The sequence below is a fragment of the Mucilaginibacter lappiensis genome, from assembly GCF_900155965.1.
GTDB lineage: Bacteria > Bacteroidota > Bacteroidia > Sphingobacteriales > Sphingobacteriaceae > Mucilaginibacter > Mucilaginibacter lappiensis.
Genome location: NZ_FTMG01000015.1, coordinates 1 through 177,530, shown reverse-complemented (window position 1 = coordinate 177,530; position 177,530 = coordinate 1). Strand labels below are relative to the sequence as shown.

Below are 177,530 nucleotides of genomic sequence, written 5' to 3'. Positions count from 1 at the left end.
AGCCAGGATCAAACTCTCCATTGTAAAATGTTTTGTTTGTCTCTGACCCTATTATTAATAATAGAATCTGTATTGTGAGCTGGCAGTTGGCAGTTGTCAGTTTGCACTAACCTCTATCTTCTCTCCACTCACACTGTTATCTTTATACAGCTTCCCGCTTTCTTATAACTCATCGGAAGGGTTTAGTTTCCGATCGTTACACTACATGATTTTCTATTTCTTAAAAGAACTTTTCAGCTTCACTATCTCAGATCCGCTTTATAATCTTGGAGTTTTAACACTCCTTAACTTTTCATTTCCTGTCCGCCAGAATCGCTCTGACTTCCCTTCTTGTTGTCCGGGTTAACTTTCGCTTTCCCTTCTTTTGTTTTGCTGCCAAAATTGCTTTGGCTTTTCCCCTCATCTCTCTCAGCGTTTCCGCCTTCTTTCTTTCCTTCGTTTCGGGAGTGCAAAGGTAGCTTTGTTTTTCACATTTACAAATAAAAATATCAAATTTACATAAGTGGTTTATTTACAATTAAATAAAGTAATTATTTATTATACCGATTTAAAAGTGATTGAGCAAGTCGTTGAGGCCACCTAACTAAAGGTTCGTTTTCAGGTCAGATCTTTCGTTATTTAATTATAAGATAATTAGTAATTCTGTCCTTTGGAAAATTTTGTTACCTTTTACCTGTATCTTTAGAAAACGATTTACAGTTATAGGGGCTTCGGTTTACTTAGGCCAAGGCAGTTGATAGCTGATGATATATGTCGGAAAGGTCGAAAATTTGTCTGTTTTTGCTGTATTTTCAAGATCGTGGCAAAATTGTTATAATAAAAAGTTCCAAACCCTAGCTCTCTGCATCTAAAATTCCAAATTAGTTCATAAAGGCCTTAAATATAATTTAAGGCCTCTATTGTTTTTCCATACTTAATCGAACCATAAGAATCTATTCTGACCAGGGCCTATTGCGAGATCTATTTGCCATTGTTATAGCAACTTCCTTTACTAATGTAACTCGTGCACAAGCTGCAAAAAAACACACCAAACAACAGCTTTCTGATGAAGCGCTGGTTAAACGGCACAGGAAACTCAGGAAGGCCTCATTAAATAGTCATTAAGCCTCTGTCCGGGTAGCCCCATACAGCATCTCTTCAAAATGCTTACACCCGATAACCATAACTTATTGAAAATATTCCGGTAACGATTGCGCAATTTTAGTTTGCCCTGCTCTTTTTTACTCGCTTAGAAGTAGCTATTCTTGTTCGGTATTTTCAACAATTGACCGCCTCAAGCATTAATAAATGACCATTTCATAATAAAAGCATTAATGAAAAAAATACTTCTTCAGATCTTATTCACTTGTATCTGCTTCAATTCGTTCTCACAGGAAACAATTATCAGATATCTTTCCGGTACGGATAAAGACCATACAGTCCAATGGGATTTTTATTGTTCCGGCGGCCGCCACAGCGGTACCTGGACAAAAATAGCGGTTCCATCCAATTGGGAATTACAAGGTTTCGGCACTTATAATTATGGCCATGATAAGGTAAAGGCCAATGAGCAGGGGCATTATAAGCACCAGTTTTCCACGGAAAACTGGCATGGGAAACGAGTCTTTGTTGTGTTTGAGGGTTCCATGACCGATACTAAAGTGATGATCAACGGGAAACAAGCCGGCCCCATACATCAGGGGAGTTTTTACCGTTTTAAATATGATATTACTGATTTGCTTATTCCCGGAGCTCAAAATTTGCTCGAGGTTATTGTAGATAAAACATCTGCTAATCCTTCTGTCAATGACGCGGAGCGCGGAAATAGTGATTTCTGGGTATTTGGGGGAATATATCGCCCAGTTTACCTGGAGGTTGTTCCTGAAACATTTATTGACCGTACAGCTATCAATGCCAGGGCTGACGGCTCCTTCCTGATGGATGTTTACACCAGGGGGCTGCATGGTGATGAAACCATCGAAGCACAGGTAAAAAAGCTGACTGGTGAAAACGTGGGCAAACCTTTCTCCATTGCTGCAAATTTGAATCAAGGCCACCTTGAGCTAAAAAGTAATTTTGACGATATTCAGTTATGGAGCGCCGAATTCCCTAATTTATACCAGGTAGCCGTAACTTTAAAAAGCAAACAGGGCGCCATCCATCAGATCAGGGAAAAATTCGGATTTCGGACGATCGACCTCCGTATAAATGACGGCTTATACATCAATGGTGCTAAAATAGTTCTTAAAGGAAGCAACCGCCATAGCTTTTGGCCAGAAACAGGCCGTACGCTGAGCCATGCAATACAGGTAATGGATGTAAAGCTCATGAAACAAATGAACATGAATGCAGTGCGGATGTCACATTATCCACCGGATCAGGATTTTCTGCATGTTTGCGATTCACTAGGATTATACGTACTCGATGAGCTAACCGGCTGGCAAGCCAAATATGATACGTTAGTTGGACATAAACTGGTAAAGGAATTGGTTATACGGGATGTAAATCATCCTTCCATCATATTCTGGGACAATGGTAATGAAAGTGGCTGGAATACTTTATTAGATGATGATTATGATCTTTATGATCCTCAAAAACGGACAGTAATACATCCCTGGGAAAGATTCAGGGGCACCAACACCAAACACTATCCCGATTATGACTATGTCTTAAAATCGGTTGCTACCGATCAGGACGTATTTTTCCCTACGGAGTTTATGCATGGTTTATATGATGGCGGAGCCGGGGCCGGATTGGATGATTTTTGGAGCCTGATGCAAACACACCCGCACGGGGCAGGCGGCTTTATATGGGCATTTCTGGATGAGGCTGTTATCCGTACCGATAAGAACAATACCTATGACAGCGATGGTAACCATGCCCCGGATGGAATTGTTGGTCCGCATCGAGAAAAAGAGGCCAGCTTTTATACGATTAAGGAAATATGGTCACCTATCTACATTAATCCCCAACCCATCGACAAAACTTTTGATGGAAGGATACCAGTCGAGAACCGGTATGCTTTCACCAAACTAAGCCAGTGTAAATTTGAATGGCAGCTGGTCAAATTCCCATCTGCACAAAGCACAACAACTAGAGCGGTTGTAACTACCGCCGGCAAACCATTGCCGTTGGAGCTGATGCCAGGAAAAAAAGGCGTCCTGGACCTAAATTTGCCCAAAAACTGGTCACAAAACGATGCACTTTATCTGAAGGCTTATGGCCCTGATCACGAAGAGCTGTTTACCTGGAGCTGGGCTATCAAATCCCCTTCAGCTATTCCTAAAGCTCTTATATCAGGTTCGAATTCAGCTATTGTAAGTACCGCCACAGATAAGGAACTCATCGTTACCTGCGATCATATCAGATATTATTTTGACAAAGCCACCGGCTATATGGAAAAGGTATCCAAACCCAACACGGATATATCGCTCTCCGGCGGCCCTGTATTAGCCGGGATAAGCACCTCTCTAAATACCTTTACCTATAGAAATTTAAAAAAAGAATATATAGTAGAAGCCGACTACCAGGGAGCAGGATCGTTGCATGTAAAATGGACTTTTACGTCCGGGCAATCCGTAAAACTGGACTATACCTATTCGCAAACACAGGATTCTGATTTTATGGGAATAACTTTTAATTATCCAGAAGAAAAAATTACAGGTATGAAATGGCTGGGCCGCGGCCCTTACCGGGTTTGGAAAAACAGGTTACGCGGACAGCAGTTTGGCGTATGGCAAAAAGCATATAACAATACGATTACCGGGGAAACCTGGGGATATCCGGAATTTAAAGGTTACCATGCTGAAATGAACTGGGCAGTTATTCAAAATAAGGAATCAGCATTTGCCATATATACCGATAACAAAAACCTGTACCTGCAAATGCTGCATCCGGCATTAGAGCAGGCTGCATTACCTAATCATAATGTTGAACCCGCTTTTCCTTCAGGAAGCATCGGTTTTTTAAATGGCATCAGCCCTATCGGCACCAAATTTCAACCGGCAAAGGTAATGGGGCCGCAAGGGCAAAAAAATCATAATTCCGGCGAACCTGTCAGCGGGACGTTATGGTTTGATTTTATAAACAAATATTAACCTGAAAAACTAAACAATGAAAAACAAATTCAGCAATCGACACCCATCAAAATTATGGGTATCCTTTATTATCCTTTTGGGCTCGGGCATTTTAATATGTTTGCTTCCCTCTTTTAGTAACCATAAGCCGGCTACGAAACCCGAAGACCCGTCACCTATTCCCTTAAAAGTTCAGCTGGTTGCTGAAAATTTGAATGCACCTACGGATATGGCTTTCCCGGATAACGGAGTTATCTGGATTACCGAGCAAACGGGGAAAATCCGGGTAGTTAAGAACGGGAAGTTAAGCGACGCGCCCTTGCTTGATCTGCATAGTAAGTTGGTCAAATTAAGTGACAGTTATGAAGAAAGGGGGCTATTGAGCATCGCCCTGCATCCAAAATTTAAGACCAATGGAAAATTCTACGTCTTTTACAGCAGACCGAGCACCGAAAAATCAGATCATACCGGTGTCGTGGCCGAGTACAAACTATCGGCTGGTTCAGGTACGGTTGATCCCAACAGCGGACGTATCATATTGACTATTGAAGAACCGGAATCAAATCATAACGGCGGCTGTATTAAATTTGGCCCAGATGGTTATTTATACGTATCCTTCGGTGACGGCGGTGGCCAGGGAGACAAACACGGCAAGTCTGGTAACGGACAAAAACTGGATACCTGGCTGGCTAAGATATTGCGTGTGGACGTTAATACCCAGGTTGGATACGTTGTACCCAAGGACAATCCCTTTGTTGGCCGCAAAGATGCAAAACCCGAAATATGGGCCTATGGTTTCCGTAATCCGTACCGGTTTTCTTTCGACAGAGCTACGGGACAAATGTTTACCGGCGATGTTGGTCAGGATTTGTGGGAAGAGGTAGATATCGTTACCAGGGGGGCTAACTATGGCTGGCGTTTAATGGAAGGAACCCATTGTTATAACCCCGCTACAGGATGTCCTGTTAAGGGAATTACCATGCCCATAACCGAATATAGCCATAAAATAGGGATCAGTGTGATTGGAGGCTATGTTTATAACGGAAAACAGCTACCTGGTTTAAAAAGCAAGTATGTATTTGCCGATTGGATAGGAAAAGTGTTCTTTCTGGAAAAAGCAAGCGACAAATGGCAAAGGGGCGATATAACCTTACAAAATATTCCCAAAAACTTAAAAATAACCGGTTTTGCTGAAGATCCAGCTGGCGAGATTTATTTTTCAACCAATCCTGATACAGGTCCAGGAGGTGTTAAGGGTGGGGTTTATAAGATCATCAAAAATTAGAAAATAACAGATTTATTACGGTGTAATGCACCGCTGCCATTAAACAGCGGTACATTAACTCTCCACTTGTTCAAAACAGCATAAAAGCCTACAAAGATTTATCTTGTAGGCTTTTATGTATTTAAACAGTCCCTTTTGTGGTTATTTGATAAACAGGATTATGAAGTTAGTTATCTCCCGAAATTTTACATATAAGAGGTACTCCTGCTTGACAAGCAAAGTGAAGAAATGGAGGAAACCTAAAATTATATCCTGATTATTCCTTACGTTAGCGATTATCGAGCGCCCTTATAAATGCTACCACTTCCATTTTTTCTTTAGCTGAGAGTAGAAGACGACCGGCAGACAGCGTTTGGTTAGGCACGTTCAAACCGAGGCCATTACCTCCACCCTGATCATAAAAGTCAATCACTTCTTCCAATGTCTTATACACGCCGTTATGCATATAAGGCGCAGACCGGGCGGCATTCCGCACAGTAGTAACCTTAAAAGCATATCTGTTAAACTCCATCGGCTGCAGAGCGTACAATCCTGGATCCGGATCGATGATTTTACTATTTTTGGTTTTTGGTACACCAATGACTTCGGCATCCATCTGCATATATCTTGGCGGAAGCACACTATTAAATAAAGGCAGGTAATGGCAGGTAGAACAACGAGCCTTTCCCATGAAGAGGTTAAAACCATTAATCTCCCTTTGGCTAAGTATTTTTTGATCCCCCCGCATATAGTCGTCAAACCGGCTGTTTAACGCTGTCAGGCTTCGGATATAACTAGCCAGTGCATTCTTAATTTCGGTAGTGTCAATTGTAACCCTGCCCTTTACAGGAAAAGCATCAGCGAAAAGCTTGCGATAAGTTTTATCCTGCCAAAAGTTCAGAGCCGAAAGCCTCATGTCTCCGTGCATTTCGTCCTGGTTACCTATTACGTCACCAACCTGATCTTCCAGAGAAGCCGCTCGCAGATCATAGAACTGTGCCGGCTGCAGCGCCGCGTTGACCAATGTCGGGGTATTTCTGAGAATATGTTTTTTACCTGTGATGTCCAGATTTTTGGTCAGACCATCTGTAAAAGCCTTGTCAGGTTGATGACACGACGCACAACTGCGCGTCATCGTACCCGAGAGTCGCGGATCAAAGAACAGCTTTTTCCCCAAAGCAATTTTTTGTGCGTTAGCCGTGTCTTCCGGAGCGTCGATATAAGCATTACGATTAAAAGTACTACTGTCAAACAAGGTTGCTGCATCCTGGTTCAATAGACGGTTATAGCGGACGTTCGGCAGTTTCAACTGTTTATGCAAACAGGTCAGCTCTCGTGTTAAGGGATTAGCGTAGGCCGTAAGAAATGCTGCCCGGTCAAAACAATCAAAAGCTACCGGAACGGAAAGGTAACGGATTGCCTGCGTAAAAAGCTGTTGTAACCGGTCTTTATCATCCCGCGCATAACGCATGGTAACTTCACGCACACTGTTCAAAGCAACTGCCGATTCTGTAAAACACTGCCGTGCGAGGGGATCATCAAAATCATTCAATCCCAATGCTTCTATCCTGAAAACTTCCAGCTTTACTGCATCCATAATCTGCCAGTCTTGCAAGTCGGTGCGCGTAAAATATTCCCGGTATATCTCCGCGTTAACCGCAAGTTTTTTCAGCGAAGCAATCAACTGTTTTCGGGAAGAAGGATTCAAATGTGGAAACAGCAGTTCTTCTATAACCTGTAATCCCTCGGGTTCGGTAAACTGCCCGTTTAGCTCCGTTTCGGGCACTGGTGGCCCGTTCACCTGCCGGGAAGTTAAGGGATCAAAGTATTCTGTCGCCCATTCCATCCGTTTATAAGCCAGGCGTGCTTCTCTGAACCGTCGTTGCAGGATCAGTTTATTATTTGTTCCGGCAGCTGTGCTCTGTAATAAGCGTGCCATAGTCAAAAAGCTATCCGCCTGTAATACCAGCTTTTTGCGAATAAGTTCAGATGCTGTATCAGGATCACCGTGAAAAGCCAGCAGGCTGCAGCCCATGATGGCCAGCAAGCCTGCCGTGATGCCTTTAAAAGTTGAACGCATGGCTTAACGGATCAGCATGCTGATCGCGGCTGTTTAGCGGCTTCAACTGCCATCTCTTTTCTATAAATGCCAGGATACTAACAGTTTCGTAAGGAGTATGATCTATATAGCCCTTTTTGGCAAATGGTGAAATAATCAGTGCAGGGATACGTGAGCCAGGCCCCCATTTATCAATCACAGGCGGGGCAACATGATCCCAGAATCCGCCATTCTCATCATAGGTTAGTATAATGACGGTATTCTTGGCGTTGGGACCATTCAGTACCGCGTTGATCAACTCTACTGCATGGTTTTCTCCGCCCTTAACGGTTGATTCGCCCGGGTGTTCATTCTCTAGCCCGATGGGTTTTACAAAGGATACTGCTGGCAATGTCCCATTCTCCGCTGCTGCTATAAATTCGATTTCATCTTTTAAATGTTTTTTCCTGCCTATCGTACCTGTTGCATATTGTGTAAAATAGGCAAAAGGCTGGTGATGGTAGGTGAATGTAGGATCAGGCCTTCCAGCAACGGCATCATTCCATCCCCCGGAATACCAAGCCCAGGAAATACCTTTATCTGACAAGCGGTCACCAATGGTTGGGCCATTCTGGTTGGGCACCAGGTATGCAGGATTGGCGCCTTTAGGATGAAGGTTTACAGAATTAGCGGTGTTAACCGCATAACCATCCGGCGTTACTATCCCATCCCTAATCAGTTTTCCCGACGTATCCAACTGGGCTTTAATAGCCGTCGGAGCATCGGGAAATAACGGCGACGACGCCGCTATCAGCCATTGGTGATTAAGGAAGGATCCGCCAAAAGCGCTGTGGAAGAAATGATCACAAAGGGTGTATTTTTTAGCGAGGTCATATAACGGCAGCTTAGCCGTGTTATAATAACCCATAGCAAAACCCTTGGTGTTATTATACTGTGCAAATTTATCCATCTTGCCGCCATTGATCTGCATTTGTTCGTGATAAAAAGCGTGCGTTACATCAGGAGTAACCTGATCGGCAGCAACGTATTGATCGATATTGAAATAATTATTGGGCAGGTTTGTGGGGAACGCGCTGCTACGTGGTATCGGCGGGAGCACTGTATAAGGTTTACCCGATGCATCCAACTGGATAACGTTTTCCTGTTTAGCTTCGGCCAAGCCATCCGCGCCTTCGAACTGTCCGTAGAGGTTATCAAAGCTATGGTTCTCCATATAAATAACAACCACATGCTGCACCTTATTAATGCCCGGCGCTTCGGGGTAACGGTAAGCTGAAATGCCAAAGCAGGTAGCAGCTACTAAAGCTGCCGGAAAAAACATGTACTTATTGGTTAAAAATCTTTTTTTCATAGTTTATTCGTAATGGAGATTAAAGTTTTTGTGCTTTTAAAGGAATGTGCCGATTAACGTAATTCATAGCTTGCTGGAAAGTGGTAATCCATATTTCTTTCCGCTGTGTTTCCAGGTACCGGATCAGCTCCTGGTGAGCTTTAGCTGATATGGTAATATAATCACCACCAACACCATGGATCATCAGGATACCCATTCCACCGCGTTGTTGCACTTTTTTTACAAAAGCAATTAACTGCGCGCCGGTTTCGCCACCTTCCAATCCATAGGAAGGAACGCGAAATGGATCAAGGTGCCTGAAATCGGTAATAAAAGCGCTGGAGTCGCCTCCGGCCCTGGCATATTTGACCAATGTATACCTTCGGAGGGAATCTACATAATCCCTACCTCCAACAGTGGTTTCAGCGCAGGGGTAGGCAAAGGTCCTTTTGGTCTTCCCATCAACCGCGTATAAAAACCGGTCCATGATCTCAATCTCACGGATGATCTGATAAGCGGTATAATGATCTGATGGGACCGGGTTATCATCTGTTCCTGCGCATGGATGGAGGACTGTATGATTGCCCAATTCGAAACCTTCTCTACTCAGGTTTCGCCATTGGGGTATAGACGAACTATCAATATCACTGGTAAGGAAAAATGTAGCGGTTAACTTCGCCATTTTTAGCTGAGGTGCAGCAACCTTTAATTGCGAAGGCAAGGCATCATCATAAGTAAGGATAATGGTAGACTTCTTATGATTCGGCCATTTGATTTGCTCCTGCGCCTGTGCAGCGATATTTCCGATCAAAAAAAGAATAAAAAAAACGGTTTTCATATGAGTCTGAACATTAAAATAGATTTAATGGAAATGAATGTAGGCAAAGAGGCCGATAACTAAAAGGGCCGATTTATCGAAGACAATCGTTTCACGATATCAGATACGGAAACAAGATAAAAGGCAATATCGGTGATTTCCACGTCTGATGAGTAATATCCCAGCCGCCATTTCGGCAAAGGCAGCTAAACAAAAACCAGCGGCAGGATGTAACTTTTGGAATTGAAAAGAAGGAACTGGAGTTACCGGAAGACGAAAGCAGAATTTCTTACCTCGGATTTCTGCTGCTGCCTGCTCATAACATTCAAAATGATCTTCTTTTTTCTTGATTAGCCGCTGCAGCAGTCTTGTTTTAACAGGATTTTTATCTTTAATTTCATACCCTATGAGCTGATAAACCAGGTATGGCCGAATCAAGAGCATAAGCATCCCTATACTGAGGACCATAATATGTACCGCTTTTCTGCTCATTTAAATGGGTGTCAATAAAGAAAGTTACAATATTAAGGTATGTTGTTGGAAAAACAAACACCTGTTATTATAACAGGCAACGCAAGCGGTATCTTTTATGGTGATTTACTGAATGATTTTTAATATGCCTTATTTATTACCCAGTTTTTTAATCTGTTGTATTATGTTGATTTTGAAAAATTCGCATTCATTGCCATTTTTTGTTATTATTCCATCATTAGGGAATGCATACAAACAAATCGCCAACGGCACAAGAATATAAAATGCTAGAAGATGCAGGTCAGTTAAAAGAAGCTTATTCTCCCGATATATCACTCCTGTAGACGGTTAAACATTATTAAAAAAACATTTGGTAAACTTATTCAAAAAGTAAGATTTAAGTTACCAAGGCAAAAATGAGACAGCATGATAAGACAGTACAGGATGCACTTCGAAAGTTTTCTACTATTTTTGTTATAACCAATTTGACATAAGAAACCATACAACTTAAGTTTTCTTTTCTAACTGCAATAAGTATGTATCTGAAGCCAATGAATAACCTAATTAAATCTTGTATCTCCTTCTTTATATTGATTTTTATTGCGGCGACTGCAAGCTACGCTCAGTTGCGGATAGAGACTACCCTATGTGAAAATAACCAACATCCCTTAGGCGTGTCAACGGCTAATTTTCATTTCGGCTGGGAACTAAGTGCTAAAGATCAGTCTGAAACTCAAAACGCATACCAAATAGGAGTATCTTCATCCAAGGCAAAACTAATAGCCAATGAGTTTGATGTATGGAACAGCGGAAAAATTCCAGGAAACAATAGTATCATGATCCCTTATCGAGGAAATAAGTTAAAACCAGCAACGGTATATTTCTGGAAAGTGAAGGTTTGGGATAAAAAAGGTCTGCCTTCGATCTGGAGTGAGGTTGATTCTTTTTGCACAGGTTTGGAGAACACAAAGGATTGGCAAAATGCCAAATGGATAGGTTACGAAGATCTTGCAGATTCCATGCGGGTTGTACCGGGAGTACATGCCCCGTATGCTAACCAAATGAAGGGTAAATGCCTGCAAAGACCTGTAAGCCCTTTGTTTAGGAAAGATTTTAAAATTAGCAAAAAGGTTGCCAGCGCATTTGCTTTTATAAGTGGCCTTGGCCATTATGAATTGAGTATTAACGGAGAGAAGGTTGGTAAGGCGTTTTTGGCTCCTGGCTGGACTTATTATGATAAAACATGTCTTTATAACGTATTGGATATAACATCCCTGGTCAAGCAAGGAACAAACAGTGTGGGTGTCATGCTGGGAAATGGTTTTTATAACATTAACCGGGAACGGTATTTTAAGCTGGTGGATGCTTTCGGTATGCCCAAACTATTATCCCGCATTAAAATAAACTATGAGGACGGAACAACCGAAGACCTGATCAGCAACAGCAGTTGGAAAACGGCCTCTTCTCCCATAACTTTCAATAGCATCTATGCAGGAGAAGATTATGATGCGAGAATGGAGCTGACCGGTTGGAATAAACCCGGCTTTTATGATAAAAACTGGAAGAATGCGGAACTGGTAAAAGCACCTTTAGGTAAATTGACTTCTGATCTGGATCATCCTGTGGCTATTATGGATTCTTTCAGCGCCATAAAGATCAACGAACCCAAATCCATGGTTTTTGTTTATGACTTTGGTCAAAATGCGTCCGGCATACCTGAAATAAAAATAAAGGGACACCGGGGGCAAACGGTGAAGTTAATCCCGTCTGAAATATTAAACAAGGATAATATGGCCAATCAGGCCGCGACAGGCGAGCCTTATTACCTGTCCTATACCTTAAAAGGTGATAGCATAGAAACCTGGCATCCGCGATTTACTTATTATGGGTTGCGTTATATCCAGGTAGATGGAGCCAAGCCTGCAGGTCATGCCGGATCGTCTTCTTTGCCTGAAGTCGTTAGCCTGAAGTTTTTACATACCCGTAACTCTTCCCCGGCTAATGGAACATTTACCTGCTCTAATGAGCTTTTTAACAGGATCTATACCCTCATTAACTGGGCTATAAAAAGCAACTTGCAAAGTGTAGTAACAGATTGCCCTCACCGGGAAAAACTCAGCTGGCTTGAACAGAACTACCTCATGGGTGCTTCCATTCATTATAATTTTGATAATTATGGTTTGTACCGTAAACTGGTAAACGAGCTCATTGATGCGCAAACACCGGAGGGCTTCATTCCGGACATCGCTCCTGAATTTGTAAAGTTTCAAGATGGGTTTCTGGATTCACCCGAATGGGGAAGTGCAGGTGTTATCATGCCCTGGTTACTATATTCCTGGTATCATGACGAAAATGTTGTTCAAAAGGCTTACCCCATGATGAAAAAGTATGTACAGTACCTGCAGAACAAGTCCGACCATCAGATTTTATCCTATGGACTTGGCGATTGGTTTGACTACGGTCCAGGCAGGCCAGGAGAGGCACAACTAACACCGAAAGCGCTTACCGCCACAGCCATATATTATTATGATGTCGTTTTGTTGGGTAAGATGGCGGCAATTTTAAACCAAAAAGCAGATGTTGTTAAATACGATCTTCAGGCAAAAGAAATTAAGGCAGCTTTTAACACAAAATTCTTTGATAAAAACAATGCGGTTTACTCAACAGGCAGCCAGACAGCCATGGCCATGCCTCTAAGTGTCGGGTTAGTTAACACGCCTTACAGGAGCGCTGTTTTGAAGAATCTTTGCGATTCTATCATCTCCCATAATTATAAATTGACTGCAGGTGACATCGGGTTCCATTTTCTGGTGGATGCTTTGGATAAAGGGGGAAAATCTGAGGTCATCTATAAGATGAACAACCGGGATGATGTTCCGGGTTACGGTTATCAGTTAAAGAAAGGGGCAACTGCGTTGACCGAATCATGGCCAGCGCTCCAGGAAGTATCCAATAACCACCTGATGCTTGGGCACGTTATGGAATGGTTTTACAGCGGTCTGGCGGGGATCGACCAGGAAAGCAATTCAGTTGGTTTTAAAACATTAAGGATCAGGCCACAGCCGGTCGGCGACATTAATTCAGCCAGCGGCAGTTTTCATTCCCCATATGGCTGGGTAAAAACCTCGTGGAAAAAAGACGGCGGCAAATTTACATTGTCAGTAACTATACCGGTCAATGTAACTGCGAATATTTACTTACCGGTTGTCGGCAGTTCAAAAGTATATGAAAATGAAAAACTAATAAAACCTGATCATATCAATGGGGCGGTGATGATTAAATGTGGATCAGGCAATTACAAGTTTGAAGTAAAATAACGTTCTTGGCAAATGATTTCTTTTTAAATTATTCGTTAACATTTGATGCCCTATTTTGAAAATGTTAAAAATTTGTTTGAAGTGATTAAAAAATGACGAAAAATACTTCGTTGAGTATTGTACACATAAGCCAATCGGCACCTTTCCGGAATAATAGTTAAAGAAGCATACCTGTTCTGTAAAAAGCGAACCCTTCTACAGAAGAAGGTCCGAGTGAAAAAAATAATTCCGTTAAGCACTTTCGACATTCAATTAAAAAACTCTGGAGCAAAATCTTATAGAATTAAATTCCATATCTTTAATAATTGCCTTGATCAAAACTCCATTTTGTGTTTTGAAAAATATAGGGCTTAACCATGGATCTGTCATACCCAAACACTTTAGGCAATTTAGCTATTCGTTCCATTTTTATCAATCAGTTAAGCATTCTTTACTCTGCCAAAAACCATCTGATCGATAATTTACCGACGTTAATTAACAACTCCAACTTTAATACGTTAAAGCTTGCCTTGTCAGAACAACTGGATGACACCCATACCCAAATGATCAGTTTAAAAACCATATTCAAAAGTTTAAACGAATCGGCCCTAAAAGATTATTGTATTGGTATGAATGCCATTATAAAGGAGGCATTGGATCAGGTGCAAGACGATAAATCATATCGGTATGAAAGTGACATGTCCATTATTTTTTATATGGGCGTGATCGAACACTTGCAGGTTGGTGCCAGTAAAATATTAAATCTTTTGGCTTTAAGACCAGAACTCCGGGAATATGCGCAATTGGTAACCGAATGTCTGGATATAGCTAAAGACAACTCCAAACTTTTTTTACTGGTTGCTGAAGAGTACTTGCAAGCAGTCAATTAAACCGAACTAAATCATCATTGACAGTTATCAAAGTGAGCACAAATATGGTACCGGGGCTTATTGGCATTGATTACATATAAATTTGACCTCATTATTTCGATGATATTAGTCCGTACTTAAACAGTGGCATTATTACTAATCAATGTTACCAGTACTTCTTGCTGCCCAATAAACAAGAGCTGGCTGAAACAATAGTTGTACAAATCTCTTAAGATCAGAATTTAAACCGAACGCGTTTCTCTTATGAACGAATTGAGAAATATTGCCAGGGAAAACAGCGGTAAAAAAAGCAGCGGCTACCTTTCCTACGTTTCTTTTATACTTTTCAGGGGTAAAAACCAACGCGCTTCCTAAAGCTATTTCAACCATACCTGAATACATAACCATGTCATCCGTTTTTAGAGGAACCCAGTCCGGAACCTGCGCCAGAAAGTCTTTCCTCGCAAAGGTAAGATGGCTCATCCCTGCAAATATCAAACCTACGCCAAGCAGTAGTCTGGCAATTTATTTTATATTTTCTTCTTTCATCTTCTTTTTCATTACAGCCATTGTTTACAAATACCATTCCATATGTTTTAGGAGTGGACCCAAATTTCATAATAACTTATACACCAAATCATTCCATAAATTACAAACAGGTGTTCCAGAACCTTGATCGTTACAACATTCTAACAATTAATTGCTATTTCCGTTCTCATAGACAAAACCCGTTGCTCTAAAGTGTGCAGAATTGTTGGGTTAAGCCTGTTGTAATATCTACATTATCCTCTCATTTCATCAAAAAACGGAGTCTTTCTTTCTTTAACGCAGGTTGCGGCATACAGGTATAACGCAGCACTCCAGGTCTGCCAGTCAACTCCCATCACTTTGCCATCCTGAGCCTTTATCCATTCGTTAAAACCAAATTTAAGCGCCTTGTCCTGGGATAATCTTACCAGCTTAGTAAGCTCCATCAATTTTTGTTCTGCAAGCCTGTATCGTTTTGCGGCAACAAGTGCGGCTACATAAAACCCGCATATAAAAGGCCATATCCCACCATTGTGATAATTGCCCGGCATATTAAAGCTTTCATAACGAGGATGCCAATCTGCATCTCCAGGAAGCACAAAAGGAAAGAAATTCGGTGGGATATTAATAGCCAGATCACCTTTCTCCTGCATTTGACTACACTCTTCTTCTATCCAGGTTATGATTTCTTCGGCTTTAGAAACTGATACCAAGCCCGAAAGAATAGCAATACTGTTACCCAGCAAATCGAATCGCTTGCTGCAATAGACCTTGTACGACCAAAAAGCATAATAAGGCTTACTTTTTACTTTAAGGCCTTCATACTTATGCTTTGGCATGTCCTCAATTGTAAACCGTTTCATTTCTTTGCACATTTGATCCGCGCGTTCATCCTGGCCCAGCAAGCGCAGATAACTGTACACTATTGTATTTACAAACAGTCCGTAACCTAATACCCATTGCTCATCACGCCAATCACTGGTAGGTTGCTGAGCCACCATTATTCTGTCTGATGGACTTTGGTACACCATCCAGGTTAATGATTTTTGTACAGCCTCCTCCAAAAATTCATTCTCACCGGTAAGCTTACGGAATATGCCCACCCCCATCAAAAATAACGGTGTGGTGTCACTTGCCCCCCGATCATCTTTATCATGTACCAAAGAAGTAATATGCCCGTGCACCGTTTGATTTTTTGCCAGCGTTAATAAAACTTTACGAATGCTTTCGATAAGTTGTTGGTTGCCGCTCACCGCTATCCCTAAAATTGAAAACATCAGGTCGCGGGTATAAGGCTCGGGGTATCCCCATCCTGCAGTACGTGGTAAACCATGGAATGGCCCATCTGAATTATGGATCAATACTTCAACAGCGGCGTTTTTTGCTGCTTCGATCTCCAGCCAATTTATTGTTTCCATAGGCTATTGCTTTAAGTAACCCTTAATTTACGGGTTACTATGTCAACAAATTTTTTGGCTACTATTCTGTAGTCAAAATGCTCAATAACGCGTTTTCGGCCTGCGGTACCTAATTCAATCCTTTTTAAAGGATGGTTCATCAATTCCAATAAACCCGCAGCGATGTCATCCACGTTTGCACGGTAATCTACGGTACGGGGAATATCAAATTCTACTCTATGATTTTCTTCATAACCAGCAACCTTTCCTAAAATAACATGGTCTACCACAATATGTTTTCCGATATTGGCAAGCAGAGCGGTCTCTCCATCAACCATGGTATCCAGCATGCCCATTGCCTTCATGGCGATTACCGGTTTCTCACAAGCATTTGCCTCCACCTGCAACATTCCAAAACCTTCCAGACGCGAGGGCGCTGCATATATATCACAGGCGTTTATCAAATAGGGCATAAAATTCCGGGATGTAATGCTGGTTGCATAAATCATATGCTCTTCAATACGCAGCGTTTTAGCCAACTCCTTGTCTGCCTGGTTTTGCAGATCGGTTCGTGGCTGCGGCCATACTTTACAAACGTATTTCCAGGCTGGGATTTTGTCTTTGATCAAAGCGAGCGCCTGCATAACCTCTTGCGCGCCTTTGGAGGCTGCATCACCGCCAACAGTTAACAGCATCAATTCATCCGGTGATATACCCAATGCCTCCCTCACTGATGCAATTTTAGGATCTTCTTTGTGATGCGGTATAAAAGTATCTGTATTACAGCCTACGGGTAACACTTCGATATTATCACCATTTATTCCATCCCGTACATACATTTCCTTTACCCAGTTGGAGGTAACCAAAATTAGTGGCAGTTTATTCAATACATCCTGGTAATTGGCAATATAACCATTGGCAACTAACCAGGGAACCGGCTGCATTCCAAATTTCTGCGGGTGAAGTATCAGGTCGGGGGTATGCCCCCAATAGCCTATTCCTACTACCACGTCCGGCTTAAACCAGCGATAATACCATTCCTTTTCCTGGGGAGATTCGCAGTGCACCGCAAAAGCCTCTACTCCCATCTCCAATAGACCTTTATAAAGCAGTTCACCCTGGGTTGCCAGGCCACTAGGAGATGCCGGATAATCGTACAGCAGTAAAACTTTCATATCGTTATTTGTGGGCTAACCAATTATAAGCCTGATCGGCATTTAAAAATCTCCAGAAGGCCTCTTCTTTTGGAGTGGTCTTAGCCTCCCAACTTTCCGGATTAAATCCATAGGTATTAGTAACAATGCTGTATTTATTCTCCCATATTTCCTGTGGTAGCGAGTAAAATATCGATGCTTTTTTTATCGCTGTTGGAAAATTGGCTTTTTGGTGATCCTCGAAGGCAAAAGTCCAGAGCTCGCTGGTGGTTAATAGAGCGGAGTGCCATAAATTAATTATGGCCTTACCAATTTCCTCATGCCGTCGGTGCCTTGTATATTCTCCATAAATACTATGTGTTATGATAAGGTCAAAGTGTGTTGATGGCAATAATTCAAGGATAGATTCCTCTACCAAAACATCGGGTAATGGTCTTTGCTCCGGGCTATCATCCATATCTCCCATCACTCCTTTAGCACCTAGAATATTCAAGACCTTTTCAAATTTAGGAGCCCGATCCAGGTCATTTTTCCGGCATAGGCAAGCGATAAAACATTGCCAGTCACGATTTTTTAAAATAGTTCCACCTACCCATAGCGTCTCATCATCAGGATGTGCCACAATAATGGCCACGTTTTTTCTTTTTTCCCTCATCTGGTTTATAAAAACGTTTATTACGGTAAATAGTTTTTAAACACCAGGTAAAATTAAGGCTGGAATAGACAGAGTTTAGGCGAGTGAGCAATAACTATAACTAGTTAAAAAACGAGATCCAGATCATCGGCAATCTCGCCCAATGTATTAACATCATTCATTGCCAAGGAAATTACCTGTCTAATAAATCAGTGTAGTTATTCAATTAATGAAACTTATTTGGATAATTAAGCTTAATACATGGTATGAAAAGTATATTATATCCTTTAAAATTCGAGCCGGTCTACCAGTATCGTTTATGGGGCGGCAGGAAATTAGAAAGCCTGCTCTACAAGCCCTTGCCAAAAAACGAGCCCATCGGGGAGGCTTGGATACTTAGCGACCGAAAGGATCACGCCAGCAAGGTTTCTGACGGGCCTTTACAAGGCTATACAATCACTCAATTGATGAAACAGTATCCTGGTGAGTTAATGGGAAAATTAAAGGATCGCTTTGACCGATTTCCTTTACTTTTGAAATTTTTAGACTGTAAAGAAGTGCTGTCAGTACAGGTACATCCATCAGACAATCAAAAGAAATATATTCCCGACGGAGACACTGGAAAAACCGAAGCCTGGGTGGTTTTGGAAGCGGCAAAAGACAGCTTGATATACGCCGGATTAACACCTGGGACTAACAAGCAAAATTTAAGTAAAGCGGTGCAAAGCAATAGCGTAGAAAAGCATCTTCATAGCTTTATACCCAAACAAGGCGATAGTATATTTATCCATTCAGGCACGGTGCATACCCTTAAGGGAGCGGTTGTTTTTGAAGTGCAGGAAAACAGTGATGTCACTTTCCGCCTGTATGACTGGGATCGTACAGATACGAAAATTGGTAAGCATCGCGAGCTACAGGTAGCTGACGCGCTCGCTTGTATTGATTTTGAGCAGATCAATATTGGGCCCGTAATACCTGTTAACGAAGGAGATAAAACTGAAAAATTATTCGATGACGACCACTTTATAGTATGGCGCACACAAAACGACTCCTCCTTTACCGTAGGCTACGTAAATGAGCCGCGTATCTTGGTTTGTATAGAAGGAAATGGCGAACTATACTATGAGGATCATAATTTCAGTATAAATAAAGGAGATGTGATGCTGTTACCTGCATCTGTCGGACAATGCAACTTTCGGCCAGATAATGAAATTACACTGCTGGAAATAGCTATACCTGATAAACAGATGCCACTAACTAACCCTCAATGAAAAAGTTAATTGTATTTGATCTGGACGGAACGCTTGCTGAAAGTAAAGCGGCTGTCGATAAAGAAATGGCAAAATTATTTCATGACTTGCTAAAAGTTGCACGGATCGCAATTATATCCGGCGGCGCTTGGCCGCAATTTGAAAAGCAGGTGATCGCCCACCTGCCGCTAGGAAGCGATCTTTCAAAATTGTCGATTTTGCCGACCTGTGGTACCCAATTTTATAGTTATGAAAAAGGTGATTGGAAGAAGCTATATGCTGAGAATTTTACAGATGCGCAAAAGCAAAAAATTGAAACTTCCTTAAAAAAAGCGGTTGAACAATCGGGTTTTAAAGCAGAAAAAACCTGGGGCGATCAAATAGAAGACCGGGATAGCCAGATCACTTTTTCCGCGCTGGGCCAGCAGGCACCTCTGGAGCCAAAAAAAGCCTGGGATCCTGATTTCAAAAAAAGGAAAAAGATAAAAATCCTTTTGGAAAAAATGATCCCCGAATTCGCGATTAACCTGGGTGGTGCAACTTCCATAGATATTACCAAACCAGGTATAGATAAAGCTTACGGAATGCACAAACTGGAAGAAGTATTAAAGATAGGCATAGCAGACATGCTCTTTATCGGCGATGCCCTATTTGAAGGTGGAAATGATCATCCTGCTAAAACCACCGGTGCGGACTGTATTCAGGTACGCGACCCAGAGGACACTAAAATTATTATTCAAACGGTCATCACTTGCCAAAAATAGCCGATGAAGGCATTAAAATTGAAATGATTGGTTTGCCGTTTTAGTCCTTATTCTGTTCGACAGCCTGATCTTTCATTCTTAACAGAGCATTCTAATGGCCCTATTGCCACCATCGACTTCCACTCAACCGCATTTGACGGCGCCTATCATCTATTTTTACCCTCATATTACACCAACCTTTTGTTTACTTCATCCCAGTTTACAACATTCCACCAACCCGTTATATATTCGTTACGTTTATTCTGATATTTTAAATAATAGGCATGCTCCCAAACATCCAAGGCCAATAATGGCGTACCTTTTACCTCCGCGTTATTAAACAATGGGTTATCCTGATTTGCAGTCGACGTTATTTTTAAAGTACCATTATCATTAATCAGCCATGCCCAGCCCGAGCCAAAACGAGTAAGTGCTGCCTGGCTAAATAACTCTTTAAATTTCTCCACAGAACCAAATGAACTTATGATAGCCTTTTTTACCTTGCCATCCGGTCCAGCAGGCGTACCTGGTTTTAAACTTTGCCAAAAGAAGTTGTGGTTCCATGCACCGCCACCATTGTTACGAGCCCTCGCCGATAGTTTGGAGGCATTATCAAAAAAATCCTTCTCAGAAGTAAAAGTCAATTTTTCGGCTATAATGGCCTCATTCACATTTTTAATATAGCTGGTATGATGCCTGGTATAGTGGATTTCCATCGTAAGTGCATCTATATGCGGTTCTAATGCCTTATAATCAAAACCTAATAGTACCTGTGTAAATTTTAAGGCTTCATCGGCATTAACCTGATAGTGATTGCCGGTTACCGAAGCGGATGCACTTTTTAGAAGTATGGGACCGCCTACGGCAGCTATTACCGTTGCTTTTAAGGTATTTTCGATAAATTTTCTGCGACTGTTTGTTTTCATGATATGATATTTTAGAGGGTTTAACAAATTAAAGCAGCCCGGAACGGAACCGGGCATGCTTTAAAGCACACGCTATTAAATCACTTATATAATGTGCTGTATTTCAGTTGTGTGTAAGTATAGTTGCACCAATGGCTGCGCTGCCCGGCGTTCCGTTGATGTAAATGGTATAAATTTTACCAGCTTGCAAACTAATGTTGCTCAATTGGTTATTCAGGATGTTTACTACTGAATGATCGCTTGTATTACTCACCTGGAAATCAAGAACACCTGCGTCAATAGTAATAAATGGCCCTATAGACCAGGTATTTAAACCAGTCCCTGACAAAACCGAGCTTCCCGCCCTGCCATAAGCGGTATTGGTAAACAAAGCGGTTTGCCCAGTTATGCCAAAATCAACATTCGGGCTACCCGGCGCCAGGTTCACAAACCTTATTTTGGCCTTACCTGCTGCGGGTACTGCCAGGTCATCATAAAACAGGATCAGCGAATCGGCGGTTGCCTTGGTATTTTTAATGGCGAACACCGTGTGATAATAGTTGGCTATGGGGCCATTGGGGCCGCCGCTGCTGGTAAATGTAGCACTGTTACCAAACTCACGCGATGCCTTATAAGATGTATTTGTACCCTCGGTAAAGTTGATCTGCACATCGCCAAACTGCGCATCCAGATAATCTGATTTTCCATTAATGGGTACCGCGGTTTTAGTTACCTGCGTGGTATACGTCCAGAATTGTATGCCCACATTAACCGGCCGGGCATTTACAAAGCTGATATGCGCGGCAAGCGGAGGTCTGTCGGCCGCGTTAATATCCAGGTAATCTGTTTTTTTGCAGGATGAGGCGATCAGCATCAATGCCCCTGCCAATAATAACAATCCCTTTGACCGCGAAATGAAAGCTGTACTATTCATCGCCTTTTTATTTATGGAATATATTTTGTTCATGTTTTATATGATGAATGATTAAAAATGGGCTGATAACCTGACAAATGGCTGAATACCCGCGCTGCCATTTTGAATACCAACCACTGTAGGATTACGCAAGCCTGATATAGTTGGATCGGAATAATCGCCCAGGCTATTGAATAAATTGTTTACCCCTACGGTACCTTGTAGTTTGGCGGTAAACTTATATCCTACCGATAGATCGGTTACCCATATCGGTTTAAGCTTTTGGTAGAAATAAACCGGGTTGAGCGGATCGGCGGCGCTAAGCAACGTAGCCGTGGTAACACTGCCAAAGTATACGGTACGGGCCAGGAAAGTAAATTTATCTATACTGTAGATACCTTGCAGATTAATTTTTTGACCGGGGATATTGGTAGTTACCCTGGCACGCTCTCCCGGACTTAGAATTACGTTCCTGTAAGCTTCCAGGCCTTTTGGAGTATTTACTTTGGTTACTTCATTCTTAGCAAAATTACCACCGAATAAAAAGTTGATACTTCCTTTGTTCAGCAATACGTTGTAGCTGCCTGTAAACTCTATCCCTTTGGTGCGTGTACTAAATTCATTATAAAAAAAGTTGGCTTGTGCCGCGCCAGTTTGCTGAAATAAAGCTTTTACATCGGCAGGTAGATTAGCATCTGTAGATGTAAAGTTACCCGTGTTACCTACCCGGTTATCAATATTAATGAGATAAGCATCTACCGTTAACTCTACGTTGCTGCCGGGTGCCGAGGTAAGTCCGATAGTATACCCTTTTGATTTTTCGGGTGATAATTTAGGGATACCTAAGGCTCTTGCCGCGGCGCTTTGATTAGATGCGGTCAGGATATCAACGCCCCTACCCTGCTGAAAGGTGGTGGATACCGAGGTATAATAAGATTGCGCCAGATCTGGTGCCCGGAAACCTGTGTTTACAGATCCGCGCAGGTTTAACCAGGAGGCAAAGGTGTACCGGGTTGCAGCCTTCCAGGTAAATACATTACCAAAGTCTGAGAAATACTCAGCCCTACCCGCTGCAGATACCAACCATTCTTTAGTTACATTCAATTCCACATCGGCATAACCGGCGGTTACCGAACGATTGACATCAACCGCATTTTCGGGTCTGAAACCCAGGTGGATCTGCGAACCTGCCGCCAGACCATTCAAGGAAGTAACACCAGCCGATGATAAATATGGTATGCCCGCGGTGGTTGTATCTATATCAACAATAGTGCGTTGGTCGGCTTTGGAGTAAGAGGCCTCCTCCCCTGCTTTAATCTGGAAGGTCTCCACCCTGTGTTGTGCACCAAAGGCAATGTTGAGCCCTTTTAATATTTTATCAAAATAGCGGGTAAAATCTAAAGCTGTAGTGTTTTGACTGGCATTATAACTACCGGCATCAAAACTGGTAGGGCTTTTTAGGCCCAGGCTGGCATTCAGTGAATTATCAACCCGGTTGCCAAAAACATTTTTACCGTACACATTAGATAAATCGACATTCCAGTCGCCTACTTTACCTTTTAAACCTATGGCTATTGACTCATCTACAATGTTGTTTTCCATGGCCGGTAAAAAACCATCGGGATAGATGAAGTTATTATTTCTGGATGTCCAGCCCGGTAAACGATACGTTGCTGTAAACTGCGAATTACGGCTGCTGATACCACCAAAAGCGTACAGTTCAGCTGAATTTTTTAAAGGAAGCCCTGCGTTAAAAAACAGCAAAGCATCCTGCCCGGCATTGGAACCACTGGCCCGCTGATCAAAAAAGTGACGATCAATGCCCCGGCTTTTCAATATGGCATCGTCGATATCTTTGGTATAAATAGCATCGTATCCGCGGGTGTTGGCGCCACCACCATATATAGGTCCGTTGTATAAACCAGCATCTGCATTGCCCGATGGTAGCGAAATAGCCTGGGTAGCATACTCTGCGGTAGCGTTGATATACCCTCCGTTGCCAAATCCCACACCGTAATTAACATTAGTGCGTGTTACCGCGCCATCACCCCGGCGTCGGGTGCTTCCGGTACTGCTCACTGCCAGGTCATCTGTTTTTTTCTTCAGCACAATATTGATCACCCCGGCAATAGCGTCTGAGCCATACTGGGCCGCTGCACCATCACGAAGTATCTCAATGCGATCAATAGAACCCGTGGGTATGGAGTTCAGATCATATCCTGTTGAACCATTACCCAAGCCACCGTAGTTTACATTCGCGCTTTTATGCCTGCGCTTTCCGTTAACCAAAACCAAAACCTGGTCAGGCCCTAAACCACGTAACTGGGCTAAACTCAGTGCCGAACCCGCATCGCCCGCATTACTGCCATTTACCGAGTGAAAAGATGGCGATATATATTGCAGTATCTGTGTTACACTCACCTGCGGAGCCGACTCCAACAGAGGTTTAATATCAATAACATCCACAGGTGATGCAGAGTTGAGTTTGGTACGGTTAGCATTACGGGAGCCCACAATCTGTACTTCATTCAATGCATTACCAGCAGGTTTTAAGCTAATGTTAAAGTTTTTAATACCGTCAATCTCCACCTCCTGGGTTTCAAAGCCAATAAAAGAAAACACCAGGTATTTACCGTTGCGTATCACAATCTCAAAGGAACCGTCAGCTTTGGTAACCGCTCCCTGGTTAAGCCCTTTTACGGTTACCGACACACCAGGCAAGGGCGCTTTATCATCTGCGGAGTTTACTACTCCGCTTACCGTTCGTTTTTGTGCCCATACATTTTGCCCGTAAAGCAGGCTGAGAAATAGAATTAAGCGTACAATTTTCTTCATTTTACAATAGTTTTAAGGCAAGGCAGTGGCCACAGCAAGGCGAAAACACCTGCCAGCACCTTAATGATGCCCGGATCAATTAATTATTTGGATAGGGGATTATATTTTCAATTAGCGGCAATCTTTTGTTTAAAGCGGTCGTCGGTGAGCGCTTTTAAAAATTCAACAATGTCATCAATTTCGCTGCTGCTGAGGTTTAAAGGTTTATCAAGTGAGAGGTCGCGGTTAATACCATCTTTAACTACAGCCGAAGGGTTATTATAATACTCCACCACGCTGTGCAGGGTTTTAAACTTACCATTATGCATATAAGGCGCGGTAACGGCCACGTTGCGCAAGCTCGGGATCTTAAATTCGCCATCTTCGGTTTTGTTTTTGGTGATCACGGACCGGCCCGGGTCGTTCAGATCCTTCCCGTTATACAGGCCAATACTTTTAAACCTGTCGGCTGTAAAATCCTCGCCCGAATGGCAGTTGTTACAGTTGGCTTTACCTATAAACAATAATCTGCCCCTAGCCGCCGAAGTGGATAGTGCGTTATCATCACCATTGATGTACCGGTCGTATGGACTGTTTGATGTTTCTAGCGTACGCTCAAATGAAGCTATTGCTTTGAGTAGATTATCCTTACTGGCTGGTGATTCAAATACTTTTTGAAAAGCGGCGGCGTAAACTACATCATCATTTAACCTTTTAACTGCCTCATCCAACGACAAACCCATTTCTGTGGCCGATGTAATAGGTCCCATGGCCTGCTCTTCCAAAGAAGAAGCGCGCCCATCCCAAAAAAGATGTGGCCTGCCAGACAGATTAGTAAGCCCCGGTGAATTTCTGGTAGTGCGGTTACCTTTAATACCTAAGCTAAAACTAGCTGTATCTGCAAAGGCAAATTCCGGCTTATGACAGGAGGAACAACTGATGGTTTTATCCAACGATAATATCGGATCGAAAAAAAGTTTCTCACCCAGTTGTTCTTTGTTCTGCACTTCATCCCTGCCGCCCATAAAACCGGTAAGACTTATCATTAAACTAAATACAGTTAAAACCAATAGCGTACTTTTCTTTTTCATATCAATTTAAAGGTATTCCGGAACTTTCGCCGGGGTATGCATGAGCCGCTACCTCGGCTAATTGTTCACTAACCACCAAACCCGGATTTTTAGATGTCTTTTTAGTCAAAACAATGGCTGTCCGCTCCTTAAAGCGGCTTTAATTGCATGACATTTTGTTAAAATTTGTTAAAAACCCGGTGCGTTACTGCGCGTTGGCCACCAAGTTTACATTCAGGTCAAAATCATCATAGATCACTTTGTCGCCCAGATTTTCGAAAAAATTCTTCGACCTGAATTTAATATCATACTTGGTACGGTCGACCGTAATTTTGGCGGTTGCATTCAATTTCTTGCCGCTAATGGCTAACGTTGCCGGGAAGCTCACATCATTCGTGATACCTTTAATAGTTAATTTACCTTTAATATCATACTGATTACCAGATGTTTTAGTTGCAGAAACTATTGCAAAATTGGCTTTCGGGAATTTATCTGTACTGAAAAAAGTCTCGCTTTTAAGGGTACTCACCAGCTTATCATTCGAGGCCTGATCGATAAGATCGGCATCAGTAATGGTATTCAGGTCAATATCAAAAGTGCCGCTTTTTAATACATTATTTTCGGATGTAAACTGGCCGTTACTTATTTTAACCTCTCCGTTATGGTCGCCGGTTGCCTTTTTGGCTTGCCATGTAAGTTTACTCCCCTGATTATCAACCTTAAAATTTTGCGCTTTATAATGCTTGTGCGCTGTAGTTGTTTTTATCGGATGGCTAGCTGTGCTTTTATTGGGGGTAAAAGCCGTAGTTAAGGTTGCTATGGAAATAATAGCTGCGGAATAAGTTGCGATGGTTAATTTAGTTGTCATGGTGGATAGTTTTTTTGTATTTGTTTTCAATATGTTAAATGTTACCCGGTAAAGCATTAAACTTTACCGGGAGTGAGTGTATTAATGATTATTTACCTTTAAGGGCATTACTTTCTGAATCTGTTGCTGAGGCGTTGGCCGGAGCCGGTTCCGCAATCAGTTCATCTAAAAGCTTATTGAATTTCTGCTCGTAATCTGCATAATACTTACCAGTTACTGTGCCGGTGTACCCTGTGTATATTTCTCTTACATCGCCTTTACGGTCGATAATGATCGTGGTTGGGAAAGCGACAAACTTATTGAGGGCAGGTAATTTTTGTGATACCAGCTTTTTATCGGCCAGGCCGCCAAACAGGATATCATACTGAATATTGTACTTCTCCTTCAGCTTTCCTAAGGTGTATTGTGCATATTTCAGGCTGTCTTTTTGCTCAAAACCTATGGCTATAGCTTCCACACCACGATTGTGGTTTTTGTTAAACCAAGGCGATAGAAATACGGTTTGATCAGTACAATTAGGGCACCAGGTACCAACAATTTCAATGATGGTTACCTTTCCTTTGTATTTGGCATCACTTAGTGATACTGGTTTTCCTGTTAGATCTGGAAAGGTAAAATCGAGCTTTTTGTAGCCATCTTTCAAATAGGTAAGCTTATAGGGATCGGGCAATTCGGCTTTATCATCTTTCACGGCATCAAACTTGGTATTATCATAAATACCCTGCCCTATTTCACCGCTTAAGGTACCATCAGGATTGATCTTTCCTTTATAGATCTTAGGACTTGGCCCGGTAAAACCCGACAGCTCAAACTCATCGCCCTGAACAGTACCTTCCAATTCCCGGCTGTCGCCGGTTACCTGCAGAATAACACCCGTAAGTTTGTTACCTGTTTGCTTTAGTATAGCGATCTTATTGGGGACCTGCTCTTTTGAATAAACTTTAAGCTCCCATTTACCAGTTAAATTTGCCGCAGGCGCAACATCCTTACCGGGTTCAACAAAGCGATAGCTTTTGCCATATTCCGCAGTAAAGGGCAATGAGTTGCCCCTGAAACCTGGTACCAGGCTACGGTATTCGCCACTCAGGGTTCCGTCATCTTCTATTTTGGCAACCAGGGCCGCATCATAGGTATTCATTTTTATAAATACCGAATCTTTGCCGATACGCTGCACATGAAAATTATCACGACGGGTTCCATTAAGCAAGGTAAATACGGCATGTTCGGCATCTTTACCTTTAAACTCAAAGTTGAATGGTACTTTTGACTCGGCCACGGTAAATACGCCACGCCATACGCCTTCTTTTATAAATTTTGCAGACGGAAGGGTATCCGCAGCTATGGCAGCTCCGCTACACAACAGGCCTATTGTCAGGCATTTGAATGAGGTAATCAGATTGAGTGTTTTCATTTGATAAATTATAGATCGGTTAATAATTAATTTCCTGGGTGTAAAGCTGTGTATTTAACCGCGGCACTTTCAGGTGCAGGCTCAGCTATCAATTTATCCAGCAACTGGTTAAATTTCTTTTCATAATCCTTGTGATATTTGCCCGTTACCGTACCTGTGTAGCCGGTATATATTTCCCTCACATCACCATTTCTGTCGATAATAATTGTTGTAGGGAATGCAATGAATTTATTGAGCGCAGGAAGTTTTTGAGCTACCAGTTTTTTATCGGCAAGGCCGCCAAAAGCTATATCATAGTTGATGGCGTATTTTTCTTTGAGCTTGCCTAAAGTATATTTGGCATAGTCAAGACTGTCTTTTTGCTCAAAACCAATGGCTATAGCTTCTACACCACGGTTACGGTTTTTATTGAACCATGGCGATAGGAATACAGTTTGATCAGTACAGTTAGGGCACCAGGTACCTATAATTTCTACAATCACCACTTTTCCTTTGTACTTATTGTCGCTCAACGAAACCGCTTTACCATCAATACCCGGGAAAGAAAAATCAAGTTTTTTATAACCCTCTTTTAAAAATGTAAGTTTGTAAGGATCAGGCAATTCAACTGTTTCGTTTTTGGCGGCGTCAAATTTCAGGTTTTTGTAGATACCAAAACCCTCCTCGCCGCTGATTGAACCATCGGCATTGATTTTTCCTTTGATGATAAACGGACTTGGGCCGGTAAAGCCACTCAAGGCAAACTCATCGCCTTGAACGGTACCTTCCAGTTCGCGGGTGTCGCCCACCACGGTCATAACAACCCCGGTAAGTTTATTCCCTTTTTGTTTTAAAATGGCGATAGATGCAGGGACGGCTTCTTTACTATAGGTCTTGATTTCCCACTTACCGGAAAGATCTGCTTTGGGGGCAACGTCTTTACCGGGTTCAACAAAGCGATAGCTTTTACCATATTCGGCGATAAACGGCAGTGAGTTACCTCTAAATCCTGGTACCAGGCTCCGGTATTCACCACTTATTTTACCATCGTCCTCAATCTTAGCTACCAAAGCCGCATCATAGGTGTTCATTTTAATGTAAACAGAATCTTTACCTATTGCTTTTACGTGGAAGTTATCACGGCGCGAACCATTGATCAGTGTAAATACAGCGTGTTCAGCATCTTTGCCTTTTAGTTCAAAATTGAATGGCACTTGCGATTCACTTACGGTAAACACGCCTCGCCATACACCTTCCTTAATAAATTTTGAGGAAGGGTTTTTATCAGCAGCTAACGTTGCGCCGCTGATCAGCAAACCTAACGACAGGTATTTTGCTTTAGTTAAATAATTGTGAATGTTCATATTTTTATAAAATTTAGTTATTGGAAGTTTTAATTTGATAATGGCCTGTTTTGAAATTTGGGCATAAGAATTCCATAGGCCTATTACAAAGGCCGAAAAAGAATACATGCAAAAAATTTAGCTGTTAATACTTAAAACCAAAAGGCAAACTGAATGATGCAACATCGTAAGGTTGATGCGGGCCGCACATAAGATTGTAGATAATTTAATGTTTTCATGACAATAGTTAATTTATATTTCTAAAAAATTTAGAAAAAAGTTTAGCACTTATTTCAAGCTGAAAAGTTGCTGAAGATCATCGAGACTTCCTCTCCCTTCGTCTTTATAAATCAACTAATTAATGGTGGGGTTAATTAGAATGCTGTAAAGATAATAAGAATTTTTATAATTACAAGTAAATCTATAGATTTTATAGTATATTTTAATTTAGCTCATATTTTATATATAATCAACATCCTAGACTGTACAGCACACGCCTGTTTTACCACCATAGCAAAGCAACGCACTTAGTACAGCCAGGATGTTGATCTTATTTCAGGATCAATTTCCGGGATGAACTGCGCGAATTAACAATATGGGCAACAACAGAAAAGGATGCCACCATTCTGTATGCGGGGTTTAGTGATAGAATTCGATTTTAGATTCATGGTATTTGTTGTATAAGCTGGATCCAATGCAAGCGATTTAGATGACCTTTAGCTTTGCTATCCATTTAACAGTTCAAGTGGTGGCGATTGATCTGTTAAACTATATTAATTTAAGTATTATGCTGTTTTATTTTACCGGGATACTAAACTCAATATCCTCGGGCGGCAAACATTGCTTATTGCTGCAAGTACAAGTTTTTTCATTGGGTATAGTATACTGATGATGTTGTTTTATTTTATTGCGGAGCATAAATAGTTAACAGCAACAACACATTCCTGCATGATCAGTACTGATTAAGGTTTGATAGGTTTTCATATATAGCCAGGTTTTAATCTTTCAGTTATTAGTTTGTATTCTATAAAAACTTATCGGGAAAAGAGCTGTGGAGATATTTATATAAACCTGTAGCTTCTTATCTTTCTCCTTTTATAGGAGCAGGAATTAGCACCTTTTACATTATATGAAATTTGTACAGGTTGCCAAGACTTCATGGGGCCTTTCCCTCCGTCTTATCTCGATAAGCATTAAAGAACTGATGTGGCAAATATATAATTAAATCTATAAATCCTATAGATTTAATATATTTTATTTCTTATCATTGCAAAGCAGGTAGCCATTGATTGAACAGCTCCTCATAAATCATTCTTTAAGACAACTATTTACTATCAAAAAATGCCCGATCAAAAACCAAAACAAACAGCCCTTGGCGATGTAGCAGCCAGACAGTTAGCCGTAGCAACACGTACTGTTCCGCAATTATCAACCATTACACCACGATGGTTAACCCATTTATTAAACTGGATCCCGGTTGAATCTGGTGTTTACCGGTTAAATAAAGTTGTCGATGCCAACAATGTAGAAGTTGATTGCTCATCGCGCGATGAACGCGAACTACCGTCAACTTTTGTTGATTATGAAGAAAATCCACGTGAGTATAACCTGAGTGCTGTTAATACTGTTTTGGATGTACATACCCGTGTTTCCGATCTGTACAGCAAACCCTATAATCAAATCAGCGAGCAACTGCGTCTTACTATTGAAATAGTTAAGGAAAGACAGGAGAGCGAACTGATCAACAATACCGAATATGGTTTACTGAGCAGTATCGCCCCATCTCAAAAAATCAAAACGAGGCTCGGCCCTCCTACTCCCGATGATCTGGATGAACTGATAACCAAAGTTTGGAAAGAACCCGGGTTTTTCTTGCTCCACCCGCTGGCCATTGCGGCTTTTGGTCGCGAATGTACCCGCCGGGGTGTACCTCCGCCAACAGTATCGCTTTTTGGCTCGCAATTTATTACATGGAGAGGCATCCCGCTTATCCCATCCGATAAACTACCAATTGTAAACAACAAATCAAAGATCATCCTTTTACGTACCGGCGAAAGCAGGCAGGGTGTGGTAGGGCTTTATCAGCCAGGCCTTCCCGGAGAGCAGTCGCCCGGTTTATCCGTACGTTTTATGGGCATCAACAACAAAGCTATTGCTTCTTACCTCGTTTCGCTTTATTGCTCTCTGGCGGTTTTGGTTGATGACGCTATTGCTGTTTTAGAAGATGTTGATTTAGGTAATTATCATGAGTACAAATATTAATCCAGACAACCTACCCAGTGCACCGGAACTGGAGAAGCTGGCCAATCAGCTTTTTAAAGCCGGGCCAACAGGTTTCTTTGGTCAGTCACCAACGTTTACTCCACAGGGTTCAGCACTGCCTGGCGAACTGCCGGGTATTGGCTCATTTGATGCGCCAATACCACACACTGCTCCTGATCAATCTATTCCGCCGAGTACGATTGGAGGTGGTGGGATTTCACCATCAGCCATAAACCAGGGGAATGCTGTGAATCTGAAAGATCCGCAAACCAGTTTTGCCGATCCTAATTTGAAAAGTGATCAACAAATTTTGCCCCATGTACCTGTGTACAGTACACCTGTTTTTGGTGGACAGTTACCTACGCAACAAAATTTTAGTTATGATTCATATTTGGAGAAAACAGACCTGATTCCCCATACTCCAACAAAGCAGCAATTCCCTATTGAACAGCTATCCGTAGTACCCGATAATCTGTTACAGCTTCCTTATCAACAGGATCAGCATTTTGAAACAGAACTACGAAAAGTGCTTGATGGAATAAACACTTCCGGTCCCGGTGTATCTATTCCTTTTTATGGGGCGCCGTCAACTCCAGAGATACCGTTTTATTTTTTAAATGGCAACCATGGTTTACCAAGTGTAAAACATAACCCCGATAAAGCATCGAAAGCAGGGATCAGCAGTATAATAGATCTCCCTTTTGACGTAAATATCATCAGGCGAGATTTTCCAATATTGCAGGAACGTGTTAACGGCAAACAATTGGTATGGCTTGATAACGCTGCCACCACACAAAAGCCCAAACAGGTAATTGACCGTATCAGTTATTTTTATGAGCACGAAAACTCCAACATTCATCGAGCCGCTCATGAACTTGCTGCAAGGGCTACCGATGCCTACGAAGGTGCACGCAGAAAAGTACAGGCTTTCCTGAACGCAGCTTCTATAAACGAGATCATTTTTGTACGCGGAGCCACTGAAGCCATAAACCTGGTAGCCAAAAGTTGGGGCGAACAAAACCTGCACTCTGGTGATGAAATTATAGTAAGTCACCTGGAGCATCATGCCAACATTGTTCCATGGCAGCAGCTGGCCACAAAGAAAGGTCTGAAAATAAAAGTTATCCCGGTTGATGACGATGGGCAGGTGTTACTTGATGAGTATGTGAAACTGCTTGGCCCTAAAACCAAACTGGTTTCATTTACACAGGTATCAAATGCTTTGGGTACTGTTACCCCGGCCGCGCAGATCATTCAACTGGCACACCTTGCCGGCGCTAAGGTGCTGGTTGACGGCGCTCAATCGGTATCGCATATGCCGGTCAATGTACAGGCACTCGATGCCGATTGGTTTGTTTTTTCGGGACATAAAGTTTTTGGGCCAACAGGTATTGGAGTGCTGTATGGTAAGGAGGATTTGCTTAACGAAACACAACCCTGGCAAGGCGGCGGCAACATGATAAAGGATGTGACCTTTGAACATACCCAATATCATGATGCCCCCGGCAGATTTGAAGCCGGGACCGGCAATATTGCCGACGCAGTTGGCCTTGGCGCGGCTATTGACTATGTTACCAAAATAGGTATGCCTGTTATAGCAAAGTATGAGCATTATCTGCTTGTATACGCTACCCAACTTTTAAAGGAGGTTAAGGGTTTGCGCTTGATAGGTACAGCACCCGACAAAGCAAGTGTAATATCATTTGTATTGGATGGCTATAAAACTGAAGATGTTGGCGCGGCATTAAATAATGAAGGCATAGCAGTACGTTCGGGCCATCATTGCGCACAACCTATATTGCGCAGGTTTGGTGTTGAGAGCTCGGTGAGACCATCATTGGCTTTTTATAATACCTGTGCCGAAATTGACTTACTGGTAAACACGCTTCACAGTCTTAAACGATAAACTGCCACATGAAAGACGATAAATTCGACAGTTTCATAGAGCTGCTTTATCAAACCCATAAAGCAGAGTGGGAAGCAACACCATCCATCCGCAATTGCGTTGGATGGTTGTTTGATTTGTTTGAATTCTTGTTCCCGAATAATCGTTCAAACAAATTATCCATCTATGGTGGTCATTTAAAAAAGAACCAGATCGACCTGGAAAACATCCTCCTTAGTTATCTCGACCCGCGTGATATCGATATAGAAAAAGCCGTAAATCTTTTTTATGATTCACTAGACGAGATTTACCAGGACCTGCGGAATGATGCATCTATGATCTATGAAAATGATCCGGCGGCTATCAGTGTACATGAAGTTATTGTTTCTTACCCTGGCTTTTACGCTATAGCTGTTTATCGTATAGCTCATAAATTAACACAGGCGTCCATCCCCATTTTACCAAGAATATTGAGCGAACACGCTCATGGTAAAACCGGGGTCGATATCCATCCAAAGGCCGTTATTGGTGTTCCGTTTTGTATTGATCATGGTACAGGCATTGTTATTGGTGCAACAAGCATCATAGGTAAAAATGTTACTATTTATCAGGGGGTAACGTTGGGGGCATCGCAGGTTAGCAAAATATTGTCAGATGTCAAACGTCATCCCACAGTTGAGGATAATGTGATCATTTATGCGCGCAGCACCATACTGGGCGGTAGAACTGTGATTGGACATCATAGCGTAATTGGTGGAAGTGTGTTTTTAACAAAAAGCGTTCAACCCTACTCGCATGTATTTAACACACATCAGCTTAGGATAGAAGTAAAAGAAAGTTTGCAATAATATTTATCATGGTTTCCAAACTTAGTTCGGCAGAGATCGTACATTTTTTACTCATACTTTTAATGATTCTTGTGCCGGCACGTTTACTTGGCGAACTTTGTCGCAGGTATAAATTACCAGCCATCATAGGCGAAATTTTTGCCGGGATCATTGTAGGACCTACCCTCCTGGGATTATTTTTTCCAGATCTGTTCAAAGGCATTTTCCTTTCAGCTCCTCACGCCTTTGAGGCATTTGACGGGATCGCGAATATCGGTATCATCCTACTCATGTTCATTGCCGGCTTTGAGGTAGATCTCAAACAGATCCGTCAAAATGGCAAACAAGCCATCAGCATAAGTCTTACTGGCATCCTGTTTCCATTTGCCATAGGATTTGCCTCGGTTTGGTTTCTTTATCAAAGTCATTTTGCCAATGGCTTTAATAATCAGCTGGTAACCTCGCTTTTTTTTGGCACGGCATTATCCATTACCGCACTCTCGGTCATAACTAAGATCCTGCTTGATCTGGATATCCTGAATACCCGTATAGGTAACATTGTACTTACCGCCGCTATGGTTGATGACTTTTTAGGCTGGATACTGTTTTCGGTGATCATTCAACTCATGAATGCCGGTAAACAGGAAGTCTCTTTCTGGAAAGTGAGCACAGTTATAGTTTACGCCATTTTTATGCTGACGGCAGGGCGCTGGTTGATGCATAAACTACTGGCATTTGCAGGCAAGAAAAATAGACCGGGCAGGGTGCTTACCGTAGCCGTTTGTTTATGCCTCGTTAGCGCCTGTATCACAGAAGGGCTTGGCGTACGCGGCGTTTTTGGTGCTTTTTTAGTTGGTGTGGGTATTAATGACTCCGAATACTTTACCGAAAAACACAAACATGTGCTGCATCAGTTTACCATCAATGTTCTTGCTCCGTTATTTTTTGCTTCGGTTGGGTTAAGGCTTAACTTTATTGCCAACTTTAATCTGGAAGTCGTAGTCATTATCATGATTATTGCATGTCTTGCAAAGCTTATTGGTGCAGGCATTGGCAGTGCGCTGAGCGGCATGACTAAAAATGAATCAATAGCGGTAGCTTTCGGAATGAATGCCAGAGGTTCGCAGGAAATTGTTTTGGGTTTATTGGCATTACAAGCAAAGATAATCAATGAACCGGTGTTTGAAGGTTTGGTAGTAATGACTGTGGTAACTATGATCATATCCGGCCCAATTATGAAATACTACTTTTTAAAGGAACAAAGTTTAAAAGCCCCTATTGGAGCTAATATCCCAGATTATCTCCCTTCCCGGTAATGGCCCTTTTCATAAAACAAATTCATTTTCAATACTAATTGAAAAAGGAACGTTTATTTGTATTGTTAATGTATCAATCCGGTTGTTATTAAATTAATAACCGGATAATCAAAAGAAACAAAAACACATCACATTAAAATTATTAAAAATGTAACTACCTGAAAAGGAATATGTGTATCAAAGCTGTTGTTAGTTCAAATTGTCATTATTGTTTAGGGTCAACTTTAATTTTAAATAATCCTCAAATTTTTCAGTAGCTTTCATCATGTATTAATCCAATAATTCATCTATCTATTTTTTTAGAAAACGGATGATAAAGTGATATCGAAGGGATTGCTGTAAATGGTTTAATGTTTGATTATCATTGGTAATGATATTTGTATAAAAGAGTGATAGATCGGAATTATTTTATTAATTCATGATTAAACCTATTTAATTCACTCATAGTCAAATAGAAAAAAAATCTAACCCGATCTGCCATGAAAAAGGTTTTAAAAATCTGCTATTTTGCTGCTCTGATGACTGGAGGGCTGTTCCTATTGACCTCGTTCCTGACCAGTTCAAGTCCTGTCACCCCCTATCAATTTCCCTATAAACATGCTGGGCTGACTGAGCGGCAAGCAGCAGAACATCTACTGGACAGGTTCACCTACGGGGCCACGCCTGCACAAATCGATCAAGTGATAAAAATGGGCCTGGAAAACTGGTTCAGCCAACAGTTAAACGCAGAACAACCTGATGATAGCTTAAATAAACGCTTAAACAGCTACGATGCTATCAACTTAAGCAATACTGAAGTTTGCAGGGAATATCCGCCAGGTTTTGTGATCCGGTCAATGGCCATCAAGGACAGCGTGATCAGCAAGGATTCCGTGGACAAAGCCGTTGATAAAAAAACGTTCAATGCAAAGTTGCAAGCCTACATGAATAAAAAAGGGTTTAAATCCGACCAAGATCTGTATAAACAGTTCATTGACCAGAATATTCTGCGGGCAGCCTATACCAACAATCAATTGCAGGAAGTATTAACCGATTTCTGGTTCAATCACTTTAACGTATCTTTTTTTAAAGGAGAATGTGCGCAATTCATTCCGGCCTACGAACGAGATATCATAAGACCCAATTCTTTAGGTAAATTTGACCAGATGCTGATGGCATCTGCCAAATCACCCGCCATGCTTTATTACCTGGATAATTTTACGAGCGTTGGCCCGGTTGTAGTTACGCCACCCAAAATACCGGTGAAAGCAGCCGTAGCCAATGGTGATATATCCATGATGATGAGCGCAGGTAACGCAGCGATAACCGCAAATAAAGTCAAAACCCTTACCCAGCCTGGCAAAAATGTGAACGGGCTGAATGAGAACTACGCCAGAGAGGTGATGGAGCTACATACCTTAGGTGTGGACGGCGGTTATACCCAGCAAGACGTGACCCAGGCTGCACGTGTGCTGACCGGTTGGACTATTTATCCTATCAGTGACCAAGCCTATGGCAGCAACATGAAAGGGTTGGTGGCTAAGATTGGCGAAAATAACCTGGCCAAGAAAGGCTACATTCACGAAGGTGACTTTTTGTTTACACCCAATCGTCATGACCAAGGCGAAAAGGTAGTACTGGGCCATATTTTTCCTTCCAGCACTGATCCTACCGCCGGTTACCAGGAAGGTGTTAGCCTGCTCGAAATGTTAGCTCATCACCCCTCCACCGCGAAATTCATTTGCAAAAAGCTCGCGGTACGTTTTGTTAGTGACAACCCGCCGCAAAGTTTGCTCAAAAAAATGGCTAAATCTTTCACCGCTCATGACGGAGATATCAAACAGGTGCTGATCACGATGGTTAACTCCCGTGAGTTCTGGGACAAGAAAGCATTGCTGACCAAAACCAAATCACCATTTGAATTGGCAATCAGTGCAGTTCGTGGTTTAAATGCAGATATTAAAGATCCTTACCAATTATTTAACTGGATCTCCAAGATGGGTGAAAAAATCTATTATTACCAGGCGCCGACAGGATTCCCTGACCGCGGGCAATACTGGATCAATACCGGCGCGCTGCTTAACCGGATGGATTTTAGCCTGGCGCTAACCTCAGGACAGATTTCGGGTGTAAAAGTGGATCTAAATAACTGCATAACTCATCAGCAACCAGCGGATGCAGAAAACACCATCATGAGCTTTAGTAAACTGTTGTTGCCCGAACAAAACGCAGATCAAATGGCTAAGGAACTTTCACCGTTCTTGAATGCTCCTGGCCTAGCTGCTAAAATGAATAATACTACTCAGCCAATAAAACAGGTACCTGTTCCAACAATGGAGAAACCTATGGCGGGTGCGCCGGGCGATATGATGCTCATGAGCGCAGTAATAGATAATAAACCTAAGCCGACAGCGCAGGAACCGGCCAGAACCATTTATGCGATAAACAATAATAGATCGAATACAATGCAGGCGCTGGCGGCAGGTATTATTATCGGCTCCCCTGAGTTTCAAAAACGCTGACCATAAAACAAAAGACCATTATACCAAAAAGAGCTTTTTTTAATAGCCATAGTCTGTATTTTCCAGCGTGGGGTGATGGGCGGGCTGATGGCGAATAATGACGGAGACGAAATCGTTTTACGAAAACTTCTAATAAAACATCTATGTGTCGCGTTTAACTTCACTTTTTGACCGATCCAATCTGAAATAACTTTATTTTGGCATACTTAGAGTCATTCGGATTGCTGTCTGCTGTGAAATAACCGCGTATGATTTCCAGACTGATCTCATTATTACCCTCTCTGAAATATTTGACAATCATTTTATATCACACGATCTGCGTTTATGAGAAAAGCAATTCTTTGCTATTATCCGGTAATAAGGCTCGAGATTCTGTTGAACTTGCCCACCGCATTCCGGTACAAGGTTCAGATAGCTAATCAAAACCATATTGTAATTTGTGTCTTCAAAGTAACTTTATATAAGCATTTAATAATTACGTATTAATACTTATTTATAGCTTTAAAATACAGTAGAAATACCCTTTTATTTACCTTTTATTCATAGTAGCTTCAAGTTATCTTAATTTATATGACATACATTAAGGAACTCTTTACCTCACTTAAATAAATCGTATCATGTTTGTAAAAAATTCAAACCAAAGTGGCTTTTCTGTCAAGGCTTGGCGAGGCGATGCTAAAACTTTACTGGCCTTTAATTTCACCGATGATACAAAAGCTACGAATTTGGCAGGTTTCTCAATACAAGTCCAACCCCATGGACAGCAAGCTTATTACCTTTTTAATAACCTGGTATTACCTCCCGGAGCAAATGCTACCGTGCCAACCGAAACCAATTCTAATTCTTCAGCAAACGCACCTATACAAAAATTCAGGTGGCTACATGTTCCCGGTTCCTTTCATCAGGGCGATACCGTTTTTTATGGTGTATATACCTATACTATTACTCCAAGATATTTTAATAATGGGCTATTAACAGCTATTGACCTCTCCTTAAGCGTATCAGTTGATGTGCAGGTAGCTCCATTTACAACCAGCCAGGTGCAATTGGGTTTTACCCGTGGTTTTACGCAATCACAGGCTTTTACCCATCATTTCGGCTTAAAAGCTTTGTTTCATCCTGCAGGAAAAGATTTAATTTTTGATACGGGAGGCATTGCAGGTACTAACGCGGCAGGACAAACTTATACGTTTTTACAAGAATATCAGTGGTCTGGTTTTACAGCGCGCGAAAGAGTTTTTGAGATCCTGAACGCGGTTGCGGCTGATGCCTCACTGAGCATGGATGTTTTTGCCTATGATTTGAATGAACCTGACCTGATAAAGATTTTACTTCAATTAGCGGCATCAGGAAGAATCCGGGTCATTTTGGATAATGCGAGTCTGCACCATGCTCCTGGCGTACCTGAAGATGCATTTGAACAGCAATTCAACAGCATAGCCAAGGCCCCTGCAGCCATATTGCGAGGCAAGTTTGGCCGTTTTGCCCATGACAAGGTTTTTATAGTTTATAAAAATGAGCAACCATTAAAAGTGCTCACTGGTTCTACCAATTTCTCGGTAACTGGCATGTATGTAAACTCAAACCATGTTGTAGTTTTTAATAATACTGATGTTGCGGATCTTTATTCCAAGGTATTTAATGAAGCCTGGAATGACCAGGTATCCGAAACATTTAACAAATCATCATTAGCTGAAGGCCCATTTCTGTTTAACCAGCTTGGATTGCCCAAAATGAGTATCAGTTTTTCACCACATCCGGCTGGCATTGCCCAATCAACACTGGATGCCATAGCAACACGGGTTACAGCGGCTACCAGCAGTGTGCTGTTTGCAGTGATGGATATTACTTCAGGTGGAGGCCCGGTCTTCCCTGCATTAAAAGCTATCCACGAAAATCAAAATATTTTTAGCTATGGAATTTCTGATGCCCCCGGTGGTATTTCTTTATACAAACCAGGTAATAAAACTGGCGTATTAGTTGGCGGCAAGCCCGGTACCACTATTTTACCACCTCCTTTTGATAAGGAACATTCCATTAGTATTGGCCACCAAATACATCATAAGTTTATAATCTGTGATTTTAATACCGACAACCCGGTGGTGTGGTGCGGCTCTTCAAATTTAGCCTTGGGCGGTGAGGAAGAGAATGGCGATAACCTGATACAGATCAATGACACAGACATTGCAACAGTTTTTGCCCTCGAAGCAATTGCATTGGTTGACCATTTTGATTTTCGCAATGCAAATATTGCTCCTAAAACCCCTAATGCTCCCACAGCTGTTAAAGGTGGCGATAATACACCTGATCCAAAAGCACAACTCGATATTGCACCATTAAATTTATATAACAATGACAGCTGGGCGATACGTTATTTTAACCCTAATGACCTGCATTGCATCGATCGGGTATTGTTTGGATAAATTATAAAAGGATATAAATAGCAGAATAAGTGATGTGATATGACCATATACGGTTTGATTTTTCGCTAAAGTTTCCAATACAGCGCGAATGCTTGTTATAATTTACTAATCTCCAGATACTGCTACGCCTAATATGAAAATCATCAAATCCCTAGTATAAGGCTCCGGTTACCCCATACTGCGGTATGGGGTAACCTATCAAAAGGTGGGTGTATATTATACAGCAGTACTTGAATAAACGCTATTCTTGCTTTTTTCATCTATTTTCAATCAGCGCTTTTCTCTTATTATAGACGGACACAGAATATTGTTTTCAATGATTTATCGGGTCGTTTCATCTGTTTTCCGGTAAGCCCATCCGAAAATTAAAGGAAATACCCAAAGGCTAAACATCATAGCACAGAGAATCCCTCCAATGACAACTCTCGTTAACGGCCTGGAGCTTTCGGACCCAATACCGTGAGAAATAGCGGCTGGAAATAATTCCCACCATACTGAGCCATTTTTTGCTGATCGAGGATAATATCCAATTCAGGTAAGCCTATACTTTTCATAATACCTAGATCTTTTATGCCTTTTACATCTCTCAAAATCTTATAAACATCCTGTATTTTGCCTTCCGTGTAATTCAAAGAATCACCAGAAACAGCTTCTTCCACATTATCACTTATCAGCTGTGAAAAATTAAGATTAACACCTGTGAGTTTGGATAGTTTTACGTTCATCCGGTTAATCAGCTCATCTTTACTGATCTTCGGCCGCCAATCATCCTCCGGGTACATCAATACATCAAATTCGTTATTGTAAAACCCGGCGACATCAGTTCCATCATCGGGACGCCCGGTTTGAGATACAGCATACTGTACCTGAGGAAAAGTCATTAATATTTCGCGCACTTTTTTGGAGGTTTCCACTGATTTATCCAGGGAAACACTATAAGGTAATTACACCCTAAGCCATATAGCACCTTCATCCAATTGCGGCAAAAACTCGCTTCCTAAAAATTTAAAAGAATAGATATCGATGATCATAAACAGAAAAGCAACAGGTACAACAACTTTAAATTAATAATTGATTATAAATGAAACTGCAGAGTACCGTAAATAGCCTTACCCTCAGAAAGTATAATGCCTGGGCCGAGGAAACCAGTCGTTCGCCTGGTAAAATATTTTTCGTCAGTAAGATTATTGGCTGAAACCGAAAGTTTCCCGTTCTTTAAAGTATATCCGATAATAAAATCAACGGTATGATAGGCCGGAATAATCCCGATATTACCGTTAGTATTAACAGATGTTCAATAGAATTTTCACATTCGCATTTAGGATATTCCCAATAATGGGCACCTTCAAGAAATAAATTAGTGAATAGGATATTCAACCTTTAGCATTTCTTTTAAATTATAATTTTAGTAAAGCTTGATTTTGTTATTTTTAAAGGTTAAATCAGACTATATAATTATACCAAATGGATAAAAAAGCCTAATAATCATATGATAGCCAATAACCTAAAGCGCCTCCCATTAGTTTATCTCACACTTTTATTTTTAGTTATTAGTTGCTGGTTTTACTATATGTTTTACACGCACAGTTTTTATTTGTTTACAAAACATTACCCTTCATTAATAACGATGATCGGCGGGGCTTTTATCGCCGGTTCAAGCCCTGAGGGCAGCGCGGCGGTCGCCTATCCCGTATTTACCCTTTTTCTAAAAATAGCACCAGGAGTTACACGTAACTTCGCATTTGCCATTCAAAGTATCGGTATGACCTGCGCATCAGTACTCATCTTAAATAAAAGTATAAAAGTAGAATGGAACTACATTAAGTTTGTTACTCTTGGTGGGTTATTCGGAATGGTGTTTGGAACATTTTATGTGGTACCGCTTATTTCACCGCCGGTGGCCAAGCTTTTTTTCGTATCGTTATGGCTAAGCTTCGGTATTGTGTTGTGGAACGAGAACCGTAAAAACAAAAGGGATATGTTTGATGCTATACGTAATTTCGGCCGTTCAGATATAGTACGCTTGATTATACTTGGCCTTATCGGCGGAATGATCTCTTCTATTTTTGGAACCGGCATTAACATATTTTCATTTTGCTTTATGACCATTTACTATCGCATTAATGAAAAAGTAGCCATCCCATCGTCAGTTATCATCATGACAATAGAAACTATTTTTGGATTTTTTATTCATGCCGGTGTAGTAAAGGACTTCCAAAAACAAGCATTTGAAATGTGGCTGATATGTATCCCCTTTGTGGCTGTATTTGCGCCATTGGGTTCATATGTAATCAGTAAAGTATCCAGAAAGGCTGCTGCTAATTTTTTATCAATTATATTGGTTGTTCAATTTATTGGTGCAATGTATGTACTGAAGCCCGTTGGCTGGCATTTGGCCATGAGTTTAATTGTGCTGGCTTCTGGCCTGGTTATTTTTGCGCTGGTATCAAAAATACCCCGCCGTACAGAACTCAGCCAACAGCCGCTTTAGTGTTTAACATCGGAAAAATCGCAGCAAAGATTATCGCTATTTCATCAGAAAATATTAACATTGCATCATCCGGAACAATGGTTTGATCGGCTCAAACGCTTGGCTAAGTTCCAATGCCATTTATACTCTAAATTTTATGAACGTCTCTAATACAGCAACACCAACCGATTTTATAAGCTTGCTTGATGACAGCAATAACGTTATTTTTAACATGACATCGGATGAAGCTGCGGAAGCAGTAATTTCGGGCAATACAGCAAGAGTACGCAGAATAGAAGGACAATTCGCCATAGTAAAAAAAGTGGGACAGCAGGTTTTTCTGGCACGTTCTATTGGCAGGCCGATGCGCTATTTTCTCGCTAAACAGGTAAGTGGTCCGCTATTAATTGTTGCCGAACGAATAGATGAAATTTATAACTTCCTCAAAGGAATGGATCTCCATCATCAGTTTCACCCCTCTTATACCAGGATGGTACCGGCACATTATGTGGTACGATTAGAAGTAATAGGCTGCCCGGATCCCAATCCTGTTTATACACGTTTTTTTGAACCCAAAAGAAATAACCTGACCCATGATCTGGATGAGATTGGCAAAGCCTATATCGGGGCGTTGGCCAATGAATGTCAGAAATGGCTGATATCGATCCCTGAAAATGAACCGGTGGGCGTTTTATTTTCAGGCGGTATCGATAGCGGATCAGTTTTCCTGGTACTTTACTCATTGATGCTGAAATTGGGCATGTCACCGCAACGGTTAAAGGCATTTACCCTGTCAGTAAATAACGGTCCTGATGCCGAACAGGCGCACCAGTTTTTGGATCAATTAGGGCTTTCCCTTTTCCTGGAGGTTATTGATGTTCCTCAATCCGCTGTAAATTACAAAGAAGCCATTAATGTAATAGAAGATTATAAATCAAGAGACCTGGAATCGGCAACAATGGCACTGGCCTTGTGCAAACAATTGCGCAGCTTATACCCGGAATGGAAATACCTTGCCGATGGCGACGGCGGAGACGAAAACCTGAAGGATTACCCCATTGCAGAAAACACGGAGCTCACCATACGCAGTGTATTAAATAACATGATGCTTTACCAGGAAGGCTGGGGCGTTGATAAGATCAAACACTCACTAACCTATTCCGGAGGCCAAAGTCGTGGGCATGTGCGTTCCTATGCACCCTGCCGTTTACACGGATTCAAGGGGTTTAGCCCTTATGCGCTGCCCAATGTTATTGAGGTTGCCGAAGGCATCCCTTTTATTCAATTAACAGACTGGAACGAAGAGTCGCTTTATGCCTTAAAAGGAGAAATTACCAGCAGAGGTGTAAAAGCTATTACCGGTTTTGATATGCCTGTATTCGAAAAACGCCGTTTTCAACTCGGGGCAGCTACAGAAAGCACGTTTAAGCAAATATTTCCACAAGGTGAAGCGGAATACCGGGCTTATTTCCATTCACTTTATGCACGATAATCAGGAGATTGAAAAACTACGGCCGCGAAGAAACGCATTAAACTCCGATATTCCCTACCATTTTTTACATGAAGAGGAACCGGACGCGAACGGTGTATTACAAAAAGTAAATACGATTTTTCTGACCGGTAAGGAATGTAGTTTTAAATGCCTAATGTGTGATTTATGGAAGAACACATTAACCGGCCATACACCATCGGGAGCTATTTTAAAGCAAATAGATTATGCTTTAGAGCGCTTACCCAAGGCCGACGTGATTAAGTTATATAATAACGGCAATTTTTTTGATCCTAAAGCTATTCCCCTTGCTGATTACCCGGGAATAATTGAACGATTACAGCCCTATAAGAAGGTGATAGTAGAAAATCATCCTAAACTTTGTGGCACAAACTGTCTGGAGTTTAAAGACCAACTTAATGGGACACTAGAAATAGCCATGGGGCTTGAAACAATTCACCCAGAAGTATTACCGCAACTCAATAAACAACTCACCGCCGCAGATTTTAAACAAGCCGCCTCCTTTTTACGGATTAACCATATAGATGTACGCGTATTTATCCTGTTAAACCCTCCTTATCTTACTAACCCGCGGGAAAATATTGAATGGGCAATTCGTACCGTACAATTTGCGTTTGAAAGCGGAACACAATGCTGTTCTATTATCGCCACCCGTTCCGGCAATGGTATTATGGAAATGTTGCAACAACAGGGGCACTATACTGCCCCCACGCTGGATGCCTTAGAGGAGGTGTTTGAAACAGCTCTTTTATTAAAGCAGGGCCGGGTATTTGTTGATACCTGGAATATTGATTTTCTTTCCAGTTGCCCCCAATGCTTTCAGGCAAGAAAAGAACGTTTAGAAGCGATGAATCTTCATCAGCAAGTTTATCAGCGGATCAATTGTAATTGTAATGACTGAAAGGAATATTCATGATTTTGATATCCTGGTAGCGGGTGCCGGTTTCGGCGGATCGCTGATGGCGCTTGTTTTAAACAGCCAGGGTTTCAGGGTTTGCCTGGTTGAAAAGGGCCAACATCCACGATTCGCTATTGGTGAATCCTCTACCCCTATTGCCGATATGATTTTACGCCAGATATCCCAGCAATACAATCTACCCTGGCTTAAAGATTTTTCACGTTACGGTAGCTGGCAGCAATCGCACCCGGAAATTGTGTGTGGTATTAAAAGAGGTTTCAGCTATTTTAAACACTATCCTGGCAAAGAATTCACTTCAGATATTAACCATACTAATGAGCTTTTAGTTGCCGCCAGTACAGATAATATGCAATCTGATACCAACTGGCTGCGTGCTGATTTTGATGCTTTTTTAGTGACTAAGGTAAAAGAAGCAGGTATTGTTTATGCTGATCTTAGAGAGATCATTTCGGCAGAAAGAGATACCAGATGGAAGTTTCAAACCAATGGTGATAACTCATCGGATATTACCGCTTCTTTTTTTATTGACGCTACCGGCAGTGGTGCTTTACTTGATAGGCTGTTAGGTATTAAATCTTCATCTAATGATTTTTTGACCGATTCATTTGCTGTATTTTCACATTTCAACAACGTTCCGCGTTGGACGGATATGCTCCAGGAGGCAGGCATCCCCATCAGCGACTTCCCTTATGATCCTGATAACTCCGCGTTGCACCAAATTTTAGATGAAGGCTGGCTTTGGATGCTTCGCTTTAATGATGAACGTACCAGTATTGGCTTTGCGCTAAACAGGCAAAAGAACAACTTTGAGGGTGTACCGGCGAAACAAATATGGGATAATCTGTTGGAGAAATATCCATCCATTCATGACCTGCTGAATAATATATCCCTTTCATCACAACCGGGTACAATACTCAAGTCGGGCAGGCTGCAACGCAAATCAGAATGTTGCGTTGGCCCCGGGTGGGCTGCGCTTCCGCATACAGCCGGTTTTGTTGATCCGCTTTTTAGTTCGGGCATTGCTCACTCCCTGTCTGGTATCCAAAAAGTAGCCGGAGTAATTGAACAATACTGGGGTGATGATGATCAATTGCACCAAGCCTTGGCAAAATACCAAGATGGTGTTTTTGAAGAATTAAAACTTATAGACCAGCTTGTTGCCGGGTGCTACCAAACCATGGATCGTTTTGGACTTTTTAATGCCTGGTCAATGCTTTATTTTGCAGCTACTATTGCTTATGAACAACGCCTGCTGAAACAAATGCAACCGGGATATTTCCTTGGTGCTGATGACCTTGACATGAGAGAAATGATCAATCTATGTTACCAGGACCTGACCGGAATTATCAGAAAACAGCATGTAACAGCAAACGATATCAGCCAATTTACCGAGCTGATAAGGCAAAGGATAGCGCCGGTTAATATAGCAGGGTTGCTTAATCCGGCATTAAAAAACATGTATCACCACACAGCGGTAAACCTTTAACTTCAAAGTTTTCATGGTGCTTTTAGCGAGAAGCGAAGCACTAGTGCTATGTAACCTCACAAATTGATGTATGGTATTTAGTTGGGTTTACTCAATTAACAAAAAGTGGGTTTACATGGTTTACACTTTTCATGGTTAAAACACGAATAAGTAATTGATTATAAATCATTTATGAAATATTTCCCTCAAAAAGTGTAAACCATGTTTTGGGTATAAATATTTTTGGCTAGATATCAATTCTTAAATGACATGACACGAGCGTTGCGTACCGCATTTTTAAAATCAGTGGTGTTTACTTTACGGGTGTTATATTTTTGCTGATACTCCCGGTGCGCCTTATCATTTGGATAAGCCACATTGGTATACGGATACGATGGCATTTTATGGAAAGGCAATGGCGCAACGGTTTGCCCGCTGGCTGTGTTTAAATCCCCATCCTTTACCCAGCCTTCACTATAGATCAGAAAATCGCGTTTCCAGCCTTTGGGTAATGGAGGTAATCGTTGCACATCAAAATCAATGCTGATCTCATCTCCCCCATCTGCTATGATATATTGGTCGTCGCCTCGTTGTAAAAGCGGCAGCACATCGCCGTAACGGGTATAATTGCCGGTAAGGTCACGCCATTTCTGTCCTTTGGTGGCATGGTCATAATCAAACCATTCAGGGCCATAAGGACCGCCTTTGCGGTAAGATGAAGAATATCCCCTGTAACCCAGCGTAGCGCGGGTCATTACCAGATCACTCATTGTTACAGGCGATTTTACACTACCAGTAGTATAAAATATATGATCCCAATAGATCTGCATATTCGTCCTGATCCTGACGCGGCGATCATTAACGGTAAGAAACTTGCTGGAAAGATTGGCGATGACCATTTTATCCCGGCCCATCGGGAAGCCCAGGTTAGGGATAACCGTTTGCCATTCCCCTTTACTGTTGATCACCTGTAAAGACGGCGGATGAACCTTATATTGATCGGACTGGGTCATGGCGGTATTGATACTGGCATCGGTCGGGAATATCCAGCCGCGTAAAAACAAGCGCAGGCTATCGCTTTTGGCCTTGTCCCCTAAGTCAAGTATCAGGTCATGATCTTCGGCAAGCCCCTGGAATTTGGTTAAGGAAAAAGTTGAAGCATACTGGAAATCATAGGTACTGATTCTGGGCAGCAGGTTATTACCTTGTTCATCTTTGGCTGATACCGGTAAATATTTTTTTGCTGCCTGGTAAACCGTCTTGCCTGGAAAAGGAGGAGGAACAAACCGTTCATCTACATAAATATCCGCAGAATCGGGATGATCTACAGCAACCAGGCCTGCTTTATCAAAGTAAACGGCTTCCCACAATTCTTCTGTAATTTTGATGCTGTATTTACCCTCCTTAGGTCTAAGTTTTTCGCCAGGGATCAACAGGTATTCTTTTGAAGCATCCGAAAATGAATAGGTAGTATCCCTGCCATGAATAGCCAAGGGCATACCAAGCGCACTTCGCCAAAGCATATCCTTAATAAATTCATAGTTTTCACCATTCCACGTAAATAAAAATGGACACGAACCTTTGAGTTGCTCCTGCTCCAATATTTTTTCTTTACTGCTTGGATCAACTATAGTTCGGGGCGTGCCGTTAGGCCATACAATACGGACAGCATCCAGTGTCTTACGGTTACCTATCCCAAATTCAGTATTAGGGCCGGTAACCGTTTTGCGTTGATATAGGTCCCCTGCTTTTAGTTCAACCTGCGCACCTATTCCAAACTTGTTATTTTTACTGTTGCCATAAGATAAACCAGCCAATTGTACCTGCATATAATTATTCTGGTTGCCACTATCATTTCTAATTAACTGAACACCCGCAGGTCCTGCTAAAAAAATATCTTCGTCTCCGTCTGCATTAAAATCGAGAATTTTAATCTGCTCTGCCTGTAACACCGTTTTTGGCAAGAGGTACGAAACATCGCTGAATCCTTTGATATCATTATGAAATAGCCTGACACCACTTTTTGATGGATCAGTATTAATACCAGCAACCAGCAAGTCCAGGTGCCCATCATTGTCAAAATCGACAAATGCAACGTCCTTTACTGTTATTCCTTTTAGTGCATTAGTTAGTGTCTTGGATGCCGGATCAACTGCGAATCCATGACCTGTATTACTGAGTAGCGAGCACAAGCCATTAGCACCTCCGGGAACAACAATATCCAGCAAACCATCATTGTTATAGTCGCCAAAGGCAACCGCACTCCCTTTATATTTACTCAAGCCCAATGAGTCGCTGATGTCCTGAAATTTAGAATGCCGGTTATTTGTCAGTAATTGTAAGCTGCCATCTTCTCTTAATGCGGTAATATCTAGGTCTCCATCTGAATCCCAGTCACCAAAATCTGCTGCTAGTGTACCATGTGGATCACCTATAAGCCCCATAACATCTGCTGTTTCCGTAAAGGCCCCGTTACCGTTGTTTCGAAAAAATTTATTTCCACCTTTTTCGGCAACATATAAATCAAGATCACCATCCTGGTCAAAATCAGCAAATAAAAGCTTACGCACATGATCTATATTTTGTAATCCTATATTTTCTTTAATCTGGCTAAAAGTACCATCACCATTATTATGATATAAGATCATGCCCTTTGTTGTGGCAATAAAAAGGTCCTGAAAACCGTCATTATCATAATCTGCAAAAGTGGCATCCATATCCAGTCCCGGGTTATCCATAGCATCAATACCTGTACACAATTTAAACTCCCCGGTTTTGGTGATAAAAAGAGCGCGTTTGGATGTGGAAGAACCTATAGGCTGAAAACTGGAATAAACATAGAAATTACCTTCTGAATCGTAATCAGCCGTGGCTATTAAAGAATGTGCAGCGTTAACGGTTGCTTTATTGGACAAGCCTACAGCGGCCGAGGCATCGGTAAAAATAAAGGCGGCTAAGGCTCCACCTTGATTGGTAAGGGCTGTTGTAAACTGCGGGTAGCCTCCCAAAAGTTGGGGTATCTCGATCTCATCAGTTCCGGTGGCATAAGCTACGCTTGTTTTCATCAATTGATGAAACCGAATGATATTAGGCAAAGCCTCAAGGCTGTGATTTCCTTTTAATAAAGAAACTGCTTTTTGGTAGGCAGCATTTGCAGTGGTCGAAAAATCTGGCGTCATTTTCTTAATACTTTCCAAAAAATAACGTGCAGAATCTGCCTGGTTGCAGCCCGCATAAAGCTCCGCCAGCTTCAGCCGCAATACCATATTTGCAGGTGTAAAACTTAAGGCCTTTGTCAAACAGCTTTTTTCCCAGCTTTGAGGTGCCGATGTTGGGCCAACACCGGCCAGGTTATACCAGGCTTTGACATTTTTAGGATATTTAACAATAATGGCCTTGAGCTGGCTTTGAGCATTATCCCGGTCTCCTTTTTCAATGTAAACTTTTGCCAATAGTAATTCCAGTTCCGGGTCATCCGGTTTGATCTTTAATCCAGATTTCAACTCCTTTTCAGCTTCGTCGAATTTTTTTTGAAGCAGGTAGAGCCTTCCCAGGCTGCCATAATTTAAAATATCATCGGGAGCTACCTGTATCGCTTTTATAAATGAAGCCTCCGCTTCATCAAATTTATTTTCAGCCATATACTGCCGCGCAAGTTTCCCTGGGTCAGAATCGTTTCCTGCGTTTGCTTTTCCAGTTTTTCTGCCGCATGCTGTAAATAATAGTATAGAACCCAATAAACAGGTGAATAGCGTTATAAAAACATTTTTTTGCGATACTGATATTACAGGCATAATTAGGTTTTGCTGCGAAAGTAGAAAAATACAAAAGCGAAGTTAAGCAATATCAAACAGCATTTTTATGTGGTAAAGCTTAAAAACGATGTTTTTATAGCGGGACTCACCTATATTTAGTTTGTTATTTTTATGCATTATGATACCTTTATCTTTCCAATTAATGCGTGAGCTATTCCTTTTTTATGAGTACACCCAAACAGGTCTATAAAGTTGTTGCTATCATTCTTTTTATAGTTTTATTGATAGGCAGCGCACTTCTATCGCATAAAGGTGTATTTCATTTAAATGGCGATACCGGCGGAACTAACGAACAAGCGGCCTTAAGTAAATATGGTTTTTATCTGGAACCCGTGGATATCAAAGCCGCAGGGATAGATTTTCGTCATTTATGCCCTGTGATTGATTCTAAATTAAATAACATTGCCTCACAAATTGCCTCTATGGGTGCATCTGTTACTATTGTTGATTTCGACAATGACGGGTGGAATGATATTTACTTTACCAATAGCCGCACAGGCAGTTTAAACGCATTATACCGCAATCTCCACAATGGAAAATTTGAAAATGTAGGAGCTCAGGTAGGTCTAGCCGATGTAAACAAAAAAGGGACAGGCGTTTCCATGGGCACAGTTTGGGGTGATTATGACAATGATGGTTTCACAGATATGTTTTTATATAAATGGGGTAAACCGGAGTTATTTCACAACATTGGCGGTAAAAAGTTTGTAAACGTAACCGAGGGCAGTGGCTTGCCAAGCTGGGTAAATGCCAATTGTGCCATCTGGCTGGATTTTGATAACGACGGGAAACTCGATCTTTTTTTAGGCGGTTATTATAACGAGGCCTTCGATCTTAGTAATTTGAATACCACTAAAATTATGCCCGAGAGTTTCAGGTATGCTAATAACGGTGGAAAGAATTATCTCTTTAAAAATCTTGGGAATGGCAAGTTTAAAGATGTTGCTGCCGAATATGGCCTGATATCTACCAAGTGGAAACTTGCTGCCGGAGCGGCTGACTTTAACGGCGATGGTTACCCAGAACTCTATGTGGCCAATGATTACAATGTGGATGAATTTTATATCAACGAAAAAGGAAAGGGATTTGTTGAACGAGGTAAACTGGTGGGTATAGGCAATATTCCTAAAAGCGGCATGAGCGTATCATTTGGTGATATCAATAATAGCGGCATGCTGGGTATCTACACCACCAATATCACCGAACCGGGTATATTAATTCAAGGCAATAATTACTGGCAACCCAAAAGTAGCGCCGCAGGTGATCCCTCATTTGTCAATTTGGCGCAGCTATCCGGGATTGAGAATGCAGGATGGAGCTATGGCGCACAGTTTGGTGATTTAAATAACGATGGTTTCATAGATCTTTATGCCGCTAATGGCTTTATTTCGGGTAAAAAAAACACATCGTACTGGTATGATTACTCCAAGGTTACCGGTGGCAACAGCAAAATAATTGGCGATGCTGCCAACTGGCCCGATATGCAGGGAAAAAGCCAATCCGGCTATCAGCAAAACAAAATATGGCTTAATAACAGCAATGGTCTTTTTGAAGATGTGTCAAACAAAGTTTGCCCTTATATTACCTTCGACAGCCGGTCGGTTGCCATGGCCGATCTTTGGAATCGGGGCGTGTTGGATGTTGTGGTAGCCAACCAGAACAATGTACCGCTTATTTATAAAAACAATTCAAAAAACAATAATCATTGGATTGATTTTGATTTGCATGGAACATTAAGCAATGCAAGCGCCATAGGCGCAAAGGTACAGTTGGAATGGAATGGAAAAAAACAGATGCAGATAGTTTCTGGCGGGAGTGGATTTTCGGCCCAAAACCAGCACAGGATTCATTTTGGTATTGGAAAAAGCACCACAGCCGACAAGGTAACTATTTATTGGCCTTCAGGAAAGATTGAGAAATTGGAGAAACCGCAGATAGATCAGCTTCATGTAATTACCGAAAATAAGACAAACAACTGATGGATTTAGCTAAAGACGAAAAATTGCCTGGCAACAATTTGCATGTAAGCAGGAAAATTGATTATTTCCCTTACATACCTCCCCTTTTTATCACGCTGATATTATTAGTTGGGCAAATAACCTTTGGTATACTGGATAGCTATATCAATGTCATCATATCTATTGCCACCTCAATAATTGCCGAAGTGCTTTTGGCCCGACTGATACTGGGCACGCATAAAAACCTGGCTAGTGCGTACATTACCGGCATCAGTGTAGGCATCCTGGTTCGTTCAAATATGGTTTGGCCTTATGTCATCGCTGCGCTGCTTTCTATTTTATCAAAGTATGTGATAAGGTATAAAGGCAGGCATTTATGGAATCCATCAAACTTCGGAGTTTCATGGTTGCTTTTTATGGCACCGCTCAGTGTTGCCGGTTTGGGCATCCAATGGGGCAATAATCTTTTGCCGATGGCGGTTATATGGCTTTTAGGCTTAGGTATTGTGTACAGGGCAAAAAAGCTCCACGTAACCTTAACCTATGTAACCTGTTTTGTGATCCTGGCATACGTTCGTAGTTTAATTACTTCAGACCCCTTTCTTGCAGAATTGGCACCGCTTACCGGGCCTATGTATCAACTGTTTATATTTTTTATGATCACTGATCCAGGGACTTCTGTATCCGGCAAAAGGGCGCAAATAGTGGTAGTGATTATTGTGGCTATAGTAGAATTTATCTTAAGGCTGGAAAGCTTTATTTATGCTCCATTCTACGCGCTTTTCCTGGTAGGGCCGGTTGCCCGGTTTATTGATTTAAAGCAAAATAAATCACAAACAATAGCAAACCAAACAAATGAGGCGAGACAAAATTAAATACCTGGTAATCGTTCTGCTTTGTCTCTGGAATATTTCCTGTAAAAAGAAAGATCACCCGCTTTTTGAGTTATTATCTTCTTCATCTACCAATATTCATTTTATCAACCATGTTACCGATAATGATAAACCGGGAATTTTAGACTATTTGTATTTTTATAATGGCGGAGGAGTAGCCATTGGCGATATCAATAACGATGGCTTACCCGACATATTTTTTACCGATAACAAAAAGGGAGGTAATAAACTTTATTTAAATAAGGGAAATTACCACTTTGAAGATATCACCTCAAAAGCGGGGATAGCTGGCAATGCAGACTGGAGTTCTGGCGTTACCATGGCCGATGTAAATAACGACGGCTATCTGGATATATATGTATGTGTGGTTGCCCAAAAATTAGGACTGCAAGGACATAATATGCTCTACATCAATAATCATGATGGAACCTTTACAGAAGAATCGGCTAAATATGGGCTCGATTTTTCCGGTTTCTCAACTCAGGCAGTCTTTTTTGATGCCAATCATGACGGTTTGTTAGATTGTTTTCTGCTTAATCAGTCCGATCATACCGAATCCATGTACGGCGCGGATACTTCTCAACGCAAAGTCCCTAATAAGCTGGCTGGCAGCAAATTTTACTTAAACAACAAAGGGCATTTTGATGATGTCACTTCAAAATCCGGGATTTACAGTAGTGCCATGGGCTATGGTTTAGGTGTTGCTGTAGGAGATGTAAATAACGATGGCTGGGATGATATTTATGTCAGTAATGATTTTCATGAAAACGATTATTATTATATCAATAATCACGACGGCACTTTTACAGAATCGGGTGCTAAACATTTTAACCATTATAGTCGCGCAAGCATGGGAAATGACATGGCCGATTTTAACAATGATGGCCAACTGGATATCATAACGGTAGATATGCTGCCTGCAGAAGAACACCTTTTAAAAACTTTTAACGGCGATGAGTCTTATGGACAATATACAAGTAAGATTGTAACGCCCGGTTTCCAGTATCAGTATTCGCGTAATTGTTTGCAAAAAAATTTAGGCAGTGGTGTGGCGTTCAGCGATGTAGGCCTGATGGATGGTGTATACGCCACAGACTGGAGTTGGAGCCCGCTGTTTGCAGATTTTGACAATGATGGAATAAAAGACCTTTTTGTGGCAAATGGAGTAGAACGCAGGCCTACAGATCTGGACTACATCACTTACATATCCGATGATGCTGTACGGGGAATGCTGGTCAATGGCCATGGTATGGACAGTGTTGTACTTAATAAAATGCCGACTGGCGATTCGCATAGTTATATTTTTAAAGGCACAAAGAGTGAAAAATTTATTGACAAGAGCGCATTATGGGGTATAAAGGGGGCTATGCTTTCAAATGGCGCAGCTTATGCCGACTTAAATAACGATGGACATCTGGATATTGTTACTAACAACATTAACCACGAAGCCTGTATATATAAAAACACCGACACTTCAACCCATTATCTCAGTCTTAAATTCAAAGGAAGGGGTGATAATCATTTTGGTATAGGAGTAAAAGCGTACGCATTTAACGGAAAGCAGTTGCAATATGAACAATTAATGCTTACCCGCGGATTTCAATCCTCCGTGGAACCAAAGCTTCATTTCGGGTTTAATGGTTCTACGAAAATTGATAGTTTATTAATTGTATGGCCAAATCAAACATATCAGGTAATTAAAAATGTCAGGACCAACCAACTTTTAAACATCGATCAAACAAAGGCGGCAGGCCATTTTGATTACAATCAATTTTTCCCGCCTCCCGCCCCTCTTTTTAAAGATGTTACCAACAAAATAAATATAAACTGGAAGCACCAAAAAGATAACTATGTTGATTTTAATCAGCAACCGCTTGTTCCACATATGCTTTCAACGCAAGGTCCGCGAATAGCTGTAGCTGATGTAAACGGTGATGGATTAGATGATTTTTATATCTGTGGCGGAAAAGGCCAGCCAGGCGCTTTATTTATTCAATCAGGCGATGGAGTCTTTAAATCAACTGTTCAGCCTGCTTTTATTGCTAATCATGAAAATGAAGGGGTTGACGCAGTCTTTTTAGATGTAAATAATGATGGATTCCCAGATTTGTACGTGGCCAGCAGGAGTAATGAGCAGTATGATGGTTCCTCAGGTCCGGAAGATCATCTATATGTCAATGATGGTAAAGGAACCTTTACAACAGTAAATTCTATTCCAAGCCTAAAACTAAATAAATCAGCCGTTGCGGTTGCAGATGTGAACCATGATGGTTATCCGGATATTTTCGTTGCTGGTAGTCCGAATGCCCGGGCGTTCGGCGTAATGCCCGAATCATATTTATTAATGAATGACGGCCATGGTCGCTATCACCAGGCACAGCTTCCAGAAGAATTAAAACATGCCGGAATAATACGCACAGCATCATTTGCTGATCTGGACAACGATGGCTGGCCAGATCTGGTTGTTGCCGGCGAATGGATGCCGGTTGAGATATTTATGAATAAGAAAGGTCGGCTTATTAGAAAACACAGTGATGTTTTGGATAAACAACAAGGCTGGTGGCAACGCATATTACTTGCGGATGTAGATGGCGATGGAAAAATTGATATCATTGCCGGAAATTATGGCTGGAACTCCAAACTTAAACCAACCACAACAAACCCCGTAAAATTATTTTTATCAGACTTAGATCTAAATGGCACGCTTGACCCACTGCTTACTTATAGTATAAATCAAAACGATTATTCTTTTTTGGGACAAAATGAACTTGAAAAGCAAATACCATTTATTAAAAAGAAATTTCCATACTATCGTGATTTTGCAGGGAAAACTGTTCAGCAGGTTTTTGGTGATGCTCTTAAAAACGGCAAACAATTAATAGCGAATTCTTTCACTTCAGGAGTATTTTACAATGCCGGTGGTGGTAATTTTACGTTCAAGGAGTTTCCCTCATCGGCACAGGTTTCGCCATTGTTTGGCTTTGCAGTTTCATCTGGTGCCAACAAAACAATTTTGGCTGGAGGGAATTTTTCAGGAGTAACGCCGGTTGAAGGCAGATACGATGCCGACTACGGAAATGTGCTACTGGTAGATAAAAATCGAAATTTTAAGGCGGTATCCCCTGTTTCATCCGGGTTTCTGTTGAGTGGTGAAGTAAGAGATATTAAAACAATAAGAACCAAATCAGGTCTCCTATATCTGGTTGCATTCAATAATCAGGAGATCAGGATTTTTAAACCATTGTAGAAATGTCATGCTTTATATTACAGCTGACGGCTGCTTTTTAAAGGAAACCTTACTTATTGCTCCTAAAAATCACGGTTTTCTGCGATTGCCTGCCCCCTACCTATCAGCGATCTTTGAGTATTATTATAACATTATTTATGAGATCACTTTTTTCAAGAGCGATATTGCTTACCTCCTTTTTAACTATCGCCGGAATCTTAATGACCATATCAAGAAGTAGCGCCCAGTCATCAGACAATATCACGGCAATGACCGATAAATACTGGATTGATTATGAATCATACATCAAAAGTGCAGTCACCGAAAAAGACAATCATAAATCCGCAGCAATACTTAACCAAATGGTGAAGGAACTGACCCCGAAAGCAGCCGAACTTAATGCAAAAACCGCTGCCTGGAAAAAATCCCACAATCAGATGGAGCAAATTCAACTGATGTCGGCCACCCAGGGCAACAAACATAAGGTGGCGGCTTTGAAATATTTTATGGATCCGAGTTTGTCCATGCGTTCTGGACAAAGTGAGGAATTGCACAAAGCAATGAAGAACATGATAGATAACCTCCCTGTTTCTAAAATCAACACAATGTAGATAGGTAACTTAAAACCAATAATTAACAATTCACCGCAGGGGTCTCCCGTTAAACAGCCACTTTTAGCCAAAATGCATTGGTTGATCTTTTAATTAACTCCATCGAGTTTTTAACCTGTAGTTTTTTCAAAAGATGCCTTCGATGAGTTTCAACCGTGTTGATGCTGATAAAAAGCTGGTCGGCAATTTGTTTTGTTGAATACCCCTCACCAATGAGCTGCAGAATTTCCAATTCTCTTTTAGTTGGCATCACTACGCCATCTGGTTGGGTATAACTATCTGTTAAGTATACGGGACCGGGCTTTGATTTTTGTTCCATATCTATAACAGGCAGTGCATGTTGCAACATTTGATTGGTTTTGCGTTCCTCCTCAAGCAGTTTTTTTAGTTGTGCTTCTTCTTCATTTTTTATTTCGGTAATATCTTCAACCCTGCCCAGTATAAACTCATATTTATTTTCCCTGGTTAACGACGCGACCAGCTTGGTTTCACATATCCATCTATAATCGCCAGAAGTATTTTTTACCCGATATTGCAGCGTGAATATTTTTTTAAGGCGTTGTCTTGCGGGTTTCAAAAAATAATGTCGAAAAACCTCGTTAAGCATCGGTTCAAGATCATCCGGATGAATGACAGAAAGCCACCAATCCCGGCCCCCTCCCTGAATATCCGTAGGGCTATAACCTAGCAATTCAGTTAAAGACTCACTTATAAAAAGCATTTCTTTTTGCTCGCAGGAAGTAAGGTACAGACAATTTAACTTATTGCCATAAGTGCCCCAGAAAGCCTTTGGCACAATCAGATCTGGTATAAACTCATAGATTTTTTCTGGTACAAGCATAGTATCCATATTATAGTGAATAAAACCGGAGATGTTGAGTTAAAATAAATAGGGGGATGTAATAAATGGTGGAAGGGATATACAACAAATATAAAAAATTATTCCATTCCATCAATCAGGTTCAGGCAGCGCTAACTCCAGCTTTATGCCATATTCAGTTTCTTCATTCGTAAAACTCCGGCTTCAAAAATCAATAAATGGAAATCAGCTATCAATCACGGAATACCGTGATTGACGTATTAACCCAAAAGAATCGTTTTAAACTAAAACGGCTGTAATTCAAAAACTTCTGGTGAAATAACCTACCTAATGTTCTTCCCGTGACTCCATTAGTCTGTTCATCAGCACGTTGCTTATAAAATCATGGTTTTCTGTGATTGATGTGCCTTTTGCTTATTCAGACTTTTGTAACCGTCGGAATAAGTTTTCCGGTTTTAATATTATTTAAAAAGTACTAATTATGAAAAAAACACATTTTTTAATCGCATTTGCCCTGTTAATAGCGGTTACATTGGCGAGCTGTTCAAAAGACAAAAATGATGCAAACAACGGTAACAATAACAACAATCCAGGAAATGACTCGGTAACTTTTGTCATCAACGGAGGCACCTTTAAAAATAAGGTGATCACCTTTCATGCCGATTCCAAACAAGCTCAGAACGGGGCTTTTGTAGGTAATTCTGGGTACCTAAAAATAAATCTCACCGATACCCCTCCTGGTGGTACGTCAGTGAACACTACACTTGATATTGCTCTTCCACATGCAGCTACGGGTAAGACTAATGTAAGTGATCCAATTACTAACAACATCCTTGGTGGGATCGATAAAAAGGCATATTTCCTTTTACAGCTTCAGGAGAATGGAGATAACAGAATTCTTGACTGGGATCATAAGACCCCTACCCAAACACCAGGGACTATCACTGTTACCAAGTTTGAGTCGGTAAACGGAGTTGTTGAAGGAGATTTCCAAGGTACAGTAGTGGACAACTATGTCAATTATGTCATTACCAAAGGACATTTTGTAGCCACCCGCAAATCATAAAGTGAATTTACTGGTAATTGCTTAATCAAAAGAAACGCGGTAAAATAGCTTTTCGCCGCGTTTCTTTTAATATGCTGTGATAATTACCTCGATTAGATTAAAGCATTTTTAGAACCTTATCAAATAATCATCTTATGAAAAAGAAATTTATATTAATGCCTACGCTCCTGGTACTACTAACTATTTCCTGCTCAGTTTGGGCACAGGCCGGAAAAAACATGGTAACCTATACTATTGATGGTGGCACTTTTCACCATAAGCTTATCACCTTTAGTGCCAACCCCAAAGCAGCGAGCAGCGGAGTTGATGCATCTGCAGGTTACCTAAAATTATACATCGATGACGCCCCTTCGGCTGATGCGGATTCAAAATATGCCCTTGTTCTTATTTTTAACAAACTGGGTACCGGAACAGCTAAAATATTTGATCCGGTTAGTAATGCCACCGGCGACGATAAAGGGGCCGTAGTATGCTTTACTTTAGGGCTTCCTCAGAATAAGGGGTCCTTGTTTCTTACCCGGAGTCTTAATTTTCCCGCACACACGCCAGGAACAATTACCATTACCAGGTTTGGGCCCGTAGGTGGTACAATTGAAGGGACTTTTGAAGCTACGCTAATAGACTTGGGCAGAGTTAAGTACACTATAACCGGAGGGCATTTCGTAATCACTCGCAAGGCATAGCGGCGTTCAAGAGCAGTTATTCTATTTCATCAATCAAAATTCAATTTTCAAGATCAATATTAACCAGCCTAATGAATATCAAAATATCCATTCCATGGGACGGCATTTCTTTTATCTATGAATACCTTATAATCCTAATCACAAAATATTATTTAACAAATCTATAATTATGAAAACAAAACATTTTTTATTCACATCCGCTCTGCTAATGGCGGTTACATTAATTAGCTGTAAAAAAGACAAAAGCGACTCCAACAACAGTAACAATAATAACAACGGTGGCAATGGAGGAAATGCCCAGGTAAGTTATACCATTAATGGTGGCAGCTTTCAGAATCAACTGATCTCCTTTAATGCCAATCCCAAATCAACAGGTAACGGAGTTGATGCATCTTCAGGCTGGATAAAACTATATATCGATGACGCCCCTTCGGATGATGCGGATTCAAAGTTTGCCCTTACTCTGGGTTTTAACAAAGCAGGTACAGGGACAGCTAAAGTATATGACCCGATTACTAATGCCACTGGCAATGATAAAGGGGCCGTGGTAAGTTTCAACTTACAGCTACAGCAGAATGGAGGATCAATGGTTGTTGGTCGGAGTACTGATTTTCCAAAAACCACGCCTGGAACAATTACTATTACCAAATTCGGGCCTGTAGGTGGAACTGTTGAAGGAACTTTTGAGGGCACGGTAATGGATATAGCCGGCGTAAAATACACTATAACAGGAGGACATTTCTCAGTTACCCGTACATTATAACAAACCGTACCTGCACTTTGCATCTATTTGGTGGTGGTAAAAATCATGATATTCTGTGATTGTAGCATCGGTTATGTAGATAGAGCTTTGTAAGCTTATCAAATAATAATTTATATGAAAAAGAAATTCAAACTAATGTCTGCAGTAATGATACTGCTATCAATTTCATGTTCTGTTTGGGCGCAGGTCGGAAAAAACCAGGTAACTTATACTATTGATGGCGGTACTTTTCACCATCAACTTATCACCATTAATGCCGACCCCAAAGTGATGGAGAATGGAGCCTTCACAAATACTGTTGGTAATTACCTGGAAATAAACCTCGGCGACAAGGCCATGAATATTAAAAACGGAACTAAGTGGGGATTGAACATTGTTTTTAATAAAGTAAGTACAGGAGCGGCTAAAGTAAATGATCCTATTCCAAAGGGCGTGCTTGATCACCAGGTATATTTTAATTTAGAGGTTCAGGCTAATGGAGAAACAAAGTTTCTGGGGATTGATCTGCAGAAACCAGCCAAAACACCAGGAACAATTACCATCACCAGGTTCGGATCTGTAGGTGGAACTGTTGAAGGGGATTTTCAAGGTACCGTAATAGATGCTGCAGGCATTAAGTACACCATTACGGGAGGACATTTCGTTGCCAGCCGCAAATCATAATTGTATTTACGGGTAATTATTTAATCGTAGTGAAACGCTTACAAACAACAATTTTATGAAAAAAGAAATTAAACTACTGTCGGTAGTAATGGTACTGCTAACAATTTCATGTTCTGTTTGGGCACAGGCCGCAAAAAACCAGGTAACTTATACCATCGATGGCGGTGCTTTTCACCATCAGCTCATCACCATTAACTCCGATCCCAAAGTGATGGAGAATGGAGCCTGGACAAATATTGCGGGGCGCACTTACCCCAAAATAAACCTCGACGACAAGTCCATGAATAGTAAAAAGGGACCGAATTGGGCAGTGGACATTGTCTTTAATAAAGTAGGTACAGGTACAGCTAAAGTAAATGATCTTATTGCTAACGGCTTACTTGATCACCGGGTATATTTTATTTTACAGGTTATGGTTAATGGAGAAACAAAATTTCTTTCATCCGATTCAAAAAAACCAGCCCAAACACCAGGAACAATCACTATCACCAAGTTTGGGCCGGTAGGTGGAACTGTTGAAGGTAACTTTCAAGGTACGTTAATAAATAACGATATTAAATATACCATCACAGGAGGGCATTTCGTAACTGGCCGCAAATCATAATTGCATTTACGGGTAATTATTTAATCGTAATGAAACGCTTACAAACAATAATTTTATGAAAAAAGAAATTAAACTACTGTCAGTACTGATGCTGCTGTTAATGACTTCATGCTCGGTTTGGGCACAGGCGGGGAAAGACTGGGTAACTTATACCATAGATGGTGGTGCTTTCCATCATCAGCTCATCACCATTAACTCCGATCCCAAGGCGTTCTGGATTGGAGCCTTTACAAGTAATGCCGGCAGTGCTTATCTGAAAATAGGTCTCGACGACAATCCAGTGAATAACCCTACAGGGGCGAAATGGGCGGTTGTGATTGCCTTTAACCGGGTGGGTACAGGGACCGCTAAAGTAAATGAGCCCATTCCTAATGCCTTGGTTGACCACCGGGTATATTTTCTTTTAAAGGTTGAAACTGATGGAAAAGAAAGACTGCTGATGTCTGAATCGAAAAAACCTGCCCAAACACCTGGAACAATTACCATCACCAAGGTGGGGTCGATAGGTGGGACTGCTGAAGGTACTTTTGAAGGCAAGCTAATCGACAACCACATCACATATACTATCACCGGAGGGCATTTCGTTGCCACCGTCAAAGACCGTGTTCGTCCATAATTACTTGCGCTGAATGCACATGGTATAAAACCAACTTCCAACACAGTTTTTACCTGTACAGTTCTAAAAAATGCATGCTATCACAATTTGTAACAGCGCCTTATATCTATTCAATGATCGTAAAATCATGGTATTCTGTGATTGTGGCTTCCACCGGATTGAGGGACTTTTGTACAAAGTATCAAATAATAATTTTATGAAAAAGAATTTAAAACACATCTCAGCACTAATTGTGTTGCTTACACTTTCAGGCTCAATTTGGGCTCAGGCCGGAAAAAACCTGGTAACTTATACTATTGATGGTGGAGCCTTTCATCACCAGCAAATAACCATTCATGCAGACCCTAAAGGAGTAGAGAACGGCGCCATGTCGGGTCCCACCGTTGGTTACACCAAAATAAATCTTGATGATGCAGCCCCTGGAGACAGAACAACAGGCCCTAAATGGGATCTTGATATAGCTTTTAGTCAGGTAGGTACAGGTACCGCCAAGGTAGGTGAGCCTCTTACCGGTTCTCACAACCATGTTGATAGACAGGTATATTTTAGATTACAGGTTCAGAGTGAGGGAAAAAACAAATATTTAGGCGCCGATCATAATGATCCTTCCAAAACACCGGGAACAATCCGGATCACCAAGTTTGGATCAGTAGGCGGAACGATTGAAGGTGATTTTGAAGGCACTGTAAAAGGTTCTGATGGCCTATATACTATTACAGGTGGCCATTTTGTAGCCACCCGTAAATTATAATTGCATTTATGCATAACCATTTTATTATAACACATACAATTTTCATGAAAAAACTATTTTTAATGTTTATCACGGTAACCGTTATTGGTTCCGTACAGGCTCAAACCAAAAGAAAAAGTGTTAAACCGGCTACGCCTGCTACACCCGTAAAAGCTGTTTCTAAGACAGATAATACCACCAAAACAACACAAACCGCTGCACCAGTTACTGTTGCACAACCAAAAGCTACCCCTAAAACAAATTCTTTTCAGGTAAAAGGCGCCAACCTGCTCAATGCCGGCATTGGCGTAGGCACTTATTATGTTGGCCTGCCTTTTGGTGTTTCATTTGAACATGGTTTCAGTAAAGATATAAGCGGTGGTGTTTTTGTTGATTATTCATCTCATAATTACGGTGATTTTTACGGTGGTAGTTCCAAATTAAACATAGTTTATGCCGGTGTTAGAGCTTCTTACCATCTTGGAGAGGTATTCAAGATAAAGAATAATAAATTCGATCCTTACGCAGGTGCTTCGCTCGGATACCATCACATTAGCTGGACTTATGACGGAAGTAATTCTGTTGCTACACCTTATGATAATTCGATATTTTTTGGAGTACACGCTGGTGCAAGATACCTGTTTAGCGATCACGTAGGTGCTTTCGCAGAGGTTGGCTACGGCGTAGCTGCTTTAAAATTAGGCGCAACTTTTAAATTTTAATTAATCAATTAAATAAGCCCTGGCAATATCGCCGGGGCTTTTTATACACTCTAGTGAAATTGCAATATCAGTCTGCATTTATTGATATTGCAGAAGCCCGGGATCAAAATCATGGTTTTCTGTGATTGACCAGCTTGTTTTATTTAAGCATAATTGTGAATTAATTAAACCGACATGCCCTGCAAAATCAAATACCAACACTGATGAAAAAATTATTAATACTAACTATATTCCTACTATTAGGAGCAAAAGCTTTCTGCCAGATCATCGATCCGAAAGAGACAGTAAAAAACAGCGCTACCAGCCGAACTAATGACCGGATGGGTCAGGGCGTTGATAAAGGACTAGATAAAGTAGAAGGCGGCATTGGCAGCATTTTCAAGAAAAAAAAGAAAAAAACAGATACGGCTACTGAAACCTCTCCTGCGGCAGATAGTGGTGTAGCCCCGGATTTTGTTATTGTGATCAACTACAAGCATTCAGATCAACAAAGTGCATTGAACGCGCAACGTTTATATAACCAGATCCTTAATCTACAAAATAAGCCGGTCACTTATTATACCAGCGACCTGGAAAACGCCAATACCACAGCTGCATCCCACAAAATGATTAAGCTGATGGGGCTGGATGATTTATGGTCAAAAATCAATAGCTCCGGAAACGCATATATTATTGATACCCGTAATAAAACGGTGGTAAAAAGCATTAAAACCAGCGCAACGGATGAAGATGCTTTGAAAACGATATATACGGCAATGGATAGTAATTAACCTGTGTCTGGAATATAGGCGAAATTAAAAATCCCGGCTGTATACACAACCGGGATAGAACCAAGAAACACAACTGAACTTTGAATGAACAATCTTTAAGCCTTTTATTAAAAAACGTAAAATATGCTGGCCTGGATATTGGTGTTTTTAAAATCGTTGTTGATGGTTGTACTGTTAAAATTACCCACTTTTGAAATACCATAAACATATCTCGCGCCGATGCCCAGACCAATTTTGGACTGATATCCGATACCACCAACAGCAGCTCCATCTATTTTTTTAGCAAAATCGGTACCGTTGTATCCGGCTACTTCTTCTTTGAGCTTTATGCCTACCTGGGCGCCTCCCTCAACATAGAAACCGGAATTGGTGCGGTATTTAAGCAAGAACGGTACGGTCATGTAAGACAGTTTTAGGTTTTGGGCACCCAGCGCGCCGTCAGTAATTTTAGCGCCCTGCTGAGAGTATAAAAATTCTTCCTGGATCAAAAAGTTATTAGTGATCTTGAAAGCCACTGTGGCTCCAGCATGAAAGCCAGCCAGGTAATCGGTACCAAAATTGGCTTTGTCAAAATTACTATAGTTACCACCGGCCTTAATACCGAATTCTAGTTTTGAAGTTACTTTCTGGAAAAAACTCTGGCTAAAGCCTTTCGTTGATACCAGGATAAAACAAATTAACATTAAGATTAGCTTTTTCATAAATTTCATTTAAAAGTTTGAGATACTATTTGCAACACAAGGCCGCAATTATTTTTTATTTAGGCCAAAGGTGAGCCTTTACGGGTGGTTATAGAAGGAAAAGGTAACCGAAGCGGGCAAACTTGGTTCGGAAGCGGCATAAACGCATTTAAATAAAAAACGACGAACAGCTATTGACGGAAAATTACACCATATAAAACAGTAAAAACCTGATGTACTATCAGTTAGCACATCAGGTTTTTAATAATTAAATGAAAAATATCAGGATGATTTTGTTCAGGCTTTTGCCAGCCAGTTCAAAAACTGGGAGGCCTTCCCCTTGCTTACCACCACCCTATCGTTAAAAGCGATATTAAGATTAAGCGATAGCTTTCTGGAAAAAAAACTCGATACATCAATAATGGCTTTACGGCTAACCAGAAATTGTCTGTTTGCTCTGAAAAAATAGTCCCCGCTTAATTTTTCCAATTCATCCAGGTTTTTATTGGGATAAAAAGTCTTACCCGAAAAGGTAAGTAAATGGGTCACTTCGTTCGCCAGGTAAAACAGACCTATGTCCTCCAGTTTTATAGGGATGATTTTATCCTGGTGGTATACCAGCACTGAAGACGATTTTTGATTATTTTTGCCGGCCAGCATTTCCATCAGGGCATTATATTGCGGGGTCTGATCGGTTGAGAACAGCTTTTTAAGCTCGTCGTATCGTTGCAGGGCACGTTCAAGCGTTTGGGTGGTAAACGGCTTCAGTATATAATCAATCCCGTTTGCCTTGAAGGCATCCAGCGCATATTCGTCATAAGCGGTACAAAAAATCACAGGTGCAGAAATAGGTACAGCGACAAATATCTCAAAACTTAAGCCGTCACCTAACTGAATATCGCTGAATATCAGATCGGGCAAGGATGTACTTTTAAAATAGGCGATGGCTTCTTTAACGGAATGAAGCTGCGTAATATTTACCGGCTCTTGCATCAATTGCGTAATACTCAGCTCCAGATCATCGGCAACTATCGGCTCATCTTCTATGATCACTATATTCATTGGTCAATAATTTAATGCTTACAGAAAAAGTATTTTTATCTTCTTTTATAATGATCTCATCGCCCGATAACAAACTGTACCTTTCGGCAAGATTGGCCAGGCCATGATAGGCAGAAGAAACATTAACAGATTTTTTTTGCAGGTTGTTGTATACCACTATTCGCTCCTCCAAGCAAAAAATATGCACAACCAAAGGTGCCTCCTGGGTAAGGTCGTTATGCTTGATCGCGTTTTCGAGGAGAGGCTGTAGCGAAAAAGAGGGCAGATAATGATCTTTGAGGATTTCTTTGGGCAGATCGATAGTACAATCCAGCGCAACCCCAAATCTGATCTTCTGCATTTCCAGATAGTCACTCAAAAGCGCCACTTCTTCTGCCAGGCTGGATACTTTGGCAGCATGATTATAAACAGAAGCCCTTAAAAAGTTGGCCAGGTGAACAATATAAGTATCGCCCGCATAAGGATCTTTTCTGTAAAGCGCTTTTAATGTATTAAGCGCGTTGAACAAAAAGTGGGGATGGATCTGTTGTTTTAAAAGCAGGTTGGTTGCTTCGGCATTGGCAGTTTTTAGTTTTGACAATTCCAGCCCCGCACGTGCCTTATCACTATGCAGGATAATAAAATCATGGAAAATAACAATTACCGTATTAACAACAACGCTCGAAACAACAAATATGGAAGGAAACACAAAGAATGGATATAATTCGCTTTTCTTGGAGATATAATCAAATATCGGCGACAATCCGATGTAAATCACAGCACTTGCCGCGTAAGTATATAAAAGGCGATAAGTTTTAAATCGTTTGGTTTCGGTATTATACCTTCGCTCCAATAAAATTAAAATACCCAAATTGGCAAAGCCAACCAGGCCAATACCCAATCCCGTCATCACCGTATAAAATATCTTGTGTATAGGTAAGTCTTCTAGCAAAAAAACAAAATACACCGATGAAATGGCCGTAAAAGCCACCACCAGCAACCAGTTAAGACGAACAAGGTTTTTAATTGGTAAAACAGAATCCATATCAACAAATGTAACCAATCGGGGAGCAATGAAGTGAACAGTTATACACCGAAGCGGGCAAAAACAGATTTAAACATCACTTTTTGCTGTTTGAAAGGTTATAAACGATAAATCCCTCTATCCTATTGTCTACCAGTTAGATTTCAACTCTCCACCAACCATAATTTATTGAACCCTTTTATTGAAACATTCAGTTGGCATTTTGCCCGCTTGGCTATGTTTTTAATATAGCACGATGTTTAATGCCAATACCTTCGTTTCAAAATGAATGTTAAATTTTAAAAATCAACAAAATGAAAAAGACAACTGCATGCTGTATCAACCTGTTTATCGGTTTGCTGTTCATCCTCTTTGCTTCTTATACAAAAGCGCAGGAAACACCAATCAAAATTACAGATATCAGGTCAGGAAAGGGCAAGATCATCCTTAACGTATTTAAAGACAACGATTCTTATGACAAGAATCAACCTTACAAAAAATTCACGTTTGACAAAAAGGCCTTAATCAACGGCACATTGACTGTGCATGTTGAAATAGAACCAGGTGTATATGGAATAACCCTGGTTGATGACGAAAATGAGGATGGTAAGATCAACAAAAACTTTGTTGGAATACCCAAAGAAGGTTTTGGCTTTTCTAACTTCTTTATGACCAAAATGAAAAAACCATCATTTGATGACTTCAAAGTTGATCTAAAATCAACTGAGCACAAAGTAGATATCAAAGTAAAATACATGTAAACCACACAACGGATTAACACAAAACAATTAAACAAGTACGATCATGAAAAGAAATATAATTCATAACCACCTATTGATTGGAGCGGTACTATTGGTAACCGTTATATCCTTTTCTTCCTGCAAGAAAAATGATGTTAACCCATCAGAAACCTTTGATATCAAAGTAGTGAATGCCTCAGTAACCGCAGGTTCGCAGAGTTTTACGCTGGTTGATAAAGTATTAGTTAACGGAGGTCTTAATTTTACCGATGCTTCTGATTATATCACTACAAACTCCGGTACCAGGCTGGTTGAACAGTTCAAAAGCGCAAATGGTACTGTTACCGCGTCTGGCGAGATATGGACGGATAACGGTAAAAGATTTACTGTATACCTGGTTGGTGAAGGTTCAAAATCACGTATTAAAGAGTTTGAGGATAAATTAACTATACCGCCCAGCGGTATGGCAAGAGTAAAATTTCTGCATTTGAGTGATGGTGCTCCATCTGTAATTAATATCAAAAATGCGAATGGCGATAATCTCGTAACTACCCTCGCCGAAGATACTGACAGCGGTTACTCTAATGTTGCTTCCGGAACGCTTTCCATTAGAATTTATGGCGTAGCTTCAAGAAACAATATCGGCAATTTTGATGTAACAGATCTCCAGGCTGGTAAAATCTATTCCATCTACCTTACCGGATCGAATGATAACAATCTTAGCGTACATAAAGTGCTGCATAATTAAAAGCAATCAGAACCATATAACCTCATTCGGGATCATGCACAGATCCTGGAATGGGGTTATTGATACAGTTACAAAATAGTAGATCATGAGTAATTTTCCTGAAAACATAATTTCTGTTGTGGCAGGCACCGGAAATACATGCCACCATATTATAACAGCATTATTAAGTCATAATGCCACAGTAATTGTTCCCGTTAAAAGTTTTGATGAGATACAGTCCCTTCAAAAAACAACAACTAATGTTACTTCAGGAGAGTTGGTTCCTGTATTGGCTGATATCCCAAATCATCATGGGGCCTCTAACTTCTTTGAAGACATTGAAGTGCGGTTTGGACAAGTTAATTTAACGATAATAGTATTTGATAATAATTATTCGGGTTACCAACTTACAGAAACCCCTTATGAAGAATGGGAAAGAATGCAGCAAAATAGTATATCGGCCTGTTTCGTTGTTGGGAAAGTTATTTTGGAGTTTATGAAACGTAATGCTCAAGGTATTTATAGAAATGCGCATGGCATTTATATAGCAGTTAGTGACAGATATTCGCAGGATAAAGCAAAAATTTCTCCACTTACTGTTATCGCCGCACATATGCAGGCAGAATTGTCAAAAGTATTTGCAGAGGAAATTAAATATACCGGTATCAAATATTACCATATTGTTGCGGATGACTTTAATTCGCAGATAAACGATTATGATATTGCCCGATACATTATTGATTTGTGTACAGTGTAATTTCATAATTTATAACTAACTTATAAATAGATTCTTATATTACAATGAACAGATAGTGAAACCAGGGTCACATTTATTGCTTTTGAGCTTTTTAATAATAAGTGGTAATGTATTTGGCCAGACCAAGGTTGATACTACTTATATAGAATCGTATAGAGAAAAAATGTCGATAACCGGATTTGTTTCTACCAATTCTGTAGAAATAAAAAAAGATCATGCCTATTATAAGCCTAATTACCCAATGAATGTTGGGTTGGATTTCGCAATAAAAAATACCGTTATTGACCTGGAATTGGCTTATGGTATTGCCCCACTCCGCAAAAAAGAATATGGAAAAACACAGTCGTTTGATTTTCAGGTTCACCACTACGGGCGATATTTTGTATTAGATCTATTTTATCAAAACTATAAAGGCTTTTACCAGGAAAATCCTGAGATAAAACTTTACCCCAATATGCTGGTAAGGCAAATTGGTGCCGAGGGCACTTATATTTTTAACGGCGACAAATTTTCGGCCAAAGCGGCTTTTGAACAAAGCGAAAGACAGTTGAAAACCGCCGGCAGTTTTGTACTTAGCGGGGGAATTTATTTTGATAAAGTAGCTTTTGATAAGGATTTGCCCATATCGGATCAGGATCGAATTCAAAACCTTCTGTTGGGGAGCAGTGTAGGCTATGCCTATTCCTGGCCCATCAATGAGCGCTGGCTAATATCTGGTATAGCAACCGGAGGGATAAATGCAGGTAACGACACAGAAATGCTACAAAAAGTAAAGATAAGAGCTTATCCAACTGCCTTTGCACGCGGATCGGCCGGGTATCATAAATCAGATTGGGCTGCTGCTTTTTCTTTTTTAATCAATAGTAAATCTTTATCCGGTTTGCAAGGTAACACCCTTAATCTAACATCTATCAATATGCAGCTTTCTTATGTAAAACACTTTAACAGTTTTTTCCGGAAAAGAAAGATATAGCCACTCTATAAGTGGCTATGATCACATTTCCAAATTTCGCATCGTTACTTTCTGAATAGACTTACACCTAATGGTTTAATTTTAAGTATATCACCTTTTCTATCAAAATTCAAACTATCCAAACATAATTCCCTTAACACATATTGTTCCTTTTGCGGATGGATACGATGGTATAAGATATAATACTGACCACGCTCTTTAAAAACTGTATGATGTCCCGGCCCTAGCGTTGTGCTATCGGGAGTAGTTGAAAGTATTGGATCATAGGCCCCTTCTGTCCAAGGGCCAAGTGGGGTTTTACCTGTAGAATACCGGACCTGGTAAGTACCATCAATGGCCTTTCCGTACGAATACATTAAATAATATATACCATTGCGTTTTACCATATGAGGCGCTTCAAAATAATGCGGCGGAGTTATTTCTTGTGGAACACCATCAAAAGTTATCATATCTTTTTTCAGTTTAACAGCCATACAGTGCCCATTTACCCAATTAAAGCCCGAACCCCAATATAAATAAGCGTCGCCATTATCATCAATAAAACAATCGGCATCGATATTATGTACCTGCGGGAAATCTGTTTTAGTTATTAGTGGCGAATTATCTGACTTCGCATTTTTCCACGGCCCAAGAGGATCGTCACTAACACCCACCCAAATTTCACTACCTACAGCTACGTACATATAGAACTTGCCCCTGAATTTCCTTACCGACGGTGCCCAAACCATGGCATCTCCCGAAGTGGGGCTTGTACACGCTTTTTTGGTCGGCCAGTTGATATGCCTGTTAACAAATGTTTTAAAATCCTTTGTCTCTAAAACACCCAGCTCTTTACCTCCCCAGGGATCTATGGTTGCATAAATATAGTATACACCTTTATCTTTAATCACCGTTGGGTCGGCATAATAACCTTGTGTAATAGGATTTTTAATAAGTTTTTCCTGCGCCAGACAATTGAACACAGTAATAAAAAATAGTAAAATTAACGCAGGCGATTTTGTATTGCTATTTTTTGTCATGTGTAAATAAAACGTTCAGCTTAAGTTTTTTCTATTCCCTAAACAGATAATCCTTCCGTTATAGCATTAGTGGACATGTTTTACAGATTATCTGTATAAGCATTAGCTATGTCGAAATAATAAACACCAAAAGTTTGAGTTAAATTGCAATAAACAAAGCATGGCTGTCTATTTTATCTATGTGCATCCTTCAATCGAAACGATCAAAACTTAACCATTAGCTTTTCCGAGGTAAGTTTACCGTCCTGGTAGTATTCGAAAAACCACTCGTTATTCTTTTTCAGAACTATTCCGTTAGAAGTGCCATTATTGGCAATAAAATAATCCTGTACTGAGGTTTTAAGAAGAGTTAAAACTATTTTTGGTGTGGTGTCAATTAATTGATACCCGTTAGCTATTACCTGTGCATATAAAGTTCCGGCCGGTTGATTGGGTTGCATCTGCACTGTTTTTGCCGAAACCATTGAAGCGGTTGCCTGAGGTGGGGCTATTGCAGTTTTGGCCGGGGTATTGGCAGTTGTTATTGTTGTAGTTGCGGCAACTGTTGGTTGTACTTGTTGTTCATTATTCTTTCCATTATAGGCATATTGCACTGCATCTAATGAAGTAAAGGCATCTCTCAGAGCCAGATTATAAGAAACCCGGTATTCTTTCTCCCTGCTTTTTCCCTCTTTGGTTTTAAAAACTATATTGCCCTGACAGTCCTTTAATAATAACGTGAGGCTGGTGGTAAACATGCTGCTTTTTTCTAATACTTCAGCGTTCAGCGCCTGGCATTTGTTGTTAGCTATTTCACTTGGTAATTCATTGTTATCTAAATAAACCGTAAAGCCTTTTTCTGCTAAAAGGGCTTTGGTGAGGCTGTTTAACCCATACTGATCATTTTGCTTTAAGAAGCTGAATTTTTCTGGTACTACAACATATTTATAATTATTGATCGTATTTTGGGCGTATACGGAAAAAGAGAGAAATAAAAGGAATAACAAAATGTATCTTTTCATATAAAAATAAGTATAATAAAACCTTGAGTTTAACTTTTAAACTAGTTTAACCAGAAAGCTTTATAAGCCATTGTGAACGACACTAAAATTAGCAATATTTTCTAATATGTTTAAGTCATTCTACATATTCAAATACTTTTTCGATGCGCCTGCTGTTATAGTAAAAGTTGTGAATGGTAAAATCTTTAACTACCAATAATCTTGTTTAACATTATTTAACTAATATTTATTTGGTGTTTTGAGTTTGCTTTCTTTAATTTATAGCATAATGTTAGCATTCTTATATCGTCGGAAGTTATCCTTTATCACCCTGTTTGTTTTTCTTTTACCTGCACCACTCTTTGCACAAAATCTTTTTTTGGAAAAAATAGATGTGTGTAGTACGGCCAGTTTTTGTATGGACTGCGGAGATCCTAAGGCAACTTGCGATCAGTTCACCCTTGATTATATCTGTGATCAGATCAATCGTAAATACATCCTGAAAGATGCTTTTGGATCAATATCCTTCCAGGTATTGGTTGAGGCCTCCGGTTTTAGTTGCGTGCTTAGTCATACCGACGTTACCAATGGCCCTTTAACGGCAGAACTGATCAGGTATTTAAATGGTAATATATGGCGACCGGCCAAAGAAAATGGCAAACCCGTTTATGCATCGGTCAACGTGATCTTTCGTTTTGCCAATGGCAAAATATCAAGTCAAATGCAAAGAATGGATCTGGCGGAATTAAAACCACCGGGTGATCCTGCTATTTATAACAAAACAACTACCTACGCTAATCCATCGTTAAAATCTTACGAGTTTACCACCTGGACTAAGTATAACTCCCCTCTTCCTGATAACATCAGCAAATCTTGTATTGTAGATAAATCTGATGTATTATGGTATACAACCATCAAGGGACTGACCAGGTTTGATGGCCAAAACTTTAATCCGGTTAACGAATTTAACTCGCCATTCAATGCCGAAACGGATGTAGCAGATATTAATGTAGATAAGGATAATAATAAATGGGTATATGTTGATGATAAGATGTATAAGTACAGTGATGCGGGATGGCAAATATTTGATTTTAAAAAGTTTGTGCCGCCTGGAGCCATCCGAATTCTAAATAACCGCCATGGTGATCTTCTTTTTGCTACTAAAGCCGGGCTGGTTGTTTTAAGAAAAGACAAAGTTGTGGTACTAAATAAAAAGACGATTCCGCTACTGCCCTCAAGCAATGTTTATTATGTTTATGAAGATAGCCGAAAGCGCTTGTGGATAGGAACATCAAAAGGGTGCATTATGATTGACCATAACGTGCCAACTACATTTAATACGTCCAATACACCTTTAAAAGACACGTATATTTCTAATGCCACAGAAGATGAGGCTGGTAACCTGTATTTCTCGTTAACAGCTTGCAATGCAACGCCGGGCGATAATGACAAAGAAGGTATAGCAATATTGAAAACCAACGGAAGCTGGCTTCATTATAATGATAAAAATTCCGGGATGCCATCAAACCATGTTAACGACATGCTATATGACAAATATGAACATGTTTTATGGATAGGCACCGAGCAGTCAGGCATTGTAAGGTTTAATTTAAAGGATGGTTGGGAAAACTATCATAATAACAACTCCGCCATGCCGGGCTACACAATTAACAAGTTAGCGCAGGACTCCAAAGGTGTTATTTACGCTGCTACAGCTAATGGTTTATTAAGAATTAAAAAGAAATAAAAATATGCCTTCGGCATCGGTTATTGAACAGGCGCTAACGTTTCTATAACAGTTTGCTTTTTCATTACAGAAGATGCAAAATCATTGGTTCGAGAAAATTCATAACCTTTTGATTTTGCCCATTCAATAAAGCCTTTTATTCGAAGTATAAATGGCTCTCCTGAGTTTTTAGATATATAGCCAGGGAGTCCGTATTTTTCTTTGTTGTGCAAATTGGTAAACTCCCATGGATGGAAATAAAGATTAAGGTATCCATCTTTCCGATAAGCTGCGGAGCTCATCCACTTAATCAGCGGTAAAGATAAATTGTGAAAACTTAACCAAAAAAGTGGAAAACGAATCAAAGGGGATACGGAAGCGGGAATCTGCAAAACGCCCTGATCATAAAACCAGGTACGCGGTTTATCAAAATTATTATAGCGCCCGGGCAACCATGTAGGATTTATAGATGAATTATAAGTATATCCTGCCATCTTGATCTCAGCCTCATCAACAGGCATCATTCGCGCCATACGAAAACCCATTACCTCAGTACCCGAAATATCCTCAAGTACCAGCTTTGATTGTTTTAGATGCTCTGTTTTAAAATCGGAATGAAAATACCCATGCGATGCTATTTCATGCCCTTCATTCACAATTATGGCAATAACATCAGGTTTATGAAGCGCGTAGTTGGCCGTGCAGAAAAAAGTAGCTTTTACGTTTGCAGATCTCAACAACTTCAAAATTGAATTTGTTCCGTTTGTTGAGATCTGCAATTGTTCATCAAAAGATATTGACCGGCCATATTCTAACGGCAAATCAAACTCCTCTACATCAAACCCCAATAAAATCATTGTTTACATTTTTTATACTCATAACATTTGTTGAACGAATGATATAATTAGGACGATGTTTTGACTGCATAAATATTTTACCTACATACACCCCTATTATACCCAGCACCAACAATTGCAATCCGCCAAAAAAAGCTACAGTTGCTAATACAGAAGCCCATCCCGAAACAGCATATCCTGCAAAATAGCTAAACAATACATAAGGAATGTATAATATAGCCATGGCAGAAAAGAATAAGCCAATACCTGTAACTAAATATAAAGGGCGGGCACTAAAAGCCATGATACTACCTACAGCCAGCTTAACCAGTTTAAAGAAAGAATAACTGGCTTCGCCGGTATGCCTTTTAGATGGTGTATAAGGGATGCCTATTTGCTTGTAACCAGCCCATTTAATTATTCCTCTGAAAAATATCTCGTACTCATCAATAAGCTTTAGTTGTTTTACTACTTTTTCATCCATCAACCTGAAATCGGCAGTACCATTCTCCAGTTTAATATCCGAGAGCATATTTATACCCTTATAAAACAGTTTTGATGTAGCTTTCTGATAAGCTTTTGCATGCGGGTTACTATTTTGCCTATAGGTGTAAATAATGTCATAACCATTCTCCCAATACTTCAACATTTTCAATATTAAATGAGGGGGATGTTGCATATCAGCATCCATGGTTATTACGGCATCACCCTGAGCCATACCAATACCTGCTTTAAGAGCGTGGTCTTTTCCAAAGTTTTTTGAAAGTTCTATATAAAAAACATTGGCATGCAATTGTGCATTAAATTTTATTTCATTTAAGGTATTATCACTACTACCATCATCAACAAAAATCAACTCATAGTCATAATTGGTATTGCTCAGTGTTTCATTAATCTGTTCAATTAAAAAACCTATATTTTTCTCTTCATTATAAGACGGTATGATAACCGATACTTTCTTTTTTAGAACGAATGTCATGTTATTTTAACAGGGGCTTTAAACTGTGATAGGTGAATTAATACTATATTGGTCAGGTTTATTCTTATAGTCTTACTAATTTATCCATGTGTAACAAATATGATACGAAGAATTAAACAACAACGTTACAATCTCATCGTAATAAAATTTTTATACACTTAAATTTAGAAACATTTTTAACTAATGTAACTTTAGTGTTACAAAATTAAATAATTAATAATCATTTAATCATAAAATGATTATTAATTAGCCATAGAATTGTAAACATATTAACATACAGGATAAGATACTATCACAGATAGTATCAATCGTTTATAATGCTTCAAGCTGTTCTTGCTTAGAAAAATCCCGTGTTAGCGTTTCGTAAACTATTTTTAGCCAGACTAGAAAACATGGCAGGGCCTTAAGTTTATAAGGCACAACATATTCCATCCTGATATATCTCGGAAACAGATCAGATGGGGAAAGACTGGTTATAATAAGGGCAAAAATCAACAAAAAAATTTCGTATTTGGCAACTGGTCTGTTTAAATTCATATACCAAATAGCTACTCCAGCAAAAGCAATAATATAAGTTGATGACTCTGATGAACTGCTGAAAATTATGGCAAATATCAAAGCAGATGATAAGATAAGCAATTGATACTGTAACGCTTTAAAGCTTTTTATCCTTAAATAAGAAAGTGCAAAGAGTACGATACCTGGCACTATAACATATATATTTTTTAATCCAGGATAATTAAATATTTTCCTGATCAGGCCCATCACACATATTTCCTGAAGGTCGGAACCCTGATTACTGGCATTTTTAGCTACCAGGTCATTGTACCAATCATGATAAGTTTGTATGATAAAGGTTGGCGATGAAATAAGCATAGGCAGTACAAATAACACCACTGACCAAAAAAGAAAACTTGCAATAAACTTTAATTTATTTTCGGAAAAGAAAAAGAATGCAAGCCCAACTATTCCATATAGTTTTACAAATGTACCGAGGGCTATCATTAGAGCAGCCCAAAAATCCTGCTTCTTTTTGATAAAACTAAAGCTTAAAATAATCAACCCGGCTATCATAGGATTACTTTGAACATTTGCCGATGCTGTCATTAATTCATGCGCGCAGATCAACAAAATGATAACATACTGATTCTCTTTAATCGGTAACATCTGTATGGCTTTAAACAATATAAAAGCGTTAAACATTACCCATAGCAAAACTCCTATGGTATCAGGCATAAGAGCAAATGGCGCTATGATGAGAGAAAATGCCGGGCCATAATGATTAAGATCGTTAAAGTGTTCTGGCTGATAGGTATAAAGATTATGTTGATGAATGGTATTAATGAAGTTATATTTAAAAACCAGGTAATTATTAAATAGCTGATGAGTTAAGATTCCTTTAAGAACGATCAGAAAACTTAAACCGAACCATAAAGAAAAAACGAAGGGTTTATTGTAAATAAGCTTAGTTATCTTTTTCATAAAACAGGGGTATTGGGTTGCGAATATACAAAACAAGCCCTTTACTAGTATTTTATGTTTGATTTAAGGGGGGGCATGGGTTTATTTTTTTATTACTATGCCTCGGTCGTTTTCTCAAAAAGTCAAAGTTTTATTTTGCAGGTATCAATAGCACAGCATCTGCTACTACTACCCCATTAGCGCCCGTATTGGATATTTTCACTGATGCATTTTTACCCGGGACAAATGAACTATCCCCTATCCAAAGCCATTCACCTGAGGTTTGGCCTGTTACACCCATATCTTTTACATTGATAATTGTATTTACTGACTTTATTCCGTTGAATAACTCTACACTAGTAATTGTACTGGCTTTTTGAAGTTTAGGACAATAAAGATATACCCTGTACCTACCTCCCTTGCGAATAGTGGGTATAAACTGGACCCAGGCTGAAGCCGATACGGTGTTAACCAGATATGATGGCCCGTAACCTCCATTACTTATTTGTTTCCAGTCTCCTTCTTTAATAACACCAGTAACATCATCGTTATCTACCAGTATATCCGGGGTAGAGCCATCTGCCAATGGATTATTTTTTAATTCGGCCTGTAATTGTTTAATATTTATCTGCTGTACTGATGACTTTTGTTTTATAGCCAAACATGCCGCTACAGCTGCGGATTGACCAAGCACCATAAAAACCGGCTCCATACGTATAGAACCATAAGCCATGTGGCTGGCCGAAAGGCAAACGGGTACCAGTAAGTTGCCGCATTGGCTGCTTTTGGGTGTGATGGATCTATAAGCTATTGGGTATGGGTTAACTCCCTCCCTTAACTGTACATCGCCTTCGTTCTTTACCATACCATTCACCACAATCCGTTCGGCATTGTGCGAATCCATGGTATAAGCTGCTTTACCTATTTCATCGGTAACAACTTCCCTACCCTGACAGTTGGCTTGCGTCATCACGTAAGCTCCTATCATACGCCGGGCTTCTCGCACATATAATTGAGGCGTCCAATGGTTATTATCCAAGTACTCATCCTTAGGGTACCCCCACTCCAACATCTGCTTGCGCAATTGCCCGGGCATGCGAGCATCATGGCCAATAAAATAAAGCAGCCCTTTTGTATAATCCTCATGTTTTTGGATAATGACAGAACGGGTTAGATAATCGCCATCAGGATAATTGTAATTCATGCCAATCATATCAGTTGAAAAAGGGCCATTATTATTAATATCCGTTTTATGATTAGGCATCAGGTCCATTTTCAAAAACCCGCCGAGATTATCCGATGTTTTAACGGCGAGGTACCTCAATAAAAGTTCGTAACGGGTTGAATCGTAATTAGCTGGTCTGGTAATAGCAATACGATTGCCTGGATCATTACTCAGGCATATCCTGAAATTATAGGCTTGTACTTTTTTATCACCACTACCTGTTTCGGCTAATGTGGCCGCGCTGATGCCCCAAAGTAAACCGCTTTCGGGTTTGCCCGGTATTTTATAAGGATCAACCCCATCCGGAAATTGGTGCTCATTCTTCAACTGTACACCGTTAACCGTTTCATTGTACGTAGAGTTTGCTTCGCGCCCTATGGTATAACTTACACCAGCTTTGGCCATTAAATCGCCTTCGTAAGTACAATCTATATATTGCTTAGCTTTAATGATCTCTTTTTTTGTAGTGTCCCCAGCAGAATTCTCCAGTTCAATTGAGACGATAAGATTTTGATTTTTATTGACCCTGGTAAGCCTCTTACCATATAACGTTTTAAATGCTCCCCTTTTTGCATAATCATTAAACAGCGAATCTGCTACCCTGGGTTCAAAAGTCCATTGTTCTAACTTGCCATAATGTGTACCTATACGATGGTAAAAATCACGTGCCAACCCAGTAACTACATACTTGTTGCCAATATCAGTAAAGCCCAAACCACCGGATGATAAACCGCCCAAACGATGGCTAGGTTCCACTAGAATTACTCTTTTGCCCGTTTTTGAAGCTGTATATGCAGCAATTACCCCCGAAGAAGTGCCTCCATATACGCAAACATCTGTGGTAACTGTAGTTGATCCTGACGGTTGAGCTTGTATAATACCAGGCAATAACCATAAAGCAAGGACTATAAATTTCATTAAGTTATTAATCATGGTACAAATTGGCAAACTGATGAAGGATTTATTATATGAGCGTTTTTAACAAAACGCACATAACCACCAATATAGAACTTACAAGCCAATAAAAAAAGCCACCCGTTAGGAGTGGCTTTTTTTATATTTTCATAAATATCATGATCCAGGGGTTCCTGCGTCAAGTTTTATTTCCAATGCTGTCCTTACATTGGTCGGTAAATTTGATAATAAGGTATAACCTGTAGCTAATTCTATATCTTTCACGGTTACAATATATTTCGTCCAATCGCTATTGATACTGTTGATGTTGGGGGTATTCACAGCAATAACCCTGGTTGAACTAGTTACACGCCCCAGGTCATTATCACCAATAGGTATAATAACAGCCACCTTCCACACATTACTCGGAACGTTAACGTGACCATTATTTATAGTAGTTGCGGATCCATTTGAACCTGTACCACCAGTACCATAGCTGCCCATAATAATATATACCTCATTACCTAAAACTACCTGTTCACGCAGATAATTTTCCAGGTTGGCCCAGGTTTGCTGATTATTTTGCGGAGCCTGCGGTATCATATTAGTCATCAGGAATGTAGCCGAATTAGCATTAGCCGAACTTGTACGGTCAGCTGACGGGCAATTGTGCCCCCTGTCAAATCCGCTGCCGGAGTAACTGTTATCATTAACCATATACCAATTTGCCGGTAAGCTGGCCCAAGCCGCAAAATTATTTAAACGATCTGAAGCACCGGTGATATTAGTAGCATCCAAATGCCAGCTAACCCAATTGGGCTCGCCCTTGGTAGCATTGTATGATTCAGTGTAGTATTTCTGGTCAATGAGATAATTGTCCATTGAAACTGTGCTGCTTTGCGCGTTTGAGGGATTACCAAATAACAGATCGCTGTTGTCACCAGTTGATGGTGGAGCGTCTGTTCCTGCTGTTACATCTCTTGGCGTAGATGCAGGCGCTGTTGGAGAACCACCACCATCGTCGCCTCCATTGTCAGGGGTGCCCACAACGATGCCGGGATCACCTTTTCCTTTAAAGGTAATATCATCAATATTGACGCGGTTATTGGTGGTTGTGCCGGTTCTTTTAATTTCAAAACGTACCTTGCCTGTTAAGCTTACCTTAAAGGAGTCTGTTACTAGTGTGGTGTTATTCTCATTGATATCGGCCCCCACCTGTGTATAGGTTTTACCACCATCAGATGACATTAAAAGCTGCCATACAGAAACAGGATCAGTTCCATATTTGGCATGTTTGATATAGAGTGTATTAACACCGCTGATATCAAAATTCATGGCGATATCGCCGGCACGTAAACGTACAGATGCAAGACCGTTTTTTACATCGGGCGCAGTGTTACCTATCAACGCGTCATTAAAATTCCAGCTGCCGGTAAGTAAAGTAACATCAGCGGCAGCATACGTGGTCTTCTTACCTTGTTCAAAGTTCTCGGTGATACTGTACGATGGAATTACAGGTGGTGTAGTTGCTGTTGTATCCCCGGGTTTAGTGGGCGGCGCGTCTGTTGATTTTTTTGAACAGCTTGCCATGGTTAATACCAAAGCAAAGCCAAGCAGTAAGTTTTGAATTTTCATATTTATTCGTTTTTTGTGATAGATAAATGGCAAAGCATGGCCATAGCCATTTATGCCCATGAAAAAATGCGTTAAGAGTGATCAGGATACAGGATAGGCGAGTAAAATCAGGAGCATGGATAAACCATCCTCCTGATTCCAGATATAAGTGTATTTTAGCTTTTGGGTTTAATTACAAAGGCAGATCCATTGTAAGTAAATGTTTTAGTAGGATTTGATATAGCACCTTTGTAGTAAGTTGCATAAGTCACATTAAATATTTGATCTTTAATTGGGCTTTTGTATTTACTAATAAGCAATGCAATAAAGGCATTATTTAAATCGGTATCGCTCCAATACGTAGCATCAGTAGTAGCGCTAATATTAAAGTCTTTATACTGAGCAACATTTGCCCTCGCAGCTGTAGTGCCTGCACTTGTTGTGCCTATGAAGGTATAATCAGCAGATGACAATGTTAAATAAACCGTAGGATCAGGTATCCAGGTGCCATTATTTTTCAGGAATGATGTGGTTGATTGTGTAGCGTTGATCACCCAATTTGTGCCGTCATAAGTAAGACCCATTACTTTTTGATAAGTAGTTAAATATCTATAGTTTACATATTTAACATCTCCTGTTTTAACAGTTGTTGAAACAAGCGGATCAGCCTTTAAAAATGTATTGATATAAGATGGGATAGTGGTACTGCTGCCTATATCAGATGCAATAAACCAATTGTTATTGCCTCTGCCTACCGATGCATATTGAGCTGCAGATACACGGTATATTTTTTGCCATGCACCGTTCAAATATAAAAAGGCATCAGTAGCAGGAACACCGGCGTTTGGAGTAGCACCCGATTCAAAATAGGTATAGCTTAATACCGCTAATTGATTAGTTAAAGGACTTGGATATTTGTACGGTAACCAACTTAATATTTGAGCTGTACTAAAATCAGTATAAGTATTACCAGGTAATAAAGTGTAATCGTCTTTTGTTAGTGTATATGCTGTTTTCGCGTTAGTTGAATCGGCTAAAACGATAGATAATGGCGCTAATGTAAAAGTAACAATGGCCGTTGACCCATTACTCAATTGAGGTTCCTTTGCATTTAAAATCAGTGGAATATAGGTATTTGCGTCAGCAATTGATTTAAAACTGAATGATTTAGAGGGGTACTTTGACGTATCCAGCAACTTATAATCTGACTGTGCCAGGGTAAACGTTACTCCTGTTTTTACATACCCCGCCGGGCTTACGTTTGGCTGCTTTTGACAAGCTGTTAATGCAACAGCCATAAAAGCAATTAAGCTATATATCTTTTTCATGAAGTTTCTTTTTAAAATTTAACTTTTATACCTGTAGTAAACGTTCTCACCAAGCCATAATACACATTCAGTTTTGAAAGGTCACCAGAACCGGCGGCATCGTATGCATCAGATATATATTTGGTATTTAACAGGTTGTTGACATTACCATTAAGCGAAGCATCTAAACCAGCCAGTTTAAACTTAAAGCTTGCATTAAGATCCCATACGGAGTAATTGGGCAACTTGTAAGGAGCCGCACCGGCAGATGTAATATTAGCAAAGTTGAAACTTGAATAATAATTACCGAAGAAGTTATAATTTGTACCCAGCTTTAAATCCGGCAAAACTTTAATGTCTAACCCAAATGCCGCTGTGGTTTGTGCAGCATCACCCACTTTAACTCCTTTTATGAATACCTGAGGAACTGTACCAATAGCCTTTTGCTGGTTATTGAATACGGTAGCTGGACCTGCATTTTTGGTATAGTACCAATCGCCGTAAGAAAACATGCCATAAAGCGTAATTGGTTTAATTGGTTGATATCTTAATTCTAATTCGGCTCCTTGGTGCATCTCACTAACTCCGGCTACGTTTACGCTGTATATCAGGTTCGTGGTGTTATCGGTAAATGGAGTCGTAAACGCCTCATCTTTATATGAACTGCGGTAAAAATTCAGTTTGGCCAAAAAACCGGATGTTTTAAATTGGTAGCCTAACTCATAGCTGAATAGTTTTTCATCTACAGTTCCGGTGTTAATAGAATTAGTGAACTTTTGGAACACATTATCAAAGTAAGGCGGCTTGGTGATGTAACCAATATTGGCAAACAGGTTCATCTGATCATTCAGATTGTAGTTTGCACCTGCTTTGGCCTGATAGCTCAGGAAGTTAACATAGCGGCTTGATTGTGCCGGATCGCTGTTCAGATAGTTATAAAGATCTGTTCTTTTATCACCTGTACCAGAACCGGAAAGCGTGATAAATGCCGAAAAATCATCTTTAGCATACTCTGCTTGTGCATATACACCACCAGACATTACATAGTCCTTGTTGTAATAACCAATTTTATCGCCAACTACTGCACGATGAAAAGGATTATTGATATCACCCGAACGGCTGCCAGCGGCTGAATTTCCAGTATATGGATCATACACATAATCAGCGCCTAACAGATCTTTAACCTCTTCGTAATGGGTACCTTTATAATACCTTGCATCAAGACCGGCAGAAAGGTTTAAATATTGCCCCAATGTGGTGGTGTAGGTACTTCTTAAACCATACCAGGCATGATCATTATGTGCCGCGTACAAATAGGTTGCTGCGGAACCATCAGGACTAGCGGCATTGCTTTTCTGTACGGCATCAAAATCAAATGGCGAATATAAGTTACTCACCCTTGGCGGTATAGCAGTACCGCTAGCAGATGCACCTATTGCACCACTCCCTCCTGTGCCATAGGTGGCATACAATACGGTTGACAGACTTGATTTTTCATTAATAACCCAGTTATGATTTAATGAAAATACTGGCTTACTGAAAAAGTTGTTATATGGATTTATTTGTTTACCATCTTTAACTCCCAGGTCGTAGTTCCACTTAATACCTTGCGGCGCACCGGCATATTCGGTTAATGGTCGTTCAGGCCGTTGTCCGTGGGTTTGGGTTGCGCCCATTACGGTAAAAGATAAAGTTTGACTTGGAGTTAATACTTTTGATAAGTTAAAAAAGTAGTTATAACCTAAAAAGTTCAATCCATCGGCGTAACCATCACCTTTAGTTCTGCTGCCCTGGAAAGTTGCAGCCCAACCATTGGCATTTAAACCCGTTGATACCAGTACTGCTGTTTTTTCGTAATTATTGGTACCTATGGTTTGTGAAATATATCCACCTTTTTGGGCATCAGTTGTACGTGTAGTGATATTGATGGTACCACCAAATGACGGAACAATAATTTTTGAAGCACCTAAACCGCGCTGTACTTGCACGGAGTTGGTAACATCGGTAAGACCTGACCAATTTGACCAAAATATTGATCCGTTTTCCATATCATTAACAGGGATACCATTAATGGTAAGCGCAACATTACCTTTTTTTGAACCGCTTGAAAAACCGCGAATACTGATACGTGAATCGCCATAACCGCCACCCTGCGCTGTTGCCATGATACCAGGGGTGCTTTGCAATAGCTGCGGAATATCTCGACCGCCCAATTTTTCTTCAATATATTGCTGATTGATAGTTGATACAGCTATTGGCGTTTTGCGATCGATAGCCAAATCACCAGTTACTACAACCTCTTTCATGGCATTGGCGCTTGATTTTAATAAAATCAGGCCAAGATCTTTTTTGTCGATAAGCTGAATTTCCTGTGTAACGTAACCGATGTAGGATATTACCAATGTTTGGGTATTCTCGTCACCCAATTTCAATTTAAATTCACCGTTAAGCCCGGTTGAGGTGGCTTTACCGCCGCCTTTTACACCAACAGAGGCACCTATAAGTGGCTCTTTGGTATCGGCATCAACTACCTTACCGCTATACACTGACGCTAACATAGCCTGCTCGGCTGCCGATACTGGTTTGCCAGATGCTTTTGCTTTAACTACAATGGTGTGGCCAACTATGGCGTAGGTAATAGGCTGTCCTTTAAACACCTTGTCCAATACGGCGGTCAGAGCCAGGTTCTTTACATTAAGTGATACCTTGTTACTGCTGGCTACAAGTTCTGTTTGCATAAAAATATCATAGCCGCTTTGCTGCTCTATTTTATTTAAAATGCTTTCGAGACTTGCATTCTTCTCCGTAAGTGTAATACTTTGACTAAAGCTCGCGGCGCTCAAATGAAGGCATACGGCAAATAGTAAAGCGGTGATAAGTTTGATCCGCATAATAAATTTCCTTTTTGTGGCCGGATTTATCCGGGAAAAACAATTGGTAATCTTATTAATTTTATTTACCCGTGTGCCTTCACATACGGGCGCAGGAAATGTAGAAAAATCCATACTTTTGTTTGGGTTGTTTAGTAAAAAGTTTATTTAGTCAATATTATTTTATATGCTCAGCCCGATACCTGGCCGGAGGTGCTCGCAACACTTTCCGGCTTTTTTATGGGCCAAATCCAGTAACCGGCCTTGCCGGCTACCGCTATCAGGCTTTATGATCTTACTATAATCTTCCTCCCGTCAATTGTGAAGTTTATGCCGCTTGTTTTTAATATCTGAAATATCTCTGAAACCGGTACATTCCGTGAAATACGGCCCCGGTAATGTTTTTGCACTACATTGCCCTGGTATTCTACATCCACATCGTACCATCTTGATAACTGGCGCATAATGGTATGCAGATCGGTATTGCGGAAAAGAAATTTGCCATTCTTCCAGGCCACGGCTTCATCTATATCCGCATTTTCTTTTACATCAATAGCGTTTACAGTGTTTACAGCTTGCTCTCCTGGTTTAAGTTTAACAGTGGCTCCATTTGTATTACTGGTAACTCTTATACTACCTTCAAGCAGTGTTGTTTTGGTGGCAACTTCATCAGGATAGCTATTGATATTGAAATGCGTACCTAAAACAGCAACGGTTTGTGTTGTGGTTTTTACGTAAAAAGGTTTATTGGGGTCTTTGCTTACTTCAAAATAAGCTTCTCCATTGAGTTCAACTCTCCGCTCGTTGCCGGCAAATGTTGTGGGATATCTTAAAGATGAAGCCGAGTTTAACCAAACTCGGGTACCATCGGGCAAAACAATTTGGTACTGACCACCGCGTGGTGTAGCCAACATGTTCATCACAATTTTTTCAACCGGTGGCAGCTCTTCAGATTTAGCGGTTTCGGCAACCTGGTAAACCAACTCGCCGCTCTCATCTTTTGTAATAACGATATTTTGCTGACTCGCTATTTTCCCGCGTTTGGCATCGTCCAGAAGAATCTTTGATCCATCTGCCAGTGTCAGAATAGCTTTATTACTCCCGGGTAAAAGGTCTTTCTGGGGCTTAACAGCCATTTTTTGTTCACCGGAAGTATTACGGTATCTAGTTAATGTAACGCCTATAGTTATTAATATGATTATAGCGGCAGCATATGCCGGCCATTTTTTGGTAGTACTTTTTTTACGGGAAATGCGTTTAAACCTCGTTTTCTTCACAATATTTTTCCAGGCTTTATCCTTATCATTTGCCTCAAAGGTTTCCAATTCCGAATCAATTAGAGTTTCATCGGTTAGTTTTCTGAATAATTCCTGGTTGTGCATATCGGCTTGAAGCCATTGCTCCAGTTGGTCATTCTCCTGCTCGGTAAGCTCATTTCGCAGATATTTTGCTATCAGCTTACCCAGATCAAAATAGGGTTGGTAATTATTCATATTTCCTTTTCGTATATAAAGACACCTTCGTTTTCAAAAAGGATAAAGGAGATATAAAAAAAATTACTTTTTTTTCATCGGAATGTCCAGTTCCATCATGCTCACTTGATATGAGACTGTAATTCATATATTTATTAACAATTAAAATTCGAAACAATGGACGAATTCATTTTAATATTCAGGCATGAGGATGGTACTAAAGTAGCTTCTCCTGAGCAGATAGAAGTTTGGATGAAACAAACTATGGATTGGATAGGTGGCATTGCGGCTCAAAACAAATTTAGCAGCGGTACTGGTTTACCCTTTGATGATGCCAAAGTAGTTTGGCATAATAATGTAGTAACCAACGGCCCTTTTGGCGAAATCAAAGAAACCATTGGAGGGTATATTATTGTAAAAGCCAATTCTGTTGAAGAAGCGGTTGAGTTTGCCAAGGGTAGTCCGGTATTACAGGGCGATGGTAATAGCGTTGAGGTGCGCAGGATTGCCAAACGCGACGGTGTAGATTAAATTATGGAGGCCGTATCATCAATCAAATTGACTATCACCGGTCTTGTACCACCTACAAATTAACATTAAGCAGGTGATATTTATGCAAAAAAGTGGGTTTACATGGTTTACACAATTTACGGTTAACATTGATTTACACAACTGATAATCAATTAATTATATATTTTATCAGGAAAATTATGTAAACCCACTTTTGGGTTAATTGAGTCAATCCAACCCTCATCTTACCATGCAAAAACAGGAACTCATACCACACTTGTTCAGAACCGAATACCGGAAGATAGTAGCTGTACTTTGCCGCCGGTTCGGTTTTGACCAAATGGAGACTGCCGAAGATATTGCCAGCGATACGTTTTTAGCTGCGGCACAAACCTGGGCTTTTCAAGGCGTTCCGCCTAATCCAACCGCATGGTTATATAACGTGGCCAAAAATAAAGCCAAAAATCATCTGCAGCGTAATACCGTTTTTGAAAGTAAGGTATCGCCCGAAGTAAAAATCAACGCTTCTGAATTTCATGAATTGGACATCGATCTGTCGCCACAAAACATCAACGACAGTCAATTGCAGATGATGTTTGCCATTTGTCACCCTGCTATATCGCCCGAGGCACAAATTGGTTTATCACTGCGTATTCTTTGTGGTTTCGGTATTGATGAAATTGCCGAGGCTTTTTTGACCAATAAAGAAACCGTTAACAAGCGTTTATTCAGGGCTAAAGAAAAGATCAGGAACGAAAAACTAAAAATTGAGCTGCCCAGTCCCGCTGAAATTGATGATCGCCTTGAAAACGTATTAACAACCATATACCTGTTATTTAGTGAGGGTTATTATTCAGTTAGTCAGAATCAAACGCTACGTAAGGATCTGTGCTTTGAAGCGATGCGTTTGTGTAATATGTTGATTGAAAACAATAGCACCAACAAACCGCAGGTAAATGCCCTGCTATCGCTCATGTGTTTCCATGCTTCCCGCTTTGAAGCCCGCCTAGATAAAAACGGAGAGCATATTTTGTATGACGATCAGGATGTTAGTCTTTGGAACGCTGACTTCATTAGCAAGGGCGCCTATTTTTTAAAATGTGCCACAACCGGCAACGTCCTTTCCAAATATCACATCGAGGCCAGCATAGCTTATTGGAGTACTCAAAAGAAAGATACTAAAGAAAAATGGGAAAACGTGCTGCAACTATACAATCGTTTATTACAGATAGCTTACTCCCCCATTGCCGCGCTGAACCGTACCTTCGCCTTATCAAAAGCCAACAGCAAAGCCGAAGCGATTGTGGAAGCCGAGAAATTAAAGCTAACTGATAATCAATTTTATTTTACCCTACTGGGTGAGCTTTATACCGATATTGATAACGAGAAAGCAAAAAGTAATTTTAAAATAGCCCTTTCCATAGCCCGCACATCTGCTGATAAACAGGTGATTCAAAAGAAGCTTGAGATGCTACAGTAATCATATTTATTTCTTGAAAGTAAGTACCGCTAATGCAAACCAGGTAAATAATTCGGGCGAGAGTTTTACCCGCAGCAGTTCCAGGGCTCTTTGTTTTTGCTTTTTTACCGTATTGATAGACATATTTAGCTCATCGGCAATTTCCTGATTCTTTTTTCCGTCGAAATAACCCATGATAGATATCGATCTGTAATTATCTGGCAGGGCATGGAGGGCAGCATGAATTTCGGCCATAGCCTCGGCCGTAATCATGGCTTCAATTATTGGTGGTTCTTCAGGTTCAGTATTTCCATAATATTGTATATAGCCCTCTACTACTTTATGATGCCTAATGCTGTTAAGGCTTGCGTTACGAACTGAGCTATATAGGAAATTCTTGATGGCTATGCTATCCTGCATTACCGTTTCGCGGTGATTCCAATATTTTATAAATGCATCCTGCACAATATCCTCGGCATGATCTTTATCCTTAAGCAATTGAAAAGAAAAATATACCAGCCTGTCGTAATGTTCTTTGAAAAGAACATCCAGGTCTATTTGTTCAATTGACCTGTCCGACTCGCTTTTGTGCGTAAATATTCCTTTTACAATGCTCATCTATCCGTTGCAGAAATAATTTATGAGCATTAAACACATCATTTTTGATGCATCATAAATACCCGGTTCAAAGTTGAACTTTACGTGTTCAATTTAAGTTAAATCCGGGTTAATAAATAATGTTATTACAGTAACTTTTCAGTTGCAAATCGCATAGCAAATTAAAAAGTTGTGGTACATGTCTGTTATCAGAAACCAATTAACACCAATAATTACTGCATATTTATAATAAATCAGGTGAAAATAACCGCAAATAGTCCAATAGTTCCCCGTCATCATCTATTTTTCCAGACGGACTTTTGCTGTTGCTTTGCATCATTAAAACAACAAATAAATGAAAGACCATAAAAAGTTAATAAAAGAAATATTTCAAAACATTTTTGAAATCCCAGGCTATGACGAAGCCATTGTTAAACGTTATTTCAGTACAGATTATGTACAACAGGTAGATGGTAAAACATTACATTTCAGCGAGTTTACGAAACACATTAAGGCAGTTAAAGAGGCTATAGCATCTATATCTATAATTTTTGACACGATAGCCCAGGATAACGATATTATTTTCACCAATCACCGGGTGATGGCGATCACGAAAGAGGGTCGTTCAGGCGAAGTTCAGGTAATAGCTGAGTTTCACATTCAGGATGGGCAGATAAACTATTGCAATGAATTAACCCGCCAGATCAGCGGTGACCCACGCGATGGAGACCTTGGTTCAAGACATTAATGCCACAATAAAGCTCTAAAAGCCACCCGAAATAACCGGGTGGCTTTTTTTATAAATACTGACCTACTTATAAAAGCTCACAAAAATATCCGTTATTATTCATCAACTTAATAACTCTTGGCACCGGGACATGTTCTCCCTCAATCCGTAAAACACGGTCACAATCTTCCAGATCAAAATTTATTTCGATACCGGGAATATATTGTCTGAGTTTAAGGATAAGTATAACCGATTGATCAACATTTTGAACATCTGTTTTAAAAACTTCTACTGTGGTAACTGTCAGCGTTGGTGCATATGTCTGTTTAATCATCATTACTTTGTTTTAGGGGAATAAAATTGTACGGTTCGAAGGATTTTTAGAATCGGTAGTTAATGCCGGTTGAAACAGCAACGCCTGTTTTCTTTAATTCTGTTAAAGGAGCACCTCTTTTGTCGAGGTTGTTAAATGGTACCCAGTTAACTTTTTGGTCTTTATCATACAGATCAAGCTTTTGGACTACATTATACCCGGCACTCACCTCTACCGAGAAATTCTTAGCCAGCGCATAGTTGTAGTATAGCGAAGCCTTGAACTGCTGTGCCTGGAAATAGTCGGAGTTCATCTTTTTTGATAAACGATAAGTGCCACCACCGATGCCAAAATCGCCACTTAAGCCAAAATTACTTTTCTTGGATAGCTTATAGTTTAGCTTTTCAGAAACCGGGATGGTTCCTGATAAACTTAGTTTGTCGGAAATATTCCAATCAATACCAAATACAGGAACAAGTACCGAACCAAAGAATTGTTTAGAATAGACTACTCCTATTGAATAGGTGAATTTAGCTGATTTCCTGATCTTTAACATAGCCACTCCTGTATAAAGCATATCATTACCGGAGATGTCTTTCAGATCAGATGACAGTGTTGGTACAGCTGAAATAAGCAAGGCATATTTGGGCGAAAATGCCTTTTGAAAGGTAAGGGGAACCGAAAATGAGTGAAAGTTGTTACCCCCAAACTGATTGCCCATGCCAGATAGAAATAAGCCGCTGTACCCTACTCCTGCCAGGAAAAAATCAACTTTACCATTTTGCATCTTACTGTATAAGGGTAAGGTAAGGCTGCCGTTCACTTGCTGTATATTCATATCCTTACCGTCAATTTTAAAGGGAGAATAGGTATAATCAGCTTCAAATGAACCTAAATTAGGTACCGACGTTATGGGCGCAGATACGCCTTCCTCTACCGGTGTATTTTGCTGTGCCTGTGCTGATAGCGCGAATGATACTGTAACTATCGCAATTAAAGACAAGATCTTTGTTTTCATGAGTTGTTGTGGAGTTTTTTTGATTATTTGATGATTTGTTTTACCAAACCGGCTACCAGGTGGATCCTCCCTTGTATACAGTTTGATGTTGCTTTTTTAATTCATATTTCTCTTGAAACACGTTCAGGTTCATTTACCCTTACTCGTCATGAAAATATTCTGCAATACAGTCAAGCTAAATCTGCTTAACCCTTAGTCTTTATTTAAATTATTTTCGGCAAATGACATTTTTATGATTAAGCGGATCATAAGCAGTAGGAATAAAACAGGGCGTTAAAAGCCAGACAAACCGGGGTCTGGTTTTAAGGATAGTCTGGACTAATAGTTATTCGGATGTGTCAGATACAGCTCTAACCAAAATTGATCAGGCACTTGCGGATTGGTGCCGTCAAAAACTTTTTAAACCTTAAATTTTAACACTTTTCTGCTCAAAAACGGGGTAAAAACGGGGCAAAATTCATTCAAAACCATCGATTTTAACACTTTTTAACAAATTTTAACATGATTTTGATGCGTTTTGAAAGGTTTAAAAAGTATCAAATAATTGATATTCAATACATTTAACACAAAATGGTTGATTTTTGACCTCTATTTTCTCTTAACAAAACGGCCTGGTTCTCTTTTTTATCAGAAAACCAGGCCGTTGATTATGGTAAATATACGAAAATTCAGGCGCAAAACCAAGACATGGATAGCACCTCGGCCTGAAATTTGAATGATAAACAGATAAAAGAAGAAAGTACTTTTGAAGGAAGGTAAACGAAATGAATAAGTGTATGACTAAAAATAAAGCGAAATTTAAAAAGGAAAAGTAAGCAACCCATAATTCCATATTTCATATGAACGTACAAGAACAAATCAAAGAGTATATAAACAGCCAACCTGAGGCAAAGCGTAGCGATATGCAAGAGTTGCACCATCTTGTAATGGAGGTTTTACCAGGGGGTAAATTATGGTTCGATGATGGTAAAAACAGCGAAAATAAAACCGTTAGTAACCCTAATATAGGCTATGGGTTTTACACCATAAAATATGCTGATGGGAAAACCCGGGATTTTTTTCAGATTGGTTTAAGCGCAAACACAACCGGAATCTCTATTTATATCCTTGGTATTAAGGATAAAACATACTTAGCCCAAACATATGGGAAAGAAATAGGCAAGGCGAGCGTGACCGGGTATTGCATTAGGTTCAAAGCGCTGAAAGATATAAACATACATGTACTTGAAGCGGCAATACGCTATGGGGTTGAGGCTACCAATGAAAATTAAATTTCACACTGAAACACTATCAAAACCCTATTTTGCCACATTATTACCAGCCTGGAGTAAAGCCAGAACATCGTTCTTCAAATGATCAGGTATCAATATAATGCTTTGGGAAACCTGTCCGAGATCCTGAATATTGACAGGGGTTTCAGGCGCAGGACTACGGTAGCCTTTCAGAATAAAATAACCTTTTTCATTTTCATATTGCACGGTTATTCTTAATTCGGTAAGCAGCTGAATATCGCGGTAAAGGGTACGGGTGCTGATATGGAATCTCTCTTTTAAGTAGTCAACCGTTACCACCTTTTGGGTTTGTAAAACGGCCAGCACCTCCAATAGCCTGTCTGTCCTGTTCATTTAGCTTTGTATTTCTATACAAAACTGGTACAGGGCCGTGACAGCAGTATGTCAGCAGGACTTTAGGACTTTAGGACTTTAGGACTTTAGGAAGAAGGATTTCTTATCGCCTGTGTTTTATTTTTTTGTTCTTTACTTCAAAAATCCTTATTCCCAAGATCTTTGATCCAAGAATCTTTACTTCCAAAGTCTCACAGTCCAAAAATCCCAACAATCCTAAGTCTCAAAATCCAATATTAATCTTTCCTCAGCCTATCCCTTTCGTCCCCAGCTCCCTGCTTGGCCTGGCTGCTTGCCCGCGTGCTGCCAAATGATTTGGAATAGGTGAGTTTGATGATGGGGAACTTGCTCGATTCTGTATGTACATCTACATAGCTTTTGATATTAAAAGGTTCCTGCGTTAACGTGCCGTAATGAACATGCACCCTTATGCTTCTTAAAATATCGGCTACAGAAAGCTGAAAACTCCCACCATTATTATTTAATTCCTTTTTTATGCCCGCGTTCAGGGAGCCAAGACCATCAATTTTTGTGGTACCGTTATACCATTGCGAATTGTACCAGCCCGAAAGCTCCAATGAATATTTTTTCGGGAGCTTAAATGATTCATTAAAGTTAGATGTATAAATAAAATAGCTTTTCTGGAACGGAAATACCGAATAGCCGCTCCCCTTAAACTGGCTCAGTCCGCCTGTAAAACTGTAAGTCATGTCCCACCAGTTGTTTATTTTAAAGGGCAGGTTTACCTGAAAAGTAAAGTTGCTTTGGTAGCTCAGGTTTTGAGGTGAAATATACAGCAGGTCTTTTGAGGGCCCGGTGCTGAGCTGATACCGAGCTATGGGGTTATCATCGCGGCTATAAAGCAGGGAGAAGGAATAATCACGATAATTATAACCCAGTTTTATGTTATTGGTGATAGTAGGTTTCAGGAAAGGATTACCGGTATACACAGCCGTAGGGTCGCTGTAGCCCACATACGATGCCAGGTCGTTATAAGTAGGCCGGTTAATCCGTTTGCTATAGGAGAATTGCAGTTCGGCATTTTCGTTTAGTTTTTTCGAAAATAAGATACTGGGGAACAGTACACCCAGTTTACGGTTAACCAGGCTCTTACCTGTGTTAGGATCATCCATGTCAGTGTAGGAGTACTCATACCTTACCCCTACAGTCAGATTCATGGATGTACTTATTTGCGAATTAAATGAAGCATAAGCGGCCCCGATACCTTCTTTCATATAGATCTGATTAGCCGATTCTGTTCTTTTAACCCATACATTATCCAGCAGGCTTTCCAGGCCCGATGAGCTGGAACTGGTGGTATAGGTTCCTTTGATGCCTGTTTCCAGTTTCAGTTTAGTACTCAACTGTTTAGTATAATTAACCTTAGCTACCCCTACTTTAATGGTTGTAAGAGCAAAACCCCGTTGCTGCGGCGAATTTAAACTATCGTTAGTCCCCGCCACCTGCCCATGCTTATTCACAAATGTAGTTTGCACCTGCGATGGGTTATCGTTATGGTAATAGATGTAATCCGCGTCAAAACTGAGTTTCTCACCAGTATTTATTTGCTGGTCGATACCGACCGAACTCACCAGGTTATTCCAGCTATTTTGAGAGGTATTTAGTCCATCATAGGTTAATAAAGAATCAGGCAGTACATTATAAAGGGCGTGATTAGTAGTAGTATAATCCGCATTGCTGCTATTGTAGGTAATATTACCGCTTAAAGTTGTTTTTGAACCGAGTTTTATATCGGCCCCTATATTGGCATTATGATCATTCTGTACCCGTTTGGTATGGCTATTAAAAACAACCGCTACATTACCGCCCAGGAAAGGCATATTCTGGGTACTGGTAATAAACAGATCGGTATAGGTTCTGTCGTGCGAAAAGGTGTAGAAACCATATAAATTCACATTTGTTGTATTGTGCGCCAGGTTAAAGCTTGCCGTACCCTTTTCGCCCCAGCCATAACCACCCGTTGCGGAAAAAGAGCCGTTGGTACCTTGTTTTTTGTTCTTTTTGGTTACGATGTTAATGATACCTGCGCTGCCTTCGGCATCATACCCGGCCGGCGGGGTACTGAGTAATTCTATTTTTTCGATGTTGGCGGCACTCATACCGCTGAGCATATTCACTACCTGATCCATCGGTATACGCATCAGTTTGCCATCCATCATCACCATTACCCCGCTTTTACCATTTAAATTGATGCTATTGTTTCGATGGTCGATCACCACCCCGGGCGACCGCTCCAAAACCTGCAGCGCACTGCTCCCTTTGGTCAATAAGCTACTTTCCACATTCACCACCATGCCGTCTGGACGCTGCTGATACAGTGGTTTGCTGGCTTTAATCACTACCTCGCCTAACTGCCGGGTAGTTTCCTGCATAATGGTAGTACCAAAATTCTTGTTAGCCGTACGGGCGTTAATCCCAAAAACAGGTGAATCCCAGGTTTGGTAGCCGATACTACTGAGCCTGAGCTTATAATTCCCTACAGGCGTATTTTCTATCAGGTAAATACCATCGGCGTTGGTTTGCGCGCTTCTTACTGCCGATGTATCTGTGGCTTTAAGCAGCAATACATTGGCAAACGAAAGTGGTTTGCCATCGGTCGTCACGAGTTTTCCGCTTATCTGCCCAAAGGCGTTTTGCATCAGCAGAAAACATAAAATATTTAAACAGAGGGCTTTGGTTTTCATGTCCGGCTTGTTTATCCGGTTCAAAGAAATATCGGTGGCTGGTAAGATAAAAATGAGAATGACCAGTGGCTGGTTATAATTGATAAACTACACAAAAGCAGGTAAAAGCTATAAAAACGATAGTTGGAGCGGGTTAATTTACCGCTTATACTCTGGGTGATGTAAATGGTCAATTACTTTATGGCGTTCATGTATTGGGGATGTATATAATAATAGTAATTGCGTAACTTTAAGATATTTAGCGATTAGTCATTCGGAAACTAAAAAACATTGTCATTTCGAACGAGGAACGAGGAGAAATCCTATAGAGCCATACAAAGCGAACACTGCTCACAGCAGAAGATTTCTCACTATCGTTCGAAATGACATCCAGGATTTAAAAACAAAATGAACGCATTAGCAGCCGATAAATTAAGCCAGAACTGGTTGTTTAAATACAAGCTGTATCACATTCCGTTTTGGTGCGTTTATCATTATTTTTGGTGGGTAATTGCCGTGGGCGATGCTTTGGCGGCCGCAAGTTCTATGTTCTTTTCGGCTTATACTGTCAAGATCCTCTTTTATGTAATCTTTCAGGCGCTTGCGGTATATTTTAATTTATATTTCCTGATACCTCGTTACCTGGAGAAAAACAGACTGCCGCAGTATATTATTTACCTGGCTATTACCATTATTTGCGCCTCGTCGTTAATAAACACAGGCTATTATTTAAGCGCATTTTTGGCCCATTGCACCATAACAAAAATGTTTGGGGCCGAAGCAGGCAGCTTTTTCCATTTTTTTAATACTTCGCTCCCATCCACTTTGGCCAGTATGACGCTTGCGATGAGCATCAAGCTAACCAAAAACTGGATTCAGGCCCAGCGGAAGCAACAAATTATGGAAAAGGAAAAGCTGGAAACAGAGCTCAAATTTTTAAAATACCAGTTTAACCCGCATTTCCTGTTCAACAGCATCAATTCTATTTTTTTCCTGATCCACAAAAACCCGGATATGGCTTCCGATTCGCTGGCCAAATTTTCGGGACTGCTGCGGTACCAGCTGTATGAATGTAACGATCAGCAGATCTCACTCGACAAGGAGATCACCTACCTGAAAAATTTTATCGAGCTGGAAAAACTTCGTCAAAATAATAATGTGGAGGTAATATTTGAGGTTGAACAACCAAGTATCGAATATTGGGGCATAGCGCCATTTATACTCATGACCTTTGTAGAAAATGCATTTAAACACGTATCCAAACATAGCGACAGCCCCAATTGGATCAGCATAAAATTGAGCACCAACGAAGGGCAGCTAGATTTGCTGATCACTAACAGCACATCGCCCGACGAAGCAAACGAAGCGGTGACTTACGGCGGCATTGGTTTAAAAAATGTACAGCGCAGGCTGGATCTGCTTTACCCCGACCAGCATGAGCTGGATATACAGCATGCCGACAATTGTTTTGAGGTTAAGCTCCGACTAAAACTGAGCGAACTGGGATTTGAGAATAAGGACTTTTGGAACAAAGAACATGGGTTATTAGAACAAGGATAGAAGGAACAAAGAGCAAAGATTTTTGAAGCAAAGAATAAAAAGTAAAATCATGAATGACAAGAATCCTTGCTCCTTGTTCCAAAAATCCTTAATCCAAAAAATTAAAAGATGATCAACTGTGTAATTATTGACGATGAACCATTGGCCCGGGAAGGCCTGGCCAACTATGTAAGGGAAGTTGATTTTTTACAGTTGACGGGCACCTGCGAAAATCCGATCGCGCTGATGAAACTGCTGGATGAGCACCCCGTCGACTTGATATTCCTGGATATACAGATGCCCAAAATGAATGGTATCGATTTTTTAAAGATCGTGCAGAACCCGCCCATGGTTATCATCACCACCGCCTATCCCAGTTATGCGCTGGAAGGTTTCCAGCTTAATGTGCTTGATTATTTATTGAAGCCCGTTACGTTCGATCGTTTTTTTAAATCGGCTAATAAGGCCAAAGATTATCATCGGCTGCTTACCCAATCGGCCCAAAGCGGTATTCAAAAAGAGGAACCTGACGCCGATTATTTCTTTATCAAATGCGGTAACAAATACGAAAAAATCTATTTCGACGACATTATGTATGTGGAGGGTATGCAAAACTATGTGAGCATTTACACGGTAAAGGGCAAATACATGACGCTGCTGAACCTCAAAAACCTGGAGCAGAACCTGGATAGCCGGGCTTTTATCCGCGTGCATAAATCATACATCGTTTCCATCAGTAAAATAGAGGGGCTTGAAGGCAACGAGATCTTTATACAAACGCACCGTATATCTATTAGTCGCAACTATCGCGAACAGGTAATTGCCCAGGTGGTGGAATGTAAGCTGTGGGATAAAATAAAGTTGTCCTGAGGGGGAACGGCATCAATAAAAAAATGTCATTTCGAACGGAGAGAGAAACTATCTCTTGAGCGACAGCGAAAAATCTTTTACGATTGATAAGCTTTGCGTAAAAGATTTCTCCTCGTACCTCGTTCGAAATGACATTTCCTTTTGCGTGAACCTCAGGGCCCATTTCAGGAGGCCCTGAGGGGACGAAAAGGATTACTAAACATAAATTGATTTATGGAAATAAAATATCAAACTGTACTCAATAATAACCCTGTAATTAGGCCAACAGCAGGTGATATGGCTGATGGACGTGATCATTCTTTTGTTCTTAAACCACTAACTATTGATGAGATCATCAGTTTAGAAACTACTTATAATAGCGGCAATCAATTCCCTACCTCCTTGAGAGAACTGTTGTTCATTGCTGGCCAGGATTGTTACGTTTTGGATTATGGGTTGAATGAAAATCAGGAAGAAATGCAGGACGATGCCCGAGGCTGGTTAGTAGACCGGAGTCTCAACATCATTACACGACCTTTCTTTGTGATAGATGTGCATAGAGGAAGCTCTATTTTTTTATTCGTGTATTTGGATGAAGAAGTAGATGATCCAATAGTATATCAAGCTGATTTAGATAAAAACTTAGATCCAGATTACCCCAGATTAACAAATTTAGAAGCTAGCTTGTCATCATTTGTAAACGCCAGAATTAGTTATCTTCTACGTGGGATTAACCCCTATTGAATTATAAATTCAATACCTTAATAAAACCCAATGTCATTTCGAACGGGGTACGAGGAGAAATCTTTTGCGCTGGACTTATCGCGCGCAAAAGATTTTTCGCTGTCGCTCAAGAGATAGTTTCTCCCTCCGGTCGAAATGACATACTTGATTTTATTCTTATCCTCAGTTACCCGTATATCTCCTTACTCAAAAAATCATTCCTAAACTTTCCTTTCGGATCATACTCGGCAACCAACTTTTTAAAATCGTTCAGTTTTTCATAGCGCGATTCCAGAACTTTGGGTGCCATGGTAAATATTTTACCCCAATGTGGCCGAGCATTAAAAGGAGAAAGCTCTTTTTCAATCAGCGGCAGCAGTTTTAGCACTGCGGCTGTTTCCTGTTTCCAGGTAAAATGAATGGTAACCGAGGTTTGATTATGGCATGGGCTCATCCATAATTTGTCGGCGGCAATGGTACGGATCTCGGTGATAAATAAATGCGGCCCGATCTGTTTGCCCAAACGGGCTATGGCACTTATGGCTTCTACCGCATGGTGTATCGGCACAAAATATTCCGACTGCAGCTCTTTACCGCTGCTGGGGGTAAATCCCATCTTAAAGTGTGGCAGGCGTTCATACCAAGGCCCGGGTACGCCCATTTGCTCGGTACAGTTTTCGGCAGAGAGGGCGATGATAGGGTGTACATTTTTTGTTGCGGCTTTGGCTCCGTAAAACTCGGGGCCATTGTGGTCTTTATCCGTACCGATGCGGCTTTTTATCCAGACCTCATTGATGCTATCCTGCTGCCAGTCGGTAAATAAACTAACGCTGTAGCCGGCAGACACTATTTTTTCAAAGTTTTGCTTTACCTGTGCCATGGGCATCCGGGTAAATACCCGCTGCTGCATCATATAAGTTGGCTCCACCTGTAAGGTGACTTTGGTGATAACACCAAGGGCGCCAAGGCCTACAACCGCCGCGTTCAGCTTTTCTGCATCTGTAGCTTTAGACAAGTGGACGATATTGCCATCGGCCGTTACAATTTCCAGGGCTGTAACCGCGCTGGAAAGGTTACCGTTTTTAACACCAGAGCCATGCGTTGCCGTGGTGATAGACCCAGCCACTGAGATATGTGGTAAAGAGGCCAGGTTATTTAAGGCAAAACCCACTTTATGCAGGTACGGGGCCAGTTCGCCGTATTTAATGCCCCCTTCAACGGTAACCGTGTGCCCTTTTTTATCAAGGCTCAGCACCTTATTCAGCTCTTTAGTGGAGAGCAGGTTGTCTTTACTATCGGCAATGGTATTAAAACAATGCCTTGTGCCTAATACCTTAAGCTTTGCATGCGTTTTAACCAGCTGTTGAACTTCCTGAACTGATTTGGGGTAGAATACATGATCGGTGCTGAAGGTAAGATTACCGGCCCAGTTTTTTAAACGTGGAGCCTGGGCCCAGCCCTCTAACGATGACAATAACGGTGTGGCCATTAAGGTGGTGCTTAATTGAATAAATGTTTTTCTTTTCATAGCGTAATAGGTTATTACAATGTAACACTAAAAATCAAGAATCAATAGCATTTCAATCAAGATACTTTTTGCCAAACCAGCAATGTTTTGCTGATACATTATTCTCCCTAATAAGATCTGAGTGATAATAGTCGAGTAGCTTTTTCTTTTTTACCGGTTTAATGATTTCTATCTCGTCAGGTTCATTTGCCTGATCGGTTATCTTATTGATGGCTAAAACCGCAGCCGGCTTTTCAAATGATCTGCTTATGGTAATAGTATCCAGGAATAAAGGGGACGGCAGGGGCGGTAATGTATCCCTTGCTGCTGTTGGCTGATCATTTTGTATGGCTTCAATGGCGACATTTTTACTTCGCAGGCGCTGAACTGTTACAGGTATGAGTATGCGGGATTCTGTTTCTTGGATCTGTGTTATCATCTGTGGTTTGGCCGCTTGTAATACTTCCCGGTAATAACGTTCATTGAAGCGCATGGAAATAGCCTCTTCCGCGTTGCCTGTTATACCCATGAGCAAAGTGCCCAGTCCCACGCCCAGCCAATAACTTTTTTTCACCGTAAAAAGCAATAGGACACCGGCAAGTGTCAGCACACTCCAAACTATCCTGATACGCAGCCAGGAATGGTGCGTCCGTTCTACTTTCGATACTTCCTCTTTGAAAAAAGCCTGTTTGTTTTCCTGGTATAAACGCAACTTTTGGGGCAGCGCTTTCCTGGTTACGTATCCATCGCCAAAACCACCTATACCCATTACCAGGCCAATAACAAGAAAAGGCAGCGATAGTCCTTTTAATAAGGATAGCGGTTTGGCAAAACGCCATAATACCAGCCCGGCTATTAATAAGAATACGCCTAACGCCGCTCCGGTAAAGCCATGCCTCGATTCGGTATGATAGTATTGCAGTATTTTTTGAATAAAGTCCATGCTAAGGGATATAAAATATACCGGTAAAATTGAACAATAAAAAAGTACAGAATTTTGGTGAGAGGCTCAGTTTTACTTTGTCACAAAGCTCAATGATAAGTTATTCAGTATTAAAACATTTCAATACATGATACGTTCAATAATTAATCAATTAAACCAAACAATTAATACCGTTATGAAACATGCATTTATTTTTGGTACCAGCATTTTTTTAAGCCGCCAAAACACCCTGACCTACACAGACGGTGATAAAAACACCGAATTTTTAAAGGTACTTTCATTTTATAACCATCAACGGGGCTCAGAAGATCGTTCACTCGTTATTGATGCCAACATCACTTCTTTAACAGGTGAGGTCATCAAAATAAGCGGCAACAAGTTGGAGAGCGGGCCATCGTCTGTTCATGTTGAAACAGACGCCAATCGAGTTTGGGTATTTCAAACCGGTCACCACGAGCCGGTATTAGATGTTTACCAGTTAAATGAGCATGAATTTCATGGTTTAGGCAGCCATATTGTGAACGAGATAGGTGTACAACAACCAGATGCCGTACTCACCATTAAAGGAAACTTTAAGGTTGATGGGGCACACTTCATGATCGAAAATGAAAAGATGTTTATCAACCATAACGGTTTTGCTAATGGCGTAGAGAATGCACATGAAGGCATCCTTTTATCTGCCGGAGAGCCAACTCATTAAGTTACATTAAATATTACTGTTTTTGAAAAGCCCCTGGATTGCATCCTGAGGGCTTTTTATTTGTTTGAACATTTTTTTACGCGTTTGGCCACAAACCCTTAGGGTTAATTAACTTTTGAATAACTTTGACTTTATTTGCCATAGTCAATTTAAATCAGATCAATAGGTATCAATTCCGGATCTGAATAGTATCTATGGAATAGGTTGATATGAAAGTGTAACCAAAATGGGTCCCGATAACGATAAGCTGATTATTACTGATGATTCTGAACTTTGGGATCTGTTTAGGGATGGCGATGAATTGGCCTATACCCAGCTTATTCAAAAGTACTCCAAACCTCTTTTTAACTATGGCTACCGCATTTACCAGGACAAGGATTTCCTGAAGGATTGTATACAGGATGTATTCCTGGAGTTATGGAACAGAAGGCTGCGTATTAGCCCCACCCCGGCTGTAAAATGGTACTTGTTTAAAGCCGTGCGCCTGCGCATATTCCGCGATCAATCCAAATGGAACCGCAGCGAGGAGCTTGATGAAAATTATGAGTTTTTGGTTGAATTTAACATTGAATCGAAAATGATAACCGACCTGGAAACCAAAAATTTAAGCTCCAGGATACAACAGGTACTAAACGCCCTCCCTCCCCGCCAGCGCGAGATCATGTACCTCCGTTTTTATGAGAACCTTGATTTTGATAACATTTCACAGATCATGGAGATCAGCAAACAATCGGTTCATAACCTCCTGCAAAAGGCTTATAAAAACTTCAGGACAGAATGGGTTATCTTATTGATTGCGTTTTCAAGCCTGGATTTGTAAATTATACAATTGTTTATCAGACAGTTATAGTAAAATCACAAAAAATATTAAATTTTTCATCTTTCAAGAGGGTAATATCCAGTCAATTCGGAATATATAGGTTATAACCAATTGAATCTATTTCCTGTGACCAGCTACACGAATTACGAAGTCGAAGACTTTTTACATGATGATTTTTTTATTGACTGGGTTTTAAAAAGCCAACCAGCTCACCAGGTTTTCTGGAAGCAATGGCTTGTTGAAAATCCCGATCGAAAAAAGGTCGTTGATCAGGCGCGAGCCATTATATTATCTATTAGGGTTAATCCGCTTAAAGAGGAATTGACCAATGCAGAGCTAAGCGCCATGGTAACCAACATCCGCCAACAAACTCTTGAGCAGGATGAACCCAATGTATTCAGACCCCGGTTTTACCAAACCGGCTGGTTTCGCGTTGCCGCCACGATTGTACTTGTTACTAGTGCCGGCTTTCTTTTTTTTAAGAAATATAATCATCAGGCATTACCGGCCAGCCAGGTTGCACAGGCCGATTCATTTTTGCAAGTAGTTAACCATACGCCGAACTCAAAGCTGGTGCAGATGAGCGATGGCAGCCTTGCAGTTTTAAAACCAGGGTCGGGACTTAGATACCTGCGCTCATTTCATGATAAAAGAGAGGTTTTTTTAGATGGAGAAGCCTTTTTCGAGGTACACAAAAATCCACAAATGCCTTTCCAGGTGCATAGCCATGATATGGTTGTGCGGGTGTTAGGTACCAGCTTTACTGTAAAAAGCACACAAAATAACCAGAGCTTTAAGGTTGTGGTAAACACTGGTAGAGTATTGGTTTATAACCAAAAAACCACAACAAAAGCAGGTAAGCATCAAAATGAGATTATTCTAACGCCTAACCAACAAGTTACTTATACAGAAAAAGAGCTAAGTTTTAAGAAAGAAACACTCGCGGTGCCATTAAAACTATCCAAGGAGATAGCGAAAAAAGATTTCACTTTTGATAATGCCCCTCTATCCGCAATTATTGACAGGATAAATAAGGATTATGATGTAAATGTTGAATATGATAAAACTAAGTTGGGAAACATTGGTCTTACTATGTCTATTTATGACAGGCCGTTGGACGAAAAAGTAAAACTGATATGTAAGGCTATTAATGCCACCTGCCAATTTACCGATGGCCGTATTATTATCAACAGCCAAAATCTAAACCCTATACCAACCAATTAACCTATTATTAAACCTATTTAATATGATGAGAGAAAGAAATACTTAAACCCACCTAAAAAACAAACCGGCAGTATTTGCGGTACTGCCGGTCCAAATGTTTAGCCCCAAAATGATCGATACTCATTTACTGTAACCTCTTGTAAAGGTTGAGCAGGGGCTTTTTTGTCAAGTTATTAACGAATCATTAACTCTAACCAAATTTATGAAATATAAACCTATACTCGTAAAAATAATGAAGATCACATTTTTACAGTTAACATTAAGTCTCTCATTATTAGGAAGCGCCATTGCAAAAGATGGTAAAGCGCAGGCCATTTTAGATACGAAAATTACTGTGAGCGAAAGCAATATCGCGCTAAAAGCAGTCATCAAAAAGCTGGAACAGAAATACCATGTCAACTTTGCATTCAGCCCGGCGCTAATCAATGATAACCAAAAAGTGAATGCATCATTCACAGACAAAACGTTAGGAACCGTATTAACTGAACTATTTACGCCGCTTAACCTGGCTTATGAGGTTTCAGGTGATGTAATCGTGATCAGGAATAATACCTCCGAGATAGTTATGAAAAGAGCCGACCTGGATATGACCCAGGCCCCTATCACGGGCAATATTATCGATGATAAAGGATTGACGGTTCCTGGTGTTACGGTAACTATTAAAGGCACCAAAACCGGAACAGTTACAGATATCAATGGTAATTTTTCGCTTAATGTAAGTCCGGGTACGGTGTTGGTTTTCACTGCCGTAGGTTTTGAGCCAAAGGAAATGCTTGCCACAACCGAGCCTATGAAAATTACCATGGTAACATCAAACAACAACCTTGCAGAGATAGTAGTGGTAGGTACCACCTTCAAAAAAGGCGATCTTACAGGCTCCGTAAGCAACGTAGATGCCAAAACATTGCAGGAACGCCCGGTTACCAATGTTAGCAGTGCTTTACAAGGTCGTGTGGCTGGTGTATTTATTGGCGGTGGCTCTAAACCAAGTGATGATCCCGTGATCAAAATCCGCGGTACCAATACCATCAATTCCGGCTCAACCCCTATTTATGTAGTGGATGGTTTGATCATGGAAAACAACCTGGGTGGCTTCAATTCCATCAATATGAACGATGTTGAATCAGTGTCTATATTAAAGGATGCTTCTGCTACGGCGCTTTACGGTTCACGCGGTGCCAACGGTGTAGTGGTTATCACCACCAAAAAAGGCAAGAAATCATCTGGTGATGGCACCATCAGCTATGATGGCTGGGCCGGCTTTTCTAACTATGCCAAAAGACCTGAAACCATGAGCGCCCAGCAGTTGTTTGATTTACGGGTAGATGCTTATGCCAACGGCTACATTAAAGATAACCCTAACGCCAACAGACAGGATTACATCAATAATACTTTGCTTAAAACCAACCTGGCATTTTCGCAGCAGGAATTTGATACCAATAACAGCGGTAAAAGTTATGACTGGCTTAAAGCTATCTCACAAACTGGCTATCAGCAAAACCATGCATTAAGCTTTGCAGGTGGTACAGAAAAAGGCTCATTTTACCTGAGCTTGGGGTATGCCGGCACAAAGGGGCTTATTCAAACCGTAAATCAAAATAAATATACCGGCAGGTTTAATGCTGATTATTTAATTAAAAAGTGGTTAAAAATCGGTACCAATACCGGTTACACCCGTACAGACGACACCCAGGCCGATGACGATGCATATAACCAGGCTATCAATGCTAACCCTCTTTTAAACTATGCCCCATACAGGGCAACAGCTACCAGGTATACTCCTAATTACCTTACCATATATTATCGTGCTCTGGGCCAAAACAGTAACAATAATTTTAACCCGTTCAACGCGCTTAATATTACCCGCGATCAAAACCGTAACCGCCTGGTAACATCAAACTTTGTCAATGTAAACCCAATACCTGGTTTGGATATACGCTCCACCTATTCTGTTGACTACGGTCAGCAAAGCTACTCTACCTTTACGCCGAATAACATACAGGAAGCTATCCGCAACTATAATGGCGATGCGCGTGCCAAGTCAGAACGCTGGAATGATCTGTACTGGCAATGGGATAATACGGCTACATATAGTAAAACCTTTAACTCCAAACATCGCATTACCGCCTTATTGGGTACCAGTGCCAGTAAGCGTACCTCTGATGATGTTTGGGCCCAGGGCGACCGCTTTGCAAGTAATGACCTTTTATATCATGATCTTGGAGGCGCAGCAGCACAGGACAAAACAACCATTTGGTCAAACTATTATGCCTACTCCATTTTTTCGGTAATCGCTCGTTTTACTTATAGTTATGATGACAAGTATTTTCTGACAGCTACCGCCCGCGATGACGGTTCTTCCAGGTTTGCTCCCGGGCATCAATATGGTATTTTCCCCTCAGCTTCAGTAAGATGGGATATTCACAAAGAAGATTTCCTGAAACAGCAGAAAGTATTTGATCAATTGAGCCTTCGGGTAGGTTACGGTGTTGTAGGTAACCAGGACATTACCAATTATGCTTTCCAAACGCTGTATGGTTCAAAGGTGAACAATAACAATGCCTTGCTATCCAATGATGGCCTTAAAGGTAACCCTGATTTGACCTGGGAAAGGCAAAAACAAGCCAACCTTGGTTTGGATATGGCATTCCTGAACTCGCGCCTCTCTGTTACTGCTGATGCGTTTTACATCAACAATGATAACCTGCTGCTTGATCGTGGCCTGGCTACCACCACCGGGTATACTCACCAATTACAAAACATTGGCCGTGTAAATAACAAAGGTATCGACCTGTCATTAAGCGGTCAGGTAATCAAAAGCAAAGACTGGAACTGGTCATTATCGGGCAATATATCATTTGCCAAAAACACCGTAAAACAGTTGTACGGCAATGCTACAGTGATATATAGCACTTCGGGCGATAGTCGTGAAAACAATTTATTTATTGGTCAATCACTGCATAGCATCTATACCTTGCGTTCGGGCGGTATAGCACAGGAATCAAACCGTGCAGAATGGCAGGGACTTAATTATAATGGTAAAACAGTAGGTCTGGGCGATTTATTCGCGCTGGATGTTTCGGGCCCTAACGGAGTTAAAGACGGCATTGTTAACCAGTACGACAGGCAGATTGTGGGTAACGAAGATCCGAAATACTATGGTGGCTTTTCAACAGACCTTTCTTATAAAGGCATAGTTCTGAACGCTGTATTTGTTTACTCGCATGGCGCCAAAAAGATTAGTAGTTATTATGAAGGTTTGATCAACAGTGTTGGCTCAAGCATGGCTTCAACCGATCTGTTAAACCGCTGGACACCAACCAACACCAATACCAATATCCCCCGTGTAATTGACAATACCAGCTATAACCGGTATAACCCTTCCGATCTGGACTATGCCATTCAGGACGCCTCTTATCTGCGTTTATCGGCACTTACTTTAGGATACAACCTGCCGCAAAAATTGCTGAACAGCTGGCATGCCAATCGGGTACGGATATACGCCACAGGCTCAAACTTGTTCTGTATTACCAAATACAAAGGGCTTGATCCGGAAACCGGCGATTACGGTTATCCGCCGGTAAGGACATTTGTTCTTGGGGTAAATTTTGGATTTTAAACTTCAATGCAAAAGATCATGAAAAAAACCATTATAAATATATTGATTGCCGGAACGGTAATATGTTCAGCTTCCTGCAAAAAATTCCTGAACCAAGACAGTTTGACAAAACTGGATGAAAATAAGGTGTATTCAGATATAAACCTGGTACAAACAAGTTTAAAGGGTGTATATGCCAGCTGGTTAAATAACCGTGTGGATGAGCAGGGAACTGTTTTAATGATGGGTACCGACGAAACCCAGCAGGGCGCTTATCAGATGAAAAGTGATGCATCCAAAGGCGGATTGGACAGGTACGATGGTAACCTTAATTCATTACAAGGTCAGGTAACCACCCAATGGAACCTTCGCTGGCCTTTGGTTAATGAAGCTGCCAAAATCATCAATGGGGTTGATAAACCGACATTACAGGCAGGTTCGGTAGAAGCCGGGATTGTGGGCGAAGCTTGTTTTATCAGAGGATTTATTGACTTTGAACTGGCCATGTACTGGGGCGAAATACCGATCAGGGATTTGAGTCGCGAATCACAACTGGGCCTTAAACGCCAGCCGCTTAAAGATGTGTGGACATTTATCATCGCCGATTTGACCAAAGCGTCCGCTTTTTGCCCGGACAAAAATGATCCAGGCAGAGCCACAAGCGGCGCGGCCTTGGCTATGTTGGGTAAGGCTTATATGTCGGCACCGGTATCAACCGGTCTGCGCGATTTTGATAAGGCTCGTGATTGCTTTGAAAAAATGATGGGCAGATATACCCTGGTACCCTACCCCGATCTTTGGGATTATAATAAACCCAATACCGCAGAAGCCATTCTGGAGTTCCAGTACAGCCCGGTATCCCCAAACAATAATAAAGTGCAGTTCCAAATAGGTTCACGTGCGGTGCAAAATACATTTGGCGATGGCTGTTATTATTCTGGTTATGACAAGGTAGTTCCAACCATACACGCTTATGAAACTGTGGCTAATGGTGGTATATGGGAAGATGGCGATGTGCGCCGTAACGAAAGTATCCGCTATGATTTTACCTATTATGGAGTTACACCAACGCTCGACATTATTTCGTGGGAAGGTTTGGGTAATGACTTTGATGAGCTAAAGCCCCATGTAAAAAAGTATGAAGATTTTCGTACCGATACACATAGTGGTTTGGGTTATAACAACATGTATAACTCCGGAAAAGACATGCCGGTACTTCGTTTAGGCGATATCAAACTATGTTATGCCGAATGTTTGAATGAGCTGAGCAGAACAGGCGAAGCTATAACCGTAGTTAACCAGGTAAGGGCCCGTGCCTGGGGTGGTACATTGCCCAGCGATAAAATGTGGGGCGCGATGGCACAAGCCGATTTCCGTACCAATATCATGGATGAACGTACCCGGGAACTTTTCGCGGAGGGCTGGCGCCGTATCGATCTGATCAGAACCGGGCTATTGGTTGACCGTACTAAAAAGTACAACAAATGGACTGCCCAATCCGGAACAATTCAGGCATTTAATAACCTGTATCCCATACCGGATACCGAATTGAAGCTAAATCCTCAGATAACACCACAAGATCAAAATCCGGGTTATCATTAATTCCCGGGATCAATAGATCAAAATAAAAGAGGCTGTTTTCACACTTTGGAAGCAGCCTCTTTTTGTCATAAATGATCACCGTATCAATTCACTATGTTATCATGCTTAAAGCTAAAATATTCAATAAACTTCTTAAATCTGTTTTCGGATCTGGTGAATTGCTCCAGCAACTTTAACTGATTTTGCGCCCTTACCAGGTTTTGCAAGGGATAAGTAGTGTGGTAATAGATATCGTCATTTAAAAAATCGGTCAGGAACCTAAGCACCTGCATATAGATCATATATTTGCCAGAATAAGTAAAGTATTCTTTCTCTGCTGGTGTCAAAGCTGTACCCATAGCCGAAACATAACCTTTATAAATGGCATAAAAACACTCTTCATTGATCTGTATCTTTGAAAAATCACGTTCTTCCTCATTTGCCGGCGAGAGGTAAGTTCGGAGCATATCTCCTACATCACTCAAAAAATAACCGGGCATCACCGTATCCAGGTCAATCACGCATAAACCGTTATGATGCTGATCAAACAATACGTTACTAATCTTGGTGTCGTGGTGTATAACGCGCAAGGGCAATTGCTGGTGATCAATCAATTGCATATAAGTAAATAATATGCCCTGATATTTATAAATATCGTTAATAGCAGTTGCGGCTATGGCCAGTTTGTCGGCTCCGGCGGTTGAACAAGCCTCTTTGAACTGATCAAACCGCAGTTTCAGATCATGAAATTGGGGTAACGTATAATGCAGTTTTTCCAGTTTGAAATCTCTCAATAAGTAAGTGAATTTTCCAAATTGCTGGGCTGCCTCAAAGGCTTCCTGTTGATTTGTAATTTCGGTAATAGTTACCGAGTTATCAATAAAAGGGAAAAGGCGATAGTATTCTTTATGATTTATTTCAGCCATGCGCTCACCTTTTAATGTGGGAATTGGCGCTACGAAAAGATAATTGGGTGCAGTGTGTTTAAGATATTCGGCCAGTAAGGCCATATTTTCGGCAATAGCTTCCGGATTTTTAAAAACGTATGGATTAATACGCTGAAGAATATAATTTTCGGGGCCGCTAACTTTCCAGGTATGATTGATCAATCCTGTACCAAAACTTTTAATGTGATAGTTATTGGTGTTAAGTCCGTATAGTTCCAGGATCTGGTCAAGCATCATTTAAAGGCAAATTTTAGCCAAACGTAATTAATTACTTATGAAAAAGCACCCGCAAACGTTTGTGTATTTTTTATTATGCAAAAGCTAATTATCTTAATAAAAGATAATTACAAACAGTAATAATATTTATAACGTCAATATTATAAAATATTACCTGATCGTGCATTTTAGAAGATTTAATAAACCAGGATGAGATATCCATTTCATCCGATACATCAGCATATTTGAAACTGACACAAACAGCCGGGATCTGACGCGCAGATTGCAAACGTTTGCGTGATATTTTGTGCAGTTATTTGAGTGGCCTTATCAATGAAAATACTAATTTCCATTATTCTATTTAAACCATACATCGCATGAAATACCATATCAGCCAGCATCATTGGGGCAATTTTAACAATCAGCAGATATTTCGTTACCAACTAAGCAATGATCACGGCGTAAAAGTTTCCATTACCAATTTTGGCGCCGCTATACAATCGTTATCCGTTCCGGATCATCAGGGCAATATGGCCGATGTTGTATTAGGATATGACGACCTACAGGGCTATGTTGATGATCAGTTTTATATCGGTACCATAGTGGGGCGTTTTGCCAACCGTATTGCCGGCGGTAAGGTAGAGATAAATGGTACAACACACCAGCTTACGGTTAAGGATGGCGGTTTTCATCATCATGGCGGCAAGGTTGGCTTTAATAAAAAAGTATGGCAATCACAGTCATTTAACAATGAAGATGGGGTTGGTGTAATCCTGGAGTACCTGAGTAAAGATGGAGAAGAAGGCTTCCCCGGAAACCTGACGACTACAGTTACTTATACCCTCAATAACCACAGCCAGCTAATAGTTGATTTTGATGCCGTAACCGATCAATCAACCCTGATCAATTTAACACAGCATGCCTATTTTAACCTGGCCGGCCATAATAACGGCTCGATTTTAGATCATCAACTCCAGCTACCGTTAGCAGATTACTTGCCCGTAAACGCCATGCAGGTACCCGAAGGTACCATTACCCCGGTGAGCGGCACGCCCTTTGATTTTACAGAACCCACAGCCATTGGCAAGCGTATCAACGATGATAACCCACAACTGGTGTTAAGTCGTGGGTACGATCATTCCTGGGTGGTAAAAAAGCAGGACTCGGCCGAGTTAAAACTGGCGGCTACCGTTTTTGAACCTACCAGCAAAAGGGTATTAAACGTTTTTACCACAGAACCTGCCATACATATTTATACAGGCAATTTTTTAGATGAAACCTGTATAGGTAAACAAAACAGCAATTATCCGTTCAGGAGCGGGTTGTGTCTTGAAACACAGCATTATCCGGATGCACCCAATAAACCTCATTTTCCAAGTACAGTATTAAATCCGGGCGAGCAGTTTAAAAGTCGTACTATTTTTGAGTTTGGGGTAAATGACTAGCACTATCAAACGTTTGCGGCGTATTTGGAGGTGACGATCGGTTGATTTTATAAATATGATCAATAACTTCAATCCCGAAACATGCTTGTAAACCAGACCATCAATTCAAACTAATAAATCATTATCAAACAATAACATAAATGGACAGAAGAACATTTGTAAAAAACAGCGCCATTGCGGCTGCAGGACTTACCATACTGCCAACAGGTAGCTTATTTGCCAAAGATAACGGCAAAGTACGACTTGGTTATATTGGCGTAGGTGCCCGGGGCATGAGCCACATTTCTGAAGGTGCCCTGCGCGACGATGTAGAGATTGTTGCGATATGCGATACCCAGGAACATTCCCTAAACATCTGCCGGGAGTTTTTAGCCAAAAAAGGCAGACCGGCAGCCAAAGAATACACCGGTGGTATTGACGCTTACAAAAAACTACTCGAAAGAAATGATATTGATGCGGTAATTATTGCTACCCCATGGCAGTTTCACTACCAGCAATCTATTGATGCCATGAAAGCAGGCAAATATGTAGGCTGCGAAGTAATTGCAGGCTTAACCGTTGAGGAGCACTGGGACATTGTTAAAACATCCGAAAAAACAGGCATCCCTTATATGACCCTCGAAAACGTATGCTACCGTCGTGATGTAATGGCAGCTTTAAACATGGTTAGGCAGGGCTTATTTGGCGAATTGGTACACCTGGAAGGCGGATATCAGCATAACCTCCGGGATGTATTGTTTAATGACGGCAAAGGCCGCTACGGCGGTAAAGGTGTTGAATATGGACCAAAAGCCTTAAGCGAGGCCCAATGGCGCACCCAGTTTAACATCGATCGTGATGGGGACTTATATCCTACACATGGCGCAGGTCCGGTGATGCATTATATAGATATTACCAGGGGCAACAGGTTTACGAGCCTCGTTTCGTTCAGTTCAAAAGCGCGTGGTTTGGCGGCCTATGTGGAGGAATTATCTCCAGGGCACCCGAATGCTAAACTCAACTACAAAAATGGCGACGTTACTACCACCATGATTAACTGTGCCAATGGCGAAACCGTTTTGTTATCGCATGATACGCATTTGCCACGTCCGTATTCATTGGGTTTCCGGGTTCAGGGTACTAAAGGTATCTGGATGGATGTCAACCAATCTATCTATATCGATCATAAATCAAAAGAAGATGATAGCTGGGATCCGGCAAAAGAATGGTTTGCCAAGTATGATCACCCGCTATGGAAAAAACACGATGCCGAAGCAGCAGGTGCCGGGCATGGAGGTATGGACTGGTTTGTATTCAACGCATTTATTGAGTCGGTAAAACACAAACGCCAAACACCTATTGATGTGTATGATTCCGTTACCATGAGCGTAATAGCGCCCCTATCAACCCAATCTGTAAAAGAAGGCAAAACACTGGAATTCCCTGATTTCACAAAAGGTAAGTGGAAAGACCGTAAAAATACATTCGCATTGGATGATAGCGGCTTTTAAGCTTGCCTTAATAAAAATTTCAGTAATTTGAGCTGTGTTTGATCAGCTTAAAAAAATAGCACCACAACTTCAAGGCTCATGGGAAAGGTATGCGAACCTTTACCATCGCCTTGAAGTTCCTGCAAAAACCATCCTTCTGCACGAGGGGGATGTATCCAAAAAAGCATATTACATTGAAAAAGGCTGCCTACGGGCCTGGTTCAATAACAAGGGTAAGGATGTAACTTTCCAGTTCTTTTTTGAGCAGGAAGGTGTATCATCAATCGAGAGTTTTAGAAAAGGTATTCCAAGCCCAATCACCCTGGAAAGCATTGAACCCTGTGTTCTTCACTGGATCCATAAAAAAGATTATAATGAGGTGATGAAGGAACTCAATACCATCCCAGAAGTACGGGAACAAATGGCTGCCCTTATGCTCAATAGGCAAATTAATTACATGAGCCATTTCATGTCATTCATCAGGGATACCCCCAAAGAACGTTATCTGAATTTGCTAAAAGAAAAACCACATATTGTTAAACGAATTCCGCAACATTACATAGCATCCTATTTAGGCATTACTTCCGTTTCTTTAAGCCGTATCCGTAACGCTATAAATAAATAACAGGTTTTTCATTTATTAACAATTGTTATCGCAGGCCTGCTGCCAACTGTTGAGATTTGTTAAATAAACAACAAATTAAAATGAAAGCAGCAGTATTATATAAAGCAGGAGAAACTCCTAAATATGCAGATTTTGCAGAACCCATCCCAGCCTCTCACGAACAGCTCATCAACATAAAAGCGGCTAGCATCAAAAACCTGGATAAAATGAGGGCCAAAGGCGCACATTATGATAAGCATGAAAATTATCCGGTAGTTGTTGGGGTTGACGGCGCAGGTCTGTTAGCAGATGGAACCCGGGTTTACGCCGGATCAGCCACCGGTATGATGAGTGAAAAGGCCTTGATCAATAAACACTGGTATGTACCGATACCGGATGGATTGGATGATGTTACCGCAGCGGCATTGCCCAATCCGGCCATATCAGCCTGGTTATCGTTAGTTTACAAAGGCAAGTTAAAGAAAGGCGGTACTGTACTAATATTAGGAGCCACCGGAATTACCGGAAAATTGGCTATACAGCTAGCCCAACATTTGGGTGCTGGCAGGATCATAGCCATAAGCCGTAATCAGGAAGCGTTGGATAATCTTGATGCAGATGTAACCATATCCCTCAATCAGTCTGATAACGATATTAAACAGGCCATTAAAACCGAAGCAGCGAAAACGCCGTTTGATGTAGTAATTGACTACCTATGGGGCAAACCTGCCGAGCTGTTACTTGCCGCTTTGACCGGACACAATCTTAATGCTACGGTTGATCATACAACCCGTTACGTACAGGTCGGCGAAATGGCCGGTTCAGCTATTAACCTGCCCGCCGCTATCCTCCGCAGTACTGCTATCGAACTCACAGGGGCTGGCGGTGGAAGTATTTCAAAAGAAGTGATCGGTAAAATTCAAACAGAGATATTGCCCGAAGTATTTAAACTGGCCTTGGAGGGCAAACTATCTATCGATACCCTGGCCATCCCCTTAAAAGATGTAGCCGAAGCATGGCAGCAGGATGCGCGGGGTAAACGGGTGGTGATTACGATGTAACATTCATTAATTTGTCATCCTGAGGAACGAAGGATCTATCGCCAAATAGATTCTTCACTCTGTTCAGAATGACAAATTTTTAATTTTCTACATACACTCGTTTTGCCACAAAAGTGGGTTTACATGGTTTACACTTTTCATGGGTTAACATTGATTTATATAATTGACAATCAATTGATTATATAGATATATGCGAAATATATTGGGTTTAAATGTAAACCCACTTTTTCTATTTTCGCTCGTTTGCAATGAGTGCTTAACATGGGTTTGTGTTTAAAACGCAAGAGCAATGTAATCACTTATTAATTTGTCATCCTGAGGAACGAAGGATCTATCGCCGAATAGATTTTTCGCTATGCTCAGAATGACAAATTATGTTGTTAAAACTAATTAACCGGCAACCCTTCCTCAAAAGCAGCCTGCTGATCGCTTTTGCTTTTAACAACATCAATATTCCAGGCCGAAGTCAGAAAATATGGCGTCGTACCTGCGGCATCTTTACTACTATAGGTACATTTGATCACCCTTGTTTCGCCAGGCGCCAGGGAAATATAATTATCGCTGAATATTACCGGTAGTATATCATCGCCATCCTTACCCTTTAACGCCCGCAGATGTACAAAAAAGGCTACTGACTTCCCGGTATTGGTTATGGTTACAGCATGTGTGGTACTGTCGCCTTTGATGACTTCCTGAGCATGGCTCAATTTAAGCGCTGTTTTGGGGATCTGCTGCAAAGCCGTGTAATCCGCATAAGCCGATTCGGGGGTGGTGTACCAGTTTGATTTTTTCCAGTTCAGCACTTCCGCTTTTTGCGACAACCAGTACCAGTTAATGCTTTCCAACTTACCACGACTATCAGTCAGCTGCAAACGTACAAAATAAGCCGGCGATAGCCCTGTAATAGCTGGTAATGCAAAAACCACTTTCGAGGCATCTGCTTCTATAGTTACGGGTGCAGTTTTGGTGTATTTTACTGAACCGTCGATATTATAAACAGTAGCCTTTACCTGCAAATCACCAAACTTTTTAAGATAAGAGTTGATAACAGCAACCTCGTTTGATTTGTAGGAATACATCACGTGTAATGGCTCCATTGATTTCTTCATACCGAAATAAGTACCGGCCGGGTACAGGTAATAATCATAAGTATGCCAAATCAATCCCGGCCATGGGTTGGCCAGCATCCATTGCACTACCCCGGTAGCTGTATTGTATTTCTTAAAACCGTAAGCCTCCATCATGGCACGGTGTGCTTCGTAGTTTTGGGCCTGTGCCTTGGCAATGTAGTTTTTGATAGATGTTGATTCGCCATATCGGTTTGCCAGGGCTTTATCAAACACCTTGGTAGTTCCAAATGACCCTGTACCGCAATGGTATAACCACGCCGGCGAACTAGTAGAAAGAGAATCCTTAGGTATAAACTTGATGAGGCTTTCATACGGAGGTATAGACGGGCCCGGTGATATTTCTGTTGCAAAACTCCAGGTACCACCAAATTTGTGTGTTGCGTCTGTTTCCCAATATATCGGCGGTACCCATTCATAAGGGCCGGCCATTTTTACACCGCTATAGCCCGATACTTTCGATTTGGTTTCATTTGCTGTAGATAACAAAGGATTTGGCCATTTCAGCGTTTTCTCAATCTTGAGGTAGTCACGCTCAACCGAAGTATCTGTTGGCGGCATGTCGCTGCCATTGAGCCACACCATGAGGCTGGCTTTGTTGCGCAGCCAGTACATCACACTGCTGTCAGATGCCATGGCTACTTTACGCTCGGCAGCGTTCCAGTGTTCAGGATGTTGCCATACGCCGCAGCACATCCAGCCGGTCATCACCAGCATACCATACTGATCGCACAGATCGTAAAAACTATCGTCCTCCATTTTGCCTTCCGAGCGGATGATATTCATATTCATGTCGCGCACCAGCTTCACCTCCTGCTCCTGACGCTCGGGCGAACGACGCTGGAAAATATCCGGCGACCATGCTGCGCCGCGGATCAGGATAGGTTTACCGTTCACAATAAACTCGCGCGATTCATTATCGATCAGCTTAGAATCCATCTGGCGGATGCCGAATTTTTCCCAAAGGGTGTTGCTTACCTTGGCTCCTACCACTGCCGATAGCTCAACCCGGTTCAGCTCGGCCTTCCCATATTGCCAGGGCCACCAGATCCGCGGATTCTTGATATTGAGCTGTTTATAAATCTCCGGACTAAAATCAACATTCTTTGACTCGTGAGGTAATAGATGTACCTTTTGCTCAAAGCTCACTTCACTGTTAATCTGTCCTTTAATCACGGCATCCTGTGCGGTATTAGTATAATTGGTTACCTGCGCATCAACATATAAATGCGCTACGGCTAATGACGGCAGATCAAAACGGGTGGTCACCAGCGGATACTGCACCCCTACTTTATCATAAGTTTTAATTTCTACGTTGTTTACGATACCGCCGTTATAATCGGGCGGATAAGGTATCCAGTCGGCATAATCAATGGCCAGATCACCTTTTGATTTGTTCGGGGTAAATGGCCGTGTTATTTGCAGGGCCAACACATTGTTACCCGTATAATTGATGTGTTTGGTAACATCCAGCTGAATAATGCGGAACGGCCCTTTGGTTTGGGTGGAATCGGCAATTTTTACGCCGTTAAGCCATATGTTTGCCTTATAGTTGATACCATGTAAACGCAGGATGACATTTTTACCGTTCTCGGCAGCAGGCAATGTAAATTCCCGCCTAAACCACCAGGGTTTATCCAGCTTGGGGTCACTGAGCTTTTTTAAGTTACGGCCCATGAAAGGGTCAAAATCATAAACTTTATTGGCCAGTAAACCAGCTATTATAGTAGTAGGTACACTTACTTTATACCAGCTTTGGGTATCGTAATTTTCTTTGGAGATTTTATCAGCCGATGCAGCATCGGTCACAGCCGATTGCATTTTCCAATCGTCCTTCAGCATAAGCTGAAAATTTTCCTGCCTGGCCTGGCTAAATGCTTGTTGAAAACACAAGGGCAAGATCAGCGTGAGTATGATTTTTTTCATGATAAGTGCTATATTTTATTGTTGATGATCATAATACAAGGCCGCGGCACCTATGATACCGCTATTTTCCAGTTCTGATACCTCTACCCTGATCCGCTCGGCAGTTTTGGTATAGGCGAATGTTTTGATCTCCTGCCACATGGTTTGTTCAAAAAGCGCATAGGCATGCCGCACAGAACCACCCAGCACAATCAGCTGCGGGTCATAAGCATACATCACCTGTTTTATAGCATGACCAATGTGGATACCCAACTCGCTATACAGTTTTAATGCGTGGTCACCTCCCCTGTTGGCATCCTCAAACACTTGTACACCATCTAAACCATACACATTGCTAAAGAAAGATCCGCTGCAATAATACTCCAGTATGTTATCCAGATACGGGAACATCCCAAATTCGCCGGCACCGCAGTTAAAGCCGGGATACAAGCGATTGTTGATCATTACGCCTGCTCCTAAACCTGTACCCAGGGTTAAACCAATCATGGAATCGGAGCCGTTGCCTTTACCAAAATAATATTCGCCCAGGGCAAAGCAGTTGGCATCGTTGTTTACATAAACGGGGATGTTATAACGCGTTTCCATCAACTGTTTTAGATGCACCTCTTTCCAGGAAGGAATATTCTGCACGTCGTAAACAATACCTTCGGCCACATCTACTACGCTGGGTACACCAATACCTATGACTTCGGCTTTATCTTTTTGCAGTAAGGCATCAGTTACTTTATAGATATCCTCCATCACATCATCAACAGAACCATGCGTCCGGATTTTTTGTGATACGATATCAGATAAGGAACCATCATTCACTACGGCGCCGCGTATATTGGTAGCCCCCAGATCGAGCCCTATAATTTTAATATTACTCATTAGTTGCTTTCTTTTTAATGTCGATGGTTTTATTGGTGATGAGTGGTTTTGCCCAGAAACCTACGCTTAATATATAACCCAGGGTAATGTATAAGAAGAACATACCAGCGCGCAAACCAAAAGCATCGCCCAGCAAACCGATAACCGGCGGTATGATAGCGCCGCCGATAATGGCCGTAACCAGCAGCCCGGCAAACGAGCCATGATCTTTATTGATGGAATTAAGCGCTAAAGAAAATATAATGGGATACATCACCGAAGCAAAGAAACCCACCAACGGAAACGCGATCAAAGCCACACTGGTTGGCCCAAACAAAGCCGCGGTTAAGCAAATCAAAGCCAGTATGGTAAAACTGATCAGCACTTTACGGCTGTCCATAATTTTCAATAAAAACAAACCCAGGATACCACCGGCAGTCATCAGTCCCCAGAAATAGGCTACCGTATCCGCTCCCTTTGTTTGCGGATCAAGACCATGGTAGGTGTTCAAAAATTGGGAGATCCAGTTAGCAATACCCTGTTCTGTACCTACATAACAAAACATGGCCACTAAAAACAGGATCACTATAGGTTGTTTGAACAAAGCAAAATGGGTTTGTAAAGAGCCTACCTGCTCATCTTCTTTCAGTTCCACCTTGGGGAATTTGGTAAGGATAAGTAATACAACCACAGCCAGGCAAATCACGGTAAAAAGCCAATACAAAGATATCCAGGGTAAATTGGCAGGTACCACAGAATGCAATAGGCCCACGATACCACCACTGTTGTTTTCTTTTAATGCCTTAACCATATAAGAGTAAACCAGCGGGCTCAGGAAGGATGCCAATCCGAATATCAATTGCGCCAGTACCGATGTAAAAGCATAATTCTCTTCGCCGCCTGAGGTTCTTAACAGTGGATTGATCACCACCTGCAGCATAGCCATACCGCAGCCTATCAGGAACAGCGAAATGATGGCACTCAGATAATTAGGTTCCATAGCCAGCAACAATGAGCCCAAAAAAGCCACGATGAAAGCCGCTACCATGATCTTTTTCTCTTTAAACGTTTCCAGCATGATGGCTGATGGCACCGACATCACACCATAGGCTATAAAGAACGCCAAGGGAAGCACACCCGCCAACGTATAACTTAAATTGAATACCTTTATAATATCCGGTATCAGCGGACCGATTACATTGGTAAGAAAAGAGATCACGAAGAAGATCAGCATGATGAGGGCTACAATGTAGTAGTTACGTTTCATTGGCTATGGTTAAAGGTTTATGAGATTTAATAACGCAAACAATGTTATTCATATTCTTTTATAATAACAGTTCCGTTTTGTTCTTAACAGTATAAGAAGGACAATTGTAGGGGCAAATACCCTCAAAGACAAGGTAAATATTTAATTAATAATCGTTAAAGGTGAGCATCGAGCAAATCATCAATCAAATTTACGCTGTACCAGAGGCGTCAGGGCAGAAACTACAACAGGTAATTGAAGAGATTACTTTACCCAGGGGGCATATTTTGTTTGAGGCTGGTAAAATTGGCAGAAGCGTTTATTTTATCAAAAAAGGCATCGTAAGGGCCTATTTATATCAGCATGATACCGAGGTTACCTTTTGGTTTGGCCGGGAAGGTGATACCGTTATCTCCATGAAAAATTATGTAGAGAATAAGCCCGGTTATGAAAATATTGAACTTTTAGAGGATTGCGTATTGTACCGCATTAAAAACAGCGATCTGCAAAGGTTATTTACTGAAGATATACACATTGCCAACTGGGGGCGCCGCTTTGGCGAAACAGAGCTGATTAAAGTGGAAGAAAGGTTGATCTCCCGGCAATTCAGCATGGCGGCCGACCGGTATCAGGATATTTTAACCAATAGCCCCGATCTTATCCAAAGGGTACAATTGTGCCATATAGCCTCTTACCTGGGTATTACGCAGGTGAGTTTGAGCCGTATAAGATCGAAAATCAGGTAGCTACATTATTTATCATATGTTAATTTTTAGGCTGTTTATACTCCCCAACTTTACAGTCGAAATAATATAAGATAAAATGAATTGGATAATATTAATCATCGCAGGGCTTTGCGAAGTGGCATTTGCCTCCTGCCTGGGCAAAGCAAAACAAACAACAGGTACCGAAATGTACCTTTGGTATACCGGATTCTTTATCACCATGACGCTGAGCATGGTGCTTCTTATTAAAGCTATCCAAACGTTACCTATAGGTACAGCCTACGCTGTTTGGACAGGCATTGGCGCGGTAGGTACAGTACTGATAGGTATTTTGGTATTCAAAGATCCAACCAACTTTTGGCGCCTGTTTTTTATGAGCACGCTGATCATCTCTGTAATCGGGCTTAAGTTTGTTGCCGAATAAGTGTAAAACAGAACCGGCGGCCATATCAGGTCGCCGGTTTCTGTCAGTCATCACCCAGGAACCCTATTGGTTTATCCGGAATAATTCTGTTGCGGTTATAGTTGTACGGGTACAAGTCATGGCTTGTGTACCGCCCTCACTTGAAATATAAGCGCCATTATTTCCTCTAAGGGAAATTGTTCCGTCAGAGTTCACAACCCAATCAAACTGCTCCCATGGGCCAATAGCGGTACGGTTACAATTGATAGCTTGAGTACCGTTTTCCGATGATACATATTTACCGGAATTTTGCAGAACTACCTTTCCGTTACCCGCGTTAATAACCGCAAACTGCTCCCAGCCCTGCGCTGTTGCACGGTTACAGTTCATGGCTTGCGTACCATTCTCTGAACTCACATACAGGTTGTTTGAACCTTTTATAGTTATCGTTTGACCAAAAGGAGGCGTGCTTGGGTTACTGCCACCTACTACGGGCGCTGTCGGGCGTACTGCAGTTAGTGCAATTTGTCCTTTTAACATTCTGCCGCCATCGCCGGTTAAGCGCAGGTAGTAATCGGCAGAACATACGGTACCGTCTTCATCCAGTGATAAAAAGTTGGAGCCAGCCGGAACAGATGATGAATTCTCTGTTGTTTTGGCAATCTGGTTACCTTCATTATACTCATCGAACATGGAAATGTAAATACCCTGAGCACCACCTTTAATCAAGTTGTAAAACTGAGTCCACATCAGGTCGCCATGTGCACGTTGACGTAATTGCAAGTCGCCAGGTAATACGCAAGGCTGGTAATCTATACCGTTAGCATTACAATAAGTCTGATCGCCAACCTGCGTATTGTTGTAAAAATTATTAGCATCGTTTACACTACCAATTTTACCGATCATCCAGGGCGATATCATATTTAGCGCAGTAGCGGTTGGTAAAAAGTTGGGTTGTATATCGGTTGCGTTGGTATCGCGCCATGAGGCTGGTACGCCTCCTATAATATAAACACCCTGGCCTTTAAACCAATTGATCACATCCAAACAAACAGCTGAAGAAAATGGGTGGTTGGCATCATTAAAACCCAATCCCCAGATACAGACTACCGGTTTACCGTTTTGTTTGGCATAAGCAGATGATGAAGTATATGCCGACATTTTATTAGTCCAGTCGGTTTTAATTTCCGACTGCATATTCGTCCACCCAGTTATATCATACATAATATAAAACTTGCGACCAGTAGCCTCGGCAGCGGTTTTTACTTTAGCGGTTATCGCGTCACGTACCGGACCTTCGCCCCCAGTTGGGTTAAAGCGTTGCAGGGCGGCACAATCTATATTGTTTTGCTGCATCCACTGGAACTGTACATTTACAGTTTGATCATTAAAAGACGAAAATAACTTAGCCGGGGTACCATTGTTCAAATTGGCAAAGCCAGTTTGATACGAGCTCGTATACTCGCGCATATCGGGCCATGATTTGATGCCGACATTGTTTGTTGAGGGCGCCTGGCTTGCATTTGGCGACCAGTGCCACCAGATGTTAATGGGAGAACCATCGCCGATAGCGGCAAACCATCCCTGGTAACCCACGGTGATCTTTCCGACAACATCACCAACAGGTGACGAAAATGTACTTTTGTTTTTTCCGGCCAAAGCACCGGCAGTATTTTTGTCTAATCCCTTTTTACAGCTGCTTACGCTTATTATGCCAAACAGAGCCAATAAAAATATAGCTTTAATATTTTTTAGTTTCATAATTTAAGTGTTTAATAATTGGTTCGATGTCAGTTAATTTTACAATTGGGCATAGTAATCCCCTAAGGGGGCATAAAAACATGTTTTTTCATAGATATTAAGGTTTAATAAACCGGAAACTTTAATAAAAAGCTTATCGGCACAAATTGGTTATCGACATAAAATAAGCAGATGGATATTAAAAAAAGCTTAATAAATACTTAATTTTTAAACCATTATGCAATAACTACTTAATAACAAAGAAAATTATACAATAATCTATTATAAAATCTAAAAACATATATGATCAATAAATTTTAATAAGAGACCAAATAATCTTGCATAAATAAAAAAAGCCCGGCTTCGTAAAGACAGGCTTTTTTTTATATAAAAAGACACATGTGATGTGTCTCTACGACCAATTTAACTGTGGAGACGCATTACATCTACCGCCATCCGCCACCCAGCGCGCGGTATAAATTCACAATGGCTTGTAATTCCTGCAATTTGTCGCTCACACCGCTTAATTGAGCGGCTAATAAATTTTGTTCTGAAGTTAGTACATCGGTATAGTTAGTGGCCGAACTGTAGCGTAACAGCTCCTGCGTATAGTCAACCGATTTTTGCAGGGCAATGATCTGTTTGCTGCGCGAATCCTGCTTTTCAACCGCGGTTTCGTGCGCGTATAGGGCGTTGGAAACTTCCTGTCCTGCCACCAGCAGTGTTTTCTGGAAGCTATTGAGGGCTTCTTGTTGCTGTGCTTGCGCGGTGCGTAAACGGGCTTTATTGATGCCCTGGTTAAAGATAGGCTGTGTTAAACCCGCAGCGGCGTTATAAAATATCGACTTGGTAAAGAAATCTTTTAAAGTTAAGCTCGATAAACCTCCGGAAGCCGTTATGGTAAACGACGGATAAAAATAAGTCCGCGCCAGGTTGGTATTCTCAAACGCCGCTCTGAAGGCATATTCACCCTGCTGCACATCCGGGCGATTGGTCAACAGTTGCGTCGGGATGCCCGTTTGCAGTTCGGCGGTCACCTTTTGATCGACCAGTGTACTTCGGTTAATTGGCCCTGGTGGCCTTGAAAGTAATATATCCAGCGCATTCTCTGTTTCGCGGATACTACGTTTGAGGTCGGGAATGGATACCTCCGCGGCATAACGGTTGGCTTCGCTTTGTACAACCGCGGCACCATTAACCACGTCTCCTTCTTTGAGCACCTTCATGGTCTCCACATCTTTTATCCTGTTTTGGAGAGTTTGCCGGGTAATTTCTAATTGTTTATCCAAAGCCAGCAGACTGAAATAGTTATTGGCGATATCAGCTATCAATTGTGTTTGTACCGCTCTTTTGGCAGCATCGCTTTGCAAAAAGCTAGCCAGCGCGGCTCTTTTGGTGCTGCTCAGCTTACCCCAAACATCGGCCTCCCATGAGGTGCTTAAACCGGCCTGGTAAGTAGTAGTAAGGGTATTAATGTCGATGCCTTCGGGGAAATTTAAACCAGCTTGTGACTGCTTTGATCGTGTAACACTGGCATTGCCGCTTAAGCTGGGTAAAAAAGCAGCTTTGCTTTGCCGCAATGTAGCCTGTGCCTCCAGGATCTTTTGTACAGCAGTTTTCAGATCGAGGTTATTGTTTAGGCCCTCCTGTATCAGTGACCGTAATACCGTATCTGCAAAAAGGCTTTGCCAGGGCATGGAAGCCATGGTTGTAGTATCCGTTGACTGGTTACCTCGATAAAGGCCCTGGGTTTTTACATCAGGATGTTTATAGCTTTGGGTTATCCGGCAGGAAAAAAGGATACCCGAAAGTGAGATAAATAACAATATATATTTTAAACAATTTCTGTTCATGGCGATGTTTTTAATTGATAGATCAATGGGCGGTTTTTATTTCGACCGCGTCATCCTCATCGTCGTCATTATTTTGTTTTGGCGGGCCGCTTAACCTTTCCTGCAAATGTTGGAAGATGATAAACAATATCGGGATTACGAACACCCCAAATATGGTTCCTACAAACATACCTCCTACTGCACCCGTACCGATAGACTTATTACCGTTAGCACCCGCTCCTGTAGAGAACATTAACGGCATAATACCAAATATAAAAGCGAAGGACGTCATCAGGATTGGGCGTAAACGCGCTTCAGCACCGGCAATAGCAGCTGGTATTAGTTCCATACCGGCTCGTCGTCTTTCTAAAGCAAACTCCACGATCAAAATGGCATTTTTGGCCAGCAAGCCAATAAGCATAATCAGCGATATCTGTAGATAAATATTACTTTCGACACCGAAAATTTTGGCAAATAAGTAAGTACCGGACAAACCTACGGGTAAGGAAAGTAATACTGCAAAAGGCAGAATATAGCTTTCATACTGGGCGCTCAATAAAAAGTACACAAACACCAGGCAAAGCATAAATATATAAGCCGACTGCGTTCCGGCGGTTAACTCCTCGCGTGTTAAGCCAGAAAACTCATAACCATAACCCGCAGGCAAACTCTCTAAGGCAACTTCTTTGATAGCTTTAATGGCATCACCAGTACTAAAACCCTGTTTTGGTTGCCCCGAAACCGATATGGCCGTAAACAGGTTGAACCGGGAAATAGATTCAGGCCCAAATACCCGTTTCAGAGATATAAAGGACGTGATAGGCGCCATAGTACCGGCGCTGTTACGTACAAATATTTTGCTCAAGCCTGTTTCTGTGGCTCGGTAATCATAATCGGCTTGAACCATTACACGGTATTGTTTACCAAACTGATTAAAGTTGGAGGCATATAAGCCGCCATAATAGCCCTGCAGTGTATTCAACACTGAATTTACGGTTACACCGGCCTCTTTACATTTGGCCACATTAACATCAACCTGGTATTGCGGAAAATTAGGATTGAATGAAGAGTTAAGGCTCTGAATTTCGGGACGTTTCCCGAGAGCAGCTATAAAATCATTACTTACTTTAAACAATTCGTTCACGGTATGGCCGCCTTTATCCTGCAGCTGAAACTCAAAACCATCACTATTACCAAAGCCATTTAAGGTGGGCGGTGAAAAATAAAACACATTGGCCTCCCTCAATCCGCTGGTTTTACCATAAAGCTGCCCGATAATCCCCTCCTGGCTATCGCTTTTTGATTTACGCTGATCCCAGGTTTTCAATTTCATGATCACCATCGCATAAGCACTGCCCGAACCCGCTATAAAGTTAAATCCTACCAGCTTCAAAGTACTTACCACGGCCGGAAAAGTATGCCCGATGCTGTCAATCTTACTGGCAACCGCATCTGTACGCTCCATTGACGATGCCGGCGGCAGACTAATAGCAGCAAATACAACTCCCTGATCCTCGTTAGGTACAAAACTAGATGGAGTGGTTTTGATGAGGTAAATAAGCACAGTAGCAAATATGGCTATGACGGCAAGTGCGATCCACTTTTTATGCGCCAGGAAATTGACCGACTTTTTATATTTCCCGCTTACCGCGTCAAAAGCAGTATTGAATATCACATAAAAATGGTTGATAAAGCCATGCTTTTTAGTCCCCTTTTCATGTGGCTTTAAAAATAAAGCGCACAAGGCCGGGCTAAGCGTTAACGCGTTGATGGCCGAAAGCATGATAGCCACGGCCAGCGTAATACCAAACTGCTTATAAAATACACCAGTTGAACCCGATATGAAGGTCACCGGTAAAAACACCGCCGACATGACCAGCGTAATGGAAACTATGGCGCCCGATATTTCGCTCATGGCATCAATAGATGCCTTGCGGGCCGATTTATAGCCAATATCTAGTTTGGCGTGCACCGCCTCCACTACTACAATGGCGTCATCCACCACAATACCGATGGCCAGAACTAAGGCAAATAGCGTAAGCAGGTTAATGGTAAACCCAAACAGGTTCAGGAAAAAGAAAGTACCCACAATAGCCACCGGAACTGCGATGGCCGGGATGAGGGTTGACCGAAAATCCTGCAGGAACACAAACACCACGATAAATACCAGTATAAAGGCTTCTATAAGCGTGCTGATCACCTTCTCTATCGAGGCATCCAAAACCTCGTTGGCATCAACCAGGTAGGCGATCTTCATCCCTTTAGGAAAAGTTTCTGAAGCCGCATCCAGGATCTTTTTTGATTCGTTGATCACTTCGCGCGCATTGGAGCCTGCCGTTTGACTAATGGCCACGCCTACCGATGGTTTACCATCCGTAATGATGCGAAACGAGTAATCCAACGAGCCCAATTCAACACGGGCCACATCATTTAAACGCAGCAATTGTCCGTTGCCTACAGATTTAATAATCATATTGCCAAACTCGGCCGCAGATTGCAGACGCCCTTTATACCTGATTACATATTGAAAAGATTGATTGCTATTTTCGCCAAATTTACCAGGCGCTGCCTCTATGTTCTGCTCATTAAGCACATCGGTAATATCATCAGGCACCAGGCCATAGCGCGACATCACATCGGGCTTTAGCCAGATGCGCATGGAGTAGTCCCTCGATCCAAAAACCTGGGCAGTACCTACACCAGTTACACGCTGTATTTGTGGTACCAGGTTTATTTTGGCATAGTTTTGCAAAAATGTTTCATCATATGTCTTATTATCACTGTACAATGAAAAGATAATTAAATCGCTACTCTGGCTTTTGGCAACCGTAACACCCGATTGGGTCACTACCAGTGGCAATAAGCTGGTTGCCCTCGATACCCGGTTCTGCACGTTTACAGCAGCCAGATCGGGATTAGTACCTACTTTAAAGTATACCGTAATTGAGGCAGAACCATCATTACTGGCGGTAGAGGTCATGTAGGTCATGTTCTCTACTCCGTTGATCTGTTCTTCCATCGGAATGATGACACTTTTAAGCACCACATCCGCATTGGCACCATTATAATTGGCGGATACATTTACCGTGGGTGGCGCAATATCCGGATATTGAGATATAGGAAGATTAATAAGACCTAATATGCCCAGTATCAGCAGTAAAACAGATATAACCGTTGATAATACCGGGCGTTCTATGAATTTTTTAAGCATACAATTGCTTTAACAGGATTGATAAATTAAACTCCATTATTTAAGGTTGCCATAAACAGATGCCTCGCTAACCGGGTTGGGCTTTATGGTTGTGCTATCTCTTAAATTATTGGCGCTTCCCAGTACTATTTTATCGCCGGCATGCAAACCATCAGTCACCACATAAAACTGACCTGCGGTGTTATCCATCACCTGTATGGCTACGTTTTTGATCTTGTTTTTATTATCAACCAGGTAAACAAAGCGTTTGTCCTGTAATTCATAAGTGGCACTTTGCGGCACCAGCAAACCCGACTTTATGGTGTTGGGTATTCTTACAGTAGCACTGCTACCACTGCGAATGAGCCCCCGAGGGTTAATAAACCCTGCCCTCACATTGGCAGCGCCGGTAGCGGTATTGATTAATCCGTTTACGGTTTCCACACGACCGGTATGCTCATAAGTAGTACCGTCAGATAATATCAGCGTAACATCAGGTAGCTTGCTCAATTTTGATTTGAAGGAGGTTGTACCTGTACTATCCTTGCTAAAATCGAGTAGTTGTTTTTCGTTCAGGGCAAAATAGGCGTAAATATTGGAGGTGTTATAAACCGTGGTTAAAGGATCGGTTGTGGTGCTGGTTACCAGGCTGCCCAATTTATAGGGTAATGCCCCTATAACGCCATTTACCGGGCTGGTAATAGTAGTATAGCCCAAATTAACCTGTGCATTTACCAATGCTGCTTTTGCCTGTGCCAGGGCAGCAGCTTTTGATTGCTGCGTGTACTCTGCCGATTCCAGTTCGTAATGACTGATAATATCTTTTTCAACCAGAGGTTTTACTTTGTTCACCTGCATTTTAGCCAGGCTCAGATCAGCCTCCGCGGTTTTGATGCCTGCCTGGGCTGTACGTACATCCTGCTCATATTGTGGTGCATTGATCTTGAAAAGCAATTGCCCTTTTTTCACTATGGAGCCTTCATCTACATATATTTTTTCTACGAAGCCATCAACTTTGGGCCGTATCTCAATATTTTGCTGACCCTGTATACTGGCTGGATAATCAACATTTAAAGTAGCAGAACGGGGTTGCAAAGTAAGCACCTTATAATCCAATATCTGCTCTCCTCCCTGCCCCTCAGCGGCTTGTTTATTTTTACTGCCACAAGAACTCAGTATAATAGTTGATAAAACGATTGTAAAAAGTAGAGCCCAATTTTTAGGCAAGAGTACATGGTAAGCTTTGTAGAACGGTTTTAAAAGCATCATAAGGTAAAATAATCGTGAAAATATAGGGCGTAGGGGTTTACGCCGCTAAATACGGCATTAATTAGGTATTTTGACTGTTAAATATAGTTAATGTTACAGCTTGTTTTAAAATCACAGACGTAACTAATCAGGCATCAATTAAAATAGCTTTTATTTTTTGATCTAGATCCTGCGCATCAAAAGGCTTTGCCACAAAATCATTCATACCATGATCCAGGCATTTTTCCATTACTTCCCTGGTAGCGTGAGCAGTTATTGCAATAATCGGGATAGTATTTTTGGCATTATCTTCACTTCGGATAGCTAGTGTGGCTTCGTATCCGTCTAGCTCTGGCATATCCAGGTCCATCAATATAATATCGTAATTATTTAGTTTTAATTTCTCTAAAGCCTGCTTCCCATTATTGACCGCATCCACACAATAGCCACGTTTTTCTAATACTTTAATAATCAGCAATTGATTGAGCTGGTTATCATCCGCAACCAGTACACGGGTATTTTTTATTTCGCTTTGAGAAGTGCAATTATCCAAGCCGTTTTCAACTACAAGTTGTTGGGCCGGCACCACGTGTTTATAAAAAGGAAGTGAAAATCTAAAATCCGACCCATCTGGTGTGCTGGTTTTTATAAATATATCCCCGCCATGCAAATCAACCAAGTGTTTGGCCATGCTAAGTCCTAAACCAATTCCACCTAATCCTTTGTTTTGCCTGAACTGATCAAGGCTTTCGAATATTTTATCTTGTTTGTCTGCGGGGATACCCATGCCCGTATCCTGAACACTAAAACCTGTCCAAACCACGTCGTCTGTATCATCAATAACATATGCCTCTACCAAAACAGAGCCTTCGGGGGTGAATTTTACCGCATTGGAAAGCAGGTTTAATAATATATGGCTTAAACGCATCTCATCACCCAAAACCAATTGCGGAACATCGCTATCAACATGATAACTAATAGTCAACGATTTTTTATTGATCTCCGGTTTTAGCATCGATACCGCATGATGCACTACATCATGGATATTTAAAGGTTGTCTTTCCAACTGCACATGACCAGACTCTATTTTTGACAGATCAAGGATATTATTGAGTAAGCCTTTCAAAAATTCACCCGACTTCATGATAGCATGGGTATACTCCATTTGCTCTTTACTCATTTCTGACTCTTCAAGCAAACCGGCAAACCCCATGATGGCATTCATGGGTGTTAAAATTTCATGGTTCATATTGGCGATAAATACCTGCTTGATTTTTTCGGAAGCTTCTGCCCTCTCTGATTGCCGGAGCTCTTTAACTTTAGCATTTTTCAGTTCGGATATAGTATGCTCCAGTTTATCCGTCATTTGATTAAAGGCAGTCGCCAAAACGCCGATCTCATCCTTTGAATATACTTTTACCCGCGTATCAAATGATTCTTCAGATACCTTTTTAGCTCCGGAAATAATTTCCTTGATGCCTTTTTGCATACCCTTGCTTATAGATATGGCTATTAATATCCCTGTAAGTTCAACGGTAAATGCCAGACCTATTAAAACCTTAAGAACAAGGCCTTCAAACCAGCGTGAACCCTCTCCCAAACTGTAAGAAAAACCATCTTCCATAGGCGTAAATTCCACATCGATCTTTGAAATGTAGCTTAAAAATTGTTGTGTTTCTGCTGGTGTTATGGTACCGGATGTTACTTTATTATGTAGTTGCTTGCTCACAGGGATCAGCTTCAATAATATCCCCTCGGCCTTTTTCCAATAAAAAATGGTTTGTTTTAAATATTTTACCTGGTTAAACCGCAGCATTAGCTTGATCATACCATCGATATCATCGGGGTGATTGCGCCCTGCCAGGAAACCTAAACGGGCTGCTTCATAATCGGGAGGTGTTTCTTCAAGAGCTATCCGGGCTGCACCATCGCCCAGAGGTACCTTTAAAAATTGCTGAAAAGCCTGGTAATCTTGTTCATTATGTGAATAGGCATAAACTTTTAGATGAGATAAAGCATCTTTTTGTGCTTTTGACCAAAGCCCTTCACCGCCTACATATGACCTTACAGCCGAAAGTGTTTTTATAGCAAAATTAAGCGTAAATAACTCTATTACAATCAGAAAAGCCATTATGCCAATAGTAAAATACAACTTTTTCGCAATCGGTATATCCCTAAACCATTTTACTAAAAAGAATGACTGCATGGTGTGATAAGAGTTTCGCGTTTTAACCTCTAAAAATACTCCAAACTAAAATGCCATTTCTGTTCATTAATTACAGATGAGTTCATTTTATTCAGAGTATATATCTCTTTAATTCTTATCGGGCAAATCTATGAACAATAAAACTAAAGAAGACCACCTACCGGTAGCCTTCTTTACTAAAACAGGTTATAACTGTTCAAACGTATTAATGAAACACAAAAGTAGCAGGGAAGTAATAGCCAGTGTATGAAATATCTTTACTTTGAGCACCGCTTGATGGATCATAAAAATACAGGTCATTTACACTATAATTAGTGCCATATCCGGATTTTACAGTGTTTACTACCAGCTGGTTAAGTTTTTCATTATAGGCTAATCCTGCACCATACATTTCTTTGCCGGCAGGTACAGTAACAAATGGTGTAGTGAATGAAGCAGCATTTGCAGCTGTGTATTTATAAATTTGAGTACCGCCGCTATAAGGGCCATTTTTAGCTATAAAAATGGCATTCTCGGTAGTTGAGGCAGTAATTGAACCCGGATGCCAGGCACCCCATGAACCATTGACAGTAAATGGTACTGTAATAGCTTGAACCACCAATGTGGCAGGATCAATGCGCACCAGTTGAGCGCCACCAGCTGCCCATATAGCACCATCTTTACTGCGGGCAAATGCAACTTCTAAACCGGGAATAGTTTTAACCACGGCATAAGTAGTAGCATTTAATACTACTACCCCATTTGATTGCGATAGCGCGAATATATAATTACCCGCTTTGATCAGATCGCCTACTTCTCCATCTACACCACTGATCTTGCCACCAAGTGTAACATTTTGCAAATTAAGCGGATAGATTCCATCACCTGTACTTACCAAGCCTGTGTTGTTATCAATTCCTACAAATGCTCTCCAATCGTTACTAGTAGCGGCCGCTATACGTCCGATTTCTTTCAGGGACAGGTCATCAGTTACTACCAAAGGACCGCCTGCTTTTGACAACAGGTAAAGTTTGTGATTATAAACTGTACCAAACTCTAAGCTTGAGGTAGCGGGGTCTAATGTTTTACCAGGGTTTTCCTTAGTGAATATACTATCGGTTAACGTTCCTTTGGCGTAATCAAAAAAGCTTACGGTGCCCGTACCATGGCCAAACCAACCTTCGTTTACTACAAAAAAGCCATTCTCATACTTACCAGGCTCGGCTATTTTAACATTGTGATCCTTTTTACATGATGCGATCATCATCGTCAGCAATACCGGGATAAGGTATACCGACAGTTTTAAAGTGAATTTATTTTTCATGCTTGTTATTTTTGATATCTAAAAAATTAATGAAATACAGCTATGGAAGGAAAGTAATATCCGGTGTAGGCAATATCATTGATCAATGAACCTGTGGAAGCGTTATAAAAACACAGATCATTAAAACTATAATTGGTTGTAAAACCAGAGTGTACCGTATTAACAATAACCTGATTGTGTGCAGGATCATAAGCCACTCCCGCACCATAGAGCTCCCTGCCTGTTGGCAATGTTATAAAGGGAGTAGTAAATGAAGCACTGTTGGCAGCAGTATATTTATAGATCTGCGTTCCACCGGAAAATGTAGCGTTTTGGGCTATAAAGACAGCATTTTCGGTAGTTGAAGCGGTAATAGAGCCTGGATGCCATGCCGCCCAGGAGCCATATATGGAAAAAGGCACGGCTATGGTTTGTACCGCCAAAGTAGCCGGATCAATACGTACCAGTTGTGTACCACCGGCAGCCCAAACAGCGCCATCTGGAGTTTTGGCAAACGCACAGAGCATGCCCGCAATAGAGGTAACAACTGTATTGTTAGATGCATTGAGCACCACTACCCCATTGGATTGAGACAACACAAAAACATAGTTACCCGCTTTAATCATATCACCTACCTGCCCTGTCACACCGCTAAGCTTAGTACCCAGCGCCAATGTTTGCAGATTGACAGGGTAAATTCCCGAATTAGTACTTACTAAGCCATTATTAGCATCAATACCAACAAAGGCTCTAAAATCATTGGTACTTTTGGCTGCAATCCGGTTTATTTCCTGTAAGCTATGTGAATCGGCTACTACCAATGGGCCGCCAACTTTGCTTACCAGGTATAGCCTATCATTAAAAATAGTCCCATACTCTAGTGTACTGCTGGCCGGGTTAAGGTTTCTGCCCGGGTTTTCTTTAGTAAATAGGCTATCGCTGATTAAACCTGTGCCAAAGTCATAAAAATTTACGGTTCCGGTACCATGGCCGTACCAGCCTTCATTTATCAGGAAAAATCCGTTATCATATTTGCCTGTGCCACGAACCTGGAGCTTTCCGGATGTTTGATTTGCATTCGTTGTGTTAATAGCGGCATCCTTTTTACAGGAGCTTACCATTCCCATCAGTAATACCGGGAAGATGTAGGGTAATAGTTTTATAAGGGTAGATTTTTTTGTGTTCATTTTTCCAGGTTTTATGTTTTTCGACAGGTAGAATTATTGATTTTAGTTTTTAAGCATGCTTAAATCGGCTGCGCCACCAAACTCGGTCGATTGCTCTCCCAACCAGCCCATATTGTAAAGTATACCAGTTTGTACCTTTATAAAATCTATACCTTTCAGGTTTACTTTATTACCCTTGGCATCAATAGCGTTATCAATATCTATTTTGTCGCCGCCAGCTGTATTATCGCCATAACCATAATCATAAGCCGCACTGGTAATGTATGTTGGATCATCATCGTTAATATTTGATGATGGCAACAGCGTACCATTCAATGTATAACTATCGCCTTTAATGCCGATTGGGAAATAAGGTTGCTTATGAAATATGTTGGTTTTTACAAAACCTGTTTTGCCTTTATTGTCTTTCCATGGCACGCTGCAAGTATCACATTTAGGCCGGGTATAGGTAACCGAGTAATTGCGGGTGTAACCGTCCTTATACTGGGCACTACCGGTTAACTCATACCAGGTATCATCGGGTTTGCCATTGTTATTGGTATCCTGCATCACCCATATTACCCCAGGCTCCGAAAAATTGGCAAAGGCATTACCGTAAACAATAAAATCCTCTTTATAGGGTACATTTAAAATTGTGTGGTCAAAACCAACCACGATATATCCCCCCCAGGCACCCAGACTTACTAATCCCTGGTCGCCGTTTAAGGTACTTTTGGCCGCCACGGTATCGCCGATACCTGTATTGTCAAACTGACCCGGGGCCGGATTAAAATCAAACAGCTGGTTTACATATGCCTTGCTTTGGGCAGTTATAGGGCGTATAGGTGTTTCGGGAGTTGTGTTATCGGTTGATTTATCTTTTTTACAGGATGACATTAACGCCATGCCGAGCAAAAGCCCCAAGGACAAGTTTTTCATGTGGTTTAAGTTGATCTTTATCATTTTTATTGGTTTTCTGTTTCTTAATAAGCAAATGCAAAATGTCCGGGGATGTCACCTGTTATTACCGACCATTTTTTCTTTCCAGCTGTACTAAAGCAGTATAAGGTTCCCGGAGATACATAATCTTTTGCATCTGTAACCAGTACTTCTTTGGTTACCGGGTTTACCGCGATGCCATAGGGAACTTTTATTTGAGCTTCTGTTCCGTCTGTTATAAACTTTGTATTCAGTACGGTTTCGTCCTTCACGTTAATCATCGAATAGGTTGTGGTATTTTTACCAGTGATGTGGCTAAATTCATAGCTATACATATAGGCTATATCACCATCTATCCAAAGGTTACTCACCCCAAAATCAAATTCCTTTTTTACCTGGTCGGTTTTGGTATCGATCACAAATAGTTTTGAAGGGATGTTATAATAATCGCCGCGGGACGTTACGTAGATGTCGCCATACTGATCGGCCTTTACCCTATCCAGATTGATAGCTACATCAATGCGTTTCAACTCGGTAAATGATGCCAGATCCACTACAGATACCGTACGCTCATAATTTGGGGGACTATAGCCACCGGAATTTGCGACGTATAACTTTTCTCCCACAATAGCCATTTCTTCAGGTTGGCGACCAACAGTCACTGTTCGCGTAACCTGCAGGGTGGTAGTGTCAATCTCATTTACCGCGCCATTCGGGGCTTTTGGATCGCCCACTTTACCCAGATAGGCGCTTACGTATGCCTTACCATTATGGAAAGTAACATAACGACAATTGGTAATGTCAATTTGAGTTATCCTTTTATTAGTATGCAGGTTAAGCACCTCAACCTTGTTGGAATTGTTAACTACGATATACACTTTGGAACCGTAGATACCTACATCATTACCTACGTCGCCAAGACCTTTAACCACTTGTGGATTTGCCTGACCATATATGTTTTTACTGAATTGCCCTGTTGTATAATCCAGGTAATCCAATGATGCTTTGCTTGAACCCAAATTACCTTCATCAACCAGGTAAAAGCCTTTCACCACACTACTGGGATCTGGCGAAAACAGCGTAGTTACCACTTCAGGAACGGGTTGCTGAGCTTTGCGGCACGAACCGTATACCAGTAGAGTACATCCTAATAGCAGGTAAAGCAGTTTGTAATTTATATTTTTCATAACATCAAAAAGTTGAACTTATGGTAAAACGATAGTTAATTTGCGGCATCGGAAAATTGAGCGCTATATAATTTTCCTGGCTAAATACATTATTTAACTCGCCTGTTAGTTTTATTTTATGCTTGTTATAATTGGTGGTATAAGAAAAATTGATGTCATGGGTATACCAGGGTCGCAAATAATTTTCGGGCGAATTATACTTTGAATCGTACCTGCTGGCAACATAAATATAGCTGTAGTTAAAAGTGAACTTACGCCATTCGGCTCCAACCAATACCGAACCGCTGTTAAGGGGAGTATAAGGTATTTGCTGACCATAAAAAGTATCAGTAGGATCAGTTACGTCTATCGCTTTCTGATAGGTATAGCTGATACCAGTATTGATAAACAATTCGCCGGGCAACTGCCAGGTTGCCTGCGAATTGATCTCAAGTCCCCTGATATGTACCTTCCCCAGGTTGTACATTGTCCACCGCGCCAGGTTCATACCCGGTATAGCCACAATTTTATCTGTTACCTGGTTGTAATAAGCATCGGTTTGTATAGCAAAATAAATTAAGGTATGCTGCTGAAAGGTTTTATTATAAGTAAAACCTACATCATACTGTTTGGTATACTCTGGCCTTAATAAAGAGTTCCCAATAAAAGTGTAATACAGATCATTAAAACTTGGCAGCCTGAAAATACTCTTGTAAAAACTCCTTAACCTGAAATCGGGATTATCAAATGGCTGCCATGATAACAGTACAGCAGGTGTAAATTTTGTTTTTTTACCCGCGGCCTGTAGGGTGTCAACCTGGTCATTTACAAAGGTACCCAGCAAGCTTGCCTGCGCGTTAAAGCGTTTAAAAAGAACTTCGGTAGCTAATGCTGTTAATACAGTATTGCGTGTGGGGCGCACAAACCGGTATACTGTCGAATCATTTTGGGTAGCATCAAGCGTATTGCGCTGATAATCGACAGAGAGCGCCGCATTCCAAAAAGAACTGATATGAAGTTTATTAGCTGATGACAGGTATAGTTCGTGCTCGTCATATTTATTTTCCAGCAACCCTCGCGTAGTGGTTATTGTGGGGTCGAAGTATTGTGTATGATCATCTGAATATTTAGCACTCAACATTAAACTATAGCTTTCACTAAACTTTTTGTTATAGCTTGATTGTATAAAAACATCCTTTTCTTTTTGTCGCTGCTTGGAGTCGAAATTATTGTTTACAGTAGGGCCGGGTAATCCCCTGTCCGAATGATATAGATAACCTTTCACCGTCCAGGCACTGCTATCTTTCAACTTACCATACAGTCCGGCTTCTACACGCTGTGCGTCAATGTCGCCATTGTGCCTTATTGCCGTGGTATCATAGCCGGTAACACCGTTGGTTGTTCTGAACCTGTAACGCCCATTAGCGTGTGTTAACTCGGTACTTATGCTACTATACACATTATCGCTCAATTTATACTGCCAAAGGAATGATGGGTTTACCAACCCGAATGATCCAGTTTTAAAGCTGAGCTTACCATTGGTACGGCTACCCGCTTCAAAATTTGGTTGCTTGGACATCAGGTAAAGAGAGGCCCCGGCAGCAAAGCCCTTAGCCGGTTGAAAAATCGTACTTTTCTGAGCGTTGTAAAGATCTATTTCTTCAATGTTATCCAGCGAGAACTTACCCAGATCTACCTGTCCGTTCTGAGCATTGCCGAACTCTACACCATCATAAAAAACAGCTACATGGTTGGTACCCAGACTGCGTACGTTAACTGTTTTTAAGCCCCCTATGCCACCGTAGTCTTTTATCTGTACACCCGAAAAAAAGCGGATAGCATCGGCCACCGAAAGGCTATTGAGTTTTTCAAGATCAGTACCTTTAAGTATTTGAACCGGCGTGGCCGATGTATTGCGCAAAGACAGGCGTGCGGCACTTATAGAAACCTCTTTCAAGTGATGACGTTTAACCGTATCAGTAGTCAATTTCTTACTACTGGTATCTATCACTTGCGCCCGGGCATTACTACAAAATAAGCCCTGCATTGCCGTGAGGCAAATAATAAACGTCAGGAAGTACCAATATTTGTACAAGTGTTGCAATACGTTCTGTTCGTGAAAAAATTAAACAAACAGCAAACAGGGTATAATCAATGGAAATACACACAACGTGAGGTACCTTCATCCCAGCTTCAATCCCCGAAAGCTATGAATACATATGGTGCAATGGCAGGTCTTCTGACTTACTCCCCACTTATCCGGCCTTCCCGTCGCGATCATATCGAAACAGTGGCTACAGAATGGATAGCGGTTAACAGAGCTTACAGCTGCGGGACAGTTCCGGAATTACACCGGATTCCCTTTTAATCCAGAAACCTTAAAGGCTTCGGGAACCAAAAGCGACGCAAATATAGAAATAAAAAATGCAAGGAATTTTATTTTAGTATCGCTGCCGGAGTAACTTAAAAATCGACAGGCTATGTCGGGCAAAAACTTTTTAAACCTTAAATTTTAACACTTTTTTAGGCAAAAACAGGGTAAAAAGACCCGATAATTATGCGTTTTAACAGAATTTTAACGCCATTTTAACACTTTTTAACAAATTTTTGATGGGTTTTGAAAGGTTTAAAAAGTATTAAATTATTGAATATCAAATAACTATATACGAAATGATTGATTTTTGACTTTTTTTTATCCTTAACTAAACAGCCCGAATGTCTGTTAACAGACATCCGGGCCGCAGTTGATATAAATATACAAAAATTCGAGCAGAAAGACGCTATTATTTTCGGTTCCTTCTCTTCTTCAATAGTTCAATAAGCAAATAATGCCAGGCAGTTCTTTATTGTTTAATTTAATATGCGCCATGTTGTTATGCGGTTTCGGTTAAGTTCATATCGGTTACTTTTGGCGGAGGGGTTAAATATCCTTCGCGGGCACGCTGTTCACCCATTTTATCATACAATTCGGCATTATCGGGCTGCCAGGTAGCCAAACCATCCACATAACGGTTATACATACAAAACGCCGCCGCAATTAGTACTGTGTCATGAATATCCACATCGGTTGCTCCAACGTTACGGGCCAGTTCCACATCGGCAGGAGTAACATTTTTTCCACCGGATTGTACTTTTGCTGCGATTTTCAGCAATGCCTTGAGCTTGTCGCTTATCGGGGCCGTTTCCGGATCGGCAATTACGCTGCTCACTATTTCGGCATTGTTGCCCAATTGGTGTTTGGCAATAGCGCCGTGTATGGTGGTACAATATTTACAGGTATTTAAGCTGGATATATACGTGGCTATCAATTCGCGCTCACCTGCGCTTAATGAAGGGTGCGGGTCATGCAATAAGGTTTGCACCAAATGATTCAGCGGTGCTGCTGTCTCGGGCCTGAACATGAACAGACTCCTGATACCCGGAAATTCCGAAGGTAAATTAATGTGTGGCATAATTGGGTTTTGAATTAGGTTTGAATTTTGAGATTTGCAACCGGTTAATTAAAGGTGACTGATAAATACCATATTTCAAAATATTTTCAATTATTTAAGGCCCATTTTCGCTGCCGCGGGCTTTCAGCCCGTGGTGTACATGGTTCAGCTTTCAGCTGAAGTAGTAAGCAGAAAGCTTACCACATGCCCCCCACGAGATACGCTACGCTAATCTCGCGGGGGCAAACATTTATATCGCTACACATCCGCCGTAACTGCTTTCATTTTACGCAGGGCTGTTTGGGCTACCCGCAGGGCATCCTGGGCATAATAGCTTTTATTGAATACCTCGCAGGATATAATCAACGGGTTTTCGGGATGTTTGACCAGTTGCAGAATACGTTTTAGGGGCGCTACACCGTCGCCGGGATAAACGCGATCGGGCTCGGATATCACCACGGGATTGATACCTGAAGGATAATCATTTACGTGAAATATTTCCAGCGCAGGTTTACCCACTAATTGCAAACTTTCCACCGCCGATTGCCCTTTGTATATATGGAATACATCCAACAATACCCTGGCATCGGAATGCCCGCTTTGCAGCGCCACGTACAATACCTGACTGATGTGTTTCAGGTTGACCGACCCTCCCCACATTTCCAACTGCGGTATCACGCCGCTGTCCCTGCCCATGGTCAGGATGGTGTTGTACCGTTCTGTCACGACATCAAGGTTAATCATATCGCCTTTGGTAGCACCTGCCGGCGGGGCAGCTATCCGCTTGCAACCTAATTTGGCCAGCAGTTCCATTTCGCCTTGTAACTGGGTAAGGGCCTGCTTGCGTACGGCTTCATCATCCACTATCCATTGGGCAAAACCTATAGCGTTTTGAATAGTGATGCCCAGTCCGTCTATGATTTTTTTAGCCTCGGTTACCGAGCCCCCATTTTTCAGATAAGTTTGTAAAGTATCCAGCCAAATCTCTACAGAAGTAAAGCCAGCTTTGGCAGCCGTTTCCAGCTCTTTTATAAAACCCAGGTTTTGCCCGCGGATGGTGCTCATGTTTAAAGAGTACTCAAAACCGTGTACATTTTTATCAACCTTAATGGCTGCATCCGCACGGTTTCCGATAACCGCAGCGCCTGCTGCCATACTTAAAGTTTTTAATATGGTTCTCCTCGTTACAGGTTTGAAATTCATATGTTTATATTAATTTTTTAAACTTTTTATATAAGCTATAGTAACCGGCAATTGTTTACTGTACGACGGGCTTTCATCCTCAATAAAGTAGTGTTTGATGCCCGCCTTTTTAGCTGCCTTCAGCACTTCGGGAATGTTGATCTGCCCGGTTCCCAGGGCTACATCGTTGCGGGTATCGGTACCGCCGGTAAGGTCGTTAGCTACGCCTTTGCGAATATCTTTCAGGTGCATGAGCTTCATGCGCGAAGGGTATTTATTGATGAGCTGTGCAGGATCCTGCCCGCCATGAAACGACCACAGGATATCGATCTCGAACGATACATATCGCGGATCGGTATTTTTGGCGATGTAATCAAACAGCGTACCATCGCCGTACTTACCAAACTCATAGCCGTGGCTATGATAACAAAAGGTCAATCCATTTTCCTTTAATATTTTACCCACGCGGTTAAAATCGGCGACCGCTTTTTTGGCATCCTCCAGTGTAAACTCTTTTTTGTGCGGTATCCAGGCTACCATTACATAGCTTGCACCCAGCGTTTTAGCCAGCTTAACTACAGCTTGCGGATCTTTAACAATATCGTCATATCCTGCCCCAACCGATGGAATTTTAATACCTCGCTCATCGCAAAGCTTTTTAAATTGTTCCTTGGGCATATCCTTTGACCCCTCACCTTCCAGTTCGGTTATACCCAGGGCCTTGATAGTATCCAAAACCGCAACAGTGGCTTTGGGCATACTGCTACGAAAGGTATAAGCCTGTACGCCTATAGCATTGGTAAAAAGTGGCTTGCCGCTTTGGGCAAAAACCGAAGATCCGAGTGCCAGACAGGCGCTTAGGATGATGGTATATTTTTTCATGGCTTATTGTTGTTATACTCTTCCATATGTCATAGGAGGAGGAACGACGAAGCAATCTTGTAGCTGTTCTCACCGATGAGAACGCGAGGAGATTGCCACGCTCCGCTCCGCAATGACATGTTTTTTTTATTTGTTATTATTCCTTATCCCTCTTCTCCGTTGAGGATGAGGTTACTCAAACTGTATATCCTTAATACTCAAAATGCCTTCGCTTGGTTTGGTTCTTTTAATGGCAAAAAAGTAAATATCATGTTTACCGCTCATCGGTTTCTGCACTTCTCCGGTTACAGAAGCTAGTTTCTTCCAATCGCCCGTTTCCGTGTAAGCTGCGGAACCAATCACCGGTCCGGCCTGCGAATCGATACGTACCTCGATCTCACCCGCTGCTTCTTTAGAGGCGTACTGGAAAATAAACTTTTTAATGTTCGAAAGATCGATATCCCTGAACATTACATAGGATTTATGGTTCCCGGCTGATAGATCGTTCTTGAAACGGTTAAACCCTTTCAATTCATCGGCATAAACCGCTTTTACATCCGCGTTGCGCAGGGTAACCACATCGGTACCGGTGAGCGGGCCAACTACCTTGCCGCCTTTATCGGTGTAAGATGCCAACAGGGTGTACTGACCACGAGGTTCGGCATCGTTAAATTTCAAATTCAGGCTGCCATGCAGGGGCAACGGCATAACTTTGTTCTTTTTATCCGTCAGCGAAAAAATATAACGCACGATTTCTTTGGTATCCGGGGTTGATAGTTGTGGGTGCGCGCTCATCAAATGCTCCGTTCCCCAGCTTCCGGCCCCGCCGTTGATGATCTTTTTGGCCAATTTATCAGTCGCGCCCTTTTGTGTTTTATACCGGTTGGCTATAGCTGTAAAGCTTGGCCCTACGGCAGTCTTATTAATGGTATGGCATGATTTACAATCGCTGGCGGCCATCAGGGCTTTACCCGGATAATTGATTTCGGAAGCCGACAAGGCTGCCAGGCTTTTAACTGTTTTACCATCTGTGGATGGCTGCGGATTATAAATGTAAAACAGCTTCACCCGTTTCGGATCGATCACTTTATCCTCCTTATCCTTTACCACCACGTTGTACTTAAATGGCTTACCTTTCCAGATGAAGGATTTATTATCGGCACTGGCAATAGTTACCGACGGTACGGTGTTGCCCACTTTCACCTGTATAGTATCACGGCCTACCGAACCGGCCTTATCTGTTACTTTAAGTATAGCTTTATAAACACCTGGTTTAGTGTAGATGTGCGTTGCTGAAACAGTGGTGGCTCCAACTATTTTACCATCAAAAAGCCACTGATAACGGATCTGGTCATCATCGTCCAAATCACGGCTGCCTTGCCCGTTAACCATTACGGTAAGCGGTGCCTGGCCGGCTATTTCTTTTTTTACCGGGATAGTTTTTAACTCTGCAGTGAGGTATTTGGTATGCTGATACAGGTTAATCATGGCCGTATCGGTAATAGCCGCTTTGGCTATCGGCGCACGGTTGCCGGTATTGTATTCAATTTTCACCAGGCGGGCATCTTCATTCTGCGCGCCATAAACCGAACCGTACTCCAGCATATAAAATACACCATCGGGCCCGAACTGCATATCAATAGGCCGTCTGAAATCGCCGGTTGATGGCATAAACGCTTCGTTACGCACATAATTTTCGTTCTGATCAAACCTCAGGTCAATCACCCAGTTGCGCATCCAGTCGGCCACAAATAAAGTACCGTCATAATAAGCCGGGAATTTGTTAGGATTAGGATTAGCAGCATTATACTCATAAAAATCGCCACCGATGGCGCACCGGCCGCCCAAACCCAGTTCCGGGAATTCATCCGAAGCAGCGTAAGGATACCAGATCATGGCAGGCATCGCCGGAGGCAAAACATTTAAACCGGTATTATTGGGCGAGTTATTCACCGGTGCTTTAGGATCAAACATAGGTCCGGGCGTTGCCGTGGCAAAATCCCAATGCGAGTAAGCGAAGTTGTTGCCTACAAAATACGGCCAGCCAAAATTACCGGCTTTACGGGCCTGATTAAACTCATCATAACCGCGCGGGCCTCGTGGCGAATCGTGCCCGGCGTCGGGACCTATCTCACCCCAATACAGCACCGATGTTTTGGGATTTACGGCTATACGGTATGGGTTACGGCAGCCCATCACATAAATTTCGGGACGGGTTTTAGGTGTACCTTTCGGGAACAGGTTGCCTTCGGGGATGGTATACGTACCGTCAGGCTCTGGGTGGATCCGCAGGATCTTTCCTTTCAGATCGTTGGTATTACCGGCGCTACGCTGAGCGTCCAGACTATAATGTTCCTGACCGGGGCGTTCATCCAGCGGAGCATAGCCATCTGAAGGGAAGGGACTGGAGCTGTCGCCGACAGAAAGATACAGGTTACCATTCTTATCCCAGGCCAGGGAACCGCCATGATGCGCACCGCTCACCTTTTGAACCGGTACTTTAAATAAAATCTTTTCTGATTTGAGATCGAGCACGTTCTGCTTGCTTAAAGTAAACCGGGATAGCTGAAAATTCAATGGTTCGATGGTTTGCCCGGCAGGCATATAATAGATATAAACATAGCCATTGGTTTCAAACTGGGGATCGATATTGAGGCCGATAACACCCGTTCCGCCATCATCAGTAATGGGGAATTTATGGATCACCTTGTACTGTTTGGTATGCGTATTATACACCGAAAAATTACCGTACAACTGCGTAAAAAACACCTGGCCATCTTTGGCAACAGCCAACTCCATGGGCGAAGCAATGTTATTAACCAATACCGTTTTCACAAACCGACCCTGATCGGGCGCTACTTTGGAGTAAGCCTTGGTATAATCTAAAGGCTTGCCATTCCCCATAGCGTATTTGATGCCGCCGAGTAATTGGCTCAAGAAGAGCGGATCGCTGTAACTTTCGTCGGTATGGCCGCAACCGGTATAAAAAGAGCGACCGCCATCAAACTCGTGGTACCAGGTAATGGGATGGTCGGCACCATTGGTACCACCATCGTAGGTATTTTCGTCAAGGCTGGCTAACACATGGATGCCGCTGTAGATGGATTTATAATTATACCATTCGTCGGTACGCTCCCAGCGGGCGGGTAAATTGGCCGTGATGGGGTTGGTACGATCGGTAACATCAATAGTAGCCTTGCGAATATTGGAATTATTGGGGTGACTGGAAAAGTATGCCCCTACCAGTTTACCATACCAGGGCCAGTCGTATTCGGTATCCGCCGCCGAATGCACACCGGCAAAACCACCGCCAGCCTGTATATAACGCTCAAAGGCGGCCTGCTCTTCGGCATTAAGCACATTGCCGGTAGTGCAGTTAAATATCACCGCCTGGTATTTTTTGAGGTTATCGTTGGTAAAAAGCGCGGCGTTGGTGGCAGTATCCACTTCAAAACCGTTCTCCTTACCCAATTTTTGGATAGCTGCTATACCAAACGGGATACAGGAATGATGCCAGCCCAGTGTTTTTGAAAACACCAATACACGCGGCCCCGGAGCCGGCTTTTTAAACGAATACAGCAAAAAGCTAAGCCCAAGCCATAAAATACAGATGAGTTTGAATTTGAGAGACATGATGTGAGATTTAGTTGATATTTTTTATTCCATCAACCGGCAAAATCCATCGTCATCAGGCACAATTATCTCGTAATGAGCGCACAATGATAAAAAAGCACTATATAATGATAAAATACTACCGGTTAAGCAATTGGTTACTACAATATTAACATTTATTGTGTATTTAATACACTTATTTTTTATTCATTAAATATTGTAAGTAAATTGTTACCGGGCGTAAATCCTATCAGCTCATTTATCCAGCCCATTGCTGGCTATATCGGTTTAGTAAAATTTATCTCAATGCTTATTCAGTTTTTCTTCAATACGTTCCTGCATCTGTTTTTTATACTCTTCATCCAGCTTAAGTTCCGTGATCTTTTCCGGATGGAAAAGATCGCGTACCATTTTATTAATAAGCGAGCTCTGCTGTTCAAAGACCCGGCAAACCGAGCAACCGGCCAGATGTATCTTCAGTTCCAGTTTTTCACGAAGCGTTAAATGATCTATCAGCTTCTTTTCAATTAAATGAGTGGCTTTGCGACAGTTATACGCTATTTTTGTTAGTTCATCCATATTCCTCCCCTATTTTAAATCCAGTTTTTTTGCAAACAAGCCCTCAGGTTGAGCTTGGTGCGGTGAATAATAACCCAGAAATTTGAGGGCGAAACCCTCAATTCCTCACAAATAACATCTGTAGTCTGATCATCCATATGTTTCATGGTAAATACGGAAAGCCAGAGCGCCGGCAGCTTTTGCAAACATTTTTGCAGGATGTAATTAAACTCCTTGTTGGTTAAAGGGTCTTGCTCTTCAATCCCAAATGCTTTTGGCCGGTGCTCTACGTTCCAATGGCCGTCGTCGTGGTCAAAAAAATCCTGCTGTTCCTGTTCGGCTTCTACCACATCTGTTTTTTTGGCAAAAGCCGATGACTTTTTACGGTATACATCGATCACCTTGTTTTTCAGAATAGCCGTTAACCAGGTTCTTTCGGAGCTGTTGCCCTTAAACTGATCGAGCTTTTCTAAAGCCGCCAGGAAAGTTTCCTGAACCAGGTCCTTTGCCAAGTCTTCGTCGTTAATACGCGTATAGGCATATGTATATAAGTAATCGGCATATTGAGCCACCCATTTACCTGGCTCTGTTAACACATTGGTGGTGATATCATTATTGTTTGACATGAATATATTCCGGGTTAAACTATTTTTCCTGTGCTTTTGCGGCTTAGTCGTACCCGAAGAAAAATCCTTACAGATTTTTTTGAGTAAAGATTTTCGGAGTAAGAAATAAGGAATTCCGGAACAAGAATAAAGCTTACAACCAACGGAACTTTAGACACTGGGAATTGTTATATCTACGTTTTCAATTAAATATCCACCCATACATTATCTCAAAACAAACAAAATCATGGTTAAATTCGCATTACTCGTCCGTCTGGAGGCCAAGCCCGGCAAAGAACAAGAAGTGGCCGATTTTATAAAAAGCGCCCTTCCGCTGGCACAACAGGAACCCGATACCGTTAGCTGGTATGCCCTGCAACTGGGCCCGTCAACATTTGGTATCTTTGATACCTTTGAGCACGAAGAAGGCCGCAAAGCGCATCTTGACGGGCAAATAGCGCAGGCACTAATGGCCAAAGCACCCGAACTATTAGCCACCGCCCCGGTTATTGAGCAGGTAGATCTGTTGGCTGTGAAATAATTTTTGGAGCAACGATTATTGGAGCAAAGAACAAGGATTAAAGATTTGGAGAGCAAGGAACAAATACATGTTTGTACTCCTTGCAAATTAGCGCAAGATAAATTCCTAAAATCCTTGTTCCAAAGCCCCTTGCTCCAAAAAGCCTTACTCCCAAAAATCCCCTACCTTTGCAGGCAATGGATTATTTCAAAAAGCTCCTCGACCTGCTGAATAAAGAAAAAGAGGAGGACCGTAACGCTTATCTCAAACTAACCGAAAACTCATCAGCTGCTGATCGCCGCGCGCAAGGACTTAGCTGGTACCCCATCGCTATCCGCGGAACAGAGCCCGGCCGGGGCGATTATATCAGCGTGGAGGTGGAACGAACCACGCATAAAGACTTGTCGCACCAGTTGCGTTTTGGTGTACCGGCTGCCCTGTTCTCCAATCACGACCCTAAGAATGACCGCGTGGAAGGCACCATCACCTACCAGGGTGGGGACCGTCTGAAAATCACCTTATACACGGACGAACTACCTGATTGGAGCCGCGACGGCAAACTGGGTATCGACCTCCTTTTTGATAATAACAGCTACGATGAAATGCAGAACGCCATTAAACAGGCCTCTGTATTAGCAGCAAAGCCACAGGAAGAACGATTGATCCAGATCCTTACGGGAGATAAAGCGCCGGCATTTAATATTGTTGCCCCTGTTTCCGTTCCACGCTTAAATGCTTCGCAGACAGAAGCGGTTCAGAAGATCGTTTCGGCGCAGGATTTGGCTATTGTGCACGGGCCACCGGGCACGGGTAAAACAACCACGCTGGTTCAAGCCATTAAAGCGCTCGTCCAACAAAATAAAAAACAGGTGTTGGTTGTGGCTCCAAGTAATACAGCGGTTGATCTGCTCAGCGAAAAACTGACCGATGAAGGCTTGAATGTATTGCGCATCGGCAACCCAGCCCGTGTATCGGAAAAGCTGTTCTCTTTAACGCTCGATAGCAAGGTGAGTGAGCATGCGGATAACAAAGAGATCAAAAAACTAAAAAAACAGGCCAGTGCTTATAAAGACATGGCCCACAAATACAAACGCAGCTTTGGTAAAGCAGAGCGTGACCAGCGTAAGGCCCTGTTCAACGAAGCGCATAAGATCATGAAGGATGTAGCAGCCACCGAGCAGCACATAGTTGATGACCTGGTGAGCAAAGCCCAGGTGATCACCGCTACACTGGTAGGCGCCAATCATTACACCATACGCGATGTGAAATTTGATACTGTAGTGATTGATGAGGCCGGACAAGCATTGGAACCAGCCTGCTGGATACCTATACTGAAAGCACAGAAAGTAATACTGGCTGGCGATCATTGTCAGCTGCCACCAACCATTAAATCGGCAGAGGCGGCAAAGAACGGACTGAGCACTACCCTGCTGGAGAAATGCGCGGCTTTGCACCCTGAAGCTGTAGTATTGCTTGAAGAACAATACCGTATGCACCAGGATATCATGGGCTTTTCATCGGCAGAGTTTTATCAGGGTAAATTGAAAGCGCACGCCTCTGTAGCACAACGCCTATTATTTCTGGGAGATATGCCTGTATCATTTGTAGATACCGCGGGTTGTGGTTTCGATGAGCAACAGCAAGGCACCAGCATAGCGAATCCCGAAGAGGCTGTGTTTTTACTAAAGCATTTGAATAAGCTGGTTGGCAATTTAACCGACACCACCAATTTCCCTTCCATTGCCATTATAGCACCATACAAAGAACAGATCAGGGTATTGAATGAGTTACTGGTCGCCCACCCCGATTTACTCCCCTACAGCAATCATATTTCGGTAAACACCGTTGATAGTTTCCAGGGGCAGGAACGTGATGTGGTTTACATCAGCATGACGCGCAGCAACGCTGAAGGCGAGATCGGTTTCCTTTCAGACATCCGCCGGATGAACGTTGCCCTAACCCGGGCCCGGAAGAAACTAGTGGTTATCGGCGACAGCTCCACCCTTACCCGACTTGTTTTTTATGCCGACCTGATAGACTATACCGAACGCCTGAACGCCTACGAAAGTGCCTGGACGTATGTTGGTGAATAATACACTATGCTAACACCTTTTAGTAGCCATTTTTACACTATTAAGTCATAAAACGCAAACGTTATCGACGATAAATATTGCCAAATTGTTTTATTTTAGGCTTTTTTATGATTATCTTGTCAGCAAACCAATAACAAATTAATACGTAAAAATTACACTAAGCCTATGGCACAAGCAAAAACATTAGGGCAATTTATCATTGAAAAACAAGCCGATTTTCCGTACGCTAAAGGTGAGCTTTCGCGCTTGCTACGCGATATAGGCATAGCTGCAAAAATAGTTAACCGCGAGGTAAACAAAGCAGGTTTAATGGACATGCAGGGAGAAGCTGGCAGCACCAATATCCAGGGCGAAAGTCAGCAAAAACTGGATATTTATGCCAATGAGCAATTTATAACCGCACTTAAAAGTGGCGGCGAATGCTGTATCCTAGCATCAGAAGAAAATGAAGAAATTGTGATGCTGGATACTGACGTATCACTGGATGCCAAATACATTGTAGCTATCGATCCCTTAGACGGATCATCCAATATTGATGTAAATGTTTCAGTGGGTACTATTTTTTCCATTTACCGCAGACAGAGCACTTCGGGCCGGGCAACACTGGCCGATGTATTACAAATGGGAGTAAACCAGGTTGCCGCGGGTTATGTGATCTACGGTACATCTACCATGCTGGTTTATACCACAGGCAAGGGGGTTAACGGCTTTACGCTGGATCCGTCCATAGGCGAATTCTGCCTGTCGCACCCAAACATGAAAATACCAAAAACCGGTATTATCTACTCCATAAACGAAGGTTACTACGTGCATTTCCCGCAAGGGGTAAAATCATATATCAAATATTGCCAGGTAGAAGATGAAGCCACGCATCGCCCTTACAGCTCGCGCTATGTAGGCTCTATGATAGCCGACCTGCACCGCAGCATGATCAAAGGGGGCATATTCATTTACCCGGTTACCGCGGCCACTCCAGGCGGCAAATTACGACTGGTTTATGAGTGCAACCCCATGTCGTTTGTTATTGAGCAAGCTGGTGGCCGGGCCACAGACGGTAAAAACCGCATTATGGAGCTGGATGTGAATTCTCTGCACCAACGTACCCCTATTTTCATTGGCTCCGAACAAATGGTGCTCAAAGCCGAAGAATTTATGGCCGAAGCCGTGGAAGAGGAAATGAGCATGGGTTTAGCTGGGTAAGATAAATAAAATTGTCATTCTGAGAGGAGCGAAGAACGATCTCTTGAACGCAGTGAAAAATCTATTCGGCGATAGTCAATTCGGCAATAGATCCTTCGCTCCGCTCAGGATGACAAATTGAGTTAAAGAAAAAGTAAAACAAAAGCCCCGGCAAATTGCACGGGGCTTCTTATTTGAAAACAAAACACAATTATTATCTATCATGAGGTCGTTACAACGGTTGGCCCAACAGAGCATAACATTCCGTCAGAAAAACCTTTGTATTGGCTGCAGTTTTTGCGAAAAAGACCAGCCAGGTGGTTGGCAGTTTCTTCATAATTATATGAATCGGTCCAGGTATTGGCCGGGTTCAATATTTCTGATGGTACACCAGGGCAGCTTTCCGGTATCATCAGATCAAAAATAGGCAGCTTTTGGTAAGTCACATCGTTTAGCTGCCCCTTCAGCGCAGCCTTGATCATGGCGCGGGTATAGCTTAGTTTAATACGTTCGCCTGTACCATACGCTCCTCCAGTCCAGCCTGTATTTACCAACCATACATTCAGCGGATACTTATCCAACTTTTCACCCAGCATTTCAGCATATTTAGTAGGATGTAATGGCAAAAACGCCCTGCCGAAACAAGCAGAGAAAGTAGCTTCCGGTTCATTGATACCATATTCCGTTCCGGCTATTTTAGCGGTGTAGCCCGAAAGAAAATAATACATAGCCTGTGCCTTATTCAGTTTGGATATAGGTGGCAACACCCCAAAAGCATCGGCGGTGAGGAAAAATATATTCTTCGGAATATCCCCAATTGCGGGCTCTATCGCGTTACTGATGAAACTCATGGGGTACGACAAGCGGATATTTTCGGTTTTGGACAGATTGTCAAAATCAACCGTTTTTGACCATGGCTTAAAACAAACATTTTCCAAAAGCGCTCCGGGTTGCATAGCCTGGTATATCTGCGGTTCTTTTTCGGCGGTTAGTCCCGCTATCTTGGCATAACACCCCCCTTCAAAATTAAACACCGAATTTTCGCCCCAGCCATGCTCATCATCTCCAATCAGTTGTCGGTCCTGATCGGCAGAGAGTGTAGTTTTACCAGTACCCGATAAACCAAAAAAGATGGCCGTATCGCCATCCGCACCTTTATTGGCTGCACAGTGCATAGGAAGGATACCCTGGCGCGGTAAAAGGAAGTTTAGTACAGTAAATACAGCTTTTTTGATCTCACCTGTATAGCCTGTACCTCCTATCAGGATAATCTTACGGGTAAAGTTGATCATCGAAAAATTATGCTGACGAGTACCGTCCACAGTAGGGTCGGCTTTAAAGCCTGGAGCCGATATAATAGTCCACTCCGGATCAATAACCTTCTTATCTGGCCGCAGAAATAAGTTATAAGCAAACAAGTTCTGACTGGCGGTTTCGGTGATTACTCGCAAAGTAAGACGACTGCTTTTTTCGGCACATACCATGGCATCGCGTATAAAAATAGACTTACCATAAAGGTAAGTCATCACCTTAGTGTACAGACTATCAAACACTTCTGTATCTACAGGGATATTAATATCGCTCCACCAAACATTATCTTTTGTTATACCATCCAGCACAATAAAGCGATCTTTGGGTGAACGCCCGGTAAACTCACCGGTGTCAATAGTCAATACATCATGATCCGTTAAATAACCCTCCTTGCGTTCCAGAGCGGCTTTTATCAAATCCTCCGGCGATAATTGATAGTGGATATCCTGAGCTTTGTTTAGCTCCGGAAGCTCCGTTCGTAAGCTTGTAGTCTTATTAGTGATTTGTCCCATATCACATTAATTTTGTTATTGGTTTGGGGCAAAACTAAGACTACAAAAACGCAATTCAAAATATATAACAACTGATAATCAACAACTTGTATTCAATACACTAAGCCAATTAACCCTACTAATCAAGGGGTTATCACCCAATTTAATAGTGAATTGCTTTTGAAATATTTATAGCTGTAATATTGACGGAAATAAGCTAAAAACGGTCATTTTGAGGTATTTTTATGTATTTTCTTCCTTCATGTCATCTCGAACGATAGTAAGAGATCTTTGGCGCGAGATAAGCTAGGCGCCAAAGATCTCTCCTCGTACCTCGTTCGAGATGACATAAATGAATAAGTGGGCGGGGAACGTGCGCCCTCCCTCTTGAGAGAGTAATAACCTGTGCTTAGACATAGTATATCAATAATATCACAAAAGACGGGCGGTCACCCTGAGCACCGTCGAAGGGCGTGCGTAGAGGCCTGCCCACCATGCTTCGACGGTGCTCAGCATGACACCTTTTTTAGGCAAATGTCTATTGATGGGCTATTACTCTCTTGAGGGGATCTCATAATCAATAACTACTGTCTAACCGGCACACTGATAAAACTATCATTATACCACTTAATACGCAGCGGGATTTTCCCGTCGCTTATATTTTCGGTGCTCACATCTTTACCTGTACCATAGTTAACCTGCGCGAATGAGTTTTTATTGATATCCAGTATCACCAGCAAACGACTGCCTTTGCTCAGTTGACGGCTCACCATACGGCTACGATAAAACGGGATAGTTTCTATTTCACCTGGCTGCAACAATTTCCTCACGCTCATATCTTCGGCGTAACTGGCACGCCCTAAAAAGTACGACAGGTCGAAAAAATCGCCATTGGGCATCACTTCATATAAAGAAACTCCAATGTCCATGTCTTTTTTGTTGATCATGGCTTTCAAACTGCCGCTAAACATTCCATTTATCTCCACCGGCTTATCAAAAGGCTGGCTCATGAAAAACAAACCGGTGCTATGATCCAATTCCTTTTTGATGATGGGATAAGGATAATAGTTATTATTGTTTGATGTTTGATGATCGGCCAGGTTTACTTCCTGGTTAAGCTCAGCCAGTGTGCCAGGCTTTTTATCGGATAGTAAGTAATGATCGCCCTCTTTTTTATCAGTAAGATATAAATGAAGTGTGGTATTGACCATTTTTGGAATGGAAGCTGCATGCTCCCATTTATTGGCGCCCATTACCTCAAAATTCACCTTATCCTGTAACATAACCGGCTTTTTGCCGCCTTTTAAGATATAGTCAAACCATTGAAAAGTAATATCCCGGGTGTTAATCAACGCTACAGAATCCACAACATAATCACGTAGTACAGGGTAACCGCCACGCTGCGCCCCAAAATGATCATAAGGGCCGATGATAAGATAATGCTCAGCCCTAGGGTTGTATTTTAAATGTTCATGCAGATAATGCAAGGCCGAGATCTGTCCATCGTCATAATAACCGGTAACTGTAAGTACAGGGATATTAATATTGGCAAAATCCTTTTGATAAGGTATCTGATCCTGCCAGTATTTATCAAAATCGGGATGCTTCAACGAGCGCTGCAAAAAGGGATTAGGTGTTCCGTCGATACTGTCGATTTTGTTATAGGATAGCCCACTATTGTACCAGTTATTTTGCATATTTCGCCAGCGTTGCGGATTATAATAAACTTTATTATCCAGGTACTTATTATTAGTTACATAAAGAAACCAGCCATAATTAGCGTTGATAAATACATTATTCTCCATCGGCAAACCCAAACCCGGTATTGCTGCCACATAAGGCACAATGGTTTTGAGCGCCGGGTGATGGTATTTAGCTGCGGCCCATTGTGTAAAACCATTATAGCTGCCTCCGTACATACCTATTTTACCATTACACCAGCTTTGTTTACTAATCCAATCGATCACCTCATTAGCATCTTTGCCATCATGCTCATAGGGAACAATCCGATCTGGACTTAAACCCTTGCCACGGGTATATGCCATCACACCCGTATAACCATGAACAGCAGGTTCAAGAATACTCTTCCAGGCTGTACTATCGGCATAAATGGTGTACTGTAAAATTACCGGCTGCGGGGCAGTTACGCCTCTAAGCCTTACAACGATAGCAGCTATAGAAGCGCCATCTTTTGTTTTGATCAAAACATTTTGGATGTTATATCGTCTATCGCGGTCTTGCCGGGCAATAGTTACACTATCGATACTATTAGTTTTATGATGATCAACCTTCTGCGCCCTGCAATAGTTAGTTAAAAAAAGGCATAGCAATGCCATGCAGCGTATTCTGTTCATAATGTTGGGTTTAATATATAATGATGGGGTCTATATACGCCCCATGCTTCTCAGCTTTACGGATTGCCGGTCGGAGACCTCAAGCACCTCCCCCGTTTTCAGATTGATCTGCAGGCGGCCATTCGGGACAATTTGAATGCTTTGAATAAACTGCAGGTTAATGATCTGCGAGCGGTTGATCCTGAAGAAAATACTGGCATCCAGTTTCTCTTCTAACTGGTTGAGGGAGCTTTTCAGGAATACATTTTTTTCCTCAAAATACAGCCGGGCATAGTTATCCATGGATTCTATCAAATGCACCTTGCTCCATTTGATAAAATGAAATTGCTGCCTGTCTTTCACAAAAATCTGCGGATCGCTGGTTTGCTGTGCCAGTTTTTGCCTCACCTTTTCTATGGCCAGGGCAAAACGTTCTTCGCGGATGGGCTTCATCAGGTAATCCAGGGCATTCACCTCAAAAGCCTTCACAGCATATTCATCAAAAGCTGTGGTGAATATCACTTCGGGCACCTCGTTCAATGATTCCAGCAGTTCAAATCCCGAACGTTCGGGCATTTGTATATCCAGAAAAAGCAGGTCGGGATGTTTATCTGTTATTTGCATAGCGGCCTCATCGGCATTTTTAGCCTCACCTATGAGCTCCATGTCGGGATAGGGTATCAGCAGGCGTTTTACCTCCTGCCGGGCCATACGCTCATCATCGATTATCAATACACGCAGCTTTTTCATGAGTTGGGGATCATTATAGTAGCTAAAACAACACCCGGCATTCGTCCCGTGATCGTGAAGGTTGCCTTACCTTTATACTGTAACTCCAAACGCTCCTGTAAATTTTTGAGCCCAACACCACTTGCAGACTGATCCATATCCAAATGCCCCGGATTTTGAACGCTGATAAGGATATGTTTCGGAAATTGTTCGACCCGGATGCTGACAAGTCCTCCATCTTTTAGCTTCGCGATACCATGTTTGATGGCATTTTCGACCAGGGTTTGCACGCTCAACCGCAGGATGGCTGTTTTTAACAGCTCGTCGTCAACCTTAATGGAAAATTGCAGACGTTCTTCAAAGCGTAGTTTTTCCAATTCGAGGTAATCTTTAACGAGTTCAATTTCATTATTTACGGATGTCAGCATCATATCACCACTGTATAGGCTGGTACGCAGGATATCTGACAACAGATCGATACCCCTTCGTGCCGATTCGGGGTTTTCGATCACCAGCGCCTTGATATTATTTAAGGAGTTGAACAGGAAATGCGGATTAAGCTGTGCCGACAGATTATTCAGTTGCGCCTCACGGGTAATGATAGTCAAACGGGCATTTTCTTTGGCAATACGAATCTCCCGCTGCTCATATTGATATAAGTGATAAGCAAGCAACCATATAGACATGAGCCGGATCCCTGTCACAAAGATCGTCTGCCTGTTCATCTGAACAAATTCCGCGAATGGTTGCTGAAAACCAGGTATAAACCAACATTTTAAAAAATATATCTTAACTATGGTAACCACCGTAAAGGCTAATCCCAATACGATAACCGAAGGTATAATTCTTGGAAGCAATTGCTTAAGTCCAAGCAATTGCCATTGGTGGCGCAGCGCAAAATTGCGGTATAAATGGGTAATCAATATATAAAAGCCTACGTCTGTTATGAACAATAGCAGGCCTAGTAATGGATCAAAGCTTTCACTGGTGATGCCCGTGTACCCCCAATACAATGAAGCCACCGACCAGCCGATGAGCTGGCATTTCCAATAAAGGGAGAGCGATTGCTTCTTTTTCAATTTGGCTTTTATTTATTACCCAAAGCAACAAAATCTATCTCCAACAAAAAAATAAAGTACAGGAACGGGGCATTTCGGGGACAAACGGGTTATTAAGTATTCCTAACAAACAGCATATATCATAAAACTTCAATATGGCTTATTTATCCCCCATATCTATACTATTTAATAGCAACTATTGCAAATACCAGCAATAAAATTGATTTATAATGAATTAACTGCAATAGCAATGTATTTTTTTTGATACAAATCCCTATATTAAACCCAAATCTTATTAACTATGAAAATTCTGTACATTAAAACTTCGTTATTATTAGTGTTTATGGCCAGCGCTAATATATTATTTGGCCAGGGCATCAAAGGTAAAATAACCGATGCCACAAACGGTTCAACCATGCCGGGTATAAGCGTTTCGGTTATAGGCACTTCGCAGGGAGCCTCCTCAAATGAAAAAGGCGAGTATTCGCTCAAGCTGTCACGGGGCAATTACCAAATTAAAGTTTCTTTCATCGGTTACGAAACCCAAACTACGAATGTAACTGTAACCAGCGGTACCCAAACACTTGATTTCAGCTTAAAACCATTGAGCAATGCGCTTAATGAGGTGGCGGTAATTGGTTCCCGCTCCACTAAACCGCGAACTAATATCGAATCGCCGGTACCGGTGGATGTGATCTCGGCTAAAGAAATGCGCAGTTTCCCTCAAACAGATATTACACAGGTATTAAATTACATCGCCCCCTCCTTCAGCTCAAACCGCCAAACCGTTGCTGATGGTACCGACCATATTGACCCGGCATCATTAAGAGGCCTCGGGCCCGACCAGGTATTGGTGCTGGTGAATGGCAAGCGGCGCCATACTACAGCTTTGGTGAACATCAACGGCACATTTGGTCGTGGTACTGTTGGTACTGATATGAACTCCATACCCCTTGCCGCTATTGACCATATTGAAGTGTTACGTGACGGCGCCGCCGCCCAATATGGCTCGGACGCTATTGCCGGGGTTATCAATATTGTATTGAAGAAAGTTACCCCGCTGGTGATATCAACCAGCTACGGACAATCGGCATCGTCAAACAACGGCAATACCTATACCGATGGCAAAACCTACCAGATAGATGGCAGCAAAGGCTGGGATTTGAACGGAAAAGGTTTTGTAAACATAGCAGCACAGTATCTTGATCGTGGTGCAACCAACCGTGGCGGTCTGGATACTCACCCTTTGATCTATTCGGCTTTGCCAACAAAAGGAGCCAATGAATCTGAAGCAGATTTTGAGACACGTTTTGCTGGCATTAAAGCCGCCGATGATGCTAAAGCCAAAGCCGATGGTTTTAGTCGCGATAATATGATTGTGGGTAACTCTCACTCCAAGAATTTTGGGAGCTTTGGCAATGCGCAATACAGTGTAGCTGATTGGGCCACTGTTTATCTGGCAACGGGATATACGCACAAAACCGGTTCGGCGGCAGGATTTATACGCCTGCCTAACCAGTTTACCCAGATCGACGCCACTATTTATCCCGACGGCTTTTTACCCTTTATCAATACCGCTATCAATGATATATCCGCAAGCGGCGGTGTTAAGGGAAAACTCAGTAACTGGACATACGACCTGAGCAATACGTTTGGCGAAAACAACCTGAGCTATACCATTGATCATACCCTCAATGCCTCTTTACCAATAGGTACCAGTCCAACTTCATTCAAGGCCGGCGAGTTGATCTTTAGGCAAAACACCGTAAACCTTGATGTTTCGCGCAAGTATGATTTTACGGGTTTGCTTACCTCCTTAAATATGGCTTATGGTGCGGAATATCGTATTGATAACTACCAGATAAAACCCGGTGAAGAATTATCCTATTCCTACGGCCAGCCATCACAGGGCATTCCCGGCAGATTAGTCGGTACAACCCCTGCCGCTGCGGGCTCGCAGGTATTCCCGGGTTTTAAGCCAAGCAACGCTATTGATAAATCAAGAAACAACCAAAGCTTATATGCCGATTACGAGGCAGAATTTGGCCCCCGTGTATTGTTAGAAGCCGCAGGCCGATATGAGCATTTCAGCGATTTTGGCTCCAATTTCTCTTACAAATTCACAGGCAAAGTCAAAGTGATCGATCAGCTGGCTATCCGTGGGGCTATCGCCACAGGTTTCAGGGCGCCTTCCTTGGCCCAACGTTATTTCAATAACGAGAGTACACAATTTATAAGCGGCAACCCTACCCAGGTATTAACGGTTAATAATGATAATCCCATTGTGCGGAAGTTTGGTGTAGGTTCATTAAAACCTGAGAAATCAAAATCATACAGTTTAGGTTTAGCTGGTAAAATAACCTCGGCCTTAACATTTACTATAGATGCTTACCAGATAGATATTAAAGACCGTATTGTATTTTCGAGCCAGTTTACCAGGGCTACCCCTGCTGTGGCTGAGATATTGAACACGGTTGACCCTAACGGGCAGATCAATAGTGTGCAATTTTTCACCAATGCCATATCTACCCGTACCAAAGGTTTGGATGTGGTATTGGCCGACAGGATCAGCATTAACTCCACAAGCAGTTTAACGCTTTCGGCAGCAGCTAATTTTAACCAGACCAAAGTACGTTCGATACAAGGCTCGGATATTATAGAAGGCAATGCAGCCTTAAAAGCCAAACTGTTCGATCGTACCGAGCGCTCACGGTTTGAATCGTCGGTACCGGCCAGCAAGATCAATCTGAGCGCTTTGTACAACATTAAAAAGTTCGATTTTTCATTGAGATCGGTTTATTTTGGCAAGGTGACCTACCTCAACTCGGTTGATCCAACCATTCCAGCCAATAACCTCCCTTTACAGATCGATCAGACTTATTCGGGCAAATGGGTAACCGATTTGGCGATAAGTTATAAAGTGATCAAACAACTGGGTGTTACACTAAGCGCCAGCAATCTGTTTGATGTTTACCCGGATAAAAACTACATAGACCCGCGTGATAATGAGCACAATTTGAGCGGTAACCCTGCTAACAATTACACCAGCGGTCGTGATAATACCTCCAACGGACATTTTGTGTATAGCCGTGCCGTATCGCAATTTGGCTTTAATGGCAGGTTCTTATCAGGAAAGGTTGTTTATACTTTTTAAGGATTAAAGAGATATTCAGGAGACGCAAATTTGCGTCTCCTGAATATCTCTTTCTTTATTTCTCTACCCTCATCTGCAAATCTATAATTTGCACATCCGCATATCTACTTCCCTCTCCCTGTCAGGTTTTTGATCAGCTCGGCTTCTTCCTGTTTGTAAGGGGTACCGTCCTTGCGAAAAATATCATGGAACCATAATTTTGGTTCGCTGCCATCGGGTATTGGAGTATCCCAGGCATAAATGGTGTTGGTTTTGCCCGATACAAATCCCCAGTTAATAGCGCCCACATTCTCTTTCTTCAACATAGGCAACACTGTGCTGAACAAGCTATTGCGCGGGCGGGCCATATACTCGGTACAAATCAACGGGCGACCGATCATTTTCAGGAACTGAACCGTTTTTAAGTGATCAGGCTCCGGTGAATAATCGTGATAAGTGATCACATCCGAATTGGCTACCTGGTACTGATTCAGGGTTTCTAAGTTCCAGCTCCATACACCGGCACTCACCGGTTGACTTGGATTAACTTCCCTTGCCCATTTAAAAACCGATTTCAATAGTGGTAGCGACTTATCGCCCTTTCCGGAGTTGCCAGGTTCGTTATACAAATCCCACAGCAATATGCGCTTATCGGCAGCAAAGCGTTTCAATACATCTTTTACATATTTTTCGAGTGCCGGAAAATTAGCAGCTTCCTCTGAAGCAGGCTGACCGGGATCCTGCATCCAGCCTGAGTTATGGATGCCAGGTTTTGGTTCGGGCTGCTTGCCTGTTTTTGGTTCTTTATTCCAGCAATCATCAAAAAATACAAACATGGTTTGGATGCCATGTTTACTGGAAATAGCCAGGTACTGATCAACGCGTTTTTTAAAACCATCGGGGTCCTGCTGCCAGGCCAGGTGATGTAAAAACACACGCATCACATTCATGCCGATGCCTTGCGCGTAACCCAGTTCTTTATCTATCGTATTGGGGTCGAAAGTATCGGCCTGCCACATTTCCAGTTGATTAATAGCTGTACTAGGTATAAAATCGCTTCCCACCAGCCACTGATGTTTTGCATACCATATTTTTGCCTTTTGCGCCGACCATACCTGTGCCGGTGCTTTTTGCTGTGCTGAAGCTGTGGCACTGAGCAGGACGATCAATGCGATGGCCGGTAATTTTAGTTTATTTTGCATGTATTATTATTTAATAGGTGTCTTTTTTATTGATTAAATGCCCTGTTATCATCCAGATAGCTGTATAGCTGTTATAAGCATCAGTTGAGGTGAGCGCTATGATCGTACCATCTTTAAGTACACACAATGAATTCCATAATCCATGTTTATTTAGCGGAACACTAAATGGTGTTGCCGTATTTACAAAATCCTCACCTCTACTATTACCTACAGCTACTTGCATACAAGCCAGTTCCCAGTTACTGTTCCTGCCAAAAGTACTTTGGTACGATAAAACCGTTTCCCCGCCCGGCAGCTGACGCAGGTATGGCGCGCCAGCGTAAACGGTATCGGGTAATTTAGGTGTTAAGGCATAGGTATGTTCAGGATCGTTGGCTCCTACCATTTTTTGTCCGTTCTGATTAAAACTATTACGGATGATGGATGGCTTAAACTGACCGCCGGAATTGTCTTCAATAGAAAACAATATCTCTTTTGTCCCTTTCAGGATAATGGGCACGGGCATACCATCGCGATGACCGGGTGTAAAAGAAACTATTTCAGGTTTTGTAGTCCATGTTAGCCCGCTATCAAATGACCGGAAGATGGATATATTTTGTTCATTGGAGTGCGTATAAACCCCTTCGTTAGAGAAATATAATTGAATTTCGCCATTAGGCAATTGTATTTGCGATGGCTCCCAGCAGCCATCTTCAAACTTGTAGCTGGCCTCGTATATCAACCGCTCATCCTGCCAGGTTTTGCCATGGTCATAGCTTTTCTTGGTTCGGATGGCAAAATGTTTAGTGGTATCCCAGCTACCATTTATTTTGTTTGGCCGGGGATTATAGGATGCTAATAAGGAATGATCTTTTAGCTCTAGAATTTCAGGCACGCTCATATTCACGCCGGCAGCGGGCCGGGCAATAATAACCGGGCTAAGCCAGGTTTTACCCAGATCGTCACTTTGTGTACACTCAATACCGCTACCGCTTTCATATACGCATAACAGGTTACCATTATGCAGCTGTATCATCCGGGCATAATCGGCACTCTTATTCCCTGATAATGGCACCACCTGTTTTAGTGTTGATTGATCCCATATGATGGCTGGCGCGTTTTGAGCCTTTAGCTGTGTACAGGATAGCAAAACCAGGACTATTAGCGTTATAAAACCTTTCAATTTCATTAATTCCCGTTCAAAATATTACTCCACAACCGGGAATGATGAAATTCGTAATCTTGCCCCCCCCATTGGCACCAATGTTAGTTCAGACAAAGGTTTATCGGTTTTTACCGGGCTCTGCGGTAGTAATCCGCAAAGGCCATACTGATCTATCGTCCAACCTGGTATTTGTTTACCTTTTGCTTTCAGTTCAATGGGTGCGTTGGTATTAGTAAAAGGATTATCATCTTTTGGCCAGCTCCGGCGGATGATCTCAATAGATTTTTCCGGATGCTGTTCATCTATTACCAAACCATAATTCCAGGCTGATGCCGGGTGAATTTCATAAGATGGCCATTTCTGCGGATCGGCTGTAGCTTGCCAGTGCGAATCGCCCTGAGTTGATTTACGGCCATCTTCTTTAGTGTATTGTTCATCAATTTTAAGCGAATAAGTAAGCGGACCGTAATTAACGCTCACACTGTTTTTATTGGCGGCCCATTGACGCACTTTTAGTTGCATAGGTAGATGCAGGGTCACTTTATCGCCATTTTTCCAGGTTTTAGCCAACTTGATATAATCGCCTGTACTGATATTTACCGGTACGGCTACACCGTTTACTTTTACAGTTGCTCCTTTGCACCATTCAGGGATACGCAGGTAAAGCGGAAAGCTTACTGAGCTGGGCGTATTAACTGTAAAATTCACCTGATCTTCAAAAGGATATCTGGTAGTTTCTGTGAGGCTAACCTGCGCGCCACCACCCACTTTGGCATTTACCACACCTTGTGTGTACAACTGTACAGCGAGGCCATTATCCGGTGTGGCCATCCAACTGTTTTCGGCGTAGTAAACCCAGCCGGCAGCGTGATTATGCTGGCAGCAACGGCTGCTAAATGGGTTCATCATTAAAAACGGGCCTTCATTGGATATGCCGGGGTGATGATCTTTGCTATCACTTACTACCATATTGGGAGCGGTTAGATAGCGCAGTGACCGGTAGTCGGGCATAAAAGCGGCCGAAAAAGTATTGAAAGCTACGTCCTCACAATTCTCGGCCCAGAAAGTATCGCCGGTTGAACCTAATAGCATCTGGTCTGATGTCATTTGCTCCACCATGCCACAGGTTTCAACAGCCTGCCGTGGATCGTCATAGCCTTTACGGGCATTTTCGTCGGCACCAAACATGCCGCCCGGTACTTGACCATACAGTGTACGAATGAGTTTAAAGTCATTGTAGGTAGCAGCCAGATCTTTCGGATCATGGCTTTGCAGATAATAGGTGGCCGGTTCGCGGAAACACTGGGCCACATTTACATTATGCCAGTTGGGCAGGTTGTTGGTCTGGCGCCAGTTGGCGGTGTTCCTGTCGATCTTGGCCGCCAGGTCAAGCAGGAATTTATCGCCGGTACGGTTGTACAACCAGTATACGCTAAGCATATTATCACCACCGCGGCTGTTTTCCCAATAATCTTCCAGGAATTTATTATCGGGCACGGATAGCTCGTACTTAAAATATTTGGTCATAAAAGGGATAACCCGGGGATCTTTACTGTATTCATAGTACGATTGCAGGCACCAAAGCATCGGCATATTCGTCCACAGATCACGGTTACCTTTATTCATCCTCGCCGGGCCGAAATCGCCGTTATCCCGTTGATTGTTCAGCACCGCATCTATCCAGAATTTGGCTTCGGCAATCATTTTTTTATCGTTCAGCATGTAGCCGATATCGGCATAACCTTTTAGCCAGTAAGGCAGTTCCTCCCATCCGTATTCGCCTTTACCTTCCTTATTCAGCCAGGCATTGTTGGTTTTAGATAACCAGATACTGATCTCGCCCAGGTTACCAGTTAAACCATCACGTTGTAATTCCAATGCTTTCTTGAGCCAGCCACCCGCTTTGATACTGCCAACAGGTAATTTGGTGAAATATTGCTTTTGCAGGGGCGCACGGTTATTTACGTAAAAAGCATTGGCCTGCCCGTTATCAACTTTGGTCACAGTTGTGGCTTTCACTCCCGTTTGGGCAGTAGCTGCAATACCAGAGCACACTAAGGCTGTTGTGAAACAAAGACTTGTTTTAAGAATGTTAATCTTGTTTTTGAAGCGCATATTCAACGGTTATTTTATTTTACTAAAGATGGATCGTACAGTTTACTATTTACTTTTTGCAGCGATTCAACCGGCATTTTGATCACTTTACGATCATAGGTCATAAAGCCGTTCACCTCTCCTTCTACATCGGTGGTTTGGGTGTATACCGCTGCCGACAGACCTAATTTGATCAATTCCTGTAATCTCTCAGTAAACGATGCATATTTTTTAAACAGATCATCAGCATTTTTAAAGTTTTGGTAGCCCCAGTTTTTGTTGGCCTGCCAGGTATGGCCTTCTACCGGCCAACCTAAACCGCCAAATTCGCCTAAGACTACGGCTTGCGTTTTGCCAAATATTTCGGCACGCGGCATAGCGGGGTTAGGGTAGTTATGCAGATCGACAATATTACCTGTGGCATAAAAATTACCGCCACTGGCGCTATTCACCAGGCGCGACGGGTCTTTTTTCATCGTCCATTCGGTTATCTCTACCGTTTTAAATTGTCCCCAGGCTTCGTTAAAAGGCGTCCAAACTACAATGCATGGATAGTTGTATAAAGCGTTCATAATGGCATTCCATTCCTTGCGATAATAGCCTTCAGATTCGGGCGTACGCTGCTGATCTGTAGCCCTGTCGTAAACACCCGGGCGGTTTTCCCAATGGTTACCTAAATCTCCGCTGGGCATATCCTGCCAAAGCAGCATCCCGGTTTTATCGCAATAGGCGTAGTAACGGGCAGGCTCTACTTTGATGTGTTTGCGGATCATGTTAAAACCCATGGCCTTTAGCTTATCGATATCAAAGCTCATGGCCTCATATGTTGGCGGGGTATACAAGCCATCAGGCCACCAACCCTGGTCAAGCGGACCATATTCAAATACAAACTTATTGTTCAGCAACATGCGCTGCACACCATGGGCGTCGGCGCCTAATGATATTTTACGCATGGCGAAATAGCTTTTCACCTCGTCAACCGGTTTGTTGTTACGGATAAGAGCTACGCGCAGATCGTACAGAAAAGGATCTGTAGTCGACCACAATTTTTCATTCTTAATATCCAGCACGGCGGTTGCATTGGCATCAACAATCTTTTCGTCAACCTGTGTCTGGCCATCCCAGGCGGTGATCTTCAATTGATCGCCTGGCTGGCTATTAGTAACTTCGGCCGAAACCGAAAGGGTGTGCTCATCAATATTGGGGGTTTGTTTGGTCGCTTCTATATGCGTTTTGGCTACGCTCTCCAGCCAAACGGTTTGCCAGATACCGGTAACCGGAGTGTACCAGATCCCTTCTGGTCTTTTAACTTGTTTGCCTCGCGGCTGCGGACCATCATCTGTTGGATCCCAAACGCTTACTTTAATTTCCTGTTTTGAACCACCTTTTAAATAAGGAGTTATGTTGAAGCTAAAGGGATCGAAACCACCTTCATGTACTCCAGCACTCTTGCCGTTCACAAATACTTCTGTGCGCCAATCGACAGCGCCAAAGTGTAATAAAATATCTTTTCCTTTAATGGTTTTATCAAGAGTGATACTTGTTTTATACCATAACATGCTATCCTTGCCTACTGTTTTGCCTACGCCCGATAATGCCGACTCCACCGCAAAAGGAACCAATATCCTTCCCTCATATTTAGCGGGACCTGTTGTTGCTTTAGGTACTATAGCATAGTCCCACAGACCATTCAGATTTTGCCAATTGGGGCGTACCAATTGCGGTCGAGGGTATTCCGGCAGGGGTGCTTTAGGATCAACCTTTTCGGCCCATGGCGTAGTGATTCGGTCTTTAATCAAATGCCAGTCGCTTTGTTGCGCGCTGGCCGACAGGGAAGCAGAAATTAAAAGGGATAAGCAAATATTCAGTTTTTTCATCAGGGATTAACAGCTGTGTAATGATGTATTCAATTGAGATTTATTTTATAAATATAAGGGGCCATCATGCTATATGGCCCCTTTAAATTGTAATTAATAAGATACCTTAACTACCGGCGAAAATATCATATCCTCTACCCCGGCTATCCTGATGCCAACGCGGGCATAAACATAATTTTGCGTTACCGGAAACGTAGGTATAGCTACATTTAGAGAAACATTTGATGGATCGGCGATAGCTCCACCATCCAGATCGGCTTCTGCTGCATGGTCACCGGGCGATACAAACTGGGTTTTATTTACAAATAAGCTTACCGTTTGTATATTTTTAGCAGTAGCATCTGTAATCACTTTCTCGATACTAAAGTTGGCCGTGATCTTACCGCCGGCAGCAGCTAATTGCGCATTCCTGATCATATAATAAGGTGTTACCTCGATGTTTACGGTTTGATCGCCGGTCAGGGCGATATTGATGGTATCCCTTCCGCCCGACGGAAGTTCTTTCCATTGAAAAGGCCCTTGCCCGCCCGGGATAGTGAATTTATAATTCCCGCTGAAGGTTAACACCGAATAGGTACCATCCTGATCAAATGTACCGGTAATAGGCGTATTGCCCTTATAACCTGTTTGATAAAGCTGAAAAGGCACCTGGTTATACTCTACACCAATGGGCGAACCTTTGTACATTAACTGCCCGGTTAATTTAATTGAAGGCGGTTTAACATTATCCAGCTTACAACCTGCGGCTGAAAGCAGGAGAATAAATATGGCGATATGATGAAATTTAATTTTCATGATCTTTGAATTATAATAATTGACTTATTGATTTGGCTGTCTCTTGATTTTTGGATTGGCAGAGATGATACCATCATTAATTTGTGAATAGTAGTTACCTAATCTGAAATTAAGAACACCCGTTACCGGCGATGGTAAAACCTCCCTGAATACCCATTTGCCATCATTCGGGCTGCCCGGGCTGTAATATTTATAAGGATAAAGACCCCATGGTTGTGTATTTCTTTTGGTTGCCGAACTGATATTGCTGGTTAAGTCGTTTAAACTTTCCGGATTGCCGTCCCATACTTTAGTAGCTATTCTCCAACGTTTCATATCAAACAGCACATGTCCTTCAAACGAAAGTTCGGCACGGCGCTCGTGAACTATACGGTCAAAAGTGATATCACCGGCCGCAAGTGGTGTGGTTAAACCGGCACGCGCCCTTACCTGGTTCATATAAAGCGCAGCATCGCTGGTTTGTCCTAATTCGTAAGCTGCTTCTGCGGCATTCAATAAAACTTCGGCATAACGGTAACGGATAAAGTTAACATCACTCTGACGCCCCCGACGACCAGATCCAGTTGCCGGATCCAGATATTTACGGACATAAAAACCAGTTTGAGTGCGTAGTGGTTCGCCGGTTGGCGTAGGACCATCTTTACCCACTACCTGTACCAGTGTAGGACTACCAGGTAATGCAGCATAATGCGTAGCATCGTCACTGCTGATGATGTTACCATTAGCTAAAAGATAACCACCCCATATATCTATATAAGCGGTTTTCCAGAAAAAGTGTGGCAGCATCACAGTACCGGCCAGCCTGGCATCCCTACCTGCAAACGGATCTTGCTGGTCTGCATAATAGATCGGGTTACCTGACGCATCTTTGGTAGCTATTGGCGCAAAGGTGTTATCCAGTTTTTCAAAAGACTGTACCAGGTTTAAAGAAGGATCTAAACGACCCGCATCTGAAGCCTCATCTGATACAGAATAAGGCTGATCATTCGTAGTAAATGAATGTACTTTACCAGCAAGTGCCTTAAAATCTTCCACCCATATTGATTCCTGGTTTACGCTGCTTTTATCTAAAAATATAGCAGCGAAGTTATCGGATAGATTGGGCAATACCTGGTACAATTTGTATGATCCGGCAGAGCCACTGATAATCTCCTTGGCAGCGTTTAAGGCTTTAGTATAATATCCTGAAGCCATGCTTGCCGGAATACTAACCTCTCCGCCAGACAATGAAACCTGCGGTGTTGTGGCGCCATATTTTGCTATGGAACCCGCATATAATGCTGCTCTGGCTTCCATAGCTAATGCAGCTGCTTTGGTTGCCCTTGATTTTTCAGTAGGATCTGAAGGCAATGTACCTTTGATCGCTTCAGCTTCACTGATCACGAAGTCATAGATATCTGATTCTTTGGAGCGTGGAAATTGCAAACCCACTACATTACCGCTATTATCATAGGTAAGGGTTTTGGTGATCAACGGAACACCGCCCATTCTTTTAACCATTTCAAAATAATAGCTGGCGCGTAAAAAACGACCTTCGGCCAGAAAACGGCTTTTATCGGCAGCTAACAGCTTGGTTGACGCAGTTACGTTGTCAATAAACAGATTCAGATCGCGTACATATCCGTAATCCCAGGTGCCCCAGGTACCGTAGTCCCATGACCTGTTCTGAACAAAACCATAGGAGCCATTATCTGATGGGAATGATTCTCCAAAATCGGCAAAGGTTGTCCAGCCATTATCCAGACTTGAAAAATCGAGCACACGGTTATACAGATCGCCCAGTACAGATAATACCAGTGCCGGATCTGAAAAAACCACATCGGTAGTAACCACCGATTTTGGCGGCACATTTAAAAAATCGCTATCTTTTTTGCATGATTCAGCACTTATCAATACCGAAATCATAGCTATTGTGAATATCTTTTTCATTGAATATTTTACTTAATGTTTTTATTAAAAGGTTAGGTTAACACCAAAGTTGTAAACCCTGCTTTGCGGTGTTTGCAAACCGTTATCATCATTAACCTCCGGATCAACTCCATATTGACGCAGGTTATCTATAGAAAACAGGTTGTACACATTGGCGTAGAATCTCGCCCTTTTAATTTTCACTTTGGCTAACAAGTCTTTAGGCAACGAATAACCTATCTCAATTGTCCTGGCCCGTATATATTTCACGTTATGTAACCAGAAGGTGGAGTTTGAGGCATAATCGTAATGATTAAAGCCTACGTTATTCCTGTTAACCGGGTATTTACCGGCCACCCAGGTACTATTTACATCATTAGGATTGCTTAGGTGCCAGCTATCCTGAAAAATGGTATTTAAGTTGCCATTATTTTGGAAGGCCCATCTCGATTCCCAGTTTTGGTTCCATGAGTAACCCGAACCACCAGAGAAGTCGGCATGAAAGTCAAAACCTTTATAAGCCAGGCCCAGCGAAAGACCAAAGTTCGTATTAGGTTGTGAGCCTAGGCCATAACCGATGGGACGGGCATCGTTACCATCAATTTTACCATCACCATTTTGATCTTTATAAATCAAATCGCCGGGTAATACGGTGCTGTTACCTTTTCCATCTTCATTTACTTTGTAACCGTTAATCTGAGCGGCAGAGGTGAATTGACCGATAACCTGGTATCCCCAGAAAATATTGGCGGTACGGTTATTTTGTGAGCGGAAGTATTCATCCAAAGAATTACCAAATGGGGTATCGGCATAAATACCTGTCTTTTTACGACTGTAAGAGAAGTTTCCGCCAATGTTATAGCTTACTTCCCCTATCTTGTTGTTGTAAGCCAGGGATATTTCGGCGCCACGTTGCGAATCGCTGTTTTCATTTATACCCGGCAAACCGTAACCCACTTCTTGTGGCAATACTACGCTATAATTGTTTCCAACAATGCCTGTACGCGATCTTTTAAAATACTCGATGGCACCGGTTAACCGGTTATTCAACATACTGAAATCGGCACCCACGTTAAATATTTTACTTTTCATCCAGGATACGTTGTTAACCGGGATACCTTTATTGATTGAAGTAGAAACCGGGTTGCCATCCAATATGGCTATGTTACCGGCCGCTCCATTTGCATAATTATAACCAGGCAGATAAGCATACGGTTGTACTATAGGTGTGTTTCCGCTCGCGTCATAAGGACTTCTATCATCACCTAACACACCATATGAAGCCCTGAATTTCAAGTCGTTCAGTGCACTGTTATCACCCAGCAGTTTTTTCATAAAGTCCTCGTTGGTGATCCTCCACCCGACGGATACGCCCGGGAAATAACCTACACGGTGAGCCGGGTCAAACAGGTATGATGCGTCCCTTCTGCCCAATGCTTCCAAATAATAACGGTTATCATAGTTATAATTGAAACGGGCCACATAACCTATACGAGCCTCAGAATCATCACTATCCTGGTATTGATCCATAGTTGGGAAATAGATCAAAGGCAGGTTATTGGAGATAGGGTTAGCATGCAGCCAGTTCCTCAGGTGCTCTTTATGGATACGTTCGTTAACTAATGTAGCACCGATGGTGCTTTTACCAAAGGTGTTATTATAGCTTAACTGCAATTGGGTTGTGGTACTCAACTCTTTTCGTTGCTCACGCTCCCGCCATGGGTTGGTAACGGCATGGGTTATATCATAATTACCCGTTTGCTGATTGTAGGTATAAGCGTTGTAAGTATACTCATGGTTGTTTAGTAACTCATCCGCGTAGTAATACGAATAGTCGTACTTGGCTGTAAGACCTTTTATCCCGGGAATAATGTACTCGGCTTCGAAATTGGTTTGTAATACCCGCCAGTCCTGGTGCCAGATACCCGAAAGCTTATCATTTAAAAACGCATAATTGGCTTCGGTATGCGGGCCATTATCCTTTAAATAAGCCGGATTGTCATTAGCATAAGGCCTGTCTAAAGGGGTATTTTCCAATATCCCCAATTTAGCCAATACATAATCGTCAGCACCAGGAACACCGGGGTTTTCACGTGTTTCTATTCTGCCGTTGATATTCATACTTACTGAAAGACCGGCGGCTACCTTTGCCTTTACATTGGATTGAATATTGGTACGTCTGAAAAGGTATTCGGCTCCGGCTGGTGAGTTTTGATATAAACTGGTTCCCGCTACATAATAGGTCACTTTATCGTTGCCTCCCGTAAAATCCGCATGGAACGAATTTAGTGGTGCACCGGAATTTGCCAAAACAAAAGGTTTCCAGTTAAAACTCTGGTAACCAGGCTCAGTACCTGCTTTATACTTTGCGAGCTCAGCATCGGTAATAGAAGTGCTACCGTTGGTGATTACCTGTGCCGCGGCCAAGGCTTTCATGTAATCATAGGAGTTGGTCAATACATTCGGAAACCTATCCCATGATTGGAAACCCAGGTAAGAGTCAACGTTGATACGCCCCTCACCGGAGCCTCGTTTAGTAGTAACCACCACCACACCATTACCGGCACGTACACCATAAATAGCAGCCGATGCATCTTTCAGTACCGAAATACTTTCCACATCATTAGGTGCCAGGTTATTAAACTGCCCTTCATCCTGCTGAATTCCGTCAATTACATACAATGGAGCACCCATGTTACGAATCTGGATACTGGCACTGGAACCTGGACGTCCCTCTGCCTGTTTAAAGGTTACGCCCGGTATTTTGCCTGCTAAACCCGTACTTACGGTAGAACCACCGTGCACGCGTTCAATATCCTTACTGGTTATACTGGAAATAGCTCCTGTTATCGAGGCCCTTTTTTGCGTGCCATAACCGGTTACTACCACTTCCTGAAGCGCTGAGTTATTCGATTTAAGTCGGATAGCGATAATCGACCGGCCATTGACCGGAACCTCAGCTGTTACAAAGCCAATATAGCTCACGATTAAAGTACTGTTAGCGTCAGGAACATTGAGGGTAAATTTCCCTTTGATATCGGTTGTTGTACCTGCCTGGGTTCCCTGTACACGGATAGCAACCCCGGTAAGTACTTCGCCCGTAGTATCGGTTACCATACCACTTATCCTGAACTTATTTTGCGCGGATGCAGAGAGTGTGGTAAGCAGGTAAAACATAAAGAAAAAAGCAACTAATGCTAATTTTGGACACCATTTACTGGGCGGCCATTGCAAGCGGAAATACTCTACTTGTTTGAGTAGTAAAAATTTTCTCATAAATGATTTATTTAATTGGTTAAGTATTTTAATTTAAAAATGTAGGTTTGACAGATTTAAATCATACTGTAAAGAAAAAGCATTTTTGTCCCCACCTATTAACCAAATCATATCAATTATTAGTCAAAACGTATCATTTTTTACCGCAACGAAAACGCTTGCCGAGAATGGTTATATTTGCTTACTGAACGATTTTGAAACCTGTATTTTTAGCTTCTTTATTATTACTCCTGTCATTTAATATCTGCTGTGCACAATCGTACTATTTCAGACATTACCAGGTAGAACAGGGGTTGTCAAACAATACCGTTTACTGCATGATGCAGGACAAGCGCGGCTTTCTATGGCTTGGAACCAAGGATGGTCTTAATCGCTTTGATGGTTACACCTTTAAAACTTTCAGACACGATGCAAAGGATAAAAAAAGCATTTCTGGCAACATGGTGCATACCCTTTGTCTGGATAAAGATGGCAGCTTTTGGATAGGTACAGACCATGGGCTTGATAAATATAACCCTCAAAAAGAAAGCTTTACGCATCTCACCTCAAATAACAACGCCATCAGATACATGATAAACGATCAGTTTTATAACTGTTGGTTTGTTTCCAGGTCGGCGTTGATGAAGTATGATAAAAAGACAGGGAAAATAATCGATTACCGGCCATTTCAACATTTTGATGCTACCTCTGTAGCCGTTAATGAGTCTGGCGATGTTTGGGTATCCTCCACATCAGGTAGCCTGGAAAAATTAGATACCGTAAAGCATTTCTTTAGCAGCTATAGTTTATTTAAAAACTCTCCCCCAGTTGCCTCAAAGTTCATTGAAAAAATATACAGTGCAGACCACAACAAAATATTCATTGGTACCACCAATCAGGGTATTAAGGAGTTTGATTGCACTACCGGCACCTATCGTGATCTTTTAACTTACAACCCTAATAAAACCGAGATATATGTGCGCGATTTTGTAAAATATAATGATCATGAATTTTGGATAGCTACGGAATCGGGTATATTCATTTATGACGTACAAAAGGGCACATTCACCAACCTTAAAAAACAGTTTAATGATCCTTACTCTATATCAGATAACGCTGTTTATACGGTTTACAAAGACTCAGAAGGCGGTATTTGGGCCGGAACCTATTTTGGCGGTGTAAATTATTACCCTAAGCAATACTCTACTTTCAACAAGCTTTATCCCGGATCGGACGAAACCGGTTTGCAGGGTAATGTAGTGCGTGAGATATGTAAAGACCAATATGGCAATCTTTGGATGGGCACTGAAGACAACGGATTGAACAAACTCGGCCCTGATAAACAAACCTGGACACATTACTATCCCAGTGGTAAAAACACCATTTCAAACACCAATATACATGGCTTGCTGGCCAATGGTAATGAACTATTCATAGGTACATTGGAACGCGGATTAAATATCCTGGATATCCCCAGCGGTAAAGTGATCAGGTATTATCTGGCAGGCAATGCTAAAAACATGCTTAAAAGTAATTTCATTATTACTTTTTGTAAAACAAGCTCGGGCCTGATCCTGGTGGGCACAACACAAGGGCTTTACAGGTACAATATTGCCACCAAAGATTTTACGCAGATTAACGGCGTGCCAACGCACGACTTTATTTACAGTATTACCGAAGATCATAACGGCAAGATATGGGTAGGTACGGTACATGATGGAGTTTATTTTTATGACCCGGACAAAAACTCGGGCTACAAGCTAAAGGATACACATGGCCTCACCAATGCATTGGATAATAGTACAGTTAACGGCATTTTTGAAGACAGCCATCATCAACTTTGGTTCGCGACAGAGGGCCTGGGTTTGTGGAACTATAACCTCGTGCAAAAAACCTTTAAACTTTACGATCTCAGCAATGGCTTCCCCAGTAATTATGTTTTCCGGATACTGGAAGATGATCGTAAAAACCTGTGGATAAGCACCACCCGCGGACTGGTGTGTCTAAATATCCCAGCTAAAAACATCAAGATATACACCAAAGCCAGTGGTTTACTGAGCGATCAGTTTAACTATAACTCCGCCTTTAAAGATACAGATGGCACCATGTATTTCGGCTGTGTAAAAGGCATGGTGAGCTTTAATCCTTCGCAGTTTAAAAACAATGATTTTGTAGCACCGGTTTATATCACCGGGATACAGGTACACAACCAGGAAATCTCCGTTAACGGCAGCGACTCCTTACTCCACCAGTCAATCATCAGTACCAAACAGCTTAGTCTCAATCATAACCAATCGTCATTTAGTATTGATTTCGCGGCATTGAGCTATCCTTCGCCCGAGATGACCCAGTATAAATACATGATGAAGGGGCTCGACAAGAACTGGACTTTTTTAAAAACCAATCGCAAAGTATATTTTACTCAATTACAGCCTGGCCATTACATCTTTATGGTTAAAGCGGCCAATAACAATGGGCAATGGCTTACTGAAGAAGCAAGGCTCGATATCACCATATCCCCACCCTTTTGGGAAAGTATCTGGGCTTATATGGCTTATATGCTATTGATACTGCTTACTGTATATTACTTATTAAGCCAATATCACATTAAAACCCGCGAGAAGAATAAGCGACTCATTGAGATACTGGAAAACGATAAAGAAAAGCAGATATACAATGCCAAAATAGAGTTTTTTACCAACGTGGCCCATGAAATACGTACTCCGCTTACTTTGATAAAAGGCCCTATGGAAAAGGTGATTAAAAAGGCGGCCAATGTTCCGGAGATACAGCACAACCTGCAGATCATGGAAAAAAATACCGATCGACTGTTGGAATTGACCAATCAGTTACTTGATTTCCGAAAAACTGAAACCAATGGCTTTAGTCTCAGCTTTGTTAAAACCGATATCACCGAACTGCTTGCCGATACGTTTCTGAGATTCAAGCCCATGGCTGAGCAGAAAAATATCCGCTATGAATTAAAGCATCCAATTAAAAACGTTTATGCTTATGTAGATATTGAGGCCTTCACCAAAATCATAAGCAACCTCATCAATAATGCTATCAAGTATGGTCGCTCGGTAGTTGAGGTGGAATTATTGGAGCTTCAACCCGATGAGGGGACCTTTTCTATCGAGATCAGCAACAATGGACACATCGTTCCCTATGAAATGCGTGAAAAGATATTCGAACCCTTCTTTCGTCTCAAAGAATCTGAAAAACAGATAGGTACCGGTATCGGACTTTCTCTTTCACGCTCCCTAACCGGGCTGCATAAAGGCGTATTGGTGCTCTGCAAACCAGTAGATGATCTGAACAAATTTTTGTTAACCCTGCCCATACATCAGGACAAGGAATTTGACCTGTACAATATATCTGATGATTATGAACTGACTGATAAAACCAAAGAGGAGGATTTTGACTTTATGAAACCAATTATACTTTTAGTGGATGATAACCCCGAAATACTCGATTTTATTTCGGACGACCTGAGCGAGAAATATTCGGTCATTAAAGCCCTGAATGGCCAGGAAGCCTTAGATATGATCGAAATTGAAAACATACAGCTCATCATCAGCGATGTGATGATGCCGGTAATGGATGGCTTTGAACTTTGCAAAAAAATAAAAACCAACTTTGATCACAGTCATATCCCCATTATACTGCTTACCGCCAAAAACACCCTGCAAAGTAAGATAGAAGGACTTGAAGTAGGTGCAGATGCCTATATCGAAAAGCCCTTCTCGCCCGAGCATCTACAAGTGCAGATAGCCAACTTGCTGATTAACCGCAATAAGATACGGGAACACTTTGCCAGTTCACCACTGGCAGGCATCAATACCATGGCTTACTCCAAACCAGATGAAAGCTTCCTGGACAGGCTTAGCGCTGCTATCACCAAAAACATTCAAAACCCCGAGCTGGATGTGGAGCAAATTGCCGGTTTAATGAATATGAGCAAACCTACTTTGTATCGTAAGGTAAAAGCTATATCAAACCTTACCATTAATGAGTTGATCAACATTACCCGACTAAAGGCTGCGGCCAAGCTGCTGGAAGATGGCGATTATAAAATTTACGAAGTGGCTGCCATGGTGGGCTACAGCTCCCAATCGCATCTGGGGCGTAACTTTTTGAAACAATTTGGCACTACCCCTACCGAATATCAGCAGAACAAAAAAAATCTTAAAACCAAGTCAGTTAATTAAACATCCTATATCACTATATATGAAAAAGTTATACATCACTTTTTACCTTTTCATACTAACCACCATGAGTTGCTTGGCTCAGGGTACTTTTACTAATCCGCTGCTGCCGTCGGGTGCCGATCCTTGGATTATTTACCACAATGGCTATTATTATTATACCAACTCAACCGGAAACAACTTGGTGATCTGGAAAACTAAACGGGTAACTGATTTGAACAAAGCGGAGAAAAAGGTGATCTGGACGCCACCAACTGGAACAACACATTCCAAAGAATTATGGGCCCCCGAACTCCATTTTTTGCAGGGGAAATGGTATATGTATTTTGCTGCTGATGACGGCGATAACAACCACCACCGTTTATATGTGCTCGAAAATGCCTCTGCCAATCCACTGCAGGGCGAATGGGTATTTAAAGGGCAAATTGGCGATAGTACCAACAAATGGGCCATAGACGTATCTGTATTTGAGAATAAGGGCCAGCTTTACCTGATATGGGCCGGCTGGGAGGGTGATACCAACGGACAGCAGAATATCTATATCGCCAAAATGAAGGATCCCTGCACCGTAAGCAGTGAAAGGGTTAAAATATCGAGCCCTGAGTATCCCTGGGAAAAATATGGCGACCTGCATGACGACAAAAACCCTACCCATGTCAACGTAAACGAGGGGCCTGAGATATTAAAGCATGGCAACAAACTGTTCCTGATATACTCCGCAAGCGGTTGCTGGACAGATTATTATGCCCTCGGCATGCTCAGCACCAGTGCCAGCAGCAATCTACTTGATCCCTCCTCCTGGAAAAAATCAACGGAACCTGTTTTCAAACAGTCGCCGGAGAATGGGGTTTATGCGCCGGGACATAATTCATTTTTCAAATCGCCAAATGGTAAGGAGGATTGGATCCTGTACCACGCCAACTCTAAACCGGGTCAGGGTTGCGGGCATGACCGCTCACCACGGGCACAAAAATTTACCTGGAATAAAGACGGTTCGCCAAATTTTGGTGTGCCCTTAAAAGCGGGAGAGCCTTTATCGGTACCGGCAGAATAAAAACTTTTTAAACCTTGAATTTTAACAAATTTCGACTCGAAAATGGCGTAAAACAGTTCAAAAATTGATCGAAAAACCTCGATTTTAACACTTTTTAACAAATTTTAACGCCATTTTGACGTGTTTTCAAAACTTTAAAAAGTATTAATTTATTGATTATCAAATAACTACATACCAAACGGTCGGTTTTTGAGTCTATTTTTCCCTTAACCAAACAGCCCGGTTCTCTAAATAAAAGAAAACCGGGCTGCTGATTTATATAAATATACGAAAAATTCAGGGACGATTTGGTGACCCTACTAAAAGTTTTGTCATCCTGAGTTTTAAAATCCGGGGGCCTTTAAGGGTTCAATGACATTATCTTTGCAAAGCCGTGTAGTGTGGCCGTCTAAGTTATAGTGCATTTTTGCCTGTCCCTGAGTATGGTTCTGAAGCAATGAGTCTAAGGGTATGGTACAACACTAACTGTGTTTGTCCGATGGGTAGCCTGTCTTTTTCTTTACACTCCTTCGGGCACGGCTTATTAACGATAAGTCAACAGGATGGAAAAGATGCATCATCATGCAGCCGGTATAGATATCGGCTCGCGTAAGGTATTTGTAGGATTGGAAAACAGTCCGGTACGCTGGTTTGAGACCTTTACCAGTGATTTGGAATCGCTTAAGGATTATTTACTGGAG

The 177,530-nt window shown here is 41.7% G+C and carries 128 protein-coding genes, 1 pseudogene and 3 riboswitches; of the genes and pseudogenes, 58 read left to right on the top strand and 71 right to left on the bottom strand.

Features of this window, described 5'->3' with window-relative positions; all coding sequences use genetic code 11:
- Nucleotides 1-284: 284 nt before the first annotated feature.
- Entirely contained in the window at nt 285-452 is a 168-nt protein-coding gene (locus BW976_RS29535) for a hypothetical protein (protein WP_175614163.1), read from the bottom strand.
- Between the two features lie 861 nt (nt 453-1,313).
- On the opposite strand from BW976_RS29535, the gene BW976_RS23145 reads away from it, so the two are divergent.
- Together BW976_RS23145 and BW976_RS23140 are read left to right on the top strand one after the other, a co-directional pair.
- A complete protein-coding gene (locus BW976_RS23145) occupies nt 1,314-4,076 on the top strand; it encodes a glycoside hydrolase family 2 (RefSeq protein WP_076376973.1) in 2,763 nt (920 codons plus the stop codon).
- Between the two features lie 16 nt (nt 4,077-4,092).
- Entirely contained in the window at nt 4,093-5,340 is a 1,248-nt protein-coding gene (locus BW976_RS23140) for a PQQ-dependent sugar dehydrogenase (RefSeq protein WP_076376971.1), read from the top strand.
- Nucleotides 5,341-5,608: 268 nt separating this feature from the next.
- Here BW976_RS23140 and BW976_RS23135 read toward each other — a convergent pair whose 3' ends face one another.
- The 4 genes from BW976_RS23135 to BW976_RS23120 all read right to left on the bottom strand — a co-directional run bounded on the left by BW976_RS23135 (nt 5,609) and on the right by BW976_RS23120 (nt 10,017).
- A complete protein-coding gene (locus BW976_RS23135; protein WP_076376969.1) occupies nt 5,609-7,399 on the bottom strand; it encodes a cytochrome-c peroxidase in 1,791 nt (596 codons plus the stop codon).
- A complete protein-coding gene (gene acpA / locus BW976_RS23130) occupies nt 7,383-8,729 on the bottom strand; it encodes an acid phosphatase (protein ID WP_245834772.1) in 1,347 nt (448 codons plus the stop codon). The genes BW976_RS23135 and acpA overlap by 17 nt, the downstream gene beginning before the upstream one ends.
- Before the next feature lie 19 nt (nt 8,730-8,748).
- Nucleotides 8,749-9,546: a polysaccharide deacetylase family protein gene (locus tag BW976_RS23125; protein WP_076376967.1), complete on the bottom strand. Its 798-nt coding sequence runs from the start codon at nt 9,544-9,546 to the stop codon at nt 8,749-8,751.
- Nucleotides 9,547-9,645: 99 nt separating this feature from the next.
- On the bottom strand, nt 9,646-10,017 hold the full coding sequence (locus BW976_RS23120; RefSeq protein ID WP_076376965.1) for a hypothetical protein: 372 nt from the start codon (nt 10,015-10,017) through the stop codon (nt 9,646-9,648).
- A 530-nt stretch (nt 10,018-10,547) separates the two neighbouring features.
- On the opposite strand from BW976_RS23120, the gene BW976_RS23115 reads away from it, so the two are divergent.
- Nucleotides 10,548-13,313 (top strand): family 78 glycoside hydrolase catalytic domain, encoded by a 2,766-nt coding sequence (locus BW976_RS23115; RefSeq protein WP_076377003.1) that lies wholly within the window; start codon nt 10,548-10,550, stop codon nt 13,311-13,313.
- Between the two features lie 356 nt (nt 13,314-13,669).
- Nucleotides 13,670-14,182: a DUF892 family protein gene (locus BW976_RS23110; protein WP_076376963.1), complete on the top strand. Its 513-nt coding sequence runs from the start codon at nt 13,670-13,672 to the stop codon at nt 14,180-14,182.
- Between the two features lie 135 nt (nt 14,183-14,317).
- On the opposite strand, the gene BW976_RS23105 is transcribed toward BW976_RS23110, so the two are convergent.
- The 4 genes from BW976_RS23105 to BW976_RS23090 form a co-directional block, all read right to left on the bottom strand.
- Nucleotides 14,318-14,644, bottom strand: coding sequence for a DoxX family protein (locus BW976_RS23105; protein ID WP_245834771.1), 327 nt, complete (start codon nt 14,642-14,644; stop codon nt 14,318-14,320).
- A gap of 299 nt (nt 14,645-14,943) precedes the next feature.
- The gene (locus BW976_RS23100) at nt 14,944-16,107 is read right to left on the bottom strand and encodes a glycoside hydrolase 100 family protein (RefSeq protein WP_076376961.1); all 1,164 of its coding nucleotides are present in this window, start codon (nt 16,105-16,107) and stop codon (nt 14,944-14,946) included.
- 11 nt (nt 16,108-16,118) lie between these two features.
- A complete protein-coding gene (locus tag BW976_RS23095; RefSeq protein ID WP_076376959.1) occupies nt 16,119-17,261 on the bottom strand; it encodes a glycosyltransferase family 4 protein in 1,143 nt (380 codons plus the stop codon).
- Nucleotides 17,262-17,265: 4 nt separating this feature from the next.
- Nucleotides 17,266-17,895 (bottom strand): PIG-L deacetylase family protein, encoded by a 630-nt coding sequence (locus BW976_RS23090; RefSeq protein ID WP_076376957.1) that lies wholly within the window; start codon nt 17,893-17,895, stop codon nt 17,266-17,268.
- A gap of 245 nt (nt 17,896-18,140) precedes the next feature.
- On the opposite strand from BW976_RS23090, the gene BW976_RS23085 reads away from it, so the two are divergent.
- Nucleotides 18,141-19,145, top strand: coding sequence for a type I phosphomannose isomerase catalytic subunit (locus BW976_RS23085; RefSeq protein WP_076376955.1), 1,005 nt, complete (start codon nt 18,141-18,143; stop codon nt 19,143-19,145).
- The gene (locus BW976_RS23080) at nt 19,142-19,888 is read left to right on the top strand and encodes an HAD-IIB family hydrolase (protein ID WP_076376953.1); all 747 of its coding nucleotides are present in this window, start codon (nt 19,142-19,144) and stop codon (nt 19,886-19,888) included. The genes BW976_RS23085 and BW976_RS23080 overlap by 4 nt, the downstream gene beginning before the upstream one ends.
- A gap of 167 nt (nt 19,889-20,055) precedes the next feature.
- Here BW976_RS23080 and BW976_RS23075 read toward each other — a convergent pair whose 3' ends face one another.
- From BW976_RS23075 to BW976_RS23045, 7 genes are all read right to left on the bottom strand, one after another.
- On the bottom strand, nt 20,056-20,793 hold the full coding sequence (locus BW976_RS23075; RefSeq protein ID WP_076377001.1) for a superoxide dismutase: 738 nt from the start codon (nt 20,791-20,793) through the stop codon (nt 20,056-20,058).
- A gap of 103 nt (nt 20,794-20,896) precedes the next feature.
- Nucleotides 20,897-21,739 (bottom strand): DUF4397 domain-containing protein, encoded by an 843-nt coding sequence (locus BW976_RS23070; protein ID WP_076376951.1) that lies wholly within the window; start codon nt 21,737-21,739, stop codon nt 20,897-20,899.
- An 18-nt stretch (nt 21,740-21,757) separates the two neighbouring features.
- Nucleotides 21,758-24,520 (bottom strand): TonB-dependent receptor, encoded by a 2,763-nt coding sequence (locus BW976_RS23065; protein WP_076376949.1) that lies wholly within the window; start codon nt 24,518-24,520, stop codon nt 21,758-21,760.
- A 107-nt stretch (nt 24,521-24,627) separates the two neighbouring features.
- Nucleotides 24,628-25,590: a cytochrome-c peroxidase gene (locus tag BW976_RS23060; protein ID WP_076376947.1), complete on the bottom strand. Its 963-nt coding sequence runs from the start codon at nt 25,588-25,590 to the stop codon at nt 24,628-24,630.
- 184 nt (nt 25,591-25,774) lie between these two features.
- Nucleotides 25,775-26,437, bottom strand: coding sequence for a YceI family protein (locus BW976_RS23055; protein WP_076376999.1), 663 nt, complete (start codon nt 26,435-26,437; stop codon nt 25,775-25,777).
- Between the two features lie 88 nt (nt 26,438-26,525).
- Nucleotides 26,526-27,848, bottom strand: a complete 1,323-nt coding sequence (locus BW976_RS23050) for a peroxiredoxin family protein (protein ID WP_076376945.1) — start codon at nt 27,846-27,848, stop codon at nt 26,526-26,528.
- A 26-nt stretch (nt 27,849-27,874) separates the two neighbouring features.
- Complete coding sequence (locus BW976_RS23045) at nt 27,875-29,191, bottom strand: peroxiredoxin family protein (RefSeq protein ID WP_076376997.1); 1,317 nt, start codon at nt 29,189-29,191, stop codon at nt 27,875-27,877.
- 228 nt (nt 29,192-29,419) lie between these two features.
- A riboswitch (SAM riboswitch) is annotated at nt 29,420-29,522 on the bottom strand.
- A gap of 726 nt (nt 29,523-30,248) precedes the next feature.
- Nucleotides 30,249-30,363: riboswitch (SAM riboswitch) on the bottom strand.
- Between the two features lie 148 nt (nt 30,364-30,511).
- Between BW976_RS23045 and BW976_RS23035 the strand changes: the two genes are divergently transcribed.
- The 6 genes from BW976_RS23035 to BW976_RS23010 all read left to right on the top strand — a co-directional run bounded on the left by BW976_RS23035 (nt 30,512) and on the right by BW976_RS23010 (nt 40,384).
- Entirely contained in the window at nt 30,512-31,432 is a 921-nt protein-coding gene (locus BW976_RS23035) for a family 2A encapsulin nanocompartment shell protein (protein ID WP_076376941.1), read from the top strand.
- Nucleotides 31,416-33,338 (top strand): family 2A encapsulin nanocompartment cargo protein cysteine desulfurase, encoded by a 1,923-nt coding sequence (locus BW976_RS23030; RefSeq protein WP_076376939.1) that lies wholly within the window; start codon nt 31,416-31,418, stop codon nt 33,336-33,338. The genes BW976_RS23035 and BW976_RS23030 overlap by 17 nt, the downstream gene beginning before the upstream one ends.
- 8 nt (nt 33,339-33,346) lie before the next feature.
- Nucleotides 33,347-34,165: a serine O-acetyltransferase gene (locus BW976_RS23025; protein WP_076376937.1), complete on the top strand. Its 819-nt coding sequence runs from the start codon at nt 33,347-33,349 to the stop codon at nt 34,163-34,165.
- Nucleotides 34,166-34,173: 8 nt separating this feature from the next.
- Complete coding sequence (locus tag BW976_RS23020) at nt 34,174-35,460, top strand: cation:proton antiporter (RefSeq protein WP_076376935.1); 1,287 nt, start codon at nt 34,174-34,176, stop codon at nt 35,458-35,460.
- Nucleotides 35,461-35,939: 479 nt separating this feature from the next.
- Nucleotides 35,940-37,961 (top strand): DUF1800 domain-containing protein, encoded by a 2,022-nt coding sequence (locus tag BW976_RS23015; protein ID WP_076376932.1) that lies wholly within the window; start codon nt 35,940-35,942, stop codon nt 37,959-37,961.
- A gap of 617 nt (nt 37,962-38,578) precedes the next feature.
- Nucleotides 38,579-40,384: a phospholipase D-like domain-containing protein gene (locus tag BW976_RS23010; protein WP_076376930.1), complete on the top strand. Its 1,806-nt coding sequence runs from the start codon at nt 38,579-38,581 to the stop codon at nt 40,382-40,384.
- A 321-nt stretch (nt 40,385-40,705) separates the two neighbouring features.
- Here the strand turns inward: BW976_RS23010 and BW976_RS29840 are convergent, their stop codons facing one another.
- Both BW976_RS29840 and BW976_RS23000 read right to left on the bottom strand, forming a co-directional pair.
- Nucleotides 40,706-40,840, bottom strand: coding sequence for a hypothetical protein (locus BW976_RS29840; RefSeq protein ID WP_245834774.1), 135 nt, complete (start codon nt 40,838-40,840; stop codon nt 40,706-40,708).
- Nucleotides 40,813-41,313: pseudogene (locus BW976_RS23000) on the bottom strand (efflux RND transporter permease subunit); the annotation flags it as partial. The pseudogene BW976_RS23000 and the gene BW976_RS29840, both read right to left, overlap by 28 nt.
- Nucleotides 41,314-42,011: 698 nt before the next feature.
- On the opposite strand from BW976_RS23000, the gene BW976_RS22990 reads away from it, so the two are divergent.
- The 4 genes from BW976_RS22990 to BW976_RS22975 all read left to right on the top strand — a co-directional run bounded on the left by BW976_RS22990 (nt 42,012) and on the right by BW976_RS22975 (nt 46,769).
- On the top strand, nt 42,012-42,875 hold the full coding sequence (locus BW976_RS22990; RefSeq protein ID WP_217696294.1) for a sulfite exporter TauE/SafE family protein: 864 nt from the start codon (nt 42,012-42,014) through the stop codon (nt 42,873-42,875).
- Nucleotides 42,876-43,011: 136 nt separating this feature from the next.
- Entirely contained in the window at nt 43,012-44,346 is a 1,335-nt protein-coding gene (locus BW976_RS22985) for an asparagine synthase-related protein (RefSeq protein WP_076376924.1), read from the top strand.
- Complete coding sequence (locus BW976_RS22980) at nt 44,336-45,265, top strand: archaeosine biosynthesis radical SAM protein RaSEA (RefSeq protein WP_076376922.1); 930 nt, start codon at nt 44,336-44,338, stop codon at nt 45,263-45,265. The genes BW976_RS22985 and BW976_RS22980 overlap by 11 nt, the downstream gene beginning before the upstream one ends.
- Complete coding sequence (locus BW976_RS22975; protein WP_076376920.1) at nt 45,258-46,769, top strand: NAD(P)/FAD-dependent oxidoreductase; 1,512 nt, start codon at nt 45,258-45,260, stop codon at nt 46,767-46,769. Before BW976_RS22980 ends, BW976_RS22975 begins: the two co-directional genes overlap by 8 nt.
- Before the next feature lie 233 nt (nt 46,770-47,002).
- Here BW976_RS22975 and BW976_RS22970 read toward each other — a convergent pair whose 3' ends face one another.
- Nucleotides 47,003-50,542: a CRTAC1 family protein gene (locus BW976_RS22970; protein ID WP_076376918.1), complete on the bottom strand. Its 3,540-nt coding sequence runs from the start codon at nt 50,540-50,542 to the stop codon at nt 47,003-47,005.
- A 185-nt stretch (nt 50,543-50,727) separates the two neighbouring features.
- Between BW976_RS22970 and BW976_RS22965 the strand changes: the two genes are divergently transcribed.
- The 4 genes from BW976_RS22965 to BW976_RS22945 all read left to right on the top strand — a co-directional run bounded on the left by BW976_RS22965 (nt 50,728) and on the right by BW976_RS22945 (nt 57,251).
- Complete coding sequence (locus tag BW976_RS22965; protein WP_076376916.1) at nt 50,728-52,542, top strand: CRTAC1 family protein; 1,815 nt, start codon at nt 50,728-50,730, stop codon at nt 52,540-52,542.
- Nucleotides 52,542-53,396 carry a hypothetical protein gene (locus BW976_RS22960; protein WP_076376914.1) on the top strand — a complete coding sequence of 285 codons (855 nt, stop codon included), beginning with the start codon at nt 52,542-52,544 and terminating at the stop codon, nt 53,394-53,396. Before BW976_RS22965 ends, BW976_RS22960 begins: the two co-directional genes overlap by 1 nt.
- A complete protein-coding gene (locus BW976_RS22955) occupies nt 53,377-56,661 on the top strand; it encodes a VCBS repeat-containing protein (protein WP_076376912.1) in 3,285 nt (1,094 codons plus the stop codon). The genes BW976_RS22960 and BW976_RS22955 overlap by 20 nt, the downstream gene beginning before the upstream one ends.
- A gap of 137 nt (nt 56,662-56,798) precedes the next feature.
- On the top strand, nt 56,799-57,251 hold the full coding sequence (locus BW976_RS22945; protein WP_139332396.1) for a hypothetical protein: 453 nt from the start codon (nt 56,799-56,801) through the stop codon (nt 57,249-57,251).
- Between the two features lie 49 nt (nt 57,252-57,300).
- Here BW976_RS22945 and BW976_RS22940 read toward each other — a convergent pair whose 3' ends face one another.
- Nucleotides 57,301-58,101: a LuxR C-terminal-related transcriptional regulator gene (locus tag BW976_RS22940; RefSeq protein ID WP_076376906.1), complete on the bottom strand. Its 801-nt coding sequence runs from the start codon at nt 58,099-58,101 to the stop codon at nt 57,301-57,303.
- A 451-nt stretch (nt 58,102-58,552) separates the two neighbouring features.
- On the opposite strand from BW976_RS22940, the gene BW976_RS22935 reads away from it, so the two are divergent.
- From BW976_RS22935 to BW976_RS22895, 9 genes are all read left to right on the top strand, one after another.
- On the top strand, nt 58,553-59,137 hold the full coding sequence (locus tag BW976_RS22935) for a hypothetical protein (RefSeq protein WP_076376904.1): 585 nt from the start codon (nt 58,553-58,555) through the stop codon (nt 59,135-59,137).
- Between the two features lie 134 nt (nt 59,138-59,271).
- Nucleotides 59,272-59,820, top strand: a complete 549-nt coding sequence (locus BW976_RS22930) for a hypothetical protein (protein ID WP_076376902.1) — start codon at nt 59,272-59,274, stop codon at nt 59,818-59,820.
- A 169-nt stretch (nt 59,821-59,989) separates the two neighbouring features.
- Nucleotides 59,990-60,583 (top strand): hypothetical protein, encoded by a 594-nt coding sequence (locus BW976_RS22925; protein ID WP_076376900.1) that lies wholly within the window; start codon nt 59,990-59,992, stop codon nt 60,581-60,583.
- Between the two features lie 114 nt (nt 60,584-60,697).
- On the top strand, nt 60,698-61,246 hold the full coding sequence (locus BW976_RS22920) for a hypothetical protein (RefSeq protein ID WP_076376898.1): 549 nt from the start codon (nt 60,698-60,700) through the stop codon (nt 61,244-61,246).
- 55 nt (nt 61,247-61,301) lie between these two features.
- Nucleotides 61,302-61,850: a hypothetical protein gene (locus BW976_RS22915; protein WP_076376896.1), complete on the top strand. Its 549-nt coding sequence runs from the start codon at nt 61,302-61,304 to the stop codon at nt 61,848-61,850.
- A 55-nt stretch (nt 61,851-61,905) separates the two neighbouring features.
- Complete coding sequence (locus tag BW976_RS22910) at nt 61,906-62,466, top strand: hypothetical protein (RefSeq protein ID WP_076376893.1); 561 nt, start codon at nt 61,906-61,908, stop codon at nt 62,464-62,466.
- Nucleotides 62,467-62,662: 196 nt separating this feature from the next.
- A complete protein-coding gene (locus BW976_RS22905) occupies nt 62,663-63,217 on the top strand; it encodes a hypothetical protein (RefSeq protein ID WP_139332395.1) in 555 nt (184 codons plus the stop codon).
- 44 nt (nt 63,218-63,261) lie between these two features.
- Nucleotides 63,262-63,918, top strand: a complete 657-nt coding sequence (locus tag BW976_RS22900) for a porin family protein (protein WP_139332394.1) — start codon at nt 63,262-63,264, stop codon at nt 63,916-63,918.
- A 203-nt stretch (nt 63,919-64,121) separates the two neighbouring features.
- Complete coding sequence (locus tag BW976_RS22895; RefSeq protein WP_076376889.1) at nt 64,122-64,688, top strand: hypothetical protein; 567 nt, start codon at nt 64,122-64,124, stop codon at nt 64,686-64,688.
- Between the two features lie 107 nt (nt 64,689-64,795).
- Here BW976_RS22895 and BW976_RS22890 read toward each other — a convergent pair whose 3' ends face one another.
- The 3 genes from BW976_RS22890 to BW976_RS22880 form a co-directional block, all read right to left on the bottom strand.
- On the bottom strand, nt 64,796-65,389 hold the full coding sequence (locus BW976_RS22890) for a porin family protein (protein ID WP_076376887.1): 594 nt from the start codon (nt 65,387-65,389) through the stop codon (nt 64,796-64,798).
- A 276-nt stretch (nt 65,390-65,665) separates the two neighbouring features.
- The gene (locus BW976_RS22885) at nt 65,666-66,430 is read right to left on the bottom strand and encodes a LytR/AlgR family response regulator transcription factor (protein WP_076376885.1); all 765 of its coding nucleotides are present in this window, start codon (nt 66,428-66,430) and stop codon (nt 65,666-65,668) included.
- The gene (locus BW976_RS22880) at nt 66,405-67,454 is read right to left on the bottom strand and encodes a sensor histidine kinase (protein ID WP_076376883.1); all 1,050 of its coding nucleotides are present in this window, start codon (nt 67,452-67,454) and stop codon (nt 66,405-66,407) included. The genes BW976_RS22885 and BW976_RS22880 overlap by 26 nt, the downstream gene beginning before the upstream one ends.
- Before the next feature lie 293 nt (nt 67,455-67,747).
- On the opposite strand from BW976_RS22880, the gene BW976_RS22875 reads away from it, so the two are divergent.
- The 4 genes from BW976_RS22875 (at nt 67,748) to BW976_RS22860 (ending at nt 70,630) form a co-directional block, all read left to right on the top strand.
- Nucleotides 67,748-68,194 carry a DUF2141 domain-containing protein gene (locus BW976_RS22875; RefSeq protein ID WP_076376881.1) on the top strand — a complete coding sequence of 149 codons (447 nt, stop codon included), beginning with the start codon at nt 67,748-67,750 and terminating at the stop codon, nt 68,192-68,194.
- Between the two features lie 43 nt (nt 68,195-68,237).
- Nucleotides 68,238-68,921 carry a DUF4397 domain-containing protein gene (locus BW976_RS22870; RefSeq protein WP_076376879.1) on the top strand — a complete coding sequence of 228 codons (684 nt, stop codon included), beginning with the start codon at nt 68,238-68,240 and terminating at the stop codon, nt 68,919-68,921.
- A gap of 85 nt (nt 68,922-69,006) precedes the next feature.
- Nucleotides 69,007-69,657, top strand: a complete 651-nt coding sequence (locus tag BW976_RS22865) for a Rossmann-fold NAD(P)-binding domain-containing protein (RefSeq protein ID WP_076376877.1) — start codon at nt 69,007-69,009, stop codon at nt 69,655-69,657.
- Nucleotides 69,658-69,739: 82 nt separating this feature from the next.
- Nucleotides 69,740-70,630: a DUF4421 family protein gene (locus BW976_RS22860; RefSeq protein WP_076376875.1), complete on the top strand. Its 891-nt coding sequence runs from the start codon at nt 69,740-69,742 to the stop codon at nt 70,628-70,630.
- A 44-nt stretch (nt 70,631-70,674) separates the two neighbouring features.
- On the opposite strand, the gene BW976_RS22855 is transcribed toward BW976_RS22860, so the two are convergent.
- Both BW976_RS22855 and BW976_RS22850 read right to left on the bottom strand, forming a co-directional pair.
- Nucleotides 70,675-71,649, bottom strand: coding sequence for a family 43 glycosylhydrolase (locus tag BW976_RS22855; protein WP_084192320.1), 975 nt, complete (start codon nt 71,647-71,649; stop codon nt 70,675-70,677).
- Between the two features lie 203 nt (nt 71,650-71,852).
- Nucleotides 71,853-72,650, bottom strand: a complete 798-nt coding sequence (locus BW976_RS22850; RefSeq protein WP_076376873.1) for a hypothetical protein — start codon at nt 72,648-72,650, stop codon at nt 71,853-71,855.
- Nucleotides 72,651-72,918: 268 nt separating this feature from the next.
- On the opposite strand from BW976_RS22850, the gene BW976_RS22845 reads away from it, so the two are divergent.
- Complete coding sequence (locus BW976_RS22845) at nt 72,919-74,376, top strand: ligand-binding sensor domain-containing protein (RefSeq protein ID WP_076376871.1); 1,458 nt, start codon at nt 72,919-72,921, stop codon at nt 74,374-74,376.
- A 20-nt stretch (nt 74,377-74,396) separates the two neighbouring features.
- Here BW976_RS22845 and BW976_RS22840 read toward each other — a convergent pair whose 3' ends face one another.
- The 8 genes from BW976_RS22840 to BW976_RS22800 all read right to left on the bottom strand — a co-directional run bounded on the left by BW976_RS22840 (nt 74,397) and on the right by BW976_RS22800 (nt 87,034).
- On the bottom strand, nt 74,397-75,212 hold the full coding sequence (locus BW976_RS22840; protein WP_076376869.1) for a polysaccharide deacetylase family protein: 816 nt from the start codon (nt 75,210-75,212) through the stop codon (nt 74,397-74,399).
- Nucleotides 75,193-76,170 carry a glycosyltransferase family 2 protein gene (locus BW976_RS22835; RefSeq protein WP_076376867.1) on the bottom strand — a complete coding sequence of 326 codons (978 nt, stop codon included), beginning with the start codon at nt 76,168-76,170 and terminating at the stop codon, nt 75,193-75,195. Before BW976_RS22835 ends, BW976_RS22840 begins: the two co-directional genes overlap by 20 nt.
- 312 nt (nt 76,171-76,482) lie before the next feature.
- Nucleotides 76,483-77,652 carry a glycosyltransferase family 87 protein gene (locus BW976_RS22830; RefSeq protein ID WP_076376865.1) on the bottom strand — a complete coding sequence of 390 codons (1,170 nt, stop codon included), beginning with the start codon at nt 77,650-77,652 and terminating at the stop codon, nt 76,483-76,485.
- A gap of 130 nt (nt 77,653-77,782) precedes the next feature.
- Entirely contained in the window at nt 77,783-79,774 is a 1,992-nt protein-coding gene (locus BW976_RS22825) for an FAD-dependent oxidoreductase (protein WP_076376993.1), read from the bottom strand.
- A gap of 153 nt (nt 79,775-79,927) precedes the next feature.
- The gene (locus BW976_RS22820) at nt 79,928-81,385 is read right to left on the bottom strand and encodes a DNA/RNA non-specific endonuclease (RefSeq protein ID WP_076376991.1); all 1,458 of its coding nucleotides are present in this window, start codon (nt 81,383-81,385) and stop codon (nt 79,928-79,930) included.
- Nucleotides 81,386-81,540: 155 nt separating this feature from the next.
- Entirely contained in the window at nt 81,541-82,692 is a 1,152-nt protein-coding gene (locus tag BW976_RS22815) for a hypothetical protein (protein WP_076376863.1), read from the bottom strand.
- An 11-nt stretch (nt 82,693-82,703) separates the two neighbouring features.
- Nucleotides 82,704-85,562 (bottom strand): TonB-dependent receptor domain-containing protein, encoded by a 2,859-nt coding sequence (locus tag BW976_RS22810; protein WP_175614161.1) that lies wholly within the window; start codon nt 85,560-85,562, stop codon nt 82,704-82,706.
- 266 nt (nt 85,563-85,828) lie between these two features.
- Entirely contained in the window at nt 85,829-87,034 is a 1,206-nt protein-coding gene (locus BW976_RS22800) for a FecR family protein (protein WP_076376861.1), read from the bottom strand.
- A 156-nt stretch (nt 87,035-87,190) separates the two neighbouring features.
- Here BW976_RS22800 and BW976_RS22795 point away from each other — a divergent pair, with 156 nt between their 5' ends.
- Together BW976_RS22795 and BW976_RS22790 are read left to right on the top strand one after the other, a co-directional pair.
- The gene (locus BW976_RS22795) at nt 87,191-87,544 is read left to right on the top strand and encodes a YciI family protein (protein ID WP_076376859.1); all 354 of its coding nucleotides are present in this window, start codon (nt 87,191-87,193) and stop codon (nt 87,542-87,544) included.
- A gap of 229 nt (nt 87,545-87,773) precedes the next feature.
- Nucleotides 87,774-89,003: an RNA polymerase sigma factor gene (locus BW976_RS22790; RefSeq protein WP_076376857.1), complete on the top strand. Its 1,230-nt coding sequence runs from the start codon at nt 87,774-87,776 to the stop codon at nt 89,001-89,003.
- A 6-nt stretch (nt 89,004-89,009) separates the two neighbouring features.
- Here the strand turns inward: BW976_RS22790 and BW976_RS22785 are convergent, their stop codons facing one another.
- Nucleotides 89,010-89,600: an RNA polymerase sigma-70 factor gene (locus tag BW976_RS22785; protein WP_076376855.1), complete on the bottom strand. Its 591-nt coding sequence runs from the start codon at nt 89,598-89,600 to the stop codon at nt 89,010-89,012.
- A 334-nt stretch (nt 89,601-89,934) separates the two neighbouring features.
- Between BW976_RS22785 and BW976_RS22780 the strand changes: the two genes are divergently transcribed.
- Nucleotides 89,935-90,327, top strand: coding sequence for a nuclear transport factor 2 family protein (locus BW976_RS22780; RefSeq protein WP_076376853.1), 393 nt, complete (start codon nt 89,935-89,937; stop codon nt 90,325-90,327).
- 67 nt (nt 90,328-90,394) lie between these two features.
- Here BW976_RS22780 and BW976_RS22775 read toward each other — a convergent pair whose 3' ends face one another.
- Both BW976_RS22775 and BW976_RS22770 read right to left on the bottom strand, forming a co-directional pair.
- Nucleotides 90,395-90,643 (bottom strand): hypothetical protein, encoded by a 249-nt coding sequence (locus tag BW976_RS22775; protein ID WP_139332393.1) that lies wholly within the window; start codon nt 90,641-90,643, stop codon nt 90,395-90,397.
- A gap of 43 nt (nt 90,644-90,686) precedes the next feature.
- Nucleotides 90,687-91,637, bottom strand: coding sequence for a DUF6268 family outer membrane beta-barrel protein (locus tag BW976_RS22770; RefSeq protein WP_076376849.1), 951 nt, complete (start codon nt 91,635-91,637; stop codon nt 90,687-90,689).
- Between the two features lie 839 nt (nt 91,638-92,476).
- Here BW976_RS22770 and BW976_RS22765 point away from each other — a divergent pair.
- Nucleotides 92,477-92,908 carry a DUF1801 domain-containing protein gene (locus BW976_RS22765; RefSeq protein WP_076376847.1) on the top strand — a complete coding sequence of 144 codons (432 nt, stop codon included), beginning with the start codon at nt 92,477-92,479 and terminating at the stop codon, nt 92,906-92,908.
- Nucleotides 92,909-92,935: 27 nt separating this feature from the next.
- On the opposite strand, the gene BW976_RS22760 is transcribed toward BW976_RS22765, so the two are convergent.
- Nucleotides 92,936-93,262, bottom strand: a complete 327-nt coding sequence (locus BW976_RS22760; RefSeq protein WP_076376845.1) for a helix-turn-helix transcriptional regulator — start codon at nt 93,260-93,262, stop codon at nt 92,936-92,938.
- Between the two features lie 236 nt (nt 93,263-93,498).
- Nucleotides 93,499-95,967: an outer membrane beta-barrel family protein gene (locus BW976_RS22755; protein ID WP_076376843.1), complete on the bottom strand. Its 2,469-nt coding sequence runs from the start codon at nt 95,965-95,967 to the stop codon at nt 93,499-93,501.
- Between the two features lie 387 nt (nt 95,968-96,354).
- Here BW976_RS22755 and BW976_RS22750 point away from each other — a divergent pair, with 387 nt between their 5' ends.
- From BW976_RS22750 to BW976_RS22740, 3 genes are all read left to right on the top strand, one after another.
- Nucleotides 96,355-97,506: a sensor histidine kinase gene (locus BW976_RS22750; RefSeq protein ID WP_076376841.1), complete on the top strand. Its 1,152-nt coding sequence runs from the start codon at nt 96,355-96,357 to the stop codon at nt 97,504-97,506.
- A gap of 108 nt (nt 97,507-97,614) precedes the next feature.
- A complete protein-coding gene (locus tag BW976_RS22745) occupies nt 97,615-98,355 on the top strand; it encodes a LytR/AlgR family response regulator transcription factor (protein ID WP_084192318.1) in 741 nt (246 codons plus the stop codon).
- A gap of 213 nt (nt 98,356-98,568) precedes the next feature.
- A complete protein-coding gene (locus BW976_RS22740; protein WP_076376839.1) occupies nt 98,569-99,078 on the top strand; it encodes a hypothetical protein in 510 nt (169 codons plus the stop codon).
- A gap of 166 nt (nt 99,079-99,244) precedes the next feature.
- Here the strand turns inward: BW976_RS22740 and BW976_RS22735 are convergent, their stop codons facing one another.
- On the bottom strand, nt 99,245-100,585 hold the full coding sequence (locus tag BW976_RS22735; protein WP_076376837.1) for an FAD-binding protein: 1,341 nt from the start codon (nt 100,583-100,585) through the stop codon (nt 99,245-99,247).
- Between the two features lie 52 nt (nt 100,586-100,637).
- Nucleotides 100,638-101,507 carry a hypothetical protein gene (locus BW976_RS22730; protein ID WP_076376835.1) on the bottom strand — a complete coding sequence of 290 codons (870 nt, stop codon included), beginning with the start codon at nt 101,505-101,507 and terminating at the stop codon, nt 100,638-100,640.
- A 175-nt stretch (nt 101,508-101,682) separates the two neighbouring features.
- Between BW976_RS22730 and BW976_RS22725 the strand changes: the two genes are divergently transcribed.
- From BW976_RS22725 to BW976_RS22700, 5 genes are all read left to right on the top strand, one after another.
- Nucleotides 101,683-102,207 (top strand): hypothetical protein, encoded by a 525-nt coding sequence (locus BW976_RS22725; RefSeq protein ID WP_139332392.1) that lies wholly within the window; start codon nt 101,683-101,685, stop codon nt 102,205-102,207.
- A 226-nt stretch (nt 102,208-102,433) separates the two neighbouring features.
- Nucleotides 102,434-103,027 carry an RNA polymerase sigma factor gene (locus BW976_RS22720; RefSeq protein WP_076376831.1) on the top strand — a complete coding sequence of 198 codons (594 nt, stop codon included), beginning with the start codon at nt 102,434-102,436 and terminating at the stop codon, nt 103,025-103,027.
- A 126-nt stretch (nt 103,028-103,153) separates the two neighbouring features.
- Entirely contained in the window at nt 103,154-104,251 is a 1,098-nt protein-coding gene (locus BW976_RS22715) for a FecR family protein (protein WP_076376829.1), read from the top strand.
- Between the two features lie 232 nt (nt 104,252-104,483).
- Nucleotides 104,484-107,870 (top strand): TonB-dependent receptor, encoded by a 3,387-nt coding sequence (locus tag BW976_RS22705; protein ID WP_175614160.1) that lies wholly within the window; start codon nt 104,484-104,486, stop codon nt 107,868-107,870.
- Nucleotides 107,871-107,888: 18 nt separating this feature from the next.
- Entirely contained in the window at nt 107,889-109,451 is a 1,563-nt protein-coding gene (locus BW976_RS22700; RefSeq protein ID WP_076376983.1) for a RagB/SusD family nutrient uptake outer membrane protein, read from the top strand.
- Between the two features lie 83 nt (nt 109,452-109,534).
- On the opposite strand, the gene BW976_RS22695 is transcribed toward BW976_RS22700, so the two are convergent.
- Entirely contained in the window at nt 109,535-110,614 is a 1,080-nt protein-coding gene (locus BW976_RS22695) for a phosphotransferase enzyme family protein (RefSeq protein ID WP_245834770.1), read from the bottom strand.
- 356 nt (nt 110,615-110,970) lie between these two features.
- On the opposite strand from BW976_RS22695, the gene BW976_RS22690 reads away from it, so the two are divergent.
- From BW976_RS22690 to BW976_RS22675, 4 genes are all read left to right on the top strand, one after another.
- On the top strand, nt 110,971-112,038 hold the full coding sequence (locus tag BW976_RS22690; protein WP_076376827.1) for an aldose epimerase family protein: 1,068 nt from the start codon (nt 110,971-110,973) through the stop codon (nt 112,036-112,038).
- Between the two features lie 140 nt (nt 112,039-112,178).
- The gene (locus BW976_RS22685; RefSeq protein WP_076376825.1) at nt 112,179-113,528 is read left to right on the top strand and encodes a Gfo/Idh/MocA family protein; all 1,350 of its coding nucleotides are present in this window, start codon (nt 112,179-112,181) and stop codon (nt 113,526-113,528) included.
- Between the two features lie 34 nt (nt 113,529-113,562).
- Nucleotides 113,563-114,132 (top strand): Crp/Fnr family transcriptional regulator, encoded by a 570-nt coding sequence (locus BW976_RS22680; protein ID WP_076376823.1) that lies wholly within the window; start codon nt 113,563-113,565, stop codon nt 114,130-114,132.
- Nucleotides 114,133-114,212: 80 nt separating this feature from the next.
- Nucleotides 114,213-115,172 (top strand): quinone oxidoreductase family protein, encoded by a 960-nt coding sequence (locus BW976_RS22675; RefSeq protein ID WP_076376821.1) that lies wholly within the window; start codon nt 114,213-114,215, stop codon nt 115,170-115,172.
- Nucleotides 115,173-115,558: 386 nt separating this feature from the next.
- On the opposite strand, the gene BW976_RS22670 is transcribed toward BW976_RS22675, so the two are convergent.
- The 3 genes from BW976_RS22670 to BW976_RS22660 are packed head-to-tail and all read right to left on the bottom strand — an operon-like array spanning nt 115,559 to nt 120,341.
- A complete protein-coding gene (locus BW976_RS22670) occupies nt 115,559-118,225 on the bottom strand; it encodes a glycosyl hydrolase 2 galactose-binding domain-containing protein (RefSeq protein ID WP_076376819.1) in 2,667 nt (888 codons plus the stop codon).
- A gap of 15 nt (nt 118,226-118,240) precedes the next feature.
- Nucleotides 118,241-119,095 carry an ROK family protein gene (locus tag BW976_RS22665; RefSeq protein WP_076376817.1) on the bottom strand — a complete coding sequence of 285 codons (855 nt, stop codon included), beginning with the start codon at nt 119,093-119,095 and terminating at the stop codon, nt 118,241-118,243.
- On the bottom strand, nt 119,088-120,341 hold the full coding sequence (locus tag BW976_RS22660; protein ID WP_076376815.1) for an MFS transporter: 1,254 nt from the start codon (nt 120,339-120,341) through the stop codon (nt 119,088-119,090). Before BW976_RS22660 ends, BW976_RS22665 begins: the two co-directional genes overlap by 8 nt.
- Nucleotides 120,342-120,502: 161 nt before the next feature.
- On the opposite strand from BW976_RS22660, the gene BW976_RS22655 reads away from it, so the two are divergent.
- Together BW976_RS22655 and BW976_RS22650 are read left to right on the top strand one after the other, a co-directional pair.
- Complete coding sequence (locus tag BW976_RS22655; protein WP_076376813.1) at nt 120,503-121,066, top strand: Crp/Fnr family transcriptional regulator; 564 nt, start codon at nt 120,503-120,505, stop codon at nt 121,064-121,066.
- Nucleotides 121,067-121,142: 76 nt separating this feature from the next.
- Nucleotides 121,143-121,469 (top strand): DMT family transporter, encoded by a 327-nt coding sequence (locus BW976_RS22650; protein ID WP_076376811.1) that lies wholly within the window; start codon nt 121,143-121,145, stop codon nt 121,467-121,469.
- Between the two features lie 63 nt (nt 121,470-121,532).
- On the opposite strand, the gene BW976_RS22645 is transcribed toward BW976_RS22650, so the two are convergent.
- From BW976_RS22645 to BW976_RS22570, 16 genes are all read right to left on the bottom strand, one after another.
- Nucleotides 121,533-123,209 (bottom strand): lectin, encoded by a 1,677-nt coding sequence (locus BW976_RS22645; RefSeq protein ID WP_076376809.1) that lies wholly within the window; start codon nt 123,207-123,209, stop codon nt 121,533-121,535.
- Nucleotides 123,210-123,634: 425 nt separating this feature from the next.
- Nucleotides 123,635-125,041 (bottom strand): efflux transporter outer membrane subunit, encoded by a 1,407-nt coding sequence (locus BW976_RS22640; RefSeq protein ID WP_076376807.1) that lies wholly within the window; start codon nt 125,039-125,041, stop codon nt 123,635-123,637.
- Nucleotides 125,042-125,063: 22 nt separating this feature from the next.
- Nucleotides 125,064-128,231 carry an efflux RND transporter permease subunit gene (locus BW976_RS22635; RefSeq protein WP_076376805.1) on the bottom strand — a complete coding sequence of 1,056 codons (3,168 nt, stop codon included), beginning with the start codon at nt 128,229-128,231 and terminating at the stop codon, nt 125,064-125,066.
- A gap of 36 nt (nt 128,232-128,267) precedes the next feature.
- Nucleotides 128,268-129,479 carry an efflux RND transporter periplasmic adaptor subunit gene (locus BW976_RS22630; protein WP_245834769.1) on the bottom strand — a complete coding sequence of 404 codons (1,212 nt, stop codon included), beginning with the start codon at nt 129,477-129,479 and terminating at the stop codon, nt 128,268-128,270.
- A gap of 127 nt (nt 129,480-129,606) precedes the next feature.
- Nucleotides 129,607-131,589 carry a response regulator gene (locus BW976_RS22625; protein WP_175614159.1) on the bottom strand — a complete coding sequence of 661 codons (1,983 nt, stop codon included), beginning with the start codon at nt 131,587-131,589 and terminating at the stop codon, nt 129,607-129,609.
- A gap of 280 nt (nt 131,590-131,869) precedes the next feature.
- Nucleotides 131,870-132,967 carry a DUF5074 domain-containing protein gene (locus tag BW976_RS22620; protein WP_076376801.1) on the bottom strand — a complete coding sequence of 366 codons (1,098 nt, stop codon included), beginning with the start codon at nt 132,965-132,967 and terminating at the stop codon, nt 131,870-131,872.
- A 26-nt stretch (nt 132,968-132,993) separates the two neighbouring features.
- Nucleotides 132,994-134,133, bottom strand: a complete 1,140-nt coding sequence (locus tag BW976_RS22615; RefSeq protein WP_076376799.1) for a DUF5074 domain-containing protein — start codon at nt 134,131-134,133, stop codon at nt 132,994-132,996.
- A gap of 42 nt (nt 134,134-134,175) precedes the next feature.
- On the bottom strand, nt 134,176-135,075 hold the full coding sequence (locus BW976_RS22610; RefSeq protein WP_076376797.1) for a cell surface protein: 900 nt from the start codon (nt 135,073-135,075) through the stop codon (nt 134,176-134,178).
- Between the two features lie 20 nt (nt 135,076-135,095).
- Nucleotides 135,096-136,238, bottom strand: a complete 1,143-nt coding sequence (locus tag BW976_RS22605) for a YncE family protein (protein WP_076376795.1) — start codon at nt 136,236-136,238, stop codon at nt 135,096-135,098.
- Nucleotides 136,239-136,242: 4 nt separating this feature from the next.
- Entirely contained in the window at nt 136,243-138,264 is a 2,022-nt protein-coding gene (locus BW976_RS22600) for a TonB-dependent receptor plug domain-containing protein (RefSeq protein WP_076376793.1), read from the bottom strand.
- A 165-nt stretch (nt 138,265-138,429) separates the two neighbouring features.
- Nucleotides 138,430-138,632, bottom strand: a riboswitch (cobalamin riboswitch).
- A 458-nt stretch (nt 138,633-139,090) separates the two neighbouring features.
- Nucleotides 139,091-139,669, bottom strand: coding sequence for a carboxymuconolactone decarboxylase family protein (locus BW976_RS22595; protein WP_076376791.1), 579 nt, complete (start codon nt 139,667-139,669; stop codon nt 139,091-139,093).
- A gap of 237 nt (nt 139,670-139,906) precedes the next feature.
- Nucleotides 139,907-140,851, bottom strand: coding sequence for a sugar phosphate isomerase/epimerase family protein (locus BW976_RS22590; protein WP_076376789.1), 945 nt, complete (start codon nt 140,849-140,851; stop codon nt 139,907-139,909).
- A gap of 9 nt (nt 140,852-140,860) precedes the next feature.
- Entirely contained in the window at nt 140,861-141,712 is an 852-nt protein-coding gene (locus BW976_RS22585) for a sugar phosphate isomerase/epimerase family protein (protein ID WP_076376787.1), read from the bottom strand.
- Between the two features lie 171 nt (nt 141,713-141,883).
- Nucleotides 141,884-145,324, bottom strand: coding sequence for a ThuA domain-containing protein (locus BW976_RS22580; protein WP_076376785.1), 3,441 nt, complete (start codon nt 145,322-145,324; stop codon nt 141,884-141,886).
- Nucleotides 145,325-145,606: 282 nt separating this feature from the next.
- On the bottom strand, nt 145,607-145,882 hold the full coding sequence (locus BW976_RS22575) for a hypothetical protein (RefSeq protein ID WP_076376783.1): 276 nt from the start codon (nt 145,880-145,882) through the stop codon (nt 145,607-145,609).
- Nucleotides 145,883-145,896: 14 nt separating this feature from the next.
- A complete protein-coding gene (locus tag BW976_RS22570; RefSeq protein ID WP_076376781.1) occupies nt 145,897-146,487 on the bottom strand; it encodes a sigma-70 family RNA polymerase sigma factor in 591 nt (196 codons plus the stop codon).
- 226 nt (nt 146,488-146,713) lie between these two features.
- Here BW976_RS22570 and BW976_RS22565 point away from each other — a divergent pair, with 226 nt between their 5' ends.
- The 3 genes from BW976_RS22565 (at nt 146,714) to fbp (ending at nt 150,279) form a co-directional block, all read left to right on the top strand.
- Entirely contained in the window at nt 146,714-147,007 is a 294-nt protein-coding gene (locus BW976_RS22565) for a putative quinol monooxygenase (protein ID WP_076376779.1), read from the top strand.
- A gap of 176 nt (nt 147,008-147,183) precedes the next feature.
- Nucleotides 147,184-149,079 (top strand): AAA domain-containing protein, encoded by a 1,896-nt coding sequence (locus BW976_RS22560; RefSeq protein ID WP_076376777.1) that lies wholly within the window; start codon nt 147,184-147,186, stop codon nt 149,077-149,079.
- A 165-nt stretch (nt 149,080-149,244) separates the two neighbouring features.
- Complete coding sequence (fbp, locus tag BW976_RS22555) at nt 149,245-150,279, top strand: class 1 fructose-bisphosphatase (RefSeq protein ID WP_076376775.1); 1,035 nt, start codon at nt 149,245-149,247, stop codon at nt 150,277-150,279.
- A 200-nt stretch (nt 150,280-150,479) separates the two neighbouring features.
- On the opposite strand, the gene pckA is transcribed toward fbp, so the two are convergent.
- From pckA to BW976_RS22535, 4 genes are all read right to left on the bottom strand, one after another.
- On the bottom strand, nt 150,480-152,081 hold the full coding sequence (gene pckA, locus BW976_RS22550; protein ID WP_076376773.1) for a phosphoenolpyruvate carboxykinase (ATP): 1,602 nt from the start codon (nt 152,079-152,081) through the stop codon (nt 150,480-150,482).
- A 563-nt stretch (nt 152,082-152,644) separates the two neighbouring features.
- Nucleotides 152,645-154,414 (bottom strand): CocE/NonD family hydrolase, encoded by a 1,770-nt coding sequence (locus BW976_RS22545; protein ID WP_084192316.1) that lies wholly within the window; start codon nt 154,412-154,414, stop codon nt 152,645-152,647.
- A 30-nt stretch (nt 154,415-154,444) separates the two neighbouring features.
- Nucleotides 154,445-155,143: a LytR/AlgR family response regulator transcription factor gene (locus tag BW976_RS22540; protein ID WP_076376771.1), complete on the bottom strand. Its 699-nt coding sequence runs from the start codon at nt 155,141-155,143 to the stop codon at nt 154,445-154,447.
- Nucleotides 155,140-156,201, bottom strand: coding sequence for a sensor histidine kinase (locus BW976_RS22535; RefSeq protein ID WP_076376769.1), 1,062 nt, complete (start codon nt 156,199-156,201; stop codon nt 155,140-155,142). The genes BW976_RS22540 and BW976_RS22535 overlap by 4 nt, the downstream gene beginning before the upstream one ends.
- Nucleotides 156,202-156,481: 280 nt before the next feature.
- Here BW976_RS22535 and BW976_RS22530 point away from each other — a divergent pair, with 280 nt between their 5' ends.
- On the top strand, nt 156,482-159,334 hold the full coding sequence (locus BW976_RS22530) for a TonB-dependent receptor (protein WP_076376767.1): 2,853 nt from the start codon (nt 156,482-156,484) through the stop codon (nt 159,332-159,334).
- A 104-nt stretch (nt 159,335-159,438) separates the two neighbouring features.
- On the opposite strand, the gene BW976_RS22525 is transcribed toward BW976_RS22530, so the two are convergent.
- The 7 genes from BW976_RS22525 to BW976_RS22495 form a co-directional block, all read right to left on the bottom strand.
- Nucleotides 159,439-160,515 (bottom strand): cellulase family glycosylhydrolase, encoded by a 1,077-nt coding sequence (locus BW976_RS22525; RefSeq protein ID WP_076376765.1) that lies wholly within the window; start codon nt 160,513-160,515, stop codon nt 159,439-159,441.
- Nucleotides 160,516-160,525: 10 nt separating this feature from the next.
- Entirely contained in the window at nt 160,526-161,683 is a 1,158-nt protein-coding gene (locus BW976_RS22520) for a sialidase family protein (RefSeq protein ID WP_076376763.1), read from the bottom strand.
- Between the two features lie 18 nt (nt 161,684-161,701).
- Nucleotides 161,702-163,678: a beta-L-arabinofuranosidase domain-containing protein gene (locus BW976_RS22515; protein WP_245834768.1), complete on the bottom strand. Its 1,977-nt coding sequence runs from the start codon at nt 163,676-163,678 to the stop codon at nt 161,702-161,704.
- Nucleotides 163,679-163,788: 110 nt separating this feature from the next.
- Nucleotides 163,789-165,630, bottom strand: a complete 1,842-nt coding sequence (locus BW976_RS22510) for a glycoside hydrolase family 2 protein (RefSeq protein ID WP_076376759.1) — start codon at nt 165,628-165,630, stop codon at nt 163,789-163,791.
- A gap of 93 nt (nt 165,631-165,723) precedes the next feature.
- Nucleotides 165,724-166,425 (bottom strand): DUF3823 domain-containing protein, encoded by a 702-nt coding sequence (locus tag BW976_RS22505; protein WP_076376757.1) that lies wholly within the window; start codon nt 166,423-166,425, stop codon nt 165,724-165,726.
- Between the two features lie 24 nt (nt 166,426-166,449).
- Complete coding sequence (locus BW976_RS22500; protein WP_076376755.1) at nt 166,450-168,354, bottom strand: RagB/SusD family nutrient uptake outer membrane protein; 1,905 nt, start codon at nt 168,352-168,354, stop codon at nt 166,450-166,452.
- 24 nt (nt 168,355-168,378) lie between these two features.
- Nucleotides 168,379-171,609 carry a SusC/RagA family TonB-linked outer membrane protein gene (locus BW976_RS22495; RefSeq protein ID WP_084192315.1) on the bottom strand — a complete coding sequence of 1,077 codons (3,231 nt, stop codon included), beginning with the start codon at nt 171,607-171,609 and terminating at the stop codon, nt 168,379-168,381.
- Nucleotides 171,610-171,803: 194 nt separating this feature from the next.
- Here BW976_RS22495 and BW976_RS22490 point away from each other — a divergent pair, with 194 nt between their 5' ends.
- Both BW976_RS22490 and BW976_RS22485 read left to right on the top strand, forming a co-directional pair.
- Entirely contained in the window at nt 171,804-175,799 is a 3,996-nt protein-coding gene (locus tag BW976_RS22490) for a two-component regulator propeller domain-containing protein (protein WP_076376753.1), read from the top strand.
- A gap of 19 nt (nt 175,800-175,818) precedes the next feature.
- On the top strand, nt 175,819-176,850 hold the full coding sequence (locus BW976_RS22485) for a glycoside hydrolase family 43 protein (protein WP_076376751.1): 1,032 nt from the start codon (nt 175,819-175,821) through the stop codon (nt 176,848-176,850).
- Nucleotides 176,851-177,530 lie beyond the last annotated feature (680 nt).

Coding starts and splice junctions, on each gene's coding strand:
- BW976_RS22890 (WP_076376887.1), bottom strand. CDS start 65,389: ATGAAAAAGCTAATCTTAATGTTAATTTGTTTTATCCTGGTATCAACG.
- BW976_RS22605 (WP_076376795.1), bottom strand. CDS start 136,238: ATGAAAAATATAAATTACAAACTGCTTTACCTGCTATTAGGATGTACT.
- BW976_RS22560 (WP_076376777.1), top strand. CDS start 147,184: ATGGATTATTTCAAAAAGCTCCTCGACCTGCTGAATAAAGAAAAAGAG.
- BW976_RS22545 (WP_084192316.1), bottom strand. CDS start 154,414: ATGAACAGAATACGCTGCATGGCATTGCTATGCCTTTTTTTAACTAAC.
- BW976_RS22970 (WP_076376918.1), bottom strand. CDS start 50,542: ATGCCTGTAATATCAGTATCGCAAAAAAATGTTTTTATAACGCTATTC.
- BW976_RS22590 (WP_076376789.1), bottom strand. CDS start 140,851: ATGAATTTCAAACCTGTAACGAGGAGAACCATATTAAAAACTTTAAGT.
- BW976_RS22775 (WP_139332393.1), bottom strand. CDS start 90,643: ATGATGATTAAACAGACATATGCACCAACGCTGACAGTTACCACAGTA.
- BW976_RS22945 (WP_139332396.1), top strand. CDS start 56,799: ATGAGATCACTTTTTTCAAGAGCGATATTGCTTACCTCCTTTTTAACT.
- BW976_RS22930 (WP_076376902.1), top strand. CDS start 59,272: ATGAAAAAGAAATTTATATTAATGCCTACGCTCCTGGTACTACTAACT.
- BW976_RS23065 (WP_076376949.1), bottom strand. CDS start 24,520: ATGAAGAAAATTGTACGCTTAATTCTATTTCTCAGCCTGCTTTACGGG.
- BW976_RS22935 (WP_076376904.1), top strand. CDS start 58,553: ATGAAAAAAACACATTTTTTAATCGCATTTGCCCTGTTAATAGCGGTT.
- BW976_RS22840 (WP_076376869.1), bottom strand. CDS start 75,212: ATGATTTTATTGGGGTTTGATGTAGAGGAGTTTGATTTGCCGTTAGAA.
- BW976_RS22500 (WP_076376755.1), bottom strand. CDS start 168,354: ATGAAAAAGATATTCACAATAGCTATGATTTCGGTATTGATAAGTGCT.
- BW976_RS23060 (WP_076376947.1), bottom strand. CDS start 25,590: ATGAAAAAGAAAAGTACGCTATTGGTTTTAACTGTATTTAGTTTAATG.
- BW976_RS22895 (WP_076376889.1), top strand. CDS start 64,122: ATGAAAAAATTATTAATACTAACTATATTCCTACTATTAGGAGCAAAA.
- BW976_RS22980 (WP_076376922.1), top strand. CDS start 44,336: ATGCACGATAATCAGGAGATTGAAAAACTACGGCCGCGAAGAAACGCA.
- BW976_RS22625 (WP_175614159.1), bottom strand. CDS start 131,589: ATGGCTTTTCTGATTGTAATAGAGTTATTTACGCTTAATTTTGCTATA.
- BW976_RS22575 (WP_076376783.1), bottom strand. CDS start 145,882: ATGGATGAACTAACAAAAATAGCGTATAACTGTCGCAAAGCCACTCAT.
- BW976_RS22530 (WP_076376767.1), top strand. CDS start 156,482: ATGAAAATTCTGTACATTAAAACTTCGTTATTATTAGTGTTTATGGCC.
- BW976_RS22920 (WP_076376898.1), top strand. CDS start 60,698: ATGAAAAAGAAATTCAAACTAATGTCTGCAGTAATGATACTGCTATCA.
- BW976_RS22870 (WP_076376879.1), top strand. CDS start 68,238: ATGAAAAGAAATATAATTCATAACCACCTATTGATTGGAGCGGTACTA.
- BW976_RS22700 (WP_076376983.1), top strand. CDS start 107,889: ATGAAAAAAACCATTATAAATATATTGATTGCCGGAACGGTAATATGT.
- BW976_RS23010 (WP_076376930.1), top strand. CDS start 38,579: ATGTTTGTAAAAAATTCAAACCAAAGTGGCTTTTCTGTCAAGGCTTGG.
- BW976_RS22620 (WP_076376801.1), bottom strand. CDS start 132,967: ATGAAAAATAAATTCACTTTAAAACTGTCGGTATACCTTATCCCGGTA.
- BW976_RS22610 (WP_076376797.1), bottom strand. CDS start 135,075: ATGATAAAGATCAACTTAAACCACATGAAAAACTTGTCCTTGGGGCTT.
- BW976_RS22630 (WP_245834769.1), bottom strand. CDS start 129,479: ATGATGCTTTTAAAACCGTTCTACAAAGCTTACCATGTACTCTTGCCT.
- BW976_RS22665 (WP_076376817.1), bottom strand. CDS start 119,095: ATGAGTAATATTAAAATTATAGGGCTCGATCTGGGGGCTACCAATATA.
- BW976_RS23105 (WP_245834771.1), bottom strand. CDS start 14,644: ATGAGCCATCTTACCTTTGCGAGGAAAGACTTTCTGGCGCAGGTTCCG.
- BW976_RS22695 (WP_245834770.1), bottom strand. CDS start 110,614: ATGATGCTTGACCAGATCCTGGAACTATACGGACTTAACACCAATAAC.
- BW976_RS22975 (WP_076376920.1), top strand. CDS start 45,258: ATGACTGAAAGGAATATTCATGATTTTGATATCCTGGTAGCGGGTGCC.
- BW976_RS22510 (WP_076376759.1), bottom strand. CDS start 165,630: ATGAAAAAACTGAATATTTGCTTATCCCTTTTAATTTCTGCTTCCCTG.
- BW976_RS22565 (WP_076376779.1), top strand. CDS start 146,714: ATGGTTAAATTCGCATTACTCGTCCGTCTGGAGGCCAAGCCCGGCAAA.
- BW976_RS22540 (WP_076376771.1), bottom strand. CDS start 155,143: ATGAAAAAGCTGCGTGTATTGATAATCGATGATGAGCGTATGGCCCGG.
- BW976_RS22830 (WP_076376865.1), bottom strand. CDS start 77,652: ATGAAAAAGATAACTAAGCTTATTTACAATAAACCCTTCGTTTTTTCT.
- BW976_RS22520 (WP_076376763.1), bottom strand. CDS start 161,683: ATGAAATTGAAAGGTTTTATAACGCTAATAGTCCTGGTTTTGCTATCC.
- pckA (WP_076376773.1), bottom strand. CDS start 152,081: ATGGGACAAATCACTAATAAGACTACAAGCTTACGAACGGAGCTTCCG.
- BW976_RS22800 (WP_076376861.1), bottom strand. CDS start 87,034: ATGAATAATTACCAACCCTATTTTGATCTGGGTAAGCTGATAGCAAAA.
- BW976_RS22855 (WP_084192320.1), bottom strand. CDS start 71,649: ATGACAAAAAATAGCAATACAAAATCGCCTGCGTTAATTTTACTATTT.
- BW976_RS22675 (WP_076376821.1), top strand. CDS start 114,213: ATGAAAGCAGCAGTATTATATAAAGCAGGAGAAACTCCTAAATATGCA.
- BW976_RS22740 (WP_076376839.1), top strand. CDS start 98,569: ATGGAAATAAAATATCAAACTGTACTCAATAATAACCCTGTAATTAGG.
- BW976_RS23070 (WP_076376951.1), bottom strand. CDS start 21,739: ATGAACAAAATATATTCCATAAATAAAAAGGCGATGAATAGTACAGCT.
- BW976_RS22690 (WP_076376827.1), top strand. CDS start 110,971: ATGAAATACCATATCAGCCAGCATCATTGGGGCAATTTTAACAATCAG.
- BW976_RS22835 (WP_076376867.1), bottom strand. CDS start 76,170: ATGACATTCGTTCTAAAAAAGAAAGTATCGGTTATCATACCGTCTTAT.
- BW976_RS22485 (WP_076376751.1), top strand. CDS start 175,819: ATGAAAAAGTTATACATCACTTTTTACCTTTTCATACTAACCACCATG.
- BW976_RS22495 (WP_084192315.1), bottom strand. CDS start 171,609: ATGAGAAAATTTTTACTACTCAAACAAGTAGAGTATTTCCGCTTGCAA.
- BW976_RS22705 (WP_175614160.1), top strand. CDS start 104,484: ATGAAGATCACATTTTTACAGTTAACATTAAGTCTCTCATTATTAGGA.
- BW976_RS22885 (WP_076376885.1), bottom strand. CDS start 66,430: ATGAATATAGTGATCATAGAAGATGAGCCGATAGTTGCCGATGATCTG.
- BW976_RS22525 (WP_076376765.1), bottom strand. CDS start 160,515: ATGCAAAATAAACTAAAATTACCGGCCATCGCATTGATCGTCCTGCTC.
- BW976_RS23110 (WP_076376963.1), top strand. CDS start 13,670: ATGGATCTGTCATACCCAAACACTTTAGGCAATTTAGCTATTCGTTCC.
- BW976_RS22810 (WP_175614161.1), bottom strand. CDS start 85,562: ATGCGGATCAAACTTATCACCGCTTTACTATTTGCCGTATGCCTTCAT.
- BW976_RS23050 (WP_076376945.1), bottom strand. CDS start 27,848: ATGAAAACACTCAATCTGATTACCTCATTCAAATGCCTGACAATAGGC.
- BW976_RS22600 (WP_076376793.1), bottom strand. CDS start 138,264: ATGCAGGGCTTATTTTGTAGTAATGCCCGGGCGCAAGTGATAGATACC.
- BW976_RS22990 (WP_217696294.1), top strand. CDS start 42,012: ATGATCGGCGGGGCTTTTATCGCCGGTTCAAGCCCTGAGGGCAGCGCG.
- BW976_RS22720 (WP_076376831.1), top strand. CDS start 102,434: ATGGGTCCCGATAACGATAAGCTGATTATTACTGATGATTCTGAACTT.
- BW976_RS22580 (WP_076376785.1), bottom strand. CDS start 145,324: ATGTCTCTCAAATTCAAACTCATCTGTATTTTATGGCTTGGGCTTAGC.
- BW976_RS22685 (WP_076376825.1), top strand. CDS start 112,179: ATGGACAGAAGAACATTTGTAAAAAACAGCGCCATTGCGGCTGCAGGA.
- BW976_RS23080 (WP_076376953.1), top strand. CDS start 19,142: ATGAAAAAGTTAATTGTATTTGATCTGGACGGAACGCTTGCTGAAAGT.
- BW976_RS22925 (WP_076376900.1), top strand. CDS start 59,990: ATGAAAACAAAACATTTTTTATTCACATCCGCTCTGCTAATGGCGGTT.
- BW976_RS22660 (WP_076376815.1), bottom strand. CDS start 120,341: ATGAAACGTAACTACTACATTGTAGCCCTCATCATGCTGATCTTCTTC.
- BW976_RS23095 (WP_076376959.1), bottom strand. CDS start 17,261: ATGAAAGTTTTACTGCTGTACGATTATCCGGCATCTCCTAGTGGCCTG.
- BW976_RS22865 (WP_076376877.1), top strand. CDS start 69,007: ATGAGTAATTTTCCTGAAAACATAATTTCTGTTGTGGCAGGCACCGGA.
- fbp (WP_076376775.1), top strand. CDS start 149,245: ATGGCACAAGCAAAAACATTAGGGCAATTTATCATTGAAAAACAAGCC.
- BW976_RS22905 (WP_139332395.1), top strand. CDS start 62,663: ATGAAAAAGAATTTAAAACACATCTCAGCACTAATTGTGTTGCTTACA.
- BW976_RS22640 (WP_076376807.1), bottom strand. CDS start 125,041: ATGAACAGAAATTGTTTAAAATATATATTGTTATTTATCTCACTTTCG.
- BW976_RS22760 (WP_076376845.1), bottom strand. CDS start 93,262: ATGAACAGGACAGACAGGCTATTGGAGGTGCTGGCCGTTTTACAAACC.
- BW976_RS22570 (WP_076376781.1), bottom strand. CDS start 146,487: ATGTCAAACAATAATGATATCACCACCAATGTGTTAACAGAGCCAGGT.
- BW976_RS22795 (WP_076376859.1), top strand. CDS start 87,191: ATGGACGAATTCATTTTAATATTCAGGCATGAGGATGGTACTAAAGTA.
- BW976_RS22735 (WP_076376837.1), bottom strand. CDS start 100,585: ATGAAAAGAAAAACATTTATTCAATTAAGCACCACCTTAATGGCCACA.
- BW976_RS22900 (WP_139332394.1), top strand. CDS start 63,262: ATGAAAAAACTATTTTTAATGTTTATCACGGTAACCGTTATTGGTTCC.
- BW976_RS22915 (WP_076376896.1), top strand. CDS start 61,302: ATGAAAAAAGAAATTAAACTACTGTCGGTAGTAATGGTACTGCTAACA.
- BW976_RS23055 (WP_076376999.1), bottom strand. CDS start 26,437: ATGACAACTAAATTAACCATCGCAACTTATTCCGCAGCTATTATTTCC.
- BW976_RS23035 (WP_076376941.1), top strand. CDS start 30,512: ATGCCCGATCAAAAACCAAAACAAACAGCCCTTGGCGATGTAGCAGCC.
- BW976_RS22585 (WP_076376787.1), bottom strand. CDS start 141,712: ATGAAAAAATATACCATCATCCTAAGCGCCTGTCTGGCACTCGGATCT.
- BW976_RS22940 (WP_076376906.1), bottom strand. CDS start 58,101: ATGGATACTATGCTTGTACCAGAAAAAATCTATGAGTTTATACCAGAT.
- BW976_RS22595 (WP_076376791.1), bottom strand. CDS start 139,669: ATGCCACACATTAATTTACCTTCGGAATTTCCGGGTATCAGGAGTCTG.
- BW976_RS22880 (WP_076376883.1), bottom strand. CDS start 67,454: ATGGATTCTGTTTTACCAATTAAAAACCTTGTTCGTCTTAACTGGTTG.
- BW976_RS23045 (WP_076376997.1), bottom strand. CDS start 29,191: ATGAACATTCACAATTATTTAACTAAAGCAAAATACCTGTCGTTAGGT.
- BW976_RS22820 (WP_076376991.1), bottom strand. CDS start 81,385: ATGAAAATTCAAAACTTACTGCTTGGCTTTGCTTTGGTATTAACCATG.
- BW976_RS22985 (WP_076376924.1), top strand. CDS start 43,012: ATGAACGTCTCTAATACAGCAACACCAACCGATTTTATAAGCTTGCTT.
- BW976_RS23025 (WP_076376937.1), top strand. CDS start 33,347: ATGAAAGACGATAAATTCGACAGTTTCATAGAGCTGCTTTATCAAACC.
- BW976_RS22965 (WP_076376916.1), top strand. CDS start 50,728: ATGAGTACACCCAAACAGGTCTATAAAGTTGTTGCTATCATTCTTTTT.
- BW976_RS22645 (WP_076376809.1), bottom strand. CDS start 123,209: ATGAAACTAAAAAATATTAAAGCTATATTTTTATTGGCTCTGTTTGGC.
- BW976_RS23020 (WP_076376935.1), top strand. CDS start 34,174: ATGGTTTCCAAACTTAGTTCGGCAGAGATCGTACATTTTTTACTCATA.
- BW976_RS22825 (WP_076376993.1), bottom strand. CDS start 79,774: ATGAAATTTATAGTCCTTGCTTTATGGTTATTGCCTGGTATTATACAA.
- BW976_RS23090 (WP_076376957.1), bottom strand. CDS start 17,895: ATGAGGGAAAAAAGAAAAAACGTGGCCATTATTGTGGCACATCCTGAT.
- BW976_RS22635 (WP_076376805.1), bottom strand. CDS start 128,231: ATGCTTAAAAAATTCATAGAACGCCCGGTATTATCAACGGTTATATCT.
- BW976_RS23120 (WP_076376965.1), bottom strand. CDS start 10,017: ATGAGCAGAAAAGCGGTACATATTATGGTCCTCAGTATAGGGATGCTT.
- BW976_RS22960 (WP_076376914.1), top strand. CDS start 52,542: ATGGATTTAGCTAAAGACGAAAAATTGCCTGGCAACAATTTGCATGTA.
- BW976_RS22750 (WP_076376841.1), top strand. CDS start 96,355: ATGAACGCATTAGCAGCCGATAAATTAAGCCAGAACTGGTTGTTTAAA.
- BW976_RS22755 (WP_076376843.1), bottom strand. CDS start 95,967: ATGAAAACCAAAGCCCTCTGTTTAAATATTTTATGTTTTCTGCTGATG.
- BW976_RS23030 (WP_076376939.1), top strand. CDS start 31,416: ATGAGTACAAATATTAATCCAGACAACCTACCCAGTGCACCGGAACTG.
- BW976_RS23075 (WP_076377001.1), bottom strand. CDS start 20,793: ATGAAAACAAACAGTCGCAGAAAATTTATCGAAAATACCTTAAAAGCA.
- BW976_RS22650 (WP_076376811.1), top strand. CDS start 121,143: ATGAATTGGATAATATTAATCATCGCAGGGCTTTGCGAAGTGGCATTT.
- BW976_RS22725 (WP_139332392.1), top strand. CDS start 101,683: ATGAAACATGCATTTATTTTTGGTACCAGCATTTTTTTAAGCCGCCAA.
- BW976_RS22730 (WP_076376835.1), bottom strand. CDS start 101,507: ATGGACTTTATTCAAAAAATACTGCAATACTATCATACCGAATCGAGG.
- BW976_RS23140 (WP_076376971.1), top strand. CDS start 4,093: ATGAAAAACAAATTCAGCAATCGACACCCATCAAAATTATGGGTATCC.
- BW976_RS22505 (WP_076376757.1), bottom strand. CDS start 166,425: ATGAAAATTAAATTTCATCATATCGCCATATTTATTCTCCTGCTTTCA.
- BW976_RS22845 (WP_076376871.1), top strand. CDS start 72,919: ATGTTAGCATTCTTATATCGTCGGAAGTTATCCTTTATCACCCTGTTT.
- BW976_RS22875 (WP_076376881.1), top strand. CDS start 67,748: ATGAAAAAGACAACTGCATGCTGTATCAACCTGTTTATCGGTTTGCTG.
- BW976_RS22910 (WP_076376893.1), top strand. CDS start 61,906: ATGAAAAAAGAAATTAAACTACTGTCAGTACTGATGCTGCTGTTAATG.
- BW976_RS22670 (WP_076376819.1), bottom strand. CDS start 118,225: ATGAAAAAAATCATACTCACGCTGATCTTGCCCTTGTGTTTTCAACAA.
- BW976_RS22780 (WP_076376853.1), top strand. CDS start 89,935: ATGAAAGACCATAAAAAGTTAATAAAAGAAATATTTCAAAACATTTTT.
- BW976_RS23135 (WP_076376969.1), bottom strand. CDS start 7,399: ATGCGTTCAACTTTTAAAGGCATCACGGCAGGCTTGCTGGCCATCATG.
- BW976_RS22770 (WP_076376849.1), bottom strand. CDS start 91,637: ATGAAAACAAAGATCTTGTCTTTAATTGCGATAGTTACAGTATCATTC.
- BW976_RS22765 (WP_076376847.1), top strand. CDS start 92,477: ATGAACGTACAAGAACAAATCAAAGAGTATATAAACAGCCAACCTGAG.
- BW976_RS22815 (WP_076376863.1), bottom strand. CDS start 82,692: ATGAAAAAGATATATAGCTTAATTGCTTTTATGGCTGTTGCATTAACA.
- BW976_RS22955 (WP_076376912.1), top strand. CDS start 53,377: ATGAGGCGAGACAAAATTAAATACCTGGTAATCGTTCTGCTTTGTCTC.
- BW976_RS22615 (WP_076376799.1), bottom strand. CDS start 134,133: ATGAACACAAAAAAATCTACCCTTATAAAACTATTACCCTACATCTTC.
- acpA (WP_245834772.1), bottom strand. CDS start 8,729: ATGAAAAAAAGATTTTTAACCAATAAGTACATGTTTTTTCCGGCAGCT.
- BW976_RS22850 (WP_076376873.1), bottom strand. CDS start 72,650: ATGAAAAGATACATTTTGTTATTCCTTTTATTTCTCTCTTTTTCCGTA.
- BW976_RS23085 (WP_076376955.1), top strand. CDS start 18,141: ATGAAAAGTATATTATATCCTTTAAAATTCGAGCCGGTCTACCAGTAT.
- BW976_RS23115 (WP_076377003.1), top strand. CDS start 10,548: ATGAATAACCTAATTAAATCTTGTATCTCCTTCTTTATATTGATTTTT.
- BW976_RS22790 (WP_076376857.1), top strand. CDS start 87,774: ATGCAAAAACAGGAACTCATACCACACTTGTTCAGAACCGAATACCGG.
- BW976_RS22745 (WP_084192318.1), top strand. CDS start 97,615: ATGATCAACTGTGTAATTATTGACGATGAACCATTGGCCCGGGAAGGC.
- BW976_RS23145 (WP_076376973.1), top strand. CDS start 1,314: ATGAAAAAAATACTTCTTCAGATCTTATTCACTTGTATCTGCTTCAAT.
- BW976_RS23015 (WP_076376932.1), top strand. CDS start 35,940: ATGAAAAAGGTTTTAAAAATCTGCTATTTTGCTGCTCTGATGACTGGA.
- BW976_RS22785 (WP_076376855.1), bottom strand. CDS start 89,600: ATGAGCATTGTAAAAGGAATATTTACGCACAAAAGCGAGTCGGACAGG.
- BW976_RS23100 (WP_076376961.1), bottom strand. CDS start 16,107: ATGGAAACAATAAATTGGCTGGAGATCGAAGCAGCAAAAAACGCCGCT.
- BW976_RS23125 (WP_076376967.1), bottom strand. CDS start 9,546: ATGAAAACCGTTTTTTTTATTCTTTTTTTGATCGGAAATATCGCTGCA.